At 62.4% G+C, this 230,686-nt stretch carries 206 protein-coding genes, 1 tRNA gene, 1 other RNA gene and 5 pseudogenes (2 of these 213 running past the window's edge); 144 read left to right on the top strand and 69 right to left on the bottom strand.

Features of this window, described 5'->3' with window-relative positions; all coding sequences use genetic code 11:
- The 21 genes from rsmH to recN form a co-directional block, all read left to right on the top strand.
- A protein-coding gene (gene rsmH / locus LMTR3_RS35760) for a 16S rRNA (cytosine(1402)-N(4))-methyltransferase RsmH (protein WP_065749621.1) crosses the window boundary here: on the top strand, positions 1-224 show its 3' end. It extends 772 nt beyond the left edge of the window; 224 of the gene's 996 nt are visible here — the last part of the coding sequence; the start codon falls outside the window, past its left edge; it ends in the stop codon at positions 222-224.
- 2 nt (positions 225-226) lie between these two features.
- Entirely contained in the window at positions 227-619 is a 393-nt protein-coding gene (ftsL, locus tag LMTR3_RS35755) for a cell division protein FtsL (protein WP_057847016.1), read from the top strand.
- Positions 616-2,367, top strand: coding sequence for a peptidoglycan D,D-transpeptidase FtsI family protein (locus LMTR3_RS35750; RefSeq protein WP_065749620.1), 1,752 nt, complete (start codon positions 616-618; stop codon positions 2,365-2,367). The genes ftsL and LMTR3_RS35750 overlap by 4 nt, the downstream gene beginning before the upstream one ends.
- Before the next feature lie 138 nt (positions 2,368-2,505).
- Positions 2,506-3,963, top strand: a complete 1,458-nt coding sequence (locus LMTR3_RS35745) for a UDP-N-acetylmuramoyl-L-alanyl-D-glutamate--2,6-diaminopimelate ligase (RefSeq protein WP_065749619.1) — start codon at positions 2,506-2,508, stop codon at positions 3,961-3,963.
- Positions 3,960-5,342 (top strand): UDP-N-acetylmuramoyl-tripeptide--D-alanyl-D-alanine ligase, encoded by a 1,383-nt coding sequence (locus tag LMTR3_RS35740; protein ID WP_065749618.1) that lies wholly within the window; start codon positions 3,960-3,962, stop codon positions 5,340-5,342. The genes LMTR3_RS35745 and LMTR3_RS35740 overlap by 4 nt, the downstream gene beginning before the upstream one ends.
- 173 nt (positions 5,343-5,515) lie before the next feature.
- Positions 5,516-6,622 carry a phospho-N-acetylmuramoyl-pentapeptide-transferase gene (mraY, locus tag LMTR3_RS35735; protein WP_065749617.1) on the top strand — a complete coding sequence of 369 codons (1,107 nt, stop codon included), beginning with the start codon at positions 5,516-5,518 and terminating at the stop codon, positions 6,620-6,622.
- A 4-nt stretch (positions 6,623-6,626) separates the two neighbouring features.
- A complete protein-coding gene (gene murD / locus LMTR3_RS35730) occupies positions 6,627-8,027 on the top strand; it encodes a UDP-N-acetylmuramoyl-L-alanine--D-glutamate ligase (protein WP_065749616.1) in 1,401 nt (466 codons plus the stop codon).
- Positions 8,028-8,095: 68 nt separating this feature from the next.
- Entirely contained in the window at positions 8,096-8,422 is a 327-nt protein-coding gene (locus LMTR3_RS35725; protein WP_141686970.1) for a hypothetical protein, read from the top strand.
- Positions 8,406-9,062, top strand: a complete 657-nt coding sequence (locus tag LMTR3_RS35720; protein ID WP_065749614.1) for a nucleotidyl transferase AbiEii/AbiGii toxin family protein — start codon at positions 8,406-8,408, stop codon at positions 9,060-9,062. Before LMTR3_RS35725 ends, LMTR3_RS35720 begins: the two co-directional genes overlap by 17 nt.
- Before the next feature lie 84 nt (positions 9,063-9,146).
- Positions 9,147-10,592: a DUF5107 domain-containing protein gene (locus tag LMTR3_RS35715; protein ID WP_084030001.1), complete on the top strand. Its 1,446-nt coding sequence runs from the start codon at positions 9,147-9,149 to the stop codon at positions 10,590-10,592.
- Positions 10,593-10,824: 232 nt separating this feature from the next.
- The gene (gene ftsW / locus LMTR3_RS35710) at positions 10,825-11,976 is read left to right on the top strand and encodes a putative lipid II flippase FtsW (protein WP_065749612.1); all 1,152 of its coding nucleotides are present in this window, start codon (positions 10,825-10,827) and stop codon (positions 11,974-11,976) included.
- Between the two features lie 38 nt (positions 11,977-12,014).
- Entirely contained in the window at positions 12,015-13,115 is a 1,101-nt protein-coding gene (gene murG / locus LMTR3_RS35705; protein ID WP_065749611.1) for an undecaprenyldiphospho-muramoylpentapeptide beta-N-acetylglucosaminyltransferase, read from the top strand.
- A 158-nt stretch (positions 13,116-13,273) separates the two neighbouring features.
- Positions 13,274-14,677, top strand: coding sequence for a UDP-N-acetylmuramate--L-alanine ligase (gene murC / locus LMTR3_RS35700; RefSeq protein ID WP_065749610.1), 1,404 nt, complete (start codon positions 13,274-13,276; stop codon positions 14,675-14,677).
- 289 nt (positions 14,678-14,966) lie between these two features.
- Positions 14,967-15,887 carry a UDP-N-acetylmuramate dehydrogenase gene (gene murB / locus LMTR3_RS35695; protein ID WP_065749609.1) on the top strand — a complete coding sequence of 307 codons (921 nt, stop codon included), beginning with the start codon at positions 14,967-14,969 and terminating at the stop codon, positions 15,885-15,887.
- Positions 15,888-15,999: 112 nt separating this feature from the next.
- Complete coding sequence (locus LMTR3_RS35690; RefSeq protein ID WP_065749608.1) at positions 16,000-17,025, top strand: D-alanine--D-alanine ligase family protein; 1,026 nt, start codon at positions 16,000-16,002, stop codon at positions 17,023-17,025.
- Positions 17,026-17,304: 279 nt separating this feature from the next.
- Positions 17,305-18,294, top strand: a complete 990-nt coding sequence (locus LMTR3_RS35685; RefSeq protein ID WP_065749607.1) for a cell division protein FtsQ/DivIB — start codon at positions 17,305-17,307, stop codon at positions 18,292-18,294.
- A complete protein-coding gene (ftsA, locus tag LMTR3_RS35680) occupies positions 18,291-19,610 on the top strand; it encodes a cell division protein FtsA (RefSeq protein ID WP_065749606.1) in 1,320 nt (439 codons plus the stop codon). The genes LMTR3_RS35685 and ftsA overlap by 4 nt, the downstream gene beginning before the upstream one ends.
- 88 nt (positions 19,611-19,698) lie before the next feature.
- Entirely contained in the window at positions 19,699-21,483 is a 1,785-nt protein-coding gene (gene ftsZ / locus LMTR3_RS35675) for a cell division protein FtsZ (RefSeq protein WP_065749605.1), read from the top strand.
- 352 nt (positions 21,484-21,835) lie between these two features.
- Positions 21,836-22,795, top strand: a complete 960-nt coding sequence (gene lpxC, locus LMTR3_RS35670; protein WP_065749604.1) for a UDP-3-O-acyl-N-acetylglucosamine deacetylase — start codon at positions 21,836-21,838, stop codon at positions 22,793-22,795.
- Between the two features lie 263 nt (positions 22,796-23,058).
- Positions 23,059-23,967 (top strand): outer membrane protein assembly factor BamD, encoded by a 909-nt coding sequence (locus tag LMTR3_RS35665; protein WP_065749603.1) that lies wholly within the window; start codon positions 23,059-23,061, stop codon positions 23,965-23,967.
- A gap of 179 nt (positions 23,968-24,146) precedes the next feature.
- Positions 24,147-25,817 carry a DNA repair protein RecN gene (gene recN / locus LMTR3_RS35660; protein WP_065749602.1) on the top strand — a complete coding sequence of 557 codons (1,671 nt, stop codon included), beginning with the start codon at positions 24,147-24,149 and terminating at the stop codon, positions 25,815-25,817.
- Between the two features lie 87 nt (positions 25,818-25,904).
- On the opposite strand, the gene LMTR3_RS35655 is transcribed toward recN, so the two are convergent.
- A complete protein-coding gene (locus tag LMTR3_RS35655; RefSeq protein WP_065749601.1) occupies positions 25,905-26,192 on the bottom strand; it encodes a GIY-YIG nuclease family protein in 288 nt (95 codons plus the stop codon).
- Between the two features lie 126 nt (positions 26,193-26,318).
- On the opposite strand from LMTR3_RS35655, the gene ligA reads away from it, so the two are divergent.
- Positions 26,319-28,469: an NAD-dependent DNA ligase LigA gene (gene ligA, locus LMTR3_RS35650; protein ID WP_065749600.1), complete on the top strand. Its 2,151-nt coding sequence runs from the start codon at positions 26,319-26,321 to the stop codon at positions 28,467-28,469.
- A gap of 192 nt (positions 28,470-28,661) precedes the next feature.
- On the opposite strand, the gene LMTR3_RS35645 is transcribed toward ligA, so the two are convergent.
- From LMTR3_RS35645 to LMTR3_RS35635, 3 genes are all read right to left on the bottom strand, one after another.
- A complete protein-coding gene (locus LMTR3_RS35645) occupies positions 28,662-29,252 on the bottom strand; it encodes a WG repeat-containing protein (RefSeq protein WP_245320148.1) in 591 nt (196 codons plus the stop codon).
- A 197-nt stretch (positions 29,253-29,449) separates the two neighbouring features.
- Positions 29,450-30,727: a multidrug effflux MFS transporter gene (locus LMTR3_RS35640; protein WP_065749599.1), complete on the bottom strand. Its 1,278-nt coding sequence runs from the start codon at positions 30,725-30,727 to the stop codon at positions 29,450-29,452.
- Positions 30,728-30,905: 178 nt separating this feature from the next.
- Complete coding sequence (locus LMTR3_RS35635) at positions 30,906-32,741, bottom strand: aminopeptidase P family protein (RefSeq protein WP_065749598.1); 1,836 nt, start codon at positions 32,739-32,741, stop codon at positions 30,906-30,908.
- Positions 32,742-32,932: 191 nt separating this feature from the next.
- Between LMTR3_RS35635 and LMTR3_RS35630 the strand changes: the two genes are divergently transcribed.
- Positions 32,933-33,121, top strand: coding sequence for a hypothetical protein (locus LMTR3_RS35630; protein ID WP_065749597.1), 189 nt, complete (start codon positions 32,933-32,935; stop codon positions 33,119-33,121).
- A gap of 4 nt (positions 33,122-33,125) precedes the next feature.
- Here the strand turns inward: LMTR3_RS35630 and LMTR3_RS35625 are convergent, their stop codons facing one another.
- Positions 33,126-34,016 carry a 50S ribosomal protein L11 methyltransferase gene (locus LMTR3_RS35625; protein WP_065749596.1) on the bottom strand — a complete coding sequence of 297 codons (891 nt, stop codon included), beginning with the start codon at positions 34,014-34,016 and terminating at the stop codon, positions 33,126-33,128.
- 259 nt (positions 34,017-34,275) lie between these two features.
- Positions 34,276-35,877 (bottom strand): phytoene desaturase family protein, encoded by a 1,602-nt coding sequence (locus tag LMTR3_RS35620; RefSeq protein ID WP_065749595.1) that lies wholly within the window; start codon positions 35,875-35,877, stop codon positions 34,276-34,278.
- A 245-nt stretch (positions 35,878-36,122) separates the two neighbouring features.
- On the opposite strand from LMTR3_RS35620, the gene LMTR3_RS35615 reads away from it, so the two are divergent.
- From LMTR3_RS35615 to LMTR3_RS35605, 3 genes are all read left to right on the top strand, one after another.
- On the top strand, positions 36,123-38,384 hold the full coding sequence (locus LMTR3_RS35615) for a fused MFS/spermidine synthase (RefSeq protein ID WP_065749699.1): 2,262 nt from the start codon (positions 36,123-36,125) through the stop codon (positions 38,382-38,384).
- Between the two features lie 63 nt (positions 38,385-38,447).
- Positions 38,448-38,873, top strand: a complete 426-nt coding sequence (locus LMTR3_RS35610) for a YeeE/YedE family protein (RefSeq protein WP_065749594.1) — start codon at positions 38,448-38,450, stop codon at positions 38,871-38,873.
- 3 nt (positions 38,874-38,876) lie between these two features.
- Positions 38,877-39,335, top strand: coding sequence for a DUF6691 family protein (locus LMTR3_RS35605; protein ID WP_065749593.1), 459 nt, complete (start codon positions 38,877-38,879; stop codon positions 39,333-39,335).
- A gap of 31 nt (positions 39,336-39,366) precedes the next feature.
- Here LMTR3_RS35605 and LMTR3_RS35600 read toward each other — a convergent pair whose 3' ends face one another.
- From LMTR3_RS35600 to LMTR3_RS35585, 4 genes are all read right to left on the bottom strand, one after another.
- Positions 39,367-40,146, bottom strand: a complete 780-nt coding sequence (locus LMTR3_RS35600) for a L,D-transpeptidase family protein (protein WP_065749592.1) — start codon at positions 40,144-40,146, stop codon at positions 39,367-39,369.
- 308 nt (positions 40,147-40,454) lie between these two features.
- Positions 40,455-41,216, bottom strand: a complete 762-nt coding sequence (locus LMTR3_RS35595; protein ID WP_065749591.1) for an ABC transporter permease — start codon at positions 41,214-41,216, stop codon at positions 40,455-40,457.
- Complete coding sequence (locus tag LMTR3_RS35590) at positions 41,213-42,145, bottom strand: ABC transporter ATP-binding protein (RefSeq protein ID WP_065749590.1); 933 nt, start codon at positions 42,143-42,145, stop codon at positions 41,213-41,215. The genes LMTR3_RS35595 and LMTR3_RS35590 overlap by 4 nt, the downstream gene beginning before the upstream one ends.
- Positions 42,146-42,441: 296 nt before the next feature.
- Positions 42,442-45,009 carry an ATP-dependent helicase gene (locus tag LMTR3_RS35585; RefSeq protein WP_065749589.1) on the bottom strand — a complete coding sequence of 856 codons (2,568 nt, stop codon included), beginning with the start codon at positions 45,007-45,009 and terminating at the stop codon, positions 42,442-42,444.
- A gap of 289 nt (positions 45,010-45,298) precedes the next feature.
- Here LMTR3_RS35585 and LMTR3_RS35580 point away from each other — a divergent pair, with 289 nt between their 5' ends.
- Complete coding sequence (locus LMTR3_RS35580; RefSeq protein ID WP_065749588.1) at positions 45,299-45,472, top strand: DUF1328 domain-containing protein; 174 nt, start codon at positions 45,299-45,301, stop codon at positions 45,470-45,472.
- 39 nt (positions 45,473-45,511) lie between these two features.
- On the opposite strand, the gene LMTR3_RS35575 is transcribed toward LMTR3_RS35580, so the two are convergent.
- Complete coding sequence (locus LMTR3_RS35575; RefSeq protein ID WP_065749587.1) at positions 45,512-46,351, bottom strand: alpha/beta fold hydrolase; 840 nt, start codon at positions 46,349-46,351, stop codon at positions 45,512-45,514.
- Positions 46,352-46,424: 73 nt separating this feature from the next.
- Positions 46,425-47,267: a class I SAM-dependent methyltransferase gene (locus LMTR3_RS35570; RefSeq protein ID WP_065749586.1), complete on the bottom strand. Its 843-nt coding sequence runs from the start codon at positions 47,265-47,267 to the stop codon at positions 46,425-46,427.
- Between the two features lie 159 nt (positions 47,268-47,426).
- On the opposite strand from LMTR3_RS35570, the gene LMTR3_RS35565 reads away from it, so the two are divergent.
- Positions 47,427-48,962, top strand: coding sequence for a helix-turn-helix domain-containing protein (locus LMTR3_RS35565; RefSeq protein WP_065749585.1), 1,536 nt, complete (start codon positions 47,427-47,429; stop codon positions 48,960-48,962).
- A gap of 9 nt (positions 48,963-48,971) precedes the next feature.
- On the opposite strand, the gene LMTR3_RS35560 is transcribed toward LMTR3_RS35565, so the two are convergent.
- Entirely contained in the window at positions 48,972-49,457 is a 486-nt protein-coding gene (locus tag LMTR3_RS35560; RefSeq protein WP_141686987.1) for a thioesterase family protein, read from the bottom strand.
- A gap of 158 nt (positions 49,458-49,615) precedes the next feature.
- Here LMTR3_RS35560 and LMTR3_RS35555 point away from each other — a divergent pair, with 158 nt between their 5' ends.
- Complete coding sequence (locus LMTR3_RS35555; protein ID WP_502686701.1) at positions 49,616-51,010, top strand: FAD-binding oxidoreductase; 1,395 nt, start codon at positions 49,616-49,618, stop codon at positions 51,008-51,010.
- A 181-nt stretch (positions 51,011-51,191) separates the two neighbouring features.
- On the opposite strand, the gene LMTR3_RS37200 is transcribed toward LMTR3_RS35555, so the two are convergent.
- Positions 51,192-51,512 (bottom strand): hypothetical protein, encoded by a 321-nt coding sequence (locus tag LMTR3_RS37200; RefSeq protein ID WP_176722065.1) that lies wholly within the window; start codon positions 51,510-51,512, stop codon positions 51,192-51,194.
- Positions 51,513-52,118: 606 nt separating this feature from the next.
- On the opposite strand from LMTR3_RS37200, the gene LMTR3_RS35550 reads away from it, so the two are divergent.
- Positions 52,119-52,817: an outer membrane protein gene (locus LMTR3_RS35550; protein ID WP_084030000.1), complete on the top strand. Its 699-nt coding sequence runs from the start codon at positions 52,119-52,121 to the stop codon at positions 52,815-52,817.
- Positions 52,818-52,887: 70 nt separating this feature from the next.
- Here LMTR3_RS35550 and LMTR3_RS35545 read toward each other — a convergent pair whose 3' ends face one another.
- The 10 genes from LMTR3_RS35545 to LMTR3_RS35500 form a co-directional block, all read right to left on the bottom strand.
- Positions 52,888-53,619 carry a hypothetical protein gene (locus tag LMTR3_RS35545; RefSeq protein ID WP_065749582.1) on the bottom strand — a complete coding sequence of 244 codons (732 nt, stop codon included), beginning with the start codon at positions 53,617-53,619 and terminating at the stop codon, positions 52,888-52,890.
- Positions 53,616-53,870: a hypothetical protein gene (locus LMTR3_RS39715; protein ID WP_065749581.1), complete on the bottom strand. Its 255-nt coding sequence runs from the start codon at positions 53,868-53,870 to the stop codon at positions 53,616-53,618. The genes LMTR3_RS35545 and LMTR3_RS39715 overlap by 4 nt, the downstream gene beginning before the upstream one ends.
- Positions 53,867-54,649, bottom strand: a complete 783-nt coding sequence (locus LMTR3_RS35535) for a creatininase family protein (protein WP_065749580.1) — start codon at positions 54,647-54,649, stop codon at positions 53,867-53,869. Before LMTR3_RS35535 ends, LMTR3_RS39715 begins: the two co-directional genes overlap by 4 nt.
- 23 nt (positions 54,650-54,672) lie before the next feature.
- Positions 54,673-55,458, bottom strand: a complete 786-nt coding sequence (locus LMTR3_RS35530) for an HvfC/BufC N-terminal domain-containing protein (RefSeq protein ID WP_065749579.1) — start codon at positions 55,456-55,458, stop codon at positions 54,673-54,675.
- The gene (gene bufB, locus LMTR3_RS35525) at positions 55,455-56,360 is read right to left on the bottom strand and encodes an MNIO family bufferin maturase (RefSeq protein ID WP_084029998.1); all 906 of its coding nucleotides are present in this window, start codon (positions 56,358-56,360) and stop codon (positions 55,455-55,457) included. The genes LMTR3_RS35530 and bufB overlap by 4 nt, the downstream gene beginning before the upstream one ends.
- A gap of 111 nt (positions 56,361-56,471) precedes the next feature.
- Complete coding sequence (gene bufA2 / locus LMTR3_RS35520; protein WP_057846977.1) at positions 56,472-56,729, bottom strand: BufA2 family periplasmic bufferin-type metallophore; 258 nt, start codon at positions 56,727-56,729, stop codon at positions 56,472-56,474.
- Between the two features lie 197 nt (positions 56,730-56,926).
- On the bottom strand, positions 56,927-57,190 hold the full coding sequence (gene bufA2 / locus LMTR3_RS35515) for a BufA2 family periplasmic bufferin-type metallophore (RefSeq protein WP_176722064.1): 264 nt from the start codon (positions 57,188-57,190) through the stop codon (positions 56,927-56,929).
- A 387-nt stretch (positions 57,191-57,577) separates the two neighbouring features.
- A complete protein-coding gene (locus LMTR3_RS35510) occupies positions 57,578-59,359 on the bottom strand; it encodes a thioredoxin domain-containing protein (RefSeq protein ID WP_065749578.1) in 1,782 nt (593 codons plus the stop codon).
- A gap of 90 nt (positions 59,360-59,449) precedes the next feature.
- On the bottom strand, positions 59,450-59,914 hold the full coding sequence (locus tag LMTR3_RS35505; protein ID WP_065749577.1) for a DoxX family protein: 465 nt from the start codon (positions 59,912-59,914) through the stop codon (positions 59,450-59,452).
- Between the two features lie 137 nt (positions 59,915-60,051).
- The gene (locus tag LMTR3_RS35500; protein WP_065749576.1) at positions 60,052-60,783 is read right to left on the bottom strand and encodes a cytochrome c biogenesis CcdA family protein; all 732 of its coding nucleotides are present in this window, start codon (positions 60,781-60,783) and stop codon (positions 60,052-60,054) included.
- A gap of 197 nt (positions 60,784-60,980) precedes the next feature.
- On the opposite strand from LMTR3_RS35500, the gene LMTR3_RS35495 reads away from it, so the two are divergent.
- On the top strand, positions 60,981-63,023 hold the full coding sequence (locus tag LMTR3_RS35495; protein ID WP_065749575.1) for an adenylate/guanylate cyclase domain-containing protein: 2,043 nt from the start codon (positions 60,981-60,983) through the stop codon (positions 63,021-63,023).
- A 104-nt stretch (positions 63,024-63,127) separates the two neighbouring features.
- A complete protein-coding gene (locus LMTR3_RS35490) occupies positions 63,128-64,105 on the top strand; it encodes a hydroxyacid dehydrogenase (RefSeq protein ID WP_065749574.1) in 978 nt (325 codons plus the stop codon).
- A gap of 75 nt (positions 64,106-64,180) precedes the next feature.
- Here LMTR3_RS35490 and LMTR3_RS35485 read toward each other — a convergent pair whose 3' ends face one another.
- Genes LMTR3_RS35485 through LMTR3_RS35475 form a run of 3 tightly spaced genes read right to left on the bottom strand, consistent with a single transcriptional unit; the run spans position 64,181 to position 66,006 of the window.
- A complete protein-coding gene (locus LMTR3_RS35485; RefSeq protein WP_065749573.1) occupies positions 64,181-64,717 on the bottom strand; it encodes a hypothetical protein in 537 nt (178 codons plus the stop codon).
- A gap of 10 nt (positions 64,718-64,727) precedes the next feature.
- Positions 64,728-64,913: a PqqD family protein gene (locus LMTR3_RS35480; protein WP_245320146.1), complete on the bottom strand. Its 186-nt coding sequence runs from the start codon at positions 64,911-64,913 to the stop codon at positions 64,728-64,730.
- Between the two features lie 49 nt (positions 64,914-64,962).
- Positions 64,963-66,006 (bottom strand): radical SAM protein, encoded by a 1,044-nt coding sequence (locus LMTR3_RS35475; protein WP_065749571.1) that lies wholly within the window; start codon positions 66,004-66,006, stop codon positions 64,963-64,965.
- A gap of 123 nt (positions 66,007-66,129) precedes the next feature.
- Between LMTR3_RS35475 and LMTR3_RS35470 the strand changes: the two genes are divergently transcribed.
- Together LMTR3_RS35470 and LMTR3_RS35465 are read left to right on the top strand one after the other, a co-directional pair.
- Complete coding sequence (locus tag LMTR3_RS35470; RefSeq protein WP_065749570.1) at positions 66,130-69,465, top strand: adenylate/guanylate cyclase domain-containing protein; 3,336 nt, start codon at positions 66,130-66,132, stop codon at positions 69,463-69,465.
- 142 nt (positions 69,466-69,607) lie between these two features.
- Complete coding sequence (locus LMTR3_RS35465; protein ID WP_065749569.1) at positions 69,608-70,909, top strand: MFS transporter; 1,302 nt, start codon at positions 69,608-69,610, stop codon at positions 70,907-70,909.
- Between the two features lie 49 nt (positions 70,910-70,958).
- On the opposite strand, the gene LMTR3_RS35460 is transcribed toward LMTR3_RS35465, so the two are convergent.
- The gene (locus LMTR3_RS35460) at positions 70,959-71,570 is read right to left on the bottom strand and encodes a TetR/AcrR family transcriptional regulator (protein WP_065749568.1); all 612 of its coding nucleotides are present in this window, start codon (positions 71,568-71,570) and stop codon (positions 70,959-70,961) included.
- Positions 71,571-71,678: 108 nt separating this feature from the next.
- Here LMTR3_RS35460 and LMTR3_RS35455 point away from each other — a divergent pair, with 108 nt between their 5' ends.
- Together LMTR3_RS35455 and LMTR3_RS35450 are read left to right on the top strand one after the other, a co-directional pair.
- Entirely contained in the window at positions 71,679-72,911 is a 1,233-nt protein-coding gene (locus tag LMTR3_RS35455) for a cytochrome P450 (protein WP_065749696.1), read from the top strand.
- Between the two features lie 168 nt (positions 72,912-73,079).
- Positions 73,080-76,727 carry an AsmA family protein gene (locus LMTR3_RS35450; RefSeq protein ID WP_065749567.1) on the top strand — a complete coding sequence of 1,216 codons (3,648 nt, stop codon included), beginning with the start codon at positions 73,080-73,082 and terminating at the stop codon, positions 76,725-76,727.
- Here LMTR3_RS35450 and LMTR3_RS35445 read toward each other — a convergent pair.
- Positions 76,724-78,301, bottom strand: coding sequence for an ABC-F family ATP-binding cassette domain-containing protein (locus LMTR3_RS35445; protein ID WP_065749566.1), 1,578 nt, complete (start codon positions 78,299-78,301; stop codon positions 76,724-76,726). The genes LMTR3_RS35450 and LMTR3_RS35445 overlap by 4 nt on opposite strands.
- 289 nt (positions 78,302-78,590) lie before the next feature.
- On the opposite strand from LMTR3_RS35445, the gene LMTR3_RS35440 reads away from it, so the two are divergent.
- On the top strand, positions 78,591-79,169 hold the full coding sequence (locus LMTR3_RS35440; RefSeq protein WP_065749565.1) for a tetratricopeptide repeat protein: 579 nt from the start codon (positions 78,591-78,593) through the stop codon (positions 79,167-79,169).
- A gap of 67 nt (positions 79,170-79,236) precedes the next feature.
- Here LMTR3_RS35440 and LMTR3_RS35435 read toward each other — a convergent pair whose 3' ends face one another.
- From LMTR3_RS35435 to ssrA, 5 genes are all read right to left on the bottom strand, one after another.
- On the bottom strand, positions 79,237-79,494 hold the full coding sequence (locus LMTR3_RS35435) for a ribbon-helix-helix domain-containing protein (protein WP_057846962.1): 258 nt from the start codon (positions 79,492-79,494) through the stop codon (positions 79,237-79,239).
- Complete coding sequence (locus LMTR3_RS35430) at positions 79,491-79,679, bottom strand: DUF4169 family protein (RefSeq protein WP_065749564.1); 189 nt, start codon at positions 79,677-79,679, stop codon at positions 79,491-79,493. Before LMTR3_RS35430 ends, LMTR3_RS35435 begins: the two co-directional genes overlap by 4 nt.
- 272 nt (positions 79,680-79,951) lie before the next feature.
- On the bottom strand, positions 79,952-81,367 hold the full coding sequence (gene fumC, locus LMTR3_RS35425; RefSeq protein ID WP_065749563.1) for a class II fumarate hydratase: 1,416 nt from the start codon (positions 81,365-81,367) through the stop codon (positions 79,952-79,954).
- A gap of 71 nt (positions 81,368-81,438) precedes the next feature.
- On the bottom strand, positions 81,439-81,957 hold the full coding sequence (locus LMTR3_RS35420) for an SspB family protein (protein ID WP_065749562.1): 519 nt from the start codon (positions 81,955-81,957) through the stop codon (positions 81,439-81,441).
- Between the two features lie 142 nt (positions 81,958-82,099).
- Positions 82,100-82,456, bottom strand: a transfer-messenger RNA (tmRNA) gene (ssrA, locus tag LMTR3_RS35415).
- 400 nt (positions 82,457-82,856) lie between these two features.
- Here ssrA and LMTR3_RS35410 point away from each other — a divergent pair.
- From LMTR3_RS35410 to LMTR3_RS35355, 12 genes are all read left to right on the top strand, one after another.
- The gene (locus LMTR3_RS35410; protein WP_065749561.1) at positions 82,857-83,357 is read left to right on the top strand and encodes a tripartite tricarboxylate transporter TctB family protein; all 501 of its coding nucleotides are present in this window, start codon (positions 82,857-82,859) and stop codon (positions 83,355-83,357) included.
- A gap of 7 nt (positions 83,358-83,364) precedes the next feature.
- A complete protein-coding gene (locus tag LMTR3_RS35405) occupies positions 83,365-84,930 on the top strand; it encodes a tripartite tricarboxylate transporter permease (protein ID WP_065749560.1) in 1,566 nt (521 codons plus the stop codon).
- A gap of 111 nt (positions 84,931-85,041) precedes the next feature.
- A complete protein-coding gene (locus LMTR3_RS35400) occupies positions 85,042-86,025 on the top strand; it encodes a tripartite tricarboxylate transporter substrate binding protein BugD (protein WP_065749695.1) in 984 nt (327 codons plus the stop codon).
- Positions 86,026-86,199: 174 nt separating this feature from the next.
- A complete protein-coding gene (locus LMTR3_RS35395; RefSeq protein WP_065749559.1) occupies positions 86,200-86,994 on the top strand; it encodes a thymidylate synthase in 795 nt (264 codons plus the stop codon).
- 19 nt (positions 86,995-87,013) lie between these two features.
- Complete coding sequence (locus tag LMTR3_RS35390) at positions 87,014-87,499, top strand: GNAT family N-acetyltransferase (protein ID WP_065749558.1); 486 nt, start codon at positions 87,014-87,016, stop codon at positions 87,497-87,499.
- Complete coding sequence (locus LMTR3_RS35385) at positions 87,499-87,918, top strand: HEPN domain-containing protein (RefSeq protein ID WP_084029996.1); 420 nt, start codon at positions 87,499-87,501, stop codon at positions 87,916-87,918. Before LMTR3_RS35390 ends, LMTR3_RS35385 begins: the two co-directional genes overlap by 1 nt.
- Entirely contained in the window at positions 87,897-88,283 is a 387-nt protein-coding gene (locus LMTR3_RS35380; RefSeq protein WP_065749556.1) for a hypothetical protein, read from the top strand. The genes LMTR3_RS35385 and LMTR3_RS35380 overlap by 22 nt, the downstream gene beginning before the upstream one ends.
- Positions 88,284-88,293: 10 nt before the next feature.
- Positions 88,294-88,818 carry a dihydrofolate reductase gene (locus LMTR3_RS35375; RefSeq protein WP_065749555.1) on the top strand — a complete coding sequence of 175 codons (525 nt, stop codon included), beginning with the start codon at positions 88,294-88,296 and terminating at the stop codon, positions 88,816-88,818.
- A 171-nt stretch (positions 88,819-88,989) separates the two neighbouring features.
- Entirely contained in the window at positions 88,990-90,129 is a 1,140-nt protein-coding gene (hflK, locus tag LMTR3_RS35370; RefSeq protein ID WP_065749554.1) for an FtsH protease activity modulator HflK, read from the top strand.
- Positions 90,126-91,034, top strand: a complete 909-nt coding sequence (gene hflC / locus LMTR3_RS35365; RefSeq protein ID WP_065749553.1) for a protease modulator HflC — start codon at positions 90,126-90,128, stop codon at positions 91,032-91,034. Before hflK ends, hflC begins: the two co-directional genes overlap by 4 nt.
- Positions 91,035-91,132: 98 nt before the next feature.
- Positions 91,133-91,333 carry a DUF2065 domain-containing protein gene (locus LMTR3_RS35360; protein ID WP_028350308.1) on the top strand — a complete coding sequence of 67 codons (201 nt, stop codon included), beginning with the start codon at positions 91,133-91,135 and terminating at the stop codon, positions 91,331-91,333.
- Between the two features lie 255 nt (positions 91,334-91,588).
- Entirely contained in the window at positions 91,589-93,094 is a 1,506-nt protein-coding gene (locus tag LMTR3_RS35355; protein WP_065749552.1) for a Do family serine endopeptidase, read from the top strand.
- 161 nt (positions 93,095-93,255) lie between these two features.
- On the opposite strand, the gene serB is transcribed toward LMTR3_RS35355, so the two are convergent.
- On the bottom strand, positions 93,256-94,161 hold the full coding sequence (gene serB / locus LMTR3_RS35350; RefSeq protein WP_065749551.1) for a phosphoserine phosphatase SerB: 906 nt from the start codon (positions 94,159-94,161) through the stop codon (positions 93,256-93,258).
- Here serB and miaA point away from each other — a divergent pair.
- From miaA to ilvC, 8 genes are all read left to right on the top strand, one after another.
- Entirely contained in the window at positions 94,139-95,098 is a 960-nt protein-coding gene (gene miaA, locus LMTR3_RS35345; protein WP_065749550.1) for a tRNA (adenosine(37)-N6)-dimethylallyltransferase MiaA, read from the top strand. The genes serB and miaA overlap by 23 nt on opposite strands.
- A gap of 403 nt (positions 95,099-95,501) precedes the next feature.
- A complete protein-coding gene (locus tag LMTR3_RS35340; RefSeq protein WP_065749549.1) occupies positions 95,502-97,277 on the top strand; it encodes an acetolactate synthase 3 large subunit in 1,776 nt (591 codons plus the stop codon).
- Between the two features lie 180 nt (positions 97,278-97,457).
- The gene (locus LMTR3_RS35335; RefSeq protein ID WP_065749548.1) at positions 97,458-98,444 is read left to right on the top strand and encodes a threonine dehydratase; all 987 of its coding nucleotides are present in this window, start codon (positions 97,458-97,460) and stop codon (positions 98,442-98,444) included.
- Between the two features lie 25 nt (positions 98,445-98,469).
- Positions 98,470-99,012, top strand: a complete 543-nt coding sequence (ilvN, locus tag LMTR3_RS35330; RefSeq protein ID WP_028350302.1) for an acetolactate synthase small subunit — start codon at positions 98,470-98,472, stop codon at positions 99,010-99,012.
- Positions 99,013-99,014: 2 nt separating this feature from the next.
- A complete protein-coding gene (locus LMTR3_RS35325) occupies positions 99,015-99,710 on the top strand; it encodes a class I SAM-dependent methyltransferase (RefSeq protein ID WP_065749547.1) in 696 nt (231 codons plus the stop codon).
- A 5-nt stretch (positions 99,711-99,715) separates the two neighbouring features.
- Positions 99,716-100,606, top strand: coding sequence for an EamA family transporter (locus LMTR3_RS35320; protein WP_065749546.1), 891 nt, complete (start codon positions 99,716-99,718; stop codon positions 100,604-100,606).
- A 7-nt stretch (positions 100,607-100,613) separates the two neighbouring features.
- Positions 100,614-101,216, top strand: a complete 603-nt coding sequence (locus LMTR3_RS35315) for a LysE family translocator (protein ID WP_065749545.1) — start codon at positions 100,614-100,616, stop codon at positions 101,214-101,216.
- Between the two features lie 146 nt (positions 101,217-101,362).
- A complete protein-coding gene (gene ilvC, locus LMTR3_RS35310) occupies positions 101,363-102,382 on the top strand; it encodes a ketol-acid reductoisomerase (protein WP_065749544.1) in 1,020 nt (339 codons plus the stop codon).
- Positions 102,383-102,938: 556 nt separating this feature from the next.
- On the opposite strand, the gene LMTR3_RS35305 is transcribed toward ilvC, so the two are convergent.
- Positions 102,939-103,373 (bottom strand): PaaI family thioesterase, encoded by a 435-nt coding sequence (locus LMTR3_RS35305; RefSeq protein WP_065749543.1) that lies wholly within the window; start codon positions 103,371-103,373, stop codon positions 102,939-102,941.
- Between the two features lie 97 nt (positions 103,374-103,470).
- Between LMTR3_RS35305 and LMTR3_RS35300 the strand changes: the two genes are divergently transcribed.
- Entirely contained in the window at positions 103,471-104,307 is an 837-nt protein-coding gene (locus LMTR3_RS35300) for a LysR family transcriptional regulator (RefSeq protein ID WP_065749542.1), read from the top strand.
- A 95-nt stretch (positions 104,308-104,402) separates the two neighbouring features.
- Here the strand turns inward: LMTR3_RS35300 and LMTR3_RS35295 are convergent, their stop codons facing one another.
- Together LMTR3_RS35295 and LMTR3_RS38850 are read right to left on the bottom strand one after the other, a co-directional pair.
- Entirely contained in the window at positions 104,403-105,506 is a 1,104-nt protein-coding gene (locus LMTR3_RS35295) for a DUF2336 domain-containing protein (RefSeq protein ID WP_065749541.1), read from the bottom strand.
- Between the two features lie 106 nt (positions 105,507-105,612).
- Complete coding sequence (locus LMTR3_RS38850; protein WP_176722063.1) at positions 105,613-105,771, bottom strand: hypothetical protein; 159 nt, start codon at positions 105,769-105,771, stop codon at positions 105,613-105,615.
- Between the two features lie 188 nt (positions 105,772-105,959).
- Here LMTR3_RS38850 and LMTR3_RS35290 point away from each other — a divergent pair, with 188 nt between their 5' ends.
- Both LMTR3_RS35290 and LMTR3_RS35285 read left to right on the top strand, forming a co-directional pair.
- Positions 105,960-106,811: an SDR family oxidoreductase gene (locus tag LMTR3_RS35290; RefSeq protein ID WP_065749540.1), complete on the top strand. Its 852-nt coding sequence runs from the start codon at positions 105,960-105,962 to the stop codon at positions 106,809-106,811.
- Between the two features lie 19 nt (positions 106,812-106,830).
- Positions 106,831-107,070, top strand: coding sequence for a hypothetical protein (locus LMTR3_RS35285; RefSeq protein ID WP_065749539.1), 240 nt, complete (start codon positions 106,831-106,833; stop codon positions 107,068-107,070).
- On the opposite strand, the gene LMTR3_RS35280 is transcribed toward LMTR3_RS35285, so the two are convergent.
- Complete coding sequence (locus LMTR3_RS35280) at positions 107,067-107,687, bottom strand: hypothetical protein (protein ID WP_065749538.1); 621 nt, start codon at positions 107,685-107,687, stop codon at positions 107,067-107,069. The genes LMTR3_RS35285 and LMTR3_RS35280 overlap by 4 nt on opposite strands.
- Before the next feature lie 24 nt (positions 107,688-107,711).
- Positions 107,712-107,846, bottom strand: coding sequence for a hypothetical protein (locus tag LMTR3_RS39950; RefSeq protein ID WP_283809350.1), 135 nt, complete (start codon positions 107,844-107,846; stop codon positions 107,712-107,714).
- A 45-nt stretch (positions 107,847-107,891) separates the two neighbouring features.
- Here LMTR3_RS39950 and LMTR3_RS35275 point away from each other — a divergent pair, with 45 nt between their 5' ends.
- From LMTR3_RS35275 to LMTR3_RS35265, 3 genes are all read left to right on the top strand, one after another.
- Positions 107,892-108,581, top strand: a complete 690-nt coding sequence (locus LMTR3_RS35275) for a TetR/AcrR family transcriptional regulator (RefSeq protein ID WP_065749694.1) — start codon at positions 107,892-107,894, stop codon at positions 108,579-108,581.
- Between the two features lie 208 nt (positions 108,582-108,789).
- Positions 108,790-110,499: a sulfatase-like hydrolase/transferase gene (locus LMTR3_RS35270; RefSeq protein WP_065749537.1), complete on the top strand. Its 1,710-nt coding sequence runs from the start codon at positions 108,790-108,792 to the stop codon at positions 110,497-110,499.
- Positions 110,500-110,508: 9 nt separating this feature from the next.
- Positions 110,509-112,263 (top strand): sulfatase-like hydrolase/transferase, encoded by a 1,755-nt coding sequence (locus tag LMTR3_RS35265; RefSeq protein ID WP_084029994.1) that lies wholly within the window; start codon positions 110,509-110,511, stop codon positions 112,261-112,263.
- A 167-nt stretch (positions 112,264-112,430) separates the two neighbouring features.
- Here LMTR3_RS35265 and LMTR3_RS35260 read toward each other — a convergent pair whose 3' ends face one another.
- Together LMTR3_RS35260 and LMTR3_RS35255 are read right to left on the bottom strand one after the other, a co-directional pair.
- Positions 112,431-113,990 (bottom strand): ABC transporter permease/substrate-binding protein, encoded by a 1,560-nt coding sequence (locus LMTR3_RS35260; RefSeq protein ID WP_065749535.1) that lies wholly within the window; start codon positions 113,988-113,990, stop codon positions 112,431-112,433.
- A complete protein-coding gene (locus LMTR3_RS35255; RefSeq protein WP_065749534.1) occupies positions 113,987-114,772 on the bottom strand; it encodes an ATP-binding cassette domain-containing protein in 786 nt (261 codons plus the stop codon). Before LMTR3_RS35255 ends, LMTR3_RS35260 begins: the two co-directional genes overlap by 4 nt.
- Positions 114,773-115,038: 266 nt before the next feature.
- On the opposite strand from LMTR3_RS35255, the gene LMTR3_RS35250 reads away from it, so the two are divergent.
- Both LMTR3_RS35250 and LMTR3_RS35245 read left to right on the top strand, forming a co-directional pair.
- The gene (locus LMTR3_RS35250) at positions 115,039-115,866 is read left to right on the top strand and encodes an ABC transporter ATP-binding protein (protein ID WP_065749533.1); all 828 of its coding nucleotides are present in this window, start codon (positions 115,039-115,041) and stop codon (positions 115,864-115,866) included.
- Entirely contained in the window at positions 115,866-116,654 is a 789-nt protein-coding gene (locus tag LMTR3_RS35245; RefSeq protein WP_065749532.1) for an ABC transporter permease, read from the top strand. Before LMTR3_RS35250 ends, LMTR3_RS35245 begins: the two co-directional genes overlap by 1 nt.
- 445 nt (positions 116,655-117,099) lie before the next feature.
- On the opposite strand, the pseudogene LMTR3_RS40485 reads toward LMTR3_RS35245, so the two are convergent.
- A pseudogene (locus LMTR3_RS40485) lies at positions 117,100-117,296 on the bottom strand (hypothetical protein); the annotation flags it as partial.
- An 820-nt stretch (positions 117,297-118,116) separates the two neighbouring features.
- Between LMTR3_RS40485 and LMTR3_RS35240 the strand changes: the two are divergent.
- The 11 genes and pseudogenes from LMTR3_RS35240 (at position 118,117) to LMTR3_RS35190 (ending at position 128,158) form a co-directional block, all read left to right on the top strand.
- Positions 118,117-118,668 (top strand): hypothetical protein, encoded by a 552-nt coding sequence (locus LMTR3_RS35240; protein WP_141686968.1) that lies wholly within the window; start codon positions 118,117-118,119, stop codon positions 118,666-118,668.
- A 565-nt stretch (positions 118,669-119,233) separates the two neighbouring features.
- Positions 119,234-119,719: a GreA/GreB family elongation factor gene (locus LMTR3_RS35235; RefSeq protein ID WP_065749530.1), complete on the top strand. Its 486-nt coding sequence runs from the start codon at positions 119,234-119,236 to the stop codon at positions 119,717-119,719.
- Positions 119,720-119,735: 16 nt separating this feature from the next.
- A complete protein-coding gene (rnk, locus tag LMTR3_RS35230; RefSeq protein ID WP_065749693.1) occupies positions 119,736-120,149 on the top strand; it encodes a nucleoside diphosphate kinase regulator in 414 nt (137 codons plus the stop codon).
- A gap of 516 nt (positions 120,150-120,665) precedes the next feature.
- Positions 120,666-121,694 (top strand): ABC transporter substrate-binding protein, encoded by a 1,029-nt coding sequence (locus LMTR3_RS35225; RefSeq protein WP_065749692.1) that lies wholly within the window; start codon positions 120,666-120,668, stop codon positions 121,692-121,694.
- A gap of 41 nt (positions 121,695-121,735) precedes the next feature.
- Positions 121,736-122,452 (top strand): hypothetical protein, encoded by a 717-nt coding sequence (locus tag LMTR3_RS35220; RefSeq protein WP_065749529.1) that lies wholly within the window; start codon positions 121,736-121,738, stop codon positions 122,450-122,452.
- A 99-nt stretch (positions 122,453-122,551) separates the two neighbouring features.
- Positions 122,552-123,862: an ABC transporter substrate-binding protein gene (locus LMTR3_RS35215; RefSeq protein WP_065749528.1), complete on the top strand. Its 1,311-nt coding sequence runs from the start codon at positions 122,552-122,554 to the stop codon at positions 123,860-123,862.
- A gap of 33 nt (positions 123,863-123,895) precedes the next feature.
- Positions 123,896-124,663, top strand: a complete 768-nt coding sequence (locus LMTR3_RS35210) for an ABC transporter ATP-binding protein (RefSeq protein ID WP_065749527.1) — start codon at positions 123,896-123,898, stop codon at positions 124,661-124,663.
- A gap of 2 nt (positions 124,664-124,665) precedes the next feature.
- Positions 124,666-125,370, top strand: coding sequence for an ABC transporter ATP-binding protein (locus tag LMTR3_RS35205; protein WP_065749526.1), 705 nt, complete (start codon positions 124,666-124,668; stop codon positions 125,368-125,370).
- Between the two features lie 12 nt (positions 125,371-125,382).
- On the top strand, positions 125,383-126,264 hold the full coding sequence (locus LMTR3_RS35200) for a branched-chain amino acid ABC transporter permease (protein WP_065749525.1): 882 nt from the start codon (positions 125,383-125,385) through the stop codon (positions 126,262-126,264).
- A pseudogene (locus LMTR3_RS35195) lies at positions 126,261-127,272 on the top strand (branched-chain amino acid ABC transporter permease). The gene LMTR3_RS35200 and the pseudogene LMTR3_RS35195 overlap by 4 nt, the downstream one beginning before the upstream one ends.
- A complete protein-coding gene (locus LMTR3_RS35190) occupies positions 127,238-128,158 on the top strand; it encodes a polyphosphate kinase 2 family protein (RefSeq protein WP_065749524.1) in 921 nt (306 codons plus the stop codon). The pseudogene LMTR3_RS35195 and the gene LMTR3_RS35190 overlap by 35 nt, the downstream one beginning before the upstream one ends.
- A gap of 173 nt (positions 128,159-128,331) precedes the next feature.
- Here the strand turns inward: LMTR3_RS35190 and LMTR3_RS35185 are convergent, their stop codons facing one another.
- Entirely contained in the window at positions 128,332-129,846 is a 1,515-nt protein-coding gene (locus tag LMTR3_RS35185) for a CYTH and CHAD domain-containing protein (RefSeq protein WP_065749523.1), read from the bottom strand.
- A gap of 445 nt (positions 129,847-130,291) precedes the next feature.
- Here LMTR3_RS35185 and LMTR3_RS35180 point away from each other — a divergent pair, with 445 nt between their 5' ends.
- The 9 genes from LMTR3_RS35180 to LMTR3_RS35140 all read left to right on the top strand — a co-directional run bounded on the left by LMTR3_RS35180 (position 130,292) and on the right by LMTR3_RS35140 (position 138,947).
- Positions 130,292-131,851, top strand: coding sequence for a 2-isopropylmalate synthase (locus LMTR3_RS35180; protein ID WP_057846917.1), 1,560 nt, complete (start codon positions 130,292-130,294; stop codon positions 131,849-131,851).
- A gap of 361 nt (positions 131,852-132,212) precedes the next feature.
- A complete protein-coding gene (locus tag LMTR3_RS35175; protein ID WP_065749522.1) occupies positions 132,213-132,605 on the top strand; it encodes a thioredoxin family protein in 393 nt (130 codons plus the stop codon).
- A gap of 51 nt (positions 132,606-132,656) precedes the next feature.
- A complete protein-coding gene (locus LMTR3_RS35170) occupies positions 132,657-133,379 on the top strand; it encodes a cytochrome c biogenesis CcdA family protein (protein ID WP_065749521.1) in 723 nt (240 codons plus the stop codon).
- A gap of 74 nt (positions 133,380-133,453) precedes the next feature.
- On the top strand, positions 133,454-133,915 hold the full coding sequence (locus tag LMTR3_RS35165; protein WP_065749520.1) for a DUF302 domain-containing protein: 462 nt from the start codon (positions 133,454-133,456) through the stop codon (positions 133,913-133,915).
- 1,044 nt (positions 133,916-134,959) lie between these two features.
- A complete protein-coding gene (locus LMTR3_RS35160; RefSeq protein ID WP_065749519.1) occupies positions 134,960-135,961 on the top strand; it encodes a TRAP transporter substrate-binding protein in 1,002 nt (333 codons plus the stop codon).
- A gap of 121 nt (positions 135,962-136,082) precedes the next feature.
- Positions 136,083-136,658, top strand: coding sequence for a TRAP transporter small permease (locus LMTR3_RS35155; RefSeq protein WP_065749691.1), 576 nt, complete (start codon positions 136,083-136,085; stop codon positions 136,656-136,658).
- Entirely contained in the window at positions 136,655-137,980 is a 1,326-nt protein-coding gene (locus tag LMTR3_RS35150) for a TRAP transporter large permease (protein ID WP_065749518.1), read from the top strand. The genes LMTR3_RS35155 and LMTR3_RS35150 overlap by 4 nt, the downstream gene beginning before the upstream one ends.
- A gap of 130 nt (positions 137,981-138,110) precedes the next feature.
- Positions 138,111-138,692 carry a Spy/CpxP family protein refolding chaperone gene (locus tag LMTR3_RS35145; protein WP_065749690.1) on the top strand — a complete coding sequence of 194 codons (582 nt, stop codon included), beginning with the start codon at positions 138,111-138,113 and terminating at the stop codon, positions 138,690-138,692.
- Between the two features lie 179 nt (positions 138,693-138,871).
- Positions 138,872-138,947 (top strand) — tRNA-Lys (locus LMTR3_RS35140).
- Positions 138,948-139,026: 79 nt separating this feature from the next.
- Here LMTR3_RS35140 and LMTR3_RS35135 read toward each other — a convergent pair.
- The 6 genes from LMTR3_RS35135 to LMTR3_RS35115 form a co-directional block, all read right to left on the bottom strand.
- Positions 139,027-139,230, bottom strand: a complete 204-nt coding sequence (locus tag LMTR3_RS35135) for a hypothetical protein (protein ID WP_065749517.1) — start codon at positions 139,228-139,230, stop codon at positions 139,027-139,029.
- Between the two features lie 451 nt (positions 139,231-139,681).
- Entirely contained in the window at positions 139,682-139,831 is a 150-nt protein-coding gene (locus tag LMTR3_RS38845) for a hypothetical protein (protein ID WP_176722062.1), read from the bottom strand.
- Positions 139,832-139,871: 40 nt separating this feature from the next.
- Positions 139,872-140,576, bottom strand: a complete 705-nt coding sequence (locus LMTR3_RS35130) for a helix-turn-helix domain-containing protein (RefSeq protein ID WP_065749516.1) — start codon at positions 140,574-140,576, stop codon at positions 139,872-139,874.
- A 144-nt stretch (positions 140,577-140,720) separates the two neighbouring features.
- The gene (locus LMTR3_RS35125) at positions 140,721-141,905 is read right to left on the bottom strand and encodes an acetate/propionate family kinase (protein ID WP_349643842.1); all 1,185 of its coding nucleotides are present in this window, start codon (positions 141,903-141,905) and stop codon (positions 140,721-140,723) included.
- Between the two features lie 28 nt (positions 141,906-141,933).
- A complete protein-coding gene (locus LMTR3_RS35120; protein WP_065749515.1) occupies positions 141,934-144,339 on the bottom strand; it encodes a phosphoketolase family protein in 2,406 nt (801 codons plus the stop codon).
- Positions 144,340-144,502: 163 nt separating this feature from the next.
- A complete protein-coding gene (locus LMTR3_RS35115; RefSeq protein ID WP_065749514.1) occupies positions 144,503-144,748 on the bottom strand; it encodes a hypothetical protein in 246 nt (81 codons plus the stop codon).
- Between the two features lie 145 nt (positions 144,749-144,893).
- Here LMTR3_RS35115 and LMTR3_RS35110 point away from each other — a divergent pair, with 145 nt between their 5' ends.
- The 16 genes from LMTR3_RS35110 to LMTR3_RS35040 all read left to right on the top strand — a co-directional run bounded on the left by LMTR3_RS35110 (position 144,894) and on the right by LMTR3_RS35040 (position 162,880).
- On the top strand, positions 144,894-146,063 hold the full coding sequence (locus tag LMTR3_RS35110) for an OpgC domain-containing protein (protein WP_065749513.1): 1,170 nt from the start codon (positions 144,894-144,896) through the stop codon (positions 146,061-146,063).
- A 227-nt stretch (positions 146,064-146,290) separates the two neighbouring features.
- Complete coding sequence (locus tag LMTR3_RS35105; protein WP_245320143.1) at positions 146,291-148,873, top strand: heavy metal translocating P-type ATPase; 2,583 nt, start codon at positions 146,291-146,293, stop codon at positions 148,871-148,873.
- Complete coding sequence (locus LMTR3_RS35100) at positions 148,870-149,247, top strand: cupredoxin domain-containing protein (RefSeq protein ID WP_065749511.1); 378 nt, start codon at positions 148,870-148,872, stop codon at positions 149,245-149,247. Before LMTR3_RS35105 ends, LMTR3_RS35100 begins: the two co-directional genes overlap by 4 nt.
- Before the next feature lie 207 nt (positions 149,248-149,454).
- Positions 149,455-149,706 carry a DUF2933 domain-containing protein gene (locus LMTR3_RS37190; protein WP_084029991.1) on the top strand — a complete coding sequence of 84 codons (252 nt, stop codon included), beginning with the start codon at positions 149,455-149,457 and terminating at the stop codon, positions 149,704-149,706.
- Positions 149,703-150,377: a methyltransferase family protein gene (locus LMTR3_RS35090; protein WP_065749509.1), complete on the top strand. Its 675-nt coding sequence runs from the start codon at positions 149,703-149,705 to the stop codon at positions 150,375-150,377. The genes LMTR3_RS37190 and LMTR3_RS35090 overlap by 4 nt, the downstream gene beginning before the upstream one ends.
- Positions 150,370-150,858 (top strand): hypothetical protein, encoded by a 489-nt coding sequence (locus tag LMTR3_RS35085; RefSeq protein WP_065749508.1) that lies wholly within the window; start codon positions 150,370-150,372, stop codon positions 150,856-150,858. The genes LMTR3_RS35090 and LMTR3_RS35085 overlap by 8 nt, the downstream gene beginning before the upstream one ends.
- A gap of 50 nt (positions 150,859-150,908) precedes the next feature.
- Complete coding sequence (locus LMTR3_RS35080; RefSeq protein WP_065749688.1) at positions 150,909-151,373, top strand: hypothetical protein; 465 nt, start codon at positions 150,909-150,911, stop codon at positions 151,371-151,373.
- Between the two features lie 6 nt (positions 151,374-151,379).
- Entirely contained in the window at positions 151,380-152,087 is a 708-nt protein-coding gene (locus LMTR3_RS35075; RefSeq protein ID WP_065749507.1) for an ABC transporter ATP-binding protein, read from the top strand.
- A gap of 4 nt (positions 152,088-152,091) precedes the next feature.
- A complete protein-coding gene (locus LMTR3_RS35070; protein WP_065749687.1) occupies positions 152,092-154,455 on the top strand; it encodes an ABC transporter permease in 2,364 nt (787 codons plus the stop codon).
- A gap of 3 nt (positions 154,456-154,458) precedes the next feature.
- On the top strand, positions 154,459-155,688 hold the full coding sequence (locus LMTR3_RS35065; protein WP_065749506.1) for an efflux RND transporter periplasmic adaptor subunit: 1,230 nt from the start codon (positions 154,459-154,461) through the stop codon (positions 155,686-155,688).
- Positions 155,689-156,066: 378 nt separating this feature from the next.
- A complete protein-coding gene (locus tag LMTR3_RS38840; protein WP_065749686.1) occupies positions 156,067-156,492 on the top strand; it encodes an EF-hand domain-containing protein in 426 nt (141 codons plus the stop codon).
- A gap of 319 nt (positions 156,493-156,811) precedes the next feature.
- Positions 156,812-159,109 carry a heavy metal translocating P-type ATPase gene (locus LMTR3_RS35055; RefSeq protein WP_065749505.1) on the top strand — a complete coding sequence of 766 codons (2,298 nt, stop codon included), beginning with the start codon at positions 156,812-156,814 and terminating at the stop codon, positions 159,107-159,109.
- A gap of 132 nt (positions 159,110-159,241) precedes the next feature.
- Positions 159,242-159,607, top strand: a complete 366-nt coding sequence (locus LMTR3_RS35050; protein WP_065749504.1) for a hypothetical protein — start codon at positions 159,242-159,244, stop codon at positions 159,605-159,607.
- A gap of 11 nt (positions 159,608-159,618) precedes the next feature.
- Positions 159,619-161,463 carry an alpha/beta fold hydrolase gene (locus LMTR3_RS35045; RefSeq protein ID WP_084029990.1) on the top strand — a complete coding sequence of 615 codons (1,845 nt, stop codon included), beginning with the start codon at positions 159,619-159,621 and terminating at the stop codon, positions 161,461-161,463.
- A 201-nt stretch (positions 161,464-161,664) separates the two neighbouring features.
- Positions 161,665-161,973 (top strand): serine hydrolase, encoded by a 309-nt coding sequence (locus LMTR3_RS40480; protein ID WP_210184750.1) that lies wholly within the window; start codon positions 161,665-161,667, stop codon positions 161,971-161,973.
- Positions 161,927-162,880 carry a serine hydrolase domain-containing protein gene (locus LMTR3_RS35040; RefSeq protein ID WP_210184749.1) on the top strand — a complete coding sequence of 318 codons (954 nt, stop codon included), beginning with the start codon at positions 161,927-161,929 and terminating at the stop codon, positions 162,878-162,880. Before LMTR3_RS40480 ends, LMTR3_RS35040 begins: the two co-directional genes overlap by 47 nt.
- Positions 162,881-163,038: 158 nt before the next feature.
- On the opposite strand, the gene LMTR3_RS35035 is transcribed toward LMTR3_RS35040, so the two are convergent.
- Genes LMTR3_RS35035 through LMTR3_RS35015 form a run of 5 tightly spaced genes read right to left on the bottom strand, consistent with a single transcriptional unit; the run spans position 163,039 to position 168,217 of the window.
- The gene (locus LMTR3_RS35035) at positions 163,039-164,631 is read right to left on the bottom strand and encodes an MBL fold metallo-hydrolase RNA specificity domain-containing protein (protein WP_065749503.1); all 1,593 of its coding nucleotides are present in this window, start codon (positions 164,629-164,631) and stop codon (positions 163,039-163,041) included.
- Complete coding sequence (locus tag LMTR3_RS35030) at positions 164,628-165,533, bottom strand: ribose-phosphate diphosphokinase (protein WP_065749502.1); 906 nt, start codon at positions 165,531-165,533, stop codon at positions 164,628-164,630. The genes LMTR3_RS35035 and LMTR3_RS35030 overlap by 4 nt, the downstream gene beginning before the upstream one ends.
- On the bottom strand, positions 165,530-167,080 hold the full coding sequence (locus LMTR3_RS35025; protein ID WP_065749501.1) for a thymidine phosphorylase family protein: 1,551 nt from the start codon (positions 167,078-167,080) through the stop codon (positions 165,530-165,532). Before LMTR3_RS35025 ends, LMTR3_RS35030 begins: the two co-directional genes overlap by 4 nt.
- Before the next feature lie 30 nt (positions 167,081-167,110).
- Positions 167,111-167,950 carry a universal stress protein gene (locus LMTR3_RS35020; RefSeq protein WP_065749500.1) on the bottom strand — a complete coding sequence of 280 codons (840 nt, stop codon included), beginning with the start codon at positions 167,948-167,950 and terminating at the stop codon, positions 167,111-167,113.
- 9 nt (positions 167,951-167,959) lie between these two features.
- Positions 167,960-168,217, bottom strand: coding sequence for a hypothetical protein (locus LMTR3_RS35015; protein WP_065749499.1), 258 nt, complete (start codon positions 168,215-168,217; stop codon positions 167,960-167,962).
- Positions 168,218-168,513: 296 nt separating this feature from the next.
- Between LMTR3_RS35015 and LMTR3_RS35010 the strand changes: the two are divergent.
- From LMTR3_RS35010 to LMTR3_RS34960, 11 genes and pseudogenes are all read left to right on the top strand, one after another.
- A pseudogene (locus tag LMTR3_RS35010) lies at positions 168,514-171,251 on the top strand (nitrate/nitrite transporter).
- A 12-nt stretch (positions 171,252-171,263) separates the two neighbouring features.
- Positions 171,264-175,016 carry a nitrate reductase subunit alpha gene (locus LMTR3_RS35005; RefSeq protein ID WP_065749498.1) on the top strand — a complete coding sequence of 1,251 codons (3,753 nt, stop codon included), beginning with the start codon at positions 171,264-171,266 and terminating at the stop codon, positions 175,014-175,016.
- Positions 175,013-176,533: a nitrate reductase subunit beta gene (gene narH / locus LMTR3_RS35000; protein ID WP_065749497.1), complete on the top strand. Its 1,521-nt coding sequence runs from the start codon at positions 175,013-175,015 to the stop codon at positions 176,531-176,533. Before LMTR3_RS35005 ends, narH begins: the two co-directional genes overlap by 4 nt.
- A complete protein-coding gene (gene narJ, locus LMTR3_RS34995; protein ID WP_065749496.1) occupies positions 176,533-177,240 on the top strand; it encodes a nitrate reductase molybdenum cofactor assembly chaperone in 708 nt (235 codons plus the stop codon). Before narH ends, narJ begins: the two co-directional genes overlap by 1 nt.
- A 12-nt stretch (positions 177,241-177,252) precedes the next feature.
- The gene (gene narI, locus LMTR3_RS34990) at positions 177,253-177,966 is read left to right on the top strand and encodes a respiratory nitrate reductase subunit gamma (protein ID WP_065749495.1); all 714 of its coding nucleotides are present in this window, start codon (positions 177,253-177,255) and stop codon (positions 177,964-177,966) included.
- A 3-nt stretch (positions 177,967-177,969) separates the two neighbouring features.
- The gene (locus tag LMTR3_RS34985; protein ID WP_065749494.1) at positions 177,970-178,794 is read left to right on the top strand and encodes a peptidylprolyl isomerase; all 825 of its coding nucleotides are present in this window, start codon (positions 177,970-177,972) and stop codon (positions 178,792-178,794) included.
- 9 nt (positions 178,795-178,803) lie between these two features.
- Positions 178,804-179,142 (top strand): hypothetical protein, encoded by a 339-nt coding sequence (locus LMTR3_RS34980; RefSeq protein WP_065749493.1) that lies wholly within the window; start codon positions 178,804-178,806, stop codon positions 179,140-179,142.
- A 50-nt stretch (positions 179,143-179,192) separates the two neighbouring features.
- Positions 179,193-179,921: a carbonic anhydrase gene (locus tag LMTR3_RS34975; RefSeq protein ID WP_065749492.1), complete on the top strand. Its 729-nt coding sequence runs from the start codon at positions 179,193-179,195 to the stop codon at positions 179,919-179,921.
- Position 179,922: 1 nt separating this feature from the next.
- A complete protein-coding gene (gene mog / locus LMTR3_RS34970; RefSeq protein WP_065749491.1) occupies positions 179,923-180,462 on the top strand; it encodes a molybdopterin adenylyltransferase in 540 nt (179 codons plus the stop codon).
- A complete protein-coding gene (locus LMTR3_RS34965) occupies positions 180,431-181,021 on the top strand; it encodes a DUF2478 domain-containing protein (protein WP_065749490.1) in 591 nt (196 codons plus the stop codon). Before mog ends, LMTR3_RS34965 begins: the two co-directional genes overlap by 32 nt.
- A gap of 39 nt (positions 181,022-181,060) precedes the next feature.
- Positions 181,061-182,323 (top strand): molybdopterin molybdotransferase MoeA, encoded by a 1,263-nt coding sequence (locus LMTR3_RS34960; protein WP_065749489.1) that lies wholly within the window; start codon positions 181,061-181,063, stop codon positions 182,321-182,323.
- 74 nt (positions 182,324-182,397) lie between these two features.
- On the opposite strand, the gene LMTR3_RS34955 is transcribed toward LMTR3_RS34960, so the two are convergent.
- Both LMTR3_RS34955 and LMTR3_RS34950 read right to left on the bottom strand, forming a co-directional pair.
- A complete protein-coding gene (locus tag LMTR3_RS34955; protein ID WP_065749488.1) occupies positions 182,398-182,988 on the bottom strand; it encodes a hypothetical protein in 591 nt (196 codons plus the stop codon).
- A gap of 159 nt (positions 182,989-183,147) precedes the next feature.
- Positions 183,148-183,531, bottom strand: coding sequence for a carboxymuconolactone decarboxylase family protein (locus LMTR3_RS34950; RefSeq protein ID WP_065749487.1), 384 nt, complete (start codon positions 183,529-183,531; stop codon positions 183,148-183,150).
- Positions 183,532-183,701: 170 nt separating this feature from the next.
- On the opposite strand from LMTR3_RS34950, the pseudogene LMTR3_RS34945 reads away from it, so the two are divergent.
- Positions 183,702-184,421 (top strand): annotated as a pseudogene (locus LMTR3_RS34945) (CBS domain-containing protein).
- A 98-nt stretch (positions 184,422-184,519) separates the two neighbouring features.
- On the opposite strand, the gene LMTR3_RS40165 reads toward LMTR3_RS34945, so the two are convergent.
- The gene (locus LMTR3_RS40165; protein ID WP_349643841.1) at positions 184,520-184,948 is read right to left on the bottom strand and encodes a ChaB family protein; all 429 of its coding nucleotides are present in this window, start codon (positions 184,946-184,948) and stop codon (positions 184,520-184,522) included.
- A gap of 159 nt (positions 184,949-185,107) precedes the next feature.
- Here LMTR3_RS40165 and LMTR3_RS37180 point away from each other — a divergent pair, with 159 nt between their 5' ends.
- Together LMTR3_RS37180 and LMTR3_RS34935 are read left to right on the top strand one after the other, a co-directional pair.
- Positions 185,108-185,365, top strand: a complete 258-nt coding sequence (locus LMTR3_RS37180; RefSeq protein ID WP_084030012.1) for a hypothetical protein — start codon at positions 185,108-185,110, stop codon at positions 185,363-185,365.
- A gap of 311 nt (positions 185,366-185,676) precedes the next feature.
- Positions 185,677-186,240 (top strand): CBS domain-containing protein, encoded by a 564-nt coding sequence (locus LMTR3_RS34935; RefSeq protein ID WP_349643843.1) that lies wholly within the window; start codon positions 185,677-185,679, stop codon positions 186,238-186,240.
- Positions 186,241-186,530: 290 nt separating this feature from the next.
- On the opposite strand, the gene LMTR3_RS34930 is transcribed toward LMTR3_RS34935, so the two are convergent.
- Both LMTR3_RS34930 and LMTR3_RS34925 read right to left on the bottom strand, forming a co-directional pair.
- Positions 186,531-187,370: a universal stress protein gene (locus tag LMTR3_RS34930; protein ID WP_065749485.1), complete on the bottom strand. Its 840-nt coding sequence runs from the start codon at positions 187,368-187,370 to the stop codon at positions 186,531-186,533.
- A 98-nt stretch (positions 187,371-187,468) separates the two neighbouring features.
- Complete coding sequence (locus LMTR3_RS34925) at positions 187,469-188,191, bottom strand: CBS domain-containing protein (RefSeq protein WP_065749484.1); 723 nt, start codon at positions 188,189-188,191, stop codon at positions 187,469-187,471.
- A 378-nt stretch (positions 188,192-188,569) separates the two neighbouring features.
- Between LMTR3_RS34925 and LMTR3_RS34920 the strand changes: the two genes are divergently transcribed.
- On the top strand, positions 188,570-188,893 hold the full coding sequence (locus LMTR3_RS34920) for a c-type cytochrome (protein ID WP_065749683.1): 324 nt from the start codon (positions 188,570-188,572) through the stop codon (positions 188,891-188,893).
- Here the strand turns inward: LMTR3_RS34920 and LMTR3_RS34915 are convergent.
- Complete coding sequence (locus LMTR3_RS34915) at positions 188,890-189,213, bottom strand: c-type cytochrome (protein WP_065749483.1); 324 nt, start codon at positions 189,211-189,213, stop codon at positions 188,890-188,892. The two genes, LMTR3_RS34920 and LMTR3_RS34915, sit on opposite strands and share 4 nt — an antisense overlap.
- A 373-nt stretch (positions 189,214-189,586) precedes the next feature.
- Entirely contained in the window at positions 189,587-190,201 is a 615-nt protein-coding gene (locus tag LMTR3_RS34910) for a DUF2269 family protein (RefSeq protein WP_084029989.1), read from the bottom strand.
- Positions 190,202-190,675: 474 nt separating this feature from the next.
- Between LMTR3_RS34910 and LMTR3_RS39710 the strand changes: the two genes are divergently transcribed.
- The 8 genes from LMTR3_RS39710 to LMTR3_RS34865 all read left to right on the top strand — a co-directional run bounded on the left by LMTR3_RS39710 (position 190,676) and on the right by LMTR3_RS34865 (position 202,848).
- Positions 190,676-191,701, top strand: coding sequence for a hemerythrin domain-containing protein (locus tag LMTR3_RS39710; RefSeq protein WP_245320141.1), 1,026 nt, complete (start codon positions 190,676-190,678; stop codon positions 191,699-191,701).
- 308 nt (positions 191,702-192,009) lie between these two features.
- Positions 192,010-193,053, top strand: a complete 1,044-nt coding sequence (locus tag LMTR3_RS34900; RefSeq protein ID WP_065749482.1) for an HlyD family secretion protein — start codon at positions 192,010-192,012, stop codon at positions 193,051-193,053.
- 4 nt (positions 193,054-193,057) lie between these two features.
- Positions 193,058-195,817: a ribosome-associated ATPase/putative transporter RbbA gene (gene rbbA, locus LMTR3_RS34895; protein WP_065749481.1), complete on the top strand. Its 2,760-nt coding sequence runs from the start codon at positions 193,058-193,060 to the stop codon at positions 195,815-195,817.
- Positions 195,817-196,944: an ABC transporter permease gene (locus tag LMTR3_RS34890; RefSeq protein WP_283809348.1), complete on the top strand. Its 1,128-nt coding sequence runs from the start codon at positions 195,817-195,819 to the stop codon at positions 196,942-196,944. The genes rbbA and LMTR3_RS34890 overlap by 1 nt, the downstream gene beginning before the upstream one ends.
- Before the next feature lie 167 nt (positions 196,945-197,111).
- Positions 197,112-197,690 carry a pyridoxamine 5'-phosphate oxidase family protein gene (locus LMTR3_RS34885; RefSeq protein WP_084030011.1) on the top strand — a complete coding sequence of 193 codons (579 nt, stop codon included), beginning with the start codon at positions 197,112-197,114 and terminating at the stop codon, positions 197,688-197,690.
- Positions 197,691-198,489: 799 nt separating this feature from the next.
- Positions 198,490-199,881 (top strand): PAS domain S-box protein, encoded by a 1,392-nt coding sequence (locus LMTR3_RS34880; protein ID WP_349643840.1) that lies wholly within the window; start codon positions 198,490-198,492, stop codon positions 199,879-199,881.
- Positions 199,882-200,329: 448 nt separating this feature from the next.
- Entirely contained in the window at positions 200,330-201,496 is a 1,167-nt protein-coding gene (locus tag LMTR3_RS34870; protein ID WP_065749477.1) for an FIST N-terminal domain-containing protein, read from the top strand.
- A gap of 5 nt (positions 201,497-201,501) precedes the next feature.
- On the top strand, positions 201,502-202,848 hold the full coding sequence (locus tag LMTR3_RS34865; protein ID WP_065749679.1) for a hybrid sensor histidine kinase/response regulator: 1,347 nt from the start codon (positions 201,502-201,504) through the stop codon (positions 202,846-202,848).
- 32 nt (positions 202,849-202,880) lie between these two features.
- Here LMTR3_RS34865 and LMTR3_RS34860 read toward each other — a convergent pair whose 3' ends face one another.
- The 5 genes and pseudogenes from LMTR3_RS34860 to LMTR3_RS34840 form a co-directional block, all read right to left on the bottom strand.
- Positions 202,881-203,579 carry a response regulator gene (locus LMTR3_RS34860; RefSeq protein ID WP_065749476.1) on the bottom strand — a complete coding sequence of 233 codons (699 nt, stop codon included), beginning with the start codon at positions 203,577-203,579 and terminating at the stop codon, positions 202,881-202,883.
- A gap of 234 nt (positions 203,580-203,813) precedes the next feature.
- Positions 203,814-204,833 (bottom strand): ABC transporter substrate-binding protein, encoded by a 1,020-nt coding sequence (locus tag LMTR3_RS34855; protein ID WP_065749475.1) that lies wholly within the window; start codon positions 204,831-204,833, stop codon positions 203,814-203,816.
- Between the two features lie 71 nt (positions 204,834-204,904).
- Entirely contained in the window at positions 204,905-205,570 is a 666-nt protein-coding gene (locus LMTR3_RS34850) for a response regulator (protein WP_065749474.1), read from the bottom strand.
- Between the two features lie 124 nt (positions 205,571-205,694).
- A pseudogene (locus LMTR3_RS34845) lies at positions 205,695-206,941 on the bottom strand (c-type cytochrome).
- Between the two features lie 143 nt (positions 206,942-207,084).
- Positions 207,085-208,776 carry a PQQ-dependent dehydrogenase, methanol/ethanol family gene (locus tag LMTR3_RS34840; protein ID WP_065749678.1) on the bottom strand — a complete coding sequence of 564 codons (1,692 nt, stop codon included), beginning with the start codon at positions 208,774-208,776 and terminating at the stop codon, positions 207,085-207,087.
- Positions 208,777-209,423: 647 nt separating this feature from the next.
- Here LMTR3_RS34840 and LMTR3_RS34835 point away from each other — a divergent pair.
- Together LMTR3_RS34835 and dinB are read left to right on the top strand one after the other, a co-directional pair.
- Positions 209,424-209,633 (top strand): hypothetical protein, encoded by a 210-nt coding sequence (locus LMTR3_RS34835; protein WP_065749473.1) that lies wholly within the window; start codon positions 209,424-209,426, stop codon positions 209,631-209,633.
- 124 nt (positions 209,634-209,757) lie between these two features.
- Positions 209,758-211,005 (top strand): DNA polymerase IV, encoded by a 1,248-nt coding sequence (dinB, locus tag LMTR3_RS34830; RefSeq protein ID WP_065749472.1) that lies wholly within the window; start codon positions 209,758-209,760, stop codon positions 211,003-211,005.
- Between the two features lie 139 nt (positions 211,006-211,144).
- Here dinB and LMTR3_RS34825 read toward each other — a convergent pair whose 3' ends face one another.
- Positions 211,145-212,074, bottom strand: a complete 930-nt coding sequence (locus tag LMTR3_RS34825) for a LysR substrate-binding domain-containing protein (RefSeq protein ID WP_065749471.1) — start codon at positions 212,072-212,074, stop codon at positions 211,145-211,147.
- A gap of 258 nt (positions 212,075-212,332) precedes the next feature.
- Here LMTR3_RS34825 and LMTR3_RS34820 point away from each other — a divergent pair, with 258 nt between their 5' ends.
- The 9 genes from LMTR3_RS34820 (at position 212,333) to LMTR3_RS34780 (ending at position 220,582) form a co-directional block, all read left to right on the top strand.
- Positions 212,333-213,367 (top strand): ABC transporter substrate-binding protein, encoded by a 1,035-nt coding sequence (locus LMTR3_RS34820; RefSeq protein ID WP_065749470.1) that lies wholly within the window; start codon positions 212,333-212,335, stop codon positions 213,365-213,367.
- Positions 213,368-213,453: 86 nt separating this feature from the next.
- Positions 213,454-214,497, top strand: coding sequence for an ABC transporter ATP-binding protein (locus LMTR3_RS34815; RefSeq protein ID WP_065749469.1), 1,044 nt, complete (start codon positions 213,454-213,456; stop codon positions 214,495-214,497).
- Entirely contained in the window at positions 214,494-215,402 is a 909-nt protein-coding gene (locus LMTR3_RS34810; protein WP_065749468.1) for an ABC transporter permease, read from the top strand. Before LMTR3_RS34815 ends, LMTR3_RS34810 begins: the two co-directional genes overlap by 4 nt.
- Positions 215,399-216,205 (top strand): ABC transporter permease, encoded by an 807-nt coding sequence (locus LMTR3_RS34805; protein ID WP_065749467.1) that lies wholly within the window; start codon positions 215,399-215,401, stop codon positions 216,203-216,205. The genes LMTR3_RS34810 and LMTR3_RS34805 overlap by 4 nt, the downstream gene beginning before the upstream one ends.
- 8 nt (positions 216,206-216,213) lie before the next feature.
- Entirely contained in the window at positions 216,214-217,353 is a 1,140-nt protein-coding gene (locus LMTR3_RS34800) for an NAD(P)/FAD-dependent oxidoreductase (protein ID WP_065749466.1), read from the top strand.
- 34 nt (positions 217,354-217,387) lie between these two features.
- Positions 217,388-217,684 (top strand): (2Fe-2S)-binding protein, encoded by a 297-nt coding sequence (locus tag LMTR3_RS34795; protein ID WP_065749465.1) that lies wholly within the window; start codon positions 217,388-217,390, stop codon positions 217,682-217,684.
- On the top strand, positions 217,681-219,099 hold the full coding sequence (locus tag LMTR3_RS34790) for an NAD(P)/FAD-dependent oxidoreductase (RefSeq protein ID WP_065749464.1): 1,419 nt from the start codon (positions 217,681-217,683) through the stop codon (positions 219,097-219,099). The genes LMTR3_RS34795 and LMTR3_RS34790 overlap by 4 nt, the downstream gene beginning before the upstream one ends.
- Positions 219,096-220,238 (top strand): NAD(P)/FAD-dependent oxidoreductase, encoded by a 1,143-nt coding sequence (locus tag LMTR3_RS34785; RefSeq protein WP_065749463.1) that lies wholly within the window; start codon positions 219,096-219,098, stop codon positions 220,236-220,238. The genes LMTR3_RS34790 and LMTR3_RS34785 overlap by 4 nt, the downstream gene beginning before the upstream one ends.
- Entirely contained in the window at positions 220,235-220,582 is a 348-nt protein-coding gene (locus LMTR3_RS34780) for a RidA family protein (RefSeq protein ID WP_065749462.1), read from the top strand. The genes LMTR3_RS34785 and LMTR3_RS34780 overlap by 4 nt, the downstream gene beginning before the upstream one ends.
- 50 nt (positions 220,583-220,632) lie before the next feature.
- Here LMTR3_RS34780 and LMTR3_RS34775 read toward each other — a convergent pair whose 3' ends face one another.
- The gene (locus LMTR3_RS34775) at positions 220,633-221,532 is read right to left on the bottom strand and encodes a LysR family transcriptional regulator (protein WP_065749461.1); all 900 of its coding nucleotides are present in this window, start codon (positions 221,530-221,532) and stop codon (positions 220,633-220,635) included.
- Positions 221,533-221,682: 150 nt separating this feature from the next.
- Between LMTR3_RS34775 and LMTR3_RS34770 the strand changes: the two genes are divergently transcribed.
- The 9 genes from LMTR3_RS34770 to LMTR3_RS34730 form a co-directional block, all read left to right on the top strand.
- Positions 221,683-222,666: an N-carbamoyl-D-amino-acid hydrolase gene (locus LMTR3_RS34770; RefSeq protein ID WP_084029988.1), complete on the top strand. Its 984-nt coding sequence runs from the start codon at positions 221,683-221,685 to the stop codon at positions 222,664-222,666.
- Positions 222,663-223,487, top strand: a complete 825-nt coding sequence (locus LMTR3_RS34765) for an ABC transporter substrate-binding protein (protein WP_065749460.1) — start codon at positions 222,663-222,665, stop codon at positions 223,485-223,487. The genes LMTR3_RS34770 and LMTR3_RS34765 overlap by 4 nt, the downstream gene beginning before the upstream one ends.
- Positions 223,484-224,341 carry an amino acid ABC transporter permease gene (locus LMTR3_RS34760; RefSeq protein ID WP_065749459.1) on the top strand — a complete coding sequence of 286 codons (858 nt, stop codon included), beginning with the start codon at positions 223,484-223,486 and terminating at the stop codon, positions 224,339-224,341. Before LMTR3_RS34765 ends, LMTR3_RS34760 begins: the two co-directional genes overlap by 4 nt.
- Positions 224,338-225,102: an amino acid ABC transporter ATP-binding protein gene (locus tag LMTR3_RS34755; RefSeq protein WP_065749458.1), complete on the top strand. Its 765-nt coding sequence runs from the start codon at positions 224,338-224,340 to the stop codon at positions 225,100-225,102. The genes LMTR3_RS34760 and LMTR3_RS34755 overlap by 4 nt, the downstream gene beginning before the upstream one ends.
- Before the next feature lie 13 nt (positions 225,103-225,115).
- Positions 225,116-225,928 carry an ABC transporter substrate-binding protein gene (locus LMTR3_RS34750; RefSeq protein ID WP_065749457.1) on the top strand — a complete coding sequence of 271 codons (813 nt, stop codon included), beginning with the start codon at positions 225,116-225,118 and terminating at the stop codon, positions 225,926-225,928.
- Positions 225,915-226,823: a polysaccharide deacetylase family protein gene (locus LMTR3_RS34745; RefSeq protein WP_065749456.1), complete on the top strand. Its 909-nt coding sequence runs from the start codon at positions 225,915-225,917 to the stop codon at positions 226,821-226,823. The genes LMTR3_RS34750 and LMTR3_RS34745 overlap by 14 nt, the downstream gene beginning before the upstream one ends.
- Before the next feature lie 14 nt (positions 226,824-226,837).
- Positions 226,838-228,421: an ABC transporter substrate-binding protein gene (locus LMTR3_RS34740; protein WP_065749455.1), complete on the top strand. Its 1,584-nt coding sequence runs from the start codon at positions 226,838-226,840 to the stop codon at positions 228,419-228,421.
- Entirely contained in the window at positions 228,418-229,791 is a 1,374-nt protein-coding gene (locus tag LMTR3_RS34735) for an amidohydrolase family protein (protein ID WP_065749454.1), read from the top strand. The genes LMTR3_RS34740 and LMTR3_RS34735 overlap by 4 nt, the downstream gene beginning before the upstream one ends.
- Before the next feature lie 75 nt (positions 229,792-229,866).
- Positions 229,867-230,686, top strand: partial view of an amidohydrolase/deacetylase family metallohydrolase gene (locus LMTR3_RS34730; protein ID WP_065749453.1) — the 5' portion only. The gene runs 350 nt beyond the window's last position; only the first 820 of its 1,170 coding nucleotides appear in the window; the start codon lies at positions 229,867-229,869; the stop codon falls past the right edge of the window.

Here is a 230,686-nt window from a genome sequence, read left to right as displayed (position 1 = left end):
AGGCCGGCGGCGGTTCGCGGCATTTGCCCGAAGTGGCGCAGGCGGCGCCGAGTTTTCAGATTCTGACGAAGCGTCCGGTTCCCCCCGGCGAAGCCGAGCTCGCCGCCAATCCGCGCGCGCGTTCGGCAAAACTGCGCGCTGCCGAGCGCACCGCGGCGCCGGCGCATGCAGCAGGCCGCCTGCCGGCGTGGCCCACGCTTGCCGACGTGATGAGGGGAGGCTGATCGTGCGGATCATCCACTTCCTCGTCATCGGCGTGCTGGTGTTCGCAGCCGCCTATGTCTACCGGATCAAGATGGAATCGACCGCGCGCGTCGAGCGTGTGCTGCGGCTCAACGCCGAGATACGCGAGCAGCGCGATGCGATTGCGGCGCTGCGCGCGGAATGGGCCAAGCTCGATGCGCCGCTGCGGCTGCAGGGACTTGCCGAGCGCCATCTCAGCCTGAAGCCGCTGGTCGCCACGCAGTATGACCAACTGAAGAATTTGCCGGAACGGCCGCCAGCCTTTGCGCGGCCGGGTGCGCCCGATCCGATCGGCGCGATGATCAACACCATCGAGGCTGCCGCCGAGGCGCCGCCTACAACCGGCTCCGTGCCCGCACCGGGAGATCAGCAATGACCGGCCGCGCGCTTGCCAACTCCAGGAGGCCCGCGGAACCGTGGCGGCGGCGGCTGATCCGCAGCCTGCTCTATGGGCGCAACGTCGACCGCGCCGTCAAGGCGCGGGCGCGGGTGGGCCTTGCGATCCTGCTGTTTGCGGCAATCTATGCGGTGCTGGCCGGACGTCTGGTGATGTTCGCCATAGGCGCCGACAGCCACGGCGGCCGCCGCGCCGCCTCGCAGGACGCGATTGCAACCGCGCGGCCCGACATCGTCGATCGTAACGGCGAGGTGCTGGCGACCGACGTCAAGGCGCCGAGCCTGTTCGGCGAGCCCAGGCGCATCATCGACAAGGACGAGGCAATCGAACTATTGACCGCCGCGCTGCCGGACCTCGACACCGCGGAGGCGCGCACGCGCCTGTCGTCGCGCAAGGGATTTGTGTGGCTGAAGCGCGAGATCACGCCAAAACAGCAGCACGACATTCACAAGCTCGGCATTCCCGGCATCGGCTTCCTGCGCGAGAACAAGCGCGTCTATCCGACCGGCGCCGCGGTCGCGCATCTGATCGGCCTCGTCAACATCGACAACGCGGGCATCGCCGGGATGGAGAAGTGGCTGGACAATAACGGTCTGGCCGACCTGCACCGCGCCGGCTTCGCCACCGATCGGCTGCAAAAGCCGGTGGAACTGTCGATCGACCTGCGCGTCGAACACGCGCTGCGCGACGAATTGTTGAAGGCGAAAGAGAAGTACAAGGCCAAGGCAGCTTCCGGCCTCGTCTCCAATGTCAGGACCGGCGAGATCGTAGCCCTGGTGTCGCTGCCGGATTTCGATCCGAACAATCCGAAAGAAGCGCACGATCCCGAGCGCATCAACCGCCTGACCACGGGCGTGTTCGAAATGGGCTCGACCTTCAAGGCGCTGACGCTGGCGATGGCGCTGGATTCCGGCAAGGCCAACCTCAACACGCTCTATGACGGGCGCGGGACGCTGAAGTTCGGCAAGTTCACCATTCACGACACCCATCCGGTCGGCCGCGCGATCACGCTGACGGAAGTGTTCACCTTCTCCTCCAACGTCGGCGCGGCCAAGATCGCGCTGGCGCAAGGCGTCGAGGCACACAAGGCATTCCTGAAAAAGCTCGGCCAGATGGACCGGCTGCGCACCGAGCTGCCGGAAAGCGCATCCCCAATCGTGCCGAAGCGCTGGACCGAGCTCAATACCATCACGGCTTCCTTCGGCCATGGCATCGCGGTGGCGCCGCTGCAGGCGGTGATGGGCATCAATGCCTGCATCAATGGCGGTCTTTTGATTCCCCCGACCTTCCTCAAGCGGTCGGAAGAGGAGGCGCGGGCCATCGCCAAGAAAGTGCTCCGAACCGAAACCTCCGAGAAGATGCGCTATCTGATGCGGCTGAACGCCGAGATCGGAACCGCCAAGAAGGCCGACGTGAAGGGCTACTATATCGGCGGCAAGACCGGTACCTCGGAAAAGGTGGTCAATGGCCGCTATTCCAAGAAACAGGTGCTCAATTCCTTTACCGCGATCATCCCGGCCGACAATCCTCAGTATCAGTTGCTGGTCATGTTGGACGAGCCGAAGGCGCTGCCGGAAACCCATGGCTTCATCACCTCGGGCTGGAACGCGGTGCCGACCGGCGGCAAGGTGATTGCCCGCATCGGCCCGCTGCTGGGCATTGAGCCGCGCTTCGACCTGCCGCCGTCCGACCGCCTTATTCTTGCAGCATCGAAGACAACCCAGTAAGGCGTAGGAGGAGCATGATCCGGAAAAGTGGAGACCGGTTTTCCGACAAGATCATGCTCCCAATATAGAGATAGATCATGATCCAAATCGGATCATGATCCACGCGCGCCGGACTGCGCCGGGCCGGACTGGAACAAGATGAAACTTCGCGACCTCTTCAGCGATGACGCTGCGATCGAGCCGCAGGCGGAAGCTGTCGATGTGAAAGGCCTTAGCGTCGACAGCCGCGCGGTGAAGCCCGGTGATCTGTTCTTCGCGCTCGCGGGGACCAAAACCGATGGGGCGCGCTTCATCGATTCCGCGGTCAAGGCGGGTGCGGTTGCGGTAGCGGGCGAACGTGTCTCATCGGACGCCCGCGTTCCCTTCGTCGTCACGCCGAATCCGCGCCGCGCGCTGGCGCTGGCGGCGGCGAGATTTTTCCCGCGGCAGCCCGCGACCATCGCGGCGGTGACCGGGACCAGCGGCAAGACTTCGGTCGCGGCGTTCACGCGACAGATCTGGGAACGGCTCGGCCACGCCTCCGCCAGCATCGGCACCATCGGTCTGGTATCGCAAAGGCGCACGGTCTACGGCTCGCTGACGACGCCGGATCCGATCGCGCTGCACAGGCAACTCGACGAGATTGCGGGCGACGGCGTGACGCATCTGGCTTTCGAGGCCTCCTCGCACGGGCTCGACCAGTTCCGGCTCGACGGCGTGCGCATCGCCGCCGGCGGCTTCACCAATCTTTCGCGCGATCACATGGATTACCATCCGGATGAGGCGCATTACCTCGCCGCCAAACTGCGGCTGTTCCGCGATCTCATCTTGCCTGATGGCGCGGCCGTGATTTCGGCCGATCACGATTGTTCGCAGCAAGTGATCGAGGCGGCGCAGGCTAGGGGCTTACGGGTCATTGCCGTCGGCAGCAATGCGGATGGCGCCGGCGAAGGCATCCGCCTCGTTGGCGTCACCGTCGAAGGATTTGCGCAAGATCTGGCGCTGACGCATCGCGGGCGCAACTACACGGTCAAGCTGCCGCTGGTCGGCGAATTTCAGATCGAGAACGCGCTGGTCGCCGCGGGACTCGCCATCGGCACCGGCAGCGAACCGGCCGCGGTGTTCGAGGCGCTCGAGCATCTCGAAGGCGCCAAGGGCCGGCTGGAGCGGGTCGGCGAGCACAATGGCGCGCCGATCTTCGTCGATTATGCGCACAAGCCGGATGCGCTGGCCAAGGCGCTGCAGGCGCTGCGGCCTTACGCGAAGCGCAAGCTCGTGGTCATCTTCGGTGCCGGCGGCGACCGCGACGCCGGCAAGCGTCCCATCATGGGCGCGATCGCGGCCGAGAATGCCGATCGGGTCATCGTTACCGACGACAATCCGCGCAGCGAAAATCCGGCTGCAATCCGCGCCGCCATTCTGGCTGCGGCGAAGGGCGCAGCCGACATCGGCGATCGCGCGGAAGCGATCCGGGCAGGGATCGCGGCGCTGCAGCCTGGCGATGCATTGCTGATCGCCGGCAAGGGTCACGAGACCGGCCAGATCGTCGGCGACAAGGTCTTGCCGTTCAGCGATCACGAGGCGGTGGCGGCCGCGCTCGCAGCGAGGGTGGAATGAGCGCGACGCCATTGTGGACGATTGCCGAGGTTGCGCGCGCGCTGGGGCTATCAGGCGAATATCCCAACACGCCGATTGATTTCGTCACGCAGGACAGCCGGCTGGTGAAACCCGGATGCCTGTTCGTGGCGTTGAGCGGCACACCGAGCGGCGGCTTCATCTCCAGTTTTGCCAGCGCGCGCGACGGCTGGGAATTCGCCGACAAGGCCGAGGCGGCCGGCGCGGTGGCGATGATCGTCCCGCACGCCATCGACGGCGTCAGCGTTCCGCAGTTGATCGTCAAGGACACGCTGATCGATGGCCTTTGGGCGCTGGCGCGCGCGGCGCGGGCGCGCTTTGCCGGACCGGTGATCGGGCTCACCGGCAGTGCCGGCAAGACCAGCACCAAGGAATTCCTCGCCGCGTATCCTGCCGCCTACGCGAGCCCGAGCAGCTTCAACAATTTCTGGGGCGTGCCGCTGACGCTCTGCAATGCCAGCCCGCAAGCGAGCGTGTGGGTGGTCGAGATGGGCATGAACCAGACCGGCGAGATCGCGCGGCTGAGCGAGCTGACAAAACCGACGGTCGCGCTGGTGGTGAACGTGCAGCCGGTGCATCTGGAAAAGCTCGGCAGCCTGGAGGCGATCCGGCGCGAGAAGGTGAGCATCGCGCAGGGGCTGCCGCAAGATGGTGTGCTGGTGTTGCCCGATGATGTGGAGGCGCCGGAATGGAGCGGCAAGGTCGTCCGCTTCGGCGAAGGTTCGGATATTCACGCATTGAGGCATACCGCCCGTGGCGAGAGCTGGGACGTCGCCGCACAGGTGAACGGCAGCCGGATCGAATTCGGCCTGACGCCCGGTGCGCCGCATCGTCTGCAGAACGCGTTGGCCGCGCTGGCATCGGTCCATGCCGCGGGGCTCGATCCGGCGGTGCTGGCGAAGGAACTCGGCGATGTCGGCATCATGACCGGCCGCGGCGTGGAGCAGGCGGCCCACGGCATCACCGTGATCGACGACAGTTTCAACGGCAACCCGGCCAGCATGGTGGCTGCGCTCGGCAGCCTGAAGGCGCGGCCGGTGACATCAGGCCGGCGTATTGCCATTCTCGGCGACATGCTGGAATTGGGCGCCGATGCGCCCGCCTATCACGAGAAACTCGCGAAAGACCTGCCTGATATCGACGGCATCTACTGCGTCGGCCCATTGATGCGCCATCTATACGACCTCGTGCCGGCAGAGCGGGCGCTCGGCTGGCACGAAGACCCGGCGACGCTCGATCCCCAACAAATCGCCGCATTGCTGCGGGACGGGGACGTGGTGGTGGTCAAGGGCAGCAAAAAAATGTTCTGGGTGAACAAGTTTGTGCCCAGGCTGCTGGCCGCCTTGCAGGCAAAGGCGTAAGCTGGCGCGCCCGTTGCCTCCGCGAGAGGCGATTCGTCAAACCCCATGCATGACCAAGATTTGCTTGGTTTGAGGATGAAAACGATTATCAAGGCTTTCCCGGAACGAACGCGTTCCCGGAGCGCTTCCCGCCAAAGACGGCGCAACCAAGCCGCGTGATAGGGCCAACCTGAATGTTTTACTGGCTGATCGAGCTTTCCAATACTGTTCCCGGTTTTGGCATCTTCCGCGGCTTCTTCAACGTGTTTCGCTACATCACCTTCCGCACCGGCGGAGCGATGGTGACGGGCGCGCTGTTCGTGTTCCTGTTCGGGCCCTGGATCATCGATCATTTGCGGCTCAGGCAGGGCAAGGGCCAGCCGATCCGCACCGATGGCCCGCAATCGCATCTGATCTCCAAGAAGGGCACGCCGACGATGGGCGGGCTGATGATCCTGTCGGGCCTCGTGGTGGCGACGCTGCTGTGGGCCAATCCGCTCAACCCCTATGTCTGGATCGTGCTCGCGGTGACGCTCGGCTTCGGCTTCGTCGGATTTTACGACGACTACCTGAAGGTGACCAAACAGAGCCATAGCGGCTTTGCCGGCAGGCTGCGGCTCTTGATCGAAGCGGTGATTGCGCTCGCCGCCTGCTACGCGCTGGTGCGGCTCGGCCGCGATGCGACGTCGACCTCGCTCGCAGTACCCTTCCTGAAGGATGTCGTGATCAATTTCGGCTGGTTCTTCGTGATCTTCGGCGCCTTCGTCATCGTCGGCGCCGGCAACGCGGTGAACCTGACCGACGGTCTCGACGGGCTTGCGATCGTGCCCGTCATGATCGCCGCCGCCAGTTTCGGCATGATCTCGTATTTGACCGGCAATGCGGTGTTCTCCGATTATCTGCAGATCCGCTACGTCGCCGGCACCGGCGAGCTCGCGGTGCTGTGCGGCGCCGTGCTCGGCGCAGGCCTCGGCTTCCTCTGGTTCAACGCGCCGCCGGCCTCGATCTTCATGGGCGACACCGGCTCGCTCGCGCTCGGCGGCATGCTCGGCGCCACCGCGGTCGCGGTGAAGCACGAGATCGTGCTCGCCGTGATCGGCGGGTTGTTCGTGCTGGAAGCCGTCTCCGTGATCGTGCAGGTGGCCTCGTTCAAGCTAACCGGAAAACGCGTGTTCCGGATGGCGCCGCTGCATCATCATTTCGAGCAGAAGGGCTGGACCGAACCGCAGATCGTGATTCGGTTCTGGATCATCTCGGTGATGCTGGCGCTCGCCGGCCTCTCCACGCTGAAGCTGCGGTGATCGCTTGATCCCCGTCACTTCCTTCGCAGGCAAGACGGTCGCCGTCTTCGGCCTCGGCGGTTCGGGCCTGGCGAGCTGCCATGCGCTCAAGGCCGGCGGCGCGGAAGTGATCGCGGGCGACGACAGCGCCGACAATGTCGCCAAGGCGGCGCAGGCCGGTTTCACCACCGCCGATCTGCGCACCGTATCGTGGTCGAATTTCTCGGCCCTGGTCCTCACCCCCGGCGCGCCGCTGACGCATCCGGCGCCGCATTGGTCCGTGCTGATGGCACGGCAGGCCGGCGTTGAGGTGATCGGCGACATCGAACTGTTTTGCAGGGAGCGCCGCCGTCACGCGCCGGATGCGCCGTTCGTTGCCATCACCGGCACCAACGGCAAGTCGACCACGACGGCGCTGATCGCGCATCTGATTGATGTCGCGGGCTACGACACCCAGATGGGCGGCAATATCGGCACCGCGATCCTCTCGCTGGAGCCGCCGCGGATGGGACGCGTGCATGTGGTGGAAATGTCGTCGTACCAGATCGACCTCGCGCCCTCGCTCGATCCCTCCGTCGGCATTCTGCTCAATGTCAGCGAGGACCATATCGATCGCCACGGCACGCTGGATAACTATGCTGCCGTGAAGGCGCGGCTGGTCGCCGGCGTGCAGCCGCAGGGCACCTCCATCGTCGGCGTCGACGACATCTGGTGCCGCAACATCGCCGACCGCCTCGACCAGGCGGGAAAGCGTGTGGTGCGAATATCAGTGAGGAATCCCTTGCCCGACGGCGTCTATGTCGAGCGCGAAACCATCGTGCAGGCCTCCGGCGGCGCGCGCAACGAGATCGCAAGGCTGGGCGGCATCGGCTCGCTGCGCGGCCTGCATAACGCGCAGAACGCGGCCTGTGCCGCGGCCTGCGCGCTGGCGATGGGCATTTCGACCGAGACGTTGCAGAACGGCCTGCGCAGCTTTCCGGGGCTCGCGCACCGCATGGAGCAAGTCGGCCGCCGCGGCAACGTGCTGTTCGTCAACGACTCCAAGGGCACCAATGCCGACGCCGCCGCGCATGCGCTATCGTCCTTCGCCGACATCTTCTGGATTGCCGGCGGCAAGCCGAAGCAGGGCGGCATCACGGGGCTCACCGAATACTTTCCGCGGATCCGAAAAGCCTATCTGATCGGCGAGGCCGCGCAGGAGTTTGCCGCCACGCTCGGCGATCGCGTGCCGCACGAGATTTCGGAGACGCTCGATGTGGCAGTGGCGAACGCGGCGCGCGATGCCGAGGCGTCAGGGCTTGTCGATCCCGTTGTCCTGTTGTCGCCGGCCTGCGCCTCGTTCGACCAGTACCGCAATTTCGAAATTCGTGGTGCCGCGTTCCGCGATCTGGTGACGGCGCTGCCGGGCGTGAAGCCGGTGGTGTGAGGGCCGAACCGTCGGCTCCACTTGGGCCCGGCTGGCTTAGTTTGGCGGCTCGTGCTAAACTTATTGCCATGGAAACCTCACCGACCCGCGACCTCCCCAAGGAGTTTTTTTCTGATCTGGAGAGGAAGTTTTTTTGGTGGGAGCCTGTTGGTCCTCAGCCCCGCTCGGATATCAGGATTCTCGCCCAGGCGATGAGCATGGCGGGTTTTGAGGAGGTGAGGCGGTTGGAGCAGATGGTTGGCTACGATCGACTTGCCGAAACGATGCTTCAGGCGCAGCCGGGGTGGATCGATGAGCGGTCATGGGAGTTTTGGCGTGGCCGCTTGATGCACGCAACCGGCCGCCGGATACCCGACGCCGCTCCGGTGAGATCGTTCGATGCCGGATCCGTTTGAACCCCGCATCGAAATCCTTCCGTCGGCCCAGAAGGAGATCTGGCCTCAATTGGCTCCGGCACCCGATCTGTCGTTCGTGCTGTATGGCGGTACTGCCGTTGCGCTCCACTTGGGTCATCGCGTCTCGATCGATTTTGATTTCTTCAAGGCCGAACCCTTGGACAAAGCGCGCATCGAGACAAGTTTTCAGTTTGTCCGGAATGCACGGACTATTCAGGAAGACAAAAATTCCCTGGTCATGGACGTGCCGATGTCGTCCGGATCGGTTAAGGTATCCTTCTTTGGCGGGCTCGCGCTTGGGCGGATCAACGATCCGCTTCGAACACGGGATTCGGTGCTGTTCGTAGCCTCGCTCGAAGACCTGCTTGCCACCAAACTGAAGGCGATTTTGGATCGCGCTGAAGCCAAGGATTATCGCGACATTTCTGCAATGCTCGCGGCGGGTGTTTCGCTGGAAAAGGCGTTGGGGGCGTTTGCGGTAAACTACCGACGAGATCCCGCACTTCCTCTCAGGGCCCTGGGTTTCTTTAAGGACGGTGATTTGCCGTCTCTTCCTAAAGCCGATCAGGATCTGCTTCGCGCGGCGCGAGACCGGGTTTCCGACGTGCCGGAGGTGCCTATGTTGAAGGGATTGCTCTAGGCTGAATGAGCCGGCATGCCGCAATTTCGAAATTGTCGCGGGCGTGCTGGATGGTCGCTCCTGCTCATTCGAAGGCCGTCGTAAATGGCAACTCATGTTCCCGCACGCACCCGTGTTCGTTTCGCGGCTGCACTATTGGCGGCCTTCGCGTTTCATTCCGCCGTGGATGCGGCGTCGCCGATATCCGACAGTGTGACTCTCAGCGAGTCGACGATTTCGTGGAGCACGGTCAGGTACGCGACCGATGCGGAGAGCGGATTCGTCAGCGGGTCGCTCGACAAGAAGATCATCGTCGATCGCACGTTCAAGACCTACGTGCTCGAGAATCGTTATCTGAAGGTAACGCTGTTGCCCGAATTTGGCGGACGCATTCTTTCCCTCATTTACAAGCCAACCGGCCACGAACAACTTTATCGCACCGAAGTAGGCGTGCCTTACGGGATGAAGGCCGGCAATTTTTATTACGACTGGCTGATGGTGTATGGCGGCATCTTCCCGACCTTCCCGGATCCTGAACACGGCAGGGCATGGCTGAAGCCGTGGGATTTCAAGGTGGTGAAGGAGAATGCCAGCGAAATGACGGTGTCGATGTCGCTCAAGGATGATTTCGCCTATTCCGCGGCACCAAAGCAGTTTTTCAAGGGGACGACGGGCATCGAAGCAACTTACTATGTCACGCTGAAAGCCGATCGCGCGGCGCTGGACACGCGCGTGGTGCTGAAAAATCCGCAAGCTCAGACGATCGACTACGAGTACTGGACCTGCACGACGCTTGCACCGGGATCGGACCCGAAGAATCCCAAGACAACCGGCGGCGCCGAAATCATCGCGCCGATCGAGGCCTACACCACGCCCGCTTGGTCGAAGAATCTGTCCGACGGCGACGAGAGCACATCGCCGGGCAGGAGCCGTTTCGAAAAGCTGCGCCACTTCAAGAATTGGCCGACGATGGGCATCGCGTACGCGGCGCCCGATATGCAAGGCGGGAACTTCTGGGGTGTGATCAACCACGACAATGAAGAGGGGATCATCCGCATCGCCGACAACAAGATCACGCCGGGCCTGAAGATGTGGACGTGGGGATTCCCGTCGTTCACGAACGAAACCGACGCACGCAAGGACCCGAGCGAAGCGCGGCCCTACGTCGAATTGTGGGCGGGCGTGTCGGACCAGTTTTTCCACCGCGCCAAGCTTTCACCGCGCGGCGAGGTGTCGATCCCGGAGACCTACAGTCCGATCGTCGGCATGAGCAACGTGACAAATGCGAACGAGAATATCCTGATTAATTTCTCGGCCACGGCCCCAGATGTGAATCTTCAATTCTTCAGTATCGAGCCGGCCACGCTGTTGCGTGTAACGTTGAAGCGCGGCGATGCGATGTTGTTCAACGGCACCGTGGAAGCCGATCCGAAGAACGGAAATCGCATTTCTGCGCCGATTCATGCCGGCGGCAGCGGCGATCAGGTGCGACTGGCGATCACGACCATGGACGGCAAAGAGCTGATTACGGCCGAAACAAGAATGAAGTAATTTAACGGTAGGATGGGTGGAGCTATCGTGTCCCGGACGCGTTGCGGCATGTAATGCCGCGACGCAGAGCCGGGACCCGCGCCGGCATAGGCCCCGGCTCTGCAGCGCACCGCTCTGCGCTGCGCTGCGTCCGGGGCACGAGATCCCGCTTAAATCATCTGCAATTCGTTAACCCCTCATAAACCATCCTGCGCCACCAATGGGCGTTACCTCTGCCATTTTGGGGACGCCCATGCTCGCCCGTGACCAACGCACCCCGTTTTCGGACTGGTGGTGGACCGTGGATAAGCTGCTGCTTGGCGCGATCATGGCGCTGATGCTGGGCGGCGTCATCCTGTCGCTGGCGGCGAGCCCGCCGGTGGCGACGCGGATCGGGCTTGATCCGTTCCACTTCTTCAGCCGGCACATGCTGTTCCTGCTGCCGTCTCTCCTGGTGTTGATCGGGGTATCGTTCCTGTCGCCGAGGCAGATCCGCCGTCTTGCGCTACTGGTGTTCGTGGTGAGCGTTCTCTTGATCGTCGCGACGCTCGTCTTCGGTGCGGAGGTGAAGGGATCGCGGCGCTGGATCACGCTGCTCGGCGTCAACATCCAGGCGTCCGAATCCGCCAAGCCCGCCTTCGTCGTGATGGCGGCGTGGCTGTTTGCGGAATCGACCAAGCGGCCGGAAATGCCGGCGACCTCGATGGCGATGGTGCTGCTGCTGACGCTGGTGTCGCTGTTGGTGATGGAGCCGGATTTCGGCCAGACCATGCTGATCCTGATGGTGTGGGGCGCGCTGTTCTTCATCGCAGGCATGCGGATGATCTGGGTGGCCGGCCTTGCCGGCGCCGCGATGGCCGGGTTGTTCAGCGCCTATCTGCTGGTTCCGCACGTTGCGGGCCGTATAAGGCGCTTCCTGAATCCGGCATCCGGCGACACCTTCCAGGTCGACATGGCGATGGAAGCTTTCTGGAACGGCGGCTGGTTCGGGCTCGGCCCCGGCGAAGGCATCGCCAAGCGCAGCCTGCCGGACAGCCACACCGACTTCGTGTTCGCGGTGGCGGCGGAAGAGTTCGGCATCATCCTGTGCCTGGCGCTGGTTGGGCTGTTCGCCTTCGTCGTAATCCGCACGCTGACGCGGGCCTACGCGAGCGAGGACATGTTCTCGCGCTTTGCGGCGTCGGGACTTGCGATCCTGTTCGGCATGCAGGCTGCCATCAACATGGCGGTCAATCTGCAACTGATCCCCGCCAAGGGCATGACGCTGCCCTTCATCTCCTATGGCGGCTCGTCGATCATTTCGCTGGCCTATGGCGTCGGCATGATGCTGGCGCTGACACGACAGCGCCCGCGCACCGAAGTGGAATCGATGAACGCGGCCGGCGTGGCGCGCGGCTACGCCTGAGGGCGTGACTAGCGCTGCGGCGTCGGCTATTTGAAGCCATGGACAACACGCCTCTCATTCTGCTGGCTGCCGGCGGCACCGGCGGCCATTTGTTTCCCGCTGAAGCGCTCGGGGGTGAGCTCATCAAGCGGGGCTTGCGCGTGCGGCTGGCGACCGATGCCCGCGCGCTGCGCTATAGCGGGCTCTTTACCCGCGACAATATCGACGTGGTGCCGAGCGAGACCGTGCGCGGCCGTAATCCGTTGTCGCTGGCGCGCACCATTATCATGCTCGGCTACGGAACGGGCGTAGCGCTCAACCTGGTTCGACGGCTGAAGCCCGCGGCCGTGGTCGGCTTCGGCGGCTATCCGACGCTGCCGCCCTTGATCGCCGCACGGCTGCTCGGCGTGCCCGGCATCATTCATGATGCCAACGCCGTGCTCGGCCGCGCCAACCGTTTTCTCTCCAGGCGCGTCAATGCGATCGCGACCTCGCTGCCCGGCGTGCTCGATCGCGATCCCTCGCTCGCGGGAAAGACCACCACGGTCGGGACGCCGATGCGCCCGGCGGTCCTTGCCGCCGCCGCGCAGCCGTTCGCGTCCCCGGAACCGAACGGGCCGCTGCGCTTGCTGGTGGTCGGCGGCAGCCAGGGCGCGCGGGTGATGAGCGACATCGTGCCGGGCGCGATCGAACGGCTCGAGCCGGTGCTGTGGAGCCGCATCGCCCTGACGCAGCAGGTGCGCGAGGAGGACATGGCGCGGGTGCGAGCGATCTATGACCGGCTCAAGATCAGGGCCGAGCTCGCGCCGTTCTTTACCGACCTGCCCGCGCGGCTGGCGTCCAGCCATCTCGTGGTCTCGCGCTCCGGCGCCGGCACCGTGGCGGAACTCGCCGCGATCGGCCGGCCCTCGATTTTGGTGCCATTGCCAGGGGCGATCGACCAGGACCAGTTCGCCAATGCCGGCGTATTGGCAAAAGTGGACGGCGCCTTGCGGATCCCGCAAGGAGAATTCACGCCCGACCGGCTCGCCGCCGAAATCTCCGCCTTTGCCGCCGAGCCTGCCCGGCTGACCGCGATGGCTGCCGCCGCCCGCCAGGTCGGCCGGCTCGACGCCGCGGAACGGCTGGCCGATCTGGTGATGAAAACCGCCGGAATCTAGGCAGTTGCCCGCAAAATTGCCCCTTGTCATGCCCCGCGAAAGCGGGGCATCCAGTACTCTGCGGCGCCTGATTTGAGCCTCGGCGTCGCGGAGTACTGGATCATCCGCTCCTGTGCGCAATTGCGCACAAGGCGGTTGATGACGACAGGGAACGCTTCATGAGACTGCCGCGCGAGATCGGACCCATTCACTTCGTCGGGATCGGCGGCATCGGCATGAGCGGCATCGCCGAAGTGCTGGTCAATCTCGGCTACACCGTGCAGGGCTCGGACGCCTCCGAAAGCGGCAATGTCGCGCGGCTGCGGGAGAAGGGCGTCAAGGTCTCGGTCGGCCACGAGGCCGAGAATGTCGACGGCGCCGACGTGGTCGTGGTCTCGACCGCGATCAAGCGCGACAATCCCGAACTGATGGCGGCCCGCGCGCAGCGCATCCCGGTGGTGCGTCGCGCCGAAATGCTGGCCGAACTGATGCGGCTGAAAAGCTGCGTCGCGATTGCCGGCACCCATGGCAAGACCACGACGACATCGATGGTCGCGGCGCTGCTCGACGGCGGCAATCTCGACCCGACCGTGATCAACGGCGGCATCATCAACGCCTATGGCACCAATGCGCGGCTCGGAGCGGGCGATTGGATGGTGGTGGAAGCCGACGAGAGCGACGGCACGTTTTTGAAACTGCCGACCGACGTCGCCATCGTCACCAATGTCGATCCCGAGCATCTCGATCACTTCAAGACTTTCGAGGCGATCCAGGACGCGTTCCGCAATTTCGTCGAGAACGTGCCGTTCTACGGCTTTGCGGTGATGTGCATCGATCACCCGGTGGTGCAGAGCATCGTCGGCCGGATCGAGGATCGCCGCATCATCACCTACGGCGAAAACCCGCAGGCCGATGCGCGGCTGACGGACCTGACGCCTATCGCCGGCGGATCGAAGTTCAAGGTTGCCATCCGCAACCGAAAGACGGAGGCCACGCACGAGATAACGGACATCGTGTTGCCGATGCCGGGCCGGCACAACGCGTCGAATGCTACCGCGGCGATCGCAGTGGCGCACGAGCTCGGCATTTCAGACGAAGCGATCCGCAAGTCGATCGCTGGCTTTGGCGGCGTCAAGCGGCGCTTCACCCGTACCGGCGAGTGGAACGGCGTCACCGTGATCGACGACTATGGCCATCACCCCGTCGAGATCGCCGCGGTGTTGAAGGCCGCGCGCGATTCCTATGCCGGCAAGATCATCGCCGTGGTGCAGCCACACCGCTTCACCCGCTTGCAGTCGCTGTTCGAGGAGTTCTGTACCTGCTTCAACGATGCCGATGCGGTCATCGTCGCCGAGGTCTATCCGGCCGGCGAGGCGCCGATCGAAGGCATCGACCGCGACCATTTTGTGCTCGGCCTGCGCGCGCATGGCCATCGCGAGGTGATTCCGCTGCCGAGTTCGACGGAACTCGCAAAAGTCGTCCGCGGCATCGCCAACCCCGGCGACCTCGTCGTCTGCCTAGGGGCCGGCAACATCACGCAATGGGCCTACGCTCTGCCCGGCGAATTGAAGGCGTTGGGGTGATGATGCTTGCACTCGTCGTGGACGTTGAAGGGAAGTGCAGCCACGAAGGCCGGCGTTTGCGGCCACCCCTCTCCCTAACCCTCCCCCGCAAGGGGGGAGGGAACCCATCCGCTAGTGCCTTCCTAACCGAGGCGATCGATGCAGCGTTTCCTGCGTGTGAGGTGAGCACGCTCAGCCGGCTCCCTCCCCCCTTGCGGGGGAGGGTTGGGGAGAGGGGTAAGCCCCGGACGACGGCATCAAACGCGACGCGACAAGGCCTCAAACCATATCGCGAGACGATTGGCGCGACATGACCTTCTCCGATCTCACGTCCGATCTGAAAGCCGCAATGCCGCAATTGCGCGGGCGGCTGTTGGCGAACCAGTCGCTCGCCGAGCTGACCTGGTTTCGCGTCGGCGGGCCGGCGCAGGTGCTGTTCACGCCGGCGGATGAAGACGATCTCGCGTATTTCTTAAAGCTGCTTCCGAAGGAATTGCCGGTCTATGTGGTCGGCGTCGGCTCCAATTTGATCGTGCGCGACGGCGGCATGCCGGGCGTGGTGATCCGGCTGTCGCCGCGGGCGTTTGGCGAGACCAGGGCCGAGGGCGATATCGTGAGCGCGGGCACGGCTGCGCTCGACAAGCGCGTCGCGGAGACGGCGGCGGCCGCCAATGTCGGCGGCATGGAATTCTTCTTCGGCATTCCCGGCACCATCGGTGGCGCGCTACGGATGAATGCCGGCGCCAATGGAAGCGAGACCAAGGACGTGCTGGTCGAGGCGACTGGGATCGGCCGTGACGGCACGAAGCACGTCTTCTCCAATGCCGACATGAAGTTCGTCTACCGCAACAGCGGCGTCGATCCATCAGTCATTTTCACCTCCGCGCGATTTCGCGGGCAGATCACGGACGCCGAAACCATTCGCGCCCGGATGAACGAGGTGCAGAGCCATCGTGAAACCGCGCAGCCGATTCGTGAAAAGACCGGTGGCTCCACCTTCAAGAATCCGCCCGGCAACAGCGCGTGGAAACTGATCGACGCCGCCGGTTGCCGCGGGCTTCGCGTCGGCGGGGCGCAGGTCTCGGAAATGCACTGCAATTTCCTCATCAACACCGGCAACGCCACCGGGCATGATATTGAAACGCTGGGCGAAACCGTGCGCGAGCGGGTTAAGGCGAATTCTGGAATCGAGCTGCACTGGGAAATCAAGCGGATCGGGATTCCGGTCTGACCGTCATTCCGGACGTCGCGCAGCGGCGATCCGGAATCTCGAGATTTCGGGTCTGGTCCTTCGGACCATCCCGGAATGACGAAGCAGCGAAGTAGCGAGGCAGCGAGGCAGCATGCGAACGACCATTCTCTTTGGCGGCACCAACAAGGAGCGCCTCGTTTCGGTGGCTAGCGCGCAGGCGCTGCACCGCGCGTTGCCGGAAGCCGATCTCTGGTTCTGGCATGTGGCCGACACTGTCCACGAAGTCGGCTCGAAAGCGCTGCTCGAGCATTCGCGTCCCTTTGAGGATGAATTCAGACCGGGCAACCGCGGCATCGCACTGGAAGCGGCGCTCGACAAGGCGAAGGCGGAAGACCGTGTGCTGGTGCTCGGGCTCCACGGCGGCCGTGCCGAGAACGGCGAACTGCAGGCGATGTGCGAAATGCGCGGCATTCCCTTCACCGGGTCTGGCTCGGCATCGTCGAACCTCGCCTTTGACAAGGTCGCAGCGAAACGGTTTGCGGCAATTGCCGGTGTCGCGGCTCCGGCCGGCGTCGCCCTGGAAAACCTTGACGCTGCGTTTGCCGAATATGGCAGGCTGATCGCTAAACCGGCGCGAGACGGTTCGAGCTACGGCCTGATCTTCGTCAACGCCAAGCAGGACCTGGTCGCGGTCCGCAACGCCGCTAGAATCGAAGAGTATCTGATCGAGCCGTTCATCGCGGGTGTCGAAGCAACCTGCGGCGTGCTGGAGCAGTCGGATGGCACGTTGATGTCGCTGCCGCCGATCGAGATTGTCCCGGGGGAGGGCACCTTCGACTACACGGCCAAATATCTGCTCAAATCGACTCAGGAGATCTGCCCGGGGCGCTTTTCTCCTGACATCACTGCGCAACTGCAGGATCAAGCGCTGCGAGTGCACAAAGCGCTCTCCTGCAGCGGCTATTCCCGGACCGACTTCATCGTCTCGGCGAACGGGCCGGTTTACCTCGAAACCAATACCTTGCCGGGGCTGACTGCGGCCTCGCTCTACCCGAAGGCGCTCAAGGCCCAGGGGATCGAGTTTCCGGATTTCCTGCGTGATCAGATCGCCTTGGCCGAACGCCGCAGCCCGGGGGCGGGCGTGACCGGCCCGGCCGGCTCGTTAACAGGCCGTTAACCCGGAACTAACCTCGCCACGAGAATTGTTGCTAAAATCCTAAGAATTGTCCGGCAAACCACTCAAAAGACGGGCCAAAGCGCATCACCAGCCCCCCGTTTTTACACTTTGTTTACCAGGAAGAACGAAGGTTAACGCTGGCGGCGCATGTGGCGCTTGGCTGCCGGGGTGCGCTGTTCCGACTTCAGGTCAGCACTTAAGTCCGGCACGGCCGAGACGTCATCTGAGCCAGGACTCGCAAAAAAGCTTGCGGGAACAACACTTGGACAGGCTCGTGCAATGGATGGTGCAGGACGCCACACGCGGTCGCTGAGATCGGTGGGGCCCCAGGCTGACCTGAAGGCAGCCGCTATTGGAGCGGTCGTGCTGCTGCGCGAGCGGCTGGGCCGTCGCGCCCGTGTTCCGGCGAAGCCTGTGATCGATCGCGAGCCGCCGAATCGCTTGGTCCTTCTGGTCGAACGCTATCTGCCGAATCGTACCGGCATTGCCTTGACCGTTCTGATACTGCTCGGCAGCGCCGGCCTCGGCATCGTCAAGGGCGGTCATGTTGACGAATTCATGGTTGCGCTCAGCGATACCCGCAACGCGCTGGCCAATTCAGCCGGATTCCGCATCACCGAGGTTGCCATCAACGGCCGCAAGCTGTTGAGCCAGGACGAGGTGCTCGCGATCGGCGGTGTCAATGGCCGCTCCTCGCTGCTGTTCCTCGATGCCGCCACCCTGCGCGACAAGCTCAAGGCGAATCCGTGGATATCAGACGCGACCATCCTGAAGCTTTATCCCGGCCGGCTGCAGATCGATATCGTCGAGCGCACGGCGTTCGCGCTGTGGCAGCAGGACGGCCGGCTGTCCGTGATCTCCGAGGACGGCGCGGTGCTGGAGCCCTATGTATCGCGCCGCTTCGTGACGCTGCCGCTGGTGGTGGGCAAGGGCGCCGATGTCAGGGCCCGTGATTTCCTCGCGCTGCTCGAGCGCTATCCGCAGGTCCGCTCGGTGACCAAGGCCGCAATCCTGGTCGGCGAACGGCGCTGGAATTTGCGGCTGAAGGATGGCCTCGACATTCGCCTGCCCGAGAACGACGTCGGCAACGCGCTTGCCATGTTGAGCAAGCTCGACAAGGAGGACAGGCTGTTCTCGCGCGACATCGTCGCCGTTGACATGCGCCTGCCGGACCGGCTGACGGTGCAATTGTCGGAAGAGGCGGCCAAGGCCCGCGAAGAACTGTTCAAGGACAAGAAGACCAAGAAGAAGGCCGGTGATTCAGCATGACCGGCCTCGATCGCAACCAGACCCCGAAGACACGTCCCGTCGACCACAAGCGCACGGCGCTGGTGGCTTCGCTCGATGTCGGCACCAGCAAGATCGCCTGCATGATCGCGCGGCTCAAGCCGTCGCCGCCGAGCGACGCGCTGCGCGGCCGTACCCATGCGGTGGAACTGATCGGCTACAGCCAGATCCAGTCGCGCGGCGTCAAGGCAGGCGCCGTGGTCGATCTCGCCGAATGCGAGCAGGCGGTGCGGCAGGCGGTGGCGCTGGCCGAGCGCATGGCCAAGGTCCGCGTTGAATCAATATTGCTGTCGGTTTCCGGCGGCCGGTTGCAGGGGCAGCTTGTCGAGGCGGCCGCCGATATCAGGGGCGGTGCCGTTACCGCCGATGACGTTACCCGGGTAACCTCCACCGGCATGCGCCACGCCACCGGCGAGGGCCGCACGGTGCTGCACGCGCTCCCGGTTGGTTATGCGCTGGACGGCGTCAAGGGCATCCGCGATCCCCGCGGCATGGTTGCGCGCCAGTTCGGCGTCGACATGCAAGTCGTGACGGCGGATGCCACCGTCGCCCGTAACCTGATGCTGGTGGTCGAGCGCTGCCACCTCAACGTCGAGGCCATGGCGGCGAGTCCTTATGTCGCAGGCCTGTCCGTGTTGACCGACGACGAGGCCGATCTCGGCGCCGCCGTGGTCGAAATGGGGGCCGGATCGACCACGATTGCGACCTATTCCGGCGGTCGCTTCGTGCACGCGAGCGGATTTGCGCTCGGCGGCCAGCACGTGACAATGGATCTTGCACGCGGCGTCGGAGCATGCATTGCGGATGCCGAGCGAATCAAGACGTTATATGGCACCGTGTTGACCGGCGGGTCCGACGCGCGCGAGCTGATGTCTGTACCGACTGCGGGCGAGGAACACGATGCGCCGCAGATCGTTTCGCGCGCCACGATTGCCAACATCGTCCGGCATCGCGCCGAGGAGATTTTTGAAATGGTCCGGGACCGGCTCGCGGATTCCCCCTTTGCGGCAGAGCCGAGGGCGCGGGTTGTGTTGAGCGGCGGGGCCTCCCAGCTCACCGGCACCGTCGAACTCGCCACGCGCATTCTCAACCGGCCGGTCCGGATCGGCCGTCCGCTCGGTTTCGGCCGGCTGCCCAACGAGGCCAAGAGCGCCTCGTTCGCGGTTCCCACCGGCCTCCTGGTCTATCCGCAATACGCTCATCTTGAACACGTCGAACCGCGGCATACGCGGCAGCTCAAGACAGGGACAGACGGCTATTTTGGCAAGGTCGGACGATGGCTTCGGGAGGGCTTCTGATGACCGGTCCTGTGACCAAACGATTTTCACCAAATCCCGCGGCCGCCGGCCGGGGCGAACCAACGCGCGCGTCGTAAGAGAGGCAACCATGGCACTCAATCTGACCCCCCCTGACATCAGCGAGCTGAAACCGCGGATCACCGTCTTCGGCGTCGGTGGAGCAGGCGGCAATGCCGTCAACAATATGATCACTGCCGGGTTGCAGGGGGTCGATTTCGTCGTCGCCAACACCGACGCGCAGGCGCTGACCATGTCGAAGGCCCAGCGCATCGTGCAGATGGGCACCCAGGTGACGCAGGGCCTCGGCGCGGGGTCCCAGCCTGATGTCGGCGCGCAGGCGGCGCAGGAAGTGATCGACGAGCTGCGCGACCATCTCTCGGGCGCCAACATGGTGTTCGTCACCGCCGGCATGGGCGGCGGCACCGGCACCGGCGCCGCTCCGGTGATTGCCAAGACCGCGCGCGACATGGGCATCCTCACCGTCGGCGTCGTCACCAAGCCGTTCCATTTCGAAGGCCAGCGCCGCATGCGCACCGCCGAGTCCGGCATCGCCGAGCTGCACAAGGTGGTCGATACGCTTTTGATCATCCCGAACCAGAACCTCTTCCGGGTCGCCAACGAAAAGACCACCTTCGCCGACGCCTTCGCGATGGCCGACCAGGTGCTCTATTCGGGCGTCGCCTGCATCACCGATCTCATGGTGAAGGAAGGCCTGATCAATCTCGACTTCGCCGACGTAAGGGCGGTGATGAGGGAAATGGGCAAGGCGATGATGGGCACTGGCGAGGCGACCGGCGAGAAGCGCGCGCTGACTGCGGCCGAAGCCGCGATCGCCAACCCGCTGATCGATGACAGCTCGATGAAGGGGGCGCGCGGCCTGTTGATCTCGATCACTGGTGGCAAGGATCTCACGCTGTTCGAAGTCGACGAAGCCGCGACGCGGATTCGCGAGGAGGTCGACCAGGACGCCAACATCATCGTCGGCGCCACGTTCGACGAATCGCTCGACGGCATCATCCGCGTCTCCGTGGTCGCGACCGGCATCGACCAGTCGCAGATTGCGCGCAACGCCGGCACTCCCGCCACCACCGCGAGCGCCACCGCCACTCCCATCACCGCTACGCCGGACAACCGGCTGGCCGAACTGACCGCTCGCCTGCGCGCCGACAATGCGCGCCTGGCCGAACGCGCCCAGAAGCTCGAGCCGGCGGCTGCGGCGCAGGCGGTTGCTCCGGCACCTGCCGCCGCGCCGGCGCAGCGCGGCAACGTCGAACGAGCAGCGCTCGCCGCGATCGCCGCGGCGGTTGAGACGCCGCAACAGGCCCCGATCCAGCCAGCCTCCTATGGCGACGTCACGGTTCGCCCGATCGCGCAAAAGCCGACGCTGTTCCCGGATCACAAGGAGGCCGCCCGCGTCGAGCCGGAGGCGCCGGCGCCCGAAACCTTCATCCCGCAGGCGGCAGAACGTGCGCCGGCCCGCACGCCGCGGATGCCGAAGTTCGAAGACCTCCCGATGCCCGCCCAGGCCGAGATCCGGCACGCCCGCGGCGAGCCTGAGGAGGAGCATCCGCAGAAGACGCGGCTGTCGCTGTTGCAGCGGCTCGCCAATGTCGGCCTCGGCCGCCGCGACGAAGAGACCGAGCCGCCGATCGCGGCACGTGCCTCCGGCCCGTCGATGGCGCCGCTGCCCGAACGCAAGCCGCAGCGCACCGTCGCCCAGCAAATGGCGAATCACGAGCCGGTATCGGAGTATGCAAAGCGCCCGGCGCCGCAAGGTCTGGACGCCCATGGCCGCCCGGCACCTGTTGCGCCGGCGCCACAGGGAGACGACCATCTTGATATCCCGGCCTTCCTCCGACGCCAGGCCAACTGAGCTTTTGTTACAATCGAGGTGATCCAAGGGGCCCCGGCTGGAACAGTCGGGGCCCTTCTCTTTGGCCTGGTGCCGAGGTTCAGCGGGTAGGCCAACCAACTGATTTTAAATGATTAATTGTTCATTTCGTGATCCGATACCGAAGCTCGAACAGCGTTTGGCCGTGTCGGAGTTTGGTTAACCCTTGGCGCGAATGCGGCAGAGATAGGGTAACAATCCGTAAAGAAGCGTGAGTTGTGCGCCTTAGGGCAATGACTATGGTCTGCCGTGACTTTGGGGATGCCTAGAACGCGAATCGGCGCTAGCGCGCGGTTCCCGTCTTTAGGTTAAGTCGGGTAGTGGGCAGTTATCGATGAAATTCAGCCGCCAAACCACGCTTCGGTCGCAAGCCACCGTAACGGGCGTTGGCGTTCATTCCGGATTACCTGTCAGCCTGACGCTTGGACCTGCTCCTGTGGATGCGGGTTTTATTTTTGTCCGTACTGGCCTGGACGAGGCCGACCGCGAGGTTCCCGCAGTAGCCGCCTCCGTAACCGCCACCGACCTTGCTACCGTTCTTGGCGACCGCGAGGGGCCGCTGGTCTCCACCGCTGAACATGTCCTTGCTGCCCTGCGCGGCATGGGTGTGGACAACGCCATCATCGAAGTCGACGGCCCCGAAGTTCCGATCATGGACGGCAGCGCGGCGGCTTTCGTTGCCGCTATCGACCAGGCCGGCGTCGTCACCCAGTCGGCCTCGCGCCGCTTCATTCAGGTGCTGAAGCCGGTGCAGGTCGCGATCGGCGACAGTTTTGGCGAGTTGCGCCCTCATGGCAACGGGTTCCGCGTCGAGGTCGAGATCGACTTCGACAACGCCATGATCGGCTGCCAGAAATATTGCATCGATCTCAGCCCCGAAAGCTTCCGCCGCGAGATTTCCCGCGCCCGGACTTTTGGCTTCATGAACAACGTCGCACGGCTCTGGAGCGCCGGCTATGCGCGTGGCGCCTCGTTTGAGAATACGGTGGTGTTCGACGAAACCCGCCTGCTCAACACAGAAGGACTGCGCTTCAGCGACGAGTGCGCCCGCCACAAGGCGCTGGATGCGGTCGGTGATTTGACCCTGGCTGGTCTGCCGCTGCTCGGCGCCTACCGTTCGGTACGTGGCGGCCACAAGCTGAACCACGCCGTGCTGACCGCCCTGTTGGCCGATCGCAGCGCTTGGCGGGTGGTCGAGGCCGAGCCGGCACGTCGTCCCCGCGCCAATGTCGAGGCCGGCGCGGGCATGGTGGGCGGCATGATCGCCCCGGCCTATGGTCCCGACGTTTCCTGACTTTGGTTGCGGAATCTGTTGATTTTGGCTTTCCGAAACGCTGGACTTTTCGGGCCGTACACGCGCGTTTTCCGTAGTAACCACAATTGGTAAGGACGCCGTTCCGCCGCCTTAATCCGGGCGAATTGGCTGCGTATTCGATTGGTCGAGGACCATTTTTCGGCTACAGAGGCCTCCGGTTGCACCACAAGCGCCATGACCGCGGTTCATGGACGGGCGGGCTCAGTCATCAACCGCATCAAAGGCGTCAGGTCACAAATTCCATGTCGGCACAGCGTATGACGCTCGAATCAGGCAAATCACTCGGGCGCTCCAGCCTCGCTCGCGCCACACGCCCGCTGCGGCTGGCTGCGGGCTTGATCGTGCTCGCCATTCCCTTGAGCGGCTGCGGTACGGGCGCGCTCTGGGACAAGTTCACGCAAAAGGACGACACCTTCAACGAGGAGCCCGCGGACAAGCTCTACAATGAGGGCTTGTACCTGATGAACCAGCGCAAGGATCTGAAGGCGGCATCGAAGAAATTCGAGGAGGTCGATCGCCAGCATCCTTATTCCGACTGGGCGCGCAAATCGCTCCTGATGTCGGCCTACTCCTTTTACAATGCCGGCGATTACGATAGCTGCATCGGCGCCGCGACCCGCTACGTTACGCTGCATCCCGGCAGCTCGGATGCGGCCTACGCGCAATATCTGATCGCGGCCTCGCATTACGACCAGATCCCGGACATCTCTCGTGACCAGGGCCGCACGGAAAAGGCGATCGCGGCTCTGGAAGAGGTGATTCGCAAATATCCGACCTCGGAATACGCCAACTCCGCCAAGGCCAAGCTCGAAGGCGCGCGCGACCAGCTCGCCGGCAAGGAAATGGACGTCGGCCGCTATTACATGGAGCGGCGCGACTACACCGCCGCCATCAACCGCTTCAAGACCGTGGTCACCCGTTACCAGACCACGCGGCATGTCGAGGAAGCGCTGGCGCGGCTCACCGAGGCCTATATGGCGATCGGCATCGTCGGCGAGGCGCAGACGGCGGCAGCCGTACTTGGGCACAATTTTCCGGACAGCCGCTGGTACAAGGACGCCTACAATCTTGTAAAGTCGGGCGGTCTCGAGCCGAGCGAGAACAAGGGTTCCTATATTTCCAGGGCCTTCAAGAAGTTGGGTCTCGGGTAGTGGAGCGGATTTGACATTCGCTCGATACTTGCCGCGACTTCCTGAAGCGAATGTCAAATCCATAAGGCTCCACTACCAGCTTGATATTTGCTAGTGGTTCTTATGATTCTAACATTCGCAAAAGTGGCTCCCGAGCGGGGAGCGAATGTTAGAACCGGACCACTAGGAATTGTCTTCGCATGCTGGCGCGTCTGTCGATCCGTGACATCGTCCTGATCGAACGGCTCGATATCGAATTCTCCCGTGGCCTCGCGGTGCTGACCGGCGAAACCGGCGCGGGCAAGTCCATCCTGCTCGATGCCTTCGCGCTGGCGCTCGGCGGCCGCGGTGATGCCGGCCTCGTCCGCCACGGTGCGGAGCAGGGCCAGGTGACGGCCACCTTCGACGTTCCCAAGGGCCATCCCGCGACAAATATCCTTTCCGAGAACGGCCTCGACGACACCGGCGAAATGATTCTTCGCCGGGTCCAGCTCGCCGACGGCCGAACCCGCGCCTTCATCAACGACCAGTCGATCAGCGTGCAGACCCTGAAGGCGGTCGGCGCGGCGCTGGTCGAAATTCACGGTCAGCACGACGAGCGTGCGCTGGTCGACGCCTCGACGCACCGGCAGTTGCTCGATGCCTTTGCCGGGCTGGAAAAAGACGTCGCTGTGCTGGAGACGTTGTGGGAGGCGCGGCGCACCGCCAACCAGGCACTCGACGAGCATCGCGCCAGCATGGAACGCGCCGCGCGCGAGGCGGATTATTTGCGCCACGCCGCCGACGAGCTCAAGGCGTTGAAGCCGAAGGACGGCGAGGAGACCGCGCTCGCCGAACGCCGCACCACCATGATGCAGGGCGAGAAGATCGCCAGCGATCTGCGCGAGGCGCAGGAGGCGGTCGGCGGCCACAACTCGCCGGTGCCGGCGCTGGCGGCGGCCGTGCGCCGCCTCGAGCGCCGCGCCGCCAATTCGCCGGCGCTGGTCGAGCCGGCAGTAAAGGCGATCGACATCGCGATCAACGCGCTGGAAGAGGCCGATCAGCATCTCAGCGCCGCGCTGGTTGCGGCCGATTTCGATCCGGCCGAGCTGGAGCGGATCGAGGAGCGGCTGTTTGCGCTGCGCGCCGCCTCGCGCAAATATTCCACGCCGGTCGATGGGCTGGCGGCACTCGCCGCCAAATTCGTCTCAGACGTCGCACTGATCGACGCTGGCGCGGATCGGTTGAAGAAGCTGGAAGCGGCGGCTGCCGAGGCCGACCAGCGCTACGGCGCGGCGGCGGCGAAGCTGTCGGCAGCCCGCAGCAAATCCGCCGAAAAACTCAACAAGGCAGTGAACGCCGAACTCGCGCCGCTGAAACTCGATCGCGCGAAATTCATGACGCAGGTCGACACCGATGCGAAGTCACCTGGGCCGCAGGGCATCGACCGCGTCGAGTTCTGGGTCCAGACCAATCCGGGGACAAAGCCGGGACCATTGATGAAGGTCGCTTCCGGCGGCGAGCTGTCGCGGTTCCTGCTGGCGCTCAAGGTGGTGCTGTCCGATCGCGGCTCGGCGCCCACGCTGGTGTTCGACGAAATCGATACCGGCGTCGGCGGCGCGGTGGCGGATGCGATCGGCGCGCGGCTTTCGCGGCTCGCCGGCCAGGTCCAGGTGATGGCGGTGACGCACGCGCCGCAGGTCGCGGCAAGGGCGAACCAGCATCTTTTGATTTCCAAGGACGCGCTCGACAAGGGCAAGCGCGTCGCCACCCGCGTCAACGCGCTCGCCGCCGACCACCGCCGCGAGGAAATCGCCCGCATGCTGGCGGGGGCGGAGATCACCGCCGAGGCGAGGGCGGCGGCGGAACGGCTGTTGCGGGCGGCCTCCTAGCCGTCATTCCGGGGCGATGCGAAGCATCGAACCCGGAATCTCGAGATTCCGGGTCTGGTCCAAACGGACCATCCCGGAATGACGAACTCAGTTGCAGATCGACTCGTACAAGTCATCCCATTGCGGATTGTCCTTCTCGATCAACTCGACTTTCCAACTCCGCTTCCACTTCTTCAGTTCTTTCTCACGGGAAATCGCCGAGATCGGGTCGTCGTAGATTTCGAACCAAACCAGCCGTGTGATATTGTACTTCGATGTGAAGCCGGGCACGGCCATCGTTCGATGCTCGTAGATCCGGCGCACAATGTCTCTGGTTACGCCGATGTAGATTGCTCCGTCCCTTCTGCTTGCAATGATATAGACGTAGTAGCTCATGGTTATCGCTCACTACCTGTTAACAACCAGTCATTCCGGGGCGATGCGCAGCATCGAACCCGGAATCTCGAGATTCCGGGTTCGCGCTTCGCGCGCCCCGGAATGACGGGGGACTTAGCTTCCAGCATGACAGCAAAATCCAAAACAAAAACCCCCACCGACGTCGCCAAACTCACCAAGGCGCAGGCCAAGGTGGAGCACATGCGGCTGGCGCTGGAGCTCGAGGGGCACGACAAGCGCTATTATCAGGAAGATGCGCCCAGCATCAGCGACGCCGAATACGACGCGTTGCGGCAGCGCTTCAACGCCATCGAAAAACGCTTTCCTGAATTCGTCAGCGCGGAATCGCCATCGCAAAAGATCGGCGCAACGCCATCGGGCCGCTTCAGGAAAGTCCGCCATGCGGTGCCGATGCTGTCGCTGGACAACGCCTTCGCCGAGCAGGACGTGCTCGACTTCGTCGGCCGCATCGAGCGCTTCCTCAAGCTCAGCGACGACAAGATCGACTTTTCCGCCGAGCCGAAGATCGACGGGCTCTCGATGTCGCTGCGCTATGAGGGGGGCGAACTCGTTACCGCCGCCACCCGCGGCGACGGCACGGAAGGCGAGGATGTCACCGCAAATATCCGCACGCTCGAGGACGTGCCCGAGAGGCTGAAAGGCCGCAACGTTCCTGATGTCTGCGAGGTGCGCGGCGAGGTCTACATGACCAAGAAGGCGTTCCTGGCGCTGAACGAGCGGCAGAAGGCCGCGGGCGACACCATCTTTGCAAACCCGCGTAATTCGGCAGCAGGCTCGCTGCGTCAGAAGGACCCGAGCATTACGGCCTCGCGCCCACTCGGCTTCTTCGCCTATTCCTGGGGCCAGATGAGCGCGATGCCCGAAAAGACTCAAACCGGCATGATCCACTGGTTCGAGCGCTGCGGCTTCAAGACCAATCCGCTGACAAAACTTTGTCACTCCGTCGAGCACTTGATCGCGTTCCATCACGAGATCGAGGAGCAGCGCGGCGAGCTCGACTACGACATCGACGGCGTCGTCTACAAGGTCGACCGTATCGATTGGCAGGAACGGCTCGGCTTCGTCTCGCGCACGCCGCGCTGGGCCGTTGCGCACAAATTCCCGGCCGAGCGGGCCATGACGGTGCTGCGCGACATCGAGATCCAGGTCGGGCGCACCGGCTCGTTCACGCCGGTCGGCAAGCTGGAGCCGGTCGGTGTCGGCGGCGTCATCGTGCAGAACGTCACGCTGCACAATGAGGACTACATCAAGGGCATCGGCAACAAGGGCGAAGTGCTGCGCGAGGGCCGCGACATCAGGCTCGGCGACACCGTCGTGATCCAGCGTGCCGGCGACGTGATCCCGCAGGTGGTCGATGTCGTGATCGACAAGCGGCCGAAAGGCGCCAAGGAATTTCACTTCCCGAAGAAGTGCCCGTGCCCGCTGCATACCGATGTAGTGCGCGAGGAGACGGCAACCGGCGAGGAAGGTTCGCGCGCCCGCTGTACCGGCGAGTTCGCCTGTCCGTTCCAGAAGGTCGAGCATCTGAAACAGTTCGTGTCGCGCCGGGCGTTCGATATCGATGGGCTCGGCGAGAAGCAGCTCCAGTATTTCTTCGACCGCGAATGGGTGCGCGAGCCCGCCGATATCTTCACGCTGCCGAAACGCAACGCCAAGCTGAAGCTCGAAGAGATCGAGGGCTACGGCGAAACTTCGGTGCGCAACCTGTTCGCCGCGATCGAGAACCGTCGCCGCATTTCGTTGGAGCGCTTCATCTACGCCCTCGGCATGCGCCATGTCGGCGAGACTACCGCGCTGGCGCTGGCGCGCGGCTACGGTTCCTGGGATGCATTCCACGATGCCTGCCTCAACGTCGCCAAGGGCGACGAGGACACCATCGCCGAGATGGATGCGCTCGATCAGATCGGCGACACCGTGATCAAGAGCGTCGCCGCCTATTTCGGCGAAAGCCATAACCGCGGCATCGTCGAGCGGCTGGTCAAGGAGCTCAGCGAGATCATTGACGCGGAAAAGCCGAAGAGCAATTCGGCCGTCGCCGGCAAGACCGTGGTGTTCACCGGTTCGCTGGAAAAGATGACGCGGGACGAAGCCAAGGCAACCGCCGAACGGCTGGGCGCCAAGGCCGCCGGTTCGGTGTCGAAGAAAACGGACTACGTCGTTGCCGGGCCGGGCGCGGGATCAAAACTCGCGGAGGCCAAGAAGCACGGGGTGCCGGTGCTGACGGAAGACGAGTGGCTGAAGCTGATCGGGGAGTGAGGTGGCGCGCCACACTCCGTTGTCGTCCTCCGCGAAGGCGGGGGACCCAGTATTCCAGAGACATTGGTTATGGATGGAGAAGCCGCGGCGTACTGGATCGCCCGCTTTCGCGTGCGATGACACCGGAGTGTGCAGCGCTGACGTCGCACATTACTCCGCCTGCTCGATCAATTCTTCGCAGACGTCCAGCCCTCAGTCGAATTCGAGGCGCTTACCTTTCTCCCACGGCCGGAAAGGTGACACAACGCGTCCCTTGCGGTCAATGCGCCCCCACTGTCCGCCCTCGTACCAGCTATGCTCACCGTCGCCGGCAATCGTGCAGGCCGTGCAGACAACAGCAAAGCCATCCTCGAATGGATAGGCTCCGTCATACTGAGCCGGGATCACGAGATTGAGTTTGCGGTCGATGTAGCCAACCTTGCCGCCCACCCGCGATCGCGCGAGACCATCCTTGAAATAGTCCGGGCCGTTGTCCATTAACTCAACAGGCACCGGGGCGACGCCGCGCCGAACGTAGAACCACTGGCCTTTTCGTGTGTCAGTCCCATCCATCAACAAGACGGAAGCCAGCCCATCACGGTCATATCGAAGTCGAGCCAGATAGGACCGCTTCAGCCGCGGCCGCCCGTCGGGGCCGGTAGCCGCACATTGCTTGAAGGTACGCTCGGGCTCCCAGCAATCGAAGACCACTGGTGGAACGGGGACCCGATCAATCGCCATGATTGGCTTGGATGAAAGTGCAAGCAGGGCGCCCAGCGCAATAATCTTGATAAAATCAGGCATGATGTGCGCTCGTCGTAGCCAGACTGTATCCAGCCGTCATTGCGATCATGCCAATCCATTGCGGCACAAGAAAGTAGGACGTGGTTCGCGGAGCCTTTCATCGCGCGCAAATGCGCTAGCCTCGTAGCCCGGATGAGCGAAGCGATATCCGGGATTCATGCGGGCACCGTTCCCGGATGTCGCTCCGCTCATCCGGGCTACAACATCCCCGATTCTTCCTCCTCCGCCTTCTTCACCAGCTCCTCGCTCACCACGACGTTTCGCCGCGGCACGATGAAGAACATCACCGAGATGCAGGCAATCGACAGTGCGAAGATCGCTGCCGTCAGCGGCAGCGTGGTCGTGGAGTGGCCGCCGAGATAGGCGCCGAATTGCGAGACCAGCGCGCCGATGCCCTGCTGCAGAAAGCCCATCGCGCCGGAGGCGGTGCCGGCGGCCTCGGGACGCGCGCTGATGGCGCCGGCCGCGGCGTTGTTCATGACGAAGGCGTTCGCGACCATCACGATCATCTGGGTGCCGAACAGCCAGAGCGGCGCCTGGTTGATCCCGGCAATGCTCAAGACGAGGTTCAAGAGGGCGCCGCCGAATTGCACCGCGAGCCCGAACCAGATCAGCTTCTCCAGCGAATGGCGCGGCGCGAAACGGACACAGAACACATTGCCGATCAGATAGGCAAATCCCGTCGTCGCGAACCACGCGCCATATTCGGCCGTGGTTCGGCCCATCTGCGTCACCACGATGTAAGGTCCGCCGCCGGCAAACATGAAAATAATCTGGGAAGCCAGCACCTGGCATAGCACATAGCCGATGAAGGCGCGGTTGCGGATCAGCTTGCCGACGTCGCCGCGGAAGCTGCTGCTCTCGCTGCGTTCGCCGCGCGTCTCGGGCAGCGCCAGCGCGATCAGGACCGCGACGCCGAGCGAAACAGCCGTGATGAAATAGAAAATGGCGCGCCAGCCGAACGCTGTCTCCAGGAGACCGCCGACCAGCGCGCTGAGCATCTGCGCCATCATCATGACGGCGATCACGAGGCTGATCATGGAGCTGATGCGGTCGCGGCTGTAGAGGTCGCGGATGATGGCGCGGCTCACCACCATGCCGGTCGCGCCGCCCAGTGCCTGCAGGAAGCGTGCGGCAATCAGTTGCGGCAGCGTCTGCGCCAGCGAACAGCCGACGCTCGCCGCCACCATGAGCGCAAGGCCGGCGAGCAGCACCGGCCGGCGTCCGAACTTGTCCGACAGCGGCCCCATGATGAGCTGCGAGCAGGCGATGCCGACCATGTACAGCGACACCGTCATCTGCGCGACGGAGATGTCGCCACCGAACGTCGTCGCCAGCACGGGCAGCGCCGGCACCAGCATGTAGAGCGAGATCGGCGCGACGCCGGTCATCGCCACCAGCATCAGCAGCATGATCTTGGAGGTCGCGACGGCGTTCGCCGCCGCGTCGGGTGGCTTGCCCACGACGCCGTGCATTCAGTTCAGATCCTGTTTATTTGAACCGGACTGTAGCGCGGTGGCTGGCGGCGAATACGGTTGTTTCGGTATGCGGCCATGCCGACGTCGCATCCGTCATTCCGGGGCGATGCGAAGCATCGAACCCGGAATCTCGAGATGCCGGGTTCGCGTCTTCGACGCGCCCCGGAATGACGGATCAAAGCGGCAGCAGTGCCGCCGTCGCTTCGTCCAGCCACAGCTTCGTGGCGTTGTCGTCGAGGTGCGGACGCACCGCGCGGTTGACGCGCTCGTGGTAGTCGTTGAGCCACTTCAGCTCGGTTGCGCTCAGCATGTTCACATCGATCAGGCGGCGGTCGATCGGCGCCAGCGTCAGCGTCTCGAACGCGTTCACCGGCTTCTCGGCGCCGGGTACATCGGCGCCGATGACGAGTTCGAGGTTCTCGATCCGGATGCCGTAGGCGTCGGTCTTGTAGTAGCCAGGCTCGTTGGAGAGGATCATGCCGCGTTTCAAGGGCGTGATGCCGAGTTTCGAGATGCGCGCCGGGCCTTCGTGCACCGAGAGATAGCTGCCGACGCCGTGGCCAGTGCCGTGCTCGAAATCGAGGCCGGCCTGCCACAAAAATTGCCGCGCAAAAGAGTCGATCTGCGCGCCGGTGGTGCCGTCCGGAAACACCGCGCGTGCAATCGCGATATGCCCACGCAGCACGCGGGTGAAACGATCGCGCATTTCGTCGGTGGGATTGCCGATTGCGATGGTGCGGGTGACGTCGGTGGTGCCGTCTTCATATTGCGCGCCGGAATCGATCAGCAGCAGATCGCCGGGCGAAATTCGCCGGTTGCTCTTGCGGGTGACGCGGTAATGCACGATGGCGCCGTTCGGCCCGGTGCCGGCGATGGTCGGAAACGAAACATCCTTCAGCGCGCAGGTCTGGCGGCGGAACGTTTCCAGGGCCTCGACGGTATCGATCTCCGTCAATGCGCCCGACGGCGCCTCGCGGTCGATCCAGGCGAGGAAGCGCGCCAGCGCCACCGCGTCGCGCTGGTGCGCGGTCCGCGTGCCCTCGATCTCGGTGATATTCTTCACCGCCTTCAACAGGCTCACCGGATCGTTGCCGCGCACCGGTTTTCCGCCGGCGCCTGCGATCAGCCGGCTCAGCGCGTCTGCGGCGGTGGCGGCATCGAGCGCGATCGCGGCGCCGCTGCGGGCAAGCTCGGTCAGAGCAGGCACCAGCGCGTCGGGCTCGCGAACACCGGCGGATTGTTCGAGATGGTCGCGCGTCAGGTTGGATAGCTTGCGGTGATCGATGAACACGGTGGGGCGGCCGTCCTTCGGCACCAGCGCATAGGACAAGGGCAGCGGCGTGTGCGAGACGTCGGCGCCGCGGATGTTGAAGGTCCAGGCCACCGCGTGGCTGTCCGACAGCACCAGCGCGTCTACGCCGAGCTTGTTGATCTCCAGCCGGATGCGCTTGAGTTTTTCGGCTTCGATCTCGCCGGAAAACTGCACGCCGTGAGTGGCGACGCGCCCGAGCGGCGGGGCCGGGCGCTCGGTCCAGATCGAATCCAGCGGGTTGGCTTCGACCGCAATCAGTTCCGCGCCCGCCTTGGTGCAGGCGGCGGCCAGACGCTCGGCAGCCGCCGAAGTGTGCAGCCACGGGTCGAAACCGAGGCGGTCGCCGGCCGCAAGGTGCTTGGTCAGCCAGTGCTCCGGCGGCGGATCGGCCAGCGGCTCGATGTGCCAGGCCTTGCGGTCGACCTGCTTGGCGGCCTGCAGCGTATAACGGCCATCGACGAAAACCGCGGCATCGCGCGTCAGAACGATCGCCATGCCTGCCGAACCAGTGAAGCCGCTCAGCCAGGCCAGCCGTTCTTCGGAGGCCGGGACATATTCGTTCTGTTGCTGATCGGCGCGCGGAACCACGAATCCCGTCAACTTCCGCCGCGCCAGCTCCTCGCGGAAGCGGGCCAGCCGCGCGGTCAGCGCTACGCCGCCTTCGGGTTCTTCGAATGTCTGGAAATGGGCTTCGAACATCGCCTGGTCACTTTAGGGTCGGGTGGAGCGGTCCGCAATGCGGGCAGTCTCCGCCACAATTTGGCATAATCTGTGCTTCAATATGTCCGTCCGCGCTAGTCGGACGGAGCGGGTTGCGGTGTAGCCGCTCAGCTCAAAGATACCGGGAGAAGCTCCAGGAGTGTTTCAACTCAACGAAGAGGGGATGCACCATGCCTGCTTTCACGTTTGAGAAAATTTCACCGCCGGAACGTCGCGGCCCCGTGGCGCCCGTCGCCAACAAGAAGCAGCGTGGCGTCATCGTCCAGATCCTCGACCGGTTCGCGGAAGCGCGCGTCAAACGGTCGTTGAAAGAGGAGAAGGGCGCGATCACCCACAAGGGGCCCAGATCAGCCGATTAGAATTTCAGTTTACCTTGCGCAGCAGGAGGCTGCTCCAGCCTTCGATGCGCAGATGCCGCACGGGAACCAGCCCACGGGCGCGATAGGCGGCGATGACGGCGGGCGCCTGATGCGTCAGGAGGCCTGAGAGAATGACCAGCGCCGATGGCGCCAGGTGCCGTGCCATCGGCCCTGCCAATTGCCGCAGCGGATTGGCCAGAATATTCGCCAGCACCAGATCGAACGGCGCGGCTTGGGCAAATTGCGGCGCCGAGAAGCCGGTGGCGCGGACCGCCCGCACCAGATGTCCCGATACGTTCAGCCGCGCATTGTCGCGGGCGACCTGCACCGAGGATGGATCGATATCGCTGGCCAGTATCTTTTCGTGCAGCGCCTTCGCCGCCGCAATCGCCAGCACGCCGGTGCCGGTGCCGAGATCAAGCACGCGGCGCGGGCGCCAGGCTTTCAGGACATGATCGAGCAGCAGCAGGCAGCCGCGCGTGGTGCCGTGATGTCCGGTGCCGAAGGCCAGCGCCGCCTCGATCTCGATGCCGAGCTTGTTGGGCGAGACCCTGTCGCGGTCATGCTGGCCGTGGACCACAAAGCGCCCGGCCGGGACGGGAACGAGGTCTTCGAGGCTGGCCTTGACCCAGTCCTTGGCCTCGACCGTATCGAAGGCGATGCCGGCTGCGATTTCCGCGCCGGCCGCATTGGCCACGAGTTCGCGGACCAGCGGCTGATCGGGCGGCTTGCCAAAATGCACCGTGACGTCCCATCGGCCATCCGGCCGTTCGAACGCAGCGATTGCGGCCTCGCCTTCAAAAAAAACTTCGGTCAGGGCGTCGACGACGCCCTTGGCTGTGTGCTCGTCGCCGACAGCAAAATGAACGCGATGTGTGGAGGCGAGGGAAGTCATTGAAGAACCTGGCGAAAGCGGGGAAGGATACGATCGGGAATGGGCGTTTCGTTCAAGTTTGAGCAAGTTTCATGTCGGGCTACTCGGAAAAGTCGCATGTTTCCACCGCGTATCCACAGCCGGGCGGGGAAGTTTCCAACCCGTTATCGACGGAAGCATACCGATGTCTTCCACAGCCGTTGCCGCCGGTTATCAACAAGTAATCCACAGGCTTCTCCCGCCGTTACCCACCGGCTTTACCCTCATTGTCCACTGCGTTCTATCCGAACAGGGCGCGGTGATCGCCCAGGATTACCTTCGCGGCGTTGTGGCCGGGGGCGCCGGTGACGCCGCCGCCGGGATGCGCGCCCGAGCCGCAATGGTAGAGGCCCTTCAGCGGCCCGCGATAATCGGCATGGCCCAGCATCGGCCGCGCCGAGAACAATTGATTGAGCGTCAGCGCCCCATGAAAGATGTCGCCGCCCAGCAGGCCGAACTGCCGCTCGAGATCGAGCGGCGACAGCACCTGACGGCCGATCACGCTTGTCGCAAAGCCCGGCGCGAACTTGTCCACCGTCGCGATCATGAGGTCGGCGACCTCCTCGCGGTGATCGTCCCATGACTTTCCATCCGGCAATTCCGGCGCGACGTGCTGGCAGAACAGGCTCGCGACATGCCGGCCCTCGGGAGCGAGGGAATCGTCGAGCGTCGAGGGGATCAGTATTTCCACCACCGGCTCGCGGCTCCAGCCATGCTCTCGCGCGTCCTGCCAGGCGCGATCCATGTAACCGAGGCTGGGTGCGATAATGATGCCGGCGGTGAGGTGATCGCCGGCGCCGGGCAGGGCGGTGAAGGAAGGTAGCGCGTTCAGCGCGACATTCATCCGGAACGTGCCGGATGCGTTGCGCCAGCGCGCGATGCGTTGGAGGAATTCCGGCGCCAGCGCGCCCGACGGCACGAGCCGCGTATACAGCAATTTCGGATTGACGCCGGAGACGACGTATTTGGCGCGGATGGTCTCGCCATTGTCGAGGATGACGCCTGCGGCGCGCCCGCCCTCGACGATCACCTCGCGCACGCCGGCGTCCGTTTCGATCTCGGCGCCGTAGCCGCGGGCTGCGCGCGCCATGGCTTGCGTGATCGCGCCCATGCCGCCGATGGCGTGGCCCCATACGCCCTTCTTGCCGTTCACCTCGCCGAACGCATGGTGCAGCATCACATAGGCGGAGCCGGCGGCGTAGGGACTGGCGTAGTTGCCGACGATGGCGTCGAAGCCGAACAGCGCCTTCACCAGGTCGCTCTCGAAGCGCTCGTCCAGCATTTCGCCGGCCGAGCGCGTGAACAGGTCGAGCAGGCTGCGCTGCTGTTCGAGCGAGAGCTTGCGCAGGATGCCGGCCGTGCCGACTGCGTTGAAGGCCTCGCGGATCGCGCCGATCCCAAAACCCTCGACGAGGTTCGGTGGCGCGCGCAGCACGAATTGCCGCAGCACGTCTGCGATGGCTTCCAGTTCGCGCGAGAAGGCCTCAATCGTGACGGCATCGCGCTCGCTGAGTTTTGCCACCGATTGCCGGGTGCGGCCCTCGCCGGTCAGGAGATTACTGCCGTCGGGGGCGGGCAGAAAATTCTGCGCGCGGCGCTCGACGATGCGCAGGCCGTGTTCGGCGAGCTTCAGGTCGGCGATGATCTGCGGATTGAGCAGGCTGACGGTATAGGCGGCCACCGAATTGCGGAAACCGGGATGGAATTCCTCGGTCACTGCGGCGCCGCCGACCGTCTTGCGGCGCTCGACCACTTTCACGCGCAGGCCGGCCATCGCGAGATAGGCCGCGCAGGTGAGGCCATTATGCCCCGCACCGATGATGACGATTTCGGCTTCGTTCATGTCCGCTTCAAGAAGGTTTGATTAATTTGGACTCGTCATTCCGGGATTGTCCGAAGGACAAGACCCGGAATCTCGAGGTTCCACAATGTGCAATTGCACATTTGGGTTCGATGCTTTGCATCGGCCCGGAACGACATCTTATCCCGCATTGCCCGTCATGTTGCCATATGCTCCTATCTGCGCTTCCGGCACAACCTGCCGGAATGCTCGCCGCCGGCTCCCGCCGGGTTCAAGCCGGAGCTTTCATGATTTCTGAGCCGTCTGCCTCGCGAAACCGGCTGGTGCTGGCCGTCTATACCGCTGCGATCTTCGTCAGTGCGTTGTTGCTGTTTTCGGTGCAACCCCTGTTCACCAAGATGGTGCTGCCGCGGCTCGGCGGCTCGCCGGCGGTTTGGTCGGTGGCGATGGTGTTCTTCCAGTCGCTGCTGCTCGGCGGCTATGCCTATGCGCATTTTTTGATGCAGGCGCGCAATCGCACGATTCCCGTGGCGGTTCATCTCGCGCTGCTCGCAGTTGCGATGCTGACGATGCCGCTGTCGATCGCGAGCGGGTGGGGCGATCCGCCGAATTCAGGCTATGCGCTCTGGCTGCTCGGCTTGTTTGCGGTGTCGATCGGCCTGCCGTTCTTCGCGCTCGCGGCCAACAACCCGCTGCTGCAGGCCTGGTTCGTCCGCACCGGCCACCCCAACGGCCCCGATCCGTACTTCCTCTACGCTTCCTCGAATGTCGGCAGTTTCCTGGCGCTGTTGTCCTATCCGGTGCTGCTTGAGCCGATGTTCACCCTGCGCATGCAGAACCTGATCTGGACCGGCGGCTATGCCCTCTTGATCGTGCTGATCGCGACCTGCGGCGTGTTGTTGCTGCGCTCGCCAGTGAGGGCGGCGGAACTGAACTTGGCGCCCGACGATAGCGACGTGCCGGCGCCATCATGGATTTTGCGCGCCCGCTGGATATTTCTCGCGGCCGTGCCGTCGGGGCTGCTGATCGCAGTGACAGCCCATATTTCCACCGACGTCGCCGCAGCGCCGCTATTGTGGGTGCTGCCGTTGTCGCTCTATCTCCTGACCTGGGTGCTCGTCTTCCAGTCGCGCCCGCTGTTGCCGCACAAATGGATGTTGCTGGCGCAGCCGCTGGCGATCGCCGGCATCGTGGTGTTGCTCGCGTTCGGCGGCGAACAGAATCTGCTGCTGACGCTCGGCGGGCACCAGTTCTGCTTTTTCGTGATTGCGATGGCTTGTCACGGCGAACTGGCGCGCACGCGCCCGGCGGCGAAATATCTCACCGGCTTCTATGTCGCGCTGTCGTTCGGCGGCATGGTCGGCGGCCTCTTTGCCGGCCTGATCGCGCCGTTCACCTTCTCATGGGTCGCGGAGTACCCGATCCTGCTGGCGCTCGCGGCACTGTGCCGGCCGACTGGCGGCGAACGTTTGCCGCGCTGGAGCGCATGGTACTGGCCGTTCCTTGCGGTACTGGCAGTGGCGTTGATCGCGCCGGCCTGGTCGACCGGCAAAACGTTCAACTGGTTTGAAGATCATCGCGTCTGGGTGATCGGCGCAGTCGGAGTGCTGGCGGCGCTGCTGGCGCTGGCGCTCAACGCCAACCGCTGGAAGATCTTTGCGACCGTCGTGGTGGCGCTGGTATTGCTGCGCGCCTATCCTTCCGACGACGGCCGGGTCGAGACGGTGCGCAGCTTCTTCGGTGTCCACAAGATCGTGGTGACGCCGAACGGCCAGTATCACGTGCTGATGCACGGCACCACCATCCACGGCGCCGAGAAATTCAAGAACGATGACGGCACGCCCGTCACCGGCCAGCCGGAGCCGATCACCTACTACTACAGGGATGGCGGCATCGGCCAGGCGATCACGGCGATCCGGGAACGCAAGGGCGCGCCGCTGCGCGTGGCCGTGATCGGGCTCGGCTCCGGCACGCTGGCCTGCGCCTCGGAGCCCGGCGAGGACTGGAAATTCTTCGAGATCGACCAGACGATGGTCGATACCGCGCGCGACCCGAAATATTTTACCTATATCCAGGTCTGCGAGCCGAACATGCAGCCCGTGATCGGCGATGCGCGGCTCACCTTCGCGCGCGAGCCCGACGGCGTGTATGACCTGATCATCGTCGACGCCTATTCGTCGGATGCGATTCCGGTTCACCTCGCGACCGAAGAGGCGATGGAAATCTACAAGTCCAAGCTGGCACCGCAGGGGGCGGTCGTGATGCACGTCTCCAACCGGCATCTGGAGCTGTCGAGCGTGGTCGTCGGCATCGCCGATGCCAACGACTTGAAGAGCTGGGTCTACAGCGAGGATTCCGGGCGCGACAGCGAATACATCTTCTCGACCTCGGTCGTGGTCTCGGCGAGGGAGGAGACCGACGTCGGCAAGCTGGCATCGTCGGAGCAATGGGCGCTGACGGAAGCCAGGGACAACCAGCGGGTCTGGACCGACGATTATTCCAACGTGCTGGGCGCGGTATGGCGGCGCCTCAGAAAAGGCGAGGAATAGGCGAGTTGCAGCCGGGCAGGGTGGGTCTATGATCATGGTCTGCCCTGGACCGATGGAGCGACGATGGCCAATTTCACCCCCGTATCGGCCGCGATCGGCGGCGTTCTGATCGGGCTTTCCGCCGTCCTGCTGATGTTGTCGACCGGCCGGATCGCCGGGATCAGCGGTGTCTTCAGTGGCCTGTTGAATTTGCGCGGCGAGGACAAGGGCTGGCGTATCGCTTTCATCGGCGGGCTCATTCTGGCGCCTATCCTCGCTGGCCTGATCGGTTACGGAATGGCGCAACCCAAGCTGCCGTCGAGCTGGGCCGTCATTGTCGTGGCGGGCCTGCTGGTCGGCTTCGGCACCCGGCTCGGTGGCGGCTGCACCTCCGGTCACGGTATCTGCGGCATAGGGCGGCTGTCGCTGCGCTCGATCGTCGCCACGATCGTCTTCATGGTGACGGCGGTCATCACCGTCGCGATCACCCATCATGCGTTGGGAGGCTGAGCCATGTGGATCATCGCTCCCTTGTTGTGCGGCCTGATCTTCGGCGCGGGCCTGTTGATTTCGGGCATGGTGCAGCCGACCAAGGTCCTCGGCTTCCTCGATATCTTCGGCGCGTGGGATCCGAGTCTCGCTGTGGTGATGGCTGCGGCGCTGGCTGTGTCGATACCCGGCTTCATGCTGGCTGACCGCAGCGCGCGGCCGTGGTTTGCTGGGCAATATTTTCGGCCGGGCAAATCGGGAATCGATCTGCCGCTGGTTGCAGGCGCCGGGCTGTTTGGAATCGGCTGGGGCCTCGTCGGGTTATGCCCGGGGCCGGCGCTGGAAAGCCTGGCGACGTTGTCGCCCGAAATCATCGTCTTCGTCGCTGCGATGGCGGCAGGGATGATTGCTCACGACGCTTGGCAACAGTCACGGCTGACGGCGCAACGCGACCGGCAGCTTGCAAGCGCGACGGACGGCTGAGAACGCCCTGCGACCGCGATGAACTCGCTGGCTAGTACAGTCCGCGCTGCTGATAATATTGCTGCCGCGGCTGATAGTAGTAGCCCTGTGGCGCCGGCGCATAGCCGCGGTTATCGTAATATTGCGGCTGTTGCTGCTGATAGGCCTGGGTGTCGTAGACGCGGCGGCCGGGCGCGGGATACCGCGCTTCGTTGGACGATCCGTCGGCCGGATAGATATAGCCGTCGTCGGCCCGCGCCTGCGGCGCTAGGCGCTGTTGTTGCGGCGTGATCACCACGGGATCGCCGGCGGCGGAATCATATTGCTGCTCATACTGCGGCTGCGGTGCGCGGCGTGCGACCGCCGTATTGCCGCGCGGCCGCGGATTGCGCGCCAGCGCCACCTGCGATGAACCAGTCAGCGTCACGGTGGTGTTGAGCACGCCTTGCTCCTTGACCAGTGCGTAGAGTTTCGCGGCGTTCTCGCGCGACAGCCGCACACAGCCGTGCGAGGCCGGGCTGCCGAGGCGATTGACGGAATCCGTGCCGTGGATGGCGTGGCCGATCTTCGTGAAGAAGATCGAGTGCGGCATCGGCGCCTCGTCGAATTCCTTGGAATAGTGATCCTCTTCCATGCGGAAGGCGCGGAAGCTACCGTTCGGCGTCTCGTAGGAGGGCAGGCCAGACGATACCGGCCAGCGGTAACGCTCGACGCCGTCGATGGCGACGGTCATCTGCTGGTTATCCTTATCGACGGTGATGGCGACTTTGGCTTGAACTGTGCCGGTGGCAAACAGCGTCAGGGCGGTGACGGCAATGAGAAAGGAACGCATTTTACCTTTGGCCTCCAGGCCCTGTACTAAAACGCCGGCTCTCCGTCCCTCCGGACATCAATATGCCCGGAAACCGGCACTGGTTCCAGTGGCCTGCATCCGCAATCGTTAACGCCTCCCGCGGCGCAAACAAGGCTCACGACGGCGCAATCGGCGGCAAAGTGCTGACATTTTCGCGAGCGGTGTTCTCGTCGGATGTGAGTTGGGAGCGTTATCGATTGGCCCGTCATTCCGGGATGGTCCGTTAGGACCAGACCCGGAATCTCGAGATTCCGGGTTCGCTGCGCGCCCCGGAATGACGCCGTGCGTCAATTCTTCAGCCGGTACCCGGTCCTGAAGATCCACCACACCAGCACCATGCAGATGGCGAGGAAGCCGAGCGTCATGCCGAGGCTCAAGGCCACGCTGACGTCGGCGATCTCGTAAAAGCTCCAGCGGAAACCCGAGATCAGGTAGACGACCGGATTGAGCAGCGTGATGGTGCGCCAGCCCGACGGCAGCATGTTCACCGAGTAGAAGCTGCCGCCGAGGAAGGTCAGCGGCGTCACGATCAGCATCGGGATCATCTGCAGTTTTTCGAATCCGTCGGCCCAGATGCCGATGATGAAGCCGAACAGGCTGAATGTCACCGCCGTCAGCACCAGGAAGGCGAGCATCCACAGGGGATGCTGGATGTGCAGCGGCACGAACAGCGCGGCGGTCGCCATGATGATCAGGCCGAGGATGATGGATTTGGTCGCGGCCGCGCCGACATAGCCGATCACGATTTCGATATAGGAAACCGGCGCCGACAATATCTCGTAGATGGTGCCGACGAATTTCGGAAAATAAATTCCGAACGAGGCGTTGGCGATGCTCTGGGTCAGCACCGACAGCATGACGAGGCCCGGCACGATGAAAGTGCCGTAGCTGACGCCCTCGACCTCGGTGATGCGCGAGCCGATCGCGGCGCCGAACACCACGAAATAAAGCGAGGTGGAAACCACCGGCGAGACGATGCTCTGCAGCAGCGTGCGCCAGGTGCGCGCCATTTCGAACAGATAGATGGCGCGGATCGCACGGTAATTCATGGCGCCCTCACCAGGCTGACGAAGATGTCTTCGAGGGAAGACTGGGTGGTGTCGAGATCCGAGATGTGGATGCCGGCATTGCGGAGATCGCCCAAGAGGCTGGTAATTCCAGTGCGCTCGCCCTTGGTGTCGTAATCATAGATTATCGCGCGGCCGTCGTCCGACAGTTCGAGGTTATAGGCGGCAAGCGAGGCAGGGAGCGCGTCGACCTTGCCCTGCAAATAGAGCTTCAAATGCTTCTTGCCGAGCTTCTGCATCAGCCCGGCCTTGTCCTCGACCAGGATGATCTCGCCCTTGTTGATGACGCCGATGCGGTCGGCCATCTCCTCGGCTTCCTGGATGTAATGCGTGGTCAGGATGATGGTGACCCCGGAGGCCTGCAAGCCGCGCACCACGTCCCACATGCCCTTGCGCAATTCGACGTCGACGCCCGCGGTTGGCTCGTCCAGGAACAGGATCTGCGGCTCGTGCGACAGCGCTTTTGCGATCATCACGCGGCGCTTCATGCCGCCGGAGAGCGTGATGATCTTGGAATCCTTCTTGTCCCACAGCGACAGGTCCTTCAGCACCTTTTCGATATGCGCAGGGTTCTTCGGCTTGCCGAACAGGCCGCGGCTGAAGCTGACGGTCGCCCATACGGTTTCAAACGAGTCCGTGTGCAGTTCCTGCGGCACCAGGCCGATCAGCGACCGCGCCGCGCGATAGTCGCTATTGATGTCATGCCCGCCAACTGTGACACGCCCCTCGCTCAAGTTGGCGATGCCGCAGATGATGCTGATCAGCGTGGTCTTGCCCGCGCCGTTCGGCCCGAGCAGCGCGAAGATTTCGCCGCGCTTGATATCGAGATTGATGCCCTTCAGCGCCTTGAAGCCGGAGCCGTAGGTTTTTGAAAGGTTGGAGACGGATATGATGGGAGGTGGCGCGAGCATGGCATTCTGAAACGAGGTGTGGCGAACGGCGCAGCGGCACTTCAGCCGAGGGTCGACGCAGGAGGGGGGAACCGGGAGATAGGAATGAACCACTAGTTCCGCAATAGCGGAAACTATTTTGCGCTAAGGAGGCCTTCGCAGCGTATTTGTTCTCGGCCGGCCTCGAAACGTCGAAGGTCTCCGAACCGCATATTCTTATGACGCGGGCAATAGCCATTAGCCTTATGCGGTTTGAATAACAGGCAGCCGGCGCGGGCGGACTTCGGTCGTTTGCGCTTGTGGTTCACAAGGTAATTTTACACCCGCTCGACAAAACTATCGACCACCTTCTTCTCGCCGGCCTTCTCGAACGCGATCGTCAGCTTGTTGCCGTCGATCTTCACCACGTTGCCGTAGCCGAACTTCTGGTGAAACACGCGGTCGTTGAGCGAGAACTCCGAAACCGTGCCGGTGGATTTCGCGACCAACTCGCCCTCGATCACGATCGGGCCGCGCTTGTTGCGGGAGAAGCCGCCGTAAAACGACGATTGGCTTTCCTCAAACCCGCCGCGGGCCTGACCGCTGCGGCCGCCCTGGCTGCGGTTGCGATTGGCCTGCGCGCGTTGCCAGCCCGGTGTCGTATAGCTGGAGCCGAAGGATTCGACGTTGTCGAAACGCGAGGGGCCGTAGCCGCCGGCGCCGCCCCAGCCGGAGCCGCCTTTCGACTCCGTGATCTCGACATTGGCCGACGGCAGTTCGTCGAGGAAGCGCGACGGGATCGTGGTCGACCAGGTGCCGTGGATGCGGCGGTTGGTGGCGAAATAGAGTTTGGCGCGGCGACGGGCGCGCGTCAGGCCGACATGGGCGAGGCGCCGCTCTTCCTCGAGGCCGGCACGGCCTTGTTCGTCGAGCGTGCGCTGGCTCGGAAACAGGCCTTCCTCCCAGCCGGGCAGGAACACGTTGTCGAATTCGAGCCCCTTGGCCGAATGCAGCGTCATCAGCGACACCGCTTCATCACTGGCGTCGCCATCGCGGTCCATCACCAGCGAGATGTGTTCGAGGAATCCTTGCAGGTTCTCGAACTCTTCCATCGAGCGTACCAGTTCTTTCAAGTTGTCCAGCCGACCGGCGGCGTCGGCCGAGCGGTCCTTCTGCCACATCTCGGTATAGCCGCTCTCGTCGAGCACGATTTCGGCGAGCTCGGTGTGCGCGGTCACCTCGCGCTGGGCGCGCCAGCGGTCGAACTGCAGGATGAGGTCGCGCAGCGCTCCGCGCGCCTTCGGCTTCAATTCGTCGGTTTCGACCACGGCGCGCGCGGCTTCGAACAGCGGCATGCGCCGCTTGCGGGCGTGGTCGTGCAGCAACTGCACGGTGGCGTCGCCAAGCCCGCGCTTCGGGACATTGACGATGCGCTCGAAGGCGAGGTCGTCGGCCGGCGAATTGATCACGCGCAGATAGGCCAGCGCATCGCGGATTTCGGCGCGCTCGTAGAATCGCGGACCGCCGATCACGCGATAGGGCAGGCCGAGCGTCACAAAACGATCTTCGAACTCGCGCATCTGGAACGAGGCCCGCACCAGGATCGCGACCTCGTTGAGGTTTTCGCCTGCGCGCTGCAACTCCTCGATCTCCTCGCCGATGGCGCGGGCTTCCTCTTCCGAATCCCAGGAGCCGGTGACGGTGACCTTCTCGCCGTCGACATCCTCGGTGCGCAGCGTCTTGCCGAGCCGCCCTTCGTTGTGCGCGATCAGATGCGAAGCGGCGGCGAGGATGTGGCCGGTGGAGCGGTAATTGCGTTCAAGGCGGATGACTTTTGCGCCGGGAAAATCGTGCTCGAAGCGCAGGATGTTGTCGACCTCCGCGCCGCGCCAGCCATAGATCGACTGGTCGTCGTCGCCGACGCAGCAGATGTTTTTGGGGGCGGGAGCCGCAGACTCCGTCATTCCGGGATGCGCTGAAAGCGCAGACCCGGAATCTCGAGATTCCGGGTTCGCATCTTCGATGCGCCCCGGAATGACGGGAGAATCAATGCTCCCCGGAATGATCGCCGACAGCGGCACGCCCGGCCGCGACGGCGCCTGTGACAGCAGCCGCAGCCATAGATACTGCGCGACGTTGGTGTCCTGATACTCGTCGACCAGAATGAACTTGAAGCGGTTCTGGTATTGCCTGAGCACATCAGGGTTTTCGCGAAACAGCCGGATGTTCTCGAGAAGCAGATCGCCGAAATCGGCGGCGTTGAGGATTTTCAGCCGCTCCTGATAGCTGGCGTAGAGCTTGCCGCCCTTGCCATTGCCGAACATCGCGGCTTCGCCTGACGGCACCTGGCTTGGCGCCAGCCCGCGGTTCTTCCAACCGTCGATCAGTCCGGCCAGCATGCGCGCCGGCCAGCGCTTGTCGTCGATGTTCTCGGCCTGCAGGAGCTGCTTGAGCAGGCGGACCTGATCGTCGACGTCGAGCACGGTGAAATTGGATTTGAGCTGTACCAGCTCGGCGTGGATGCGCAGGATGCGCCCGCCGATCGAGTGGAAGGTGCCAAGCCACGGCATGCCTTCGACGGCCTGGCCGAGCATCTGGCCGAGGCGGAGCTTCATCTCGCGGGCGGCCTTGTTGGTGAAAGTCACCGAGAGGATTTCATGCGGCCGCGCGCGGCCCTGGCTCAGGATATGGGCGATGCGCGTGGTCAGCACGCGGGTCTTGCCGGTGCCGGCGCCCGCCAGCACCAGAACCGGCCCATCCAGCGTCTCGACCGCCTCGCGCTGCTCCGGATTGAGCCCGTTGAGATATTGCGGGCCGGCGGCGGCCCGCGCACGCGCGGCGATGCCGCCAGCCGCAGGCTGGTGCTCGGGGACGCCGTGATGGGGCAGTTTGCTCGGCTCGGTCATTTCTCGAATCGTCTTGGCCCCACGATGGCACCGTGAGGCGGTAAAGGGGAGCCTTCATAGCAGGGATCAAGGGCCATATAGGGCCTGTCCGGCCGTTTTGACAGGTTTTATGCGGTCGCGGTTGCCGGCCTGATTTCGCGGCCTTGCGGCGATTTTGTTCCGCCGAAATGGTCAAATTTCGCGATTCCGCCGGCCGGAACCAACATTACCGACCCGGATTGGTCCTGCAGTCGATGCGTGACGCTCAGCCGCCGCCATCGAGACAGCAACAGCCAATCGAGGTCATATCATGCTGAGCTGGGTACTTACATTTCTGATCATCGCGTTGATCGCGGGCGTTTTGGGCTTCGGCGGTATAGCCGGCGCCTCCGTCGAAATCGCGAAGGCGATCTTCTTCATTGCCGTGATCCTGTTTCTGGTCTCGGCGGTGGTCGGACTGGTGCGCGGACGAAGCAACGTCTAGCAGGCCGACACAATTTCGAGCTATCGCGCCGCGCGCAAATTAGCGCGCGGCGGCCGGCGCAAGGGTGGATGGACCAAGACTGGACTGCCCGACGTGACGGGCAACCAGTTCCGCGAATTGCTTCGGATGGGTCGCAATCATGAAGTGAGCCGCTCCGGCGACCGTCGCGCGGACGGTACCTGGGATGCAACGGCCCAGCACATCGTTCGCCCGACTTACGGCCGGATGACTGTCTTTTCCCCAAATGACAAGCGTGGGCACCGCAACGGTCGCAAGCAACGCGGGCGTGAGGCGGAAACCATAAGCTGACTCCCAGTCCAGCAAATTCGCCGGTGTCGTTTCGACTGCGTAGTCGCGCACGCGCTGAGGCCATGCAGCGAACGTGCCTGCGCCACCATAGAAATCGATCATCCGTGCGATCGCGTCGGTTTCGCCGCGCTTGAAGGCATCGGAATAAGTGCCGGACATCTTTCGGAAAGCTTCATAGTGGGTCATCTCTCCGGCTTCCCGCAGGATTTCCATGGCGGGAGCTTCGGCAATGGTCAGGCTGAGCAGGGGAACGCGCCGCCGCAGAGCGACCGCAAGCGCGGCTAATCCGCCAAAGGAATGACCAACGAGATGCACTGGGCCGCCTGCGCGGTGGATCACTGCCTCGATGATTTCACTCTCATGCGCGATGTCTGCGTTGCCTGAAGTGCGACGCTCGGCCGTGCCGCCATAGCCCAACAGGCTGGTTGTCACGCAACGGAACCGGTTCGGCCAATGCGCCATGACTGGCCGCCAGGCGGCGCCGGTGCTGCACGATCCCGGCACGAGCACCACCGTCGGGCCCGTTCCGGTCTCGTGATAATCGATGGAGCCGCGGGTTTCAAAAACCATCTCGGACAAACTCCTTGTGAACGCGACGAACGGGCGGCGGCCTGATCAGGCCGCCACCGCACGACTGATGGCGTCAGCGCTTGACGATGACGATTTCCAGGTACTCGCTCGGCAGCACCATCGTGCCGTCCTCGGCGCGGTTCATCGACGCGATCAGCGTCAGGATGTCGTCGGCGAGGCGGCGCTGGTTGGTTTCATCAAGTGCGGCAAAGGCTTTCAGCGTCGGGCCGTAGTAATTCCTGAACACGTCGAGAAAATGCAGCGGCGAGCGGTAGCGGAACGTGAAGTGACGCTTCTCGGCCTTGATAGAAGCGGCCGACGTTCCAAACATCTCGGTGATGCGCGCCTGGGTGCCCCACAGCGCAGGCGATTTCGCGCCCGCCGGCGGTGGCAAATATTTGCCGAGCGTCTTGAACAATTGCCCGATAAAGCCCTCCGGCGTCCAGTTGGCGAGACCGATCTTGCCGCCGCTCTTGCATACCCGCAAAAGTTCGGATGCCGCGCGGTCCTGGTCCGGCGTGAACATCACGCCGAAGGTAGACAGCACCGCGTCGAAGGTCGCATCGCCGAAGTCCAGGGCTTCCGCGTCCGCTTCCTTGAACTCGACTGATAGGCCTTCGGCTGCGGCACGCGACCGGCCGCGGTCGAGCAGGCTCGGCACATAATCGGTCGAAACGACGTCGCACCAGCGGCGCGCCGCGGCAAGCGTCGCGTTGCCGTTTCCGGCAGCGACGTCGAGCACCTTCTGGCCGGCCCGGAGGTCGAGCGCCTCGCACAGCTCTTCGCCGACGATCTGCAGCGTGGTGCCGACGACGGCGTAGTCGCCGGACGACCAAGCGCCGTGTTGCTTGGATTTCAGGGCGGAAAGATCGATCTGGCCGGGTTGCAGGGTTTGGGCGGCAGCGGATGTAGCCATGTTCTACTCCTTTGAGCGGGTGAATTTGCCGATTTCAGCGTGCTGCCGGCTTAGTCCCCGGGCCCGCCGGATGCCTATCCAGTTCGCGACACGGCTATCCGGAACGTGAACCTTTCCGCTGTTCCCAGGACTCACCACCGGGGGCCTTCGGAGTTGCGGATGATTGCTGGCCAGAACGTTTCATCGGCGATATCGGCGCTGCCACGCGGCGTCAGGCGTGCGCTGGATGCGATGCGTGGCAATGTCGGCCATAGTTGGCGGCTGACGGAGCTTGCCGCGATCGGCGGTGTATCCGGCAGGACCCTGCAGCGGCAGTTCCTTAGCTTTGTCGGCAAGACCCCGCGCGCCGCGCTTCGCGAGATCGGTTTCGAATGCGCCCGCCGCGAGCTGTTGCAGGGTAAGCCTGATATCAAGATCATGGACGTGGCGCTGCGCTGCGGCTTTCCGCATTTCGGGCGGTTTTCGACCGAGTATCGTCGCCGCTATGGCGAAACACCGTCGCAGACGCTGAAGCGGCAGGCGGTGCTCATGGCGACGCTCGGTGCGATGCCCTCGCTGTTCGTGTCGCGGCGCGACCGGCCCATGCTGGCGTTTGGGCCGATCGAAACGGCTGCGGAGCATAAGGAGATCGCAGCCGATATCGCCGATGACCTTCTCGTTGCTCTGAGTCGCGCAGGGATTTCGGTGGCAAGCCAGTCGAGGACCGCACGCTACTATCTGACCGGCACGATCCGGGGATCGGGCGTACAGGCGCGCCTGATCTTCCGTCTGATCGACGGCGAAACCGGTTGCCAGATTTGGGCGCACCGTACCGACAATATCCTGCGCGACGAAACCGCAACCGGGGAACATCTCGCGATCAGGATCGCCGCGATGCTTCAGTCAGGTTTGCGCCTTGCCGAGATCGATCGCGCGCAGCACAAGCCGGCGGCCGGCCTCAGCGCGCACGATCTCGCGCTGCGTGCGATGTCGGGCGTTGTCGCTCTCGATGCCGACGGCAATGCCCGCGCGCTTGAATTACTGGAGCGCGCGATGGACCAGGACCCCACCGATCCGCTCGCCACTGCGCTGGCGGCCTGGGCGTATGTTCAGCGCGCGGTCTATCATTTCACGTCGGCGCCGGTGGAAGAGAGGTCCCGAAGTCTCGAACTGACGCGTCGGGCTCAGGCCCTTTACGGCGACGCCACCGTGCTTGCCGTGCTCGGCAATGCACTGACGTTGCTTGGGGAGCTCGATACTGCGGACCTGGTCATTCGCAAGGCGCTCGCCGTCGACGGTGGATCGGTCTGGGCGTGGAGCCGCAGCGGATGGATCGACGTCTATAAGGGCGAACCGGAATCCGCGATCGAGCGTTTGAAGATCGCGCTCGATCTGGCGCCGCACGATCCGCTTGCGTTCAACAGCATGGTCGGGATCGGCTGTGCGCATTTCAAGGCCGGCCAATATGCCGAGGCGGCGTACTGGCAGGAGCGGGCGTTGGCCGAGCACCCTTCCGCAAGCTGGGTGCATCGAACGCTATGCCCGGCCCACGTGCTCGCCGGGCAAAGGCCGCAGGCCCGACGCAGTCTCGGGGCGCTGCGGCACCACTATCCTGATCTGACGGTGTCGGAGGTGCAGCGGGGTATGCCGCCGCTGCCGCGAGATTACCGTGATCTGGTGGTCGGAACGCTGCAGGAGGCCGGACTGCCTGCATAAGCTCAGAGGTTATTTCGAGGGCATCGCGATCTTGCGGCCGATCCCCTCGGGCCGCGGCACGGCGGCATGCGAATCAACCACCGCCTGGATGCGCGCGCGGATATCGGGCGGGAAGGGCGCAACCTTCCGCTGCTGCATGTCCATATGCAGCGTCATGTTTTCCGAAGTCGCGGAGAGCCAGCCTTCGGTCGCGTGGCGCAATTCCTCGAACGTGTGCAACCGCTTCTCATCGGCACCCAACAGATAAACTGAAATCTGAACGGGGTCGCCGAGGTGAATTTCTCTGACGTAGCGCACGTGAGCTTCCGCCGTGAAGGTCGAGCAGTGGCGCTCTTTCATGTAGGCCGGCCCGATCCCGAGCTGCAGCCACATTTCGTCGATGGCACGGTCCATCATCACGTTGTAGTAGGCCATGTTAAGGTGGCCGTTATAGTCGATCCATTGCGGTTCGATCTGCATGACCGAGGACAGGAACGGGGCCGGCGGCAGCGACATATAATTCAGGTTTTCCTTTTGGTTTTCCTTGGCGGCGGCAGCGGTCGTCATCATCCATCCCGTCGTTCGTTTCGCGCTCTTGACCCCCCTTATATCCTTTGCCACGGTCCGCTCAAATTCGGGAGGAATTTGACGTGGCGACGACGATATCGGGTAGTATGAAGAGGCCGGAACCGCAGGCGCTGGCAAGTGCGGTCGAGGCGCTGGCGGCGCGGTTCGGCAACCGGCTGATCACCTCGCAGGCGGTGCGCGAACAGCATGCCCATACCACCACCTGGCTGCCGACCCAGCCGCCCGACGCGGTGGTGATGGCGCAGGAAACCGCCGACATCCAGGACGTGGTGCGGATCTGCGCCAAACACCGCGTGCCCGTGATCGCTTTCGGAACCGGCACCTCGCTGGAAGGCCAGGTCAATGCGCCGGCCGGCGGCATCTGCATCGATCTGCGCGACATGAACCGGATTCTTGAAGTTCACACGGAGGATCTGGACTGCGTGATCCAGCCCGGCGTCACCCGCAAGGCGCTGAACGAGCACCTGCGCGACCAGGGATTGTTCTTCCCGATCGATCCGGGCGCCGATGCTTCGCTCGGCGGCATGACCGCGACGCGGGCGTCCGGCACCAATGCGGTGCGCTACGGCACCATGCGCGAGAACGTGCTGGCGCTGAAAGTGGTGCGCGGCGATGGCGAGATCATCACGACCGGCACGCGGGCGAAGAAATCCGCGGCCGGCTACGACCTGACGCATCTGTTCGTCGGCGCCGAGGGCACGCTCGGCATCATCTCCGAGCTTACGATCAAGCTGCGCGGCATTCCCGAGACGATCGCGGCCGCCGCCTGTTCGTTCGAGACGGTGCGCGGCGCCTGCCAGGCCACGATCCTGGCCATCCAGACCGGCATTCCGCTGGCGCGGATCGAGCTGCTCAACGCCGAGCAGGTGCGCGCCTGCAACGCCTATTCCAAGCTGACCCTGCCGGAGACGCCGCTGCTGCTATTGGAATTCCACGGCAGCGAGGTCGAGGTCGCCGAGCAGTCCAGGAATTTCGGCGAGATCGCCACGGAATGCGGCGGCGGCGATTTCACCTGGACGACCAAGCCCGAGGACCGCACAAAGCTTTGGCAGGCGCGGCATGACGCCTATTGGTCGGTCAAGGCGCTGCGGCCCGGCGCGGGCGTGGTGGCGACCGACGTCTGCGTGCCGATTTCACGGCTTGCGGACTGCGTCACCGAGACCGAGGAGGACCTGAAACGGCTGAACCTGCTGTCGCCGATCGTCGGCCATGTCGGCGACGGCAACTTCCACTGCTCGCTGGTTTGCGACGTCGACAACAAGGAAGAAATGGCGCGCGGCGAGGAGTTCATGCATCGCCTGGTCGAACGCGCGCAGGCGATGGGCGGCACCTGCACCGGCGAGCACGGCATCGGACAGGGCAAGCAGAAATACCTCAAGGCCGAGCTCGGCCCCGAGGCGATCGACACCATGCGCGCGCTGAAGCAGGCGCTCGATCCGCAGAACATCTTCAATCCCGGCAAGATCGTGCCGGTGGGGTAGGGCGCGTATTGATTGATCCGGTTCCGTGAACGCGGTCTGCTCAAATGCTCGCTTCGCTCCGATAGTGGCCCAACTGCCGCGCCGCAACGAAACGACGCTATGGGCCAGTACCGGAGTCAAGAAAGCTTATCGGCGGTCATAGTCCGATGCTCGTGTTCGCTTTTGCGTGATCGCGGCGCCCTCAATCCAATCCGCTATGTGCAGATTTTCCGCGCCGTGAAGTCTGCTCTTGAACGTAGTTTTCGGCAAAGACGCCAACAAACCAACCGGCAGCGAAAGCGCCAATAAGCATGATGAGATAGGTCGTCGCGGAGGGACCAAGTTCCTGCTTGGCTTGAACATGATCAAATCCGATCAGTCCCAGCGCACAAATTCCCGCGCAGAGAGAGGGCCAAATCGCTGCAAGCCGCCCGTGAAAGTTCCGTGATAGAGACTTGGATCGACGAAATGACGCCACGGCACTCAAGACCAGCACAATCAGACATGCAGCGAGGAAGTACATCAGACATTATCCTTGGCGCCAACCATCGCCATCTTGAAGGCAACAGGCGAGCCAATAGCGCGAATTGATTGCCTCAACCTTAAAGAGATGGCGAAAACATCAGCCACATCGGAGCGTTTTAGCTGTCGGACTATGAGGTGAGCCGTGTCCACAGCGCTTTGCCGCTTTGGATCACCAGTGCTGGTCGGGCAGGCCCTTGATCTCCAAGAAATCCGCTAAGGTCATTTTTGACCCGGACGAGGTCAGTAGGAGGTCCCGCTATGTCGGCTATGCCCCCGAAAGCGGCTCGCTGCTCGCTACGACACACTAGCTGCCACTGCCTTGCCTCCATCCAGCTTGCATCGATTAGCTATGGCTGCGCGTCCACGCACTAGAGGCACCCGTGGCCCGCCACTTCGTGATGAAACCGGAAGTGGCGGTCGAATTCCTGCAACAACGTTTTTCGCCCACAGGTTGTACATTGTGGCGGCAATCCCAATTTCGTTCCAAACATAGCCTCGTTTCAACACCGCGCCGCCAGACTTAAACATCGTCGCGCCCGAACTGCCCTCTTCTGCTTGTTCCCGCAACATGTGTTGCGTGTGTCGTGCGTGATGAGGTGCGTAAGTGCGTTTTCTTTCCTGGGGGATTGTTGCCGCGTGTGGCTTTTTATTGGCAGGTCCGGCGGCGAAGGCTGCTGAAATCCGTATTCCGGACCTGCCTTCGCCTCACTACAACTGGACCGGATTCTATGCGGGCGTTTACGGCGGCGGTGCGTATGCGGCGTGGGCGGCCGATTACTGCCGAAATGGTGCTTGTCGCCATGCGGAGGGACAGGCTGGTGGCTTCGCCGTCGGCGTTTACGGCGGCTACAACTATCAATTCGCCAACCGCTTTGTGATCGGTGGTGAATTCGATTGGGGCAAGTCCACGTCGTCGCAGGACGAACTCGTCTTTGGCGACAGCGCGTTGCTATCGAGGTTCGGCGCGTTCGGCTCCGCTCGCCTGCGCGCCGGCTACGCGTTCGACCGCCTGCTCGCATTTGGTGCGGTCGGTGTCGGCGTGGCCAGCATCGGCAATGGCTATCGCTATACGGTTCAGAGAGGGTGTGACACGCTGGAGCAGGCGATCTGGGACGAGCAGGTCAAGGCCGGGTTGATCGTGGGCGCGGGCATTGAGTATGCTTTCACCAGGCACCTGGTTGCGCGCGGTGAATATCTCTATGCCGATTACGGCAGCGTCACGCTGTCCAGCCGGGACCGCACCCGGGCTGAATTCCGCAACGAGATGCACTTCGTGCGCGTGGGCGCCAGTTATCGGTTCTGATGCTTCGCTTATGATGGATGGTCCGGCGGCGCTGGCTGCCGGATCATCATGTCGCGCTTCTCCATGCGTCTTATCGTGCGGGCGGCGCAGTGATCGCCTTGCGGATCGCCGCGAGCGGCGCGGTGTCGTCGAATTCGATATCTTCGCCGATCCGTTTCAATCCGAGGTTGCGCCACAGCGCGGCAAGGTCCGGCGTCACCGGCTTCGGCCCCATCTCGTTGTGAAGCCGGGTCAGCACGTCGACGCCGACGGCTTTGTCGGCGGTTGCAAGAATGCGCTCGATCGACCAGTCCTGTTCGTGGTTGCCGCCGGCGGCAAGCACGCCGCGCATCGCGTCCTGCAGACCGAGACGATTGTCGGTGGCTTTGCGGATTTCGATATCGGCGAGCAGGCAAAACATCGCGCCGCCCCAATATTTCCGCCCCCAGGTGCCAGTGTTGTCGAGGCCCTGGTCGCCAGCCTGCGGCAGTCCCTTCGGCATGTCGCGCATCATCGCCTGCCAGATTTCCCGCGCCGTCAGGTCTCCAGCCTGGACTCGCGCGACCGGTTCGACGTAGACAGCCAGCCCCTCCGACAGCCACGCGTAGCGGTCGGGCATGTCGGGCAGGGCGGTATGCACCATCTCGTGCACCATCACCCAGTCGCGGCGCAGCCCATCCTCGCTTGAATCGCGGCCGAGCGGAATGCGAATGGCGGCGCCGCGATAGCCCCACGTCGTGCCGCCGCGAATGCGGCCTCCATCCACCGGCACCAAAAGCAGCCGGAGCGAGTTGACGGGAAATCGCCCGTAATAGGTCGTCACGGCCCGGCCGACATCCTGATCCAGTCGAGCAGTTTTTCCCTTGATAGCATGAAGTCACCCGGCGCGAACGCGGCATGGATGATGCCGCCGGGCACTTCAATATCGGTTTTGGGCAGCCGGTCGAAAGCGTCGTAGGGCATCCGGTCGCGCATATATTCCGATTGCGCATCGGCGCGGAACGAAATGGCGCTTGCCAACGTCGTGACGATCACGGCGACCACGGTCCAGCGAAATGCACTGGCGGCTTTCATCGCAGCACGGTTTGGGCCGCGGCCGACCGCTCCTCACCTGGGCGTTGCGCGATGAACGAAGCGGCCTGTTCGTGGAGATCGCCGAGCATGGCGGCGAGCAAGGCCTCGCCCTTGGCCGACGTCGCCCGTGTCGGATCGCCATAGCTGCCGGAACGGCTGTAATTTGGCGAGTGCGGATCCGACGGCGTCAGTGCGCCCGGCATCTCCTGGTTCAGGGCGGGGCTGGCTTCGGCGCGCATCATGTCGACCAGATGCGGTGCCAGCGCCAGCATCAGCGACGTTTCCAGTTCATCCGCATGGCTGCCATGGCTCTGTTCGGCCAATTGCCTCGCCACGCGCGGATAGCGCGGGCCTTCGTGGATCCACAGATGCCTTATCCGCTCGCTGTCGAGGCGCGCCAGTGCGCGATCGACCGGGGCTAACGTGCTGATCCCGGTATTGAGTACCAGCAGCTTTGGAATTCCGCCGGCGAGAATTTGCCCCGCAATCTCGCGCACCAGTGCCTCGAAGGTCGAAATCGACAGGCTGCTGCTGCCGGCATATTCGATGAAGGCGGGATAATGGCCGTACGTCAGCGTCGGCCAGATCAGCGCGTCGATCTTGTCCGCCATCCTGGCCGCGAGCCATTCGGCCTGGATGCGGTCGGTGTTGAGCGGGAGGTGGAAGCCGTGCTGCTTGGCGGCAGCGCCGATTGGCAATATGGCCACCGCGCCACTCCCGATGCGCCGTGCGACTTCGTCCCAGTGCATGCGCTCGATGAAGTGGCGATCGGTGTCCATTCCCATTCGCCGAGCGCTCCTCTTCATGAGCCGACGGAAACATCCGTCAAAAGTCCCGCCGTGATCCAGCCGTGCAAATAGCCGGCGCCGCGGCCCGCCGCGCTGTCTGGGTCGTCATAGGTCGCGAGCATTTCGCAGAGCACGCCGAACGGAATGCCGTTCGCGGCCTCATCCCACATCATCGCCTCTTCCGCCGAAAGTTCGCGGAACATCGGCGTGACGTCCTGACGCCAGATCAGAAGACGCGCCGGCTGCTCCAGTGCGGTCGCGTCGGGCGGCGTTTCGTCGTTCTTGAGCGCGAGCCAGATCGCAGCCGCATTGGTTGCAAGATCGAGCCTGAAGGCGCTGGGATGCGGCTGAAACCTCAGGCCCGACCATGCCTCGGGCGCAAAGCGCGCCATGTCGGGCAGTTCGACGACCTTGCTTTCCGCGGCGTCGAAGGCATCGTTGAGCGCCTTTTCCAGCGCGGCCAGATCCGACAATACGGGATGGTCCGAGTAGGGCTTCGCCGATTTCAAAAACTCCGGCAGGCCTTGCGAGAACCAGCGTAGGTTCGGATGTTCGGATGGGCGCGCCTTGACATAAGCGTGCCCCATCTCGTCGAACATCTCGTCACCGAGGTAAAGATGCAGCAGCTCGTGGTCATTGCGCATTGCCTCGACCAGCCGCGAACCGTAGGCATAGCGATAGACGCCGAATAGCGTTTCGCGCTTCTCGCGCGGGCTGTCGAGGATTTCAGCCAGCACCGTATCGTCGCCATCAAGGATGCCGCGCTGAAACTCGGCTTGCTGTCGCGCAAAATCGCTCATTCCGCCTGCGTGCACCTCGGCAAGATTTTTTCGGCCATCTCACGGGTTCTGACAACCTCAAGCAACAATTCGTCGAGCGGTGGGATGTTGTCGTCGCGCTCGATCATGGTCGAGACGCGGCCGAAACGCTTCAACGCCGCGGCATAGAGATCCCAGACATCCTCGCACACCGGATGGTCGTGGGTGTCTATGATATGGGTGCCCATGTGGCTGTGGCCGGCCATGTGAAACTGCACCACGCGATCCGCCGGAATGCCGTTGAGGAAAGTCATGGGATCGTAGCCGTGGTTGAAGGCGCTGACATAGACATTGTTGACGTCGAACAGGAGCCAACATCCGGAGCGGCGCGACAATTCGGAGAGGAATTCCCATTCCGTCATTTCGGAATTGCTGAACTGGACGTAGGTCGAGACGTTCTCGAGCACGATGGCTCGGCCGAGAAGATCCTGCACCAGTTGGACGCGGCTGACGACGTGATCGAGCGCTTCCCTGGTGTAGGGGATCGGCAGCAAATCATGCAGGTTCTTGCCGTGCACGCCGGTCCAGCACAGATGGTCCGACACCCATTTCGGCTCGACGCGCCGGGCGAGATCCTTCAGAGCCTGCAGATATTCGAAGTTCGGCGGGGCGGTGGAGGCGATCGACATCGACACGCCATGCATGACCACGGGGTAGCGTTCGCATATCCGGTCTAGTGTGCGCAGCGGCTGGCCGCCGGGCAGCATGTAGTTTTCGCTGATCACCTCGAACCAGTCGATCGGCGGATTGCCGCTCAGGATTTCGTCGTAATGCTGGTGACGCAAGCCGAGGCCGAAGCCGAGGAAGGGCGGCTTGGCCGATGTCACTGAGCGGTCTGCAAGCGCAGCCGCCGAAGTATCTGGCAATCTGCTTGCGACGTTCATCTCGTCTCCGCTCGAACGGCGCCGCAAACGCGGCGGCGTGTCCCAAACTGTACCGTCAACCTAGCATGGATGCGAGGCCCGGCCTACACCGGGCCTCGATCGGACCGCGACTTAAGACGGCATATACTTGCCCTTGGCGGCGTCGCACTTCTCCTTGGTCATGGCCGAGAAGCCCTGCCCCTTGCAGGCGTTCTGGCCCTTGCAGGCATTGCTGGCACCCTTGCATGCGCTCTGGCCCTTGCAGGCATTGGCGCCGACGCACTTACCTTCGCCGGCGGCATAGGCCACGGTCGACACGGTGGCGCCGGCCAGGAACAGGGTGGCTGCAGCGGCAGCGAGGGTGGCGCCGGACTTCGAGGTCATCTTCATTTGTATTCTCCAGAGGAAGTGTGAGGGTGCATCGCCCGCAAGCCGCGACAGTTCCGGCTGACAAACTGCACCCGGAGATAGCTACGTGGCGGGTCTGGATTTAGTTACACGCGAGGCCGACTTTATTTCAGCCACCGGGACGAAACAACGAGGGCCCGGCAAGTTGCTGGACCCTCGTTGCATCTGATCGGAACGTATCAGCCCTTGACGAACTTGGCGCCCATGGCGGCGCAAGCCTTTTCGGAGGTCGCCGAGAAGCCTTGGCCCTTGCAGGCGTTCTGGCCCTTGCAGGCATTGGCCGCGCCCTTGCAGGCGCTCTGGCCCTTGCAGGCATTGCCGGCCATGCACTTGCCCGCGGCGGCGTTCGCAGGCGTCGATACCGTCGACACCACCGAGCCGGCGAGGAACAGGGTGGCGGCGGCAGCGGCGAGCGTCGCGCCGGACTTGGAATTCAACTTCATGACGATCTCCTCGATGATTGTTTGAAGGCAAAAAGTGACGCCGTGAGACCTGTTGATCGTTCGATCACAGACCCCGCCGACGCAGGGGAGGGACGGGTGGCAATCAGATCGCGGTGGCTTGCCGGAGGACGTCAGGTCTCCGTGATTTGAGTGCTCATCCGAAACCAGCTACGGGGGATGGGGCGATTTGGTTACAGAGTTTCAGAAGAAAATTTTATTTTTTTTCGGTTGGACATCCGTCCATGTCTAACCCCGGCGGCTTGAGAGTATTTCATTTGCGTGCAGCAGTGTTCTCCGCAAGCGCGCGCCGCGCAGAAAGCGCGGCGCTTCAACGGATTAGCGCAAGCATCGGCGGTCGTTTGCGTTGCACAACGAAATTCGATCCAGCTACCCCCGCACAGGCTTCAGCTTCGCCATCTGCGCGACCGTGGCTCGCAACTCCTCGACGTTGAAGGACGGAAACGAGCAGATGCGGTTGCTGCAGGCGAACGCCGCCGGTTCGCCGAGATCGGGATATTCGACGTCGGGGTTGGGCAGCTTGCCCTCGCGCAGATCGAGCCACTCCAGACGCTTGTACCGGGCCGGCAGCGCGCGAGCCAGCGCATGCAGGGTTTTCGCGCGGGCGTCGTCCTTGTGTCCGACGATCGTCATGTGCGTGGGTTCGACCGCGAGCTCTTCGTCGGCGAGCAGAACGCCGGGCAGGGGACGCATCATTCCGGCCGAGGCGCTGGCGAGATAGCGCATCGCATGCGCGGCCTCTTCGCGATAGGCCTCATTGCCGAAGTAGCGGTTGAGCAGGTTCATGAATCTTGCGACCTGCACCTGATCGTCGATCAACTTGGCCGGCTTGGCGAGCACGCCGGTTTTGCCTTCCGCCGTCTTCGAGGTCACGAAGCCGCCGGCCTCATCGTGGAAGGTCGCGACGAATTCGCCGGCCTTGGCGGCTCTGGTGAGCCAGTCGCGATTTCCGGTGGCGGCATAGAGATCGAGGAAGGCCTGGCCCATCGCCAGCGTGTCGCCGATGAATGGCCCGCCGCGATCCTTTTCACCGTGACGGAAGCCGCCATCGGGGAGCGCGCGGTTGTCGATTACCCATTTCGCCGCGCGTTCTGCGATCGCCAGCACCTTCGGATCGTTGGTGACGTTGTAGTAGGCCGAAAGCCCCGAGATCGCCCAGCCGTTTTCGCGCGCATACAGGTTCTTGTCGATGCGCGGCATGCCGAGCTTGCGCCGCTCGCCGTCCGATAGCGCGTAGTATGTGTGCCCATCGGTGTCGTGATCGAGATCGGCATCCTGGCTGACATAGAACGCGCCCTCGGGGCTCTTCAGAAACTCTGCAAGGTAGCGTTCGATGTTGCGTGCGGCAGCAAGGTATTTCGGATCCTTCCACAGCGCATAGGCCTGGCTGTATTGCCGGAGATATTGCGCCTGAAACGACATGATCTTTTCGAAATGCGCGTGCGTCCAGGAGCCCGCTTCGGAATATTGGTAGACGCCGCCCCAGACCGGATCGATCAGCGCGATGGCGGCATCGAGTGTTTGCCGGGCGCGCTTGGCCGCGGTGGCGTCGCCGGACTCGGCGCGAGTGATCGCAAGGTCCATGCTGTCGGCGTCGATGTATTTCTGGTTCTCGCCCCAGCCGCCGAGCTCTTCCTCATAGGCTTCGTCGACATTCTTCGTCAGCGCGGCGCGCTGCTCCTTGTCGAGGAAGGCGGAGGTGGACGGCTTCACCTCAAAGGCTTCGCCGACTGACGGTCCGGGCGAGGGATCGTCGATGATCGCCTTGAGCAGCGCCTGCATGCGTTCCGGCTCGATATAGCCCCTGATCTTGGCGATCTCGGTGCCGTCGGGGCCGAACACGATGGTTGCCGGCCAGCCCCAGTCGCCATAGCGGCTCGACAGATCGGGATTGGCGTCCTGATCGACCCGCACCGGCAGATATTTCGCGGCGAGCAATTCCCTGACCTCGGGATTGGCGTAGGTCGTCTTCTCCATGACGTGGCACCAGTGGCACCAGACCGCCTCGAGATCGAGAATGACGAAACGCTGTTCGGCCTGCGCGCGGGCGAACAGATCGTCGCTCCAGTCGCTCCATTTGGGGTCCGCAGCAGACGACGGCGATGCCGCAAGCGCGGCGAGGGCGAAGGCGGCAATTCGGACGAATTTCATGGTAGCTCCCGGAGGCGTGGCGTTTTCTCCAGCTACGCAGGCGGCGAGATCAGGGCTCAAGCATCAGCCGATGTCACGGGATTGTGAGTGTCAGGTTGAAGCTTTGGGCTGACCGCTGGCATTCAGCAGCAGCCGGTCCAGCGACGCCGCGCCGGGGCCAGCAATCGCAAGCCACATGAAGCCGGCGAAATAGGCTGCCTCCTCAAAGCCGAGCAGCGTCTCCAGCGAATCGACATCGCCCCATTTCGCCACCTTGATGGCGACGACCATGACCACGGCCAGCATCGCGGCGGGGATTCGCGTGAACAGGCCGAGGATCAGCATGGCGCCGCCGAAAAATTCGACGCCGGCGACGAAGGGGGTGAGGATTGTCGGGAGGGGGATGCCCCAGCCGACAAAGTTCTCGGTCACCTGCTCCAGATGATTGAGCTTGCCCCAGCCGGCTAGCATGAAGGTGCAGCCGACGATGAGCCGCACGATCAGGGGGCCGGCCCAGGAAAAATACGACGCGAGCTGCGCGGGCAGCAGGATGAGCAGATTGACGATGGAATACATGCGCCCCCCTTCAAGTATTTTGGCGACGCGAAGCCGCGGCCTGCGGCCTCTTCGCGCGGAAAATGTCGCGGCCGCCGTGGCGGCAGTCTGGTTCTGACAGGAATTTCGTTGGCGCCGGCCCGCTTGTTACGGGGGCCTCAGCCGAAATTTTGCAGGGCGGGGAAGGTCTCCAGCAGCCAAATGCTGACATTGGTGACGGCGCCGGTCAGGAAGCCGATGCCGGTGATCACCATCAGGATCCCCATGGCATGCTCGACCTTGGCGAGGTGCCGCTTCATCCGCGCAAACAGCGAGGAGAACTGCTCGATCATGAAGGCTGCCAGCAGGAACGGGATTCCGAGCCCGGCCGAATAGACCGCGAGCAGGCCGGCGCCCTTGGTGACGGTGGCCTCGGCGGCCGCAATCGACAGGATCGCCGCCAGAATGGGGCCGATGCAGGGAGTCCAGCCGAAGGCGAAGGCGAGCCCCATGGCATAGGCACCCCAGAGGCCGACCGGTTTCGGCATCGGCATCCGCCCCTCGCGCATCAACAGTCCGATCCGGGTCAGGCCGAGGAAGTGCAGGCCCATGATGATGATCACGATGCCGGCCAGGATCGAGAGCTCTGCCGACCAGGCGCGGATCAGGCCGCCGATCAGAGACGCGCTGGCGCCAAGCGCCACGAAGACGGTGGAAAAGCCGAGCACGAACAACAGCGCCGCGGTCATCACGGCGCGCCTGGAGGCTTGCGCCGTCTCACCATGGGCGACGTGCTCGATGGTCGCGCCGGTGAGATAGACCAGATAGGGCGGCACCAGCGGCAGCACGCAGGGCGAGAGGAAACTGACGAGACCGGCAATCAGGGCCGCCGGGATGGAAACATCGTGCATTGCATGACCTTCGAGAATTGCCGCAAGGCATAGCGCCGTCTTCGCTTGTACGGAACAGGCAATCGATAAGTTTCGTCGCCATTACGGCTCAACTTCGGTCACAGAGCCGTGTCCGGGGCGCCGAAATTGCCTCGCGGGCGAAACAGACGCTGGTATGGTCCCGTATTGCGGTAATCAGACCGTCAACGAGACCCCGCATGCGCCTCGGCATCCGCACCGCCATTTCCGCCCTCGTGCTGACGTCGATCGTCGTCAGTGCCGTCGGCGTGCATCTTTTGTGGTGGCGCACCGCCCATCAGGTCAGCCAGACGCTCGCCAATACCATCAACGACCAGATCGTATCCGCGGTCGGCGACGAACTGCAGTCGGTCACTTCAGAGGCGCGCTCCTCCATGATGGCGGTGCGAACGCTGCTGGCCGAAAAAGTGTTCGACCCGCGCGACGCCCGAAAACGCGAGATCGTTTTCCGCTCGCAGTTACTGTCGCAACCGACGATCTCCTGGGTGGCATTCGGATGGCCGGACGGCTCGTTCTTTGCCGGGCACAAGCTCGGCGACAACGTCATCGAAATGCTCGAAATCGCGCCCGACCGCAAATTGCGCATCAATCGCTACGAATTCGTCGGTAACGATCTTCGGCTCACGGCGAGCTGGTTCGAAGACACCGACTATTCCGTGACCGAGCAGGAATGGTTTCGGGTCGCCAAAGAGACCAACGACGAACACTGGTCGACGCTGACGACGCATCCGCGCGGCGAGCGGCTGGCGGCGGCCTTTTCTGCCCCGATCGAGATCGATCACAAACCGGACGGCGTCGTTGCGATCATCATCGAGCTGACCCGCGTCTCGAATTTCCTGTCGCAGCTCACGGTCGGCAAATCCGCGGGCGCCTTCATTCTCGAGCGGGACGGCAAGGTGGTGGCCTCGCCCGATCCCGACGCCAGCGAACTGGTGGCGCTGAAGACCGATCATCCTCTGTTTCCGGTCGCGGTTGATGCGATCCGAAACGCCGGTAGCGCCTATGAACCCGGCGAGGGGCAGCCGTTCAACACGATGGTGACGCGCGACGGCAAGGCCTATCAGGCCGTGATCACGCCGATATCGTTTCCGGGTTGGTCGCTGGTGACGGTGGTGCCGGAATCGGAATTTCTCGGACCCGTCCAGATGACGATCCGGAATTTGCTGATCGGGCTTGCGGTACTGATCGTGTTCGCTGGCCTGCTGTCGGCGTGGCTCGCCCAGCGCCTGATCGCAGCGCCCCTGATCAAGGTGGTGAACGAGATCAGGCATGTCGAGCGTTTTGACCTCGACAAGGTGCAGCGGCATCCGTCGCGGCTGGCCGAGATCGGAAACCTGTCGGGCGCGATCGGCGACATGGCGCAGGGGCTTGCCGCTTTCGGCAAATACATTCCGGCCGACCTGGTCAAGCGGCTGATCAGCGACGGCAATGGCGCGCGGCTTGGCGGCGCGGTGCGGCCGATGAGCGTGATGTTCATCGATCTGGCCGGCTTCACCGGCATGTCGGAGCGGCTCGGCGACCGCATCATCCCGCTGCTGTCGCGCTATTTCGATTGCGTCTCGGCGCAGATTCAAAACCAGAACGGCACCATCGACAAATTCATCGGCGATGCCGTGATGGCGTTCTGGGGCGCGCCGACGCCCAACCCCGATCATGCCGTCGATTGCTGCCGGGCGGCCTTGGCGTGCCGGCGCGCGGTGGAAGAGGCCGGCCTCGTCGACGACCACGGCCAGCCGGTCCGGATCCGCATCGGCATCAATTCCGGCGACATGCTGGTCGGCAATATCGGATCGGAGGTGCGGCTGAACTACACCGTGATCGGTGATGCCGTGAATATTGCGAGCCGGCTGGAGAGCACCAACAAGGCGTACGGCTCCACGATCATCATCGGCCCCGAAACGCGAAGGCTCGCCGGGAAGAGCATCGTAGTTCGCGAACTCGACCGGTTGGCGGTCTATGGCCGTGCCGGCGGTTTGCAGATCTATGAATTGCTTGATATGGCCGGCGATATCGGCGCACCCGCCTGGGTGGCTTCGTACGAGGCCGGCCTTGCCGCCTGGCGGGCGCGGGATTTCTCGGCTGCGATCGGCGCGTTCGAGAAGGTGCTGGAAATCCGCGAGCACGATGCCGCGTCGGCGACGATGATCGAGCGCTGCAGGCAGCAACTCGACAATCCGGCCGGCGAAGATTGGGACGGCACGACGGTGGCGCGGACCAAGTAGCCCCGGCGCGGCTTTGCCGCCTTGCCTTGCGGGGACGGTTTGGCCATAGAGGTGCCGGCCTTGACGCTGCATTCGCTGGCGATCGATAGGGAAGCCGTTCCGCGTTGAAAGTGCTGTTGACCCATACGCCGCAGTCGCGCGCCCAGTACTACGGCGACCGTAGTCTTGCCGGGCTGCAGGCCGTCGCTCAGGTGAAACTGCATGAAGCTGGCGACGCGCTCGACGCCGCCGGCCTGATCGAGGCCGCCCGCGATGTCGACATCATCGTGGCGGACCGGCTCACCGCGGGGCCGGGCGAGATATTTTCGAAGCTGCCACGATTGCGCGCCTTCGTTCGTTGCGCGGTCGACATCCGCAACGTCGACGTCGAAGCCGCTTCGGCCGCCGGCGTTCTGGTCACGCGGGCAGGACCCGGCTTTATTCAATCGGTCGCCGAGCTCGCGCTCGGCTTCATGGTCGATCTGTCGCGCGACGTTTCACGCGCGACGGCCGACTACCATGCCGGCCGCAAGCCGGAGGTCATCATGGGTCGGCAACTGGCCGGCAGCCGCCTCGGCATCATCGGCTATGGCAGCATCGGCCGTTACCTGGCTGATATCGCCAAGGTATTGGGCATGGAGATCATGGTCGCCGATCCCTTTGCGACGGTGAGCGACGCCGCGATCCGGCATGTGCCGCTCGACGAACTGCTTGATCGTTCCGACTACATCGTCTGCCTCGCGGTCGCCAACCAGCAAACCGAGAATCTGATCGGGCAGGCGGCGCTGGCCCGCATGCAGCCGCACGCCGTCTTCATCAACCTGTCGCGCGGCAATCTCGTCGACGAGGCGGCGTTGTCAGCGGCGCTCCGCGAAAACCGCATCGCCGGCGCCGCAATGGACGTCGGCCGCGCGCTAGACCAGATGCCGTCGCCGGAACTGGCGAAGCTTCCGAACGTCATCGCGACGCCACATATCGGCGGCCTGACGCCGCCGGCGATCGAGAGCCAGTCGCTGGAGACGGTGAGGCAGGTGGAGGCCATTGTTGCCGGCGAGGTGCCGGCGGGGGCGGTGAATGCGGAGCGGTGGAGGCGGCGGAGCTGATGCCACGATGACCACGGGGTGCTCGGCCGGGCGAGGCGGCTGATTTTCTGCCGGCCCGCCGCAGATCCGCCGATCTCAGCCGAAGCGATGTGCGCAACGAACCGGCTGGTAAATTTGCTGGCTGTTATCTGCGCCGCGGTCGCGGTCGCGGAAGGCGCACAGTTCGTCAACAAGGTCGGCAAAAGTCGATTTGGCATGCATAGCGTCGCTGAAGGTCTCTAGGTCATGAAGCGTCTTGAACGACCAGATAGTGCGGTACAGCCCACTGTGCTTTTCGCTGGTCGCTGAAACGGCATAGGTGCCGCGGTAGCGGACATACTCTGGCGCACTAGCTGCAAGTTTCGCCTCATTGGTAATTAGCCAATTCTTGAATTCATCGTGCTTGTCGAATGGAACGTCGTAACCCCATTCAATCACAAGCGCGCCGAGCAGGGTGCTGTCCGCAAGGAACTGTGTAATTTCTGACTGGTTCGCATCATGCTTGAGGAGGTCGCAGAAAGGAAAATAGCCACCCGATCGCACCTCCGGCTCGATTGGCTTGACGGTTGGAGTGGTTAGCCGCTCACCGGCGATAAGGTCGGCAACGAGCCGGGTTGGATCGACGTTGCTCATTCAGTCCTCCTCAATCTGTTACCTTCAATTCAATCAAGCCCTGGTCATGCAAATTCTTGATGCCAATCGTGAGGTGGCGATCGGCTTCGCGCTCGGACATCTGATCTGCCACGCTTTTTCGATACCGCTGCGCAACGTGGTCGGGACTGCTGCCATCGCAAAGCTCAAATATGAGCCAGGCATTGAGGTTCAGCATGAAGAGTTTCGGCGGATTAGGCCGAAACACCACGCAACTCTTCATCTCTTCAACGGGGCGGACCCGGAGGTTTGGGGTGTGGCTGTAGCAGCCATTCGGGGAGGACACGCAAGTCGACTCCGTGGTTGAGCGTTCGGTCAAATGGATCCGGCGCGTCCCACGCGCCATGAAATGCGTAAGCAGTAGAACGGCATCCACCGTGAGACCCCTGACTCGATGAGCAGCTAGGGCAGGTCTCCTTGACCCGACCTGATCTGAGCTCGCGGTACAGTGGATGGTCCCACGTCTCCATAAAGGAGACATTCTTGATATTTCCGTAGTCAACATATTCGCGAAGATAGGCGCATCCTATCGAGTCCCCGAATGCATTGACCGCGGCCATTTGCCAGCACGAGTTACCGTCATTTGGATGCCATGACTGCATCAGCTTCATGCCGGCAGGCAATCGCAGCGAGTCGAGCGCCGCATGCATTTCGTCGAGCGACAGGGAAAATTCATTCCAGCGGTACTTAAAGCGACCAAGTGGATAAGGCCGCAAAACGCCGGCCGTCTTCACGCCGAGCCGGTGAGCCAGGTCAATGTAGCCTTGCAGGTCATCGACATTCTTGCGGTTCAGGATGGTGAGCAGTTGCGTTTCAATTCCTGCTTCCACCAAGTATGTGACGGCTTCGCAGGCGCGCGCATGACTGCCCTGCATGCCTGTAAAGTAGTCATGCACCTTGGCATGTGGGCTAAGAATATCGACGAGCACGATGCCGACGCCGATCTCCTTGAGTCTGGCGGTGATATCGCGCGTTATGAGTGTGCCGTTGGTCCGAATCTCAGTGAAGAAACGGTTCGATGCGGAAGCGAGGAAAGGCAGGAAGTCAGGCCGATGAAATGGTTCGCCCCCTTCAATGTAGAGGTAAACCACGCCCAATTCGGCAATTTCATCAAGAAAGCGATTCCACTCCGCACTGCTCAACTCAGCCGACGCCTTCTCCGATGAGCAGTCGGCATAGCAATGTTGGCAGGAGAGATTGCAGGTCTCGGTGTAGCAAATCGTAAGCTTGAGCGGCTTCTGAAGCGCAAAGGGATTTTGTATGGGGCCCATGTCGGCTGACCCTGCTTCTGCGCCGCGATCCGATCGCGCCGTGGGCCTATCTCGCGCTAGCTTGGAATGCTAAGCTGGCATAAGACATACTAATTGGCAAGCCTTAAGCCTGCAGTCATTCATATGCAATGCCCTGGTTGCGGCCGTTTGAATCCGGAGACCGCGCGCTTCTGCTCCCAATGTGGCGCGAGGCTGAATCTGGTCTGCGAGGGCTGTGGCTTCGAAAGCGCAGCCGGGTCTCGCTTTTGTGGCGGGTGTGGGGCACCACTTTCAGCTCTCTTGGATGTTCAGCGCCTGGATCATTCCGCATCAACTGGGGCGTCTGGCACGACGAACAATGATCAGCGCCCCGAGCGACGCCAGGTTACCGCGCTTTTCATTGACATGATCGGGTCGACCGATCTGTCAGTTCAACTCGATGAGGAGGAGTTCAAAGATATCATCTTCAGCTATCGTGACACTTGCGCAAACGCTGTACGACGCTTTGATGGCACCATCATTCGCTATATCGGAGATGGGCTTCTGGTATGTTTCGGCTTTCCCGTAGCGCATGAGGATGATCCCGTCAGAGCCGTGCGTGCAGCGCTGTCGCTTCTGAACGACATGCGTCAACTCAACAGCCGAGAATCGTCGTCCAAGCCGCTGATCCAGGTGCGCATGGGCATGCACACAGGCATCGTCATTGCAGGTGATTTGCGATCATCAGGAACGTTCGAGACGATGGGTATCCTCGGCGATACTCCCAATATTGCGTCCCGACTGCAGCAAATGGCGCCTCCGGATACATTGGTAATCTCCGAAACGACCGCTCGGCTCGTCGGTAACCTGTTCGAACTTCAAAGCTTAGGTTCGCACCAAATCCGCGGTACACAGGGAGCAACTAGCCTCTACCAGGTTGTCGCCGAAAGGTTGGACTTCGGCCGTGATGCGCTGCGCGCCGTCCATCCGATGGTTGGGCGCGGTCAGGAGCTTGCCCTTTTGCAGGATCGTTTCACTCAGACGATCAATGGAGAGGGGCAACTCGTCCTCATTGCGGCTGAAGCTGGTGCCGGCAAGACACGCCTGATACGCGAGTTCAAGGAAGCGCTGGCAGGTGCAAAAGTATCGTCCATCACCTGCTATTGCTCCGCGTACAATCAGTCGAGTGCGCTGTACCCGATTATTGAGTTGATTCGCCGCGTGCTGAGACTGGATAGTCTCGGCACCGTCGAGGACAAGCTTGCGAGCATTGCAGAGGCCTTTTCCGGATTGGAGTCCGTTACCCCCGATGCAGTCGAGCTGATAGCTGAGCTCCTCGAACTGCCAGTGTCGTCATCGAAACACGAGTTGGCCCCGTCACAGCGTCGCGAACTCCTGCTTGATGTCATCACGCACTGGCTGCTTAGACAATCTGAACAGCTACCTGTCCTGTTTATCGTTGAAGATCTTCATTGGGCTGATGCTTCGACCAGCAGCCTGCTCGCCCGGCTAATTCAACGAATTTCGGCGCGGCAGGTAATGGCAATCTTCACGTTCCGGCCGGAATTCAAGGCTGAGTGGATGTTGGAAGCGCAGGGGACGCGCCTTGGCCTTCGCCGGCTCTCTACGATTGAGGCTCGAACCTTGGTCAAGCAGATCGTCGGTGCCTCGACCCTGCCGATTGATGTGATCGAGCTAATCGTCGCAAAGACGGGTGGCATCCCGCTTTTCATCGAGGAACTGACTAAGACGGTGCTTGAGGGCAGTGTGTCCGCTAGCAGCGAGGATGATCTGCGACTTGCATCCGCCGTGGACAGCATTCCCTCGACGCTGAGGGGGTCACTAGCTGCCCGGCTGGATCGTCTTAAGGTCGCGAAACCCCTGGCGCAAATTGCTGCAACATTTGGGCGTGTTTTTGATGGGGAAGTTCTAAGTGCGATCACCGGCGAGAGCGAGGCGGAACTTCGCGATCGACTGGCTGAGCTCCTGCGCGAGGATTTCCTGCAGCAGCACGGAATACTCGGCCAAGCCAAGTATTCGTTCCGGCATGCGCTCATTCAAGACGCCGCGTACGACTCGCTACTGAAACGCGAGCGTCAGGCATTGCATCGCAAGATTGCGGAGGTTCTGTCGAGCCGGTTTCCAGCCGTGGTAGCGGCGACGCCCGAAGTCGTTGCTCAGCATTACGCAGCCGCGAACCTCATTGAACCCGCCATATTGCATTGGGAAGCAGCGGGAAAAAAGGCTGCGGAGCGCTCGGCGAACGTGGAAGCCGCGAGTCACTTTGCGAGCGCACTGGCTGCACTGCGGCGCCTTCCTGATACAGTCGAGCGCGCGCGTCGCGAGCTCTCGCTGGAGATTGATCGGGGATCGCAGCTTCTCGCCACGAAGGGTAATGCTGCACCCGAGGTCGAAACCGTGTTCTCCCGCGCTTGCGAACTGAGCGAGCGGCTCGGGGAGCATCGCATGCTCTTTCGAGCTCTCTACGGACTCATGATGTTCTGCATCGTTCGAGGTCAACTTGAGAAGGCGAAGACGCTGGGCATGCGTCTGGTTGAACAAGCAGAACTGGCAAATGACCGCGATCTTCTGCTGCAGGCAAAGCGGCCGCTTGGGCTGACTCTTTTCTATCTTGGTCAATTCGCAGTTGCAAAAGCAACTCTTGAGGAGGCGCTCCGGCTGTATGATCCGGACCGGCACCATCATCACCGCTTTGAGTATGGTTCGGATCCTGCTGTTCTAGCCCAATGCAATCTCGCCTGGACTGAGTGGTTTATGGGCTTGGCCGACAGCGCCGTGGCGGACAGCGCTCAAGCAATTGATAGAGCCGTTCAACTCGATCATCCCCACAGTCTTGGGTTTGCGTTAAGCTTCGAAGCTTCGATTCGACAGGCGCGTGGCGAACCAGTCGAAGCCCTCGAGGCTGCCGAGCGAGCCATCAACGTTGGGCGCAAATATCGCTTTCCATATTGGAGTGCGTGGGGCCAAATGCTGCGGGGCTGGGCTGTCGGCAAACTCGGCGACTTGCGAGAAGGCGCTGCAGAAATCGAACAGGGCCTTGCAGACTATCGTGCTACAGGTGCAGAGCTGATGCGTCCATATGGACTCATGTTGCTCGCCGAGACAGTTGCGGCAGCGGGCGATGCGCAGCATGCACTTCATTTGCTCGATGAAGTCGCGGTGACCATATCGACGAAATTCTGTGAACCGGAGTTACACAGACTCCGAGGCGAATTGATCCTTGCTGGAAATCGGGGGAATCCAAAGGCTCTCGATCTTATCCGAAGAGCGGCCGACCTCGCGCGCGAAATGGGTGCTCAGGCGCTGGAATTGCGCGCGCTGCTCAGCTTGGTGTCGGCTATACAGGGCACTGAACGTGCCGCTACCTTGGAGAGCTTAGGCCGGCTCTACGGCCAAATGGCTGAGGGATTGGGCACTGCAGATATGATTTCGGCGGCTCGTCTGCTTGGTCAGACAACAGGACAGAATACGAGCGCCTGATCCGAGGCTCGAAGAACAACACTCCGCAGAGTCATGATCACCCCTGACTCAGGCGACGAAAGGTAAAACTTGGGGTCTTTCGGACATGGCCTTGTTCACAACAAGGTCGAATCACGTCTATTACTCCAACAGAAATCCCCCAATGCATCTCCCCTTCTTCTACGGCTGGCTGATCGTTGTGGTGACGTTCGTCACCATGGCGATCGGCGTCAATGCGCGCACGGCGTTCTCGCTGTTCTTTCCGCCGATCATTGGCGAGTTCGGGTGGGATCGCGGTGTCACCGCCGGTGCCTTCTCCTTCGGCTTTGTGGTTTCGGGCGCTGTCAGCCCGCTGATCGGCCGCATGATGGATCGCCTCGGGCCGCGTGCGGTGATGGAGCTCGGCGTTGCTCTGATGGGCGGCGGGCTGTTGCTGGCGCCGCTGACGACGCAGCCCTGGCATCTCTATCTCACCATCGGCGTGCTGGTCGGCGCGGGCAGCGTGTGCCTCGGCTATTCCGGCCAATCGCTGTTTCTGCCGAACTGGTTCATCCGCCGCCGCGGGCTCGCCATGGGGCTCGCCTTTGCCGGCGTCGGCATCGGCTCGGTGACCCTGCTGCCGTGGGTGCAGCACATGATCGAGCAGACCGGCTGGCGCACCGCCTGCACCGCGATGGGCATCCTGGTGCTCGCCGTGCTCGCGCCGATCAACCTTCTGCTGCGAAAGCGGCCCGAGGACATTGGTCTGGAGCCGGATGGCGACGCGGCGCCGTCGGCGACATCGGCCGCGCCTCGCTCGAACGTCGTCGATCCCGTGTGGGCCGCCACCGACTGGACGCTGCGCCGCGCGCTGCGTACCGCGCGATTCTGGTGGATTTCGCTCGGCTATTTCGGGGGCCTGTATGTCTGGTACGCGGTGCAGGTGCACCAGACCAAATACCTGCTCGACATCGGCTTCAGCGCCAACGTCGCGGTATGGGCGCTCGGCGTCGTCAGCCTGCTCGGCATACCGGGCCAGATCTGGCTCGGGCATCTTTCCGACCGGATCGGGCGCGAATGGATCTGGGCCATTAGCTGCGCCGGGTTTGCGATCTGCTTTGCGGCGCTGATCGCCTTGAAGTTCGCGCCGGTGTTGCCCCTGGTCTATCTCATGATCTTCACACAGGGCGCGCTCGGCTATGGCTTGACCTCGATCATGGGCGCGGTGGTGCTGGAAATCTTTCAGGGCAAGCAATACGGCAGCATCTTCGGCACCATCATGCTGGCGGCGCTGGCCGGCGGTGCTGCGGGCCCATGGGCGACCGGGCTGCTGTACGACCTGTCGGGCAGCTATACGCTCGCCTTTGCGCTCGGCATTGCCGTCAGCATCCTGTCGGCAGTGGCGATCTGGCAGGCATCGCCGGGCAAGGTGAGGGCGGTCGCGGGACAAATGCACAAGGCGCCCATCAAGCACGACCAGGCGTAGCCGCGGCGACGCGAAGCATCGTCCGCAGATGCGCGCAGCTATTCTCGTCTCATGCCGATGAAATTCCCATCGTCCGTTGCAAGTCGCCGATGGCGCGAAAAAAGCTGTCGGGCGGCGTGGTCTCGGGGTCGATCAGGCGGTGCAGGCGAAAGCCGTCCTCCAGCGCCAGCACCAGAGCGCCGGCCCAGGTCGGATTGAGTATAGTTGTTCTGCCGCTGTTCCTGGCGGTGGTCTCGATGATGTCGGTGACCAGCTTTCGCCGGGCGCGCAGCCGCTTGGCAAGTTCGGGCCGGCGCTTTTCGGCGCGTGCCACGAACAGGATCATTTCCATGTGCAGCAGGGGAGAGCGGCCGAGCGGATCCTGCTGGCTGCGGTTCATGGTCTTGAGCGCATCGATGAAGTCGGCGAGGTTCTTGTGCCGTTCGAGCAGATCGCGGATGCGCCCGATCGATTGCTCGACGTGATCCTCGAGCATGGCGATGATCAGTTCGTCCTTGCTCTTGAAGTTCGAATAAAATGCCCCGCGCGTGAAGCCGGCCGCCGCTGCAATCGCCTCGATGCTGGCGCCGCCAATCCCCTGTTCCTCGAACACGCGCGCCGCCGCCTCGAACAGCTTTTCGCGGGTATCGTCCCTTGTGGGTCTGGTTCGCACTCTTGACATCCGTCAAGTTTAGGCGAGAATGCAACTCAATACAACAATGTATCGAATTTCGACCGATCGGCCCCGGGAAAAACGCGCTGAATGGCGCACAGCCAGCAGGAGGTCACCATGAACGAGCATGTTCAGGCTGCCAGTAGCGCGCCGTTGTTCAATCCGCTGGCCCCGGAGTTCATTCGCAATCCCTATCCGCATTACGAGCGGATGCGCACCACCGATCCCGTGCATTTGACGCCGCTCGGCATGTATGTCGCAAGCCGCCACGCCGAGGTCAGCCTCGTCATGCGCGACAAGCGGTTCGGCAAGGACTATGTCGAGCGCACCGTCCGCCGCTACGGCCCCAAGATCATGGACGAGCCGGTGTTTCGCAGCATGAGCCATTGGATGCTGCAGCAGGATCCGCCGGACCACACCCGCTTGCGCGGCCTGGTGGTGAAGGCCTTCACCGCGCGCCGGGTCGAAGACATGCGCCCGCGCATCCAGCAGGTCGTCGACGAGACGCTGGATCGCGTCATCCCGCAGGGGCAGATGGACCTGATCGAGGATTTCGCGTTCCGCCTGCCGGTCACCATCATCTGCGACATGCTCGGGATCCCCGAGGACCATCGCGAGGCGTTTTATACCGGTTCACGCGACGGCGGGCGCCTGCTCGATCCGGTGCCGCTGTCGCCGGAGGAGATCAAGCAGGGCAACGCCAGCAACGCGCTGGCCGCGATGTATTTCCAGCAACTGTTCGATCTCAGGCGCAAAAGCCCGGGCGACGACCTGATCACCCAACTGGTGCAGGCCGAGGAAGACGGCAGCAAGCTCACCAATGAGGAACTGACCGCCAATATCATCCTGCTGTTCGGCGCCGGCCACGAGACCACCGTCAACCTAATCGGAAACGGCTTGCTGGCACTGCATCGCAATCCAGACCAGCTCGCGCTGCTCAAGGCGAGACCCGAACTCATCACCAACGCCATCGAGGAATTCCTGCGCTACGATTCCTCGGTGCAGTTGACCGGGCGGGTGGCGCTGGAGGATATCGACGATCTCGGCGGAAAGCGCATTCCGAAGGGCGAGAGCGTGCTGTGCCTGCTCGGCTCGGCCAACCACGATCCGGCAGTCTATCCTGATAACCCGGAGCGGCTGGATATCACCCGGCCCAACGTGAAGCCGCTATCGTTCGGCGGCGGCATCCACTTCTGCCTCGGGGCCCAGTTGGCGCGAATCGAGGCCGAGATCGCGATCTCGACCCTGTTGCGTCGGCTACCGGACCTGCGGCTCGATGACGCTGTCAATGCGGAATGGCGGCCGACCTTCGTGCTGCGCGGCCTGAAGCGCCTGCCGGCGAGCTGGTAACGCCCGGACGGGCGGTTTTGGACCCTGGCTCCGCCGATCCGGAGCCGGGCGGGGCTCCTGTCAGTATGCCGCTGTGACTTCGCCGTACTTCTCTCTATATTCCGGGCTGCTCCGGGGCCGGGTTCGACGTGGCGTGGCCTACGCCGGGGCCGTTCAAGAGGAGACACCGTGCAGACGACGCTGCTCGGCCTGGCCATCGCCTTTATCCTTGCGCTGATCGCCGCGCTGGTCGGGCCGTATTTCATCGACTGGAACCAGTTCCGGCCGCAATTCGAGGCTGAGGCGAGCCGAATCATCGGCGCGCCGGTGCGCGTCGGCGGCAAGCTCGATGCGCGCCTATTGCCGGCGCCGTCGCTGCAACTGCGCTCGGTCGTGGTCGGCGGCGTCAACGATCTCGGCAAGGTTCGCGCTGACAAGCTCGACGTGGAATTCAGCCTGGGTTCGCTGATGCGCGGCGAGGTGCGCGCCACCGAATTGACGATCAACCGCATGTCGCTCGATCTCGGCCTCGATTCCAGAGGACGGATCGACTGGCCGGCATCGACCGGGACGTTCAATCTGGGTTCACTGGCGATCGATCGGGTCAATCTGACGGGCCGCATCGCCCTGCATGACGCGGTCAGCCGCTCTACGCTCGAATTGAACGACATCGCCTTCAGCGGCGACGTGCGTTCGCTGGCCGGTTCGATCCGCGGCGACGGCAATTTCATGCTGTCGGGCACGCGCTATCCGTTTCGGGTCTCCTCGGGGCAGGGTCCCGAGGGCAACGGCACCCGCGTTCATCTCAATATCGACCCGGGCCAGCGTTCGCTCGCCATCGATCTCGACGGCCTGCTGAACTTCGATTCCCGCGCGCCACGGTTTGAAGGCGCGATAACGCTCGTCGCTCCTCCCGGCCAGAAGGGCAAGGGCAACGATCCACCGTGGCGTATCGCGGCGAAGGTCAAGTCCGACTATTCGGCGGCACGGCTGGAGCAGGTCGAGGTGACCTATGGCGCCGAGGAGCGCGCCCTGAAGCTTGCAGGCAGCGGCGACATCCGTTTCGGTGCGACGCCGCTGTTGCGCGCGGCGCTGTCGGCACGTCAGCTCGATGCCGACAGGTTCGTTGCCAAGGAAAATGGCAAAGACAACTCGACTGAGCCGGCTCGCGCGCTGCCGGCGCTGCAGGCGCTCAGCTCCGTCATTCCGCATCTGCCGATCCCAGCGCAAATCGAACTCGCCTCCGAGCAGGTCATGCTCGGCGGGCGCCCATTGCAGGACATCGCGGCCGAGCTCGAAGGCGATGCCAAATCCTGGCGCGTCCACAGGCTGGAGTTCCGTGCGCCCGGCGCGACCAGGGTTTCGCTCAGCGAGGCCGGCGCGAAGAGCGCTGTACCGGACCGCTTCAAGGCCGCGCTCAGCGTCGAATCCTCCGATCCCGACGCGCTCTTGACCTGGCTGCAGGGCCGCGGCGACACCGCTTATCGCAGCCAGAAGCCGCTTCGCCTGCGCGGCGACATCACCATGGCGCCCGAAGGCTTTGCCATCGACACCATGAAAGCCGACATCGATGGCGGCACGGTGGAGGGACGGGTGGCGGTGTCGCACCGGCAAGCCGATCACGGCTCCCGGATCGATGCCGAACTGAAAGCGGCGCGTCTCGATCTCGATGCCGCCACGGCCTTTGCGCGGTCGCTCGTAGGGCCGCAAGGCGAGTGGCCGGACGAGGGGAAGCTCTCGCTCGATATCGGTCGCGCCACCTCCGCCGGCCAGGAGCTATCTCCGCTGCTCGCCAGGCTGGCTTACTCGCCGGCGAAGATATCGCTCGAGCAGTTGAAGATCGGCGAGCTTGAAAGCGTGACGCTGGACGGGGCGGGCAATTTCGACCGCGTCAACGCGACCGGATGGTTCGCGCTCAATTCGAGCGCCGCCTCGCTCGGCCGGCTGACCAGCCTGATCGTTCCCTTTTCACCGCCGCTGGCCGCGCGGCTCAATGCGATGGGGACGAGCCAGGGCCCGGCGCGCCTGAAACTGGCGCTCGATCTCACCAAAAATGCCGGGCCGTCCGATCGCGTCCAGGCGCGCGCCACGGCCGAACTCGACTCGCCGCTGCTCAAGGGCACCAGCACGATCACCGCCAGACCTGCCGTCGCAGCGATCCAGGGCATCGATCTGGTCGCGCTCCAGCGCAGCGAGGTCTGGATCGATTCGAAATTGTCGTCGGAGCAAGGTCGCACTTTGCTGGCATTGCTCGGCCTCGATCGCGCCATCACGGCGGGCGATGGCCCCGCGCAATTCGAGAGCACCGCGACGGGTGCGTGGGGTGCGCCGCTGCGGCTCAAGGCAAAGATCTCGGGAACGGGACTCGATGCCGAAGCGGAAGGCTCCGCCGAACCATGGGCGCCGGAGGCAAAGGCAGTTCTCGGCCTGAAAGTTCGCAGCGCCGATTTCGCCCCGCTGCTCGATCTCAAACCGGCGGATACGCTGGCGCAGAACATCGGCCTGTCCTCGCGCGTGCAGCTCACCGGCAACAAGCTCACCTTCGACGATCTCGACAGCAGCGTCGGCGGTTCGCGCCTGCGCGGCCGCGTGGCTGTGATGCTCGGTGAGGAAAAGGAGTTCGAGGGTGAAATCGGCGCCGACCAGCTCGCGCTGACGCCGGCCCTTGCCCTGGCGCTCGGTGCCGCCGGACACGATGCCACCGAGCCGCTCGGCCCCGGGCTTGCGAAGGGTTGGCGCGGCAGCATCGCGTTTCAGGCGTTGCGCGGCCTGCTTCCGGGCGGAAGCGAATTGCAGCCGGTGAGCGGGGTGGTCAAGAGCGACGGCCAGTCGCTGACCTTCGATGCCATCAAGGGCAAGATCGGCGGCGGCGATGTCACGGCCACGATCGATGCAAGGCCGGGCGCGCACGGAATTGTCTTGAACGCGAGCGTCCAGCTTTCCGGTGTCGACGGCGCGGCGCTGCGCTATCGCAATCTCGCGATGCCTGCTGGCCGCGCGTCGATGCAGATGACGCTGACGACCCAGGGCCGCAGCGCCTCGGCGCTGGCGGGCGCGCTGTCCGGCAGCGGAACGCTGACGCTGGACGCGGCCAGGATATCAGGCCTCGATCCGCGCGCTTTCGAGGTGGCGGTGCGCGCCAATGACAACGGGCAGGCCAAGGACGACGTTCGATTGAAGCAGATCGTCGAATCCGCCCTTCCGGCCGGCGCGCTTGCGGTGCCTTCGGCGCAAATCCCGTTCACCGTCAGGGACGGCCGGCTTCGCGTCGGCGCGACGACGCTGGACGGCAACGGCGTGCGGGCCATCGTTTCCGGCGGATACGATATCGCCGCCGATCAGGCCGATATCCGCGCCGCCCTTTCGCTGACGATGACGACCGGGCGTCCGGAGATTCAACTGCTTGCCGTGGGCACGCCCGATGCGCTGAGCCGCAGCGTCGACGTTGCCCCGTTGTCTTCGTGGCTGGCGGTGCGTGCGATCGATCACGAAACGCGAAGGCTCGATGCCATCGAGCGCGGCGAGCCGCCGCCGTCGTCGCCGCCGCCAATCGTACTGCCTACGGAGGGACAGTTGCCGATTCCGGAGGCGGTGCCGAGCGCGCCGGTCGTCGCCCCAAAGGGGCGCGACCCACGGCGACCTCCGGCGAAGAAGACGACCGCGCCGCGTCCGCCCGTCGTCAACGCGCCGCCGGCGCCTGTCGCAGGCCAGCCGCAGGTTGCGCCGCTGCCGCCGCCGATCGACGTCAGGCCCGCGCCCGGCGCCGCCAAGCCGAAGCCGCGCCCGCCACTTGCGCTGACGCCGCAGCTCGCCAATCCACCGCAGCGGTCCAATTAGCCGAGCGCGATCTCCCGCCCGATTCCGATCGCCTTCAGAAACGCCTCGTCGTGGCTGATCGCGATCAGCGCGCCATCGAATCCTTTTAGCGCGTCTTCGAGCTCCTCGATCGAGGCGAGATCGAGATGGTTGGTCGGCTCGTCCAGCAGCAGGAGCAGAGGCGGCTGCGGTCGCGCGAATACGCAGGCCAAACCCGCGCGTAGCCGCTCGCCGCCGCTCAGCGTCGCCGCGAGCTGCAGCGCTGCCTTGTTACGGAACGCAAACCGCGCCAGGGCGGCGTGCGCCGCGTTGGCCGTGAACTCCGGATTGAGGCGCCGCAGATTGTCGAGAATGCTTAAGCCAGGATCGAGCAGGCCGACATGCTGATCGAGCACGGCAATACGGTCGGTGAGGCGGCTGATATCGCCGCTCGCGGGGTTCAACTCACCGGTGAGCAGGCGGAACAAGGTGGTCTTGCCAGAACCGTTGGCGCCGCGGATGGCGATCCGCTCGGGTCCGCGAACCCCAAACGACAGCGGTCCGAACAGACGGCGCTCCGCAAAGGCCATCACCACGTCCTTGAGGACGACGAGTTCGCGGCCGTCGGGCAGATGGGTGCGCGGCAGGTCGATCGAAAGCGGCGTCAGGATCTCGACATGGGCCTTGGCGATTTCCAGCGCCTCAGTGCGCTCGCCGAGCAGGCGGCTGGCAAGCCCGCTTTCGCGCGCGGCGCTGTTCTCGGCGCGCTCCTTCTCGCGGTCCATGAACATCTTGTCCTCGATGCCCTTGGCGCGCCAAGCGCGGCCGGCCTTGTCGCGGCGCGCCTTCTTTTCCCGCGCCTTCTGCACGGCGCGCTCGGTATTGCGTAAGGCATCCGAGGCGCGGTCGAGGTCATCGGCGGCGCGGGCCCGCGCCGCCTCACGCGCCTTTGCAAACTCCGGCCACGCACCGCCGAACAGGGTGACGCCGACCTGCGTCAGTTCGACGATGCGGTCGACGCGTTCGAGCAGCGTGCGGTCGTGGCTGGCGACGAGCACGCCGCCCTGCCAGCGTTCGAGCATCTGCGCCACGGCCCGCCTTCCGTCAGTATCGAGATTGTTGGTCGGCTCGTCCAATAGCAGCACGTCCGGTGCCTCTATCAAAAGCCGCGCCAGCGCCACCCGCGTTCGCTCGCCGCCGCTCAAGGAGACGATCGGGCGATCGAGCGGAAGCGACGGCAGTCCGGCTTCGACCAGCGCCGCTTGTATTCGCGCTTCCAGCGTCCAATCCGCCTCGCTCGCGTCATCAAGCGATCCTTCGCCGCGTTCGAGCCGGCGCAGGCGGGCGAGGCCGCCGGCGACGCCGAGCGCTTCGTCGGTCGTCAGCCGTTCGTCAGTCAGTTGCGCGAGCATGCCGATCGAGCCGATGCGTTGCAGCGATCCGCCGGCAGGTTCGATCTCGCCCGCAATCAGGCGCAGCAATGAGGATTTGCCGCAGCCGTTGCGGCCGACAAGCCCGGTGCGCTCGCGCCCTATGGCGAGCGTCAATCCGTCGAACAGCGGGCGTCCGTCAGGCGTGGCGAGGGAGATGGAATCCAGAACGAGAAAGGCAGGCATGGAGAGCTTCCGAAAATGGACTGAGGTCGCGAGGCGTGGTCAGCTTTGCGATGTCCATTTCTCTCTCCAGGGGGTCTCTACGCTTCTTCAGCAGGTTTTCGCCGGTTCCGTCGGCCGCTTTGGCGGGGACTGCAACGACCGTCGATTAGATACGCATTGCCGTCATTCGTCCAGCCAGGCAGGGCGCAGACGATTTGCGCGCGGCCTGGCGGGAATACTTCATTCGCGGCGGGGTCTCTACTTCCGGCTGGACCATGGCTGCGCTCACGCAGAAAAACCGGAGATTCGCATGATGAAGTCGGCAATCAAGTTCGCTACGCTAGCGTTGTTTTCAATGGCTGTGATGGCATCGCCGCCATCCGTTCCGGCCTTTGCCGCGGGAGGCGGCGGTGACCCGCCTTCGGCCAGCCCGCCGCCGCCGGACACCAGATCCGCTCCCAAATCGACCTCGAAGTCGAAGAAGAAGGCCCCCAAACAGTCGAGCACCGACGATGATGCGTTTCGGAAAGCCTACCGTGCCGCGCATGCGACGATCTATGAGCGCAACGACTTTGCTGGGGCCATCGAGCAGCTAAAGGCGCTCGGCCGTGACGACAATGCGGATGTTGCCAATCTGATCGGCTATTCCTATCGCAAGCTCGGCGACTACAGGCTGTCGCAGGCTTGGTACGAGCGCGCGTTGAAGACGGATCCGAACCACGTGCTGACCTGGCAGTATTACGGCCTGTGGCAGGTCGAGCAGGGCAATCGCGACCAGGCGTCGTATCATCTGACGCGGATCGCGGCGATTTGCGGCGCAGCTTGTGAGGAGTATCGATCGCTGGCCGCGGCGCTCGAAAAGCCGCCCGGCACCGGACTCGCTTATTGAGCTTATGACTATTGAGCTTATGACGTAACAGGGCGGGTGCGTTGCGACGCGCTCGCCTGGTCGAGGCCTACGCCTGCGGCCGCGGCGCGTCCGGCGTGGCGGCCGGCATGGCGCGGGTACGGAAATAGTCGAGCACGAAGAGGCGGATCGCCGAGGACAGGTTGCCCTGCTGGCGATTGCTGTCGATCTCGCCGACGAGTTCGGACAGCGTCATGTTTCGCAGGCCCGAGATTTCCTTCATCCCGTTCCAGAAAGCTTCTTCGAGGCTGACGCTGGTCTTGTGACCGGCAACGACGATCGAGCGTTTGACGACGGGCGACTTCATGATGCGTCTCCGTCCTCGAGCTTGTGCTGGTCCAGAAGATCGCCGGCGCGATCCTTGCGACGTTCATCGAGCGCGCGATCGGCCTTGGTCCGGCCAAAGCGTGCGCGGTTGGCATCGGCCTGCTTTGCCGATTGTTCCCGTTCAGTACGCTTCTTGAATCGCTTCAGATTGATCACGTCTCCCATGCTCGCCTCCATCATCCGGCGACTCGAAGACATGATGATTCATGGGGCGGAAAAACGTCGCGTCGCGCGCAAGCAAATTTGATGGTCATTCGGAATCCCCGTCTACCGGCTCTGATAGCATCAAATACATTTCGCTCTGCGAAAAATCGAATAATTCCTGCTCCTACCATGCGTCAACACAACGGCGATAGATGATCCACCTCATTCTTCAGGTATCATCCATAATTTATATCCCTCATCCGTAGTTTCCCGGGGGGGGGGCGAAGCGGCGATCAGCCCGGGTGTGTCATTTTGTCCGGCTGCACCAGGCGTTCGAATTCGGCGGCGTCCACAAACCCGAGGCGCACAGCCTCTTCCTTCAAGGTCATTCCGCGCGCGTGTGCCGATTTTGCGACCTTCGCCGCGTTGTCGTATCCGATCTTGGGAGCCAGTGCGGTGACCAGCATCAGCGAGCGCTCCATCAATTCGCGGATTCGCTTTTCGTCGGCGCGGATGCCCACCACGCAATGTTCGGTGAACGAGCGCGCCGCGTCCGACAGCAGTTGAATGGAATGCATCATACAATATGCCAATACGGGTTTGTAAACATTCAATTCGAAATGCCCCTGGCTGCCGGCGACGGTGACGGCGGTCTGGTTGCCGAACACCTGACAGCAGACCATGGTCATCGCTTCGCACTGGGTCGGGTTGACCTTGCCGGGCATGATCGACGAGCCCGGTTCGTTTTCCGGCAGGATCAATTCTCCGAGACCGGAGCGTGGGCCCGAACCCAACAGGCGAATGTCATTGGCGATCTTGAACAGGCCGGTCGCCACCGAATTGATCGCGCCATGCACCAGCACATAGGCGTCGTTGCAAGCCAGCGCCTCGAACTTGTTCGGTGCGCTGGTGAAGGGCAGCCTTGTGATTTTCGCGACATCCCTGGCGAACAGTTTTGCAAATTTCGGCTTTGAGTTGAGACCGGTTCCAACCGCGGTGCCGCCTTGCGCCAACGGGAACAGCTCCTTCACCGTGCTTCGCAGCCGCGCGATCCCGCTCTCGACCTGCGCGGCGTAGCCCGAAAATTCCTGCCCCAGTGTCAATGGCGTTGCGTCCTGGGTGTGGGTTCTCCCGATCTTGACGATCTTGGCGAACGCCTTTTCCTTCTTGCGCAACTCGCGATGCAACTCGTCGAGCGCCGGAATCAGGTCGGCGACGATGCGTCCGGCGGCAGCGATATGCATCGCCGTCGGAAATGAATCGTTCGACGACTGACTCATGTTGACGTGGTCGTTGGGATGAACCGGTTTCTTGGCGCCGAGTTCGCCGCCCAGAATCTGGTTGGCGCGATTGGCGATCACCTCGTTGAGGTTCATGTTGGTCTGGGTGCCCGAGCCGGTCTGCCAGACGACCAGCGGGAAGTGATCGTCGAGCTTGCCTTCGATCACCTCGCGTGCGGCTCGGACGATGGCGCTGGCTCTGCGTGCATCGAGCAGTCCGAGCTCCCGGTTGGTTTGGGCGGCGGCGAGCTTGACGATACCGAGCGCATGGACGATCGCGATCGGCATGCGGTCCTGGCCGATCTTGAAATTCTGTCGCGAGCGCTCGGTTTGCGCGCCCCAATAGCGGTCGGCGGGAACGTCGATCGGACCGAAGCTGTCGGTCTCGCTGCGGGTAGATTTGTTTCCGGATGTTTTTGCTCGAGCCATGCGTATGTCCGTTGCGCCGTGAAGGGGCGGAACGCGTACACTACAGCGTAGCGGAGTTTCTCGCGCTTAGATTATTTCTTGCGGAAACGATCCAGTCGCACCACTTCAGCGCCTTCGCTCGTCTTCGCCGGCTCGTCGTCCTTGATCTCCTCGGCGGGCTCGGGCGCAGCGGCGGGCAAGGCGGACGGCGCGGAAACCGCCGGCAGCTTCGCCGCCGGTGCTTCTGCCGCCGTTTCCGACGGCTCGAATTGCAGGCCGAACTGTACCGACGGATCGAGGAAGCTCTTGATCGCCGCGAACGGCACCACCAGCCGCTCGGGGATGCCGCCGAACGACAGGCCGACCTCGAAGCGATCCTCCGTCACCACCAGATCCCAGAACTGATGCTGCAGGATGATCGTCATCTCCTCCGGATATTGCGCCAACAGCCGCGGCGACAGCTTCACGCCGTCGGCGGTGGACAGGAAGGTGATGAAGAAATGATGCTCGCCGGGCAGGCCGTGTTCGGCCGCGTCAGCCAGCACCCGGCGCAGCACTCCGCGCAGCGCGTCACGCGCCAGCACGTCATAACGGATGTGATCGGTCGCCATGGTCGTCCTGTCAGGTTTTATGGCTGCCGGTCCCCCGACTCGCCCCTTTGCCCCTATGCTACCCCGGCGGGAGCCGCAGGTCAGCAGGCGCGACGGATCGAATTTGCAGCAACGGCTCCGTCGGCCGGAAATGAAAGAATTAAGTGGAGGCTTCTGTTGCCAGGTGCCTCCGAACCCCGCCTAGCGGAGCTTAACCCGCTAGGACTTCAGATCGGTCTTTCAAACTGCGTTACGCAGCCTGAGCAACCGGAGCATAGTTGTCGTTTGCAACTATTGCATAGCCCGATAACGGCGGAACAATACCGGGAAAAAACTCGTCCTTTACGCCCTCGTCGATCCTGGTTCGCCCCCGCCGAAACCCACCACGGGAGGGTGGGCTTGGGTGGAGGCGCCGGGTACTGCCCCCGGGTCCGAATGGTTTATTGCGACGGTCATTTATTTCCATAGCCGGCGAACCGGCGCTGCCAATATAGGGTGCAGGCTCGGAGAAAAACAGGGCCAAAGGCGCTGAACAGGAGGGGAACAGGCACCGCACTTTCGGTTTGCTGTCGCTCAGTTGCGGTTTCGCCACGGATTCGACGATTCCCAAAATGTGCCGTTCGCGTTCATTGCACGAATTATACGCAGTTCGCCGCCACCCCAACGCTCGCCCGCGGAGTTCGTAACGTGATCGGCAATTCACTCGCGTGTGTTGCAGCGCGCCAACCGGAAAAGTTGCGATCTCTGCGCCCTTTACAGGTCTGATAGCGGCTTTGGCCGCTCCGTTTACCGTCGGCGCTGCGAGTGTTTGGGTTTTGCTGGCGTTGTCTGAGGAAAGTCGCTAGGCAGTTTCCGGGACAAGTATCCAGGTTATCCAAGCAAACCGGGCGAGAAGCCCGTCTTGGGGAGGAGAGATATCCATGAACGCTACGCCGGGCCATGCGCCGGTCAAATCCATCATGCCGAAATGGGTTCGCAACCCGCAGGAGTTTGTCGGCGGAATTGCCTTGATGGCGATTGCCGTGTTCGCCCTCTGGGCGTCGAGCGACCTGCAGGGAATGCGCGGGTTTTCGTTCGGCGCCGGTACCGCACCGCGGATGTTCGGGTTTTTGCTGCTGGGACTGGGCGCCCTCATCACCGTCGTCGGCGTAGTCACCGAAGGTCCCCACCTTGCGAAATACCATTGGCGCGGACCGTTTTTCGTTACGGTTGCGATCTTGACGTTCGCCTTCACGATCCGGCCCATGGGGATGATCTTTGCCGCCATGGCGGCCTTCTTGATCGCGGCATGCGGGTCACCGGAGACGCGGTGGACGGAGACGCTGATCGTTGCCGTCTGCCTGACGGCGTTTTGCGCCCTGTTGTTTCCATATGCGCTCGGCCTGCCTTTGCAGCTCCTGCCGACTTTCATGATCCGGTGAGGGTGCGATGGGAGATATCTTTACAAATCTTGGACTCGGCTTCGGCGTCGTTTTCCAGTTCGTGCAGTGGACACCCGCCTTTCTTGGCGGAATTTCCATTCCGATCCCGGTCAATATTCTGCTCTGCCTGATCGGCGCTCTGGTCGGTACGCTGGTTGGCGTGCTGCCCGGCATCGGCACCATCGCTACGGTGGCCATGCTACTGCCGATCACCTTTGGCCTGCCCCCGGTAGGCGCGCTGATCATGCTGGCAGGCATCTATTACGGCGCGCAATATGGCGGCTCGACCACGTCGATCCTGGTCAATATTCCAGGTGAGGCCGGCTCGGTGGTCACCGCGCTCGATGGCTTCCAGATGGCGAAGAAAGGTCGCGCCGGCCCGGCGCTCGCGATCGCCGCGATCGGATCGTTCTTCGCCGGCTGTGTCGCGACCGTGCTGATTGCCCTGCTGGGCGCGCCGCTCACCAGGATTGCGCTGGCATTCGGTCCTGCCGAATACTTCTCGCTGATGGTGCTCGGCCTGATCTTCGCGGTTGTGCTCGCGAAAGGCTCGGTGCTGAAGGCAATCGCGATGATCGTGATGGGCCTGCTGCTTTCGATGGTCGGATCCGACATCGAGACCGGCGCGTCTCGCATGGCCTTCAACATTCCCGAACTGGCTGACGGACTTGGCTTTGCCACGCTGGCGATGGGATTGTTCGGCTTTGCAGAGATCATTCGCAATCTCGATGCCGGCGGCGAAACCGATCGCAAGCTGGTCCAGGAGAAGGTGTCGGGACTGATGCCGACGCGCAGAGATCTCAAGGAGACGACCCCTGCGATCTTGCGCGGCACCGTGCTCGGATCGATTCTCGGCATTCTGCCGGGCGGCGGCGCCGTGATCGCATCATTCGCGGCATACACGCTCGAGAAGAAGGTCGCGAAAGATCCCTCGAAGTTCGGTCATGGCGAAATCCGCGGCGTCGCAGCACCCGAGAGTGCCAACAATGCCGCAGCCCAGACTTCGTTCATTCCATTGCTGACGCTTGGTATTCCGCCGAACGCGGTGATGGCGCTGATGGTCGGCGCAATGACGATTCACGGCATCGTGCCCGGTCCCCAGGTGATGCAGAAACAACCGGACCTGGTGTGGGGCATGATTGCCTCGATGTGGGTCGGCAACCTGATGCTGCTGATCATCAACCTGCCGCTGGTCGGGATATGGGTGCGGCTGTTGCGCGTGCCGTACCGGTTGATGTTCCCTTCGATCGTGGTTTTCTGCTGTATCGGCATCTACTCCGTGAACAACGCGCCAACCGACGTCATGATCGCCGGTGCGTTCGGTTTGGTCGGCTACTGGCTGATCAAGCACGATTTCGAGCCGGCGCCGTTGCTGCTCGGGATGGTGCTCGGGCCGCTGATGGAAGAAAACCTGCGCCGCGCACTGCTGATTTCGCGCGGCGACTGGTCAGTCTTCCTGACACGCCCATTGTCGGCGCTACTGATGGCGATTGCAGCCACGTTGCTTATCCTTGCGGTGCTGCCGTCGCTGCGCAAGAAGCGCGATGAGGTGTTTGTGGAATCGGAGAACTGACCTGCGTCGGTGCGCCGCAGCCCGAAGTCTGGTCGACTTCCGGCTAATTTTCTATGCCATGGAATATGCCGGCCGGCGGGCTCGGCATTGCAACAGATCCAGGAGATCAAAATGAACTGGTACGGTCGCTCGCTTGCGAGCGGTTTTCTGGCAGTGCTTGCGGGACTGGGCTTATTTTCTTCGCAGGCTCAAGCTCAGGCTTATCCGACGCGCAACATCACCATGATCGTGCCGTTTGCGGCGGGCGGACCGACGGACGTCATCGCGCGCATCGTCACCGGCCATATGGCGCAGACGCTCGGTCAAACGATCATCATCGAAAACGTGGTCGGCGCCGGCGGCACCACCGCCACCACCCGCGCCGCGCGCGCCGCCAATGACGGCTATACGCTGATCACAGGGCATATGGGCACGCATGCGGCTTCTGTGCCGCTTTATCCCAAGCTCGCCTATCATCCGGAAAAGGACTTCGAGCCGGTCGGACTGCTCGCCGGCACGCCGATCCTGATCCTGGCGCGCAAGGATTTTGCGCCAAAGGACCTCAAGGAATTCATCGCCTACGTCAAGGCGAACGAGTCCAAGGTCAACGCGGCGCATGCCGGCGTCGGCTCGGTCTCGAACGTATCGTGCGAACTGCTGAACTCGGTTCTGGGCGTCAAGCCGATCGGCGTTCCCTTCAACGGCACCGGTCCGGCGATGAACGCGCTGGTGGCCGGTCAGGTCGACTACATGTGCGACCAGATCGTCAATGCCGTGCCGCAGATCAACGGCGGCACCATCAAGGCCTACGCCGTGGCGACACCAGAGCGTAACCCGTCCTTGCCGAATGTTCCCACCACTGCCGAGGCCGGCCTACCGGCCTTCCAGGCCCAGGCATGGAACGCGATCTTCGCGCCCAAGGGAACGCCCCCGGATGTCGTCGCCAAGTTGAACGCTGCGATCGTCAAGGCGCTCGACGACGAGGCCGTACGCAAGCGCCTGCTCGAACTTGGCAGCGTCATACCGCCTGCCGCCGATCGTACGCCGGCGGCGCTGGGAACGCTGGTGAAGAGCGAAATCGCGAAGTGGACCCCCGTGGTCAAGCCGGTGAATTAATCCCTGTAATCAGACGGATAGGCGAGGGGCGGAACGTGGGTTCCGCCCCTTGTCGTTTGTTCGGAGAGCGATCATTTTTCCGGGTATAATCGGTGCGCGAAGCCGAATCGGCGTGTCGATCGGGTGTCCCGGCCGCTAAATTCGCCGTTCCGACAAAGGCCTGAAGCACCAGCCATGAACCAGTACCACGACCTGCTCGAACGCATCCTCAGCGACGGTGCGGAGAAGCACGACCGCACCGGCACCGGCACGCTGTCGGTCTTCGGTCATCAGATGCGGTTCAATCTCTCGGCCGGTTTTCCGATGCTGACCACCAAGCGGCTGCCGCTGAAGGCGATCGTGCATGAATTGCTCTGGTTCCTGGCCGGCGACACCAACATCAAATATCTCAGGGATCACGGCGTTTCGATCTGGGATGAATGGGCCGACGCCAACGGCGATCTCGGCCCGGTCTATGGATCGCAATGGCGCTCGTGGCCGGCGCCGGACGGGCGCAGCATCGACCAGATTTCCAACGTCATCGACATGATCAGGCGCAACCCGGATTCACGGCGGCTGATCGTGACCGCCTGGAATCCGGCCGACGTCGACAAGATGGCGCTGCCGCCCTGTCACTGCCTGTTTCAGTTCTACGTCGCGAACGGCAAGCTCTCCTGCCAGCTTTATCAGCGCTCGGCCGATGTGTTCCTCGGCGTGCCCTTCAACATCGCGTCCTATTCGTTGCTGACGATGATGGTGGCGCAGGTGACCGGACTGAAGCCCGGTGACTTCGTGCACTCGCTGGGTGACGCGCATCTCTACTCCAACCACCTCGAGCAGGCGCGGCTGCAACTGACGCGGCCGACGCGGCCGTTGCCGGTCATGAAGATCAATCCTGACGTGAAGGATATCTTCGCGTTCCGCTACGAGGATTTCGCGCTCGAAGGCTACGATCCGCACCCGCACATCAAGGCCGAAGTGGCTGTATGACCGGCGGTGTGAGCATATGATGTCGCTGACGATCCGCCGCGCGCGCCCGGGCGAAGCAGGACTTGTCCTGTCCTTCGTTCGCGAACTCGCCGAATACGAAAAACTGCTGCACGAAGTGGAAGCGACCGAGGCCGGTATCGATGCGGCGCTGTTCGGCGCCAATCCGCGCCTGTTCTGCGAAATCGCCGAGTGGGACGGAGAGCCGGCCGGCTTCGCGGTCTGGTTCGTGAATTTTTCAACCTTCAGTGGTCGCTCCGGCATCTATCTGGAAGATCTGTTCGTCCGCCCGGCGCTGCGCGGTAAGGGAATCGGCAAGGCGCTGCTGGTGCATCTCGCGAAGGCATGCGTGGCAAACGGCTGGTCGCGCTTGCAGTGGGCGGTGCTCGATTGGAATACGCCGTCGATTGAATTCTATAAGTCGCTCGGCGCGGTCTTGATGGACGAGTGGACGGTGTGCCGGATCGGCGGTCCGGCGCTGCGCGCGTTGGCGCAAGGGGAGCGCTGATGGCATCACTTCCCAGAGGAACATTGCAGCGTCTCGCGATCGCCAAGGTCGAGGATGCGCGTCTCCTGTTCGAGAATGATCGTTTTTCAAACTCCTACTATCTGTACGGCTACGGCATCGAGCTGGGTCTGAAGGCCTGCATAGCGCGGCAGATGGTGGCCGAAACCGTGCCAGACAAAGCCGTTTTGCGCGGGTTTCTCGATCATGAGGTGACAAAACTGGTGGGTCTGGCAGGTCTTGCCGAGCTTCTTAAGGCCGAACGTGAAAACCCTGAATTTGACGTTCGCTGGGCCATAGTGAGCGAATGGTCTGTCGAATCCCGATATGATATGATTGACGTTGTGACGGCAACCGCCATGAGAGATGCCGTCGAGAATGCAAAATTTGGGGTCATGACATGGCTGCAGCGGTTCTGGTAGATGCTGATGTCAGTATGGGTCGTGAGCTCGTCCGAATTCTTGACGAAGCCAGCTTTCCCGTGACTGGCGCGGCCTGGATCTTCTTTCCTGATGTGGAGGAGTGGCGGCTCGTTATCCGTACCCCCAAAGCAGAGAAGAACTTGCAGCAGGCTTTGCTTGAAATAGCCGTCGCTCTCGACAACCGAGGCGATCTGAGGAGACGGCTCGACCTGTCAAGAGTAAAACTCGTTCCACCCGCGGATAAGATGCTTGCTGCAATGGGTAGTGTCGTTAGGGCAGATGGCATCTCGACGATCCGTTTCAGTCGAAACGTCGTCAATGGCGTGCTCATAGACGACGCGTTGATATATCGGCTGGCTGCATGATTTGGATGGAATGAACGCCGTTCCTGAAATCGTTCTCATCGTCGCGGTCGCCGAGAACGGCGTGATCGGAGCCAGGGGCGCCATTCCGTGGCGGCTGAAATCCGACATGGCGCGCTTCAAGGCGCTGACCTCGGGTAAACCTGTCGTCATGGGCCGCAAGACCTTCGTCTCGATCGGCCGGCCGCTTCCCGGACGGACCAATATCGTCGTCACCCGCGACGCTGGTTTTCGCGCCGATGGCGTGGTGGTTACCCATTCCTTCGCCAATGCGAAGGCGATCGCCACCGGCGATGCACTGCGACGTTTCGCCACTGAGATCGCCGTGATCGGCGGGGCGGAAATCTACGCGCAATGGATGGACAGCGCCGATCGCCTGGAGATTACCGAGGTGCATGCCCAGCCCGACGGCGATACGCGTTTCCCGGCAGTCGATGCAACCGCATGGGAAGAGGTGGCGCGCGTGCGGAATCCGGCCGGTCCGGACGATAGTGCCAATTTCTCCTATGTGACATTTCGTCGGCGCCGACAGGGTTAACCTCGCTAACCAATGTTTACATTGACAATTATGGCGTCAGGCATAGCTGCTTGATGCAGGAAGCTTGCGTTGTAAGGGACCTAGCGGTCCCCTATAAAGCCGGGCTGATAGGCGAGGCTGGGCATCCTGCCCAAAACAGGCGGACCCGGGCCTTCGCGGAGGAGAGTTTGCATGCCGTGGAAGAATCAAGGTGGGGGTCCATGGGGCCCGGGTCCGAAGGGACCGTGGGGTTCGGGTCCGCAGTCGGGCGGGCCGAGGCCACCCGATCTTGAGGATTTGCTGCGGCGCGGCCAGGACAAGCTGCAGCAGCTTCTGCCGGGCGGCTATTTCAGCGGCATGGGCATCGCGCTGGTGCTGGCCGGCGCGCTGGTGATCTGGGGATTGTCCGGATTTTTCCGCGTCCAGTCGGAAGAACTCGGCGTCGTCTTGCGCTTCGGCAAGCACGTGCGCACCGTCGAGCCCGGGCTGAACTATCATCTGCCCTATCCGATCGAAACCGTGCTGCTACCGAAGGCGTTGCGCGTCTCCACCATTTCGATCGGCATGAGCCTGATCGAGGATCCGGCGCGGCGCGGCCGCACCGCGCGGGACGTGCCGGAAGAAAGCCTGATGCTGACCGGCGACGAAAACATCGTCGACGTCGATTTCACGGTGTTGTGGCGCATCAAGCCCAACGGCGTCGGCAACTTCCTCTTCAACATCCAGAATCCCGAAGGCACCGTGAAGGCGGTGGCCGAAAGCGCGATGCGCGAGGTGATCGGGCGTTCGCAGATCCAACCGATCCTCACCGGCGCCCGCAACCTGACCGAACAGGCGGTTCACGAACTGATGCAGAAGACACTGGATACCTACGGTTCCGGCGTCCAGATCACCCAGGTGCAGATGCAGAAGGTCGATCCGCCCGCCCAGGTGATCGACTCGTTCCGCGACGTGCAGGCTGCGCGCGCCGACTTCGAGCGGCTGCAGAACGAGGCCCAGACCTATGCCAACCGCGTTATCCCTGATGCGCGCGGCCGCGCCGCGCAGATCCTGCAGGTCGCCGAAGGTTACAAGGAACAGGCGGTCGCCGAGGCCGTGGGCCAGAGCGCACGCTTCACGAAGGTGTACGAGGAATACAACAAGGCCAAGGACGTGACGCGACAGCGAATTTATCTGGAGACGATGGAGCGGATTCTCGGCGGGTCCGAGAAGCTGGTCTATGACGGCGGCAATTCGGCACAGAGCATCGTGCCGTATCTGCCGCTCAGCGAATTGACGCCGCGGCGCCCGCCGCCGACAGCGGGTCAGCAGCAGAGCGGAGGCACGCGATGAGGTCTCCGGTTGCAGGTATTGTCACCCTGATCCTGCTGTTAGCCGTGGTGATCGTAGGCTACAGCTCGATCTTCACGGTATCGCAGACCGAGCAGGCGCTCGTGGTCCGGCTCGGCCGGCCGGTCGACGTCGTGTCCGAGCCGGGCCTGAACTTCAAGGCGCCGTTCATCGATACCGTCATCAGCATCGACAAGCGCATCCTCGATCTGGAAAATCCGTCCCAGGAAGTCATTGCTTCCGACCAGAAACGGCTCGTGGTCGACGCCTTCGCCCGCTACCGGATCAAGAACCCGCTGCGCTTCTATCAGAGCATCGGCTCGATCCAGGCCGCCAACATCCAGCTCACCACGTTGCTGAACGCGGCGCTGCGCCGCGTGCTGGGCGAGGTCAACTTCATTACTGTGGTGCGCGACGAACGCGACAACCTGATGACGCGCATCCGCGAGCAGCTCGACCGGGAGGCCGATCAGTACGGCATCCAGTTGGTCGACGTGCGTATCCGCCGCGCCGATCTGCCCGAGGCCAACAGCCAGGCGGTCTATCAGCGCATGCAGACCGAGCGGCAGCGCGAGGCGGCGGAGTTCCGCGCCCAGGGCGGGCAGAAGGCGCAGGAGATCCGCTCGAAGGCCGACCGCGAGGCCACCGTCATCATTGCGGAGGCCAACTCGACGGCCGAGCAGACGCGCGGCGCGGGTGACGCCGAGCGCAACCGCCTGTTCGCCGAGGCCTATGGCCGGGATCCGGATTTCTTCGCCTTCTATCGTTCGATGTCGGCCTATGAGACCGGGCTGCGCTCCAACGACACCCGTTTCCTGCTGCGGCCCGATTCCGAGTTCTTCCGCTTCTTCGCCAATCCGTCGGGCCATCCGGCGGCGGCCGCCGCGGCCGCGGCGCCGAAGCCCTAAACGGCCGGCCCACACAATACGCATGTTACGGCGAAGCGGGGGCCGCTTCGCCGGCACAAAAGCAAGAAGGCGCTTGAATAGCGGGGGGATGCCATCCGATGAGGTCCATTGCGTTCGCCGACTTCCTCATCGGTGTGGGCATCCTCTTTGTGCTTGAAGGCCTGATGTTCGCAGCCAGCCCGGCCTGGATGCGCCGGGCGATGAAAAGCGCATTGGCGACGCCGGACAATATCCTGCGGATCGTCGGCATCGTCTCGGCGGTCGTCGGCCTGCTTCTGATCTGGTTCGTGCGGCGGTAAGGTTCCTCCGTCATTCCCCGATGCGCAATTGCGCATCGGGGAATCTCGAGATTCTCAGATGTGCAAATGCACATCTGAGTTTGCTTCGCGCCCCGGAATGACGGTAACCAACGGCCGCAACTAGCTCTGGCGCCAACGAAATCGTGAGCCGCGAGCGGCCCGTTTTTCGCCGGAATGTCAGGCGCAGATGCTTGCGCCTAGGACCCATTCGGGCGCACTGTGGGCCCAAATTTGAGCCTTTGGAGACGAGCCGACATGACCGGTGCCAAACCCGCCTTGACCAGTCGCCTGCGCCTGATGGGGATTGCGATCTCGCTCGGTGCCGCCAGCATGCTGGCTTCAGTGCCGGCTAGTGCGCGCGGGCCGGACGGTATCGCCGACATTGCCGAGAAAGTGATCGACTCCGTCGTCAATATTTCGACCTCGCAGAGCGTCGACGCCAAGAGCGGCAGGGATGCGATGCCGCAACTACCACCGGGCTCGCCGTTCGAGGAATTTTTTGACGACTTCTTCAAGAACCGGCGCGGCGCCGTGCCCAAGGGCGGCGACAAGAGCGGCGAAATGCAGCCGCCGCGCAAGACCAATTCGCTCGGCTCCGGTTTCATCGTCGATGCCGCCGGCGTCGTCGTCACCAACAATCACGTCATCGCGGATGCCGACGAGATCAACTTGATCATGAACGACGGCACCAAGATCAAGGCCGAACTGGTCGGCGTCGACAAGAAGACCGACATTGCGGTCTTGAAGTTCAAGCCGGTGAAGCCGGTGACCGCGGTGAAGTTCGGCGATTCCGACAAGCTGCGGCTCGGCGAATGGGTGATTGCGATCGGCAATCCGTTCAGCCTTGGCGGTTCGGTCACGGCCGGTATCGTGTCGGCGCGCAACCGCGACATCAGCCAGGGGCCGTACGACAGCTACATCCAGACCGATGCCTCCATCAACCGCGGCAATTCCGGCGGGCCGCTGTTCAACCTCGAAGGCGAAGTGGTCGGCGTCAACACGCTGATCATCTCGCCGACCGGCGGTTCGATCGGCCTCGGCTTCGCGGTGCCGTCGAAGACGGTGGCCGCCGTAGTTGATCAGCTCCGGCAGTTCGGCGAATTGCGCCGCGGCTGGCTCGGCGTGCGGATCCAGCAGGTTACCGAGGAGATCGCCGAAAGCCTCAACATCAAGCCCGCTCGCGGCGCGCTGGTCGCCGGCATCGACGACAAGGGGCCGGCCAAGCCTGCCGGCATCGAGCCCGGAGATGTCGTCGTCAAGTTCGACGGCAAGGACGTCAAGGACCCGAAGGATCTCTCCCGCGTCGTCGCCGATACCGCCGTCGGCAAGGAAGTCGACGTGGTCATCATCCGCAAGGGCAACGAGGAAACCCGCAAGGTTACGCTCGGCCGCCTCGAGGATACTGAAAAGGTGCAGCAGGCCGCCGCCAAGACCAAGGAAGACCCTGTCGAGAAGCCGGTGACGCAAAAGGCGCTCGGCCTCGATCTTGCCGCGCTGAGCAAGGACCTGCGCACGAAGTACAAGATCAAGGAGAGCGTGAAAGGCGTCATCATCACCGGTGTCGACGGCTCCTCCGACGCCGCCGACAAGCGGCTCTCCGCCGGCGACGTCATCGTCGAGGTGGCGCAGGAAGCGGTCGCGAGCGCCGCCGACATCAAGAAGCGCGTCGATCAGCTCAAGAAGGACGGCAAGAAATCGGTGCTGCTGCTGGTGTCGAACGGCGAGGGCGAATTGCGGTTCGTGGCACTCGGCGTGCAGTAATAGTTCACGTACTGGCTGATCCGAAAAACACTGCCGTCCCTGCGAACGCAGGGACCCATAACCACCAGCGCGGATTGTATCAAAGGCAGCTGGCCCCATCGCATCATGGATGGGCCGCGGCGTATGGGTCCCTGCGTTCGCAGGGACGACGCAAGTAATCCCTATCCCCCCACAAACTCCTCGCGCCGGTAGCCCTGTGCATAGAGCAGCGCGGTGAGGTCGCCATAGTCGATCCGCGCGGCGGCAGCGGCGGCCACTGCCGGTTTGGCGTGGTAGGCGACGCCTAGCCCCGCCGCCTGGATCATGCCGAGGTCGTTGGCGCCGTCACCGGCGACCAGCGTATCGATCTCGTCGAGATCGAAGGATTCGCGAAGCTCGATCAGCGTAGCCAGTTTGGCGGCGCGGCCGAGGATCGGCTCGGCAACCTCGCCGCTGAATTTGCCGTCCCGCACCTTCAACTCGTTGGCGCGGTTTTCCTGGAAGCCGATCTTGGCCGCGACCGCATGGGTGAACAGCGTGAAGCCGCCGGAGATCAGGCAGGTCCAGGCGCCGTTGGCGCGCATGGTGGAAACCAGCTCGCGGCCTCCCGGCGTCGGCGTGATGCGCTTTGCCAGGACTTCATCGACCACGCCGACCGGCAGGTCCTTCAGGAGCGCAACACGCTCGCGCAGCGCCGGCTCGAACTCGATCTCGCCGCGCATCGCGCGCTCGGTGATGCCTGCGACATGCGCCTTCAGCCCCGCGAAGTCGGCCAGCTCGTCGATGCATTCCTGGCCGATCATGGTGGAGTCCATGTCGGCGAGAAAAAGCTTCTTGCGCCTGAACGCGGCTGGCTGCACGACAATGTCGATCGGCAGGTCACCGCGCGCCAGTTGCAGGCGAGCTTCGATCGCCTTGATCCCGTCCGGGCTCTTGACCTGGCTGTCGAAGGGAATGTCGACTGCCACCTCGTCGAACAGCCATTGCGCCGTTCCCGGCGATGGGAGAACGGCCAGCGCGCCGTCGACGATGGTGGAGTCGAGCGCGGGATTGGCCGGATTGCAGATGAGGGTGGCGACCAGGGACATGCAGGTGTTTCAGCTAGATTTGAGCAAGGCCGTGCTTATCGCAGGGCCGACCGCCAGCGGCAAGTCGGCCCTGGCGCTCGAGTTGGCGCAAAAGACCGGCGGCGTCGTCATCAACACCGATTCCATGCAGGTCTACCGCGATCTCCGCATCATTACGGCGCGGCCGACGCCGGAGGAGGAGGCGCGCGTGCCGCACCGGCTCTACGGCCATGTCGACGCGTCGGTCAATTTCTCGGCCGGAGCGTGGGTGACGGATGCTGGAAAGGTGCTCGCAGAGGCGCGCGCGGAAAAGCGGCTGCTAATCTTCGTCGGCGGGTCCGGCCTCTATTTCAAGGCATTGACGGGCGGTCTCTCTGCCGTGCCGCCGATCCCGGCCGTGGTGCGCGAAGCCGTACGCGCCCGGCTGGAACGCGACGGCGTCGAAGCGCTGCACACTGAGCTGGCGCGGCGCGATCCCGTCTCCGCCGAACGCCTGAAGCCGCGCGACCGCATCCGGATTGCCCGCGCCCTGGAAGTCGTGGAAGCCACCGGCCGCGCACTGCCGGACTGGCATCGCGAGGGCCTGCCGCCGCTGCTGCCTCGGAGCGAGTTCTCGGCGCTGTTCCTCGCGCCCGAGCGTGAAAAACTTTACGCGCGGATCGATGCGCGATTCGGCACGATGCTGGCCGCCGGCGCGCTGGACGAGGTCGCCGCGCTCGCCGCGCGAAAGCTCGATCCCCTGCTTCCTGCGATGAAGGCCCATGGCGTGCCGGCGCTGATCCGGCACCTCCGGGGTGAAATCACGCGCGAGGAGGCCGCCGAAATCGGCCGCGCCGACACCCGCCATTACGCCAAGCGGCAATTCACCTGGTTCCGGCATCAACTGCCGGAGTTCGAATGGGTGACGCCGGAGGCGGCGAGGGGGTGGGTTGCCGCTGTCATTCCGGGGCGCTCGTGAAACGAGCGAACCCGGAATCTCGAGATTCCGGGTTCGCGCTTTCGCGCGCCCCGGAATGACAGCGGAGGATTGAGGCGGCCCCCGCATGGCTGCACGCATAAAATTCCCCCTCGCCGAATGCCCGGAACACCGCTACACTGCCTAAATCGCGCCCGAGAGCGTCCGTCCCTTGACTTCCGGGGGCCGAACGGTATAACCCGCGCAACCTTTGGCAAGTCCGAGCCGCAAAATGCGTAACATTATTACCAAACTCCTTATCGTCGTCGTACCCAGGCACACCGCCGGGGATGGCTAGCGGCCATCCAAATTCAGGCGGTGTGCATGGGGCCTCTCGGGCCCTTTTTTATTTCCCAAAGCAGACAACCGAAAGAAGTCGCGCCGACAAGCGCATCCGGAGCAGATCATGACCGACAAGAGCAACGACCCCAATCAGATGACCGGCGCCGCGATGATCGTGCGCGCGCTCATCGATCACGGCGTCCAGCACATCTTCGGCTATCCCGGCGGCGCGGTGCTTCCGATCTATGACGAGATTTTCCAGCAGAGCGACGTCGAGCACATCTTGGTGCGGCACGAGCAGGGCGCGGGCCATGCGGCCGAGGGCTACGCGCGCTCGACCGGCAGGCCGGGCGTGGTGCTGGTGACGTCGGGCCCAGGCGCCACCAACATGGTGACGCCGCTGACGGATGCGCTGATGGATTCGATCCCGCTGGTCTGCATCACCGGCCAGGTCCCCACCCATCTGATCGGCAACGACGCGTTCCAGGAATGCGACACCGTCGGCATCACCCGTCCCTGCACCAAGCACAACTGGCTGGTGCGCGACGTCAACGATCTGGCCAAGGTGCTGCACGAGGCGTTCTATGTTGCGACCACGGGCCGTCCCGGACCCGTCGTGGTCGACGTGCCCAAGGACGTGCAGTTTGCGGTCGGCACCTATCATCCGCCGCGCAAGTCCGACGTGCATGTGTCCTATACCCCGCGGGTGAAAGGCGATGCGGCACAGATCCGAAAAGCGGTGGCGCTGTTGGCTGCCGCCAAGCGCCCGGTGATCTATTCCGGCGGCGGCGTCATCAATGCCGGACCCGAGGCCTCGAAGCTGCTGCGTGAGCTCGTGGATGTCACCGGCTTTCCGATCACATCGACCCTGATGGGCCTCGGCGCCTATCCGGCCACGGGGAAGAATTGGCTCGGCATGCTCGGCATGCACGGCACCTACGAGGCCAACATGACGATGCATGGTTGCGACGTCATGCTGTGCGTCGGCGCCCGCTTTGACGACCGCATCACCGGCCGGACTGACGCGTTCTCGCCGGGTTCGAAGAAGATCCATATCGATATCGATCCGTCCTCGATCAACAAGAACATCCACGTCGACGTGCCGATCATCGGCGACGCCGGCAACGTGCTCGGCGATTTACTGCAGGTGTTCAAGGCGGAAGCGAAGAAGCCGGATATCAAGGCGTGGTGGCAGGAGATCGCCAAATGGCGCGCGCGCAATTCGCTCGCCTACAAGAAAAGCAATGACGTGATCCTGCCGCAATACGCGATCCAGAAGCTGTTCGAGGCGACGCGCGGCCACGACACCTACATCACCACCGAGGTCGGCCAGCACCAGATGTGGGCGGCGCAGTTCTTCGGCTTTGAAGAGCCGCACCGCTGGATGACGTCGGGCGGACTCGGCACGATGGGCTATGGCCTGCCGGCCGCGCTCGGCGTGCAAGTCGCGCATCCCGACAGCCTCGTGATCGACATCGCCGGCGATGCGTCGGTGCAGATGACGATGCAGGAGATGTCGACGGCGGTTCAGTTTGAGCTGCCGATCAAGATCTTCATCCTGAACAACCAGTACATGGGCATGGTGCGGCAGTGGCAGCAGCTCCTGCACGGCAACCGGTTGTCGCATTCTTACTCCGAGGCGCTGCCGGATTTCGTCAAGCTCGCGGACGCCTTCGGATGCGTCGGCATCCAGGCGATCAAGCCCGGCGATCTGGACGGCGCGCTCAAGGAGATGATCAAGGTCAAGCGCCCGGTGCTGTTCGATTGCCGCGTCGCCGCGCTGGAAAACTGCTTCCCGATGATTCCGTCCGGCAAGGCGCACAACGAAATGCTGCTGCCGGCGGAAGCAACCGATGAAGCCACCGCCGCGGCGTTTGCCGGCGGCAAGGCGCTGGTGTGAGGATGCGAGGTACAAATTCCGCTGTCATCGCCCGGCGAAAGCGCGAAGCGCGTCTTCACGCAGAAGTCCGGGCGATCCAGTACGCCGGGGCGTCTTCGTTCATCTCGGACGCCTTTGGAATACTGGATCCCCGCGTTCGCGGGGATGACAACAACGAGGGAAGATCGACGGAAGACCAAAATGTTTGACCTCGCCGAACTCGAACGCGCGCACGAGATCGTGGGGCAGGCGGTGCCGCCGACAGCGGCGCATGCTTGGCCGCTGCTCAGCGAACGGCTGGGGACGCGCGTCGTGGTCAAGCACGAGAACCACACGCCGATCGGCGCATTCAAGGTGCGCGGTGGGCTGGTCTATCTCGACCGGCTGAAGCGGGAGCGGCCGAACATATCGGGGATCATTTCCGCGACGCGCGGCAATCACGGGCAGAGCCTTGCCTTTGCAGCTTCCCGCCACGGCGTGCCGGCCGTGATTTACGTGCCGAAGGGCAATTCGGTCGAGAAGAACCGCGCCATGCGCGCGTTCGGCGCCGAACTGGTCGAGCACGGCGAGGATTTTCAGGCGGCCGCCGAAGAAGCCCAGCGCCGTGCCCAGTTCGCCGGCCTTCATATGGTGCCGTCGTTCCATCCGGATCTGGTGCTCGGCGTCGCTACCTACGCGCTCGAACTGTTCCGGACGGCGCCCGACCTCGACATTCTCTATGTGCCGATCGGGCAGGGCTCGGGCATCTCCGGCTGCATCATGGCGCGTGATCTGCTCGGGCTGAAAACCGAAATCGTCGGCGTGCAGTCGACCGAAGCGCCGTCCTACGCACTGTCGTTTGCGGCTGGCACGGTAGTGACCACCGAAACCAGCAACACGCTGGCGGACGGCATGGCGACGCGCATTCCCGATCCGGACGCATTCGCCATCATCCGCAAGGGCGCCGCGCGCATCGTGCAGGTGACCGACGGCGAGGTCGCAGCCGCCGTCCGCGCCTACTGGACCGACACGCACAACCTCGCCGAAGGCGCCGGCGCAGCCCCGCTGGCGGCCGCGCTGCAGGAAAAGCAGAAGCTCGCCGGCAAGCGGGTCGGCCTGATCCTCAGCGGCGGCAATATCGATTTCGATCTGTTTCGAAAATGGATCGGTACGGATGCCACTACAGCCGCCCAACGGGCGATGGCGTGACGAGAGGACATGTAAGGGGACCACCATGAACCAGCCCGCATCCGCCTACTTCCTGGAAGAGCGCCACGATCCCAACGAGACGCATACGCTCTCGGTGCTGGTGCAGAACGAGCCCGGCGTGCTCGCGCGCGTGATCGGCCTGTTTTCGGGGCGTGGCTACAACATCGACAGTCTCACCGTCTCCGAGACCGAGAGCCACAAACATCTCTCGCGCATCACCATCGTCACGACGGGCACGCCGACGGTGATCGAGCAGATCAAGCACCAGCTCGACCGCATGATCCCGGTCTATCGTGTCGTCGACATGACGATTACCGGCCGCTCGATCGAGCGGGAACTCGCCATGGTGAAGGTGCGTGGCCGCGGCGACAGCCGGGTCGAGGCGCTGCGGCTGGCGGATGCATTCCGTGCCCGCGTGATCGACGCCACGACCGAGAGCTTTGTGTTCGAGATCACAGGCAATTCATCCAAGATCAGTCAATTTATCGACCTGATGCGCCCGCTCGGCCTTGTCGAGGTGGCGCGCACTGGCGTTGCCGCGATCGGGCGCGGACCTGAGGGGATGTGAACATGCTGGCGCGTGACTGGTATTACACTCAAAGGCGGCGCCTCGGGCTCGATTCGGCGGTCGCCTCGATCTACGACCGGCATGACGACAGCGACGATCGCGCACGGGCCGCGCTCACCATGCTCGGCGTGCAGCGCGGCTGGCGCGTGGCCGATATCGGTTGCGGCAACGGTGTACTGGCCTGCGAAGCGGCGTTGATGGGGGCCGAGGTCGACGCAATAGATATTTCGCCGGCGATGCTGGCGCTCGCCAATATCCAGGCCCGCGACCGCAAGGTTGCGATCCGCACCCAGCCGGCAGGGTTGCTGAGCTTTGCCTACCAGCCCGATTCCTACGACCTGATCGTCAGTGAATTCACGCTGCACCATTTGCCGGATTTCTGGAAGGCGGTGGCGCTGGCGAGGATCTATGCCGCGCTGAAGCCCGGCGCGAATTTCTACCTGCGCGACATCGTATTCGTCAGCATGCCCGACGGCACCGAGCGCGATGTCGAGCAGTGGGCCGATTTCACCATCAAGAACCACGATTTCCAGCGCGAAGGCGTGGTCACCCACATGCGCGACGAGTACTCGACCTTCGGCTGGGTGATCGAGCGCATGCTGACTGATATCGGCTTCACGCTGGAATCGATCGACTACCACGCGCCGCTGCACGGCACCTATATCCTGCGCAAACCAAAGCCGGATCAACAGAGCTAGAAAAAATGAACCCGGCCGATGTTTGCATCGCCGTGCTGGTAGCGGTGATCTGGGGGCTTGCTTTCGTGGCCAGCCGGATCGCGCTCGACGAGTTTTCGCCGGAATTGATGACGACGCTGCGCTTTTCCATCGCGGCCTTGCCCTGCCTGTTCGTGGCGCGGCCCAAGGTTTCCTGGACCGTGCTGGCCGCGATCAGCTTCACGCTGTTCCTCGGCCAGTTTCTCGCCCAGGCTTTTGCCATTGCGCACGGCGTTCCGGTCGGTCTCTCCAGCGTGATCGTGCAGAGCCAGGCGCTGTTCACGATCGGCTTTGCCGCGCTGTTGTTTCGCGAGCGGCCGAGCGCGGGGCAGGCAGTCGGCATTGCTATCGCCACCGCAGGCCTGCTGATGATCTGCGGCACCGTCGGTTACGATTTCAGCGTCAGCGCCTTCGCGATCTTGATGATCTCGCCGCTCAGCTTCGCGGCCGGCAACCTGCTGCTGCGGCATGCGCAGGGCGTGCCGATGTTCGACCTGTTCGCGTGGCTGTGCCTGGTTGCCGCGGTTCCGCTGTTTGCGCTGACGCTGGTCAGCAACGGCCCGAAGCCGACCTGGTATGCGCTGACGCACATGTCGCTGACCGGCCTGATGTGCATGATCGGCCTGGGTAGTATCTCGACCAGCATCGCCTACTGGCTGTGGGGCCGGCTGCTGCGGGATTATCCGGCGGCGCAGGTTGTGCCGTTCGCGCTGTTGGTGCCGTTCGTCGGTTCCGCCGCATCGAGCGTCGTGTTCGGCGAGACGTTCGGGCCACTACGGCTTGCCGGCATGGTCACCGTGGTCGGCGGCATTGCCATCATGTTGCTGTCCAAACCTACCAAGGCTTCAGAAAAACAAGTTCTGCCAAAGATCGCATGAGGCCCCCATGTCGCAATCGCTGCTGATCGCCTTCATCATGTTCGCCACCGTGATGTTCTTCACGCCGGGACCGAACAACATCATGCTGCTGTCGTCGGGGCTCACCTACGGCTTCCGCCCGACCATCCCGCACATCATGGGGATCACGGTGGGTTTTGCCTTCATGGTCGGCGCGGTCGGTCTCGGGCTCGGGACCATCTTCATCGCCTATCCGGTGCTGCAGACCATCCTGAAATATGCCGGCGTGGCCTACCTGATCTATCTGGCCTGGGCGATTGCGATGTCCGAGCCGCCGTCCGCGGATCAGGACAGCCGGGGTCGTCCGATGACGTTCTGGGGCGCGGCGATGTTCCAGTGGGTCAACGCCAAGGGCTGGGTCATGGTGATCGGCACCATCACCGCCTATGCGGCGATCGCCGCCTATCCCTGGAATATCGCGATCCAGGTCGGCTTAAGCCTGCTCCTGGGCATCCTGTCCTGCACGGCCTGGGCCCTGTTCGGCACCGCCCTGCGGCCGATACTGACCTCCCGCCGGGCGGTGCGCGCCTTCAACATCGTGATGGCGGTGCTGCTCCTGGCCTCGCTCTACCCGGTCTTCATGGACGCATGATGCCGCACCGGGCCATGCATAAACGGGTTTCCCCTTCGAGGGAAAATGCTCTAGACAACGCCGGAAATTCGCGGGCGACCGGCGGTCCCATCTGTCCAAATGCCTGATTAACCGGCCCTTTTTGGCCATCGATTGAGGAAACGACCATGCGTGTTTATTACGATCGCGACGCCGACCTGAACCTGATCAAGGGCAAAAAGGTCGTCATCGTCGGCTATGGCAGCCAGGGCCACGCCCATGCGCTGAACCTGAAGGACTCCGGCGTCAAGGAAGTGGCGATTGCGCTGCGCAAGGGCTCGGCCTCGGCCAAGAAGGCTGAAGCCGCCGGCTTCAAGGTGATGGAAGTCGCCGAGGCCGCCAAATGGGCCGACCTCGTGATGATGCTGACCCCGGACGAACTGCAGGGCGACATCTACCGCGAGCACCTGCACGACAACATGAAGAAGGGCGCGGCGCTGGTATTCGCGCACGGCCTCAACGTCCATTTCAACCTGCTCGATCCCCGCGCCGACCTCGACGTGCTGATGATCGCCCCGAAGGGCCCCGGCCATACCGTGCGCTCGGAATATCAGCGCGGGGGCGGCGTGCCCTGCCTGATCGCGATCGCCAAGGACGTCTCCGGCAATGCCCATGACCTGGGCTTGAGCTATGCCTCGGCGATCGGCGGCGGCCGCGCTGGCATCATCGAGACCACGTTCAAGGAAGAGTGCGAGACCGACCTGTTCGGCGAGCAGGTGGTGCTCTGCGGCGGCTTGGTCGAGTTGATCAAGGGCGGCTACGAGACGCTGGTCGAAGCCGGCTACGCGCCGGAGATGGCCTATTTCGAGTGCCTGCACGAGGTGAAGCTGATCGTCGACCTGATCTATGAAGGCGGCATCGCCAACATGAACTACTCGATCTCCAACACCGCCGAGTACGGTGAATACGTCACCGGCCCGCGTATCGTCACCGACGAGACCAAGAAGGAGATGAAGCGCGTTCTCAACGACATCCAGTCCGGCAAGTTCGCCCGCGACTGGATGCTGGAGAACAAGGTCAACCAGACCTCGTTCAAGGCGACCCGCGCCAAGCTCGCCGAGCACCCGATCGAGGAAGTCGGCGCAAAACTCCGCGACATGATGCCGTGGATCAAGAAGGGCGCGCTGGTGGACAAGACGAAGAACTGAGCGCGAAAAAAAGGGTAGGGTGGGCAAAGCGCAGCGTGCCCACCATGCAGGGTGATCAAGTGGATAGGTGGTGGGCACGGTGCAGAGCGCCTTTGCCCACCCTGCGGTACCGCGTCCGGGACGCGAGAGCAGTGGCCGGTTCGATGCACTACCGGCATACCAAATTTTAAGTCTTGATCGTCAATATGCGGCGAGATCGCACAAGCGGTCTCGCCGTTCTTGAAGGATTGATGCTTCAAGCACATTCTTCAATGCGTAGCGCCGAGCGCACCAGCAGAGCCGAAACGAAGAACTGACGCTTCATGCACATTCTTCGGCAGAGCGCAGCTCAACAACTACATTAGCGACGGAAACGTCAGCGTTTACCGAGTCGAAGCACGGTTGCTTAATGTGCAATCTCGCCCGCCAAACGAGATTGCGTTCGCTAGATAGCAGCGACAGCGGCGGCTTTCGCCATTCCGAACATTTCATGTGCCGGATCAGCGGGCCCTCGCGCGGCCTCGCGATGCACGTTCCGTCACCGGAACGCACCGCAGTCTCCAGCCTCGCGTGGCTTTTATTTGGCCGGGAAGTCGACGCCGCGAAGCGTCACGATCGCCACCGCACACGGCGTCTCCGTCCCGTCGGACCGCGACGCCACGTCGACATGCGCCACGCCAATCGTGCTTCCGACCTGGATTGCGCGGGCACGCGCGATCAGCTTCTCCCCCTTTGCCGGAGCCAGATAGCTGACCTGGAGGTTGACGGTCACCGCGAACCGGCCGGGCGGCATGGCCGTGGTGACGGCCCCGCCGCCGGCATGGTCCGCCAGCCCGGCAACGACGCCGCCGTGAAAGAAGCCGTTCATCTGTAAGAGATTGTCGTTCTTCGCCAGCGACATCTCCACAAAACCGGGCTCTGCGCTCTCGACCTTGGTACCGACCGCCTTGGTATAGCCGGGGGCATTGGTGACCTTTTCGACCAGTTCGCGGATGGCGTTGTCCGTGCTCATACGATCTCCCGGCTGTTTTGCCGGCATATGTTCGGGCCAGGGACCGGCTTAGGCAATCGCGATTGCTCCGATATCAAGCCATAGATATTGTCTATAGATGGATCTGAAGCAGATCAGGTATTTCGTAGCTGTCGCCGAGGCGGGCAGCTTCAGCGCCGGCGCGCGCCGGGCGTTCGTCACCCAACCAACGCTGTCGGCCGCGATAGCTTCCCTCGAAGCCGAGCTGGGATTCGTACTGCTGGAGCGTCATGCGCGTGGCGTGAGGCTCACGCCGAAGGGCGAAGAGGTGCTGGAGATCTCGCGATCGATTTTGCGCCAGGCTGAACGGCTCAAGGCGGCGTCCGGCGGCAGGCCGTCGGGCAGGCCGCTGCGGCTTGGAATTCTGCCGACGATTGCTCCGGCATTCGTGGCGCAATGCATCGAGCGGTTGCGGGCGCTGGAGCCGGGAAGGCCATGGCGGACCGAGGATGCGCCGCTTGCCAAACTGCAGGAGCGGCTCGCCAACGGCCGCTACGACATCATCCTGACCGCGCTCGGTTCGGCGGCCCGCGGCCATCGGCAACTGGAACTGACGGCAGACCGGCAGGCGCTGGCCGTCTCCACACGCGCATTTCCCCGCGGACCCGTCTCCCCGGAAATACTGGCGGGCCAGCCTTTGATCGTGCGCGTGCATTGCGAGCAGTTGCAGTCTGCATCGCGGATTCTCGATGCGTGGAAGGTACGGCCGACAGTGGTCGCGCAGACCGACAGCGATGCGCGGGCGCTCGCAATGGTGGCGGCCGGCCTTGGCTTCTGTCTGATGCCGGACAGTTTCGAACATCCCGAAGTCCGGATGCTCCGGCCCGAGGGCGTCGAGCTGACCCGGCGGCTTGGCTTCGAATGGGTCAGAGGCGGCGGAGACGGCTGGCTGGATCGCGCGCTGGATGGTCGGTGATCGGCTGGCAACGCGTGTCTTGGGAGTTCGCCTAAAAAGCGCATGGCCGGGACAAGCCCGGCCATGACTGGAAACAGTGGATACCAAGCCGGACTTCAGTTTGTCCGGATGATCGGTTCCTTCTCGATCCTGTTGTGCAACTGCCAGAAGCGCACGGTGCGCTGGGCCGTCTCCATCGACAGTTTTCGGTAGTCGCGCTGCGCGATGTCCAGCGTCTGCTCGTTGATCGGATGCGCCGGGCGGTTGCGCAGGATCGACTCGACCGTTGGCCAGTTCAGCCGCGCCGAGCGGCAGGGAATCAGGATCAGGTCGGCGCGCGGCCCTTCCATCAGCTTCGCCGTCATCTCGACCGGCATGTCGTTGAGGACGGCAAGCGCGACCGTCACTTCGTCGAACTTGTTCGACTCCGCGAATTTGTACACCGCCGCGTCGTCGAGCTCGTTCAACCCCTTCATCAGCTTCACCAGTTCCTCGGCGACTCCGAAGCTCCGGCCCGGTGGCGGGGCCTCGCGGGCGATCTCGTTCAGAACCCGTTTGATCTCTTCCTGGACTGCGGGAGGCGCGATGGCCAGAAGCCTCGCGCGAACGGTCTCCTTGGCGCGGCGCAACAGGTCCGCAATGAACTTTGCCGGGAAATCGGAGCGCAAGCCGAGGATTTCCACCAGTTCGTCGTCCGCGCCGGCGCGGGCAACGATCGTGGAAAAGCCCTGGTCGGAAAACTTGGCGCCGGCATTGTTGGCGAGTTTGCGGATCACCTGGCCTTCGCCGCGGTCGACGATGACGTCGGTGACGGCGGCGGGCAGTTCGGCGCGGCCGGAAATGGCGAGCAGGTGATCCTGTCCCTTGCTGCTGGCGATCTCGACCAGCACATCGGTGCCGAGCCGGCTGGAATGGGCCAGCACGTTGCCGGCGACCTCGATCTCGTCGTCCCAGGCGAGATGCTGGATGACTTCGAACGGAGCGTAGTCGAGCGGCGCCAGCCGCTTGGAAAGTTCGGCCTTAGCCCGCGTCTCGACGCGCGCGATCAGGAGGCAGAGCACGTCGTCGAAGACCTTGACCTGGTCGTCGCTGAGGCGTTCTCCGTCATGGAGGAAGAGATCGGTGACCTGCCGCAGGGTCTCCACCCGCTTGGCGGATGAACCGCCTCTGACGGCATCTTCAAGTTCGGCAATGATCGAGTGCGCCGGCTGTTGCACCATTGTGGGCAGCCTGTCTGTTGTTGAAGGGTTCGCGCCCACAATGGCCGGCGGAGCCTTACACCTGCGTTAAAGGCGGGGACCCAGTAGAATCCAGATCGACTGTATCTCAATCGGGCAATGCATCGGCCGCGGTTGTTGCGGACAGACGCATGTTGAAGCACGCCGCGCATTGCATACACTGCGTTCCGAATTGCTTTACCAATCCGATCGGGACGTATGCCGCGATTTCGCGCGATAAATCGCCGATGTCGAACCGATCGGCCATCTGCCGCCGCTTCCGGTATTCCGGTCCGGCTGCTATCCTCACCAAACCGTTCCCGGGAAAATTCGAAAGCAATCTGCCGAACAGGACGCCGTCAAGGCGGGCTACAGCCGCGGAGGAAGCTTACGAAGCCATTGCTTAAGCATTCCTTCACGACGAACTTCATTAAACCTCTTACTAGGGCTTAGCTCATGAGATCTGTTGTCATCACCGGCGCGTCCACCGGCATCGGCTGGGCCAGTGCGAAGCTCTTGCTCGACCGCGGCTTCCGCGTGTTCGGCAGCGTGCGCAAGCAGGCTGATGCCGACCGCCTCAAAGCTGAGTTCGGGACGAACTTCACGCCGCTGATCTTCGATGTCACCGATGAAGCCGCGGTGCTGGCGGCGGCGCGCGAGGTCCGGGGCGCCCTCAGCGGCGAAACGCTCGCCGGCCTCGTCAACAATGCCGGCATTGCCGTCGCAGGTCCCGTGCTCGAACTCGCCGCTGACGAATTCCGCCGCCAGATGGAGGTCAATTTCATCGGCCCGATCATTGCCACCCAGGCATTCGGGCCGCTGCTCGGCTCCGATCCGGCCCTGAAGGGGCCGAAGGGGCGGATCGTGATGATCTCCTCGGTCTCCGGCAAGAGCGGCAGCCCGATGACGTCAGCCTATGCCGCCTCCAAGCATGCGATCGAGGGACTGTCGGAGAGCCTGCGCCGCGAACTGATGCTGTTTGGAATCGACGTCATCATCATTGCGCCGGGCGCGGTAAAAACGCCGATCTGGAGCAAGGCCGAGGAGATCGATATCTCCGCCTACAAGAACTCGCCGTATTTCCCGGCGCTGGAGAAAATCCGCGCCTTCATGCTGAGCCTTGGCGCGACCGGATTGCCGGCCGAGACAATTGCCGAAAAGGTGTTCGGGGCATTGACGCTGCCGAACCCCAAGGTGCGCTACATGATCGCGCCGGATCCGATGCGCCAGTTCATGGCGGCGGTGTTGCCCAAGCGCACCCTCGACAGGATCATCGCCAAACGCCTCGGGCTGACGCCGCAGGGATGAGCAAAGGCACCGGCCACCAGTGACGACAGGAAAGAGCAGAGCCGAGCTGACGCAGATCGCCGACGCGGCGCTTCGCAGCCAACCGGGATGCGAAACCGCGTCCGTCCCCGCCGTGCGCGCGCTTCCCAACATCCGCGAGGGGCGCAACTGGGAAATCCCCAACGTCGTTCTCGGCGACAGCCTGATCAGCGACGTCGACCGCGCCGTCATGTCGGTGCACCGCCGTCTCGGACGGAGGTTTTACCTGAAGGGCGACTAGCCCGCCCGCAGCGTCTGGTTCTGCGGCCTCGGCGCCATCGCGATCATCCGCAGCGCGAACACCGCCACCAATGGAATCAGGAACAGCGCGTAGAGCGGCATGTCGGGAATCCGCTTGCCGAACGACACCATGAACTGGAACAGCAAATAGTAGCCGCCCACGAGATGCAGCCGGCGCCAGGCGCGTGCGCCGATCGCAGTCGCCGTGCGGTCGAACGAGGTCGCGGCCATCGCGACGATGAAGGCATAGCCGATGCCGCCGAAGATGTAGGACGCGATCGAGGTCGCCGCTGCATAGCCTATCGGGTCCATCACGGCGAAGGCCAGGATGGCGACTGCGTGGATGGCGTGCGAGGCCGCAAAGCTGACGCCGAGATAGCGGCGGTTGCGGCGCAGCCATCGCGTCCACGCGTTCGGCCATAACAGCGCCAGCGCGGCGGCCGCGAAGGCGAGGCAGAACAGTAACAGCGAGGTGCGCGCGGTGAAGCGGATCACCATGCGCACGCCGTCGACCTCGAAGCCGCGCATGCCGGCGATCCAGATGCTCATGGCCAGCAGCGTCAGCGCGAGCAGGGCGAATAGCCGCCAGCCTTCGAACCATTTTTGATGTGTCGGCATGTTTTGCTCCCCCTGATTGCTCCGTCATTGCGAGCGAAGCGAAGCAATCCATTTCTTCGTTCTTGCCGCGGCGAGATGGATTGCTTCGCTTGCGCTCGCAATGACGTGGATGGTGATGTAATCACCAGTTACATGCACCCAGCGGATCAGGTCAACCATGTAATCAATGCTTACATTCACGACCTGGTGATGGTAGGAGAGGGCATGCGTCCGTCAGCCAAGCCTTCCGCCGCCAAATCCTCCACCACCAAGCCGCGCCGCCGCGTTGCGCGCGCGGCCGCGCCAAAACCCTATCACCATGGCGACCTCCGGCGCGTCCTGATCGATGCCGCGCTGCAACTGGTCGGCGAGGGCGGGGCGGAGGCGGTCAGCGTCCGGGAGGCCGCCCGCCGGGCCGGCGTGTCGCCGGGGGCGCCGTTCCGGCATTTTCCGAGCCGCGACGCCCTGATCCAGGCGGTGGCAGAGGAGGCGCAGCGGCAGTTCCGGGCCGAGATCGAGGCGGCGCTTGCCGCGGCACCGGCCGGCGATCCGCTCGGCCGCTTTCGCTGCCTCGGGCTCGCGTATCTGCGCTGGGCGATGCGTAACCCGACCCATTTCGAAATCATTTCCAGCCGCCGCTTGTTCGATCACGACCGGGCGGCCGCCATCTCCAGCGACAATGCCGAACTGATCGCGCTGACCGAGCAGACGCTGGCCGAAGCCTTTGCGGCGGGCCAGCTCCGCAGCGCCGACCTCAAGCAGGTTCAGATCGCCGGCCGGGCGTTGGTCTATGGTTTTGCCCGGATGAATATCGACGGCCATTTTCCGCGCTGGGGCGTGGCCGGCCCCGAGGCCGAGCGGACCGCCGAGGCGGTGCTGGATCTCTTCATCGAGGGGATCGCGAAGCGGAGCTGACTCACTCCGGCATTCCGAGATGGTGAACACTCCGAAGCGGTCCCCGTATTCGCCCCGACGTAGTTCGCCCGAGGGCAAATTCATTGCCTGTTCATGACGATTCCACTACGTTTTTGTGACACGGCTCAGGTTCCGGATGGGTCGTGCGTCTCCTGGTCGTCGCCAGCCAAGGCTTTGTATTGCGCCGGGTCATGTTGCGTTCCTCCCCATGGCGCCCGCGCCAAATCCTGGGCCCTCCGCCACCACCCTTGCTGCCGGCCTTGCCGCGATCGGCTTCTGGCGGCTTTCGGCCGTTGCTGCGCCGCACATATCGGCGCTGGCGTTCCTGCTGCACACCGAAACCGATTTCGGCGGCCGCATGGGTTTTGCCCTGGCCTGGGGCATTCTGAACTTCTTCTTTGTTGCGCTGCTGCGGCGCCCCGCGCTGTCCGGCGCGCTGTCGCTGACGCTGGTCGTGCTGCTGGTGTTGCTGTCGCGGCTCAAGCACGACGTCGTGCAGATGACCGCGAACTTCGTCGACCTGATGGTGATCGACCGCGACACGGCGGCGTATCTGTTCACGATCTTTCCGAACTTGCGCTGGAGCGTGGTCGGCGCATCCCTCGTCATCCTGCCGCTGATGTACGCGTTGTGGTGGCTCGATCCGTTTCGCATCCGCCGCCTGCCGGCCACTGCCGGCCTGCTGGCCTGTCTCGCAAGCCTGGCCGGTTATTCCATCGCCTGGCCCGATGAAGCCTGGCGCGGCTATTACGACGACGGTTATCTCTCCAAATTCGCCCGCTCGGGCGTGACCGCGGTTTCCGACTTCGTCAATTACGGTTTTATGGAATCGGAAGCCGTGACCGCCGAGCGGCTGAAGGTGCCGCTGGTCGATTCCTGCCATGTGGCCGGTCGCCGCCCGCACATCATCATGATCCATGACGAGTCGAGCTTCGACATCCGCCAGGCCGCCGGCGTCAAGGTGCCGCCAGGCTATGGCAGCCATTTCAAGTCCTTTGACGGCCGCGAGCGCAAGTTCATGGCCGAGAGCAGCGGCGGCGCAAGCTGGATGGCCGAGTACAACGTGCTCGCCGGCCTGTCGTCGCGGTCGTTCGGCCGCTTCTCCTATTTCGTCACCCGCATCGCCTCGGGCCGGGTCGAGCGCGGATTGCCGCTGGCGCTGCGCCGCTGCGGCTACAACACCATCTCGCTCTATCCGGCCTACGGCGCCTTCATGAGCGCGCGTGGCTTCCAGACCTCCACCGGCATCCAGCACTTTTACGACGCACGCGCGCTCGGCGCGAAGGGCATCGAGCCCGACAGCTTCTTCTACGACAAGGCCGTGAATCTGATCGCCGAGCAGCCGGCCAACACGCCGCTGTTCACCTTCGTCTATCTCGCCGCCAACCATTTCCCCTGGGAAACCAAATTCCGTCCCGACCTGCTGCCGTCCTGGCGCGCGCCCGGCAACGAGCGCGTCGTCGACGAATATCTGCGCCGCCAGACATTGAGCGCCGGGGATTATGCGGCGTTCGTCGCCAGCCTGAAAAAGAAGTTCCCGGCGCAGCCATTCCTGATCGTCCGCTACGGCGACCACCAGCCGGAGTTTTCCTCGAACCTGCTCGATCCCGGGCTGGATGAAGCCAGGGTCGCCCGCAAGTTCGATACCCACGACCCGCGTTACTTCACCACCTATTACGCGATCGACGCCGTCAACTTCGAGCCGGTGAAGAGTTCCGCGATCATGGACACGATCGACGCGCCCTATCTGCCGCTGGTGATCCAGGAGGCCGCGGGCATTCCGCTCGACCCTTCGTTCAAGGAGCAAAAGAACATCATGCTCCGCTGCAACGGTGTATTCTATGCCTGCAAAGATGGCGCCGAGGCGCGCAGGTTCAACCGGTTATTGATCGACGCAGGTTTCATCAAAGGGCTCTAGAGACGAGAAATGTCGACCGCCGCTGAACGGGGGATGAGCGAAAGCATCCGCGCGGAATCGCGCGGCGCTCGTTTCTTTGTCCCGGCTGGCCTGATTATCGCCGTCCATCTGGCGGGGCTCGTGGTCCTGCTCGCCAGCGAATACGGGCCGTTTGCGATCGCGCTGGCCGTGCTGGCGTGGGTTTTCGTGAACTGCTTCCTGCTGCTCGTGCTGCAGCGGCCCGGCGTCTGCGCAGCGATTGCAGTGACCCTCATCGTGATCCTGATCGAGCTGTCACGCTTCAAATTCGGCATCCTGCAGCTCACCCTGACGTTCCTCGACTTCCTGATCATCGACCGTGATACGTTTTCGTTTCTGCTCTCGGTGTTTCCGCGATTGCAGACGCAGTTGATCGTGGCCGGGATCGTTGCCGTGCCGCTGTTGTGGCTGGTCTGGCGTTTCGATCCGTTCCGGGTGCGGCGCCGCCTGGCGTTGATCGGTCTGGCCGCGAGCATTGCATCGATATCGGCGATGTCGGTCGCATGGCCCGAGCAGCCGTGGGAACCGTTCCAGGGCATCAACCACATTTCCAATCTTGCGCGCTCGGGCGTGGTGGCGGTGTCGCGGCTGGCTTCGACGGGATGGATCGACGCCGATCCGCCGGCAAACGCCCCGCTTCGCCTCGCACGGGAAGCGCGCGCCGCCGGCCTTTCGGCGCTGCCGCCCGAGGCTGCCTGCGATGCCGACGCAAAGCGGCCGCACATTATCATGCTGCTCGACGAGTCGAGCTTCGACGTCACGTCCGCGCCAGGCATCAAGGTGCCGGTGGGATATGCCGACTACTTCAAGTCCATCGACGGCAAGCAGCGCACCATGATGGCGGAGGCGACCGGCGGTCCGACCTGGTACACCGAGTTCAACGTGTTGACGGGCCTCTCGGCGCGGTCGTTCGGCGATCTCAAGTTCTACGTGACGAGGATAACCGCGGGTCGCGTGACCCGTGGACTGCCACAGGCGCTGCGGAACTGCGGGTACAAGACCTTCTCGCTCTATCCGACCTATGGCAACTTCCTTGGCGCGCGCACCTTCCAGAAGGGAGCCGGCGTCGGCCATTTCGTCGACATGGCGGATATGGGCGTGAACCAGGACATGCAGCCCGACAAGTTCTATTTCGATCAGGCGCTGAAGGTGTTTGCGCGCGAGCAGCCTCAGCAGGCGCCAGTCTTCATGTTCGTCTACCTCACGGCCAACCATTTTCCCTGGACCGACGTCTACCGGCCCGATCTGACGCCGCCGGGCTGGACGCCGCCGGGCAACACGGCGGAGGTCGATGAATACATTCGCCGTCAGACCATGACGGCCAACGACTATCGCGAATTCACCGCGCGGCTGAAGCGCGACTATCCGGACCAGTCATTCCTGGTGCTGCGTTTCGGCGATCACCAGCCGGCGATCTCGCAAAAGATGCTGGAGCCCGGGATCGATCAGGCGACGCTGGCGAAACGGGTAATGGCCGCCGATCCGCGCTACTTCGCTACCTACTATGCCATCGACGGCATCAACTACCAGCCGCGCAACCTGTCATCGGCACTCGAAACGCTCGACGCGGCGTACATCCCCCTCGTGCTGCAGGAAGCCGCCGGCATCCCGCTCGATCCGACCTTTGCAGAGCAGAAGAGCATCATGCTCCGCTGCAAGGGAGCCTTCTATGACTGCAAGAAAGGCGCGGAGGCGCGCCGGTTCAACCGGCTTCTGATCGACGCCGGCATGATCAAGGGGCTTTGAGGCTCCGTCATTCTCGTAGGGTGGGCAAAGCGCAGCGTGCCCACCATCCTACCGGCCGCGACACTACAAGAAGAACATTTCGCGAGTCTCGCGATCGTCTGGCGAAATTGGTGGGCACGCTTCGCTTTGCCCACCCTACGAGACCTCGGAATGACGGCAGCCTCTCCTCACTTCTTCCCCACCTTCTCCCACAGCCACTGCGCTACCGCATCCGGCGAGCTCGCGGCGTCGTTGCCGGAGGCGCGCAGGTTTGCTTCGCGCATGGTGGCGATCTCGATCCTGCCGAGCAGCGGGGCCAGCGCCTTGCGCAAGGCCTCGTCATTGGCGCGCTTCGGTGCGAGCAGCATGATCGCATCATAGGGCGGGATTGCGTGCCTGGGATCGCCGAGCGTCACCAGATCGTATTTCGCGATCAGGCCGTCGCTGGTGTAGCCGGCGATGACGTCGACTTCGCCGGAGGCGACCGCCGCATACATGAAGTCTGGCTGCATCTGCCGCTGGCCGCGGAACGACAGGCCGTAGGCTCGCCGCAGTGCAGCCCATTCGGGCCGCGAGAAGAATTCGTAGTCGCCGGCGATCGACATGTTCGCCGCGCGCGAGGCGAGGTCGGCGATGGTGCGGATGCCCAATTGCTCCGCGCGTTTGCGCGGCATCACCAGCGCATAGGCATTCTCAAATCCAAGTTCGCCCAAGAGCGTGATGTTCTGCCGCGCCAGCATCGTCTTCAGTTCGGCCACGAGCTCCTGACGCGGCTTGATGTCGGTGCGGTGAAACTGGTTGGCCCACAGCGTGCCGGAATAGTCGATGTAGAAGTCGATATCATCAGCCGCCAGCGCTTCGAAGATCACGTTGGAGCCGAGACCCTCGCGCTTCGTCGCCAAGAGGCCGGCCGCCTTCAGCCGCTGCGCCATCAAGGCAGACAGGACATACTGCTCGGCAAAAGTCTTGGCACCGATGATGTAGTTCGTCTGCGGCCGCACCAGGTTAGGCGCCAGCGTGGCAACGACGAGCGCCGCAATGCCGACGCTGCCCAGTGTCGCGCGAAAACGGCTGCGGTTGCGCAGGCCGTTTTCGATCAGCGCCAGCAGTTGATCGACCGCGAGCGCCAGCACCGCGGCGGCAACGCAGCCGAACAGCACGAACACCCAGTTCTGGGTCTGCAGCCCTGCAAAGATGTAATTGCCGAGGCTGGTCTGGCCGATCGGCGTCGACAGTGTCGCGGTGCCGATCACCCAGACGGCCGAAGTTCGGATGCCTGCCATCATCACCGGCAGCGCCAACGGCAATTCCACCGTGAACAGCGACTGCCGCGGCGTCATGCCGACGCCCTGCGCCGCTTCCAGGATTGCGGCGTCGACACCCTGCAGCCCGGTGATGGTGTTGCGCAGCACCGGCAGCATCGAATAAAGCGCCAGCGCCAGCACCGCGGGCAAGAATCCGAACGCGGAAAAACCGACGCCGAACCATGACAGCGACAACGCCGCGAGCGCCAGGAGCAGCGGATAGAATAGCGCCAGCAATGCCAGCCCCGGCACGGTCTGCACGATGCTGGCAAGCCCGAGCAGCCCGCCGCGCAGCACCGGCCGATGGCGTGCGATGATCGCGAGCGGCAGGCTGACGAGTAACCCCAGCACCAGCGCGGCGACGCTGACGCGGACGTGGTTGCCGAGATAATCGGGCAAATGGCCCAGCGCCTCGCCCCAGCGCGGATCGGCGAAGGTGCTCATGCCGTACCCTCGCGAGGCAGCAGGGCGCCGAGCCGCTCGGCCTGCCGCCGTGGGGTGCGCAGGAGTTCGCCGACGTAAGCGTCGTCGGATTTGGAAAGCTCTGATGGCGTGCCCTGCGCCAACAGCCGCCCGTCGCACATGATCGCGATGCGGTCGGCGAGCAGGATCGCTTCCGTCACGTCATGGGTGATCATGACGGTGGTCAGGCCGAGTTTCTTGTGGAGTTCGCGAAAATCGTCGCCGAGCGCGTCGCGGGTCAAGGGGTCGAGCGCGCCGAACGGCTCGTCCATCAGCATGATGCGCGGGCGTGCGGCGAGCGCCCGTGCCACGCCGACGCGCTGGCGTTGGCCGCCGGAGAGTTCATGCGGCAACCGGTCGCGATATGGCGTGCGGTCGAGCCTGACAAGGTCGAGCAGTTCATCCACCCGCACGGAAATCTCGGCGGGCCGCGTGCCAAGCAGCTTTGGCGTGATGCCGATATTGCCGGCGACAGTCAGATGCGGAAACAGCCCGCCGCTCTGAAAGACATAGCCGATCCGCCGCCGCAACAGGATCGGATCGACGTTGCGGACGTCCTCGCCTTCGACCGTGATGGTGCCAGAGTCAGCCTCGATCAGGCGATTGGCGAGCCGCAATAGCGTGGTCTTGCCCGAGCCGGAGCCGCCGACAACGGCGAGAAATTCGCCCTCGCAGACCTCAAGCGAGACGTCATCGACGGCCACCACGCGACCGGCGTCGAACGTCTTGCCGACATGGCTGTAGGTGATCAGGGGAGGGCTCATGCAGTCTCGAATCCTTCACCCTCCCCTGGAGGGGGAGGGTCGTCGCGCGTGCAACGCGCGGCGGGGTGGGGTGACGGTCTCTCCACATCCAACAGTGCCCGAGTGGAGAGATCACCCCACCCCGTCTCGCATGTCGCTGCGCTCCATGCGAGCCGACCCTCCCCCTCCAGGGGAGGGTGGTGAACATCAACTACCACGTCGCAGGCCTTCGTTGAACTTATCCTTCGTACCCGCTAAGGCATCACTCCAAACCTTGGGGAGAAAACATGGCGAATACCGCACAGCCAACGGCGGTCGCGCTTGGCGATGCGACAGTGGCGTTCCGCGTCGCAGGCGACCGCGTCTATACGGCCGTGGAGAAGGCCAATCTGTCCGTCGCGGATGGCGAATTCGTTGCCATCGTGGGGCCGACGGGTTGCGGAAAATCGACGTTGCTCAATGTCGCGGCGGGGCTCCTGAAGCCGGCGGCGGGATCGGTAAAAATCTTCGACCAGCCGCTGATCGGGTTGAACCGCGATGCCGGCTATCTCTTCCAGGCCGATGCGCTGTTTCCCTGGAAGACCGCACTCGACAACGTCGCCATCGGGCTCGAGATCAAGGGCGCGCCGCGCGAACAGGCGCTGCAGCGCGCGCAGGATTGGCTCACGTCGGTCGGATTAGGCGCCTTCGCCAACCGCTATCCGCACATGCTGTCCGGCGGACAGCGCAAGCGCGTCGGTCTGGCGCAGGTCCTGATACGTGATCCAAAAATACTGCTGATGGATGAGCCGTTCGGCCCGCTCGACGCCCAGACAAGGCAGATCATGGGCAATCTCTTGCTCGAATTATGGAACGCCGACCGCAAGGCGGTGCTGTTCGTGACCCACGATCTCGAGGAGGCGATCGCGCTTGCCGATCGCGTCGTGATCATGTCGGCAGGGCCAAGCGCGCGGATCATCGGCGACTGGCGGGTAAAACTGCCGCGACCGCGCGATATTTCGGAAGTCCGCATGGAAAAGGACTTTCACGAATTGCACCGGGAGATCTGGAGTGTGCTGAAGGATGAAGTGATGAAGGGCTATGTACAATCCACCCAGGCGGCAGGAGCAGGCTGATGTCCCGTTCGACGCTGCTCCTGTTGCAATTGCTGGTCGCCGTCGTAGCCCTGGCGGTGTGGCAGTTCCTCACCACCGTGCCGGTGTTCGGAAAAGTCCTGCTGCCGCCGTTCTTCTTTTCCAACCCGATCGATGTCGGCAGCCAGATCGTCAAATGGTTCTCGTCAGGCGTGATCTGGAAGCATCTGATCATCACGCTGTGGGAATCTATCCTCGCCTTCGTGATCGGCTCGGTCGCCGGCGTCCTGGTCGGCTTCTGGTTCGCGCGACAGCCGCGCGTCGCCGCGGTGTTCGATCCCTATGTGAAGATGATCAACGCGCTGCCGCGCGTGGTGCTGGCGCCGATCTTCACGCTGTGGCTCGGGCTCGGCATCTGGTCCAAGGTCGCGCTCGGCGTGACGCTAGTGTTCTTCATCGTGTTCTTCAACGTCTATCAGGGCGTCAAGGAAGTCTCGAACACCGTGCTCGACAATGGCCGCATGCTCGGCATGAACGAGCGGCAGTTGATGCGGCACGTCTACTGGCCCTCGGCGCTGTCCTGGATGTTCTCCTCGCTGCACACGTCGGTGGGTTTTGCGGTGGTCGGCGCCGTCGTTGGCGAATATCTGGGTTCGGCCGCCGGCCTCGGCTACCTGATCCAGCAGGCCGAAGGCGTGTTCGACGTCGCTGGTGTCTTCGCCGGCATGTTCGTGCTGTCCGCCTTTGTCATCCTGATCGACATGGGCGTGACGCTGGTCGAACGGCGGCTCTTGGTGTGGCGGCCGACGGCGGCGGAGGGGCGGGGGTAGCGCTCTTGCCGTCAAAAGATGCCTTGAGCACGCGACGGTCATTTATGCGTCGAACGCCGCGCGGCTTGTTCGGCAGCATCGTTTGATGGCGGTCCATTGATAATCACTGAGTTCGTAGCGCCTGATTCGAGGCCCCAGTTGCGAGTTTGAATCACATCCCCGGCAGCGCCATCAAGCCGCAATGGCTCCCGTGAATCAGCTAATGCTCCGAGTTTACTTCCGCTTTCGGCGGCATGGGGGACATGGCCCGACTTGCTGTTGGTTTGACCGGTCGCGAAAGACCCAAAGCGGCCCTCAGCCAGCCCCTCCCGTTTGCATTTTTGGCCGTCCGAAAGGCCCTGAGAGAAGCCGCCTGGCGGCCCTTTTGGTTTCTAGGATGTACTCACAAAGGCGCAGATGTCGGCTTAGTGGGGGATAAGCAGAAAGTTTCTGCTCAATCGGTGCATTACCGGTTGCGACCCTTACACGGCCAATCTCGACCATTGCACACGGCCAAGACCCAAAGCGTTCGCCAGCCACAACGGAACCGTTTCCTCTTGAGGCCCATAGCGTATTACCGGCCGGCACTACGGGCCCGCCGCATGGATCGACCCGGTCGTCCTCCGGGCGATAACGATATCGTGGAACAATATAGTAATCCCAGTAAGCCAGCGAGACGGCCGAACACCGATTGCCACAGCGCGTTGCCGTCTGACTGCGCGGCCGTACGCCAGCCTCCTCCCGATACCTTTGGCCCGAGGCGTACGATTAAGCCGTAGTCACGTCGGCTGTTAGGGGATAGCCTCGAGAGGGAGCGCTGCCCCGGCGTTAATCCCTACGATCCGCGCCGGTCGCCATTGTTCATGAGTTCACCTGGAGTGGCAGCCATGGCGCAGAACTTAGTAGCCGGATTGGTCGTGGTAGCTTTGATTATCATGGGCGTGCTTGCCTACGCCCAGAAACATGAGGGGTGCTTGCACGGGCGCTCGCTCCAAACGTTCAAGCCCTGCGGATCAGTTAGCGTTGACATGTAGCGCTGGCGACGCTGCGGCTAATCTCGCGCGATTTTGTGGCCATGATCCGGGGCAAGATCCTGGTTCGACTATTTCCGTCTGTACGGGCCGAGCCGAGCCGTTTTTCAACCGAACGTGGGTTCTTTGGCAGACTGAGCGACTGATCAGGCGACGCGTTGGGCTCGCTTCCGTGGTGGTCTGTCGAAGTCTGCTCTTGGGCACCTTTGAGACATGGCGGCCAACCCTGACGATGTCAGTTTCTAGGGGAAGGCCGGAAGTAGTCGGCCGACGACCAAAATGACGCAATTGACCCACTTCGGACTTGCCGACTGCGCCCGTCACATGGCGCTTGCCTACAATGATAGTTCGAAAAGGTGAGGCCCGCAGACCGGCTAGAGGTCACTAAACTCCACGGCCGACGCTACGCTGGGAGTCGCCTTCGTCTAGTCATCTTCTCGGCGAAGGCATAAATGTCGGTTGCGCCGCTGCGGATAACTTCAAAAAACTCCAGATTATTATGTTTGCACGTCTGGCAGATACTCAACAAAACTCAACGGCAAGCCGTGTTCGTATCGCGCCGCACCCCAGCACTCGGTTGGCAAACCTTCCCTAATGGTAGTAGTCGAATGACGGAGTTACGAGGAATTGAAAGCGTCGATCCGCGCGAACTAGAGAGCCAACGTGCGCTTACCGCGGCTTTGTGGTCAACGCTGAAAGAACAAGGCGTGAGAGACGGCACACCGGGGCGCATCGAATGCTATTTCTTCGCTAAAAGCGACGCGCACGTGACCGCTCTTGTAGCAGCCTTCCCGCGCTGGGAACGCGAGATCGCGAACAGTGACAATCCTCTCGGACGGCTCTCGGTACACATCATGTCTCCTCCTGTCCACCTGAGCAAAGAGGCTTTTCTTGAACTGGTCGACGTCGCGATGATCGCAGCGCATGAGAGCTCGTGCATCTTCGACGGTTTCCAGGTGGATACGAGCGCGCTGCAGAAGAGACGGTGGTGGAAGTTCTGGTGACGACCAGAGTCACCGCCCTTGGCCATATCGGCAAGGACAATCCTGGTTTCGGAGGGCGTTCGCAGTTGTATATCGCAGGAATCCGCAAGGCAGGGTTGCCATAGTGACACGGCACCTCGCTGCAAGTATCGATGTCCGTTAGCACCTTTGAGACATGCCCGCCTATCCTGAGAATGTCCGTTCACCGGGATGGACCGGAAGTCGCGGTGGTCCAATCAAACCGACAGGATGACCCCAAACCGGACATTGGCCCATCCTTCACGAGCCATGTTCAAAACTATGTCCGCAGCTTGCTGGATGCTAGAACAGGCCGGTACAACGCTCTCCCTACGTGTGTGCTCTTTGGTCGCGTTACAGGGACAGCGGAAGGTCCTATGGTGGCTACGACATGATCCACGTCCTCGACATCGATCCGCGCATTGCGCGGCGTTGCTTGCACGCCGGACGGCTCCAAGCAGGAGCTTAGCCGGACGGTAGTTGGTGCCGTCCGGATTACTCCCTTCCTTCATCAAACAGGTTTGGTGTGTGGCTCTCCCACGAGGGAAGCCCGACAAGGAGGCATGTCGTGAACAATCCCTTTTTCCCGAACGTCACTCTTCCGGCGTCTGACCATCGCCGCTTGGAGAGGCTCGCGCAGGTCGGCGCAGATCAAGGCGACGTGGATGCACGTTTTCTGTTGAGTGAGATCAACCGTGCGGAAGTCGTCCCTGATCGCGCAGCCAGATTGGACAGCATCGTCACCATGGGTTCGTGGGTGACGTTCTGGATCACCTGGGGCTTTCCTCGCGAGACGAGGCAACTGGTGTATCCCGAAGACTACACGTCCGAGCGAACCCAAATCCCCGTGATGTCACCGTTGGGCGCAGCGTTGGTCGGGCTGAAGGTCGGAAGCGAAATCCCCTTCTTCACCGCTGGGTGCACCAACGTCGTCAAGATCGAACGCGTCAGTCGAGGTGATCCGAATGATGTTGTCAGGGTTCTGTTTAGCAATCCGGTGGTCAAGGGCAAAAATCTCCTTGATGACAATGATCCGGGACCATCAGCCGCTTAGGAAAGGAGAGAAGGTAATGAGCAAGACTAATCGCAAGCGCAAGCCGGAAATCGTGTTGCCGTCCATAACCGTGATCGAGGATGAGGCGAGGCGTCTAAACGCCCTGGCCAGTTCGAGCGCGGTGCTCTTCCCGCGCGTGGCCCATTTCCTTGCACAGGAGATGGAGCGTGCAAGCGTGGTGGCGGACAATTCCGATCTGCGCGGCGTAGTCCGCATGGGCTCGCAGGTCCGGTACTGCGATGACAAGACCGGTGAAGTCCGCGACGTGGTGTTGGTGTATCCTCACGAAGCGGACATAACGCTAAAGCGCGTCTCGGTTCTGACGCCAGTCGGAGCTGCGTTGATCGGCCTGTCGGTTGGTCAGGCCATCGAGTTTCAAACGCCGGGCCACAACAAGCGGTCCTTGACGGTCCTAGGCGTGTCCAACTGAAGGAGGCGTCGCTATGCGCGACGTTTCAACTAAACAGGCCACCTTAACAGTTATCGGTATCACCGTCGTTTTGGCTGTCGTGTTCTACCTTGCGACCTTCCTCAAGACTTGAAGGTCTAACGTGGCCCCTCTCGGTCTAGGATCGAGCTGGGGCCACTCCCACTGCGGGGACTGCTCAACCGCGTGGATCGCACGACTTCATGGTCGCAGTCCGCGATGTCTACTGACCACTCGCCGACGAGGTTGATCAAACGGTGATTGTTGCTGCACTGCATTGAGTCCGGTTGTGGCACATCGCATCATTCCGCTGGGATGCAGAATTTGGTCGCTATCCGGGCATAGTGGACGTCGGGTAAGCCACATCAATCAATCTCGACTTATGAGTACCCCGCCCTAGGTTGCTTCGTCGCTGTCACTCCTCGCAATTGAGGGAGGAGGGGGCGTCCGCCCGGAACGGCGGCGCCTTCTCAACGCGGTTGCGCTGCTCTATCTTGCCGCCAACGAATGGAGGAACCCATGAAGAAACTATTCGGCCGGCTGGCCGCTACGCTGCTGGCATTGACGCTGACCTCGGGATTTGCCGCAGCGCAAAGCAAGGTCACCATCGCGATCGGCGGCGGCGCCTGCCTGTGCTATCTGCCGACCGTACTCGCCAAGCAGCTCGGCGAATATGAAAAGGCGGGGCTGGCCGTCGAGCTGGTCGACCTCAAGGGCGGCTCGGACGCGCTGAAAGCGGTGCTCGGCGGCAGCGCCGACGTGGTGTCGGGCTATTTCGACCATTGCGTCAATCTGGCCGCCAAGAAGCAGGAATTGCAGTCCTTCGTGATCTATGATCGCTATCCCGGCCTGGTGCTTGTCGTGTCGCCCAAGCACACCAATGATATCAAATCGATCAAGGACCTGGACGGCAAGAAGGTCGGCGTCAGCGCGCCGGGCTCTTCGACCGATTTCTTCCTAAAATATCTGTTGAAGAAGAACGGCCTCGATCCGACCAGTGCCGCGGTGATCGGCGTCGGCCTAGGTGCCACCGCGGTGGCGGCGATGCAGCAGGGCCAGATCGACGCCGCCGTGATGCTCGATCCCTCCGTCACCGTTTTGCAGGGCAGCCATCCGGATTTGAAGATACTGGCCGACACCCGCACGCAAAAGGACACGCTGGCCGTGTTCGGCGGTGAGTATCCGGGCGGTGCGCTCTACACCACGACGGCCTGGATCAAGTCACACGAGAAGGAAGTGCAAGCGCTGACCAACGCGATCGTCAACACGCTCAACTGGATCCATTCGCATTCGCCGGAAGAGATCATGGCGAAGATGCCGGAGGGAATGGTCGGCAAGGACAAGGCGCTCTATCTCGCCGCGCTGAAGAACACGATCCCGATGTACTCGCAAACCGGTTTGATGGACCCGAAGGGCGCCGACGCGGTGCTCGCCGTCTTCAGCGAAGGCTCGCCCGAGGTGGCAAAAGCCAATATCGACGTGACCAAGACGTACACCAACAAATATGTCGAGCAGGCCAAGAAGACCACGGGCGCCAGTCCGAAGTGAAGAAGGGATAGGATCGGCGTGAAATCGAGCGATGTGAAGCGATGAATGGCGTAACACCTCCGGTCATTCGTCGCGTCACCACGCTTGACCTTCCCGTACAGTCATTCGCCTGGCCGTTCGCGGAAGCGCGGCGCGCGGACATCGATGCGCATTTTTCCGAGAAGCAGCGTGAAAAGCCCGCACTATGGAACGGGCGCGTCCTGCTCGGGCGCAACCCGGTGTTTTCAGGCGACCGTTTGAGCGCCAGCTATTTCGAAACCGACTTCGCCAGTTTTTTGGCGTGGCGCGACTGGGGCTTTCCCGACCCGAGCGTGTTCAACGGTTTCGGCATGGGCGCGCTACTCTGCGCCGATGGCGCCTTTGTGCTCGGCGAAATGGGCCAGCACACGGCGAATGCCGGACGCATCTATTTTCCGTCAGGCACGCCCGACCTCGACGATATCAGGGACGGCGCGGTCGATATATCCGGCAGCGTCACGCGCGAGCTCGAGGAAGAGACCGGCCTTGTCCCCGGCGAATACGACAGCGAGCCGCATTGGCATTGCTTCTACACAGGCACTGCGCTCGCGATGATCCGCGTCCTGCACGTCTACATGCCGGGCGACGATCTACGCGAGCGGATCGAGCGCAACCTCGCCTCGCAGCGTAAACCGGAACTGTCGGCCATTCACCTCGTGCGCAGCGCGCGCGATCTGAATTCGGCAATGCCGCGTTTTGTCACGGCGTTCATCGAGGCGCAGCTCGCTTCCCGGCTGTGACGCGCAATGCGCTTGACATCTGGTCGCGCTACCAATGTGATAGGCGCCAACCAAGAACAAGAAAATGCAGTGCACAAAAAATAATCCAGGGAGGATTCCATGCCGGGGCGCAAAACTGCACGCCTTCTCGTCGGGCTGTCTGCCGCAATCGCGGTGCTGGGGATGGCGGTTTCCGCCGAGGCTCAGGAAAAGAAAATCAAGATCGGCGTCATCTACGACCTGACCGGCCCGCTCGCCGGCGGCGGTTCGGAGCTGCAATATATCGGCGCCAAGATCATGCTCGACCAGTACGCCAAGACCGGCGTCGAGGGTTACAAGGTCGAAGCGGTTTATGCGGACGCCCAGAGCAAGCCTGATGTGGCGATCAACGAGGCGGTGCGGCTGATCGAGCAGGAAAAGGTCAACATGCTGCTCGGCTTCTTCTCCTCGGCGCAATGCGTGCCGGTGGCCGCGCGCGTCGAGCAGCTCAAGAACTTCATGTGGATCACCACTTGCATCTCATCCGCGGTGCTGGCCGACAAGAACTTCAAATACGTGTTCCGGCCGCAAGCCTCCGGCGACCAGTTCGGCATGATGACGATGGATTTCATCGCGCAGAATTCGAAAGCCAAGCTCGGCAAGGAGCCGAAGGATCTGCGCGTTGCCATCATCCACGAGGACGGTGCCTACGGCGTCGACGTCTCGAAGGGCAATGAGGCCGGCGCCAAGAAGGCCGGCTTCAACATCGTGCTGAAGGAAGGCTATTCCGCCACCGCGCCCGATCTATCAGCGCTCGTCACCAAGCTGAAACGCGCCCGACCCGACGTGGTCTTCCACACCGGCTATAACCCCGACATCACCTTGTTCGGCCGCCAGGCGCGCGAGCAGGGCCTGAAATTCGCGGCTCTCGTCGGCCACGGCGCGGGCTATGGCGTCTACGAAAAGCTGAAGGAAGGTCTGGGCTCCGACGTCAACTACGTCTTCAACACCGATCCGATCTCGATCTGGCTCGCCAACCAGAAATCGATGGATCCGAAGCTGCCGCCCGTCATCAAGATGGTCGGCGAGGAGTTCGACAAGGCCAAGCCGGGCGTCGCGATCCGTTCTGCGCATGTCGGCATGGCGGCATCCAACACCTATCTATTTCTGACCGAGGTGCTGCCGCGCGCCATCAAGAAATATGGCGGCGTCGATCCCGATGCGTTGCGCAAGGCAGCCCTCGAGACCGATATTCCCGAAGGCGGCACCATGCTGGGCTTCGGCGTCAAGTTCCACGGCGAGGGCACCCAGATGGCCGGCCAGAACGAACGCTCGTTCCCGGTTGTCATCCAGTATGTTGACGATAAGTCGTATGTGGTGTGGCCGAAGAGCCAGGCGCAGCGCGAGGCCGTGCTGCCGCTGCCGAAGGGAACCACGTTCAGCAACCAGTAAGAGCCGGGCAAACGGCTAAGCGGAGGTTCTGGAGTGCTGACGGTAGACGGATTGGTGAAACGCTTCGGCGGCTTCACCGCTGTTAACAACGTGTCGTTCCGGGTCGAGCAGGGCGAGATTCTCGGCCTGATCGGCCCGAACGGCTCCGGCAAGAGCACGATCTTCAACATGCTGTCGGGCACGCTGATCCCGACGGCAGGATCGATTTTGTTCAACGGAACGGAGATCGCGGGCAGGGCGCCGCACCGCATCATCAACGGCGGCATCGGCCGCACCTTCCAGATCCCGCGGCCGTTTCACCGGCTCACGATATTCGAGAATGTGGCGCTTGCAGGCTATTACGGCCAGGGCAGCCACAGCCGCGCCCGCGCGGATGAGGCCGCCGAACGCGCGCTGGCCATGGTCGGCCTGCCGACCAACCGCCACGCCGGCGTCGATGGCTTAGGTGCCGCCGGCCTGAAAAAACTCGAACTCGCCAAGGCGCTCGCCACCGGGCCGAAACTTCTGCTCGCCGATGAAAGCCTCGGCGGGCTCGACGAGCACGAGATGGATCAGGCCGCCGACATGCTGCGCAAGATCCGCGACGAGCTCGGCATCACCATCATCTGGGTCGAGCACATCATGGGCGTGTTGATGCGGGTGGTCGATCGCGTGATGGTGCTCGATCACGGCGAGAAGATTTCGGAAGGTCTGCCGAGCGCGGTGGCGAGCGACCGGCGGGTGATCGAGGTCTATCTCGGCACGGATGCGGATTCGAGCCAGGCCGCGGCGGCGGAAGCGCGCCGGCGGGCAGGGGTGTAAGTATGCTCGAACTCAGATCGCTCGATGCGGGTTACGGCAGCTTCCAGGCATTGTTCGGCATCAATCTCGAGGTCAGGGCGGGCGAGGCGGTCGGCGTGATCGGCCCGAACGGCGCTGGCAAGACCACGCTGATGCGCGTGATCTCGGGCCTGATCCGCCCCACCGAAGGTTCGATCACGATGGAAGGCCGCGACGTCGTGGCGACGCCGGCGCATCGCATCGTCGACCTCGGCATTGCGCACGTGCCGGAGAACCGCCGGCTGTTTCCGCGGCTCACCGTCGACGACAATCTGAAGATGGGCGCCTACATGCCGGGGGCGCGCGCCAAATACGCCGAGCGGCTCGAATTCGTGTTCGACCTGTTCCCGCGCATGAAGGAACGACGCAGCCAGATGGCCGGCACCATGTCGGGCGGCGAGCAGCAGATGTGCGCCATCGGCCGCGCGCTGATGTCGGATCCGAAATTGCTCCTGCTCGACGAGCCCTCGGCGGGGCTTGCGCCTGTCGTGGTGCAGCAGGTGTTCGAGCTGGTGAAGCGAATTCGCTCTGGCGGGCTGACGGTTCTGATCGTCGAGCAGAACGTGCAGCAGGTGCTGAAGGTGGTCGATCGCGCGTACCTGCTGGAGGCGGGCACCATCCGCGCGTCCGGCACGTCGGAAGAGATGATGAAGACCGACACGATCAAGCAGGCATATTTGGGCGTTTAGGGCGAAGCGAGCATGCAGGCATTTCTCGACACCTTCGACATCTACCTGCTGGAAGCCGTGGTCAACGGCATCCTGCTCGGCGGCGTGCTGGCGCTCTTGGCGCTCGGGCTCAATCTGATCTTCGGCGTCATCGACGTCACATGGATCTGCTACGCCGAGCTGGTCATGATCGGCATGTACGGCATGTACTACATGGTCCAGGTGTTCGGCCTGCCGTATTGGGTCGCAGCGCCAATCGCGATCCTGCTGGTCGCAGCGCTCGGAGCGGCGCTGCACTACATCGTCATCGCGCCGTTACTGACCGCACCGCCGATCAACCAGTTGCTCGCGACCGGCGGCGTGCTGTTCATCCTGCAGAGCTTTGCAACCGTCGCTTTCGGCATCGATTTCCGCAACCTCGGTATCCGCCTGCCGGTGCTGGCGATCGGCGACATGCATTTCAGCTATTCGCGACTGCTCGCCTTCGTCGCCGCCTTGCTCGGCATGCTGGCGATCTACTTCTTCATGAAGCGCACCTTTACCGGCACGGCGATCCGCGCCGTTGCGCAGGACCGCCAGATCATGTCGCTGATGGGGGTCGATACCAAGCGGATCTATCTCATCACCTCGGCGCTGGGCGGCGCGCTCGCCGGCCTCGCCGCCTGCCTGCTGGTGCTGCAGTATGACGTGCATCCGTTCGTCGGGCTGTCGTTTGGGCCGATCACCTTCTTGATCTGCGTGCTCGGCGGGCTCGGCAATTTCGTCGGCGGTTTCATCGCGGCGTTCGTGTTCGCCCAGATCATTTCGCTGGGCGGCCTGTACTCCGACCTCGAATGGGGTTACGTGCTGGCCTTTGCCTTCTTCATCGTCATGATGTTCATCCGGCCCGCGGGCCTTTTGGCGAGGCGCTCGTGAATTCCCGCTACACCGCCTGGGCCGTTGGACTAGCCGCGCTGATCGCGCTGCCCTTCGTCTATCGTGAGCCTTATCACCTGCACATCCTGGTGCTGATCCTGATCTGGTCGTTCGCCTACACGTCGTGGTCGATCATGGGCCGCTTCGGGCTGGTGTCGCTTGGCCATGGCGGATTCATGGGCGTCGGCGCCTATGTCACGGCGCTGTTGTGGAACCACCTCGATATCACGCCCTGGATCGGCATTCCGCTCAGCATGGTGGCGGCGGGCTTGCTGGCGCTGGTGGTCGCCTATCCCTGCTTCCGCTTCCGCATCACCGGGCATTATTTCGTGCTGGTGACGCTGGCGCTGTCTGGCATCGTGCTGCAGGTCATCACCGCGACGCGTGATTACACCGGCGGTTCGCTCGGCTACACGCCGAACCGCGCGCCCAGCGGCCGGGGGCTGCTGGCGCTGCAGTTCGACGACAAGACGACGTGGTATCTGATCGCGCTCGGCGTCTGGGTGGTGGGCCTTCTGATCTGGCGCTGGGTCGACCGCAGCATGAGCCGCTACGCCATGGAGGCGATCTCGGAGGACGAGGACGCGGCGGCTGCGGCCGGCGTCAACGTGACAGCCGAAAAGCTCAAGATCACGCTGATCTCCGCCTTGATGACCGCGCTCGCCGGCGCGCTGTATTGCCAGTACCAGATGTTCATCTCGCCGGACACGGTCAGCGGCATTGCGGTGTCGCTGCAGATGGTGTTCGCCGTCATCGTCGGCGGGCTCTATGTCTCGCTCGGACCGACGATCGGCGCCATCATCACCATCCTGCTCGCGGAAGGGCTGCGGATCGGCTTCGGTACCAAGGCGGTCGGCTGGGACAACCTGGTCTACGGCGTTTTGCTGGTGGTCTTCATCATCTTCCTGCCCAAGGGCATTCTTGGTAGCGTCCTTGACAAACTGAAGGCGCAACCGAAGAAGCCCAAGACCACATGAGCAAGAAGCCGCAGCCATCGCTGGCAGATGAACTGAAAACCTATGTCGCCCCGTTCCGCTACGACGGTGTGGGCGAATTTCATCTCAAGTCGCACAAGACCAACGAGAAGGGCGGTCTCGACAAGGAGGGGGCGACCAGGATCATCGAGGCCAATCGCAAGCGCCTGAACGATTTCCAGGAAAAACTCTACGCCCAGGACCGCTGGTCGCTGCTGCTGATCTTCCAGGGCATGGATGCCGCCGGCAAGGACAGCGCGATCAAGAGCGTGTTCGAGGGCGTCAACCCGCAGGGCTGCGAGGTCAATTCGTTCAAGCAGCCGTCGACCAAAGAGCTCGACCACGATTTCCTGTGGCGCAGCATGATCGCGCTGCCGGAGCGCGGCCGGATCGGCATCTTTAACCGCTCTTATTATGAAGAATGCCTGGTGGTGCGGGTGCACCAGGAAATTCTCGACAGGCAGAAGTTGCCGCCGCAACTCGTAACCAAAAACATCTGGAAGGAGCGCTTCGAAGACATCTCCGCGATGGAGCGCTACCTGGCGCGCAACGGCACTGTGATCCTGAAATTCTTTCTCAACGTCTCCAAGGAGGAGCAGCGCGAACGCTTCCTTGAACGGCTGGAAGAGCCCGCCAAGAACTGGAAGTTCTCGATGGCCGATATCGGCGAGCGTGCGCTGTGGGCGAAATACCAGGCTGCCTACCAGGATATGATCCGCCACACCGCCTCGCAGGCGGCGCCATGGATCGTCGTCCCTGCCGACCACAAATGGTTCGCCCGCGTCGTGATCGGCTCGACGATCGCTAGCGCGCTCGACGGACTCGATCTGCATTTTCCAAAGGTCGACAAGGCCGACCGCAGCGAATTCGCAAAGGTGCGCGAGGCGCTGCTGGCGGAGGAGGGTGGGGCGAAGAAGTAGGGTGGGCAAAGGCGCACATGCGCCGTGCCCACCATTGGTGCCGAGCGAGGTGAGCACGCTGGTCAGGTTCCCTCCCCCGCAAGGGGGAGGGAACCCTACCGCCGGTGCGTCCCTCACCCAGGGTAGAGGATCGGCCACTAGTCGCCACGTCACTCCGCCGCTTCCCCGAAGCATCAGCCAAGTCCGGAAAGATGGCGAAGCGCACGCACTTCCTTCGCAGCCGCTTGCATGAGCGGCTTTGCCTGCTCATCCTCGCGGCCAACGATAATGCCGGAAACATAGGCGCGGGCGCGCCTGTCTTGTGGTGGCGCCTTGAGTGCGGCCTCTGCCGCCATTTTTCGGTCCGCCATGAAATCGTTGAGCGAGCCCAAGGCATCCTGAATTTTCTTCGAATGTTTTGATAGGCGCGCGAGTATCTTTCGCTCGCGTTTGCTGGGAAAAAGGCTGTCGAAGAACTCGGCCGCGTATCTGATCTTCTTCATCCTGATCCGGAACGTGTGCCGCTCACGCGCAGTCATTGCTTGCAGCTTTCCGGCGTCCTTCCGTGCTTTCCGGATGCGCCGATCCAGGAGCTCTGCGGCAAATTCGCCAAGTTCGCTGTTGGCGCCGTTTGTGCGGCCGCGCTGTGCCTCGATCCACTCGAGCACATCGACGAGCAGCGCGCGGCATCGCGGCGAATCGACAGCCCTTCTGGCCTGCGCGAGCGCCTCGGCGCGTTTCTCGGCAAACTGCCTCGCGATGGCTTTGCCGCCCCGGCGCGGTGTTATTTCGCGGGCGACAGGACCAATCTTCTCTTCCAGGAAGACGTCGAGCTCGCGCGCGCGGGCGAGTTCGTTTGTCAGCCACCTGAGCTCTGTCTTGATCTCCTCGGTTTTGGTCTGGGGTAATGCCTTCGAAAACAGCGAGATGGCGGCACGCAGGCGGCGCAAGCCCACGCGCATCTGATGCACGCCTTCCGGGTCAAGGCTGCGGACGGCGTCGACATTTCCGGAAAAATGGCGAAGCGCGGAGCGGGCGATGACCTTAAAGCCCTCGATGACGGTCATTCGCTCCCCGAGCTCGATTGGCTCGGCAAAAACAGCTTGAGCGCGCTTGCCGTCGACGAGATCGTAGCCCTCGTCTGCCTTCGCTCTCAAACAAAGCTCGGCCGCGAGCTTTCCTTCCAGCGCCTTCGCGACGCGAAACAGATCGCTTGCCGGACCGCTTTTCAATTCTAGTTCGACCTCCTCGATGCGGCTTGTGTGCCCGGCCGCGACAATCCTGCCGTGATCGATGGCAAGCTCCAGCTCGCTCCGTTTGGTGCGGACCGGCATGGTGATGCGATGCACCGAGGTCTCGAAGATCGGCTTCAACTTGCGGCGCAGCTTCTTTGAGGCAAGCTGCTGAAGCGGCGTGCCGTTCGCCTCGTCAAGATCGGGGGTGCGGCCTGCTATTTCGGTTTCCCACTCGCCACGGCCGAATTGCGCGCCGGACGCCTGCTTGATTGTTTGTATGTGCTTGCCGTCCGTTTGTCTGACCCGGAGCAGAAGTCCGTGCCGCTTCAGCTTGTGTTTGCGCGTGTCGAAATAGGTCGACAGCAGATCGCTCTCCGAGCGCTTGCCGATTTTGCACCCCTGCACGGTCAATCTGGGCGGGGACCCGAGATTGCGCTTGGGGATACGGAACTTGATTTCGGTCTCAACGCCCATCGGCTGCTTGCCCGGCTATGGGCTGGTAACGCCGGAAGGTGCTTCCTGGTCCCGGGCCGCTTAGCCGACTTCCCTCGGCCATTAGGTCACCTGTCCTGACCCTCTTTTGGCATTGCGGCGAGCGGCAATTCTCGTCTAGAACAGCACCGGAACGCCGTCCGGGCAACGAACCGTCAATGGTTTTGGCCGAGATTTGAGCGTCCTAAGGGTCTGGCAATGCTGATTCGCAGCGAAAGGTACGGGGTTCGGGGTGGAGCGGCCAAGGCTGCCCCTGCGCTTCCGGCTGCGTCCGCGCCCACCCTGCTTCTTGGCGGGCTTCTGCTTCTTATCGGCCCCTGAGGGCCGTCTGGGCGTTTGCGCCTGGGCACTCAGGGGTTTTGAGCGAGATCACAGACCCTTCAGCGTCCATGAGAGATGGCGCTACGATCCAAAAGGAATTCAGCATATGACATCAGCGAACAAGTCCGAGAAGGACCGCGTCGTTATTTTCGACACCACCTTGCGCGATGGCGAGCAGTGCCCGGGCGCGACCATGACGTTCGAGGAAAAGCTCGAGGTCGCCGAAATGCTCGACGACATGGGTGTCGACGTCATCGAGGCGGGTTTCCCGATTACCTCGGAAGGCGACTTCCAGGCGGTCAGCGAGATTGCCCGCCGCTCCAAGAACGCCGTGATCGCCGGCCTGTCGCGCGCGCATCCCAAGGACATCGACCGCTGCGCCGAAGCGGTGAAGTTTGCAAAACGCGGCCGCGTCCACACGGTGATCGCGACCTCGCCGTTGCATATGCGGGTGAAACTGAACATGACGCCGGAGCAGGTGGTCGAGCTCTCGATCGCCAACGTCAGCCGCGCCCGCAATCAGATCGACGACGTCGAATGGTCGGCCGAGGACGGCACCCGCAGCGAGATGGATTTCCTCTGCCGCATCGTCGAAGCCGTCATCAAGGCCGGCGCCACCACGGTCAACATTCCCGACACCGTCGGCTACACCGTGCCGGAGGAATACACCCACTTCATGAAGACGCTGATCGAGCGGGTGCCGAACTCCGACAAGGCGATCTTCTCCGTCCACTGCCATAACGACCTCGGCATGGCGGTAGCGAACTCGCTGGCTGGCATCGCCGGCGGCGCGCGCCAGGTCGAATGCACCGTCAACGGCATCGGCGAACGGGCGGGCAACGCTGCGCTCGAAGAGATCGTGATGGCGATCAACGTGCGCAACGACAAGTTTCCGTGGTGGAACAAGATCGACACCACACAATTGACGCGCGCCTCGAAGCTGGTCTCGGCGGCGACCTCGTTCCCGGTGCAGTACAACAAGGCGATCGTCGGCCGTAACGCGTTCGCGCACGAAAGCGGTATCCACCAGGACGGCGTGCTGAAGGACGCCTCCACCTACGAGATCATGCGGCCCGAGATGGTCGGCCTGAAGCAGTCCTCGCTGGTGCTCGGCAAGCATTCCGGTCGTCATGCGTTCGTGCACAAGCTGGAAGAGATGGGCTACAAGCTCGGTCCGAACCAGCTCGAAGATGCCTTTGCGCGGATGAAGGCGCTGGCCGACCGCAAGAAGGACATCTACGACGAAGACATCGAGGCGCTGGTCGATGAGGAAATGGCGGCCTCGCACGATCGCATCAAGCTGACCTCGCTGACGGTGATCGCCGGCACGCACGGTCCGCAGCGTGCCACCATGAAGCTCGACGTCGAAGGCCAGACCAGGATCGAGGAAGCCGAAGGCAACGGTCCGGTCGATGCGGTGTTCAACTGCATCAAGGCGCTGGTGCCGCACGAAGCAAAGCTGGAGCTGTACCAGGTCCATGCCGTCACCGAAGGCACCGACGCGCAAGCCGAAGTCTCGGTGCGGCTCTCGCACGAGGGCCGTTCGATGACGGCGCGCGCCGCGGATCCGGACACGCTGGTTGCCTCGGCAAAGGCCTATCTCGGCGCGCTCAACAAGATCGTCATGAAGCGCCAGCGCGACATGCCGGCGGCGGTGGCAGGCTGACGGTACGCGATCGTAGGGTGGGCAAAGCGATAGCGTGCCCACCATCGCGGGCATGGTGCGGGACGGTGGGCACGGCGCAAACGCGCCTTTGCCCACCCTACGAACCTTCTAGCAAAGCGCGGCTCGTTGGCGCCGCGTTTTTTGCGTAAGCCGCCACCCTCGCTGATCTGCGAAGCGCATAAGCGCCGACCATTGCCCGCGGGAACCCTGTCCGGTGACGACTGAGGCGCGCTAACCTTTGCCGCGGCTGCCTGGAACCTCTCAGTCTTGAGCCCTGCGAAATATATCCCGCTGCTGGTGCGGGCGCGTAACGTTTGCGGCGTCCGAAACGAAATTCATCCAGATCAACGAGGAGAATACCATGCTGACCCGCCGATTCATGCTCGGAGCCATGCTCGCTGCCGGAACGCTCGCCGCTTCGCCGGCTTTCGCGGAGGGCGCGCATGCGTTCGATGCCAAGGCCTTCGCCGCGGCCCAAAAAGCCGGCAAGCCAATTCTGATTGCGGTTCATGCGCCGTGGTGCCCGACCTGCAAGGCACAGGCCCCGATCCTGAGCGATCTGAGGGCTGATCCAAAATTCAAGGAACTTGTCTATTTCGTGATCGATTTCGACAGCCAGAAGGACCTGCTCAAACGGTTCGGCGTCCGTGCGCAATCGACCCTGATTGCCTTCAAGGGCGACAGGGAAGCCGCCCGCTCGGTCGGCGATACCAAGCGGGAGTCGATCTTCGCCATGGTCGGAAAAGCCGTCTGACTTCGTCGTCGAGCGTGCCGGCAAAGGTGACTAGCAGATGGGAAAGCGGCGATGACGATCGGCAGTACGTTCTTGGCGTTTCTCGCAGGAATCCTTTCGATCCTTTCACCTTGCGTGCTCCCAATACTTCCAATTGTCATGGCTGCCGCGGCATCGAGCCATCGTCAGGGACCTTTGGCGCTTGCTGCCGGGTTGTGCCTCTCGTTTGCCGGCATCGGATTATTTCTGGCGACAGCCGGTCACTCGATCGGATTGGATGCCGACCGGCTACGCTACGTCGCGGCGACGCTGATCATGCTTGTCGGCATCGTGCTCGTCGCTCCGCGGCTACAGGCGCAGATCGCGGTTGCAGCGGGCCCGATCGGAAATTGGGCCGACAGCAGGCTGGCAACGAGCCGCGCAAGCGGTGTAGCCGGACAGTTTTGGATCGGGGTCCTGCTGGGCGCCGTATGGAGCCCTTGCGTAGGGCCGACGCTTGGCGCAGCGTCGTTGCTGGCCGCCCAGGGCAAGGATCTTGGTCAGGTGGCACTGACAATGCTCGCGTTCGGTATCGGCGCGGCACTGCCATTGCTGGGGCTGGGATGGCTTTCCCGGGAAACGATGGCGCGCTGGCGCGGGCGATTGCTGGCCGCGGGTAGCGGAATGAAATCCGCGCTCGGTCTCTTGCTGATCGTCGCAGGCATGCTCGTCATCTCGGGAGCGGACAAGGCGCTCGAAGCATTCCTGGTCGATGTTTCGCCGGAATGGCTGACTAATTTGACCACGCGGTTCTAGACCTGTCGGCGAGCTGCATACAAAGGGTGGTGTCGGTTACCTGAAAATTGGAAACCCAGTTAGGAGAAGGTCCGATGAGACTCATTGTCGCTTTCTTGACACTCCTGTTTGTAACACCCGCTTTCGCGGATGATGGTATCATTACGAAGTCGAGCAACCATTCGGTGAAGGATACGATTTCGCGGTTTGAGGCGGCCGTCAAATCAAGGGAGGGCGCCGGTTTCATTGTGTTCACCGAAATCGACCACGCCGCTGCGGGAAAGAAATTCGGCATCGATATGCGCCCGCGCACGGTGCTCATCTTCGGCAATCCGAAACTCGGCACGCCGGTAATGGCGAAGACGCCAAAGCTCGCGATCGACAATCCTCCGAAGGCGCTTGTTTGGGAGGATGACCAGGGCAAGGTATGGCTGTCTTATAATTCAGCCGACTATCTGTACAAGACAATCTATCCGCGGCATGGACTGGAGACCCCGCCCAACTACGCGACGTTTACGAAGGTTTTGAACGACATCACGGACGAGGCGACGAAGTGAGGCTGACAGTCTCCGCGTTGCTCCTCGCAGTGACGGCTGTGGTCGAAGAACGTAGGGTGGGCAAAGCGCTAGCGTGCCCACCATCGTGAGCAGAGCGCGAGACCGTGGGCACAGCGCAAGCGCGCCTTTGCCCACCCTACGAAGCTGCGAACTGATTTGCTTCGCGCACAAGCGCAATTTCAATATGTGGCTGCGACAAATCAACCCGACGGGTAAATCACTTCTGATTTTCAGAAATCGTGTCAAGCCCGGGAGTCGAAAATATTTCGCTTAACGTGCAGGGCAAATCAGCGGCATAACTCCGCCCGTCTCACCCATTGAGGGGCGCTCGCGATCGTCACGAACGTGCGGTGAGATGCGATGGACGCGGAATGCGCAAGACGTAGGCGCAGGATCCGCCTTCGCTAAAGCTTCGGCGGACCGGTACCAAACCCGGCGAAGCCTCTTGGCGAAGACGGGAGCGTACGGTGAAGTCGTGTGGTCCTGATGTCGCGGTGCTGGCATTAAGTCCTCGAGAAGCGAAGCTTCTCGGGGGCGACGGTGGCAAAAGAGCCGTTCGCCGGGGAGAGCACGAAGTAAGCCGTAAAGCCATTGCGCAGGGAAGGCCGGGATGCTCCCGCTGTACCTGTATGCTCGTGTGCGCTTTGCTTTGCGCACTTGCACACGAGACCGCGGGTGCAGCAAGCACCCGGTCTTCCCTGCGCCCTCTGAATGAGAGGGTGGGAAGTTGAGAGCAAAGCTCGGGCGCAACGCGCCGCGAGAATGCGGCCTCATATTCCGTTGTCGTCACCCGCGAAGGCGGGTGACCCAGTATCCAGAGACGTCAATGATTGAACCGAGAAGCCGCGGCGTACTGGATCCCCGCCTTCGCGGGGATGACAGTTTGCGGGATGGGAAAGCCATGATTTTTGCAGTGCAGCAAATCCTGGCAGCGGGCCCCTGCTAACGGGCAATGGCAATTCGGCAGGCTTGTCTGTATTGATGCAACTGGCATGCAAGCTCGGAACGTCTCATTCGCGTTCTGCAAAAAGTCTGGGAGGATACATGCGTAAATTGATTTTGGCTGCGGCATCGATCGCGGCATTGACTCTGATCGGACCGGCCGCGGCGCAGTCGCCGATCGTGATCAAATTCAGCCACGTGGTGGCGACCAACACGCCGAAGGGGCTCGCGGCGGAGAAATTCAAGGAACTGGCCGAGAAATACACCGACGGCAAGGTCAAGGTCGAAGTCTATCCGAACTCGCAACTCTACAAGGACAAGGAAGAGCTGGAGGCGCTGCAGCTCGGCGCGGTGCAGATGCTGGCGCCCTCGAACGCCAAGTTCGGCCCGATCGGCGTCAAGGAATTCGAGGTGTTCGATCTTCCCTACATCCTTCCCGACCTTGCCACGGTGCGTAAGGTCACCGACGGACCGCTGGGTACCAGGCTGCTCAAGCTGCTCGAGCCGAAGGGCATGACCGGTCTCGCCTACTGGGATAACGGCTTCAAGCAGATGAGCGCCAACAAGAAGCTCATTTCGCCGGCCGACTATCGCGGCCTGAAATTCCGCATCCAGTCCTCGAAGGTTCTGGAAGCCCAGTTCCGTGGCCTCGGCGTGGTCCCGCAGGTGATGGCGTTCTCGGAAGTCTACCAGGCGCTGCAGACGGGCGTCGTCGACGGGCAGGAGAACACCTGGTCGAACATCTATACCCAGAAGATGCACGAGGTGCAGAAGTACATCACCAACACCAATCACGGCTATATCGGCTACATCGTGGTCGTGAACAAGAAGTTCTGGGATGGCCTGCCGGCTGACATCCGCGCCCAGTGCGAGAAGGCGATGAAGGAAGCCACCGCCTACGGCAACGGCCAGTCGCAGAAGGAAAACGACGACGCGCTCGCCGAGATCGTCAAGACCGGCAAGAGCGAGATCATCAAGCTGACGCCGGAGCAGGACTCGGCCATGCGCAAGGCGATGGAGTCAGTCTACAAAGACGTCGCCGGCCGTGTCGGCCAGGGGGTGATCGACGAGTTCATGAAGGAAGCCAAGGGCGCAACCAACTGAGACGACGTTGTCGGGCTTCCGTGCCAAGGCACGGAAGCCCTTGTATGTCGGGGGCTCGGCAACACACGGCCGCGAAGGAAGGTGAGGCGTCGTAAAGGCCTGACCTGAAGGGGGGACATTGATACTGCTTCGCATCCTCGATCGGCTTGAGGAGATATTGATCGCGACGCTGATGGCGCTCGCGACCTTCATCATCTTCCTCGCCGTCTGCCATCGCTATCTGCTCGGCGTTCCCTTCCTGTTTCCGATCCTGTTCCCTATCAACCTGTCCTGGGCGCAGGAGCTCTGCATCTACATGTTCGTGTGGGTCGCCAAGTTCGGCGCCGCCTATGGCGTCCGCACCGGCATCCATGTCGGCGTCGACGTCGTGGTCAACCAGGTCAGGTCGCCCTGGAAGAACGCGATCGTGCTGTTCGGGCTGCTTTGCGGGGCCTTCTTCACCGCCGTCATCGGCACCATGGGCGCGCATTTCGTCTACGGGCTTTACCACACCGACCAGGTGTCGCCGGACCTCGAGATCCCGAGCTGGTTCGTCTACCTCTGTATTCCGCTCGGCTCCTACCTGATGTGCTTCCGCTTCCTGCAGGTCGCGTATCATTACTTCTTCACGGGCGATCTTCCGCACCATGACCACGCCCATGTCGAGGGCGTCGACGTCGATGCGCCCGGCGCCGGCGTCGCGGAGGTGACACGATGACCTCCTTCATCATCTTCGGGCTGCTGATCCTGCTGATGCTGACCGGCATGCCGATCTCGATCGCGCTGGGTCTGACGGTGCTCACCGTCATCTACACGATGACGAACGTGCCGACCGAGTCGGTGGCGCTGAAGCTGTTCACCGGCATCGACAATTTCGAGATCATGGCTATCCCGTTCTTCATCCTCGCGGGAAATTTCCTGACCCATGGCGGTGTCGCGAGACGCATGATCGATTTTGCGACCTCGATGGTCGGACACTGGTACGGTGGCCTTGGGCTTGCCGGCGTGATGGCTTGCGCGCTGTTTGCCGCGGTGTCCGGCTCGTCGCCGGCGACCGTGATCGCGATCGGCGCGATCATGCTGCCGGCGATGGTCAAGCAGGGATTCCCGAAACGCTTTGGCGCCGGCGTCATCACGACATCAGGCGCGCTCGGTATCCTGATCCCGCCCTCGATCGTGATGGTGATCTATTGCGTGGCGACCGGCGGCAGCATCGCGCTCGATCCCGCCGGCCAGCGGGTATCGTCGGCATCCGTGGGCCAGATGTTCATGGCCGGCGTCATTCCCGGCCTGATGATGGCGACGCTGCTTGGGATGACCACCTTCTACCGCGCCTGGAGGAACGATTATCCGCGGCTGCAGCGCGCGAGCTGGGGCGAGCGCTTCACGGCGTTCCGCAAGTGCATGTGGGGATTGCTGCTGATCGTAATCGTGCTCGGCGGCATCTATGCCGGCATTTTCACGCCGACGGAGGCGGCCGCGATCAGCGCCGTCTATGCCTTCGTGATTGCGGTGTTCGTCTATCGCGACATGTCACTCAGAGACGTGCCGAAGGTGCTGCTCGGCTCGGCCAATATGAGCGCGATGATCCTCTACATCATCACCAATGCGGTGCTGTTCTCATTCCTGATGGCGAACGAAAACATTCCGCAGCACATCGCAAACTGGATCACCTCGGTCGGTGTCAACTGGATCATCTTCCTGCTTATCGTCAACGTGCTGCTGCTGCTCGCCGGCAACTTCATGGAGCCGTCGTCGATCGTACTGATCATGGCGCCGATCCTGTTTCCGGTGGCGGTCAAGCTCGGTATCCATCCGGTGCATTTGGGCATCCTGATGGTCGTCAACATGGAAGTCGGCATGTGCCATCCGCCGGTCGGGCTCAACCTCTACGTCGCCTCCGGCATCGCCAAGATGGGCATCACCGAGCTGACGATCGCGGTGTGGCCATGGCTTTTGACCATGCTGATCTTCCTCGGTGTCGTCACCTACGTGCCGGAACTCTCGTTGTGGCTGCCGCGTGCGTTGGGGATGCTGTAGTAATATCGCATTGCGGTGGATCAAACGGTGTCACATTACATCTTGGTAAGGGAAGCCTCCCTTGCCAATCCTTAAGTTGAACGCCGACTGGCGCAGGATCATCTTCATGCAACCTTTCAAGGAGGTTCGCATGAGGAAATTCACCATCGCCGCCGTCGCGGTTCTTGCCATCGCCGGCTCGACCGCCGTCTATGCCCAGCACCGCCATTGGGGCTACGGCCATATGCGGATGAGCCCGGAGGATCGGGCGGCTTATGCCGACGCGCGGATCGCGGCCGTCCATGCCGGCCTCAAATTGACGGCCGACCAGGAAAAGCTGTGGCCGCCGGTCGAGGCTGCGGTCCGGGAGTTCGCCAAGCTCAGAATCGATCGCGCCAATGCGCGGATGAACGCGCCGCGGGACGATTCCAGCCAGCAGAAGCCGGACGATCCGGTGACGCGGCTGCGCGAGCATGCCGAAACCATGTCGGCAACGGCAGCCGCCATGAAGAAGATCGCGGACGCGGCCGACCCGCTCTATAAGGTGTTGGATGACAGCCAGAAACGCCGGCTTGCCGTCCTGACCCGTATGGACCGGTTCGGGGGCAGGGAAGGCTGGCGGCACCGCGAGCACCGGGGCATGGACCGCGACTTCGATCGCCATCGCGACTATGACCGGAACAGGTATGACCGGGACGGCGGCCCGGACCGGGGCGGCCCCGAACGGCTCTGAGGCGGCCCTGATCGGCGCCCGATCCGAACATGGGCAGAAGCCGCTGAAATCCAGCGGCTTTTCGCCGTTCCGGCTCTCAGCCAAAGCCCCGGGAAAACTCCGCCCAGCTTGCTGGACATCCCGGGATCGCTTTGCTAAACGACGCCCTCTCACGAAGGCTTGCCGGACTTGAAACATCCGGGCGCATAGCTCAGTTGGTAGAGCAGCTGACTCTTAATCAGCGGGTCCCAGGTTCGAGCCCTGGTGCGCCCACCAAGCCTCGCAGGGGACTTAGCACTAATAGGCGGCGCCGATTGCCATCACTGGGATAACGATGATCCAGATCGCGCGCGGATTAAGCGCATCTGGTGCGCGCCGCGAGAAGGACAGTGAGTGCAACGCCGACGCCGGCAGCCAGGCCCGGCCGCTGCATGGCGAGGCCGCCGAGGAGGACCGTCAGCACGAGCGCGACTTCGGATGTAAGGCCGGGATCGTCACTGCGAGAGCGAAAATAGGCGATCGCGGTCAGCGCGATGATCCCCACCGTGACGAGTGCCAAGCAGGGCTCCGCCGCCGACGATGAAGCCTATGGCGCCGGCCAGCGACGATCCTTGCGACGGCAGAATCCCAGTATAGCAGGATCGAACAGTGACATGCGCCGATGTCCTTCAGATGCTGGTATCTGCGCGGGCGAGCCATAACCCGGCCCTCCAGAACTTTCTGCCGAAAGCAGTTTCAGGGTCACCGCGACTTCAGAGGCCCCACACCACGCCCGGTGCACGGAGCAGTATCAAGCGTCCAACCGCAGTGACATCAGGACGAATGCGAGGAGGAGCGGCCAGTTGAACGGCGCCCAGCCGGCCGCCGCAAGCTCCACATCGCCTCCATCGCGCGGTAAGTTCGCTCCGCGATACGGTTCTAAGTATGTCTGCACGGCGCGGGCGAGTGAGTCGATAAATGTTCGAAGTCGTGATGAGCGCTCAAGTGCATGACCTTGACACAGTCGGCATTCAGACGCTCGTTGTCGACCAGCCGTTCCGCAAGACCAGCGCCTGAGACGGGCCGTCCGATTGAGCTTCGAGCTGGCTCTGCAGGCACTTGAAACTATGACCGCCGGAATTCAGGAGATCCTTGTAGAAGGAGGCGCGATAGAGGTTCATATTGCACTCCCATCCTTTCGGCACGCTGTCGCAGCCGACCTCAGGCGTCCATGTCGGCGAGGCGCTGGCGATTGCGCAGCATGATCTGGCGGGCGCTCGAAAATGCGAGAATGCCCTGGTCGCTGAGTTGAGAAAGCGCGCGCGACACGGTTTCGAGCGTCAGACCGAGATAGTCGCCGATATCGCGGCGGCACATCGGCAGCGCCACCATGCCGGTCTTGGCGAGCCGGCGATCCATTTCGAGCAGGAAAGTCGCAACCTTTTCCATCGCGGTCTTGCGACCAAGAAGCAGCATATGGTCTTCAGCGTGCCGGAGATCGCCTGCGGTCATGGTCCAGAGGTTGTGAGCAACCTGGACGTTCGATCCAGCGGCGGCCTCCAAGCTACGGCGCTTTACCAGCCGGACGGTGGTATCCGCGACCGCTTCGGCCGTCAGGCGATGGGTCGAGCCGGCATCGAGGCCAAACACGTCGCCGGGCAGATGGAACGCACCGATCTGGCGCCGTCCGTCGCTGAGGAGCTTGTAGGTGCGAACCGCGCCGCGGACCACTTGGTAGACGTATTCCGAAGGCTCGCCCTCGCCGTAGATTTCCTCGTCCTTCCGGTAGGAAAACTCGCTGGCAATCACACCCGCGTAGGTCGCGATTGCGTTGAACTGGTCGATGGCCGGGGTAGCCTGGCTTCGCGGGGCAGGAAAAACTTTGGCTGTGGGGATTGCCGGAGCGGTGATCGTCTGGCTGAGCATTTTGCCATCTCCTCGATGCGGGATGGCTTGGTGTACCGTGGATTGTTGTTCCCGAATATTTCGGTCGATATCCTAAGGGCATCCACTTACGGGGTTTTACGGAGCGAGCGGGCCGATGTCGTGCTCCGTGGGCCGATACCTTGGTTAGCCCTTCAATTCTACCAGCGTAGAGCAGTGTCGGGCGATCACAATCTCCTCGTCGGCTGGGATAATGCGAACGTCAATTCGGCTTTCTTTGGGGCTGATCCGATTCTTGGAAAGCTCATTGGCTTTATCGTCGAGTTCGACACCCAGCCATCGCAGCCGAACACAGACATCTGCCCGAATCGTACTGGCGTGTTCACCGATTCCGCCAGTGAACACCAGACAATCCATTCCACCGAGACTGCTGGCCATCGCCGATATTTGCCGCGCGATACTGAATGCGAAGAGATCGAGCGCCTCCGCGGCGCGGGGATCGTCGCTGGCAAGCAGTGTTCGTACGTCGTGGGAGATGCCGGACACCCCAAGGAGGCCCGATTCCCGATAAAGCAGGCGTTCTACGTCGGCTGCAGACATCTGCATCGCCTGCAGCAAATACAGCAACACGCCGGGATCGATCGCCCCGCAACGTGTCCCCATGACGACGCCATCCAGGGCAGTCAGGCCCATTGTGGTATCGATGCTCCGTCCGTTCTGCATCGCGCACAGGCTCGCGCCGTTACCAAGATGCGCTACGACCGTACGGCCGGCGGCTAGGGAAGGCGAGAGATCGGCTAGCCGGCTCGCTACGTATTCATAGGATAGTCCATGGAAGCCATAGCGGCGAATACCGATCTCCTCAAAACGTCGCGGAAGGGCGAAGCGGCTGACCGGTGGCTTGAGACCGTGATGGAAGGCAGTGTCAAAGCACGCGATCTGCGGCAAGTTCGGCCGCAATGAACTGATCTTGCGTATCGGGGTCAGGCATCGGGGCTGATGTAGCGGCGCGAGCGGCGTTAGGCCGTCTAACGCCTCAATGACTTCCAGGGAGATCCGGACGGGGTATGTGAAGTGCCTGCCGCCATGGACGACGCGGTGTGCGATGGCAACAAGCGCCTTTCCCTGTCCTTCTACCCAGTCGAGAACGTCGCCAAATAATCCGCCGTCGGCCGCTTCCGAGGGAGCGCAGTGTCTTTCGAGCACGACGTGCCCACCGGCATCCTTCACTATCAACCGCGGTTCATCTTGATCTTCGTCGAGCAGACCCTTGCAGAACAATCGAGGATCGCCCCGATCGTAGGTTTCGAACAGCGCAAACTTGATGCTGGAGGAGCCTGCATTGAACACGAGGATGGCATCGGACATCATCGGTGCCCTCGGAGTTGAGCAGACGCGGTCAGTCGCCGGCTTCGGCAGCGGTTTTGTAGGGCCAGCTCCACTGCTGGATCTCAGGCATGTCCTCACCTTGCTCCCGGACGTAGCGTGTGTGCTCGATCAGCCTGTTGCGAAACTGCTGACGTATATGTGCGGCCGTCGTGCTCAGCCCCGGCACGCGATCGATCACATTGATCGCGAGATGGAAACGGTCCAGGCGATTGAGTACGGCCATGTCGAATGGCGTGGTCGTTGTGCCTTCTTCCTCGAAACCGTGAACGTGCATGTGATCGTGGTTCGACCGCTTGTAGGTGAGTCGATGGATCAAATAGGGATAGCCATGGTAGGCGAAGATCACCGGCCTATCGCGGGTAAATATGACGTCATATTCCCGATCATCAAGGCCATGCGGATGTTGGCTTCTTGGCTGCAGGGTCATCAGGTCGACGACGTTGACAACGCGGATCTTCAGTTCGGGCAGGGCCTTCCGCAACAGATCGACGGCAGCCAACGTCTCCAGGGTTGGAACGTCGCCAGCGCAGGCCATGACGACATCGGGTTCACCTTCCTCGGCCTTGTTGCCCGCCCACGTCCAAATACCGATGCCGGCGCTGCAATGCGTAGCAGCTTGCTCGATGGTCAACCATTGCGGGGCCGGCTGCTTGCCAGCCACGATAACGTTGATTCGGTCATAGGTTCGTAAACAGTGATCGACCACCCATAGAAGCGTGTTTGCATCCGGCGCGAGATAGATTCGGACGATATCCGCCTTTTTGTTTGCGACAAGGTCGACGAAGCCGGGATCTTGATGGCTGAACCCGTTGTGATCCTGCCGCCAGACATGCGAGGTCAGGAGATAATTGAGCGAAGCGACCGGCCGCCGCCACGGCAGCTCACGCGCTACCTTCAGCCATTTGGCGTGCTGATTGAACATGGAATCCACGATGTGGATGAACGCTTCATAGCAGGAAAACAGGCCGTGCCGGCCAGTGAGCAGATAGCCCTCCAACCAGCCTTGGCAGAGATGCTCGCTCAAGACTTCCATCACGCGACCATCATGCGCTAGGTGGATATCATAGGGCTCGATGCTTTCCATCCAGACGCGATCCGTTGCCTCGAAGACCGCATCGAGGCGGTTCGAAGCCGTTTCGTCTGGTCCCATGATGCGGAAATTGCGGGCGTCACTGTTTAGCCGAACGACGTCTCTCAAGAACTCGCCGGCTTGTCGCGTAGCTTCCGCGCGCGAGCCGCCAGGACACGAAACCTCAACGGCATAGTCACGGTAGTCAGGGAGCTTGAGTTCGCGCTTCAGCAGCCCGCCATTTGCGTGTGGATTGGCACCCATCCGGCGGTCACCGATCGGTGCGAGGGCCTGTAGTTCTGCTTGCAGGCGGCCGTCGGCGTCAAAAAGCGCTTCGGGCTGGTAGCTGCGCAGCCACTGCTCGAGTAGCTCCAGGTGCTTCGGGTTACCGCGCGGGTTTGCGATCGGTACCTGATGCGACCGCCAAAAGCCCTCAACCTTCAAGCCATCGATTTCCTTGGGACCGGTCCAACCTTTTGGGCTTCGCAGCACGATGACGGGCCATTGTGGACGCCGATCCGTCGCGCGGCCTTCGCGCGCCGCCCATTGGATGTTCCTGATACGGTCGAGCGCGGTCTCCAGCGTCTCACTCATCATCCGATGCATCGCAGCCGGTTCATGACCTTCGACGAAGAACGGCTCGTATCCATAACCACGGAAGAGGTTCTTCACTTCCTCGTTGGCCATCCGGCCAAGCACTGTTGGGTTAGCGATCTTGTAGCCATTGAGATGCAGGATGGGTAGCACCGCTCCATCATGCGTGGGATTCAAGAATTTATTGGAGTGCCAAGCGGCGGCGAGCGGTCCGGTCTCCGCTTCACCGTCGCCCACAACGCAAGCCACGATGAGGTCTGGATTGTCCAGTGCCGCGCCGTAAGCGTGCGCCAGCGCATAGCCAAGTTCGCCCCCCTCGTGAATCGAACCGGGCGTTTCGGGCGCAGCGTGGCTCGGAATGCCACCCGGAAAAGAAAACTGTCGGAACAGCTTTGCAACCCCTTCTGCGTCGCGGGTGATGTCGGGATAGATCTCGCCGTAGCTGCCCTCAAGATAGGTATTTGCCACCATGCCGGGGCCGCCGTGCCCTGGGCCGCAAACGTAGATCACATTGAGATCGTGGGCGCTGATCAAGCGATTTAGATGGACGTAGATGAAGTTGAGCCCCGGCGTGGTTCCCCAATGTCCGAGCAGGCGCGGTTTTATGTGTTTGGCCTGAAGCGGCTCGTGAAGAAGGGCATTGCTCAGGAGGTAGATTTGTCCGACCGAAAGGTAATTCGCCGCCTGCCAGTATCGATGGATCAGGTCCAATTCTCGGCTCGTCAGCGAAAATTCGGGTGATGTTTCTCGCATGCCAGACTCCCGCGGCAACAAGAAGCTCAGATGGTGGATGCATGCATGCCAGTTTGTCTATCGCGTCCCGTGACAACAATGTTGCGCAGGAATCGTTGCATTGACGCAAGGCGAATAGCCAACCCGCGACGCACATTCACCGCGGGTTGACGACGCCCGATTGTTATTTCGGCCCCATGTGATGCGGGTCGCTCCTCGGGCCGCCACTGTAATGATGGCTGCCGCTTGGGCCTACTTTGCCGACAGTCTTGCCGGTATCTTTCTTGCCTATGTGAGGGGGCACCATGGTCTTGGGGCCGCCAGTGTAATGGGGGCCACTGTCCGTATCGGTCTTCTTGGTCTGCGCCATCGCCGGCATGGCGGCGAGCGAAAGCGCCGTGGCGGCAATCAAAAGAGTGCGGGCGATCATGTCTGCTTCTCCAGTTTAAAGACAGCCCGAATAAAGATCAGATTGCCCAAGTCGAACGTTGACCAAGATCAACAAGCAAGGCCGTGATAACTCGGTATTGTGGCCCTGCGCTAACAACCCTGGTGCCGCTGAAATCAAGTTCGCAATGAACCCCCACACGAATCTGCCTGATGGGCAACGCGATGTGCGCTTGGACCTGTTTCGCGGATTGGCAAACTGGCTGATATTCTTTGGCCATATCCCGGATAGCTTCCTGGCCTGGCTGACGACACGAAACTACGGGTTCAGTGACGGCGCGGACCTGTTCGTCTTCATCTCCGGCTACACTGCGACTCTGGTCTATGCGCGGATGATGGTGCAGCGCGGCTTCATCATCGGAGCTACCCGCCTGTGGAAGCGGGTGTGGCAGCTCTACGTCGCGCAACTGGTACTGTTCTTATCCTATGTCACGACCATCCACTACATCGCGCATGGCTTCGACATTCCTCATCTGATGGACCAGTTCAACGTTGCCGGCCTGATGGATCAACCTGTCGAGACGCTGACGCAGGCGCTAGTGTTGCGATTCAAGCCTCTCAACCTGGACGTATTGCCGCTTTACATCGTGCTGATGGCGGGATTTCCGCTGGCGCTCTGGCTGATGCTTCGGTGGCCGGACGCAATGATGGCTGCCTCGGTCGCTCTCTATTTCCTGGCACGCCACTTCCTGTGGAACTTGACCTCCTATCCCGCCGGCGTCTGGTACTTCGATCCATTTGCCTGGCAGCTTCTGTTCGTATTGGGCGGCTGGCTTGCGTTGGGCGGGTCGCATCGGCTGCGTGCGCTGGCAAACTCCAGACTTGCTCTCACGTTCAGCATTGGATTTCTGATCTTCGCGCTGATCATGACGTTGTCCACTGCGATACCACCTTTGCAGTCATTATTTCCGGACGCGGTTCGAGGCGTCTTTGTGCCGAATGACAAGACCTATCTTGCGCCCTATCGAGTACTGCACCTGGCAGCACTCGCTGTGCTGGTGGTCTACTTCCTTCCCCGTGAATCGCCCATTCTCCAGTGGCCGGTGTTTCGTCCTCTGATCAAGTGTGGCGAGCAATCGCTGGAGGTGTTTTGCGTGGGCGTCTATCTGGCCTTCGTCGCCCATTTCGTGCTGATCACGGTCTCCGACAGCCTTTTTGCGCAAATCGTTGTCGGTGCCTGCGGGCTCTTGATCATGATAGCCGTCGCGTATTATCGGAGTTGGTCAAAGCAGGTCGACCGGACTGCGCCTCGCTTTGTCTTTTCGCCGATCAGCATAGAGACCGAACACAACCATTAGAGCTCGCGAGGTCCGGAGCAGCAACGCGCTACGCCGATCGCGTTGACACCTCATGGCCGGCGAATGGGACGAACGATGTCCGCGGACGTCGGACGAAATTGACGCAGCCTAGGGCTGATCCCCTTGACGGAATTGATCTGGCTCAACCTCGGTCTCACTGAAACGGCGACATTGTCGAGTTCTGGTTCGAAGCGCTTCGCGGGCGACGATGCGGCGTGGGAGAGAGCATGGGCGCGGGACAGGGGGCAGCTTGCAGCTGGGAGAACGTCATGAACGCGACAACTGTGAAGACGCGGGCGGCTTCGTCTGATCGTCAAGATGTCGACCGCATAGGAGGAAAGCAGAGTATCGAGCTTCGTATCGGTGGAATGACCTGCGCCCATTGTCCGCCGGCAATTGAGAAGGCTGTTGCGGCGGTGTCAGGGGTGATGTCCGCAAGCGTAAACCCAGGCACCAGAATTGCGAGGATTGAATACGATCCAGCACGAACGAGGGTTTCGGACATACTTCATGCCATCCGTGCCGTCGGCTATGCGGCAGGCACCGCTACGACGCGCGTTCCAATCAAGAACATGCACTGCAGTTCATGCCTCATCCGTGTTGAACTTGCGTTGCAAATGGTGCCTGGGGTTGTTGCGGCGCGTGCGAGCCTCGGGACCAATGCGGCCGATATCGAATATCAACCGGAAAAGGCCGACTTTGCGACGATCCGTAACGCGATCGAGTCGGCGGGCTACCGGGTCGCCGAGCCGAAGATTGATCCGAAAGCCGACCTGCTCGATCCCGCCGAAGTTGCCAATGAGCAGGAATACCGAACATTGATGCGGAAATTCTGGTTTGCCGCCGCAGTTTCGATTCCAGTCATGGCGCTAAGCTATCCCGATCTGGTTCCAGGACTTCGCGATTGGATGCCAATGGGCAGCGAAACCCGCCGGATCGTTTGGGCGCTCCTCGGTGTGCTCAGTTTTCCCGTGCTTGTCTGGGCCGGCTCGCAATTCTTTGTCGGCATGTGGGACGCCCTGAAACACCGGGCCGCCAACATGCACACCCTGATTGCGATCGGCGTCAGCGCAGCCTTTGCCTATTCGGTCGTTACCGTTGCGTGGCCGCAGATCTTCCCGAGCATGGCGCTTGCCGAGGTTTTCTGGGACGTCACTGACGTCGTCATTGCACTTGTCGTCCTCGGGCTTGCGCTTGAAATCAAGGCCAAGGGCCGAACCTCGCAGGCGATCAAGAAGCTGATCGGATTGCAGGCGAAGACCGCGCGCGTGATCCGCGAAAACAAGGAGATCGATATCGCCGTCGAAGAGGTAGTTGTCGATGACACGGTGGTTGTGAGACCGGGTGACAAGGTTCCCGTTGATGGTCGCCTGACCTCTGGCTCAAGCGCCGTGGACGAATCGATGATCACGGGCGAATCCATGCCTGTCGAGAAGCAGGTGGGCGACGAGGTGATCGGCGGTACACTCAACAAGACGGGCAGCTTCCGCTTTACCGCAACCAAGGTTGGCAAGGACACTGCGCTTGCAACGATCATCAACATGGTCAAGGACGCACAGGGGTCAAAAGCCCCGATCCAACGCGTCGTGGATACGGTATCCGGCTATTTCGTGCCTTCGGTGATGATCCTGGCGATCCTGGCCGCGATCGTTTGGTACGATTTTGGGCCGGAGCCGCGACTGGTGTTTTCGGTCGTGGTCTTCGTGACGACCCTGATCATTGCCTGCCCGTGCGCGCTCGGTCTTGCCACGCCAACTTCTCTGACTGTTGGGATCGGCAAGGGCGCTGAGAACGGCATACTGATCCGGTCGGGTGACGCGCTCCAGGCCGCCGAAAAGCTCGATGCCGTCATTCTCGACAAGACCGGCACCATCACCAGGGGCGAGCCGGCGCTTACGGATGTGGTCGTCACCAATGGTTACAAGGAGGCGGAGGTGCTCCGCCTGACGGCATCACTGGAGCGGGGGTCCGAGCATCCGCTCGGCGAGGCAATCGTAAGGGGAGCCATGGCCCGTGACCTGAAGCTTTCCGACGCGACTGAGTTTTCTGCTATTCCCGGACACGGTGTCAGCGGCAAGATCGATGGCCGTGGTGTCCTGTTTGGCAACGCCAAGCTGATGCGCGATCGCGGAATCGCGATCGACATGCTGGAAGGGGATTGGGGTCGTCTGGCCAATGAAGGCAAGACGCCGATGTATGTCAGCGTCGACGGCAAGTCCGCCGGACTGGTGGCGGTTGCCGATACGGTCAAGCCGGATTCGAAAGCCGCGGTCGACATCTTGAAGGCCCTCGGCATCGAAGTCGTGATGCTCACCGGCGATAATGAACGTACCGGGCGCGCTATTGCGAAGCAGGTCGGTATCGATCGGGTCCTTGCCGAGGTTCTGCCCGATGACAAAGCTCACGAGGTGCAGAAGTTGCAGCTCGAAGGAAAGTCGGTCGGGATGGTCGGCGATGGCGTTAACGATGCTCCGGCGCTGGCTCAAGCTGACGTGGGCTTTGCGATAGGGACCGGTACCGACGTGGCCATTGAAGCCAGCGATGTCACCCTGATCAAGGGGAGTTTGCTAGGCGTCGTGACCGCAATCGAGATCAGCCGCGTAACCATGAGGAATGTGCGCCAGAACCTGGTTGGAGCATTCGGCTATAATGCCCTCGGCATTCCCGTGGCGATGGGCGTGCTTTATCCCTTCATTGGAGTTCTGCTTTCGCCGCTGATTGCCGCAGCCGCCATGGCATTCAGCTCGGTTACCGTCGTAACCAATGCCAACCGGCTTCGCCTGTTCAATCCCCGGAGGACCGCATCATGAGCCCGGATCGTTGGATCGCTACGGCGGCCGGCCTGGCGCTGATCGCCTTCATCGTCTGGTTTTTCTGGCTTAAGCGTTCAATGGGATTTCGCGCCAGCGAAACCACGGGCGGTTACCAGGAAGCGATGATCCTCGTAAAGGGCGGCTATACGCCCGACACTATCATCGTTCGAAGCGGCCGTCCGGTTCGGCTGAACTTTCGGCGGGAGGAGACGGCTTCCTGTTCGGACAAGGTCATCTTTTCCGATTTCCAGAAAAGTGCTGACCTGCCCACCGGGCAGACTGTCGCTGTCGAGTTGCTGCCGAAATCGCCCGGCGAATTTGGCTTCGGCTGCCCAATGGGGATGTTCCGCGGGAAGCTGGTCGTAGAATAGACCTCTCGTACAGAACATGGCTCTTCGATCGGGCGCGGTAATATCCGGATCGCGATGGCAGTCGTACGAACAGGCGCGCGCAGTGCTTACACAAATGATGGCATCGTAATAGCCTGGCGTTTCTAGCACACTGTGCCCTTGATCTGGGTCAAAACGGCATCGCGCTAGCCGGCTAGACTGGACATTGGCTCAGCAGGAGTGCTGCCGATGTCAGTGCAAGATCATTCTGCCCATCAAGAGCCCGCCCGCGAGCGAATGTCTTTGAAGTCCCGCGTCGGCCTTGTTCTGGCCGGGTTCCTGGTCATCGCCGGCGCGTTGCTGTTCACCGAACATCAGGCCCACGTCCTGGGGTTGCTGGTCTGGCTGCCGCTGCTCGCCTGTCCTTTGATGCATCTGTTCATGCACGGAGGCCACGGTCATGGAGGCCATCAACACGATAGCGACAGGAGGCCGTCATGAACGGTGAAGCCCCGGCTTATGGCCTGTGGAGCCTCGTCATCGTCAATTCCGCGGTCTTTATCCTGTTTGCCTACAGCTTCTTCAAGCCGCAGACGCCGCGGGATTGGCGCTCGTTCAGCGCCTTCAGCGCGTTCCTGGTGGCCTTGTTCGCGGAAATGTATGGGTTTCCGCTGACGATCTATTTCCTGTCCGGTTGGTTGCAGTCGCGCTTTCCGGGCATCGACTGGTTCTCGCATGACGCGGGTCACTTGCTGGAAATGCTCTTTGGCTGGAAAACCAATCCGCACGCAGGTCCCTTCCATATCCTGAGCTTCGCATTCATCGGCGGTGGGTTCGTCGTGATCGCCGCCGCGTGGAAAGTTCTCTACGACGCCCAGCAGAAACGCTCGCTCGCAACCACCGGGCCCTACAGCTACGTGCGGCATCCGCAATATGTCGGCTTCATCCTGGTGATGTTCGGCTTCCTGCTGCAATGGCCGACCATCCTGACGCTTGCGATGTTCCCGGTGCTGACGGTGATGTACATCAAGCTGGCGCGAAGCGAAGAGCGTGACGCAATGTCTGAGTTTGGCGATGCGTATGCCAAGTATGCGGCCGAGGTGCCTGGATTTTTTCCGAAACCCGGACGGATATTGGGCCAACCACCTACTGACGAGTATCGCCATGGCTAGCCAGTCGCGACGACAGGCGATGGCGATTTTTCTCGGAGCGCTTTGTGTTGGAGGGCTGCCCCCGATGTGGGTCGATGCCGCCATCGCGCAGGTTATCGAGCAATCGAAAACGGCTGGCGGATTTAAGGTCTATCTAGGCGTTGTGCCGGCGGAGATTGTGAAGGGGCTTGGCGCAGCCGGCAAGGAACCGCCGATGCATGGCGGCATTCCAGAAGGCGCCCACGAATATCATGTCGTTGCCGCCGTGTTCGACGCCGCGACCGGTGCTCGGGTTTCGGACGCTGTTGTGACCGCAGAGGTATCCGGCCTTGGATTGTCCGGCAGCAGGAAGAAGCTCGAACCGATGCAAATCGCGGGCACTACGACCTACGGCGGCTTTTTCAATCTTCCCGGTTTCGACCTCTACACCGTGAAGCTCGCGATCGAGCGCGGTGCGGCCAGTCCGGCTGTTCTGGAATTCAGGTACGGTCACCGGCGGTAGATCAAGGATCCGCGACGGTCTGACTAATCATGGGCGGGACGGCTCATCTCATGGACGTCGAATACAGAACCTGGCCGCTATCATCAATCGTTCTTATTGCCGCAGGTATCTCGCTGGTCGGCATCGGATCGTACTTCATTTTGATCCGGCCGGCGCTGTTGCCGGAAGATATTCGCTTCATGGCCATGCCGGCTGCGCAGCTCGATGCGATCAGGCCTCGGTTGGAGATGTGGCTGACGCACGTGTTTCGGGTGATGGGCGGCTACGTTCTGGCGACGGGTATTCTGGCCGTCACCCTGGCGGTGACTTCGTTTCGCCGGCATTCGATTCCGGCGGCTGTCGGCGCGGCTACAGGAGGCGTTGCCTCGATCGGCTGGATGGCCGTCGTCAATTTCATGATCGATTCCGATTTCAAATGGGTCTTGCTGGCGATGGCGCTAGTGTGGGCGCTCAGCCTCGTCTTGTTCTTGTGGGAACTGCCGAAGACATCTGCGAAGCCCGCTTCAACTGCATAGTATGCCATGACCGAAGCGATCTTCACCGCCACGGCGCTAACCAAGACCTACGTCTCGGGCGAGGTGCAGGTCCAGGCGCTGAACAATGTCGATCTGGAGATCGCGGAAAAGGAAGTGGTGGTGCTGCTCGGTCCCTCCGGAAGTGGCAAGACCACGCTCCTCAACATCATGGGCGGCCTCGATCATCCGACAAGCGGCAGGCTGTTCTTCAAAGACCTTGAGCTTACCGGCCTGAGCGATCGGGATCTGACCGATTACCGGCGTCGGCATATCGGATTCGTGTTCCAGTTCTACAATCTCGTTCCCAGCCTGACGGCCTATGAGAATGTGGCGCTGGTGACGGAGATTTCCGAGCGTCCGATGCGCCCGGACGAAGCGCTCGAGCTGGTCGGGCTCGGAGCGCGCCTGCATCACTTTCCGGCGCAGCTCTCGGGCGGCGAACAGCAACGCGTTGCGATCGCGCGAGCCATTGCCAAACGGCCGGCGGTGTTGCTGTGCGACGAGCCGACCGGTGCGCTGGATTCGAAGACCGGGATCAAGGTGATCGAAGCGCTGCTTGGCGTCAATCGCCAGCTCGGCACCACCACGCTGATCATCACCCACAATGCCAGCATCCGGGACGTTGCGGACCGGGTGCTGTTCTTCGCTGACGGCAAAATCTCGAGGATCCAGCGAAACGAAACGCGCCATGAGGCAGCGCAACTGGTCTGGTGACATCATGTCGGCGCTCGACATCAAGCTATTTCGCGACGCGAGGCGCTTGTGGGCGCAGGTGCTGGCGATTGCCTTGGTGATCGGCGGCGGGGTGGCGACGCTGATCCTCGCGGTCGGCTCGCATCGCTCGCTCGATGAAACGCGCCTCGCCTACTACGAGCGATACGCATTCGCCGACGTGTTTGCGCTGGCCAAGCGTGCACCGAAGGCGCTGGTGGACCAGATCGCGCAAATTCCCGGCGTGACCGCGGTCGACGCGCGGATCGCCAGGCTTGCATTGGTCGATGTGCCCGGATTTTCCGAACCCGCTAGCGCGCAGTTCGTCTCGCTGCCGGATACCGGCGAACCCGTGCTCAACCGGCTCTATCTGCGGGCCGGGCGTCTGCCCGAGCCTGGACGGGCCGAAGAGGTGGTGGTCAACGAGAGTTTCGCGCTGGCCCACGGCTTCGCACCCGGCGCCGGCTTTTCGGCGATTCTGAACGGCAAGAAGCGCCAGCTCGTCATCGTCGGCACCGCGCTGTCGCCGGAATTCATCTACACGGTGGGGCCGGGCGACTTGATGCCGGATGACCGTCGCTACGGCATCGTCTGGATGTCGGAGAAGGCGCTTGCGAGTGTCTACGATCTGGACGGTGCATTCTCTTCCGTGTCGGTCAAGCTGCAGCGTGGCGCATCGGAATCCGAGGTCATCGCGCGGCTCGATTCGCTGCTCGATGGCTATGGCGGGCAGGCGGCCCACGGGCGCAAGGATCAGACCTCCCATGCCTGGCTCGAACACGAACTCGACATGCTCAACAATATGAGCCGCACGCTGCCTCCGATCTTCCTGCTGGTGTCGGCATTCCTCGTCAACCTGACGCTTAGCCGGCTGGTGGCGCTGGAGCGTGAGCAGATCGGGCTTTTGAAAGCCTTGGGATATCGCGACAGCGGCATCGTAGTGCACTACCTGAAATTCGTCGCCCTCATCGTTCTGATCGGGATTGCGATTGGCAGCGTCGTCGGGACGTTGTTGGGATTGCGCGTCACCGCGCTGTTCAGCGATTTCTTCCATTTTCCGTTCCTGCTGTTCGCGAGGTCGCCCGATCTCTACGCGATCGCGGGCGCGTTAAGCGCAGCCGCGGCCGGCATCGGTGCAATCCGCGTGCTAAGGGAGGTGATCAAGCTGCCGCCGGCCGTCGCGATGCAGCCGCCCGCGCCGGCGAGTTTTCACCGGCTGGTTCCTGCGGCCGTTTCCCTGGACAGAATTGTTTCGCAGCCGACGCTGATGATGTTGCGCAACATTTCGCGCCATCCGGCCAGGGCCGCATTCACCGTGCTCGGGATGGCGCTCGCCACCGCGATTCTCGTGGTCTCGCTCTTCACCCGCGACACCATGGAGCAACTGATCGAGGTGACCTACTTTCTGGCCGATCGGCAGGACGCAACGATCGGTTTTGTCGAGAAGCGGGCGGAGAACGTGGTCACGCAGGTGGCGCGGCTTCCGGGCGTGCTTGCCGCCGAGCCGTTTCGCGAAGTCGCGGTTCGAATCCGAAGCGGCAATGTTGAGCGTCGCATCACGATCAGCGGCCGCCGTCCCGAATCCGATCTCAGGCGCATCATCGATGTCGACCTGCGGCCGGTGGTGCTTCCCGCGACGGGGCTCGCGATCTCCAGCATGCTCGGGCAAATCCTAGGTGTCGGGGTGGGAGATTCGGTCGAGGTCGATGTCCTGGAAGGCGCGCGGCGAACGATATCCCTGCCGGTCATTGCGTTGGTGGAGGATTACTTTGGCATCAGGGGCATGATGGACCTTGAGGCCTTGGCGCGGCTGATGCGCGAAGGGCCGGTCGTGATCAGCGTTAACCTCAGCCTGGACGACATGCACAGGGATCAGTTCTACGCGGCAGTCAAGGCGATGCCGACCGTAAGCGGCATGGCACTGCAGCGGACTTCGCTGGCAAACTTTCGCAAAACCGTCGCGCTCCTTATCACGACCATGGCCAGCATCTACACTGGCCTCGCGACCGTCATCGCATTCGGAGTTGTCTACAACAACGCAAGGATATCGCTTTCGGAACGGGCGCGGGAGCTGGCGAGCCTGCGGGTGCTTGGCTTCACGCGTGGCGAGGTGCTGCGCATCCTGCTGCTCGAACTGGCGATCCTGACCTTGATCGCCCAGCCGCCGGGGTGGGTGATGGGCTATGGCCTTGCATGGATCATGAAAACCAATCTGGCCGGTGAATTGATGCGCGTGCGCCTGGTCGTCGAGCATTCGACCTATGTGACCGCCAGCGCGGTCGTCCTGCTGGCCGCCATCGCCTCGGCGTTCATGGTGCGCGAGCGCATCAATCAACTGGACCTGGTGGCCGTTCTCAAAACGCGGGATTGAACCATGCCGGCAAACTGGACAAAGCGGATCATAGGTATTGTCGTCATCGGCGCGATCGCCGCGTTGGTGATCTGGTTTACCTGGCCGCGGCCAGCCGCCGTAGATTTGGCGACGATCGTGAAAGGCCCGCTGGAGGTGACCGCGGACGACGACGGAAAAACCAACGTACGGCATGTCTATACCGTATCGGCGCCAGTCGGTGGAAAAGTGCTGAGAATTTCTCACCCCATGGGCATACGGGGTGCTTCGCTGCATGTCGGCGACCAAGTGACTGCCAACGAAACAGTTGTGGCCCTCATGCAGCCGACGCCACCGAGCTTTCTTGACGTACGTTCGCACGATCAGCTCGAAGCCGAGGTGATCGCGGCTGATGCTTCGATCCAACAGCAGGAAGCCGAAGTCCGCCGGCTCGAAGCCACGCTCGATTTCGCTCGTACCGAGTTTCAGAGGGCGCAGGCGCTGGCGCGGACGCAAACGATCTCCACCCAAGCCTTTGACAAGGCCAAATTCGAAGTTGCCAGCAACGAAGCTGCGCTGGCGAGCGCGCGAGCGCAGTTGGACTTTCGCCGCAATATGCGGGCCAGCCTGGCGGCGCGATTGATCGATCCAAGCGCAGCGGCTCCACCAAAAGACCCGGCGTGCTGCGTCAGGGTGCTGGCGCCCGCGAGCGGCCGGGTGCTGAAGATCATCCAGGATAGCGAGGCGGTCGTTCCACCCGGGGCACCCTTGGTCGATATCGGGGATCCAAGTGATCTCGAGGTGGTCGCCGATCTGCTGTCGATCGACGCCGTGCAGATCAAGGTCGGCGCGCCGGTCCGGATCGACGGCTGGGGTGGCCCGGCGGTTCGTGGCAAGGTCGTTCGGGTCGATCCGGCCGGCTTTCTCAAAGTATCGGCCCTCGGCATTGAGGAGCAGCGGGTTCGCGTGACCATCGACTTCACCGATCCGCCGGAGCTTTGGTCGCCCCTCGGCCACGATTACCGGGTCATCGTGCACGCTACGATCTGGAGCGCGGATGACGTTCTGAGGGTGCCCGTGAGCGCGCTGTTTCGGAAGGGAGAGGACTGGGCGCTATTCGCAGTCGAAGACGGCCGCGCGCGTCTGATGCCGGTCAAGATCGGCCATCGCAACAACCGCATGGCGGAAGTGCTGGAGGGCCTGGCCGAAGGACGTCAGGTCGTTCTCCACCCGAGCGACAAAATCGCCGATGGCGTTCGGGTAGCCGAACGGTAGTACAGCGGATCGCCATGCTTGGCGTTGACTGAACACCTGCAATGAAGGCTGCTGCGTCAAGCAGCACGAACACCCTCCAGTAGCCAAGCGGCACTTTCTTCGAGCTCTTTGTTCTGCGGCACTCGTGAACGGGCAAACGCATCACTGGGCTCTCTTGTCGGCCATGTGATGGCCGATAACGGCGTCCTTACAATTATGGCCGATTCTCCCTTTTGAAAGGGTTATGCAATGGCGTTGCACGGCGTTGAGCTGCGTCAACGACTTAGGTTTGCGTGCACCGCAGCAGGCTTCCCCGCACACTGCGTGTTGATTTGCCTCAAGCCGAACTTGGTACAGATCGGCACGATAGATACTTCAGCCCAACTCGGGAGGACATCCATGCGACGCCCAACCATTGCAGCAGCGCTGCTGCTTACCGCCCTGAGCTATCCCGCGTTCGCTCAATCGCCAGCCGATCACGAGGCCCATCATCCCGGAGCGGACCAGGTACCGGCACCCACGCGAACGACGCCCTCTGCAGGCCAGCCGGAAGGGCGACAAGGCATGATGGGCGGCGGAGGTATGATGGGAGGACGAATGATGGGTCGCGGCATGATGGGTGCGGACGCGATGGGGTCCCCGATCATGTTCCGCATGATGTTCGCACTGATGGACGCTGATAGTGATGGGACCATCGCACTTCCGGAGTTTCAGGTGGCTCACGAACGGATTTTCAAGGCAATGGACAGCGGCAAAGATGGCAAGCTCACTTTGGAAGAGATGCTAGCGTTCATGCACGGGACCAGGAGCTCGGTCCCGCAGTAGCAGAATGCTCCGTCGATTTCCAAGCCACGACCCCAACTCTGTCGAATTGAGGCCGGCCAGGCTTCGCGAGGTACGTATCTTGCGCCGGTCCGGCCGCAATCGCCGCCATCGCCTCTGGCCCTACTACGGATGAAGAGATTATCGCGTATCCGACAGATCGAGGCGTACCGGCAGTGCGGATCGCGCAGCGATCGCGCTGATATCGGGATGAAGCTTTGGACATGCGTTCCCAGAGCAGTTGAGCGTGCCATGATTTTGCTCAAGCAACGAAGATCCCTTTTCGAGGAAAGTTATGGTTGTCGAATGATGGAAGCGATCGATGCCCTTCGAGCGAACCTTGCGACGAATGCTGGTTGCGATCGCGGTTGCCGGATTGACGGCGGGTATTGCAGCGAGCGCCGCGGGCCGGCTTGATCTGGCCAATCTCGCATGGACGCTCGGCACGGCGCCCGTGATTGGAGGACTTGCAGCCTCGATCGTCAGGGACTTTCTGGCCGGTCGCCTTGGAGTGGATGCGATCGCGCTTTTGTCGATGAGCGCGGCATTGGCGCTGGGCCAGCCGCTCGCCGGGGCTGTGGTCGCGCTGATGTATGCCGGCGGCAATGTCCTTGAGGATATCGCAATCGCACGGGCGGAGCACGACCTGCGCTCGCTGGTTGATCGCGCGCCGCGCCAAGCACATCGCAGGACCGGCGATCGGATCGACCAGGTTCCGGTTGAGGCAGTCTCGGTCGGTGACGAGCTTCTGGTGCGGGCCGGCGAAATCGTGCCGGTCGACGGTGTTGTTCATTCGGCGTTAGCAACCATCGACGAATCAGCGGTTACGGGTGAGCCGATTCCGGCCGCGAAAGCACGCGGCAGCGCCGTCCTTTCCGGCTCGCTGAATGCGGGAGAGACTTTCGAGTTGACCGTAACCGCACCCGCCGGCGAGAGTACCTACGCTGGCATCGTGCGCATGGTGACTGCAGCGCAAACCTCGAAAGCCCCCTTCGTAAGGCTGGCCGACCGCTATGCGCTGATCTTTCTGCCCGTGACGCTCGTCATCGCCTTCCTGGCATGGCTGGTTTCGGGCGATCTTACCCGCAGCCTCGCTGTGCTGGTGGCGGCGACGCCCTGTCCGCTGATTCTGGCCGCACCCGTCGCCTTCATCGCCGGCGTGGCGCAAGCGGCTCGCCGCGGCATCCTGGCCAAGGGCGGAGGCGCGCTGGAGGCATTGGCCCGCGCACACACTGTGCTGTTCGACAAAACCGGTACGTTGACGGTGGGCGGTGCGCGGCTACTTTCGATCGAGGTTGCACCGGGGCAGTGTCCGGAGGACGTGCTGACACTTGGGGCGTCACTCGAGCAAGCCTCTCACCACGTGCTTGCCAAGGCGGTCGTCGCCGCGGCCATCGACCGCGGCCTCAAGCTGAAAGCGCCCGAGCAGGTCAAAGAGACCATGGGCGCTGGCTTGCGGGGCCTGATCGACGGTCGTCAGGTAACCGTGGGCTCGCGGGAGATGCTTCTCTCAGACGGCGAACTGTCGCCGTGGGAACTCCGGGCGATCCGGCGCGCTTCGTGGCGCTCGGCGCTGATCGTCTTTGTCGCCGTGGACGGCCGTCCGATCGGCGCGCTGCTGTTGGCTGACGAACTGCGGTCCGATACGCCTCGGGCGATCCGGCTGCTGCGCGATGCGGGCATCGCACGAATGGTAATGGTCACGGGCGATCGCGCCGCGGCGGCTCAGGCGATCGGTGCCGCACTCGACCTCGATGCGGTGCTGGCCGACCGCGTTCCTTCCGACAAGGTCGAGGCGGTGCGCAGTGAGCAGCGACTGCATCCGACCATCATGGTGGGAGATGGCATCAACGACGCGCCGGCTCTGGCCGCGGCCGACGTCGGGGTCGCGCTCGGCGCGCGCGGCGCCAGCGCCTCGTCCGAGGCGGCCGACGTGGTGATCCTGGCCGACCGGCTGGACCGAGTCGGTGAAGCAATCACCATTGCGCAGCGGGCGCGGCGCATTGCCCTCCAGAGCATCATTGTCGGCATGAGCTTGTCGTTGGCCGCCATGGTGGCGGCCACCGTCGGCTGGCTCGCCCCAGTACCCGCCGCAATCGTCCAAGAGGTGATTGACGTTGCCGTGATCCTGAACGCGCTGCGGGCCCTCACCCCGGCTGGCGGCAGGGGCGGTCGGCGCATCACCGTAGAGCAGGGACTGGCGCTGCATCATGACCATCAAGCGCTATTCAGGCATCTCGACAGGCTGCGCACAATCGTCGATGCGCTGGACGATGCCCCGCCAGAGAACGCAGCGAGCTTGATTGAAGAAGCTCATCGACTGGTTCAGGGCAGCGTTGTGGTGCATGAGCGCGACGATGAGGGCAGCGTCTATCCTCAGCTTGCGGAGGTGCTGCGCGAACGCCATGGCCTCTCGGCCATGAGCCGCGCGCATCGCGAGATCCTGCATCTTGCGCGGCTGCTGGCTCGAATCGCGGAGGACTTGCCCTTGGAGCGGGTAGACCGGTATCTAATTCGCGATGCCCAGCGGGTGGTTGAGGCAATCGAAACGCTAGTGCGCATGCATACAGCCCAAGAGGAGGACATTTACGAGGGCGTGACGACCCAGTCGGCAGCTTAGGAGCATGATCCGCGCTCATGGTCACGCTATTGGCCAATAGCGCCCGAGCTGAAGCGCCCGCCAGTTTTGATGCATCTCAATGTTCAGGCTTGGCCAGTCGATATCGTATCGGCGGAGAAATAGGAGATTGTCATGACAGAGCCGTCTGAGCGGGCCGCTTCCGGTTCTTACCAATCGGACACCAATGGAGAGGCGGAAGCCACCAAACTAAATCAGGGTGCACTGGAGTTCTTGCTCGGTGCGCAGAAGATGACGTTTGAGGAATTGGTCTTTCTCGGCGATGAGATGCTTGAGAGAGTGCGGACCGAAATGCATCTCTTCACGGAATTCGTCACAAAAATGGCGGGCGCACATTCCGTGAAAGACGTCAAGGCGATGTGCCAGGAATGCGGTCAGCATCAGCTCGATTTTGTCCGCCGCGACTCCGAACGGCTATTTAGGCATGGCGAGCGAATGATCGCGGCCACTTCGAACTTAATCAGCGGCGTTCGCTACTGATCGGCCACAGCATGCACCAGAAATTGCCCCAACCGACGGCGGAAGTCGGCATCTTGCCTCTTCCTTCCATTGCTGCGAGCGAGGGCGATGACCGGAAGCCAGTCGCGCCGATCGACCTGCCTGCGGCAGGCGCGAGCGCCGAGACATATCATGCCGATCGTGCCCTCCATGCGATGCTCGCGCGCCTCAGCGGCGGTATCTCGCCGCTGGCATTACTGCTGGCCTATATAGACTGGCTGTCGCATCTGGCTGCGTCGCCACAGCGACAGATCGAGATTGCGCAGGACGCTTTGCTCGATGCTAACCGGCTTGTCGCATCTGCACTGCACGTTTACTCGCCTGGACAGGGACCGTGGTCACTGATGAGACCGCAGGCGCAGGATAGGCGCTTCGGCGGGCGGCAGTGGGAACATCCGCCGTTCAATCTGATGGCGCAGGCATTCCTGCTGAGCCAACAATGGTGGCACAACGCGACCACGGGCGTGCGCGGGGTGGCGAAGCAGAACGAGGCGATCGTCGAGTTTTCGGTCCGCCAGATGTTGGACGTCATGTCGCCTTCCAATTTCGCCGCGACCAATCCGGAAGTGCTTCGGAGATCGTTCGAGAGCGGCGGCGGGAATTTCATACGCGGCTGGCAGAATTTCTGGAGCGACTGGATGCGCCTGGTGTCGGCCGGCCAGGGGCCTGTCAAGTCCGGTGATTTCGTTGTCGGCGACACCGTCGCCACGTCGCGCGGCAAGGTGGTGTTCCGCAACGAACTGATCGAACTGATCCAGTATTATCCGGCCACCGAGAAGGTGCATCCGGAGCCGGTCCTGATCGTGCCGGCCTGGATCATGAAGTATTACATCCTCGACCTGTCGCCGCAGAACTCGCTGGTGAAGTATCTCACCGGCGAGGGCTTTACCGCATTTATGATCTCGTGGCGCAATCCGGGTACGGAAGACCGCGAGGTTGCCTTCGACGACTATCGAAAGCTCGGCGTCGAAGCCGCGCTGGATGCTATCAGTGAAATCGTGCCCGGACCCCAGGTTCATGCCTTGGGCTATTGTCTCGGCGGAACGCTGCTCTCGATAACGGCAGCGACCATGGCGCGCGACGGCGACGACCGGCTGAAGTCGATCAGCCTGCTCGCCGCGCAGACCGATTTCACCGAGGCCGGCGAATTGACCTTGTTCATCAATGAAAGCCAGGTCGCTTTCCTCGAAGACATGATGTGGGAACGCGGCGTGCTCGACACCACGCAGATGGCTGGCGCATTCCAGTTGCTGCGCTCCAACGACCTGATCTGGTCGCGGCTTACCCGCGACTATCTGATGGGGGAGCGGGCGGCGCCGAGCGATCTGATGGCCTGGAACGCCGATGCGACCCGCCTGCCATACCGGATGCATTCTGAGTATCTGCGCAAGCTGTTCCTCAACAACGACCTTGCCGGCGGACGATACCTCGTGGAGGGCAAGCCTATCTCGCTGTCGGATATTCATACGCCGATGTTCGTGGTAGGCACTGTTCGGGACCACGTCGCGCCATGGAAATCCGTCTACAAGATCCACTACCAGGCCGATGCCAACATAACCTTCCTGCTTACCAGCGGTGGTCATAATGCGGGAATCGTGGCACCTCCCGGCGAACAGGGCCACGCCTATCGGATCAGGACCAAGGCAGCGGACGCGACCTATACCGGTCCCGCCGAATGGCTGAAGACCGTCCCGGAGGTTGAGGGATCGTGGTGGCCGGAATGGACGAAGTGGTTGGCCGCGCGGTCCGGCGAGCTTGTTGGGCCGCCGCGCATGGGCACGAAGGCTTCGGAGGGGGAGACACTGCCCGATGCGCCCGGCGATTACGTTCGTTTCTAGGGCGTGAACTCACAAAATCGGCTTGAACGGATGGGGATTGCTCAATGTCCGCTTCTACCAAAGTAGCGACCAACGAGCGGACATGCCCGGAGCTCCCGCCGCGACACGACCGAGCGCTGTCTCGGCGCGAGCCGGACCGCAATTCAATGTAGGGCCACCCCGAACCGATTCGATTTGCAAAAGTCCTTGGTGACGACACGGATGACTTGGAAGGTCATGTCGATGGCACATACTCGACACAGCCAAATTCACGGGCACGTAGGCAAGGGCTTTGATGCCGTGCGGGACGCTTTCGTTGAGAATTTTTCCCATAGAAGCGAGCTGGGGGCCGCATGTTGCGTGTACCGTCACGGAGAGAAGGTCGTCGACCTGTGGGGCGGAATTCGCAACAAAGCGAGCGGCGAGCCGTGGCAGGAGGACACGATGGTCCTTGTGCACTCCGCAACCAAGGGGGCTCGCGGCGATGACGCTTGCGCTCGCGCATTCCCGGGGCTGGCTCGAATACGATGAACGCGTGTGCACCTACTGGCCGGAATTTGCCCAGCGAGGCAAGGAAACGATCACTGTTCGACAGCTCTTGGCGCACCAGGCTGGGCTGTTTGCTTTCGACGAGCCGGTCGATCGTGACCTTGTTGCCGACCTTGATCGCTTGGGGCCCGTTCTCGCCCGCCAAGCGCCTGCCTGGAAGCCTGGTATGCGCCAAGCCTATCACGCGATCAGTCTCGGGTTCTATCAAGGGGAATTACTGCGCCGGATCGATCCGAGGAATCGCAGCCTCGGACAATTTTTTCAAGAGGAGATAGCATCTCCGCTCGGGCTCGATTTCTACATTCGCGTGCCCAAGGAGATTCCAAACTCCAGGTTGGCCACCATTGAAAGTCCCACCGCGCTTGAGATGCTCTGGGGTTTCCCGATTCGGCTGACCTTGGCGACGCTCTATCCTCATTCGAACATGTACCGGGCGCTCATAGCGAACCCAGGCGCTGCAATATGCAATGATGAGACGCGCATTTATTCGCGCAACCTTGAGGTGCCATCGGGCGGTGGCGTCGGAACGGCGCGAGCGATTGCACGTGCCTACAGTGTGTTTGCGACCGGAGGGCAAGAATTGCAATTATGTCCAGAAACTCTCCGGCTCTTGATGGCGCCGGCGATCCCGGCCGAACGCGGCTTCTACGATGAGTGCATGAAAGCCGAGATCCAATTCTCGCTTGGTTTCTGCAAGCCCAGTCCAACTTCGCCCTTCGGTCATCCCGGCTCGTTCGGACACCCTGGAGCGGGAGGCTCCTTTGGTTTCGCCGATCCAGAAGCTGAAATCGGATATGCCTATGTCACCAACCGTATGGGCACCACATTGCCGTTTGATCCACGAGACGTGGCGTTGAGAGCGGCGATGTCGTCGAGCATCGGCCGCTGAGGATCAGTAGCGCTGATTTTGCCATGGCCGCCGCATGTCTACGATAGCGACCAGACAGTAGCCTCCGGGCAGGTGTTGAGATCAGTGCAATATCGTGATTCGAGCTTCCAACCGGAGCTTCAAATCACGACGGTTGCAACGTCAGGCCGACGTTCGAGCTATTCCTCCAGAGCGCGGCGGAGCCGTCGGATGAGGACACCTCTCGCGCGATCGTCGGCGGCAGACTCGATGCGGTCGTTGATGTCCAGGACGAGCTTTGACATTTCGTTGTGCCAGTCGAGCCTCACCACCGCCTCCGGCGCCAGCCGGCGGCGACGGCCGGCGTCGAGCGGCGTTGGCGTGGCGGCGGACAGCTCGTAGACGTCGTCCAGCAACGGCTGAAACACCCGCGCCGCCGGGATGATGCGCTCGGAGACTCGTGCGGCGAGGCCGGTGATTGCCGGCTCTTCGCCATGGACGAGAAAAAGCCCGCGCTGAATCGGACGGCGAGCGGCGATCCATCGCACGAGCTCCGATCCGTCGGCATGTCCGGAATAGTCGTCGATGGTGCGGATGGTCGCCGCGACCTTGATCTCGTTGCCCTGAATGCGCACAGCCCTGGCGCCGTCGGCGAGAAATCGGCCGAGTGTTCCCGGCGCCTGAAAGCCGACCAGCAACACGGTGGCTCTGGCGCTCCACAACCAGTTTCGAAGGTGATGCCGAATGCGTCCGGCGTCGCACATACCACTGGCGGCAATGATAATATGAAAGCCGGCCAGTTTCGCGATTCGCTTGCTCTCTTCGACCGTTTCCGTGAATCGCAATTGCGCGAAAGTGAGCAGCCGGCGCACGTCGACAGCCGGATCGAGGCTTTCGGCGTGCTTGCGGAACACCTCGGTAGCGCGGATCGCCAGCGGGGAGTCGAGAAAGATCGGGGCGGACGGAATCTCGCCGCGCTCCATCAGATCGATTAGGTCAACGATAAGTTCCTGGGTGCGTTCCACTGCAAACGCTGGAATCAGCAGCGCGCCCTTGCGCATCGCGGCGCCGTTCACCTCTTCGGCGAGGCGCGCCCGGCGCGCATCGGGCGAAGTAGGCGGACGCTCTCGGTCGCCGTAGGTCGATTCCGAGATGACGTAGTCGAAGTCTGAAGGCGCTTCAGGGTCAGGTTGCAGCAGTTTGGCGTCCGGCCCGATATCGCCGGATGCGAGAATGCGCATGGGCCTTCCCGATCCATCACCATCGGTGCATTCGATCTCGATCGAGGCAGAACCAAGCAGATGCCCCGCATTCCAGTACCGCGCGCGAACGCCTGGAATCACGTCGATCCATTTTTCGTAATCGACCGCCATAAACGATTGCAGTGAAGCGACCGCGTCGGCCTGCGTATAGATCGGCGTAACCTCCGCGCGTCCGCGAGCAGCGTTACGCCGGTTCAGCGCGGCGACCTCGGATTCCTGAATGCTGCCGGCGTCCGGCAACATATAGGAGCAGAGATCGATGGTGCCGCGCGTTGCCAGGATACGGCCGGCAAAGCCGTTGCGCACCAGTTTGGGCAGTAGCCCGCTGTGATCGATATGGGCGTGCGTCAGCAGCACTGCATCGATACCGGCTGGCCGAAACGGAAAGGCGCCGTAGTTCAGTTCCTTCAGCGTTTTTTGTCCCTGAAACAGGCCGCAATCGACCAGGAAGCGCCCGGCCCGGGTTTCGAAGAGATGGCAGGAGCCTGTAACGGTGCGTGATGCGCCGCAAAACCGAATAGTCACGCTCATCGGAAGTTCTCCGGTATCTCGTCCTTCAACGCATCGACGAACAGTTCGTCGAGCACAATGGCATTGGTGGAATGGGGGACGCTGTAGGTCGAACGGATCGAGCGAATACCCGATAAAGCCATCTCGCCGCAAAGCGCTTCGGGAAACAGCGCGTGCGTCATGACGGCATCGATCGTCGTCGCGCCAGCCGCGATCAACGCTTTGGCGCAGGCAATCATGGTGCCGCCCGACGAAACGATGTCGTCGACGATCAATGCGGGCCGGCCGACGATATCGGCCCGGTTCTGAAATTCGATTGCGACGATGCGGTCGCCGCGGCGGTTCTTTTGCGCAACGGTATGCGACAGGCCGAGCCGGCCGGCGAGATCGCCGACCCAGGGGCGCGATTCGGCATCCGGTCCCGCTACGACGGTTGCGGGATCGAGACCAGTTTTGCGCAGTATGTCCGATATTGCCGGCATGGCCGAGAGATTGTCCGACTGGATGCCCGGAAATACAGCCCCGATATCAGGCGTGCGGTGCAGATGCGCGTCCACGGTGATGATGCGATCCACGCATCGCGCCAGCAGCGGACCGATCACCTTCTGGCTGATCGCCTCGCCCGCGTGGAATGCGGTGTCCTGGCGCATGTAGCATAGATAGGGCGCCAGCAGCACGAGGCGCCTTGCGCCTTCGCGTCGCAGCGCTTCGGCGGCGAACATCAGCGCGATGAGTTTATCGTTTGGCCTGTCGAGCGAGGCGTAGATGATCGTCGTGGAAGCTGCCGGTCCAACTGTCACCCGCATTTCCCCGTCGGGAAAGAAATGCGTCCTGATCTCATGAGATGGCACACCGAGCCGCGTTGCGAGCCTCGTAGCGTCGCGCGTCGACGACGGCAAGCTTTGCAGCACGACCGCGCTCACAGTGTAGTCTCGGCCGATACCGGGTGTCGCACGCCGATGAGGTAGCCGCTGTTGCGTTTTGCCGCCGCGATGGCAAGGTCGAGTTCAGCCTGGTCACAGGCGTGAATTCGATAGAGCGGCTGGCCCTTCTCGACGCGATCGCCGATCTTGCGGAACAGCTTGATGCCCGCGCCCTTGTCGATCGGCGCGCCAGCGGTTCGCGCAAGACGGTTCAACTGCAGGCAATCGATCTCGGATATGGCGCCGTCATCGGCGGCGCAGACATCGAAGACGAGTTTTCCGATATCTTTGCGGCAGGCCGAGGGGCCTTGCGCGTCAATGATCTCCTGCATTTTCTTCATCGCCGCGCCGCGGTCGAGCAGTTCGCGGGCGCGTGTGTAGCCTGCGCCACCTCGCAACTGCGGATCATACTCGAGCAGATGCGCCGCCAATCTTAGGGACTTTTCACGCAGGTCCGTGGGTGCATTCGGCTCGTTGCTCAGCACCGCCGTGACGTCGGCCGCCTCGAGCACTGGACCGATGCCGTTGCCGATCGGCTGGCGGCCATCGGTCGTGATTACCTCGACGGCAATACCGAAGTGATCGCCGACGAACTCAAACAGCTTGCGCAGCCGCATCGCCTCGGCGGCATTGGCAAGCTTTGCGGTCGGGCCGACTGGCAGGTCGATCAGCAGATTGGTCGAACCGGCCGCGAGTTTCTTAGACATGATCGATGCGACCATCTGTTCGCTTGTGTCGAGGCAGAGTGGACGTTCGACGGAAATCAGAATGTCGTCGGCAGGCGAGAGATTGACGTGCCCGCCCCAGACCAGGCAACCGCGGCACGCGGCGACGATTTCCTTCATCTCGTCAACCGACACGTCGACCCGGGCCAGTACCTCCATGGTGTCGGCAGTGCCGGCCGGCGAGGTGATCGCCCGAGAGGAGGTCTTGGGAATAATGAGGCCATGCGCCGCGACGATTGGGACGACGATCATGGAAGTGCGGTTTCCGGGAATGCCGCCGATGCAATGCTTGTCGACGACCATGGGACTTGGCCATTTCAGCTGGGTGCCTGCCATCGCCATCGCCCGAACCAGAGCGAGCAGCTCGCCGCTGGTCATGAAGCTTGCGGCGCCGATCAGGAACGCTGCGATCTCCATATCGGAGTAGCGGTAATGCGTCAGGTCGTTGATGATGGCGTCGATTTCGGAGGGCTTCAGCGTTCTGCCCTGAATCTTGCCGCGAACTGCGTCGAGACTTTCGGGCGGGGTCGCGGGGCTGACGGTGACGAGGCGGCCCACTGGCTCGGCAAAGCGCCGGAACGCCGGCTCGGAAAGCCCGATTTCATCGGCGCTGACCAATCCGTCGTCCGTGATCAACAGCGTGGCGAGCAGGACCTTCGAACCGCTCTGTAGTTCGACCCGACTGAAGCCGCGAAATACGTCCGGCTGCAATGCTCTCGAGTGGCGTGAAATCACCACCACGTTCTCGCGTCCGGTGTCGAGGTTGACCCGGCGCACTTTCAGTGGCGGGCGGGAGTCATCCCTCCTGGAGTCTTCGGCCATCGGAACTCCACGGTGCGCCAAAACCGACCGTCAATGCGAAAACAAAATCGGAAGCGGCGGCTTCGACAGCAGGCTCTTGGTTGCGCCACCGAGGACGAATTCGCGCCATCGGGAGTGTCCATAAGCCCCCATGACGAGGACATCGACCTTGTGGGAGACGGCGTAAGCTTCAAGCACCTCTCCAATTCGCTTCCCGTTGGCATCAATCTTGTCCAGCACGACGTCGATGCCATGGCGCGCCAGGTTTTTCGCCAACTCCTCGGCGGAATGCTTGGAGTCCAGCTTCTTCTCATTGGTGACGGTGACGATGCGCACTTTCTTCGCTTTTTCGAGCAGCGGAAGCGCATCCGAAACGGCCCTGGCTGCCGCGCGGCTGAAATCCCAGGCGATGGCGATAGTGCCGAGTTCGAATGGGCGCGGGCGGGGGCTCTCAGGTACAACGAGGGTCGGCCGGCCCGATCCGAATATCACGGCCTCGGCGTACCACTGGTCATAGCTTTCCGGCACCGGCACGATGGTGAGGTCGCGAAGCCGCGCGTAGTCCACCAGCAGATCCGGCACCGCGAAAGTCGGGCATTTCTCGACATAGGTCTCGTGGAGGATGCCGGCTTTGTTCGCGGCGGCATCGAAAGCAGCCAGAATGTCCTTGGCGCTCTTCCGGCTCTTCTCGGCTTCGCCGGCAAGAATCGCGGGGATATTGGCAATCGAACCGGAGAGGAAATGTCCTGGCACTTCGACATGCACCTCGCAGGCGACGGCGGCCAGGTGAGCACCAAGTGCAGCCGCAACCGAGACTGCCTCCTCGGTTACTGAGACCGGAGTTGGATCCGGATAACTCGTCAGTGTCAGCAGAATGTCTTTGATCGCCACGGTGCTCTCCTATTTCGAGGCACAATCTAGCGGTCGGCCGAATTCGCCATTTGATCCAACGCAAGCGGGCTTGGTTTGCCGCTTCAGCGCTGCAGCCGTGCTGAAGGAGCGCTTGACGAGGATCAGGCTGACGATCACGACTACGAGCGAGAAGAACGCCAGAACCTCCGGCACCGGAATGCCGGATTGGAGCGCCATGACGTGAATTGCCGCGACCAGCACAAACGCCAGCGTTCCCTGCAGCACGCTCCTGCCTGCCACTGACATAAAAGTGCCCCGCAACGCCTGGTCGTAACAGGCGCTGGCGAGGCAGTCTTAGGAGAAAACGGCGAGATCGCCGAATGATGATGCGGGACATCTTTGTCGGACATCATCTAGGTAAACCATTCATCCATTTCGGCGCGTCCGCATTGACATGGATCAACCGGTATTCGCGAAGATCAGGAGCTTTCCCGCGACAATGAAAGTTGCGCAATCGCATTAATCTTTGACCCAGCGCAAGTATCGGTTCGGCATTCCGGTCGATTCCTACCCTCAGCACACGAGCCGGCGAGGGGACTATTATGGACGCAACAACCACAGCGCATCAGGGCCGGGCACTCTGGCTTTCGACCATTGCCTTCACGATATGCTTCGCGGTCTGGACGATCTTCTCGATCATCGGTATCCGCATCAAGCAGGAGCTGGGGCTGAATGACACCCAGTTCGGCCTTCTGGTCGGCACGCCTATCCTCAGCGGATCGCTGATCCGGCTCTTACTCGGCATCTGGACCGATCAATATGGCGGGCGGCGAGTCTACACCGTCGTCATGCTGGCCGCAGCGGTCGCAACCTATCTTCTGACCTGGGCAAGTACGTATCCCGAGTTCCTGGTGGCGGCCTTCTTCGTCGGCATCGCCGGCGGATCGTTTGCTGTTGGCGTGGCATATGTCTCGCGCTTTTATCCTGCAGGCAAGCAGGGCACCGCGCTCGGCATCTTCGGCGCCGGCAATGTCGGCGCGGCCGTCACCAAGTTCATCGCGCCGTTCGTGCTGGTGGCCTATGGCTGGCAGACCGTCGCGCAGGTCTGGGCGCTCTCCATCGGTCTGATGGGCCTGGTGTTCTGGTTCTGCTCGGAAGAGGACCCGGTCGTTCGTGCCCGGCGTGAGAAACATGAGAAGCCGAAAAGCGCATGGCTGGAGCTCGAGCCGCTCAAGAACATCCAGGTCTGGCGTTTCGCGCTCTATTACTTCTTCGTGTTCGGCGCCTTCGTCGCGCTGGCATTGTGGCTGCCGCAATATCTGATCAAGGTCTACGGCGTCGATATCAAGACCGCTGGCATGGTGGCTGCGATGTTCTCTCTGCCCGCCAGCGTGTTCCGCGCCTATGGCGGCCATCTCTCCGATCGCTACGGCGCGCGGCGCGTAATGTACTGGACCTTCCTGGTCGGCGTCGCCACGACCTTCGTGCTGTCCTATCCGCCGACCGATTACCTGGTAAAGACGGTCAACGGCACTGTCGCCTTCCATCTGGAAATGGGACTGGTGCCGTTCACGGTGATCGTATTCGTGCTCGGCTTCTTCATGGCGCTGGGCAAGGCCGCCGTCTACAAGCACATCCCGGTCTACTATCCGCAGAACGTTGGAGCCGTCGGCGGCCTGGTCGGCATGATCGGCGGCCTCGGCGGTTTCGTGTTGCCGATCGTGTTCGGCGCGCTCGTTGACCTGACCGGTCTGTGGACCAGTTGCTTCATGCTGCTGTTCCTGCTGGTTGCAGGTTCTCTGGCCTGGATGCATATGGCGATCCGGCAGATGGAGCGCGGCGTCGTCGGCGAAGAGCTCAAGAAACTTCCCGAACTTCCCGAAATGGAAACGATTCACAAGCCCGAGCATGTTGGCGCGCTGTCCGGCGCGGTGCTGACCGACTGGCGTCCCGAAGACAGGACCTTCTGGGAAACCACCGGGCGAGCGATCGCGCGGCGCAATCTCTGGATTTCGATCCCGGCGCTGTTGCTGTCATTCGCGGTCTGGCAGGTCTGGTCGGTGGTGGTCGCAAAGCTGCCCTCGGTTGGCTTCAAGTTCACCACCGCCGAGCTGTTCTGGCTGGCGGCGCTGCCAGGCATCTCCGGCGCCGTGCTGCGGATTTTCTACTCCTTCATGGTGCCGATCTTCGGCGGAAGACTCTGGACCACGCTCGCGACCTGGTCGCTGCTAATCCCGGCGGTGGGCATCGGTTATGCCGTGCAGAATCCGTCGACGCCGTATCCGGTGTTTCTGGCGCTGGCGCTGTTGTGCGGCTTCGGCGGCGGCAATTTCGCCTCATCAATGGCCAACATCTCGTTCTTCTTCCCGAAGGCGGAGAAGGGCAACGCGCTCGCGCTCAATGCCGGCCTCGGCAATCTCGGTGTCTCCACGGTGCAGTTCGTGGTGCCGATCATCATCACGGTCGGCGTGTTCGGCTGGTTTGGCGGCGACCCGGCTACTGTCACCAGCGGTACGCAGACATCATCGCTATGGCTGCAGAATGCCGGCTTCATCTGGGTGCCGTTCATCGTCGCCAGCGCGTTCGCAGCATGGTTCGGCATGAACGACATCGCTTCCGCCAAAGCCTCGTTCGCCGACCAGGCGGTAATCTTCCAGCGCAAGCACAACTGGATCATGTGCTGGCTGTATACGGGGACGTTCGGCTCCTTCATCGGCTATTCCGCCGGCTTCCCGCTGCTCGCCAAGACCCAGTTCCCGGCGGTCGATGCGCTTCCGTTCGTCTTCCTCGGTCCACTCGTCGGTGCGCTGTCACGCTCGGCGACGGGGTGGATCTCCGACAAGTGGGGCGGGGCGCGCGTCACCTTCTGGGTCTTCATCCTGATGATGCTCGGTGTGCTCGGCATTCTCTACTTCATTGGCATCAAGGACCAGCCGGGCGCATTCTGGGGCTTCTTTGCGATGTTCCTCGTCCTGTTCTTCGCAACGGGCGTCGGCAATGCATCGACCTTCCAGATGATACCGAACATCATGCGCAAGGAAATGGACCGGCTGATGCCGACCGCCGATGCGCTGACCCGTCAGCGCCAGGCCGAAAAGGAATCGGCCGCCATCACCGGCTTCACCTCGGCGATCGCAGCCTTCGGCGCCTTCTTCATCCCGAAGTCCTACGGGACCTCGATCGATCTCACGGGCGGCGTCGAGGGCGCGCTGTGGGGTTCTTCATCTTCTACGTGATCTGCGTCGCGATCACTTGGGCCGTCTATACCCGCAGGGGTGGACTGCTCCATGACGTCGAGCGTGGCCCGCAGATTTCATCCGTCACACAAGCTGCCGAATAAGGAAAGCGAACGATGAGTCATTTTCTCGACAGGTTGTCGTTCTTCACACGGGCCAAGGCCGAATTCGCCGGCGGGCATGGCGTGATGACCACCGAGGACCGTTCCTGGGAGGACGGCTACCGGAAGCGCTGGCAACACGACAAGATCGTCCGCTCCACCCACGGCGTAAACTGCACGGGCTCGTGTTCGTGGAAGGTCTACGTCAAGGGCGGTATCGTCACCTGGGAGACGCAGCAGACCGACTATCCGCGCACGCGGCCGGATCTGCCCAATCACGAGCCGCGCGGCTGCGCGCGCGGCGCGAGCTATAGCTGGTATCTCTACTCGGGCAACCGGGTGAAGTATCCGCTGGTGCGTTCGCGATTGCTGAAACTGTGGCGCGAAGCCCGTGTCCTGATGACCCCAGTGGCGGCGTGGAAGTCGATCGTCGAGGATCCGAAGAAGCGTGCTGCTTACGTGCAAAAGCGCGGTCTCGGCGGCTTCGTCCGCGCAAGCTGGGCCGAGGTCAACGAACTGGTGGCGGCAGCAAATGCCTATACCGCCAGAACCTACGGCCCGGATCGCGTGTTCGGGTTCTCGCCGATCCCGGCGATGTCGATGGTGAGCTACGCGGCAGGCGCGCGCTATCTGTCGCTGCTCGGCGGCGTCTGCATGTCCTTCTACGACTGGTACTGCGACCTGCCGCCGGCTTCGCCGCAGACCTGGGGCGAGCAGACCGACGTCCCCGAGAGCGCAGACTGGTACAATTCCGGCTTCCTGATCCTGTGGGGGTCGAACGTCCCGCAGACCCGCACCCCGGATGCGCACTTCTATACCGAGGTCCGCTACAAGGGCGCCAAGAGTGTCGTGATCAGCCCGGACTATTCGGAAGCCTCGAAATTCGCCGATCTCTGGGTGTCGCCGAAGCAGGGCACGGATGCTGCGCTCGCGATGGCGATGGGCCACGTCATCCTCAAGGAGTTCCACGTCGAGCGTCAGGCCAAGTACTTCAACGACTATGTACGCCAGTACACGGACATGCCGATGCTGGTGCGGCTGGTGAAGCAGGGCGATCATTACGTGCCCGAGCGCTTCTTGCGCGCCTCCGATTTCGTGAAGGGAATGGGCGAGGCCAACAATCCCGAGTGGAAGACGGTCGCCTATGACGAGACCTCCGGCGATATCGTTGTCCCGAAGGGGTCGGTCGGTTTCCGCTGGGGCGAGAAGGGCAAATGGAGCCTGGAGGAGAAAGCGTCCGGCAACCAGGATACCAGGCTCCGGCTGTCGCTGAGCGACATCAGGGACGGCACCTCGCCGGTCGGCTTCCCATATTTCGGCAACCGCGAGCACGATCATTTCGCCGGCACCGATCATCCCGACGTGCTCAAGCGCAACGTGCCGACCAAGACGCTGCAACTCGCTGACGGCGAGACTGTCGTGGCTTCGGTGTTCGACCTGTTCCTCGCCAATTACGGCGTCGACCGCGGCTTCGGCGGCGAGAATATCGGCAAGACCTACGACGATCTCGAGCCGTATACGCCGGCCTGGGCGGAAAAGATCAGCGGCGTGCCGCGCGACCAGATCATCACGGTGGCGCGCGAATTCGCGCTCAATGCCGAGAAGACCGGCGGCCGGTCGATGGTCATCCTCGGCGCCGGGCTGAACCACTGGTACCACATGGACATGAACTACCGCGGCATCATCAACATGCTGGTGATGTGCGGCTGCATCGGACAATCCGGCGGCGGCTGGTCGCATTATGTCGGCCAGGAAAAGCTACGCCCGCAATCCGGCTGGACGCCGCTGGCGTTTGGTCTCGACTGGGGCCGTCCGCCCCGGCAGATGAATTCGACGTCGGCGTTCTACGCCCACACCGACCAATGGCGTTACGAGACCCTCGATATCAAGGAGATCCTATCGCCGACGGCGCCTGCTGGTCCGTGGGACGGCGCGTTGATCGACTACAACGCGCGCGCAGAGCGGATGGGCTGGTTGCCGTCAGCCCCGCAACTTCAGACCAATCCGCTGGAGGTCTCCAGGCGCGCCGCGGCGGCGGGGCTGGAGGCTAAGGACTATGTCGCCAAGTCCCTGAAGTCGGGCGAGCTGCAATTGTCGTGCGACGATCCCGACAACCCCAAAAACTGGCCGCGCAATCTGTTCGTCTGGCGCTCGAACCTGTTGGGCGCATCGGGCAAGGGCCACGAATATTTCCTCAAGCACCTGCTCGGCACCAAGCACGGCGTAATGGGCAAGGACCTCGGCGAACACGGCCTGAAGAAGCCGGTCGACGTGAAGTGGCGCGACGAGGCGCCGGAAGGAAAGCTGGATCTTTTGGTCACGCTCGATTTCCGCATGTCCACCACCTGCATGTATTCGGACATCGTGCTGCCGACCGCGACCTGGTACGAAAAGAACGATCTCAACACCTCCGACATGCATCCGTTCATCCACCCGCTGTCGGCGGCAGTCGATCCGGTCTGGGAATCGCGCAGTGATTGGGACATCTACAAGGGCATAGCGGAAGCCTTTTCGCGCGTGGCGCCGGAAGTGCTTGGCGTCGAAAAGGACGTCGTGCTGACGCCGATCATGCACGACACGGCCGGCGAGATCGCGCAGCCGCTCGACGTCAAGGACTGGAAGAAAGGCGAGATCGATCCGATCCCCGGCAAAACGATGCCGGCGGTTACGGTGGTCGAGCGCGACTATCCGAACCTCTACAAGCGCTTCACCTCGCTCGGGCCGTTGATGAACAAGCTCGGCAATGGCGGCAAAGGCATGAGCTGGAATACCGATCATGAGGTCGACCTGCTCAAGAAGCTGAACGGCGTCGTGACCGAGGAAGGCGCGAGCAAGGGGCTCGCCCGGATCGACAGCGCGATCGACGCCTGCGAGGTCATCCTCAGCCTTGCGCCGGAGACCAATGGCGAGGTCGCGGTCAAGGCCTGGGCCTCGCTTGAGACCTTCACCGGGCGGGAACACACCCATCTGGCGATCCCTAAGGAGGACGAGAAGATCCGCTACCGCGACGTGGTCGCGCAGCCGCGCAAGATCATCTCGTCGCCGATCTGGTCCGGCCTTGAGTCGGAAAAAGTCTGCTATAACGCCGGCTATACCAACGTCCACGAACTGATCCCGTGGCGGACGCTGACCGGCCGGCAGCAGCTCTACCAGGATCATCTGTGGATGCGCGCCTTTGGCGAAGGGTTTTGCGTCTACCGGCCGCCGATCGACACCAAGACCGTCAAGCCGGTGATCGACCGCAAGCCGAACGGCAACGCCTCAGTGGTGCTGAACTTCATCACGCCGCACCAGAAATGGGGCATCCACTCCACCTACACCGATAACCTGCTGATGCTGACGCTGTCGCGCGGCGGACCGATTGTCTGGATCAGCGAGGCTGACGCCAAGGCCGCCGGCATCATCGACAACGACTGGATCGAGGCCTTCAACACCAACGGCGCGCTGGTCGCGCGCGCGGTGGTCTCGCAACGCGTCAAACAGGGCATGTGCATGATGTATCACGCCCAGGAGAAGATCGTGAACGTGCCCGGCTCCGAGCAGACCGGGCAGCGCGGCGGCATCCACAACTCGGTAACTCGGGTCGTGACCAAGCCGACGCACATGATCGGCGGCTACGCCCAGCAGGCCTGGGGCTTCAACTACTACGGCACGGTTGGCGCCAACCGTGACGAGTTCGTCATCGTCAGGAAGATGTCGAAGGTCGACTGGCTCGACACGCCGACGGCAGATCAGCCTGGTTCCCCCCGTTTGGAGGCCGCAGAATGAAGATCCGCGCTCAAATCGCCATGGTGTTGAACCTCGACAAGTGCATCGGGTGTCACACCTGCAGCGTCACCTGCAAGAACGTGTGGACCAGCCGCGAAGGCATGGAATACGCGTGGTTCAACAACGTCGAGACGAAGCCGGGCATCGGCTATCCCAAGGATTGGGAAAACCAGGCGCGCTGGAAGGGCGGCTGGAAACGCAAGCGCAACGGCAAGATCGAGCCGCGGATCGGCGGCAAGTGGCGGGTGCTGGCGAACATCTTCGCCAATCCCGATCTGCCCGAGATCGATGACTATTACGAGCCGTTCACCTTCGACTACCAGCACCTGCAGCAGGCCAAGGAAATGCCGGCGATGCCGACCGCCCGGCCGCGCTCGCTGGTGTCGGGCGAACGGATCGAGAAGATCGAATGGGGGCCGAACTGGGAAGAAATCCTCGGCGGCGAATTCGCCAAGCGCTCACAGGACTATAATTTCGAGGGCGTGCAGAAGGATATCTACGGGCAGTTCGAAAACACCTTCATGATGTATCTGCCGCGGCTGTGCGAGCACTGCCTCAATCCAGCCTGCGTCGCGGCCTGCCCCTCGGGCGCGATCTACAAGCGCGAGGAAGACGGCATCGTCCTGATCGACCAGGACAAGTGCCGCGGCTGGCGCATGTGCGTCTCGGGCTGCCCCTACAAGAAGATCTACTACAACTGGTCCTCGGGCAAATCCGAGAAATGCATCTTCTGCTATCCACGCATCGAGGCCGGCCAACCGACGGTGTGCTCGGAAACCTGCGTCGGCCGTATCCGCTATCTCGGCGTGGTGCTCTATGACGCCGACCGGATTGCTGAAGCCGCAAGCAAACCCGACGAGCGCGACCTCTACCAGGCGCAGCTCGACGTCTTCCTCGATCCCAACGATCCCAAGATCATTGCCGAGGCGGAACGGCAGGGCATTCCGCATGCCTGGCTCGAATCCGCCAAGGCCTCGCCGATCTGGAAAATGGCGATGGAGTGGAAGGTGGCGTTCCCGCTGCACCCGGAATACCGGACGCTGCCGATGGTATGGTACGTGCCGCCGCTGTCGCCGATCACGTCGGCGGCTTCCGCCGGCAAGATAGGTCTCGACGGCGGAATGCCCGATGTAAAGTCGCTGCGCATCCCCATGAAATATCTCGCCAACCTGCTGACCGCAGGTGACGAGAGGCCAGTGACGCTGGCGCTGGAGCGCATGCTGGCGATGCGCGCCTATATGCGCACCAAAACCATCGATGGCGTGGTGGACGAAGTGGTCGCCCGGCGCGTCGGGTTGAAGCCCGAACAGATCGACGAGATGTACCAGATCATGGCGATCGCCAATTACGAGGACCGGTTCGTGATTCCAACCGCGCACCGCGAGCTTGGCACTGACGCCTACGACCTGCGCGGCTCCTGCGGCTTCACGTTCGGCAATGGCTGCTCGGGTGGCGAAAGCGAAACCAATTTGTTCGGTTCGCCGCGCAAGGCCAAGAACCCGATGGAGATGGCGTGATGAGGACGTTCAAGATCCTGTCAGCGCTGCTCAGCTATCCGACCCAAGGGTTAATCGACGCCGCGCCGGGGTTTCCGGCCATTCTCGATGCCGAGAAGGTGGTACCTGCATCCTGCCGCGGCGAGCTCGATCTACTGATCGAGGAAATCGCCATCGGTGAGCTGTACGACCTGCAGGAGCGCTACGGCTTGCTGTTCGACCGCAGCAGAACGCTGGCGCTGCATCTGTTCGAGCATGTCCACGGCGAAAGCCGCGACCGCGGCCAGGCCATGGTCGATCTCAAGGCGATGTACGAAAAGTCCGACCTGTTTATCGCGGCGAACGAGTTGCCGGACTACGTGCCGCTGTTCCTAGAATTCCTGTCGACCCAATCGCTCCCGGCCGCCCGCGAGCTGCTGCGGCAGACCGCCCATATTCTGGCAGCGCTGGCTGAGCGGCTTGAGCGCCGGCAATCGAAATACAAGGCCGTGTTCGACGCGCTGGTCGCGATCTCCGCTGAAGCTCCGTCGCGCGAGATCGTCGACGAATTGCTGAAGGGCGCCGACCCCGATCCGATGGATCTCGAGGCGCTCGATGCCGCCTGGGAAGAGGAAGAGGTGCGGTTCGGTCCCGGCAGCCAGGGGCAGGGTGCCTGCGGCCACGAGGGCCTGATCGCAAAGCTTCGCCATGCCCGACGCGCGGTCGATCCCGCGCCACGCCCGCAGTAAGGAGACAGCGTCATGCAAACGCTCAATTCGATCGTGTTCGGCTGGTACCCCTATCTGTGCCTGACCGTGTTCCTGTTCGGCAGCCTGTTCCGGTTCGACCGCGAGCAGTATACGTGGCGAACCGGATCCAGCCAGTTATTGCGTCGGCGGCAATTGGTGTGGGGCTCCAACCTGTTTCACGTCGGCATTCTCTTCATCTTCCTGGGCCATTTCGTTGGCCTATTGAGCCCGATCTGGGTGTTCGACATGCTCGGCGTATCGCACGGCTTCAAGCAGATGCTGGCGATCGTCGCCGGCGGAGCAGCGGGCCTGATGTGCCTGGTCGGCATTGCGCTGCTGACGCATCGCCGCCTGTTCGACCCGCGCATCCGCGCCAATACCTCGTTCGGGGATACCGCGATCCTGCTGTTGCTGTTCGCGCAGCTCTTGCTCGGGCTTGCCACCATCCCGGTGTCGATGGGTCACCTCGACGGCCACGAGATGGTCAAGTTCATGGCATGGGCCCAGGGCATCCTGACGCTGCAGCCCGGCGTCGCCGCCAACATTTTGGACGTGCACCCGATCTTCAAGGCCCATCTCGTGCTCGGCATGACGCTGTTCCTCGTCTTCCCGTTCACGCGGTTGGTCCACATCTGGAGTGCGCCGGTCTGGTATCTCGGCCGGCGTGGCTATCAGGTCGTCCGCAGCCGCGACGGTTCGTTGCGGCCCATCCAACCGGCGGAGTAGGTCATGGATTGTTCGCTGACGAACACGCTGCCAAAGCCCAGGACGATCAGCGTCAACGGCACGGTCATTCCGCGCGAGATGATCGCCCGCGAGGTGCAGAACCATCCGGCGGAAAAGCCGATCCTGGCGTGGCAGGCGGCCGCCCGCGCGCTGGTCGTGCGCGAACTCCTGTTGCAGGAATCAGAGCGACTTGGGATCGAGGCGGAGCCGCTTCGCGATGCCGAAGGACGCTCGGAGACTGGCGAGGAAGCAGCGATGCGCGCCCTGATCGAGCGTGAGGTAGGGATGCCCGAGCCGGATGAGGCGGCATGTCTCCGGTTCTATGAACAGAACCGCGCGCGCTTCCGTTCGGGGGACCTGTACGAGGCGGCGCATATCCTGATCGCCGCGCGTCCCGACGACGTTGCCGCGCGCACCGAGGCCCGACTGACTGCCGAGAATATTCTGGCCGCGGTCCGCGGCGATCCGGCGCTGTTTTCAGAATTCGCTCGCAGCCATTCGGCCTGCAAGACCTCGGCGCAGGAGGGCGGCCGGCTCGGTCAGTTGACGCGTGGCCAGACAGTAGCGGAATTCGAGGCGACGCTAGAGCGGATGCGGCCGGGTGAATTCGCCATCGCCGAAACCCGCTACGGCTTCCACGTCATCCGGCTCGATCAATATGCTCCCGGTCAGGTGCTGCCGTTCGAGCTCGCCCGTGACCGCATCGCGGATTATCTCACGGCCAGCGTTCAGCATCGAGCGCTGGCGCAATATGTCTCGGTACTGGCAGGCAGAGCCGAGATATCGGGCATCACGCTCGCCGCGGCGGCGTCGCCGCTCCTGCAATAGGAGCTAACGATGCAACTCGGCGACATCATCCGCAGCTTCAGCGAGGACGCGACCGCCAGCGAGGCGTTGCTCGCCTGCAACGACATCGTGCTGTTCGCGCGCGTCGGCGAGGCCGCTAGCCGTTATGAAGAAACCGTCGGCGAGTACGCCTCCGGCGCAGTCAGGCGCTTTGCCAATCTCGCCGGCAGCGAGGACTGGCTCGGCCTGATGAACGTCGTCGAGCGCACCGACGATCCCGCGACCGGTTGCCTCGTCTACATGGTCAACTGGTCGCTGAAGAAGGACGAGGCGCCCGAACCGCCTGCCCACGCGGGCTGCACCTGTGGCGGCTGTGGAGGTTGCTCTTGAGCTCGCATTCCTTGAATTCTGATGCGGTCGGCTCCGGATTTTGATGCGCCATGATCGACGAGTTGTTCGACCGTAATGTGGCCTGGGCGACGGGCAGAACCCGCAGCGATCCCGATTACTTTCGGCGGCTCGCCGAGCAACAGGTGCCGCGCTATCTCTGGCTCGGCTGTTCGGACAGCCGCGTTCCCGCCAACGACATCGTCGGCCTCGATCCGGGCGAAGTATTCGTGCATCGCAATGTCGGTAATGTCGTTCATACCGGCGACATGAACCTGTTGTCGGTGCTGGAATTTGCCGTCGAAACGCTGCAGGTGAAACACATCATCGTCTGCGGCCATTATGGTTGCGGCGGCATCCGCAGGGCGTTCGAGCCGCCGGGCGGCGGCGGTCTGGTCGACCACTGGCTGGCGCCGGTGCGGGAAATGTGCCGGCGATGCGCGCCCGATCTGGCGCAGCTTCCGAATGACGCGGCCAGAATGGACCGCGCCTGCGAACTGAATGTCGAGCTGCAGCTACGGCGGATCGCTGCCACGCCGATTTTGCGCGGTGCCTGGCAGCGCCAGCAATCCATCACGGTTCACGGCTGGATCTATGGCCTCGGAGACGGGCTGTTGCGCGATCTCGGGCTAAAGCTGTCGTCGCTCGACGATGCCGAGTGTCTAGACCGCGAAGACGATTTCGCCGGGCTTACCGAGCCGATCACCATGGTTCGCCGCCATGCGGAAGAAGCTTTCGCAGGACTGTCGATGCTGGAGCTGCAGCTTTTGGAGGAGGGGTGAGATGCCTGACAATCTGCTGGCGCGAATTGGCGTGCTAACGATATCCGATCGCGCCAGCCGCGGCGAATATGAGGACATCAGCGGCAAGGCGATCAATGATTTCATTGGCCGGGCATTGCGGTCGAACTGGGTCGCGGTTGTAAGGATCGTGGCTGACGGTACCGACAGCGTGGCGCAGGCGCTGATCGATATGGTCGAGCGCGAGGATTGCGATTTGATTTTCACGACCGGCGGCACCGGGCCGGCGCCGCGGGACCTGACGCCGGAAGCGACGCGAATGGTCATCACGCGCGAGCTGGAGGGGTTTGGCGAACTGATGCGCCGGATCAGCCTCGAACAGGTGCCGACCGCCATTCTCTCCCGGCAGACCGCCGGAACGCGCGGCAAGTGCCTGATCGTCAATCTGCCGGGACGCCCCTCGGCCATCGATATCTGCCTGAACGCGGTATTCCCCGCAATTCCCTACTGCCTCGATCTGATCGGGGCGCGCCGAATAGAGGTCAATCCAGATGTATGCGCAGCATTCCGACCCGCCCCATAACGCAGCCATGCGGCCGCAACAGTCCTTGGTGGCGATCGTCTACGCCAACGACGCCTATCCGCAATCGACCTTCGAAGGCATCGTGGAGGATTGCCGCCGCCGCGGGCTCCGCCTGGCCGGGGTGCTGCAACACCCGGTCTGCTCGGACGCGGCGGGTCACTGCGATGTCGTGCTGGAAGAGCTCACGACGGGCCTGCGGACGGACCTGTTCGAAGACCGCGGCCCGGGCGCCAGCGGATGCCGGCTCGACGAGGCGGCGCTCGCGGAAGTGAACGGGCGGGTGGCGCGTTCACTTGATGCTGCTCCAGACCTTCTGATCCTCAACAAGTTCGGTAAAGTGGAGGCCGAAGGCCGCGGTCTGCTCGACCTGGTGGGGATGGCGATCGATCGCGGCATCCCAGTCGTGATCGGGGTTCCGATCAGAAACCTTGAACCTTGGCGCCGCTTCGCCGGCGGCATGTCGGTCGAGCTTTCCCGCGATCCGTCAGAGATTGGGGGCTGGCTCAACAGAACCTTCCCTGTTGCGATAGCGCAAAGTCCCGAGCCGGCGGCCTGTTAGACGGAGGTTGCATCCCTCGAACGACTTTGCGGAGGCGAAATGCCAGCGTTGCTGCAGCCGGAAATCGACGCTTGCCTTACGCCTGCAAGCACGGACCTTGTTTCGGTGGAACGGGCGCTTGCCATTGGCTTGGCCGAGGCGCGGCCCATCGCCGAGACCGAGCTGGTCGATCTCTCAGCCGTAGCGGGGCGGATTCTCGCACAGTCCGTCAAGGCAGATGAGCCGCTGCCGCGGTTCGATTGCAGTGCGATGGACGGTTATGCTGTCGATACGGACAGCCTGGCTCCAGAATTTCCAGCCCGGTTGAAGGTGGCCGGCAGCATCGCCGCGCGCCGCACCGTCGGTAATCCGGTGCTACAGGACGGCTGCGCCTTTCGCATCCTGACTGGTGCGCCGATCCCCGCCGGCGCCAATGCCGTCATTGCCCAGGAAGATGTGCGGGGCGAGGACGACAGCATCGTTCTCTCCAGTGCGCCACGAGCCGGCGAGAATATCCGAAGGCGCGGCGAGGACGTCAGGTCGGGCGACAGCCTGATCGAGACTGGCACGGAAATGGGGCCGCTGCAGGTGGGCGTAGCCGCGGCCTGCGGTCATCCGGGTGTTCGTGTTTTCCGTAAGCTTCGCGTGGCAATGTTCACGACCGGTTCGGAGCTTCGACAGCCCGGGGAAAACATCCAGCCCGGCGAGATCTACGACGCCAACCGTTTTATCCTGCTCAGCCTGCTCGCAAAGCCATGGATCGAGATCGTCGATCTCGGATGCATCGCCGATAGGCCGTCGAGGTTGCGGACCACTTTCCAAGCGGCCGCGACGCGCGCCGACGTGATTATCAGCGCCGGCGGCATATCTGTGGGTGACGAAGACCACGTGGTGGAATCGTTCGAGCGCTGCGGAGGCAGACTATGGATCCGCAAGGTCGCGATTAAACCGGGCAAGCCCCTCGTCCTCGGCAGAATGGCTGACGCCACCTATGTCGGACTTCCCGGGAATCCGGGGGCGTTGTTCACGACATTCAAGGTTATCGTCGATCAGATCCTTGGCGTTTGCGCGGGCATCAGAGCTGCCGGCGATAGTCGGTGTGCAGCGATTGCAAATTTCGACTGGAAGGGACGACCGGGCCGCACGACCTATCTGCCCGCCATTCTGGCGGGTGAGGCGCAGGGCCTGCCGCTGGTCGAGCTGTTGCCGGACGTCAATTCCGGCAAGCTGCATCAGCTCAGCCGCGCCAGAGGCTTTGCAGTTGTCTCAGCCGGGACAGCAGCCGTGAAGCGAGGCGATCGAATTTGCTGGCTGCAAGTTTGAGTGACCTGGCAACCTTCATCGATCCACCTTGCATCGCGCTACGATGAACGGCAGCGGCATAACAGGGTTCAGGCCTAATTTGCCGCGACGAGATCTGCAGGAGCCTGTTTCATTTCGGGGTCAAGCGCGCTTGGACCGCCGACAGCGGGCTGCGGCGCCGGGGCTCCCGCCTGTTCCTTGGCACCGAGCTGTTGCCGTGCGACGACGCTCTGCCAGAGCCGAAGGATATTCTGCTGCGTTTCCACCGCGACGAAGCAGTGCCCCTCCCGGTCGAATCCGCAGAAAGTTGCGCGGTCGTCTCCGCGGATGCGTACGAGTGCTTCATTGATGATGTCGAGGCACGCAATCACCTGACCTACGTTCTGCAGGCGCGTGTGATGCGCAATATCGATCAGGCGGAATGCCTCCACGCGGGATTGCGGAATAGCGATACCCTGGCGACCAAACTCGAAGAAGACATTTGCTGCCGGCAGGACGCCCTGAATCTCGTTCAATATCGTGGCAACTTCATCGGCACTACACGAGGCCAAATGGTCCTGCCGAGGTTCGACCTTTGCCGCGCGACTTGGCAATCCGAGGGATGAGGTGACTTGGGCCTCGATCCATTGTCGAACGTCGGCTGGAGCCGCGCGCACCTGTTCCGAACTCAAGGTGATTCCAATCATGTGGGGTCTCCATCCGATCGACCAATATGACACCAGTTGACACAGCGTTGGGGCGAGCGATGTTGATCGGGATCAAATGTCGGGTGCTGCCGGCGTCAAAATCCGGGGCAGCGATCGGTTCCGCCGGTATGCGCGCCTTGAAACCGTTCGAAGCCATTGTCACGTTGAGAGCGCGGGCGCTTCTATGGTTGGTCGCTTCCCCGCGATGGTCTCGAATTGAGTGAATGCTTCCAGCGCGTGGCTCGCGTACATGACCGATGGGCCGGCTCCCATATAGATCGCCATTCCGAGCGTCTCACAGACCTCTTCCTTCGTCGCGCCTTGTTCTACGGCGGCTTTGACGTGGAAAGCGATACAGTCATCACACCGCACGGCAACGGCGATGCCGAGCGCAATCAGTTCCTTCGTCTTTACATCCAGCGATTTCGAAGCGGTCGCTGCTTGAGCAATACCCGCAAATGCCTTCATGACATCAGGAGCCCCTCCGCGCAAACTCCGAAGAAGGGCGCTCAATTCTGTCGTCATTTGTGGCCAGTTGTTCATCGCACCTGCCTCGCCGTTCGCGAAAATACCGTCATTCTTGGCGCAAAAGCGTGCGGGCGACTTTGCGATGGATCAACCCTCTCCCTGATGCGCACGCTTCGTGCTTGATCTGCATCAAGTACGGGGCGCACGTCTTGAATAGCCTTTGACAGAAATCGGAGGCATGAGAAATGCGCGCACATCACGTCATGACCCGCAAGGTGATTACCGTCAGGGCCGATACACCCGTCCGCGACGCAGCCAAGCTGATGTTGCAACAGCGCTTCAGCGGACTTCCTGTGGTTGATGAGGTCGGCCGGCTCATTGGAATGGTAACGGAAGGAGACTTTATCCGCCGCAGTGAGATCGGCACGCAAAGCCCCCATATCGGGTGGCTCGATTACCTCATCGGACCCGGCAAGGCTGCCGTGGACTTCGTGCGGGAAAACGGCCGCAAAGTCGGCGAGATCATGACCAAGAGCGACCTCGTCACCGCAACCGAGGAGCTGCCACTTGAGGAGATTGTGCGATTAATGGAGCGCAACAATGTCAAGCGGTTACCGATTGTACGTGGAGAGACGCTGATCGGAATCGTAACTCGCATGGACTTGCTTCGTGTTGTCGCAAGTCTCGCTCGAGACGTGCCGGATCCGACCGCAGACGACGAGCACATCCGCGACCGCGTGATCGCAACCATCGAGTAGCATGAATGGCGACCAGTTCATCTCGGCGTTACGGTTCGTGACGGAATTGTGCATCTCAGCGGCATGATTATGGACGAGCGCTATCGAGAGGCGGCGATCGTGGCCGCCGAAAATGTCTCCGGCGTCAAGTTGGTTCATGACCACCTCTGCCTGTTCGGGTTGTCGTTCCGGTCGCCGGAAGATGAGGAATGGGCGAAGGTCAGTTAGTATCGATTTGGGAACCGGACCTATGACCGCTTGATGACGGCGCATCACCATGAGGCGTTTGAGGGACGGCAGAGAGGCTTCCATCTTTTTCAAGCCGATCAGATTTGCCGACAACGGCTTCCATTCAATGTCTGTGGCTGGTGGCAAGCGGTGCCTTCTATTCGTACCCAATGATCGTCAAGCTTCACATAATAAGATTTCTTCACTGCGGCCCAGGCCGTACGATAAGCGATCTCCTCCCGCCGTGTGTCTCCCGCATAGGCAGCAAAGGGATGATTGAAAGCTTCACGATAGATATCTTCCGCATGTGCGGGCAAATGGTCGCGAACTGAGGAGGGAAGATCGGCGTTCGAACGACAGGGCAATTGATCCTCCTGAAGATCGGCTACGCGCAGCTTTTCCAACTCTTCCGCAAGCGTTGCGCCAAGATAACGGTCCCTGCGATGGAGCAAGCGTGCACGATGGGAAGATCGGGCCGTCGCGGGGGGCTCAGCCTTCATTATTCGTCGGCATTGAATGCGCTGCAAACCTAGCTCCGACAACGCGCCGTCAGTTTGATCTTGCGCAAGCTCACGTCGGTTCCCGCCGATAACATTCCCGCGTGTTGTTGGTCAGGAGAATGCTCGGATGAGGATGAGAAAAGACTGAACGCAGTTGCCATAGCCGGCTTGCTGGCCGCTTCGCTGATGGCGCCGACGAGCGCGGACGCGCGCAATGGGCGCGCAGCGGCCGGCATCATCGGCGGATTGGCAGTCGGCACCATGGTGGGTGCAGCGATAGGAGGCGGATATTGGGGGCCACCGCCTTACTATTATGGTTATCCGGCGCCGGTCTATTATCCGCCAGCGGCTTACTATGGACCGTACGGTTATCGTGGCTGCTATTGGCAGCGTCGTACCGTCTGGGATGGTTACAGATGGCGCCGGGTGCGGGTCTGCTACTGACGTCAGTGTTCGCAAGCAGTCACTAAACGAAAGGCCCCAGGTTCCGCCCTGGGGCTTTCTCACGTGCCGTGGTCATCCATATCCGGTACGACGTAAATGGGCCTCGACCAAATGAACGCGCCCGGATTGCATGTGCAATCCGGGGTGAGACCGATCAGATGACCAAGGCGATCAGGCGGCTCTTACGGAGGTCTTCTTCTCGGGCTTGATCGCCTCCAGCTTCTGACCGCGCTTTCTGCGTCAGATCAAACTCAGCGCATCTTCATACTCGGTCATTTCATCGGGAACCGCCCGCTTGCCGCTCCCTGTTGATGCAGGTCAAACATCACGCGCCGCGCAATTCGCAGAATGAAGTAGGTGTCCCGATTTGGAGAGCGGCGCTCCGCGCCTTCGCTAGCCTCGTCAGTGAGGTGATCATGTTGGCAACCGAAATCATGCGACGTTCGTTCGCGACCGTCAAACCAACCACATCGGTGCTCGACGACCTGCGTCTCTTGCTCGAGACCAATCAGCGTTGCTTGCCCGTGATCGACGACGCTGGTGCCCTGGTTGGATTGGTCTCCGAGGGTGACTTTCTGCATCGTCAGGAACTGGGAGTAAGCTGTCCAGAGGGGTTCTGGTTCGAATGGTTGTTCGGAAGAGAGGAGGGCCAGGTGGTTAGAGAGAGAATGTACGCCTTGCGGGTCGATGCCGTCATGAGCCGAAGTCCTGTATGCCTGGACGAGACCGCCACCGTCGACGACGTCGTTAACAGGATGGATGATCACCGGATCGCTCAGGTGCTGCTGGTGCGGGCAGGGAAAGTTGTCGGCATTGTCGGTCGGGTACAATTGCTCTCCGCTCTGGAGCGATGCTTGAGCCAGGAGGTGAAATAACCTGCGGCTCGGTCAATTGCTGGCGTGATTTCCGTAAACGAGGATGAAGCCGTCGATCGCAGCGCGGCACCCTGGAATATCCTTGAGCAGGCTGGAGCGTTCGCGGCGGCGCTATGGGTGCCAGCCACCGCGGCGTAGGCGCCAGACAGCGGCCAAAGCGACAAATCCCGCAACCAGGATCGTGGCTACGAAAGTCTGGAGCACTCCAAAGCTTAGCGCGTCGCGCGCCACAAACAGCGCCGTGATCGGCGCCGCGATCATCAGAAGAAGGCGGACAATCCAGGCCATTGTTAGTGCGACATCAGGGTTGGTACGGTCATTGACCGCAGCATTTCGCGCGTGACGCCACCAAGGACGATTTCCTGCAAACGCGAATGGCCATAGCCTCCCATGACGAGCAGGTCGAGGCTTTCATCCGCTGCAATCGATAATAGGCCGGGTTGAATGTCTGATCGGTCTGCCGTGAACGACGCGATCCTCGCCGGAAGGCCTGCCCGTGCCAGATGTCGGAGCAGGTGCTCGCTTGTACATTCGACCGGCGGCGCCTCTCCGTTCGCGACGGCGATGATGGTAAGCGCGTCCGCCCGCCGAAGCAGCGGCATCGCATCGCGTAATGCGCGCGCCGCAAGCCGGCTTCCATCCCAGCAGATTCCGATGCGTCTGGCCGTGAAGGCGCCGCGAAAGGTGTAGGGCATGAACAACACCGGGCCGCCCGCCTGAAACAGGATTTCCTGCGGAAGGGCATTGTCGAACGTCTCGCGATCAAATTCCGGCTGCAGGACGATCGTGAGATCGTAAAGCCGCGCCATTGCGCCGGCGATCGACGCTGCATCGGCGGGCATGGCGACGAGAGCGCGGCTGGAACAGGGTATCCCAGCATTTTTGGCTTCCACCTCCAAGACGCCTAGTTGCGACTCCGCGCGCTCTCTCGCACGTTCGCCTTCGACTTCGAATATCGCAGCCACCGCGGCTCCACCTTCGGCGACCACCGGGACGTTAGTGGCAGTCACGTAGCCGACCGAAAATGCATCGAGATGAGCGCCCCAGGCGTGAGCGAGGGAAACCGAACCCTCGATAACCGGTCTTGGTGGTCGTTCGCTGGGAATGTGGGCCAGCAGATTTCTGAACATGATCGAATTCCGGTGAGTGACAATCCGAAGAGATGCGGCGCAGCCATCATTGGCGGTGTGGCCATGAGGGCATCTCATGACGAGTACATTCCCGTCGCTCAGCTGGCGGCCTTCATGTCTTCAGGCGATTCCATGTAGAAGCCGGAATAGGTGTCGACGAAGCAGAGATGGTCATGCACCTCCTTGACGCCCTCGGTATTCTCGGCGGCAACGATCGCCGCCCGTCGGGAGTGATCGTCGAAGATCAGCCCATGCGGATGCACGATGCCGTTTCGTACTGTCACCTGGAATCCGGCCGGCTTCCAGTCTGTTGCGGAGACCGTTCGCATGATGCGGTCGCGGATATGATCGTCATCGGCGGTGGGATCCGGAATCTCGCGGGCCATGCCGGCGACCGCCTGGAGCAAATTCGATCGCGTAACGATGCCAACGGGTGCCTTGCCACGCATCACCGGCAGCCGTTTGATGTCGTGCTTTTCCATCAGCCGCACGAGCTCGTCCAGCGGGGTTTCTTCTCCGACCGTAATCGGATCGCGTGTCATGATATCCTCCACCTTGCGTCCACGATCATGGACGAAGTCTTCGGCCGCGCGACCAGGACCGGCAAAGATATCCAGCCAACTGGACCGACGGCGCGGGGTGCCGATCTCGCTGCGGTGAAGGAAATCGCTTTGGGAGACCATGCCGAGCAGCGTCCCGTCCACATCCAGGACAGGCAAGCCGCTGACGTGACAACGCAACATGATGTTGGCGGCATCCAGAATGGTCGTGTGGGGCGTAACGGTAATGACGTCCTTTGTCATGATCTGACGGGCTCGCATGACGCATCTCCCTTTGATTCCGCGAACTTCAGAATACCCCACGATCTGCAAAGCACGTTGATTTGGGTCAAACGCTGTATCGGTGCAACTGCGCGACGTCCGAGCCAACCCGACAGATGTTTTGGGGCACTAGTCTGGCGGTTCGCTTCGGGAGCCGATCTTGCGATGTCCTTCCGTTAGCAGTCGCCAGCCGGCGCCGCGGCACAGCAACAGTCTGGAAAGATCATTGATTTCGCTCAACTACGCTCTCGAACGCCCAACTAGGTTGTTAATGGAGTGGAAGCCCATAAGAACCGCCCCGTTCGACCGCGATCTGGAACTCGCGGTCATAACAGTAGAACGATGGGCGCATTGGCGAGCGACGGAAAGGAGGGCGCGATGCAGCTTGAGAGTGGAGGGGGCGCGGGCCTGGGCCTCGCTATCTTCTTCCTGTTGATCTCGGCGGGCAACGCGGCGGCCGCCGATAGCGCGAACGGCCAGCGGCTTGCCGAGCGCTGGTGCGCCGAATGCCATATGATCGCGCCCGGGCAGCAACGAGCCTCCGACACTGTCCCTACCTTCGCTGAGATTGGCGGACGTTTCGACGAGACAACGCTCGCAACTTTTCTCGCCAGCCCCCATCACTCGCGCATGCCGAACCTCTCGCTCTCGCGCTCCGAGATTACGGATCTCGTAGCCTACATCAAGGGCTTGGAGCGTTAGTCCCGCAGGCTCAGAATGTAGGTCGATACGTCACGAACTTGTTGCGACGAGAGAATGAGAAGCGGCATGGTGCGATGTACGTGGGCGGTAAGCCAGAAGTTAAGAGCCGCCGCGGTCATCCCTGGCGTGTCGGCGATTTCTTCGAAGCTCGGCGCTGTGGCGAGCGGGGATTGGAACTCGCCGGCGCGTACAGCATGACATGAGGCGCAGACATCAAGTGCAAGCTGACGCCCTTGCCGAAGATCGCCAATGTGCTGTGCCTGAACTGCCGTGACCGCAGCAAGAGTGCCGAACAGGCATGAGATGATGAATGCACGCATTACAGCTATCCTTTAATCTAGGGTGAGTACGGCAAGCAGCAGCCGAAATATCTCCCATCCCGCCGCCACCAGCAGCGCTCCAATGATGAGGAAATGGCCGTACCGGGAGACGGTAGGCCGGCTTCGACGACGTTGCCGAGGCGAGGACGTCCCCGGCGTCGGATGATCGTTGAGGGAACGTGCCCGTAGCCGTGGCTGATCCATTTACCGTCATCCCGCTAAGCGGTCTGATGAAGCTTCGCATTCGAGAGGGCGCGTGATCTTGACGAGGATCAAAATCTTGAACAGCCCAGTTTGGCGGCATGCGCGCGGCCGACAAGGCTGATCTCTTGGCTCATGCCGCAGCCGTGGCACGAGGCAGCGCGTGGGGGATCTAGGTTAAGCTGTTTGGGGTTTCGGCGGGCGGTCGATCCTCGCCGCTCCAGGGATATATGCGCGGGATTGCGTAGTTCAGTCCCGAAGCGATCGCCACCGCGAGCGCGGTCGCCCAGACGAACTGCATCCAGTCGCTTGGTCGAAGTGCTCCAAGCGAGACAATCACCACCAGTATCGGAATGTCCAAGAAATGCGTGAACGACGCGAGCTGCTCGCTGCGCGCTCGCGCAAGCTCTGCGGTCACTCCTCCTGCAGCGATTGCCTGGCGCGTCAGACGCCGCAGCCGCATGAAGTAGAGGCGCGTGATCGTGTTCCCCTCAACGAATTCGAAGGCGAAGAGAAAGACCATTCCGGCAAGCCACGGAACACTCAGAAAGTCCCATCCACCATGGTAGGAGACGATCAGCCACGTGCCGCTGGCGAGCAGAAGGAGCGCCCCTGGAACGACTAGCCCATCGTAGAACACGGCGATCAGGGTCACCGCCTGCGCGAAAAGGTTCAGGTCGCGCACTTGGCGCGAACGCATATCAGAGACGAATACGCCGACGAGGCCGGCCGACATAAGCATGAGGCCGAGCAGATGGGCAAAGCGCAGCAGCAGGTAGGCGTCCATTGCACTATTCGTGCTCACCGAGCACGCCTTAGGCGAATGTCTGACTCACGCACAAACTTCAAAATGTCTCATTGCAGCGCAGGAAACGTTGAGATAGCTCAAAGCTACCCCGTTCCACCGGTGGCCAAGCGGAATGGTTACCAGCATGGGAGGCGATCGATGGACGAGGCGTTCAGATGGAAAATCCTTGCGATTGTTCAAGTCAGCGCTTCGGCGGCCCGACTGACTGGAGCGCCGGCGGTCAGCGGCTTGCGTACTGGTCGTTCGCAGGACTCGAGCAAAGCACGATGGTCCAGCAGGGTTCGTCCCTGGACGAGCCGCTGATCAATGTGGAGTTCCTTTGCGTTACATCAAGAACACGGTTGCCGTAGCGCGCTAGGAAAAGCGGTGTAGCCGAAGAACCTGTCTGCCGAATGCTGTTGAGGGTGGGGGCTCGACCTCCTTGGCATTCCGTGATCTGAGCAGGAGGATCACATGTCCGTAAACAGCTACGCGGATGATCTCAGTTCCGCCGTGCATTTCGCGCTGGAAACCACCCATGCCATAGCGGTGTGCCCCTTCCACTTGGGCGTGACGATCCGTATCGGTGACGACGCTGCTGAAAGCCATGCTGTTGCGCGGGCCAGAAAGCTCGTCAAGAGCGACGGCACGGCTTGGCAAGGAGAAGTCCTTCGTAAGGAGTTTGTACGCCAACTCAGCAAAGCCGCTGATCGTTATTGTCCCCACTGTGCCATGTTCGGCGACGCGGTGGCAACTCAGGACAATGCTGACGTTAATCGCTCTCATTCTTCGGGCGATGACTACGAGAACGAAACGCAATTTGCCTGCGAGGGCTGCGGTGATCTCGTAGAGCTTGAAAGGGCGAAGCTGCGGGACGACATCGGGAGCGTCGATAAGGATCGGAACGCCTTTCTCAATGGTTCATTGGAGGCCATGGCGATCATTGAGCGTTTATCCCGAGAGCATCGCAACATTGAGGCGCTGCTCGTTGTTCTTGAGCGCGAACTCGAGATATTCGATCGCGGGGGCCGCCCCGACTACGAGGTTATTCGCGCGATCATTAGCTATTTCGAAATTTATCCGGAGGTGTATCATCATCCCCAGGAAGACTTGGTCTTCGCCAAGCTAGAACTTCGCGATCCCGCTGCGGCCGCCAAAGTCGGTGACCTCGCACTAGAGCACCAAAAAGGGGCTGAGCGGTTGCGCCGCGTCGCTCAAGCGGTCGACGGTGTCCTCGCGGATCGTGAGGTCCTTCGGCAGAATGTGGATCACATCGTTCGTGATTTCATAGACCATGAGCGGCACCACATCATGATGGAAGATCGTGATTTCTTTCCCGCCGCCCTCGAGGCTTTGGAGCCTCAGGATTGGAATGAGATCGCGTCTGCCTTGACTAATCATCAGGATCCGCTGTTCAGCGAGGCGGCTGAGGAGACGTTCGACGCCTTACGAGCGCGCATCTTGCAGTTGGAACAAGAGGCTGAAGCTGAACGACACTAGTCTTAGTCAAGGCTTCATCCAGATTGTGCCCGCGATGGACGGGTCGTTCTAATTCTACTTGGCGGTATTGAGTTGTTCTATCGCTTCGTTCCCACTGGATGGTTTGGAGTTGGGCCAGCATGCACGGAACGATCTCATAGCCGGAGGTTCAGGCGGTTCACGGACGAATCTTCGGGACCATGGACAGCAACAAAGATGACCGACTGCCTCCTGACGCTCTTCGGTGTCGAGATAGTCGGCGGCGTCAAATCGTGTGGTCTTTTGACATCGATCAACGTTGGAAGACGCCGCGTAAGTAGATACGACTCATGCCCCTCGCATCCGTTGTTCAGAAACTTGGTTATCGCCTCATCGCCGCCACCCTCATCGCTGTCGCGATAGCGGGTGGCGTGGCTTACTATTCTCTGTTCAGCCGCACCGGTGTCGACGCAATCCCCAAAGAGATTGCTTTGGGCAACGGTCGGGTTGAAGCCGTACAGGTGGACGTCTCAACGAAAATCCCCGGCCGCGTCTCGGACATCTTCGCCAGGGAGGGAGACCTGGTCCAACCCGGACAGGTCGTCGCGCAAATCGACACCTCACAACTCCAGGCGCAGCTATTGCGCGCCAAAGCTGACGTGGCAAGCGCCGAAAGCCAAGTCGCCGCGGCAGAAGCTTTCATTGCCCAGGCGAAGGCGCAGCTTACATTGACGGAGCAGGAAGTTCATCGATCGGCTAGTCTGGTCGAAAAAGGCGCGGTCACCCAAGCGCTTCATGACACGCGGATCAGCCAGCGCGATGTCGCCAAGGCAGTGCTCAAGGCGGCCGAAGCGACGCTTGTATCGAGGCAGCGCGCTGTCGATGCGGCCCAGGCGGGCGTCCAGGAAATTCAGACTCAAATCGGTGATTGCGTCCTCAAGGCGCCGACCATCGGGCGCGTCCTGTTTCGTCTCGCCGAACCGGGCGAGGTGCTCAGTGCCGGCGGAAAGGTTCTGACCCTCGTCAATCTTGCCGACGTCTACATGGAAATCTTTCTGCCTTCCGGTCAGGCGCATCGCGTCAATATTGGCAGCGAGGCGCGGATCAAGCTCGACATCCTGGACTTCGCCGTGCCTGGGACCGTGAGCTTCGTTTCTCCCGAGTCGCAATTCACGCCCAAGCAGGTCGAGACGTCCAGCGAGCGCGAGAAACTCATGTTCCGCGTCAAGATCGCCGTGCCCGCCGAGCTCGTGCGCAAACACATTGAGCAGGTCAAGACCGGCGTGCGGGGGGTAGGCTATGTTCGCCTTGATGGCGGACCAAAGCCGGAATGGCCTGCTTTCCTGAAGAAACTACCGCCGGATGCGGCGGCCATCGCGAGCAGCCAGCGGTGAGGTCATGAACGACCACACCCAACCTGTTGCGCGCGCTCTTGCCATTACGCACATCTACAAGAAAGTCCGCGCGCTTGATGATGTAAGCGTCGACATCCCATCGGGGCAAATGGTCGGCCTGCTTGGTCCCGACGGCGTCGGCAAGTCGACGCTCCTTGGTCTGCTCGCGGGCGCGCGAAAGCTTCAACGCGGCAGCCTGCATGTACTGGGCGGAGACATCGCGTCGGCAGATCACCGCAAGGTGGTCGGCCCGCGTATCGCCTTTATGCCGCAAGGCCTTGGCAAGAACCTCTATCAGGAACTCAGCATAGAGGAGAACCTGGACTTCTTCGGTCGGCTCTTCGGACAGGCGCGCGCCGAGCGGCAAGTTCGCATTGACCGCTTGACGAGAGCGACGGGGCTGCATGCGTTTCTTGACCGGCCTGCCGGCAAGTTATCAGGTGGGATGAAGCAGAAGCTGGGTTTGTGCTGCGCGCTGATTCATGACCCCGATCTTCTGATCCTTGATGAACCGACGACGGGCATCGATCCCCTTTCCCGCCGCCAGTTTTGGCAACTGATCGGCGCCATTCGGGCGGAGCGCCCGGGCATGAGCGTCATTGTGTCGACTGCCTATATGGAAGAGGCGGAGCAATTCGACTGGCTGATCGCGATGACGGCAGGCCGGATTCTCGCCTCCGGATCGCTGCAGGACCTGAAGCGCAAGGCGGACACCGACAACTTCGAGACGGCGTTCGTGCGATTGCTTCCCGGCGAACAGCACCGCGGCAAAGGCGAGCTCATCATTCCGCCGCTCGAGCAACCGAAAGGAAAGCCGGCCATTGTCGCCAGGGGTCTGACAAGGCGGTTCGGCGACTTCACTGCGGTCGATCATGTGAGTTTCGGCATCGAGGAAGGCGAAATCTTCGGGTTTCTCGGCTCCAATGGTTGCGGCAAGACCACGACCATGAAGATGCTGACCGGCTTGTTGCCAGCCACGGAAGGCGAGGCCCTTCTGTTCGGCAATCCTGTCGACGCGCGCGATCAGCAGACGCGCAAGCGCGTCGGGTTCATGTCCCAGTCTTTCTCGCTCTACGATGAATTGACGGTTGCCGAAAATCTCAAGCTCCACGCCCGACTGTTTCATCTTCCCCCCGAGAAGGCCGACCAACGGATCACGAGTCTCATCGACCGTTTTGGCTTGCGCGCGCATTCCGATGCCAAGGCTTCTTCTCTGCCACTGGGAATGCGTCAGCGCCTGTCGCTTGCCGTCGCCATTGTCCATGAACCCGAGATGTTGATCCTTGATGAGCCAACGTCCGGTGTTGATCCCGTGGCGCGGGACGCGTTCTGGGAGCTGCTGGTCGAGCTGTCACGCAAAGACAAGGTGACGGTCTTCATATCGACGCACTTTATGAATGAAGCCATGCGGTGCGACCGCATTTCGCTCATGCATGCCGGGAAGGTCCTGATCAACGACGCGCCTCGACGGATCATCGCCTCAAAAAATGCCCAAACGCTCGATCAGGCGTTCATCGCTTACATCGAGGACGCGATTGGCGAGACCGCGCAGGCGGACTCCATCGCCTCGCTCGCAGCAGCAGATGGCTCTCCCCGCGACATCCGGGGAACGCCCAGCCCGAAACAGACCCGCTGGGGTTTCAGCCCAGCGCGCATGTTCGCGTACAGCTATCGTGAGCTGATCGAGGTCATGCGCGATCCTGTGCGGCTTGCCTTCGCCTTTCTGGGCAGCGTCATCCTTATCATCATTATGGCCTACGGAATCACCCAGGACGTCGAGAACCTGACATACGCCGCCCTCGACCTGGACCAAACGCCACAAAGCCGGGCGTATCTTCGCAACTTCTCCGGCTCGCGCTATTTCACCGAGCGCACGGAAATCCGAAGCGGTGACGAGCTGGAAAGCCGCCTGAAATCGAACGACATCACCTTGGCCATCGAGATCCCGGTCGGCTTTGGACGTGACCTCAAGAGGTTCGGTAAGCTGCAAGTTTCCACCTGGATTGATGGGGCAAATACTGTCAGGGCAGGGACGATTGAAGGCTACGTGGCGGGTGCGCATGCGCAGTTCCTGAGTACGTTCGCGCGCGAGAGTGGAATCAATGCAAGCTCCGCTGCATCCGGCTCGGTCGAACCGCGTTACCGCTACAATCCGTCATTTGAGAGCATCTACGGCATGGGACCATCAGTACCGGCCCTGTTGCTGCTGCTCTTTCCGGCGATTCTCGCAGCGGTCAGCGTCGCGCGTGAGAAGGAAATTGGCACGATCACGAACTTCTACGTTACGCCCACCAGCCGATTTGAATTCCTGATCGGCAAGCAGCTTCCTTACGTTCTCATCGGGATGGTCAACTTCATCATTCTGACGTTGCTGGTGGTGTTCTTGATGCAGGTCCCACTGAAGGGAAGCCTGCTGGGATTGTCGATCGGCGCGCTGTTTTATTTGTTCGCGTCCACCGGCTACGGCTTGCTCATCTCCTCCGTGACAAAGAGCCAGGTTGCGGCCGTCTTTGCGGGCGCGATTCTGTCGATGCTGCCGACGATGCAGTTTTCCGGCATGTTGCAGCCTGTCTCGACCCTTGAAGGCGGGGCTTGGCTCATGGGCACGTTGTGGCCCACGACCTATTACATGCATTTGAGCGTCGGCGCTTTTACCAAAGGTCTGGCGATCGGTGACCTCGCGACTGATCTTTTGGTGCTTGCTGCCTTCATACCGGTCTTCGTCCTCGCCGCCGCGGCCTTCCTCAAGAAGCAGGACGCCTAATGCTGAGAACGCTGGCCAACATATTTTGGCTCGGTAACAAGGAGATCCGCAGCGTCTTCAGCGATGTGCTGATGATTGCATTTATCGTCTGGTCGTTCACGTTCTCGATCACACAGCGCGCGACTGGCATGGGCGACACCGTCAACAACGCCTCGATCGCTATCGTTGACGAGGATCACTCTGCTTTGTCGCGTCGCCTGAACAACGCGCTGTATCCACCCTATTTCAAACGCCCCGACATGATCGAGGCCAGTGCGGTCGACCAGGCGATGGATCAGAGCCGATATATCTTCGTGGTCGTCATTCCGCCGCGCTTCGAGGCGGACCTGCGCCGGGGGCGACAGCCGAAAATCCAGCTCAACATCGATGCCACGGCGGTGATGCAAGCCGGGATCGGCGCCGGATACATTCAGAACATCCTGGCCGCCGAGATCACGAAATACCTCGACCGCGCCGATCGGCCGGCAAGCAGTCCGGTATCGGTCGTGCAGCGTCGCGCCTTCAATCCCAACGGCACGCAGAAATGGTTTGCCGCCATTGTGGCGCTCCTCGACCAGCTATCGATGCTCACAATCGTATTGACCGGCGCGGCGCTGCTGCGAGAGCGCGAGCACGGCACGATCGAGCATCTTCTGGTCATGCCGCTGAACGCGTTCGAAATCGCGATGGCCAAGGTCTGGGCGAACGGGCTGGTGATCCTCGTCGCGTTCACCCTGTCGATGCTGTTCATCGTCGGAGGTGTGCTCGATATCCCCATGGCAGGGTCAAAAGCTCTACTGCTCGCAGGCACGACGATCTACCTCTTTGCCGCCGCAGCGCTTGGTATCTTTCTTGGAACCATTGCGCGGACGATGGCGCAGTTCGCCCTTTTGATGATGATGACGGTCATGCCGATGGTGATGCTGTCGGGCGGCATGAGTCCCGTCGAAAGCCAGCCTGCTGTCGTCCAGCCGTTCACGTGGCTGTTGCCATCGCGCCATTACATGGCATTTGCCCAGGCAGTGGTTTTTCGCGGCGCAGGTATCGATATCATCTGGCCGGAATTCGTGACCGTCGCGGGGCTGGGCTTCGTCTTCTTTACGGCGAGTCTCCTCCTATTCCGGCGGTCCATCGCGAAGAGTCAATAGGAGGCTGTTGGGCAAGGGCGCGCCTCGTCGGAGCTTGGCAGGAAATCCGGATGGCGGCTTTCGTGAATTCTAACGCCGTGTCGCCGACCAGCGCCGTCGCTTGATTCAGATCAAGGCCTTATCGCTTTCTCCCTCTTATCAGATACGCCGTTTTGGCGGAGCTGCCGGTGAATCGAAGATTGAAGAATTTGGTCTTACAACTGCTCAATGAGCATCGGGTAATGACCATCGCCACCAATCGCCGGGACGGATGGCCACAAGCGACGATGGTTGGCTACGTGAATGACGGCTTTTTGCTGTACTGCTTCGTAGCTCGAAATGCGCAGAAATACGCGAACATTCTGCGAGACCCGCGAGTCTCGATCGCAATCAGCAGTGACTCACCGCAACCGCGCGACATCAAGGGCCTCTCGTTGGCCGCAAGGGCAAGCTCGGTCGCTGATCGAGACGAGTTCGACTACATTTCCGCATTGCGGCTCAAGCGCTATCCCGAGTATGCGGCCTCGCCGCCATCGGCCACGACCGACGGTGTTGCTCAACGCGCGGTGCCGAGACCTTCGTCCGACAACGTTGTTCTGCTCCGCATTGTGCCTGAAATCATCTCCGTGCTGGATTATTCCAAAGCGTTCGGTCACAGTGATCTGATCGCCTTCTCCGAGCGCGACCTGGATCTGCATATCGAAAGCCTCCGTCATCACTGGGCCGGAACCACCGGCGCCAATGCGGAGGAGCAAGCCGAGGAATAGACCTCAGCCATAATTGGGTGCAGTTCGAGCATTGCCGGCAGCAAGGCCGACGGTCAACCATCGCGACGCGAGGAGAGCGGCGATGATAGGCTTGCCGCCTGGTTGCTGACTGCGCCAGGAGCAATACCGGGGCCGGGATCAGGGGAGTTTGCGATTGTGGCGTCGCACCGACCTTGGTCTGCCGGAATAGCCCGCTGGATCGCGGCGCAAGCGGGTTGAATTTCAGAACTGCTGCGGCGGCCCGCTGGCCGGAAACCCCAGGCACCTTCACGGCATTGCGGCGGCCAGGTTCGTCGCCGATGCGAGGGCGCTGCTTCGCCAGATTGGTTGCGCCGAGATGTAACACCCAGATGGGCGTCAACTGTCCGTGCCGCAGGTGTAGCCGACGAAGAAGCGGCCGTTTGGGGTAACGACCTGGTCCATTCCGGTGCTTCCATCTCGGCCGGTGCTTGCGCATCCCCTTAAAGAGGTCACGTGAAGACCCCGATCTGCCTTGCGCGACCCGTTGAACACCCGGATCGCCTCGGGCGTAGGACAGCTTTGGGAGAGTCTCCATAAAATCTTTACGTGATTGAGCTGGCACAACAATGGGAAGATCGGTTGTCCATAAACTTCAAAATAAGTGCGTCCAGCTTCCGCTTGGAAAAAGAGAAAGTGTGAGGCGACGGGCAATTCGGTTCTGCCAGTGGTGGGGGCCTTGATGCGATCGAAGGGGGCAGCGGCGTGGAACTGGTCATTAGATACCGCGCGCCCGGGCCGCCACATAGCCTTGCACGCGGTAGTTTTGGGCGGACTCGTTGTGGCTTTCGTCAGCCGGCTGGCTCTTATGCCACTGCTCGAGGACCAGGCTCCTTACCTTTTCTTCGTGCCCGTGGTGCTGCTCGCGGCAGGCGTCGGCGGTTTCGGTCCGGGCATCCTGGCCACCGGGCTGAGCGTTCCGCTCGTCTTTCTCCTTATTGGCAAATTCGTCGCGTTTGGCTGGCCGGAAATTATCAATGGCGCGGTTTTCGCTCTGATCGGACTCGGCGCGACTTGGATCGGAGAACGATTGCGCCTGGCGCGGCAACAGGCGACGACGCGCGAAGCTCATCTGCGAGCGATTATCGATACCGTTCCAGAAGCCACTGTTGTGATCGACGAGCGCGGTATCATCCAATCGTACAGCGCCACTGCTGAACGGATGTTCGGCTACACGGCTGCCGAGACCGTCGGAAGAAATGTGAAGCTTCTCATGCCATCCCCGTACCGGGAAGAGCACGACGGCTACATCAAGCGCTACCTTGAAAGCGGGAAGCGGGACCCGATTGGAGCTGGCCGGGCGATCGCTGGCCAGCGCAAGGATGGCTCGACTTTTCCCATCGAACTAGCCGTCGGAGAGTTGTGGTCGGGCAGCCACAGATTCTTTGCCGGATTTATCCGCGATCTGACCGAGAGACAAGAAACGGAGGCTCGCTTGCAAGCACTGCAATCAGAGCTCGTTCATGTGTCACGCCTAAGCGCGATGGGCGAGATGGCGTCTGCGATTGCTCACGAACTCAATCAGCCCTTATCGGCAGTCACGAACTATCTGAAGGGTTCGCAACGACTGCTTAGTGGGAGCGACAGTCAACAGATGGCTGTCGTTCGCGACGGCCTGGACAGGGCCGCCGGCCAGGCGCTGCGCGCTGGCCAGATCATCCGGCGCTTGCGCGACTTTGTGGGACGCGGCGAGAGCGAAAAGCGAATTGAGAGCATGACCAAGCTCATCGAGGAAGCGGCCGCCTTGGCGCTTGTCGGGGCCAAGGAAAAAGGCGTGCGCGTGTCGTTCGATCTCGACCCGCACGTCGAACTTGTGGTGGCCGATAAGGTGCAGGTGCAGCAGGTGCTCGTGAACCTGATGCGTAATGCGATCGAAGCAATGGAAGAGTGCAACAAGCGAGAGCTGACAATTTGCACGAAGCCGGCGGACGAAGGAATGATCGCCGTGCAGGTGGATGACACCGGGGCCGGTATTTCCGAGGATATGGCGCTCAAGCTGTTTCAGCCATTTTCAACGACGAAGCCACACGGCATGGGCGTCGGTTTATCGATCTCGCGGACGATCGTTGAGGCGCATGGTGGACAAATTGAAGGCATGCCTCGTCCGGGCGGCGGCTCGACGTTCCGCTTTACCTTGCCGGTGGTGAGAGAAGATGAGCCGTTCGACGCATAGCATCCGGCCGGGCACTCTGCCTCGCCCGCCCGGCGGCGAGTTCAGGATCATGCATCCGGCGTGCGGCAACACTTAATGATACCGATCTCGACCGAATGAAGTTCCGGCAGGCGCGCTCGAACAGGGCCTTGCCGGTGGATGTGTTTCGGCGTCCGCCGCCCTCATGCCCGAGGCTGACGTGGCGCAGCAATGCGTCGAGCATCACGCCCCCGATCATCGGAGGCATCCTCTCCTCATATTGGCTGGCCGCCGGGAACTCGGCGGGTATCATCGGTCGCAGGATCCATGATCGGAGCGTGCCGATGGCAAAACATCGTGCACGCGTGCGCGCGCACGTCTTTGCTCTGGATCAAGTCCGCTTGCCGACCGGTTGCGGTGGATGGAAAATCACCTTATCCTTTTGAACCAATTGGCGGCAGACCAAGCTCTATTTTCCGGGAGAGACCAAGTGAGGCAAACCGAGGCCCGGTTTGGCGATTCATCTGGTGTGGCAGCCGCCAGGTCGAGGGCGGCTACGGTGGCGGAGGCTGCGGCAGAAATCGTCGAGCAACTGCCGTCAGACGGGCTGGCGATGGTGCTGGTTTTTCTCTCGCCATACTACGATCCCGACCAGTTCATCGCCGAGATGACGGTGCATTTCGGCGATATGCCGGTCTACGGCTGCACGACAGCAGGCGAGCTTGCGCCGGACGGTTGGGAAGAAAACAGCGTCGTTGCGCTCGCCTTCAGCGAAAATGATTTCAAGGTGGTGGCGAGACCCATCTTTGATCTTGCGGCCTTTCGTGTCGAGGACGGCCGCAGGATCGGAGGCGAACTCCGGCAGGAGTTGCTGCGCCGCGATGCCGACATCGAGGGGTACCGGTCGTTTGGCCTGGTCCTGATCGACGGGATGTGCCGGCGCGAGGAAGCCGTCATGTCGGCGATCTACGCCTCGCTGGACGACATTCCGATCGTCGGGGGATCCGCCGGTGACGGGCTTCGCTTCGAGAGAACCTGGGTCTTCTTCGGCGGCCAGGCCTATACAGACGCAGCGGTACTGATCCTTCTCAGCACGTCGCTGCCATTTCGGCTCTTCAAATGCGACAACTTCGAGCCGACGTCCACCAAGATGGTCGTCACGGAAGCCGACATCGAGGGGCGGATCGTGAAGGAGTTGAACGCGGAGCCGGCCGCGGAGGAATATTCGCGCGCAGTCGGGATCGCCGACGCGCGGCTCGATGCGTTCTCCTTCGCCTCGCATCCCGTGCTGGTGAGGGTGGGCGGGGCCTACTACGCCAGATCGATCCAGCGGGTGAATCCCGACGGTTCGCTCAGCTTCTTCTGTGCGATCGACGAGGGCATGGTGCTCACCGCGGCCAAGTCACGCAACCCGATCGGCGCGACGCGCGAGGTGTTCTCCCGCCTGACCGACGAGATCGGTGAGGTGTCCATTTACATCGGATTCGAATGCATCTTCCGGCGTCTGGATGCCGAGCAGCACCAGTTTGCGCGCGAGATGTCGGAGCTGTACCGCCAGAACCGCGTGATCGGTTTCCATACCTATGGCGAGCAATATGGCTCGATGCATGTGAACCAGACGCTGACGGGCGTGGCCATCGGCAGGCGGCCGGATTGATCGAGATGCCACAGGAACCGGATGCGATCGAGCGGCTGCAGCGGGAGACTGCCAAGCTCAGGAAGATAAATTCAGTGCTGATGTCGCGCGTCGAGCGCTCGATGGATCAGCAGTTCAACGCCTTCTCGCTGTTCGAAACGGCAATCGCGCTCGACCACAAGGTTCGCGATCGTACGCAGCAACTGCGCGAAGCGCTGCATTCCATCGAGAGGGCAAACGAAAGCCTGTATCGCGCCAAGCAGCAGGCCGAAGCTGCGAGCTCGCTGAAATCCTCGGTCCTGATCTCCGTCACTCACGATCTGCTGCAGCCGCTCAACGCGGCGCGCCTCACGCTGTCGACATTGGCCGAGATGGTCGATGGAAAGAGCGGATCGGGCCTGGTCGAACAGACGGATCGCTCCCTGATGACGCTCGAGGATCTGCTGCGTTCGCTGCTGGACATTTCCAAGCTGGATGCAGGCGCGTTGCGGCCCGACGTGCGGCCGATCGCAATTTCCTCGTTATTCGATCCGCTTCGGATTGAATTCGCGCCGATCGCCGCAAAGCAAGGCCTTTTGTTGCGCTGTTGTCCGTCCTCGCTCGCGGTTGTGTCCGATGCGATGATGCTTCGCCGCATCTTGCAGAATCTGCTGTCAAATGCGCTGCGCTATACGAGAACGGGCGGCGTGGTGATGGGGTGCAGGCGCGAGGGCGACCGCGTCCGCATCCAGGTCTCCGATACGGGGCTCGGCATTTCCAAAGCCCAGCAGGAAGCCATTTTCGTTGAATTCCAGCGCGGCGAGACAAGCGCGGGCGACCGGACAGGGTTCGGGCTCGGTCTATCGATCGTGCGCCGTTTCGCCACGGTGCTCGGACACGAGGTCCGGCTTTCTTCGCGAGTCGGGCATGGATCGACATTTTGCCTCGAGCTTGATCGTGCCGACCCCGCACTTGTCCGGGAAGAAAGGCGCGAGGTCGAATGCATTGACCTCGAGTATGGCGGGCTGGAGGGAGCGCGCATTCTGCTGGTGGAGAACGATCCGTCGAGCGCGCAGGCGATGGCAATCCTGTTCGAGAAGTGGGGCTGTCAGATCTTGCCGGCGACTTCGGCCGCCGATGCGCTGCAATGCCTGGCGGCGCTTGACGAGATTCCGGACGCGATCGTCGCGGACCTGCACCTTGATGATGAAAGCGGGTTGACGACCGTGCAGGAGGTTCGGCGACAGGCCAAGGTCGATATCCCGGCGATCATCGTCACTGCGGACTACTCGGAGACGGCCGCAAAAGAGGCAAGCCTCCACGGTCTTGAGGTTCTGAAAAAGCCGGTCAAGCCGGCCGAGATGCGCGCTTTGCTTTCGTTCATGCTCGCATAGCATTCGCCGCGCGTCGCTCCGGCAAGGTGGAGTTACATGCGGTCCGGAGCCCGCTCTGCCGCACCGTCGCCAGCTATGTTGGCGAAATCGATTTTGGACATCTCGATGATTGCCTTGGTACGGCTGATGACATTGAGCTTGCGGAGGATCTCCGTGACGTGGACCTTGACCGTCGTTTCGCAGATTTGCAGCTCGTAGGCGATCTGCTTGTTTTGCAGGCCGCGGCGCACCATGTCGAGGACCCGGAGTTGTTGCGGTGTCAGATTGTGCAGGCGCCTCAACAACTCCTGCGCGGGGCCCCTGACCCCGCGGGCACCGGCCACGGCGCGATAGGTGCTGGGAAGGTAGATCGACCCGCGCAACACCTCCTCGATTGAACGCGCCAGCTCCTCTTTCGAGGTGGACTTGGGAACGTAACCCGAAACCCCGAGGGAAAGCACGCTCGCTATGATCTGGGGATCCTGGTGACCGGAGACGACGACCACCGGATTGCGGGGAAATGCCTTGCGGATGCTGATGAGGCCTGACAAACCCGTCGTCCCCGGCATCGACAGATCGAGAAGAGTTAGATCCACGGCATCGGTTGACGACAGCACCTCGATGGCTTCGTCGATCGATGTGGCTTCGAAGATTTCGGCATTCGGCGTGGCGGAACGGATCGCATTTTCCAGCGCCTCGCGAAACAGCGGATGGTCTTCGACAATAAGAAATGTGGTCACGTTCGCGCCCATCTCCGAGTCTCTCACCAGCAATCAAGGATGGCGGCTCCCGACCGCCCCGGTTTGATCCAGATCAAAAATCCCCCGCTATTCGTACGCAAACTCAATTTACTCGCGCCAGCGCGTTTCGCCCGTGCGACCTGCTCGGCTCCGGCAAGAGCCTCGCGGAAATCGCTCGTGCGCTTTGCCATTCAGAGCCAACTCGCCTGATCCACCGCGGCGTATCGCAAGGCATCCGGCGCCGCGTCATCGAACCTCTATTCCCTGTTGGTCCCTGTTGGCGGAAGGATCGTAATAGAGGCCGGGATCGAGCTCTTTGGCCGGGCCAACGAGTTCGGAGCCACCCAGCTCCGCGAGTGTCCTGAAGAGCTTGCGTGCGTCTCCAATCTCCTTCTCGATCGAACGTCTCGGAAAGCCGGCCCGGGTTCGATCGCGCATGACTGCAAATGTCGCCTCGTCTTCGGCCCTGATCATGGGACGCAGCGCGTCCCATTCGGCGTCGGATCGCTCCATGATGTCACTGGCGGCTCTTGCGGCTTTAAGAAAGCGGTCGATCAAGCCGCGATGGCCCGCCGCAAACGCTTCCGTGAAGACATATCCGATCATTGCGACCGGTTCGGCGATGCCGAGTTCGGATTCGGCATCGCGCACGTCGAGAAGCCGGCGGAAGCCGGCCGCTTCCAGTCGTGCGCAGAAATTCCAGAAGTTGAGGCCGGCGTCGGCCTCACCATGTTGCAGCTTCTGGTACATGAGCGGCGGGGCCCCGTATTGCAGCGTTGCCTCCCGCTTGAGGTCGATGCCGCGCCGAAGTGCTGCGGCGCGCACGAGGAGCCAGCTTTTGTCGAGCGGTCCGCCGGCAACCGACAGCACGCGTCCCTTCAGGTCGGCGAGTTCCTTCACCGGAGAATCCCGCCTGACCATCACCGCGCCCACCGCGCTTGAGTAGGGATAGAACAGGAGCTTGCTGCCAAGCGCGCGCTCCCTTGCGACCCAGAGCCAGTCGGAGATCGCGATGTCGACCGATCCGCCGTTGAGCGCAAGCTTGCCTGCATCGGGCGAGGCGAACTCGCTCACCCGGATGTCCAGTCCGGCACCTTCGGCGAGACCGTGGCGGCGGATCACGTCGAGCACCCACGCGAAGGTTCCGGTCGACTGGAAACCGACACGCAGAGTATCGGCGGCCGACGCCGGAATCGCGGCGATAACCAGTGCCAGCGCAGCAAGGCAAAGGCGCAGCGGCCAACGGGCGCGCCGGCCAGGCGGCATGTCTTCGTCCGTTGTGGCCCGCCGTTTACATTTGCCCTTAGGGAAAAGCGCTTTCATTCTGTTCATCGCGGTTAGCCGTGATCGATCCTGGACTGCCGTTGCCTTGGAGCCGGCAGGTCGATCTTGCCGATCTCGATGACCGCCTTGTTTCGGCTGTACAGCCGCAACTTTCGCAGGATTTCGGTCACATGCGCCTTGACCGTCGATTCGGCGAGCTGGAGCTCGAGCGCGATCTGCTTGTTCTGGAAACCGCGCCGCATCAGATCCAGCACGCGAGTCTGCTGCGGGGTGAGTTCGCGAAGCCGTGCCTCCAGCGTCTTCTTGTCGCCGGCGTTGGGAGCCGCGATGAAATCCCTCGGCACGGAGATCGAACCGCTCAGGACGCGCCCGATCGAGGCTGCCAGTTCACGTTTTGACGTCGATTTCGGCAGGTAGCCTGCGGCACCAAGCGAAAGCGCCTCATGCACGACGTTCTGATCCTCCTCGCTCGAGACGATGGCGACCGGCAGGCGAGGATAAGTCTCGCGCAGTCGCAGGAAGCCGGAGAAGCCTGCCGCGTCCGGCAGCGAGAGGTCGAGGAGAGCGAGATCGATGCTTTCCTCGCTGGTGAGGATGTGAAGCGCTTCCGCGATCGACATCGCTTCCAGTATCCGGGCATCGGGATGTGCGAGCCGGACCGCGTTGCCCAATGCCTCCCGGAACAACGGATGGTCGTCGATAATCAGGAAGGTGGTCATTTCGCCAACCCCGGGCTTTGAGGCAGGGCCGGAAGCAGCACGTCCTTCCGGTCCCTGACCTCCAACGGAGCAAGGTTCAGACGACCGCGCAATCGCGTGCCTTGCCAATTCTCCGGGACCCGGCTCAATTGGTGGAATCGGCCGGTGCCTGCACGGTGAGGATATATGCATAGATGCTCTCGAACTGATCCTCGGTAAAGACCTCTTTCCAGGCCGGCATTCCCTTTGAAGGCCGTCCTTCGTGTACCGTCGTCATGAATTTCGCGCGCATCTCCTCGCCATACCGGTTTTGCAGGAGCCGAAGGTCGATGCGGCGCTCGCTCTGCACCCCGTCGGGGCCATGACAGTGCGCACAGGTTCCGTTGAACATTTCCTTTCCCGCGTTCACCGCCGCTGGCGGTAGGGTGGATGCCGCATCTGCGACTCTCACGGGGGAGTGCGGGACGGCTTCTTCCGACGACATCGAGGCCGCGGCGCCCTGCGGCGCAAGATCGGAGATCACCCGCGTCTCGAGCGAAGCGAACCTTACCGCACTGCGGGTCGCGCCGATCCGGATCGGTGAATCTGCCGGCAGTCCGTACTTTCCGGAAAGTTCCGCGATCTTTTTCTCGAGGCCGGGCAGCACGGCGTCAATTTGGTCGCGCAACAGCGCCGACGTCTTTGCAAAGCCGATCGCAGCGTCCCATGAAAGTGCGGCGCCTTCCGTGGGGGCTGGACCCGATAGCGGTTGCCGTAGCTGGTCTTGTTCAGCCAGCCGGCTACCGGCCCCCAGATGAAGGCGACGTCGGCCTTGCCTTGGTCCACCGCCTTCATGCCCTCTTCCGGGGAGAGCACGGTGACCATCTCGACATCATTTCGCTCGGCAAGAAGATTCTGGGGTGTCGTTGCGAACTGGACGGCAACGCGCTTGCCTTTGAGATCGTTGACGCCGGTGATCGTCAGTTCCTTTGCGCTGACCAGAGCATAGCTTTCGGTCACGACCTTCCTCGAAAAGATGACTGCCGGTCCCATGAAGTCCTCAGAACGAGGCAGGCCGATCATTGCGTCGCACTGCCTGCCGAGCAGCGTCACCCGTACCGTACGTTTGCCGAAATAGGATTTGTACCAGTCGTAGGTGACTGGCCGCCCCAATACCTGCGCGACGGCCTGACCGATCTCGAGATAGAAGCCCGGCTGCGAGGGATTGTCGCTGGAGAACGGCAGATTGGTCGGATCCGCGCAGATCCGCAAGGGAAGCTGTTCATCCGCGTGGCCTGGTGCGGCGGAAGCCGCAACCGCAGCGGCGGCGAGCAGCGCGCAAAGGCCCGATCGGGCAAAGGCGCGACGCTTTCGTCGCGTGGCCCCGGCAATAATGGGATCCGGTGTGTGCATCGTCATCCTCCCTCTGCGGTATTCTTGCTTTGCGCGGTAATTCTTTGAGCGCTTCCGGCAACGGCGCGGTTGTCCGGAAGCAGATGCCGTCGAGTGGTGGCGCGTACCCCGTCGAACACCGGGATACGCGCCGGCCTTTCCGATTACTGGATGCTGAACACGAACAGCGACCCGCCCTCGGGCGCCGCTGCCGTCATCTTCTTGCCGACTTCGCCGAGGAACGCCGGAATGGCAGCCGTGCGGCCGACGACGATGGCGACATACTGCTTGCCATCAACCATGTAGGTGATGGGACCTGCGCCGATGCCGGAGCCGAGTTTCTTGTTCCAGAGAACCTTGCCGGTCTTGGCGTCGATGGCACGGAAGTCACCGTGAAGGTTGCCCGAAAACACCAGGCCACCGCCGGTCGTCAGCGTGCCACCGTTGAACGGCAGGTCCTCCTTGATGGACCAGACCTTCTTCCGGTTCACCGGATCCCAGGCGATGAGCTCGCCGAGGAAGCCGCCCGGGCCTTCCTTGGTCGGGAATTCGGCGCCGAGATAGAATACGCCGCGCTTGTAGGCGACGTCGCTGACTGACCAATCCATGCAAACGTTGTTGGTCGGAATGTAGACCAGTCCGGTTTGCGGATTGTACGACATCGGCTGCCAGTTCTTGCCGCCGATCAGGTTCGGGCAGATGTCCTTTGCAGGATGGCCCGGGCCGGGACGTTTGTCCGGGTTTTCGACGGCGCGCATGGTGGCGACGTCCCACTTCTCGGCCCAGTTGGCGTAGATGAACTTCTCGGCCGAGAGAACCTTGCCGGTCTCGCGGTTGGCCACGAAGAAGAAGCCGTTGCGATCCGCCTTGAGAAGGGCGGGTACCGTATTGTTGCCGATCTTGAGATCGGCAAGGATCGCCTCGTTGACGCCATCATAGTCCCAGGCGTCGGCCGGCGTGGTTTGGATGTGCCACTTGATCTTGCCGGTGTTCGGATCGAGCGCAAGCGTGGACGCCGTATAAAGGTTGGTCAGCTTGCCGAAATCGCCGTTGCCCGTCGACCGGACGGCGATGTTCCAGGGGGCCGGATTGCTGGTGCCCCAGTATACCGTGTCGGTCTTGGCATCGTAGGAGCCGACAAGCCAGGCGGCGCCGCCGCCGTGCTGCGCGCTGTCGCCCTTCCAGGTATCGCCGCCGGGTTCCTCCGGTGCAGGGACGGTGTATGTCTGCCATGCCTGCTTGCCGGTGTTGATATCGAAGGCCAGCAGCGCGCCGCGCACGCCATATTCGCCGCCGCCGAAGCCGGTGATGACCTTGTCGCGCACCACGAGCGGTGGCGAAGTGATGACCGAGCCCTGCTTGTAGTCGACCACTTTCGTCGTCCACAGCGCCTTGCCGGTGGCGGCGTCGAGCGCGGTCAACTTGCCATCGAGGCGTCCGACGAACAGCTTGCCGTCGGCGTAGGCGATGCCGCGGTTGTTCACGTCACAGCAGGCGTATTGCAGAACATCGTCCGGAATCTCGGGCTCCCAGGTCCATTTGCGCGCACCCGTCGCAGCATCGAGCGCATAGACGTACTTCGGTCCCCACGATGTCGACACATAGAGGGTGTTGCCGATGACGATCGGCGAAGCCTCATTCGAGCGTAGAGATCCAAGCGAGAACGAATAGGCGAGCGAAAGCTTGCTCGCGTTCTCGGTGGTGATCTGCTTGAGCGGACTGAAGCGGGTGTTGGCGTAGTCGTGGCCGGCTACCGCCCATAGTTCCGCTACGGCTTCGGCCTTCAACACGGTTTCATTGGCGCGAACGCCGATAGTGCTCGCAGCCACAACGGCGGCGATCGATATGCCGGCCAGCAGTCCCCTGTGTGCCAAATTCATTGTTCCCTCCGGATCTGATTATCTGCGTCGCAAACCAGTGCTTGGTGCAGGATGCCAAGCTTCCGATGCGCAGGCGTGCTGCGAGACATCGCTGGAATTACAGCACCGGCGCTTTGCACACAGTATAGGCGGAAGGTAGTAGTCAAATCCGCCGCAATGGTTGAGCCGTCCGCAGCTTGCTTCTGTCTGTCGCAGCGAAAGGATGCGGAGCGAATGTGCCCCGGAGGAAATATGAATCAGAACTCTTGTCTCGTCCGCTTCACAGCCGGCGCCTCATTATCCGGCCCTTCCATGCAAAGCGACGCAGTCAGGCGCCGCGTGCGCGATGGCGCCGTGTAGGCGATGTCATATCGAGTTCCTGACAGCCGTACAGCGCGGTGCGCGCCTCCGCTTGTTCGGCGTCTTCGGAATCAGTGTTCGATCGAGGTGGAGATTCGGCTCGACGTTCCGGGCAGATTCGGCGACGGGTACGCTGGATTTCAAGGAGTTGAGGCGCCGCCGCATACTACCAAGATCGCGATTACAAAGTTTTGCAGCCGTGTTCCTATTCAAAAACTCCGAGGCGCCGGTGAACCATGCGGTCAGCGGCGCCAATCTCATCGTAGCAATGAGGTTCTCCTGTCGTGATTAAAATCATCGCGGTGCTCTGCAGTCTCTCCTCTCCGGCAAATTGCTACGAGCAGACCGTTACCACCTCAGACTACGCCGACGTGTCGATGCAGTCTTGCCTGACCGGCGCGCCGCAGCTCGCCGAGTGGATGAAACAGCATCCCGCCGAGCGCCTGGCGGGATGGCGCTGCGTGATTGGCAAACAGGATCGCAGGGGAGCCTAGGCTGGAAAGCAACTTTCCTTGCAGCCTCCAGGGAAATTTCTATCCCGGCTTGACAAGCGTCCATGCAGGTTCTCATTATGTTCTCATGAAGACTTCAGTCAGATCTCGCGGGTGAACGGTCGGGATGGCTACGACAGCCACGATCCTTCATGCAGACCTGGACGCGTTTTATGCCTCGGTTGAGCAACTGCTCGACCCTTCGTTACGCGGTAGACCCATCGCGGTCGGTGGCGGGGTTGTGCTTGCCGCTTCGTACGAAGCCAAGGCCTTCGGGGTCCGTAGCGGCATGCCGGGACGGCAGGCACGTGAGCTATGTCCACAACTCATCTTCGTCAGTGGCCACTTCAAAGACTACCAGCGGTTGGGCGACGCTGCCATCAGCGTGATCGGCGATTTCACACCCCTCGTCGAGCGGATTTCCATCGACGAGGCCTTTGCCGACGTTGCGGGCTGCACCCATCTTTTCGGTGCACCTGCTGAAATTGCGGCCGCAATCCGCAAGCGCGTACGCACCGAGCTTGGCCTGCCGATCTCAGTGGGTGTCGCGCGCACCAAGCATCTGGCGAAAATCGCTTCGCAGGTAGCCAAGCCAGACGGGCTTGTGGTTGTCGATCCCGACACCGAACTGGAATTCCTTCACGAACTAGCCGTCGAGCTGATGTGGGGAGTGGGTCCGGTCACGAAGGCGCGGCTGGCCGAGATCGGCGTGTTGACCATCGGTCAGTTGGCCAAGACACCAGGATGGTCGCTCGAACGGTTGCTCGGTCCCGCGACAGGCGAGAAACTCGCGGCGCTGGCGTGGAATCGCGATCCGCGGCAACTCAAGCCCCATCGCCGGGCCCGATCGGCCGGGGCGCAGTCAGCGATTGGCAGGAAGCCGGCCGACGAGCAGGTTATTCGACCCACCCTGCTTCACCTTGCGGACCGCATCGCCGCGCGGCTCCGGGCGAAGTCCAGGCCCGGCCGAACCGTGACGGTCCGCGTTCGCTTCGCCGACCTGAACTCGGTCACGCGCTCGGTAACGCTCGGTGCGCCGATCTCCGCGACCGTGATTCTCGCTGAACTTGCCGAGGAACTGGTGCGCGCGGTCCTCGCAGATCACCCGGACGAGAAGATCATCTCGCTGTTGGCGATCTCCGTATCGCATCTCGAGGAGAACTGGGATCTGGAGCTGGAGCTCCCGCTCGGACTTGAAGATGAAGCGCGCCGTCCCGGCAGCAGGCCAGGCATGGCCCGTTGGACGGCAGACTGTGCTGTCGACAAGATCCGCGATCGCTTCGGATGGGATGCGATCGGATATGGCGCGGCTGCGCTGGGTGTTTCGCGTTCGGTGCCTGACGAGTTTCGAAAACTCGCCGAAAAGGATTTGTAACCGCCGGTCACTGGCGATCGGACGACTGAAGAAGGTAGCGCAGGCTCGTCGGGTGTGGGGAAAGGCGGTAGCGCGTCGTACCTGTCGGCCGAATTCTCAGCGGACGAGGATTTCCGCCGGTGGGTCGAAAAGCTTCGCATCATGGATGAACAGGGCTGAGGCCGGGCATGGGCCCGTCAATATCGTCGAGCGCCTGCCGCATGGCCTCCACCAGATCCAATGCGACTGGCGAGGGGCTGCGCTGCGGCGGAAAAACAGCCGCAAACTCGAAATCGATCCGCGGCGTGAAGCGGCGCGCGATGACGCCGCGGCTTTCGAATTCTCGCGCCGTGAATGGATCGCAGATCGCCACGCCAACTCCGGATGACACCAACCCGCACATGATCTCAGACAGGCTGGTTTCGACCCGAAGGACACGGCGGACGTCGTCGCGATTGAAGGCCTGGTCGATCAGATGCCGGCCTGTCGACCCGGTCGTCAGCGACACGAAGGTCTCTCCCTCGAAATCGCGCGGCTCCAGCATCGCCTTGGCCGCGAGTCGGTGTCCTTCGGGCAGGACTGCAACGCGAGGGGGCGCTGGCAACCGCACGATCGACAGGCCCACATGGGCGATGGGTACCTCTGCGAAGCCGATGTCGCATTGGTTGTTCAATACCCAGTCGACCACAATCGGTGAGATCACGCCAAAGAACGACAAGTTGAGGTTCGGCCGCTCCCTCAGAAACCGCCCGGCGAGTCTTGGCAGGTAGCCGTTGGACAACGCCGGCAAGGCGGCGATCCGAAGCGTGCCGGTTCGGCGGCTGCGGATTTCCTCGGCTGCCGCAGTGATCCGTTCGAGACCAACGAAGGAACGCTCGACTTCCATGTAGAGTGCCGTGGCGGCCGCCGTCGGCACAAGTCCGGTGCCGCGCTTTTCGAACAGCTTCATTTTGAGTAGCGCCTGGAAGTCGCGCAGGAGGCGGCTCACCGCCGGCTGCGTCACAGCCATCAGCGCCGCCGCGTCCGTGACGCTGCCCGTCAGCATTGTCGCTCGGAAGGCTTCGACCTGCCGCGAGTTGATGCGCGCCATCCCCACTCCATTCATAACATTCCAGTATGAAGATGGTGCCATTATTAATTGGACGGCGAAAGCGGGGATTGCGATCTTTTTCAGCAAGGCTCGAGGCGGCTCATTTTTTGAGCAGGGTCGGGCAATCCGAGGCGAGGCGGTCCGTCGATCCCGACGAACAGGCACATCCGTCCCGGGGAGGGTGCCAGTCAGAATGTGCACCAGATGTCAGATCGTCGGTACGTCACGTCGCAACCACGCAATTCGGAGCTCGTCCACATGAAGCATCTCGGCCTTTTGACAGCGGTCAGCATCGCGGCCCTGGCCTCGGTCCCGTCGCCGGTTTCGGCGCAGCAGAAGACGCTGTACGTCGCCGGATACGGCGGCTCCTTCGAAAAAACGATCCGGGACGCCGTGGTCCCTGCCTTTGAGCAGGCCCACGGCGTGAAGGTCGAATACGTTGCCGGCAACTCGACGGATACGCTTGCCAAATTACAGGCCCAGAAGGGCAACCAGCAGATCGACGTGGCCATCGTCGATGACGGTCCGATGTATCAGGCGATTCAGCTTGGCTTCTGCAGCAAGATCGAAGGCCTACCGGCCGATCTCTATGATGCCGCCCGCTTCAAGGATGACCATGCGGTTGCCATTGGGCTGGTCGCAACCGGTTTGATGTACAACACCAAGATCTTCGCCGAGAAGGGCTGGGCGCCGCCCACCTCCTGGAACGATCTCAAAGATCCGAAATACCAGAAGCAACTGGTCATTCCGCCGATCAACAACACCTATGGTCTGGAAGCTCTCCTGATGCTCGCCAGAATGAACGGCGGCAGCGAAGCTAACGTCGATTCGGGGTTCAAGATCTTCAAGAATGACATCAATCCGAATGTGCTGGCCTACGAACCCTCGCCAGGCAAGATGACCGAGCTGTTCCAGTCAGGCCAAGCCGTGTTGGCCGTGTGGGGCACAGGCCGGGTCCAAAGTTTCGCGAACACCGGCTTTCCTGTCGACTTCGTGTATCCCAAGGAAGGCGCCGCTACGCTCCTCGCGAGCGCGTGTCCGGTCGCCAAGCCCAACGCCTCACCGCTCGCCGCGACATTCGTCAAGACACTTCTCGACCCGAAACTGCAGCTCGTCCTGTTGAAGGACTACGGCTACGGCCCGGTGCTGAAGTCTCTGGTCGTTCCGCCAGAACTCGGCAAGATGGCGCCGATCGGCGAGCGCGCGGCGAAGCTCTATACGCCGGACTGGACCATTATCAACGAGAAGCGCGAGGAATGGACCAAGCGATGGAATCGTGAGGTTGAGCGCTGAACCAAGCGGGCCGACGGGATTTCGCTTCAGCAGCCGAGAATGCCACTGACCGCGTATCGGCGTCGGCCACACCAGGATCCGAATCCATGTCCTTTCTCGAGCTCGACCGTGTCGCGAAGCAGTTCGGCCCGCAGACCGTCGTGGACGACTTCAGTCTTGCCGTGGGCAAGGGCGAGTTCATCTCCCTCCTCGGTCCCTCGGGTTGCGGAAAGACCACTACGCTGCAGATGATCGCAGGCTTCCTGGATCCTTCGCGCGGCGCGATCCGGCTCGAGGGCCGCGACCTCACCGCAGTCCGTCCGGCCAAGCGCGGCCTCGGCATCGTATTTCAGAGCTACGCGCTGTTTCCGCACATGACCGCGGCAGAGAACGTATCTTTTGGACTCGAGATGCGGCGCGTGCCGAAGGCTAATCGCAGCGAGCGAGTCCGCGCCGCCCTCGCGATGGTCGGGCTCGCCGGCTTCGAGGATCGTTATCCGCGACGCATGTCGGGTGGCCAGCAGCAGCGCGTGGCGCTCGCCCGGGCGCTGGTGGTCCGGCCGAGCGTGTTGCTCCTCGACGAGCCGCTGTCGAATCTCGACGCCAAGCTGCGTGAGGAGATGCAGATCGAATTGCGCCAGATCCAGCGCAACCTTGGCACCACCACGATCCTCGTCACCCACGACCAGATCGAGGCGATGTCGCTCTCCGATCGTATTGTGGTGATGAGCCAGGGCCGCATCGAGCAGATCGGCACGCCGCAGGAGACCTATGAACGGCCCGTGTCGGCCTTCGTGTCTCAGTTCCTTGGCAAGACCAATGATTTCGCCGCGACGATCGACCGGACCGCCGCTCCGGCGCGGCTCGTTGCCGGCTCCTGGAGCGCGCCCGCGCCGGCCGGCATCGCCGGTCCGGTGACGGTCAGCATTCGCCCCGAGCGAATTGGCTTCGGCGACACGGGGCTCGCAGCGAAGATCGTCACCCGCATCTTCCAGGGCAATCACTGGCTGTTCCAGTGCGAGACCGAATCTGGCCCTGCAATTGTGATCCGCCAGAATGACGGTCAACCGCAACCCGCCGAGGGCGAGGCCGTCCGGCTTGGCTGGCGGCCGGAAGACATGAGCCTGCGCACCGCCGGAGGCGCCAAATGAGCACGGCTCCCGACACGTCTGTCTTGACCACAGGACCATCGGCTGATGAACGCGCTGCGCGCGCCCCTTGGGCGCTGACCGCGCCCGCGCTGATGCTGTTCGTCGGCATCCTTGTGATCCCGCTCGCGATGACCGTGATGCTCTCGTTCCATGACTGGGGCCAATACAAGGGCATTGAGCCGGTTTTCATCTTGAAAAACTGGCACGAGATCGCAACCGATCCCTACTATGCCGAGATGTTCTGGCGCACCTTCCGCGTCGCGCTGCTCGCGACGCTGATCACCGCCGTGTTCGGCGCGCCGGAAGCCTACATCCTCAACCGCATGAGCGGACCTTGGAAGAGTTTCTTTCTGCTCGTCATCCTCGGCCCGCTATTGATCTCCGTGGTCGCACGCACGCTCGGGTGGGCGCTTCTGTTCGGCGGCAACAACGGCCTCGTCAACAAGTTCTTGATGTCACTCGGGCTGATCGGCTCGCCGCTGCCCTTCATGTTCACCGAGACCGGCATGGTCGTGGCGCTCGCCCATGTGATGATGCCGTTTATGGTGCTGTCGGTCTGGGCCGCATTGCAGCGCCTCGATCCGCAAATCGAAAACGCCGCGTTGTCGCTGGGTGCCAGCTCGTTCACCATCATCCGCCGCATCGTTCTGCCTCAGATCATGCCGGGCGTATTGTCGGGCGCGATTATCGTGTTCTCGCTGTCGGCCAGCGCCTTTGCAACACCGGCGATCATCGGCGGCCGTCGGCTCAAGGTCGCGGCGACGCTGGCGTATGACGAGTTTCTCAATACGCTGAACTGGCCGCTCGGGGCGGCAGTCGCCGTGCTGCTCCTCGTGGCGCTCGTGCTGATCGTCGTCGGTAGCAACGCGCTGATCGAGCGGCGCTACGCCGAGGTATTTCGATGAGGACAAATGGCCCGATCTCTCTTGTGTTCCACACGGTATTCGTCGTCTTCATGCTGGCGCCGATCGTGGTCGTCTGCCTCGTTGCCTTTACGCCCGATGGCTTCCTGTCGCTGCCGACCAACGGCTTCTCCCTGCGCTGGTTCAGGGCGATCGCCAGCTACCCCGAGTTCGTTCGCGCCTTCTGGGTGAGCCTCGGACTCGGCGCCCTGTCGTCGTTCGTGGCGCTCCTCTTCGCGGTGCCGGCGGCGCTCGCCATCGCCCGCTACCGCTTCCGCGGCCGCGATGCGCTCTCGGCGCTATTCCTTTCACCGCTGATGATTCCCCATGTCGTGCTCGGCATCGCCTTCCTGCGCTTCTTCACGTCGATCGGCATCGGCGGCAGTTTCGCGGCGCTCATCATTGCCCATGTCTTGGTGGTGTTTCCGTTCGCGCTCCGGCTGACGCTGGCTGCGGCGACCGGCATGGACCGCTCGGTCGAGATGGCGGCGCTCTCGCTCGGCGCCGACGATTGGACACTGTTCCGCCGCGTGACTTTGCCCTTGATTCTCCCTGGCGTCGTCAGCGGCTGGGCGCTCGCCTTCATCCAGTCCTTCGATGATCTGACCATGACCGTATTCCTCGCCACGCCCGGCACCGAGACGCTGCCGGTCCGCATGTTCCTCTACATCCAGGACAACATCGACCCGCTGGTGACCTCCGTCTCCGCCAGCGTGATTGCAATCACCATGACGGCCCTCGTCGTGCTCGACCGCTTCTACGGGCTCGACCGCGTGCTCGCCGGCAAGAGCGACGCAGGGCAATAGGAGAAGCCATGTCAAAGGAATATGACGTCGCTGTCGTCGGCGGCGGGCTGCTCGGCTCCGCCATCTCTTGGGGGCTTGGCCGGCTCGGCAAAAAGGTCGCCGTCCTCGACGAGGGCGATATCGCCAAGCGTGCCTCGCGGGCCAATTTCGCGCTCATCTGGGTGCAGAGCAAAGGCCTCGGCATGCCGGCCTACACCGGCTGGACCGTCCGCGCCTCCGAGACATGGCCAACGCTTGCCGCCGAATTGAAGGAGCAGACCGGTCTCGACGTTGCCCTGCAGCAGAATGGTGGCTTTCACCTAACGCTCGGTGAGCACGAATTCGAGCAGCGCGCTCAACTCGTCACGCGCATGCATAACCAGGTGGGGGCGGCCGATTACCGGATGGAGATGCTGTCGGTGTCCGAAGTGAAAAAAATGCTGCCTCTCGTCGGCCCCGAAGTCTCCGGCGGCAGCTTCTGTCCGCTTGACGGGCACGTGAATTCGCTGCGCACCTTCCGCGCTTTCCATACCGGCCTAAAGCTGTTTGGTGTCGATTATCTTCCCGAGCGACCGGTTTCAGCGATAACCCGCGCCGGCGGCGAATTCCATCTGTCGACGCCGCAGGGCGATATCCATGCCGCGAAGGTCGTGCTTGCCGCCGGCAACGCCAACCAGACGCTGGCGCCGATGGTCGGGCTGTCGGCGCCGATGGGCCCGACCCGCGGTCAGATCGTGGTCACCGAGCGCACAGTGCCGTTTCTCCCGCATCCGCTGACGACGATCCGCCAGACCGACGAGGGGACGGTGATGATCGGGGACAGCAAGGAAGAGCAACTCGACGACCGCGTGCTGAACCATTCCGTCAGTGCTGTCATGGCGGATCGCGCGCAGCGCATGTTTCCTCATCTTGCTCGCCTCAACGTGGTGCGGAGTTGGTCTGGCATCCGCGTGATGCCGCTGGACGGCTTCCCGATCTATGACCGGTCGGAGAGCCAGCCAGGCGCTTTTGTCGCCTGTTGCCATTCCGGCGTAACGCTCGCGCCCAATCACGCGTTTGAGATTGCCCGGATGGTCGCCGAGGATGCGCTCGACGCGGAACTCGTCGGCGCCTTCTCAGCGCGGCGCTTCGGCGAAGACCGCGCTGCGAACGGCAGCGGCTACTACTGAAATCGACATGGCTCGAAGGGGCCAGGAGACATCAATGTTCAAGCGATCCGATCAGGACACCAGAAGACCCCTGCAGATCTTCGTCGACGGGACCGCAGTCGAGGCGCGAGAGGGCGACACGGTGTCCGCAGCGCTGCTTGCCTCCGGCCGCGACGCCCGCCGCGCTACCGCGGTCAGCGGCGCGCCGCGGCTACCCTATTGCATGATGGGCGTGTGCTTCGACTGCCTCGTCACGATCGATGGCGTCGGCAACCGCCAAGGCTGCCTGGTGCCGGTCGCCGAGGGGATGCAGATTGAAATCCAGAAAGGCAAGCGGGAGATCGGGCGATGAGAGCGACGCCCAAGCGCGATAACTACGACATCGTGGTGATCGGGGCCGGGCCCGCTGGTCTCGCCGCCACCGTGTTCGCAGCAGAGGCCGGCCTGTCGGCCCTGCTGCTTGATGAGAACCCCGGTCCCGGCGGCCAGGTCTGGCGCGCTATCTCATCGACTCCGGTAGCGGAGCGCGAGCAACTGGGCGCAGACTATTGGGCCGGCGCGGACCTCGTCCAGGCGGTGCGGTCGAGCGGTGCCGAAATCATCCATCGCGCGACCGTCTGGAGTCTTGACCGCAACCTCGAGGTCGGTGTCTCCGTCGGCGGCGCATCGGCCTTCATAAACGCGCGTCGTGTGGTCCTGGCGACGGGCGCGTTGGAGCGGCCATTTCCCATCCCGGGCTGGACGCTCCCGGGGGTGATGACTGCCGGCGCCGCGCAGACGATGCTGAAGTCTTCAGGTCTCGTGCCTGACGGGCGCACGGTTATTGCCGGGCAGGGACCATTGCTTTGGCTGCTCGCGGCGCAGATCCTGCGCCTTGGCGGCCGCATCGACCGCATCCTCGATACAACCGAGCGCCGAAACCATATCGCCGCGCTGCCCCATGCCTTCGCCTTCATGACCTCACCCTATTTCGCGAAGGGACTGGCGATGATGAGGGAAGTGCGGGCGAAAGTGCGCGTCGTGACCGGCGTCAACGAACTTTCTGCCGAGGGGGACGGCCAGCTTGCAACCGTCACCTATGCGGCAGGCGACCGACGTGAAACGATTCCGGCCGGATTGCTTCTGCTGCATCAGGGCGTGGTACCCAACGTCAATCTCGCCATGGCCGCGGGGGTCGAGCATCGCTGGGACGACCGGCAACTCTGCTGGTCGCCGGTGGTCGACGACAAGGGCAACACGTCGGTCGAGGGTATCGCTATCGCCGGTGACGGCGCCGGGATCGCTGGCATGGAAGCTGCCGTCTTCCGGGGCCGTATCGCAGCAAGAGCAGCGGTTCAAGCTCTGGCACCCGAGGAGGCGGCGAAGCTCGCACCCATGGCGATGCTCAGGACTAATCTGGCTCGCGCCGAGCGCGGGCGCGCCTTCCTCGATACGCTGTTCCGGCCCGCGCGGCAGTTCCGTATTCCCAAGGGCGACACGATCGTCTGCCGCTGCGAGGAAGTCACTGCCAACGACATTCTCGACGCCGTCGCAATCGGTGCGACCGGTCCAAACCAGCTCAAGGCCTATCGCCGCACCGGCATGGGCCCGTGCCAAGGGCGGCTCTGCGGTCTCACGGTCACCGAACTCATGGCCGAGGCCCGCGGCAAGAGTCCGCAGGAGATCGGCTACTATCGGCTGCGTGCACCCGTAAAGCCGATCACGCTGTCGGAATTGGCGGCCGTGGCGAAGACAGAGGCCGACGTGAACGCCGTGGTGCGGGGATGACCAGGCTTGTGGATGCTATCGTCGTAGGCGGCGGCATCCACGGATGCTCGACTGCACTTCACCTGAGTCTCGCCGGGATGAAGCCGGTGCTGATCGAGAAGGACTATGCCGGCCGTCACGCCTCGGGGGTGAATGCCGGCGGCGTCCGTCAGCTCGCAAGGCATGTCGCCGAAATTCCGCTCTCGATCCGTTCCATGGGCATATGGGAGGGGATCGGCGAGCTGGTTGATGATAGCTGCGGATTCGAGAGCCACGGCCAGGTGCTGGTCGCCGAGAATGATGCCGAATTCGATGCTTGCCGCGCGCGTGTCGCCGAGCTGAACGCGCTCGGCTTTACCCACGAGGAACTTATCGATGGGCCGGAGCTCCGACGGCTGGTACCAGCCGTTGCCGAAACCTGTCCTGGCGGCGTCGTGTCCCGGCGTGACGGCGCGGCCGAACCCGCGCGCACCACCACTGCTTTCCGCCGCAAGGCGGCAGCTCAAGGCGCAACCGTCTGCGAGGGCGTGGCAGCGAGCAATATCCGAAGAGAGGACGGCCTGTGGCGGGTGGATGTCGGTGCCGACAGCTATGCGGCGCCTGTGCTCGTCAACGCCGCCGGGGCGTGGGCCGGCCGTATTGCCGCGGCACTTGGCGAGCCGGTGCCGGTGGAGACCGTGGCGCCAATGCTGATGATCACCTCGCGCGTGCCGCATTTCATCGATCCGGTGGTGATCCTCCGCGGACGCAAGCTCTCCTTCAAGCAGTTTGCCAACGGCACAGTCCTGATCGGCGGCGGCCATTTGGCAGCGGCGGACCAGGACCGAAACGAGACCGTACTGGACTGGCGCAGCCTTGCGGTCAGTGCCGGCACCGTCTTCGATCTCTTTCCAGTCATGCGAAGCGCATCCATCGTTCGCGCTTGGGCCGGCATCGAGGCACGGACACTCGACGATCTACCCGTTCTGGGTCCGAGCGCGCGCCACGCGGGACTCTACCACCAGTTCGGCTTCTCGCTGCATGGCTTCCAGCTCGGCCCCGGCGCCGGTGCTGTCATGGCCGAGCTGATTGTCAACGGCGGCACACAGACCCGGATCGGCGAACTAGGGATCGACCGCTTCTGTTCCTTTAACCCTGCAAACGAAGATGAGACATTATGAGCATCATCCGCAACATCCGCACGCCAATCATGCATCGCGCCGTCGAGGCCAACGGCTTTGTGTTCGTCGGCGGCACAATCGCCGACGACACCAGCGCCTCGATGGGCGAGCAGACTCGCAACATCCTTGGCAAGATTGCTGGCTACTTGAAGGAAGCAGGAACGGACGCGTCCCGCATCGTAAGTGCCTCGATCTTCGTCACGGATCTGTCGAAGAAAAAGGAAATGGACGCGGCCTGGACCGAGTTCTTCGCCGACAATCTGCCGGCGCGAGCAACAGTAGGTGTGGCCGATCTCGGCGGCGGTGCCTTGATTGAAGTGGTGGTCACCGCCCTAAAAGGCTAAGACTGGCGCGCGTGTAGTAGGAGCATTTCATTCCCATCGGCCGTGTCCTGTCAGGAAGCTTCCCGGCCCAAGAGCAGGCTCGCCTGCCGGACTTCGTCCAGAAATGCCTTGGCCAGCCGTGATAGCGGTTCTGCCTCCGACCACAGCATGTAGGCCACGGCAAGGGTCTTGGGCGCAAAGGGCCGGACGATGAGATCGCGGCTGCCGCCCTGGCTTGGCGAAAACGGATCGACCACCGCAGCGCCCACTCCGGCGGCCGCGAGCACGCAAGCCGTATTGCAGTATCGAACCTCGACGGTCGGCTGGAACGGCGCGCCGGCCTGCGCGAAGCTGTCGCGCACGGCTTCGCCCAATCGCGTGCCGCGCTCCAGCCCGATGAAGGGCACCCCGACCAGGTCGGCAGCGGAGACGACCGGCTGTTCGGCCAGCGGATGGTTTGGCGGCAAGACGCAGACCATTTCGCCGGAGTGAACCACCTCATGCGCAATGCCCGGATGGTGCGAAAGACCGAGGGCGAAGCCTAGTTCCGCAACTCTGCTCAATACGCCTTCGATGATCCCTTCGTAGCGCCGGACATCGAAGAACATCCGCGTCTGCGGGCGACGGCGCAGGAAACCTGACAGGGCGGGTGGAATGATACTGTAGGCAACGGGCGGCGTCGCCACGATCGACAGGTGTCCGGAGCGACATTCCCGGAGGTCACGCACTCGGTTGTCGAGTTTTGCATGCAGCGCGAAGATCGCCTCACTTTCCCTGTACAGCGCCATCGCTTCAGTGGTTGGAAACAGGCGGTTGTTGACACGCTCGAATAGCGCGAACCCCGCTTGCGCTTCCATCGCCTTCAGCGCGTTGCTGATCGCCGGCTGTGACAATGCCAGGTCATCCGCTGCAGCGACCGTCGTCCGGTGGCGAATGACCGCACGCAGGATCTCAAGTTGGCGCAGGTTCATAATAACCGCCGATTATAGTCTGGGCGAAAATATCATAGCACGAGTGATTGCAATTGGCGTCGTGCGTTTGCGTAATAGCGCGCGTTGCTGCGCGCGGTTCGGCTGAGATCATCAGCCCAATGAGGCAGCAATCCGCATAGATTGGAGGCAATGTTGGTCCGTGTTCTTCGCGCCGCCGCCGCTCAGATGGGGCCGACGCAAAAGGCTGATACGCGAGAGCACACGCTCGATCGGATATTAAAGCTCCTCGATCAGGCTGCCGCGCTTGGCGCGAAGCTGGTGGTATTTCCCGAGTTGGCATTCACGACTTTCTTTCCGCGATGGCTCATTGAGGGCGGGGCGCTCGATCAATATTACGAGCACAGCATGCCGAATCCGGCGGTGCAGCCCTTGTTCGATCGCGCCCGGGCGCTCGGTATCGGCTTCTACGTTGGTTACGCCGAACTGACTTCGGAAGGGCGGCGGTACAACTGTTCGATCCTCGTCGACAGCGATGGCGAAGTTCTCGGTCGCTATCGCAAGGTGCATTTGCCCGGCTCGGTCGAGGTGCGAGCCGGCGCGCGCTACCAGCAGCTTGAGAAGCGATATTTTGAATACGGCAATTTGGGATTTCCCGCCTTTCGCGCGGGACCCGGCTGGCGCCACGCCATCATGGGCATGATGATCTGCAACGATCGCCGCTGGCCGGAAGCATGGCGGGTTCTGGGCCTGCAGGGTGTCGAACTGGTCTGCGTCGGCTACAATTCCGCAGCTTACGATCCAAACGGCGGCGTCACGGAAGATGCCGCGCTGCGCACCTTTCATTCGACGCTGGTTACTCAGGCCAATGCCTACATGAACGCGACCTGGGCAATCGCGGTTGCCAAGGCGGGCGACGAGGACGGCTCCGGACTGATCGGCGGCTCCTGCATCGTCGATCCGAATGGCAGGATCGTTGCCGAAGCGCAGACGCTCGGGGATGAAGTTCTTGTCGCCGACCTCGACCTCGATCTTTGCCGCCAGGGCAAGGACAAGATGTTCAATTTCGCCGCCCATCGGCGGCCGGAGCATTACGCCGTCATCACCGAGCGCGCCGGGGTCGTCGAGCCGGCTGTCAGGCGGCCGGTCGCGGCTCCAACGCGGGAGCTGATATGAGACGTATCACGATCTCCTCCAGTCTTGCTGCGCTAACCGCTCTTGCAACCGCGCACGCCGCCGAACTGCCAGATGCGATCAAGCAGGCGGGTGCATTGCGGCTCACGGTCAATTCGACCTACGCGCCGATGGAGTATCGCGATCCCGCGACCAACCAGCTCGTTGGGCTCGACATCGATCTCGCTAACGAACTCGCGAGGCGGCTGAATGTGAAGGTCATTTGGAGCGAAACACCGTTCGCCGAACTGATCCCCTCGTTGCAGACGAAGCGGGCCGACTTCATCATCAGCGGCATCTCGGATCGGAGTTCACGGCGGGAGACAGCCGACTTCATCGACTACCTGACCACCGGCCCGCAGTTCTTCGTTCTGGCCGACAACGCGGCGACGTCTGCCATTGATCTGTGCGGCAAGAAGATCGGAACGACGCGAAGCACCAGTTTCCCGGTCGAGATCGAGAAGTGGAGCAAGCAGAACTGTGAAGCCAGCGGAAAGCCGGCCGTGCAGTATGTTCCGGGCGAAAACAGCATCGATGTCCGCAACCAGCTCAAGCAGGGCCGCATCGATGCCGCCGTGCAGGGCAGCGAGACGCTACCGTATGCCCAGCAGCAGGAAGCTGGAAAATACCGCGTCGTCGGGGAGCCGTTCGCAATCGGCTATCAGGGCATCATGTTCCGGAAGGACGACGCGGCGCTGCGTGAAGTGGTGACCGAACACCTCGCCGCGATGATTGCGGATGGCTCCTACAAGAGAATTCTCGACAAATACGGCCTGGGTGCGCATGCGGTCGCTCAGCCGATGATGAATGCGGCCACGCAATGAGCAACTCAGCCCCGCTTGCTGGAGGCTTCCTCGATCTTTCGAAGTTGCCCGTCGCGCGTCAGGCGCATTGGAGGCGCTGGATCGCCGCGGCTGCAATTCTCGCAGCGCTGGCGGCTATCGGGCGGGCCTTCGCCAACGGTCAGATCGAATGGTCGTATGTCAGCCGCTTCCTGACAGCGCGGGTGATCCTCGAGGGAATCGTCAACACCATGGTGATGGCGGTGCTCGCCATGGCGCTCGGTATCGTTCTGGGCGTCGTTGTCGCGATCATGAGACTCTCGCCAAATCCCGTGCTGAAGTCCGTCGCCGCCGGCTACACCTGGTTGTTTCGCGGCACGCCGCTGATCCTGCAACTGCTGTTGTGGTTCAACATCGCCCTGGTGTTTCCGACCATTGGCATTCCGGGCCTGTGGTCGGCACGGGCGGTCGATGTCATGACGCCGTTCCTGTCCGCGCTGCTCGGGCTTGGCATCAATCAGGGCGCCTACACATCCGAGGTGATGCGGGCGGGCATGCTGTCGGTCGACGCCGGACAATATGAGGCGGCGAAGGCCATCGGCATGGGACGGCTGCGCGCGCTGCGCCGGATCGTTCTGCCACAGGCGATGCGGGTGGTGATCCCTCCGCTCGGCAACGAGTTCATCGGCATGGTGAAAGCCACCTCGCTCGCCAGCGTCATTCAGTATCCGGAGCTACTGCACAGCGCCGAGAATATCTATTACGCCAATTCGCGCGTGATCGAACTCCTGATCGTCGCCGGCCTCTGGTATCTGCTCGTCGTATCGATCTTGACGCCCTTGCAGATGTTGCTCGAACGACGCTTCGCGCGCGGCTTTTCGCAGATCGCCCGATGACCCGCCCCCTCGTCGCCATCCGTTCCGTCAGCAAGACTTTCGGAGAGTTTCAGGCTCTTAAGCAGGTGTCGCTGGATGTATCGGCGGGCGAGGTGCTGTGCCTGATCGGAGCGTCGGGATCGGGTAAGACGACGCTCTTGCGTTGTATCAACCAGCTTACGCCGGTCGACAGCGGCGGCATCTGGCTGGACGGCGAGTTGCTGGGCGTACGCGAACAGGGTGGACGATTGCACCGTCTGACGGAACGCCAGATCGCGCGGCAGCGGTTGAAGACCGGCATGGTATTTCAACGCTTCAATCTCTTCCCGCACAAGACGGCGATTGAAAATATCACCGAAGGTCCGGTTCAGGTACAGGGCCGAAGCCGGGATGACGCGCGGACAGAGGCGATGGAGCTGCTGCGGCGCGTCGGGCTGACGGCGAAGGCCGATGCGTATCCCGCGCAGCTCTCGGGCGGGCAGCAGCAGCGGGTGGCGATCGCTCGCGCGCTCGCCATGAAGCCGATGCTGATGCTGTTCGACGAACCGACGAGCGCGCTCGATCCCGAACTGGTGGGCGAGGTGCTCTCTGTCATGAAAGAGCTTGCCCAGAGCGGGATGACGATGATGGTGGTGACGCACGAACTCGGCTTTGCGCGCGAGGTCGCGGACAGGGTCGTTTACATGGACCATGGCGCCATCGTGGAGTCCGGATTTTCGAGGGACGTCCTCGGCGCGCCCCGCGAGGCGCGCACTCGAGCCTTTCTTTCCGCGGTGATCTGATGGGGCAGCTTCAATGATGAAACAGTTTCTTGCTATCGCACTGATTTGCGCTTCGGCTTCGGCCATGGCAATCGAATTGCCTCCAGAAATCGCAAAGCAGGGCAATATCCGGGTTGCTATCGTGCCGAACTATCCGCCGATGGAATTTAAGGATCCGGCCACCAACACCCTGACCGGCTTCGATGTTGAGCTCGGCGAGGCGCTCGGGCGAAAGCTCGGTATCAAGATCGTCTGGCAGGAAACCAGTTTCGACCAGATGATGCCTGCAATCACGAGTGGGAGAGTGGATGCAATCCTCTCCGGCATGACGGACCTCGCAAGCCGGCAGGACAGCGCGACCTTTATCGACTATCTTCGCAACGGGCCTCGCTTCTTCGTCCAGCAATCTCGTGCCGCGGAGTTCAAGGATACGATGGCGCTTTGCGGGAAAAAGGTGGGCGCCAGCCGGCGCACGTCCTTTCCGAAGCTGATCGCCGCCTGGAGCGATGCTCATTGTGGCGGCAACCCCATTATTTTCGTCGGCACGGAAGGTTCGGCCGATGCTCGGACCCAGCTCAAGCAGGCGCGCATCGACGCTGCCGTCCAGGGTGGCGAGACGCTTCCCTACATCATGGACCTCGAACCAGGTGCCTATGTCCCGATCGGTGACGTTTTCGCGGTGCAGTTCACCGGGCTTGCCTTGAACGTCAAGGAGAAGGCGCTTCAGCAAGCGGTTGTCGAAGCGCTGGATGCCTTGATCGCGGACGGCTCCTACCGTGCTCTGCTTGCGAAGTGGAAATTGACCGACTACGGCGTAGAGAAGGCGACGATCAATGCTGGACAGTAAAGCGCTCGCGAGCATTCCGCTCATTCCGGCAAATACCGCGCCGCCGGCTCCGGACTATCCCTGGCCCAAGCCTTACACCTCCGCGATGTTCCTCTCGTTCGACGTGGACGCAGAGAGTGCGTGGACCAGCAAGGACGCGCTGCACGCCCAGCGCCTTATCACGATGAGTTATGGTGGCTACGAAGCGCGCGTCGGTGCGCCGAAGCTACTGGAACTGCTCGCGCAGCTTGATCTGAAGGCGACGTTCTTCGTCACCGGCTGGTCGGTCGACGCCCATCCGGCGATGGCCGAGGCCATTCTCAAGGCGGGGCACGAGATCGGCCATCACGGCTATCACCATTTGCTGCCGGATCCGGGTGACCCCTGGATCGAGGAAGAACTGGAGCGGGGCTTTGTGGCCCTGAAACGCCGGCTCGGCGTCAAGCCGATCGGCTATCGGGCGCCTTATGGCGAGTTCACCGAAGAGCTGCGCGCGGCGCTGGTGCGTCACGGCATCGTCTACACCTCCTCGTTTCGTGACGACGTGCGGCCCTACCGCCATCGCTTGGCCGATGGCCGGCCAGGCACGATCGAACTCCCGGTGACCGCGAGCTACGACGACTGGATGCACGGACTGTCGGCCCGGTTCAGCCCGCGGTCGATCTTTCCGAAAGAGCATGTGCTCTCGATCTGGAAGGACGAACTCGACGAAGTCAGGGATTGGGGCGCGATGGTCACGACGGTGCTGCACCCGCAATGCAGCGGCCGTCCAATGCGGCTTCGTCTGCTGCGCGAATTTCTCACCTATGCCAGATCCTGCCCCGATCTTTGGATCGCGACCGGAGAGGCAATCGCGGCGAATTTCCAGGTCCACGAGACGGCCGCTGCTGCGAGCGCCGGTCACGCGTCACGATGAGGAGGAGGCGTTCCATGCTCGTTTCCCGGCGCTCCCTGTTGCGGGCCGCTGCTGCGGCGCCGGCACTTGCGCTGCCAGGTGTCCTGCGCGCTCAGTCGCAGACCACGCTGCGTTTCGTTCCCGTGATCGATCTGGCCTTCGTGGATCCGATCTATGCCACCGCCCAGGTCACGCGAAACCACGGTTTCATGGTCTACGATACGCTCTATGGCATGAATTCGGCGCTGGAGGTCTCGCCTCAGATGCTGTCCGGTCACGTCGTCTCCAATGATCAGCGGCAGTGGGATCTCACGCTACGCGATGGTTTGTTCTGGCACGACGGCGAGCGCGTTTTGGCGCGTGACTGCGTCGCAAGTATCCGCCGCTGGGCGGCGCGCGACGGGTTTGGAGCCGAACTGATTGCTGCGACCGACGAGTTGTCGGCACCCGACGACCGCACCATCCGTTTTCGGTTGAAGCGTCCATTCCCGTTACTGCCGCAGGCTCTCGGCAAGGCTGCCGTCCACGCACCGTTCATGATGCCCGAGCGGCTGGCGAGCCAGGATCCTTTCAAGCCGATCACCGAGGTCGTCGGCAGCGGTCCCTTCCGATTTGTCGCGAACGAGCGTGCCCAAGGGGTGCAAAACGTCTACGCCCGGTTTGAGCGCTATCAGCCCCGTCAGGAAGGCAAGCCGGATTGGACCGCCGGCCCGAAGATCGTGCACTACGATCGCGTCGTCTGGACGACGATGCCGGACGCCGGGACGGCCGCCGCCGCCCTGCAAACCGGTGAGCAGGACTGGCAGGAAACGGCGCCGCACGATCTGCTGCCGGTGCTCAACGCCGCGGGCGACATAACGACCCGGGTTCTCGATCCGCGGGGCTATACATGCATGCTCCGCGTCAACCATTTGCAGCCGCCATTCGATAATCCGGCTGTTCGTCGCGCGCTGCTGGGCGCGATCAATCAGGCAGATTTCATGACGGCCGTCGCAGGCAGCAATCCGGCCTATCAGTTTTCGCCGATCGGCTTTTTCGCGCCGGGAACCTCGATGGCGAGCGATGTCGGCCTCAACGTTTTCCGGGGGCCGCGCGACATGGCGAAAGTCAACGCCGACCTGAAAGCGGCCGGCTACAATGGCGAGAAGGTCGTCCTGCTCGTTCCGACCAACTCGGCCGCCCAAAAACCGCTCGGCAACGTGGCTGCCGACATGCTGCGGAAGGCCGGCATGAATGTGGAATTTACCGCACTGGACTTCGCGGTCGTGCTGCAGCGGCAACAGAAGAAGGACCCGATCGATCAAGGTGGCTGGAACGCCGCCGTCGGCAACTGGCAAGGGATCGACTGGCTCAATCCGGCGGCCAATACCAATCTGCGCGGCGAAGCCAACGCGGCCGGTTGGTACACGAGCGAGAAGATGGGAGCGTTGCGAAGCCGGTGGCTGGCAGCCCCCACGCTCGCCGAGCAGCAGCAAGTCTGCCGCGAGGTCCAGGCGCTGGCGTTCGAGGAAATTCCATACTTCCCGATCGGCCAGTACAAGCAGCCGACCGCGTACCGCAAGAACATCACCGGCATCCTGGACGGAACGGCGGTGTTCTGGAACGTGCGGCCGGCATGAGCGGAATCGCGATCTTCGGCAGTTATGTGTTGTCACGCCGCGATGGCGCGCAGGAGGTGCTGCGCGATCATTGGGTGTTGCTTGAGGGCAAGCGGATCGTCGCAGTGACGCGCGACAAGCCGTCCGCTACCGAGGTCTTCGACAGGCCGGGCCGCTTTGTGCTGCCCGGCCTGATCAACATGCACAACCACTGCTTCAGCGAAGCGGTCGCGCGGACGCATACGGAAGATGGCAATGGCCGCCGCAACAACCAGAGCATCGTCTATACGGTGCTGCTGCCGCTGACCAAGCGCGGCGCGGTGCTGCTGTCGCCGACAGAGCGCCTTGCAATCGCACGGCTTGGCATCCTGCAACTGCTGAAGGGCGGCGCCACAACGGTGATGGAGCCGTTTCGCAACTCGATCCCGGAGATGTTCGACGCTGGCGAGGAGATGGGGATCCGGTTCTACGGCGCGCCCTATCTGTTCTCCACATCGGATGCCACGGCCGGACCGGATGGCGTGGTGCGCTATGCCGGCGATGACGGCCAGGCCGATCTGAATACCTGGAATGCACTGTATCAGCGCTGGAACGGGCGCGGCGACGGCCGGATCGGCGTCGCGATGAGCCCGCACGCAACAGACACATGTGGCCCGGACCTGCTGAAGGCGTGCGCGGTTCGCGCGCGCGAACTCGATGTTCCCATCACGACCCATGTCGCCCAGAGCGCCGCCGAGGTCGCCACGATCGGCGCACGCTACGATGGCCGCACGCCGGCGGAATATCTCGACTGGTTGGGCCTGCTTGCGCCAGACCTTCTGGCGGCGCACTGCATCGCCAGTTCCGATAGCGATTTGAAGCTGATGGCGGCGAGGGGCGCCACGGTGCTGAACTGTCCGCGCGTGTTTGCGCGCTCCGGTGTTACCGCCGCGTTTAGCCGGTTCGCCGGGCACGGCGTCGGGACGGTGGTCGCAACCGACGGCTACAATATGGATCTGCTCGGCGAACTGAATGCCGCTTCGATGATCTCGAAGATCGCGTCCGGACGCGCTGATGTGGCAAGCGCGCCGGACCTGATCGAGTCGGTCACTGCAACCGCGGCTTCGTTGCTCAAGCGGCCGGACCTCGGGGTGATCGCGCCGGGCGCAACCGCCGACCTCACCGTCGTCGACCTAACCCATCCGCACCTTCAGCCGCTGTTCGATCCCAGACGCGGACTGGTCGCGCTCGCGAACCGCGCCAATATCGACCAGGTCGTCGTTGATGGACGCGTCCTGATCGATGCCGGGCAATACGTTCACGGCGACGAGGCTGCGATAATCTCGGCCGCAACCGCGGCGATTGGCAAAATCTGGGATCTGCCGGAAGCGCAGGCCGCCTTCAATGGTTGACGGCTGGTCGATCCATCCGCTTCCGTGGGCAGGCGGCTCCCGCCGCTTCCTTCACGGTCATATCAGGAGATGACGATGGCTTTCGATTTGGTCCTGCGTGGTGGCCGGGTGATCGACCCCTCCCAGAAGCTCGATGCCGTAGCGGATGTCGCCTTCGCCAACGGCAAAGTCGTCATGGTCGGCAACGAGCTCAAGGCCGACCCGGGAACGGACGTGCGCGACGTCTCGGGCTACATTGTTACTCCAGGGCTCATCGACCTGCACACCCACGTCTATTGGGGCGGCACCTCGCTCGGCATCGACGCCGAGGAGTTCTGCCGCACCTCCGGTGTCACCACGGCGGTGGACACTGGCAGCGCTGGCCCCGGTAATTTCGCAGGCTTTCGCAAGCATGTGATCGAGCGGAGCGAGGTTCGCATCCTCGCCTATCTGCATGTCTCGCACGCCGGCATTTATGGCTTTTCGCGTAGGGTCATGGTCGGTGAAAGCGAGGAGATCCGGCTGATGAACCCGATCGACGCCGTCGCGGTGGCCGAGGCCAACCGCGACCTCATCGTCGGCATCAAGGTGCGGGTCGGTCTTCACGCCTCCGGCACTTCGGGGCTCGTTCCGCTGGACATCGCGCTCGAGGTCGCCGATCAGGTTGGTATGCCGCTGATGGCACATATCGACCATCCGCCGCCGAGCTACGAGGAGGTGGTCGCGCGGCTGCGTCCCGGCGACGTTCTCACCCACGCATTCCGGCCGTTTCCCAATACGGCCGCGACAGCCCAGGGCACGGTGAAAAAAGTCGTGCTGGAGGCGCGCGAACGTGGCGTGTTGTTCGACATCGGCCACGGCAAAGGCTCGTTCGCCTTCAAGACCGCGCGGGCGATGCTCGCCAACGGCTTTTATC

This window comes from Bradyrhizobium sp. LMTR 3 (assembly GCF_001693485.1).
Taxonomy (GTDB): domain Bacteria; phylum Pseudomonadota; class Alphaproteobacteria; order Rhizobiales; family Xanthobacteraceae; genus Bradyrhizobium.
This window is presented reverse-complemented; position numbering and strand designations above follow the sequence as displayed.

Coding starts and splice junctions, on each gene's coding strand:
- LMTR3_RS34965 (WP_065749490.1), top strand. CDS start 180,431: ATGTATGCGCAGCATTCCGACCCGCCCCATAACGCAGCCATGCGGCCG.
- recN (WP_065749602.1), top strand. CDS start 24,147: ATGCTGGCGCGTCTGTCGATCCGTGACATCGTCCTGATCGAACGGCTC.
- murB (WP_065749609.1), top strand. CDS start 14,967: ATGACCTTCTCCGATCTCACGTCCGATCTGAAAGCCGCAATGCCGCAA.
- LMTR3_RS35725 (WP_141686970.1), top strand. CDS start 8,096: ATGGAAACCTCACCGACCCGCGACCTCCCCAAGGAGTTTTTTTCTGAT.
- LMTR3_RS37180 (WP_084030012.1), top strand. CDS start 185,108: ATGGCGCCGACGAGCGCGGACGCGCGCAATGGGCGCGCAGCGGCCGGC.
- LMTR3_RS35560 (WP_141686987.1), bottom strand. CDS start 49,457: ATGTCGCTGCCGCCGGCCCCGTTCCTGTCCTCGGTCATGCAGATCGAA.
- LMTR3_RS34750 (WP_065749457.1), top strand. CDS start 225,116: ATGATGAAACAGTTTCTTGCTATCGCACTGATTTGCGCTTCGGCTTCG.
- ftsZ (WP_065749605.1), top strand. CDS start 19,699: ATGGCACTCAATCTGACCCCCCCTGACATCAGCGAGCTGAAACCGCGG.
- LMTR3_RS35610 (WP_065749594.1), top strand. CDS start 38,448: ATGGCCAATTTCACCCCCGTATCGGCCGCGATCGGCGGCGTTCTGATC.
- narI (WP_065749495.1), top strand. CDS start 177,253: ATGCAAACGCTCAATTCGATCGTGTTCGGCTGGTACCCCTATCTGTGC.
- mraY (WP_065749617.1), top strand. CDS start 5,516: ATGTTTTACTGGCTGATCGAGCTTTCCAATACTGTTCCCGGTTTTGGC.
- LMTR3_RS35685 (WP_065749607.1), top strand. CDS start 17,305: ATGGATGGTGCAGGACGCCACACGCGGTCGCTGAGATCGGTGGGGCCC.
- LMTR3_RS35355 (WP_065749552.1), top strand. CDS start 91,589: ATGACCGGTGCCAAACCCGCCTTGACCAGTCGCCTGCGCCTGATGGGG.
- LMTR3_RS34755 (WP_065749458.1), top strand. CDS start 224,338: ATGACCCGCCCCCTCGTCGCCATCCGTTCCGTCAGCAAGACTTTCGGA.
- LMTR3_RS35740 (WP_065749618.1), top strand. CDS start 3,960: ATGAGCGCGACGCCATTGTGGACGATTGCCGAGGTTGCGCGCGCGCTG.
- rnk (WP_065749693.1), top strand. CDS start 119,736: ATGAGCAAGACTAATCGCAAGCGCAAGCCGGAAATCGTGTTGCCGTCC.
- LMTR3_RS35185 (WP_065749523.1), bottom strand. CDS start 129,846: ATGGGCGTTGAGACCGAAATCAAGTTCCGTATCCCCAAGCGCAATCTC.
- rbbA (WP_065749481.1), top strand. CDS start 193,058: ATGAACGACCACACCCAACCTGTTGCGCGCGCTCTTGCCATTACGCAC.
- LMTR3_RS34815 (WP_065749469.1), top strand. CDS start 213,454: ATGTCCTTTCTCGAGCTCGACCGTGTCGCGAAGCAGTTCGGCCCGCAG.
- LMTR3_RS34920 (WP_065749683.1), top strand. CDS start 188,570: ATGCAGCTTGAGAGTGGAGGGGGCGCGGGCCTGGGCCTCGCTATCTTC.
- LMTR3_RS34820 (WP_065749470.1), top strand. CDS start 212,333: ATGAAGCATCTCGGCCTTTTGACAGCGGTCAGCATCGCGGCCCTGGCC.
- LMTR3_RS34985 (WP_065749494.1), top strand. CDS start 177,970: ATGGATTGTTCGCTGACGAACACGCTGCCAAAGCCCAGGACGATCAGC.
- LMTR3_RS35535 (WP_065749580.1), bottom strand. CDS start 54,649: ATGGACACCGATCGCCACTTCATCGAGCGCATGCACTGGGACGAAGTC.
- LMTR3_RS35100 (WP_065749511.1), top strand. CDS start 148,870: ATGAGCCCGGATCGTTGGATCGCTACGGCGGCCGGCCTGGCGCTGATC.
- LMTR3_RS35265 (WP_084029994.1), top strand. CDS start 110,509: ATGTCGACCGCCGCTGAACGGGGGATGAGCGAAAGCATCCGCGCGGAA.
- LMTR3_RS35320 (WP_065749546.1), top strand. CDS start 99,716: ATGAACCCGGCCGATGTTTGCATCGCCGTGCTGGTAGCGGTGATCTGG.
- LMTR3_RS34805 (WP_065749467.1), top strand. CDS start 215,399: ATGAGGACAAATGGCCCGATCTCTCTTGTGTTCCACACGGTATTCGTC.
- LMTR3_RS35410 (WP_065749561.1), top strand. CDS start 82,857: ATGAACGCTACGCCGGGCCATGCGCCGGTCAAATCCATCATGCCGAAA.
- LMTR3_RS34915 (WP_065749483.1), bottom strand. CDS start 189,213: ATGCGTGCATTCATCATCTCATGCCTGTTCGGCACTCTTGCTGCGGTC.
- LMTR3_RS37200 (WP_176722065.1), bottom strand. CDS start 51,512: ATGTACTTCCTCGCTGCATGTCTGATTGTGCTGGTCTTGAGTGCCGTG.
- LMTR3_RS39715 (WP_065749581.1), bottom strand. CDS start 53,870: ATGAAAGCCGCCAGTGCATTTCGCTGGACCGTGGTCGCCGTGATCGTC.
- LMTR3_RS35175 (WP_065749522.1), top strand. CDS start 132,213: ATGCTGACCCGCCGATTCATGCTCGGAGCCATGCTCGCTGCCGGAACG.
- LMTR3_RS34810 (WP_065749468.1), top strand. CDS start 214,494: ATGAGCACGGCTCCCGACACGTCTGTCTTGACCACAGGACCATCGGCT.
- LMTR3_RS39950 (WP_283809350.1), bottom strand. CDS start 107,846: ATGGTTGACCTGATCCGCTGGGTGCATGTAACTGGTGATTACATCACC.
- LMTR3_RS34935 (WP_349643843.1), top strand. CDS start 185,677: ATGCAGGTCAAACATCACGCGCCGCGCAATTCGCAGAATGAAGTAGGT.
- LMTR3_RS35240 (WP_141686968.1), top strand. CDS start 118,117: ATGTCGGTTGCGCCGCTGCGGATAACTTCAAAAAACTCCAGATTATTA.
- LMTR3_RS34740 (WP_065749455.1), top strand. CDS start 226,838: ATGCTCGTTTCCCGGCGCTCCCTGTTGCGGGCCGCTGCTGCGGCGCCG.
- bufA2 (WP_176722064.1), bottom strand. CDS start 57,190: ATGAAGTTGAATTCCAAGTCCGGCGCGACGCTCGCCGCTGCCGCCGCC.
- LMTR3_RS35015 (WP_065749499.1), bottom strand. CDS start 168,217: ATGTCAGTGGCAGGCAGGAGCGTGCTGCAGGGAACGCTGGCGTTTGTG.
- LMTR3_RS35630 (WP_065749597.1), top strand. CDS start 32,933: ATGCCTGCTTTCACGTTTGAGAAAATTTCACCGCCGGAACGTCGCGGC.
- LMTR3_RS35110 (WP_065749513.1), top strand. CDS start 144,894: ATGAACCCCCACACGAATCTGCCTGATGGGCAACGCGATGTGCGCTTG.
- LMTR3_RS35130 (WP_065749516.1), bottom strand. CDS start 140,576: ATGCTCAGCCAGACGATCACCGCTCCGGCAATCCCCACAGCCAAAGTT.
- LMTR3_RS35325 (WP_065749547.1), top strand. CDS start 99,015: ATGCTGGCGCGTGACTGGTATTACACTCAAAGGCGGCGCCTCGGGCTC.
- LMTR3_RS34930 (WP_065749485.1), bottom strand. CDS start 187,370: ATGTTCAGAAATCTGCTGGCCCACATTCCCAGCGAACGACCACCAAGA.
- LMTR3_RS35720 (WP_065749614.1), top strand. CDS start 8,406: ATGCCGGATCCGTTTGAACCCCGCATCGAAATCCTTCCGTCGGCCCAG.
- LMTR3_RS35080 (WP_065749688.1), top strand. CDS start 150,909: ATGGACGTCGAATACAGAACCTGGCCGCTATCATCAATCGTTCTTATT.
- LMTR3_RS34735 (WP_065749454.1), top strand. CDS start 228,418: ATGAGCGGAATCGCGATCTTCGGCAGTTATGTGTTGTCACGCCGCGAT.
- LMTR3_RS34950 (WP_065749487.1), bottom strand. CDS start 183,531: ATGAACAACTGGCCACAAATGACGACAGAATTGAGCGCCCTTCTTCGG.
- LMTR3_RS35565 (WP_065749585.1), top strand. CDS start 47,427: ATGATTGCTGGCCAGAACGTTTCATCGGCGATATCGGCGCTGCCACGC.
- LMTR3_RS35635 (WP_065749598.1), bottom strand. CDS start 32,741: ATGTTCGAAGCCCATTTCCAGACATTCGAAGAACCCGAAGGCGGCGTA.
- LMTR3_RS35400 (WP_065749695.1), top strand. CDS start 85,042: ATGAACTGGTACGGTCGCTCGCTTGCGAGCGGTTTTCTGGCAGTGCTT.
- LMTR3_RS34790 (WP_065749464.1), top strand. CDS start 217,681: ATGAGAGCGACGCCCAAGCGCGATAACTACGACATCGTGGTGATCGGG.
- LMTR3_RS35055 (WP_065749505.1), top strand. CDS start 156,812: ATGCCCTTCGAGCGAACCTTGCGACGAATGCTGGTTGCGATCGCGGTT.
- LMTR3_RS34860 (WP_065749476.1), bottom strand. CDS start 203,579: ATGGGCGCGAACGTGACCACATTTCTTATTGTCGAAGACCATCCGCTG.
- LMTR3_RS35460 (WP_065749568.1), bottom strand. CDS start 71,570: ATGTCAAGAGTGCGAACCAGACCCACAAGGGACGATACCCGCGAAAAG.
- LMTR3_RS35065 (WP_065749506.1), top strand. CDS start 154,459: ATGCCGGCAAACTGGACAAAGCGGATCATAGGTATTGTCGTCATCGGC.
- LMTR3_RS35335 (WP_065749548.1), top strand. CDS start 97,458: ATGTTTGACCTCGCCGAACTCGAACGCGCGCACGAGATCGTGGGGCAG.
- mog (WP_065749491.1), top strand. CDS start 179,923: ATGCCTGACAATCTGCTGGCGCGAATTGGCGTGCTAACGATATCCGAT.
- LMTR3_RS35050 (WP_065749504.1), top strand. CDS start 159,242: ATGACAGAGCCGTCTGAGCGGGCCGCTTCCGGTTCTTACCAATCGGAC.
- LMTR3_RS35300 (WP_065749542.1), top strand. CDS start 103,471: ATGGATCTGAAGCAGATCAGGTATTTCGTAGCTGTCGCCGAGGCGGGC.
- ilvN (WP_028350302.1), top strand. CDS start 98,470: ATGAACCAGCCCGCATCCGCCTACTTCCTGGAAGAGCGCCACGATCCC.
- LMTR3_RS34980 (WP_065749493.1), top strand. CDS start 178,804: ATGCAACTCGGCGACATCATCCGCAGCTTCAGCGAGGACGCGACCGCC.
- LMTR3_RS35305 (WP_065749543.1), bottom strand. CDS start 103,373: ATGAGCACGGACAACGCCATCCGCGAACTGGTCGAAAAGGTCACCAAT.
- LMTR3_RS34865 (WP_065749679.1), top strand. CDS start 201,502: ATGCCACAGGAACCGGATGCGATCGAGCGGCTGCAGCGGGAGACTGCC.
- ilvC (WP_065749544.1), top strand. CDS start 101,363: ATGCGTGTTTATTACGATCGCGACGCCGACCTGAACCTGATCAAGGGC.
- LMTR3_RS35480 (WP_245320146.1), bottom strand. CDS start 64,913: ATGCTGAACCTCAATGCCTGGCTCATATTTGAGCTTTGCGATGGCAGC.
- LMTR3_RS35495 (WP_065749575.1), top strand. CDS start 60,981: ATGCGCCTCGGCATCCGCACCGCCATTTCCGCCCTCGTGCTGACGTCG.
- murC (WP_065749610.1), top strand. CDS start 13,274: ATGAGACTGCCGCGCGAGATCGGACCCATTCACTTCGTCGGGATCGGC.
- LMTR3_RS35040 (WP_210184749.1), top strand. CDS start 161,927: ATGACGCTTGCGCTCGCGCATTCCCGGGGCTGGCTCGAATACGATGAA.
- LMTR3_RS35180 (WP_057846917.1), top strand. CDS start 130,292: ATGACATCAGCGAACAAGTCCGAGAAGGACCGCGTCGTTATTTTCGAC.
- LMTR3_RS34890 (WP_283809348.1), top strand. CDS start 195,817: ATGCTGAGAACGCTGGCCAACATATTTTGGCTCGGTAACAAGGAGATC.
- LMTR3_RS35690 (WP_065749608.1), top strand. CDS start 16,000: ATGCGAACGACCATTCTCTTTGGCGGCACCAACAAGGAGCGCCTCGTT.
- LMTR3_RS35640 (WP_065749599.1), bottom strand. CDS start 30,727: ATGCACGGCGTCGTGGGCAAGCCACCCGACGCGGCGGCGAACGCCGTC.
- LMTR3_RS35485 (WP_065749573.1), bottom strand. CDS start 64,717: ATGAGCAACGTCGATCCAACCCGGCTCGTTGCCGACCTTATCGCCGGT.
- LMTR3_RS35575 (WP_065749587.1), bottom strand. CDS start 46,351: ATGGTTTTTGAAACCCGCGGCTCCATCGATTATCACGAGACCGGAACG.
- miaA (WP_065749550.1), top strand. CDS start 94,139: ATGAGGGTGGCGACCAGGGACATGCAGGTGTTTCAGCTAGATTTGAGC.
- hflK (WP_065749554.1), top strand. CDS start 88,990: ATGCCGTGGAAGAATCAAGGTGGGGGTCCATGGGGCCCGGGTCCGAAG.
- LMTR3_RS35510 (WP_065749578.1), bottom strand. CDS start 59,359: ATGAAATTCGTCCGAATTGCCGCCTTCGCCCTCGCCGCGCTTGCGGCA.
- LMTR3_RS34975 (WP_065749492.1), top strand. CDS start 179,193: ATGATCGACGAGTTGTTCGACCGTAATGTGGCCTGGGCGACGGGCAGA.
- LMTR3_RS34955 (WP_065749488.1), bottom strand. CDS start 182,988: ATGATTGGAATCACCTTGAGTTCGGAACAGGTGCGCGCGGCTCCAGCC.
- LMTR3_RS39710 (WP_245320141.1), top strand. CDS start 190,676: ATGTCCGTAAACAGCTACGCGGATGATCTCAGTTCCGCCGTGCATTTC.
- LMTR3_RS35190 (WP_065749524.1), top strand. CDS start 127,238: ATGAGCAAGAAGCCGCAGCCATCGCTGGCAGATGAACTGAAAACCTAT.
- LMTR3_RS35715 (WP_084030001.1), top strand. CDS start 9,147: ATGGCAACTCATGTTCCCGCACGCACCCGTGTTCGTTTCGCGGCTGCA.
- LMTR3_RS35475 (WP_065749571.1), bottom strand. CDS start 66,006: ATGGGCCCCATACAAAATCCCTTTGCGCTTCAGAAGCCGCTCAAGCTT.
- LMTR3_RS35435 (WP_057846962.1), bottom strand. CDS start 79,494: ATGAAGTCGCCCGTCGTCAAACGCTCGATCGTCGTTGCCGGTCACAAG.
- LMTR3_RS35595 (WP_065749591.1), bottom strand. CDS start 41,216: ATGAATTACCGTGCGATCCGCGCCATCTATCTGTTCGAAATGGCGCGC.
- LMTR3_RS34780 (WP_065749462.1), top strand. CDS start 220,235: ATGAGCATCATCCGCAACATCCGCACGCCAATCATGCATCGCGCCGTC.
- LMTR3_RS35250 (WP_065749533.1), top strand. CDS start 115,039: ATGGCGAATACCGCACAGCCAACGGCGGTCGCGCTTGGCGATGCGACA.
- LMTR3_RS34850 (WP_065749474.1), bottom strand. CDS start 205,570: ATGACCACCTTCCTGATTATCGACGACCATCCGTTGTTCCGGGAGGCA.
- narJ (WP_065749496.1), top strand. CDS start 176,533: ATGAGGACGTTCAAGATCCTGTCAGCGCTGCTCAGCTATCCGACCCAA.
- LMTR3_RS35615 (WP_065749699.1), top strand. CDS start 36,123: ATGATTTCTGAGCCGTCTGCCTCGCGAAACCGGCTGGTGCTGGCCGTC.
- LMTR3_RS35405 (WP_065749560.1), top strand. CDS start 83,365: ATGGGAGATATCTTTACAAATCTTGGACTCGGCTTCGGCGTCGTTTTC.
- LMTR3_RS35280 (WP_065749538.1), bottom strand. CDS start 107,687: ATGCCGACACATCAAAAATGGTTCGAAGGCTGGCGGCTATTCGCCCTG.
- LMTR3_RS35645 (WP_245320148.1), bottom strand. CDS start 29,252: ATGCCTGATTTTATCAAGATTATTGCGCTGGGCGCCCTGCTTGCACTT.
- LMTR3_RS35455 (WP_065749696.1), top strand. CDS start 71,679: ATGAACGAGCATGTTCAGGCTGCCAGTAGCGCGCCGTTGTTCAATCCG.
- LMTR3_RS34760 (WP_065749459.1), top strand. CDS start 223,484: ATGAGCAACTCAGCCCCGCTTGCTGGAGGCTTCCTCGATCTTTCGAAG.
- dinB (WP_065749472.1), top strand. CDS start 209,758: ATGGCTACGACAGCCACGATCCTTCATGCAGACCTGGACGCGTTTTAT.
- LMTR3_RS35005 (WP_065749498.1), top strand. CDS start 171,264: ATGAGTCATTTTCTCGACAGGTTGTCGTTCTTCACACGGGCCAAGGCC.
- LMTR3_RS34925 (WP_065749484.1), bottom strand. CDS start 188,191: ATGCGAGCCCGTCAGATCATGACAAAGGACGTCATTACCGTTACGCCC.
- serB (WP_065749551.1), bottom strand. CDS start 94,161: ATGTCCCTGGTCGCCACCCTCATCTGCAATCCGGCCAATCCCGCGCTC.
- LMTR3_RS34745 (WP_065749456.1), top strand. CDS start 225,915: ATGCTGGACAGTAAAGCGCTCGCGAGCATTCCGCTCATTCCGGCAAAT.
- LMTR3_RS35340 (WP_065749549.1), top strand. CDS start 95,502: ATGACCGACAAGAGCAACGACCCCAATCAGATGACCGGCGCCGCGATG.
- LMTR3_RS35390 (WP_065749558.1), top strand. CDS start 87,014: ATGTCGCTGACGATCCGCCGCGCGCGCCCGGGCGAAGCAGGACTTGTC.
- fumC (WP_065749563.1), bottom strand. CDS start 81,367: ATGGCTCGAGCAAAAACATCCGGAAACAAATCTACCCGCAGCGAGACC.
- LMTR3_RS35275 (WP_065749694.1), top strand. CDS start 107,892: ATGCGTCCGTCAGCCAAGCCTTCCGCCGCCAAATCCTCCACCACCAAG.
- LMTR3_RS35255 (WP_065749534.1), bottom strand. CDS start 114,772: ATGAGCCCTCCCCTGATCACCTACAGCCATGTCGGCAAGACGTTCGAC.
- murG (WP_065749611.1), top strand. CDS start 12,015: ATGGACAACACGCCTCTCATTCTGCTGGCTGCCGGCGGCACCGGCGGC.
- LMTR3_RS35385 (WP_084029996.1), top strand. CDS start 87,499: ATGGCATCACTTCCCAGAGGAACATTGCAGCGTCTCGCGATCGCCAAG.
- LMTR3_RS34775 (WP_065749461.1), bottom strand. CDS start 221,532: ATGAACCTGCGCCAACTTGAGATCCTGCGTGCGGTCATTCGCCACCGG.
- lpxC (WP_065749604.1), top strand. CDS start 21,836: ATGAAATTCAGCCGCCAAACCACGCTTCGGTCGCAAGCCACCGTAACG.
- LMTR3_RS35420 (WP_065749562.1), bottom strand. CDS start 81,957: ATGGCGACCGATCACATCCGTTATGACGTGCTGGCGCGTGACGCGCTG.
- LMTR3_RS35430 (WP_065749564.1), bottom strand. CDS start 79,679: ATGGGAGACGTGATCAATCTGAAGCGATTCAAGAAGCGTACTGAACGG.
- LMTR3_RS35555 (WP_502686701.1), top strand. CDS start 49,616: ATGAAGAGGCCGGAACCGCAGGCGCTGGCAAGTGCGGTCGAGGCGCTG.
- LMTR3_RS34855 (WP_065749475.1), bottom strand. CDS start 204,833: ATGCCGCCTGGCCGGCGCGCCCGTTGGCCGCTGCGCCTTTGCCTTGCT.
- LMTR3_RS35625 (WP_065749596.1), bottom strand. CDS start 34,016: ATGACTTCCCTCGCCTCCACACATCGCGTTCATTTTGCTGTCGGCGAC.
- LMTR3_RS35620 (WP_065749595.1), bottom strand. CDS start 35,877: ATGAACGAAGCCGAAATCGTCATCATCGGTGCGGGGCATAATGGCCTC.
- LMTR3_RS35360 (WP_028350308.1), top strand. CDS start 91,133: ATGAGGTCCATTGCGTTCGCCGACTTCCTCATCGGTGTGGGCATCCTC.
- LMTR3_RS37190 (WP_084029991.1), top strand. CDS start 149,455: ATGTCAGTGCAAGATCATTCTGCCCATCAAGAGCCCGCCCGCGAGCGA.
- LMTR3_RS35590 (WP_065749590.1), bottom strand. CDS start 42,145: ATGCTCGCGCCACCTCCCATCATATCCGTCTCCAACCTTTCAAAAACC.
- LMTR3_RS35045 (WP_084029990.1), top strand. CDS start 159,619: ATGCACCAGAAATTGCCCCAACCGACGGCGGAAGTCGGCATCTTGCCT.
- LMTR3_RS34795 (WP_065749465.1), top strand. CDS start 217,388: ATGTTCAAGCGATCCGATCAGGACACCAGAAGACCCCTGCAGATCTTC.
- LMTR3_RS35530 (WP_065749579.1), bottom strand. CDS start 55,458: ATGAGCGATTTTGCGCGACAGCAAGCCGAGTTTCAGCGCGGCATCCTT.
- LMTR3_RS35260 (WP_065749535.1), bottom strand. CDS start 113,990: ATGAGCACCTTCGCCGATCCGCGCTGGGGCGAGGCGCTGGGCCATTTG.
- LMTR3_RS35215 (WP_065749528.1), top strand. CDS start 122,552: ATGCCGGGGCGCAAAACTGCACGCCTTCTCGTCGGGCTGTCTGCCGCA.
- LMTR3_RS38850 (WP_176722063.1), bottom strand. CDS start 105,771: ATGGCCGATCGGTTCGACATCGGCGATTTATCGCGCGAAATCGCGGCA.
- LMTR3_RS34825 (WP_065749471.1), bottom strand. CDS start 212,074: ATGGCGCGCATCAACTCGCGGCAGGTCGAAGCCTTCCGAGCGACAATG.
- LMTR3_RS35200 (WP_065749525.1), top strand. CDS start 125,383: ATGCAGGCATTTCTCGACACCTTCGACATCTACCTGCTGGAAGCCGTG.
- LMTR3_RS35375 (WP_065749555.1), top strand. CDS start 88,294: ATGAACGCCGTTCCTGAAATCGTTCTCATCGTCGCGGTCGCCGAGAAC.
- LMTR3_RS35470 (WP_065749570.1), top strand. CDS start 66,130: ATGCAATGCCCTGGTTGCGGCCGTTTGAATCCGGAGACCGCGCGCTTC.
- LMTR3_RS35160 (WP_065749519.1), top strand. CDS start 134,960: ATGCGTAAATTGATTTTGGCTGCGGCATCGATCGCGGCATTGACTCTG.
- LMTR3_RS35090 (WP_065749509.1), top strand. CDS start 149,703: ATGAACGGTGAAGCCCCGGCTTATGGCCTGTGGAGCCTCGTCATCGTC.
- LMTR3_RS34785 (WP_065749463.1), top strand. CDS start 219,096: ATGACCAGGCTTGTGGATGCTATCGTCGTAGGCGGCGGCATCCACGGA.
- LMTR3_RS35605 (WP_065749593.1), top strand. CDS start 38,877: ATGTGGATCATCGCTCCCTTGTTGTGCGGCCTGATCTTCGGCGCGGGC.
- LMTR3_RS35205 (WP_065749526.1), top strand. CDS start 124,666: ATGCTCGAACTCAGATCGCTCGATGCGGGTTACGGCAGCTTCCAGGCA.
- LMTR3_RS35115 (WP_065749514.1), bottom strand. CDS start 144,748: ATGATCGCCCGCACTCTTTTGATTGCCGCCACGGCGCTTTCGCTCGCC.
- bufA2 (WP_057846977.1), bottom strand. CDS start 56,729: ATGAAGATGACCTCGAAGTCCGGCGCCACCCTCGCTGCCGCTGCAGCC.
- LMTR3_RS35665 (WP_065749603.1), top strand. CDS start 23,059: ATGTCGGCACAGCGTATGACGCTCGAATCAGGCAAATCACTCGGGCGC.
- LMTR3_RS35120 (WP_065749515.1), bottom strand. CDS start 144,339: ATGCGAGAAACATCACCCGAATTTTCGCTGACGAGCCGAGAATTGGAC.
- LMTR3_RS34765 (WP_065749460.1), top strand. CDS start 222,663: ATGAGACGTATCACGATCTCCTCCAGTCTTGCTGCGCTAACCGCTCTT.
- LMTR3_RS38840 (WP_065749686.1), top strand. CDS start 156,067: ATGCGACGCCCAACCATTGCAGCAGCGCTGCTGCTTACCGCCCTGAGC.
- LMTR3_RS34900 (WP_065749482.1), top strand. CDS start 192,010: ATGCCCCTCGCATCCGTTGTTCAGAAACTTGGTTATCGCCTCATCGCC.
- LMTR3_RS35035 (WP_065749503.1), bottom strand. CDS start 164,631: ATGAGCGTGACTATTCGGTTTTGCGGCGCATCACGCACCGTTACAGGC.
- LMTR3_RS35245 (WP_065749532.1), top strand. CDS start 115,866: ATGTCCCGTTCGACGCTGCTCCTGTTGCAATTGCTGGTCGCCGTCGTA.
- LMTR3_RS35220 (WP_065749529.1), top strand. CDS start 121,736: ATGAATGGCGTAACACCTCCGGTCATTCGTCGCGTCACCACGCTTGAC.
- LMTR3_RS38845 (WP_176722062.1), bottom strand. CDS start 139,831: ATGAACCTCTATCGCGCCTCCTTCTACAAGGATCTCCTGAATTCCGGC.
- LMTR3_RS35315 (WP_065749545.1), top strand. CDS start 100,614: ATGTCGCAATCGCTGCTGATCGCCTTCATCATGTTCGCCACCGTGATG.
- LMTR3_RS35105 (WP_245320143.1), top strand. CDS start 146,291: ATGGGCGCGGGACAGGGGGCAGCTTGCAGCTGGGAGAACGTCATGAAC.
- LMTR3_RS34770 (WP_084029988.1), top strand. CDS start 221,683: ATGTTGGTCCGTGTTCTTCGCGCCGCCGCCGCTCAGATGGGGCCGACG.
- LMTR3_RS35500 (WP_065749576.1), bottom strand. CDS start 60,783: ATGCACGATGTTTCCATCCCGGCGGCCCTGATTGCCGGTCTCGTCAGT.
- LMTR3_RS35395 (WP_065749559.1), top strand. CDS start 86,200: ATGAACCAGTACCACGACCTGCTCGAACGCATCCTCAGCGACGGTGCG.
- LMTR3_RS35070 (WP_065749687.1), top strand. CDS start 152,092: ATGTCGGCGCTCGACATCAAGCTATTTCGCGACGCGAGGCGCTTGTGG.
- LMTR3_RS35465 (WP_065749569.1), top strand. CDS start 69,608: ATGCATCTCCCCTTCTTCTACGGCTGGCTGATCGTTGTGGTGACGTTC.
- LMTR3_RS34960 (WP_065749489.1), top strand. CDS start 181,061: ATGCCAGCGTTGCTGCAGCCGGAAATCGACGCTTGCCTTACGCCTGCA.
- LMTR3_RS35750 (WP_065749620.1), top strand. CDS start 616: ATGACCGGCCGCGCGCTTGCCAACTCCAGGAGGCCCGCGGAACCGTGG.
- ligA (WP_065749600.1), top strand. CDS start 26,319: ATGACAGCAAAATCCAAAACAAAAACCCCCACCGACGTCGCCAAACTC.
- LMTR3_RS34800 (WP_065749466.1), top strand. CDS start 216,214: ATGTCAAAGGAATATGACGTCGCTGTCGTCGGCGGCGGGCTGCTCGGC.
- LMTR3_RS35600 (WP_065749592.1), bottom strand. CDS start 40,146: ATGCGTTCCTTTCTCATTGCCGTCACCGCCCTGACGCTGTTTGCCACC.
- LMTR3_RS35570 (WP_065749586.1), bottom strand. CDS start 47,267: ATGGCTACATCCGCTGCCGCCCAAACCCTGCAACCCGGCCAGATCGAT.
- LMTR3_RS35445 (WP_065749566.1), bottom strand. CDS start 78,301: ATGCCTGCCTTTCTCGTTCTGGATTCCATCTCCCTCGCCACGCCTGAC.
- hflC (WP_065749553.1), top strand. CDS start 90,126: ATGAGGTCTCCGGTTGCAGGTATTGTCACCCTGATCCTGCTGTTAGCC.
- LMTR3_RS35580 (WP_065749588.1), top strand. CDS start 45,299: ATGCTGAGCTGGGTACTTACATTTCTGATCATCGCGTTGATCGCGGGC.
- LMTR3_RS35505 (WP_065749577.1), bottom strand. CDS start 59,914: ATGTATTCCATCGTCAATCTGCTCATCCTGCTGCCCGCGCAGCTCGCG.
- LMTR3_RS34910 (WP_084029989.1), bottom strand. CDS start 190,201: ATGGACGCCTACCTGCTGCTGCGCTTTGCCCATCTGCTCGGCCTCATG.
- LMTR3_RS35170 (WP_065749521.1), top strand. CDS start 132,657: ATGACGATCGGCAGTACGTTCTTGGCGTTTCTCGCAGGAATCCTTTCG.
- ftsW (WP_065749612.1), top strand. CDS start 10,825: ATGCTCGCCCGTGACCAACGCACCCCGTTTTCGGACTGGTGGTGGACC.
- LMTR3_RS35270 (WP_065749537.1), top strand. CDS start 108,790: ATGGCGCCCGCGCCAAATCCTGGGCCCTCCGCCACCACCCTTGCTGCC.
- LMTR3_RS40480 (WP_210184750.1), top strand. CDS start 161,665: ATGACTTGGAAGGTCATGTCGATGGCACATACTCGACACAGCCAAATT.
- LMTR3_RS35075 (WP_065749507.1), top strand. CDS start 151,380: ATGACCGAAGCGATCTTCACCGCCACGGCGCTAACCAAGACCTACGTC.
- LMTR3_RS35295 (WP_065749541.1), bottom strand. CDS start 105,506: ATGGTGCAACAGCCGGCGCACTCGATCATTGCCGAACTTGAAGATGCC.
- LMTR3_RS35440 (WP_065749565.1), top strand. CDS start 78,591: ATGATGAAGTCGGCAATCAAGTTCGCTACGCTAGCGTTGTTTTCAATG.
- LMTR3_RS35655 (WP_065749601.1), bottom strand. CDS start 26,192: ATGAGCTACTACGTCTATATCATTGCAAGCAGAAGGGACGGAGCAATC.
- LMTR3_RS35745 (WP_065749619.1), top strand. CDS start 2,506: ATGAAACTTCGCGACCTCTTCAGCGATGACGCTGCGATCGAGCCGCAG.
- bufB (WP_084029998.1), bottom strand. CDS start 56,360: ATGAACGTCGCAAGCAGATTGCCAGATACTTCGGCGGCTGCGCTTGCA.
- LMTR3_RS35585 (WP_065749589.1), bottom strand. CDS start 45,009: ATGACCGAGCCGAGCAAACTGCCCCATCACGGCGTCCCCGAGCACCAG.
- ftsA (WP_065749606.1), top strand. CDS start 18,291: ATGACCGGCCTCGATCGCAACCAGACCCCGAAGACACGTCCCGTCGAC.
- LMTR3_RS35380 (WP_065749556.1), top strand. CDS start 87,897: ATGGCTGCAGCGGTTCTGGTAGATGCTGATGTCAGTATGGGTCGTGAG.
- narH (WP_065749497.1), top strand. CDS start 175,013: ATGAAGATCCGCGCTCAAATCGCCATGGTGTTGAACCTCGACAAGTGC.
- LMTR3_RS35085 (WP_065749508.1), top strand. CDS start 150,370: ATGGCTAGCCAGTCGCGACGACAGGCGATGGCGATTTTTCTCGGAGCG.
- LMTR3_RS35150 (WP_065749518.1), top strand. CDS start 136,655: ATGACCTCCTTCATCATCTTCGGGCTGCTGATCCTGCTGATGCTGACC.
- LMTR3_RS35225 (WP_065749692.1), top strand. CDS start 120,666: ATGAAGAAACTATTCGGCCGGCTGGCCGCTACGCTGCTGGCATTGACG.
- LMTR3_RS35165 (WP_065749520.1), top strand. CDS start 133,454: ATGAGACTCATTGTCGCTTTCTTGACACTCCTGTTTGTAACACCCGCT.
- LMTR3_RS35290 (WP_065749540.1), top strand. CDS start 105,960: ATGAGATCTGTTGTCATCACCGGCGCGTCCACCGGCATCGGCTGGGCC.
- LMTR3_RS35025 (WP_065749501.1), bottom strand. CDS start 167,080: ATGGCCGAAGACTCCAGGAGGGATGACTCCCGCCCGCCACTGAAAGTG.
- LMTR3_RS35125 (WP_349643842.1), bottom strand. CDS start 141,905: ATGATGTCCGATGCCATCCTCGTGTTCAATGCAGGCTCCTCCAGCATC.
- LMTR3_RS35145 (WP_065749690.1), top strand. CDS start 138,111: ATGAGGAAATTCACCATCGCCGCCGTCGCGGTTCTTGCCATCGCCGGC.